We start from the raw sequence: 220,536 nt of genomic DNA, 5'->3' as shown, positions 1-220,536 counted from the left end.
AGGCACACCGGCTAAAGACGGAGCCAACTTTAGCCTAGGCAAAGTGCCTACCAGATAAAGATGTACTCGCAAGCCTACTAGCTCAGCCCATCTCCGTCAAGGCAGGCGGTTGGTTATGCCACAAAGTGGCTGATGTCTAGTGAATCAAGGACTAGAGGAGAGCCCTGTTTTTGCCAGCCCAGCCGAAGCAAAAGCCCGGCAAGGCCAGCCAAATCTGAAGCAACTCTGTAAGTTCCCGGCACCTGCGCCGAGAATCGGCCAGCCTACCTAGTAGAAGGGATCCCAGCTTCCCACTTAGGTCAGCAAGACAGAGTCTTTGCTAGAGGCGAGGGATTCCGTGTTTCGGCGTTTCTTTGGGGAAGCCTCGTATGGTTCTTAGCTCTCCTCCCTCTGTCATGCCCAGCAGCGCCGAACGCGAGATGGCGCGGGATGTGCTCACCCTCTCCCGGCATGTCTTGCAGCAGTTTGGCAGCTTCACCGCCGAGGCCCAGGACTTCAGTGCTCTAATGAACCGCATTGCCCTGGCCGGCAAGATGATTGCCCGCCGCCTCAGCCAGGCAGGACTCATCGAGGGAGCGCTGGGCGTAACCGGCAACGTCAATGTCCAAGGGGAAGAACAGCAGCGGATGGACGAGTACGCCAACCGGGCCTTCATCCGCGCTTTGGAGCAGACAGGGCTGGTCTGTCGGCTGGTCTCAGAAGAGATGAAAACCCCGGCCCGCCTGCCGGAAAACTGCTCCCTCAGCCGCCTGGCGCTGCTTGTCGATCCCCTAGATGGCTCCTCCAATATCGAGGCCAACCTCAGCGTTGGCTCCATTTTCTCTGTCCTTCAGCCCCTGGAGGATTGCCCTGAGGCTGACCACCAAGATCTCCTCCAGCCGGGCCGCCGGCAACTGGCTGCTGGCTATATCCTCTACGGCCCCAGCACCCAACTGGTCTATTCCGTCGGCAAGGGGGTACATAGCTTTACGCTGGATCCCAGCTTGGGCGAGTTCATCCTCTCCCAAAGCGACATCCGCATTCCCGAACGTGGCTCCGTCTACAGCCTCAACGAGGGCTACTTCTGCCAGTGGAGCGAGGGGATCCAAAACTTCATCCGCTACGCCCATCGCCAAGGCAGCTATACCTCCCGCTACAGCGGCGCTCTGGTGGCGGATTTTCACCGCATCCTGTTGCAGGGAGGGGTATACCTCTACCCCGGCACCCGGCAAAAACCCGAGGGCAAGCTGCGGCTGATGTATGAGGCCAACCCGCTGGCGTTTTTGGCCGAGCAGGCAGGAGGCGTGGCTACCACTGGCACCGAGGCCATCCTGGACATCGTGCCCCACTCTCTCCACCAACGGGTGCCCCTCATCATTGGCAGCCGCGAGAACGTGGAAGAGGTGCTGCGCTGTCTGGAAGGTTCTCTGCGGCCCTAGCTCCTCTCTCCCTATCCACCCAAGCTGAGCCGACTCTATGGTGGCCCTGGCGGAAAACCCCTTGCGCGTTGGCCTCAACCAAGAGCGCATTCCGGATCCTTGCATTCTGGTGCAGTTTGGCGCTTCCGGGGATCTGGTGGCCCGCAAGCTGATCCCGGCCTACTACCGGCTCTTTGTCCAGCGACGGCTGCCGCCGGAGTTTACCTTGGTGGGGGTGGCTCGCCGCAACTGGAGCCACGAGGCCTATCGAGACAAGATGCGGGCAGCCCTGAAGGAATTTGCCTCCCAAGATCTGGGGCCAGAAGCCCTCTGGCAAGACTTTGCCAGCCGCCTGTTTTACTGTCGCTTGGATATTGGCGATGCCGAGGGCTACCTGCGCCTCAAGCAATTTCTCAGCCAACTGGACGAAGAGCGGGGCACCCGTGGCAACCGCGTGTTTTACCTGGCGGTGGCGCCGGACTTCTATGCCCAGGCCCTCCAGCAGTTGGGGGCAGCGGGGATGCTGGCGGATCCAACCAGGACGCGGGTGGTGATTGAAAAGCCCTTCGGCCACGACCTCACCTCGGCCCAGGAGCTGAACCGCCTTGTGCAGCGCATCTGTCAGGAAGAGCAGGTTTACCGCATCGACCACTACCTGGGCAAAGAGACGGTGCAAAACCTGCTGGTCTTCCGCTTTGCCAACGCCATCTTTGAGCCTCTCTGGAACCGCAACTACATCGACCATGTGCAGATTACGGTGGCGGAAACGGTAGGGGTGGAGGATCGGGCCGGCTACTACGACGCTGCCGGCGCTCTGCGGGACATGGTGCAGAACCACCTAATGCAGATCTATTGCCTGACGGCCATGGAGCCGCCCGTCTCGTTGCGCGGCGATGGGGTGCGCAATGAAAAGACCAAAGTGCTGCAGGCCACCCGTCTGGCCGACACTCGCAACGTGGCAGCCGCAGCGGTGCGGGCCCAGTATGGCCCCGGCTGGATTAGCGGCAGGCCAGTGCCCGGCTATCGCCAAGAGCCCAATGTCAACCCCAACTCGCAGACCCCCACCTATGCCGCCCTGAAGCTGGAATGCGACACCTGGCGGTGGAAAGGGGTGCCCTTTTACCTGCGCACGGGCAAGCGCCTAGCCAAGAAGGTTTCCGAGGTGGCCATCTACTTTAAGCAGGTGCCCCTATCCCTTTTTCCTTCGGCCACGCGGGAGGTGAGCCCCAACATCCTGGTGCTGCGCCTCCAGCCCAACGAGGGCATCTCCTTGCGTTTTGAGGCCAAGATGCCCGGGCCGGAGATCCGCACCCGCTCGGTGGAAATGGATTTTCGCTACGGGACAGCCTTTGGGTCGAGCGCGCCAGATGCCTACGAGCGCCTGCTGTTGGACTGCCTGCTGGGGGATCCCACCCTGTTTACCCGCGCCGACGAGGTGGAAGCTGCCTGGCGGGTGGTAACGCCCGTTTTGTCGGCCTGGGAGACGCCACCTGGCTATGATACCGCGCCGCCGCTGTACACCTATGAGGCCGGCACCTGGGGGCCCAAGGCTGCCGAAGACCTGCTGGCCCAGTCTGGGCGGCGGTGGCGACGTCTCTAGTTTCCTGCAGCAAAACCTGGCTCAGGTGGCGACTGGGGCTGATAAAGCGCCAAGGGGGCGAGAGCAGACATTTCAAACAGCGATTGCGGCTAACATGGGCATGGCCTGGTTTTGCGTGGGTATCATGCCGTCGCTGTCGTTCCGGTTTTGCCTAGCCTTGCCGGTGGGCCTTGCCCTTGTCTTGGGGATAGAGGGAGGGGATCCCGCGCGGGCTCAGGTCTTGCTCCATGTGCCCCTGCCCAATGGGGACTTGATGCAGGCCCAGGGGCTGCAACTGGCCACCAACGCGCTGCGGCTAGCCCAGTTTGGCCAGACCGAAGAGGCGTTGCGCCGCCTGCAACTGGCCGTGGCCATGGTGCCCACCTCTTCCGAGCTGCTCTACGCTTTGGGCAACGTCTATCTGGAGCTGGGGAACTCTGCCCAGGCCGTGCAGGTGCTACAAAGGGCCCGCGCTCTGGCTCCCCAGGATGGGGATGTTCTCTACTCCCTGGGAGTGGCTTACTTGCGGCAGGGCAGCTACTTTGCCGCCGCCGAGGCCCTGGAACGGGCTGTTGCCTTGCAGCCGGATAACCCCAACGCCCGCTTTCAACTGGGCAATGCCTACCTCATGCTTGACCAATGGGATCCCGCCCGGCGGGAATATGAGAAAACCTTGGAGTTGGATCCCGCCTACTGGCCTGCTATGAACAACCTTGGCCTCGTGGACTACGAGCAAGGGGATCTGGAGGCGGCCATCGAGCGCTGGGAGCGCACCATCGAGATGAACGAGGCGGTGGCCGAGCCCTACCTGGCCCTGGCTACAGCCCTGTACGTTCGCGGCCAAACCCAGCGGGCGGAAGAACTGGGGGCCAAAGCCGTGCGCTTGGATCCCAGCTATGCCCGGCTAGAGGTGCTGCGGGAGAACCTGTGGCGGAATAACCTGCTGCGAGATGTGCAAGTTCTCCTGCGAACACGGGCAGTGGTAGAGGCCCTACAGCAGGCTGCTGTGGACCGGTTCAACCGCCAGATGGGTCTTGCAGGAGAGTAGCCCGGGATCCCTCGGCCACTGGCTTTTGCCGCTTCTCAAGCTTGGCTCGGATCCGCTCGGCAATACCGACACTGTTGAGGCCAAGGTCTGCAAGAGACTCTTCACGGGTAGCATGTTCTACCCAAATGTCTGGCACCCCCAGGCGCAAAAGAGGCACCCGGATATCGGCATCCAGGAGGGCTTCCCCCACTGCCGAGCCAAACCCGCCCATGAGGCAGCCTTCTTCCACCGTCACCACCAGGCGGCTTTGTTCGGCTAGGGGCAGGATTAGCTCTGTATCCAGGGGCTTGGCAAAGCGGGCATTGACTACCGTCGTGGAGATGCCGTGCTCTTTGAGGATCTCCGCTGCCTGCAAGCTGGGATAGACCATCGACCCATAGGCCAGGACTAACACATCGCCGCCGCTGCGCAGCACCTCCGCCTTGCCAATGGGAATGGGCTCCCAGCCATCTTCCGCCAAGGGCACCCCAACGCCAGAGTCGCGCGGGTAGCGCATGGCAATGGGTCCTTGGGTGTACTGGATCCCGGTTACCACCATGCGCTGCAGTTCCGCTTCGTCTTTGGGGGCCATCAGCACCATCTCGGGGATGCAGCGCAGATAGGCGATGTCGTACATGCCCTGGTGGGTGGCGCCGTCAGGTCCAACCACGCCTGCCCGATCCAAGCAGAAAAAGACTGGCAGCTTTTGGAGGCAGACATCGTGGATAATCTGGTCGTAGGCCCGCTGCAGGAAGGTGGAGTAAATGGCCACCACTGGGCGCATCCCTTCACAGGCCATGCCAGCAGCCAAGGTGACCGCGTGCTGCTCCGCGATCCCCACATCCACAAACTGATCCGGCAGTTTCTCCTTGAGCTTGTCTAGGCCAGTGCCAGTGTCCATAGCTGCCGTGATGCCAATGATGCGGGGATCCCGCTCCGCCAGTTTGCAAAGGGTATGGCCGAAGACCTTGCTGTAGCTGGGGGGAGTGGGTTTAGTGGGAGGATAGGGTTTGCCGGTGGCCAGGTCGAAGCGGGATTGGGCGTGATAGCTTACCTGCTCAGCCTCGGCCGGTGGGTAGCCTTTGCCCTTGACGGTGGCCACATGCACCAGCACGGGCCCAGAGAGGCCATGGGCCAACTCAAAAGCATCCAACAACTCTGCCAGGTTGTGCCCGTCCACCGGCCCCACGTAGGTAAAGCCCAGCTCCTCGAAGATGATGCCGGCCTTGTTGTTCTGCACAGCAGTAACCAGCTTCACCGTCTCCTTCATGCGCTCAATTTCGGGGCTGAGACTGGAGCCAACTAGAGGCAGGTTCTTTAGTTGCTCCTCCAGGCTGTCGGCCAAAAATTGCACTGGCGGGCTGAGGCGCAGGCGGTTTAAATAGCGCGGGATCGCCCCCACATTGGGGGAAATCGACATGCCGTTGTCGTTGAGGACCACCATCAGGTTGGTCTTGGGCAAATGGCCGGCGTGGTTGATGGCCTCATAGGCCATGCCCCCGGTCAGGGCGCCGTCCCCGATGATGGCCACCACCTTGAAGTTTTCCCCCCGCCGGTCGCGGGCAATGGCCATACCCAAGGCTGCCGAGATGCTGGTGGAGGCGTGGCCGGCCCCAAAGTGGTCGAAGCGGCTTTCGCTGCGCTTCAGGTAGCCGGAGATCCCCCCCTTTTGGCGAATGGTGTGGAAGTTGTGATACCTGCCGGTGAGCATTTTGTGGGCATAGGCTTGGTGCCCCACATCCCAAATAACCTTGTCGCGATCCAGGTCAAGGGTTTTGTAGAGCGCCAAGGTCAGCTCCACCACCCCCAACCCTGGCCCTAGGTGACAGCCGACGGGAGAGTTGGCAGCCGTTTGCAAGTGTTTTTCGCGGATCTGGCGAGCTAAGCTGCGCAACTGGCTGAGGCTTAGGTTGCGGAGCTGGTTGGGATGAGTGATTTCACTCAGGTGCATAGGGGATCTGTCCTTCCGGTGTGATCTCACTCTAGATCATGGCTTTCCAAGAGGGCTTGGCTGGAGTCTTTTCAAAACTTCGCTGGATGTCTCCCGCTGCAGGGTTAGCATCGGACAAAGGCCCCGCTTTTCGAGGTTGCCTGCCCATGAGGATTGCCGACAACATCACCCAACTCATCGGTCGCACGCCGTTGGTGCGGCTCAACCGGATCCCGCGGGCGGAGGGATGCCTGGCGGAGATTGTGGTTAAACTGGAGAGCTTCAACCCGGCGGCCTCGGTAAAAGACCGCATTGCCGTCAGCATGATCGAGGCAGCTGAGCAAGCCGGTTTAATTTCCCCCGGCAAGACCATTTTGGTGGAACCCACCTCCGGCAACACGGGCATTGGCTTAGCTATGGCGGCAGCGGCCAAGGGCTACCGGCTCATCATTGTCATGCCTGAGAGCATGAGCCTGGAGCGGCGGCTGCTGTTGAAGGCTTACGGGGCAGAGGTGCATCTAGCCAGCAGCGCCGGTGGCATGGGAGAGGCCATTTGGAAGGCGGAAGAGATCGTGCGCCGCACCCCCAATGCCTACATGCTGGGCCAATTCACCAACCCTGCCAACCCCCAAATCCACGCCCGCACTACCGGCCCCGAGATCTGGGAGGACACCGATGGCCAGGTGGACATCCTGGTAGCGGGGGTGGGCACTGGCGGCACCATTACCGGGGCGGGCGAGTTTCTCAAGAGTAAGAAACCTTCCATTCGGCTAGTGGCCGTCGAGCCCAAGGCAAGCGCGGTTCTAAGCGGGGGACGGCCCGGCTTTCACCGCATCGAGGGCATCGGGGCAGGGTTTGTGCCGGAGGTGTTGCGGCGGGATCTCCTGGATGAGGTGATTGCCGTAGACGACGAAGAAAGCATGGTCTACAGCCGCCGCCTGGCCAGAGAAGAAGGGATCCTCTCCGGCATTTCCACTGGGGCAGCCCTGGCTGCCGCTATCCAGGTGGGGCGGCGACCGGAAAACGCCGGCAAGCTAATTGTGATGATCCAGCCCAGCTTTGGCGAGCGCTACCTCAGTACGCCTCTCTTCCGCGACCTGGAGCGAGAGTCGGACTCGCGGCTGCCGCAGTCTTTGGTTAGGTAGTCAAAACTCGCCAGCTAGGGCCGCTACGCAGCGCTCACACAGCTCTGGATGTTCGGCAAATTCCCCCACCCGAGGAGAGTAGTTCCAGCAGCGCACGCACTTTTTGCCCTCTGCCCGCTGAACGACAACCTGCAGCTCCGCCGCCTCAGTCTCTGCCTTGATGAGCTCCACCTGGGAAGTGATAAACAGGTAGCGCAGCTCGGCGGCCCGCTCTTCCAGAAGAGCGTACAGGTGGGGATCCGCCACCTTGAGGATGAGCTTGGCTTCGGTGGAAGCGCCGATGAGCTTGTCGGTGCGCGCTTGTTCCAGCGCCTTGTTCACCTCCTGCCGCACTGCCCGCAGCTTTTCCCAAGTGGCAGCTAGCTGGGGATCCCGCCACTGCTCCGGCAGTCGCATCCAGCCCCCTTCAAACACCGAACGGGTGGGCTTGGGGTAGGGCAGGTAGCTCCAGATCTCTTCTGCGAGGTGGGAAAGCACTGGGGCGATGGCCTTGGCCAAGTTCTCCAGCACCAGGGACAGCACCGTCTGACATTGCCGCCGCCGCAGGCTGCGGGCGTGACTGATGTAGAGGCGATCCTTGCCAATATCCAAGTAGAAGTTGGAGAGATCCACCACGCAGAAGTTCTGAACCGCTTGGAAAAAGCGGTAGAACTGATAGCTGTCAAAAGCTTCGGTGATCTCCTCTCCCACCTCCTTTAGGCGGTGCAGGAGGTAGCGATCCAACTCGGTCAACGCTTCAAAGGGAACGGCATCCTGGGCCGGGTTAAAGTCATAGAGGTTGCCTAGCAGAAAGCGGGCTGTGTTGCGGATCTTGCGGTACACATCTGCCATCTGCCCCAGGATGGTCTTGCCCAGGGGCACGTCGCCGGAGTAGTCCACGCTGGAAACCCACAGTCGCAGCACATCGGCCCCGTAGGCGGGATCCGTCTGAGGGTCGCTGCCGCCGTTGATGAGCACCAGGGGATCGATGACGTTGCCCAAGGACTTGCTCATCTTCTGGCCCTTTTCGTCCAGCACAAAGCCGTGGGTGAGCACCGCCTTGTAGGGGGCACAGCCATTGACCGCCACTGAGGTCAGCAAGCTGGACTGGAACCAACCTCGGTGCTGATCCGAACCCTCCAGGTAGAGATCCACGGGGTAGCCCAACCCGCGCGCCTGGGCCACCGCCGCCCAGGAAGAGCCGGAGTCAAACCAAACATCCATGGTGTCCGTGCCCTTGCGGTAGGTGCGGCCATTGCGGCGGTACTGCTCCGGCAGCAATTCTTCTACTGGGCGCTTCCACCAAGCGTCAGATCCCTCTTGGGCAAAGATGGCCTTGATGTGGTCAATGGTTTCGGCAGTCAGCAGAGCCTCGCCAGTCTCCTCGTCATAGAAAACAGGGATGGGCACCCCCCAGGCCCGCTGGCGGGAGATGCACCAGTCGGAGCGCTCCTTGACCATGGCGGTGATGCGGTTTTCCCCTTCCGGCGGGATCCACTTCACGGTTTTGATGGCCTGCAGGGCCAGCTCCCGGAAGCCGGCTACGGACGCAAACCACTGCTCGGTGGCCCGGAAGATGGTGGGTTCTTTGGTGCGCCAGTCGTAGGGATATTTGTGGCTGTAGGGCTCCTCCTTGAGCAGGGCACCGGCAGCCTGCAAAGCCTTAATCACGGCCAGGTTGCCGCTAGTCTCCGGTTCTTTGGAGAGGACATCTAGCCCGGCAAACTGGGGGCCGGCTTCTGCTGTAAACCTCCCCTGCTCGTCCACGGGGCTGAGGATGGGCAGGCCGTACTTTTGGCCAGTTTTGAAGTCTTCTTCCCCATGCCCTGGCGCCGTGTGGACAATGCCGGTGCCGGACTCGGTGGTCACATAGTCTCCCAAAACACAGAGGCTAGGGCGGTCAAAGAGGGGGTGGCGTCCCTGGCAGTATTCCAGAGCGGATCCCGGCAGGGTGGCCTTGACCTCCAAGGGAGTCTCCAGGACTTTTTCCAGCCGCTGCCGCAAAGCGGCGGCAATGAGCAGCAGGCCGAAGCGGGGAGACTCCACCACCGCGTAGGTAAGCTTGGGGTTAAAGCAGAGAGCCAGGTTGGCCGGGATCGTCCAAGGGGTAGTCGTCCAGATGGCCGCCCGCAGGCCTGGCAGGAAGGGCTCTAAAACCGGCCGCGCCGCCGGGCTGAGGCTTTGCAAGGGAAAAGCCACGTAGATGCTGGGGGAGATGTGGTTGTCGGGATATTCCAGCTCCGCTTCTGCCAGGGCCGTCTGGGAGCTGGGGCTCCAGTGGACGGGCTTGAGGCCGCGGTAGATGTAGCCCTTGAGAACCATCTGGCCAAACACCTCGATCTGGGCCGCCTCGTACTCCGGCGATAGGGTCAGGTAGGGCCGATCCCAATCTCCCCATACCCCCAGCCGCTGAAAACTGGCCCGCTGCACGTCGACGTAGTGCAGGGCGTACTCTCTGGCCTTTTGCCGCAGTTGCAGGGGGGTGAGGCTCTGCCGCTCCTGGGGGGAGAGGCTTTGCAGCACTTTCAGCTCGATGGGCAGGCCGTGGCAGTCCCAGCCAGGTACATAGCGCACCTTGCGCCCTCGCAGGAGGTGGTACTTGTTGACGATGTCCTTGAGGATCTTGTTGAGGGTAGTGCCCATGTGGATGTCGCCATTGGCATAGGGTGGCCCATCGTGCAGGACAAAGGGATCCCCCGGATTGGTTTCCGATAGACGCTGGTAGATCTGTTCTTCCTGCCAAAAAGCCTGGATGGCGGGCTCTCTCTTAGCGGCCTCCGCCCGCATGGGAAACTGAGTCTGCGGCAGGTTGAGGGTACTCTTGTAGTCCACGGCAACTTGAGCAGGCTAAAGGGTGTTTTTCTATCCTACGCCGTTGCCTGGTTCTCAGTCGTGTTCTAGGCTTCCTCTCCCTGGCCTGAGGGAAAGGGATCCAGACGGCCACCTCGGCTTTCTGCCAGGAGTCTGGCTTGCTTGGGGTTCCTTTCTCTTAGGGTTGAACGGTAAGGCGCCGGCTCTCGACAACCAGGCCACTTTGGTTAACCAGCATCACCGAGATCCACTCAGCACCCGCTTCTGGGGGGGCATCCGCCTGCAGGAAGATCCCGCCCGCCTGTAGAGGTTCGAGGGCAAACGAAGTGACATCCAGGTAGCTTGCCCCGGCAACGGGCCGCTCCGCCACAGCGCCCAACAGCAAAGATTGGGTGAGGGGCTCGGCCACAATGGCCTGCAGCGAGTAGGTGGATCCCGGCTTGACCACCTCCGGCAGCTTGAAAGTAACGGTGGGGGGTGCTGAGCCGGAGGTGAGCGTGCTCGACTCCCGCAGCACTTCTTGCTCTACCAGCAGCAGTTGTCCTGGATTGGCGGCATCCGGGCGGTAGCGGTTGCGCACCAGGACGGAAGCCTTTACCTGAAACTCCCCCCGCCCCGAAGCCTGGGATCCCTGCACTTGGCTAGCAATCTCAGCTACAATCTCAGGGCCTATCTGCCGCCAGGAGACAATTTGGGCGGAGTAGGTCAGCTCAGGATGCGCGTCCCACAGCTTGCGAATGGCCTCTTCCACCCCCTGCCGATCCAACCCGTCGCGGTGGCGGAAGTCGGGGCTGTAGCCGGCCATCACCTTCGGCAAGTCCCGTCGGTTAGCCGCGGCTATTTGCTCGTTCAGCCACTCGACCAGAGCCGCTGGCGCAGGGGCAGAAACCTGCCTTTGCAGCCCGCTTTCTAGGCGCAGCGGGGGAGTCTGGGCCAGCACTTTGCCTGCAAGCGGGATCCCCCAGCTCAAACTCAAGGCAAGGGGCCAGAGCAGTTGGGAAAAGGCGGATCGAGAGCTCAAACTGTGGGCCTCCGGCGGGCAGGTCTGCGCTTAGTTTAGCCTGTCCGGGTAGGGATCCGGCCCAACTTGGCCGAGCGGCTATCCACACCCCTGAAGCCCGGTTTATTCTGGAGATTGGGTTGCATCGGCGAGGTTCCATGGCGTCCCCTCACTCCCCTGCTTTCTTGGCTTTGGTCAACGAGGCCAAAAGCCGCATCCAAGAGCTGACCGTCGAGCAAGTCAGGCAGAAACAACGGCAAGGGGATCCCTTCTACCTAGTCGACGTGCGGGAAGAATCGGAGTGGCAGGCAGGTCGCATTGCTGGCGCCATTCACTTGAGCAAAGGCATTATTGAGCGGGACATCGAGAAGGTGATCCCAGACAAAGAGGCGGAGATTGTCCTCTATTGTGCTGGTGGGTTTCGTTCAGCCTTAGCAGCCGATAACTTGCAGAAGATGGGCTACCGCCGCGTGTTTTCGATGGACGGCGGCATCCGCGCCTGGCGAGAGGCTGGCTTTCCCGAAGAGCGCTAGAAATTCTCGCTCAGCTTTCCCAAGGAGAAAGGGAGCGTTTGTAACAATTCTGCAACTATATTGGTAGCTAGGGCCAATAGCTTTTTTCCGTTGCCTTTGCCATGCCTCAAACCTTGCCCCGCCTGGAGATTGCCGCCCGTTTGCAGCAGCTGCGCCAGCTTTTACAGGAACAGAATTTGGATGGGTTTTGGGTGCCCTCCGCCGATGAGCACCTCAACGAGTACCTGCTGGAGTATCGCAAGCGGCGGCAGTGGATCACGGGTTTTACTGGCTCGGTGGGCGATGCTTTGATTAGCCGGGACAGGGCTTGGCTGTGGGTGGATCCCCGCTACCACGAGCAGGCCGAGCGGGAGGTGGATCCCAACCTGTTTACGGTGATCAAAGGCGGTCTGCCGGATCAGCCCAGCCTGATGGAGATTGTAGAGGAGTTAGGATCTGGCTTTCGCCTGGGGGTGGATCCCTTTACGGTGTCCGTAGCCACCTACCGCCAGTTACAAGCCCACGCCCAAGCCGGGGGAGTGCTGCTGGTGCCGGTTTGCGAAAACCCGCTAGATAAGCTGGCCAAGGAATCTAGCCAAGCCCTTTTGGAGCAACCCATCTATCCTGTCCCTGCCCAGCTCTGCGGGGCCACCCCCAGCGACAAGCTGGCTCAGGTGCGCCAGGAGATGCGCCGCAAGCGGGTAGGCCTGTTGCCCTTAACCAAGTTGGACCAGGTAGCCTGGCTATTGAACCTGCGTGGCTCTGACATCCCCTACAACCCGGTGTTCCGCGCCTACGCGCTGGTTGCCCTGGAGAGGGTTGCCCTCTTCACAGATCTGGAGCGCCTTACTCCCTCGGCTCGGCAAGTGCTGGCCGAAGCGGAGGTAGAGCTCTGGCCCTACGAGGCTTACCCGGAACAACTGCCCCAGTGGGCCGAGCGCTACGGGCCGGTGGGATTGGATCCCAAGCAGACCACTCAGGGCACGCAAGAGCTGCTGCACGGGATCCCCTGTCGCGAGCTGGATCACCCCGTGGATGTCCTCAAGGCGGTCAAAAACCCCACCGAGCTGGAGCAGATGCGGCTAGCCAACCGCAAAGCCAGCCGGGCCAAGATCCGCACGCTCGCCTGGATCGACCGGCAGATCCAAGCAGGGATCCCCATCAGCGAAGCCGATGTGGCAGCCACCCTGGAGGCCCACTACCGCGAGGAAGGGGATTGGGTGGGCTTGAGCTTTAACACCATCGCTGGGGCCGGGGCCAATAGCTCTATCGTTCACTACGGCACCCCGGATCCTCAGAAGCTGCTGCAGCCAGGCGAGTTGTTTTTGTTGGACTCGGGATCCCACTACCTGGGGGGCACTACCGACGCTACCCGCACCCTCTGGATTGGCTCGCAACCCGCGGATCCCTTGTGCAAGCGGCGCTACACCGAGGTGCTCAAAGCCCACATTCACTGCGCCCGCCAGATCTTCCCCCCCGATACCTACGGCCTCTCTTTGGATGGCATTGCCCGCTCCAGCCTCTGGCAGGCAGGGCTAGACTACGGCCACGGCACTGGCCACGGCGTCGGCGCCTTTTTGAACGTCCACGAGGGGCCCAATGGGATCCACCGCCGCGCCAGCACCCCCTTCAAGGTAGGCATGATCACCAGCATCGAGCCAGGTTACTACCAGCCAGGCTGGGGCGGGATTCGCCTGGAGAACCTCTACGAGGTGGTTGCCCTCCCCGAGCCAGAGGGCTGGATGGGCTTTCGCTCTCTGACGTGGATCCCTTTTGACAGGCGTTTGATCGATTGGGATCTCCTAGACGCGGCACAGCGGGCTTGGCTTGATGAGTATCACCGCCAGGTTTACGCCCTGCACCAGGCCAGTCTCTCAGAAGAGGATGCCTCTTGGCTAGAGTGGGCCTGCGGTCTTGCCAGCTAGCCGTTATGCCACGGGTCTTGCCGCTAGCGCAAGCTCTCGCAAACCACAGCTTGCAAGGAGCAAGTTTCCTGGATGCAGCCCCAGCTAACTAGAGCAGGCGGGCTGCTTTTACGAGTTTGGGGTACTGGATTAGGAGCAGAGACTGTTGGTCTGGCAGGGGCTGAATGATCCCCTGCTGCTGCAAGCGGTTCAGCACTGCCGCCACTGTTTCCTGGTTAACCTGGCTGAGGTCGGCCAAATCCTGGAGGGGCGGGTAGATGATGCGCACTCCCTGCTCAGTCTTCTCGCCAAAGGCTTCCGCCAGTTGCACCAGCGCATGCACCACCCGCACAGGAGGGCTCTGTTGCTCCAGGTCGGCCTGCAAATTCGCTAGGCGCAGACGGCGGGAGAGGCTGCGAGCCAGTTGGTAGCACAGGCGCGGCTCCTGCAGCATCAGCGTCTTGAAAGTTGCCGCTGGGATCCCGGCAGCCCGCACCGAGGTTAAGGCCAGCACATCCCGCGAGCGGGGCGCTTCGTCCAACACCGCCATTTCCCCTACCCAGGCGCCGGGCCCGAGTAGAGCTAGGGTTTGGGCGCTGTCCCAGGTTCCTTCGGCGGTGTGGATCCGCAGAGCTCGCCGCACCTTGACCCAGCCAGATAGGATCAAATAAACAACGCTGCCCCAGGCATCCTGCATCAAGAGCGCCTGCCCTGCTGGGATGTCCCGCAGCTTTACCTGGGATCCCAGCCACTGCAAAGACGTGGCCGAAAGTTCCGCCAGCGTCGGCACTGCCTTGAGCTCAGAAAGAACAGCAGCGGCGTCGGAAGTCATGCCAGATCGGGCGTCTACTCTACCGCAAGCTCACTGTAGCCCAGTTGCCAGCCCAAGAGCTATCCTGCAAGGGTACTCTCGCCAAAGATAGGAAGGGAACCCGGTTGTCCTGAATTCGTCTCTCAAGTAGAGGTTCCGGTTGGGAGGGGATCTCTTTCTGGGGATGCTTATGGATGCTGCCCTCAGCAACATCAGCGGCCAGTGCTGGTCAGCCTCACTGAGGAAGGAGCCTGTGCTGCCAGAAAAGCTTGCCGATCGGGAGCTGGTACTGCTGTGTCAGCAGGGATCCCGGCCCCACCGCGAGGCCTTTGCCGAGCTCATACGCCGCTATCAGGCCTACGTAGATAAGGTTCTCTACCATCTTGCGCCCAACTGGCCGGATCGCCAGGACTTGGCCCAGGAAGTTTGGATCCGGGCCTACCGCAACCTCAAACATCTGCAGGAGCCGGCAAAGTTTCGCAGTTGGCTGGGGCGGATTGCCACCAACCTGGTTTACGACGAGCTGCGCAAGCGCAGGCGCCAGCAGCAACCCCTCTCTTTGGATGCCTCGATTTCCACGCAAGAGAGTGAGATGGAATGGGAGCTGCCCAGCAGTAGCCCAAGCCCCCACGACCACCTCGCCACCTGCGAGTTTTACGAGCGATTGCACCAAGCCGTCCACGACCTGCCTGAGGCCTTTCGCCAAGCCATCCTGCTGCGAGAAATTCAGGGGATGGCCTATGAGGAAATTGCGGAGATTACGGGGGTATCTCTGGGTACTGTTAAATCCCGCATTGCCCGGGCCCGCGCCCGCTTGCAGTCCATCCTGAAGCCCTACCTCAATGGCGAATGACTATGTTTTGCCCCAACCTCAACCCCGACCGCGAGGATGCCGCCTCCCCTCCCCCCGCGGAGCTGCCGCCGGTGGAGGAACGCTTTGAGCAGCTAAGCGCCTACCTGGATGGAGAACTGTCCCCCCAGGAGGCGCGACAAGTGGAGGACTGGCTAGCCAGCGATCCCCAGGCGCAGCAACTGTACAGCCAACTGTCGGCCTTACAGGCCGGTTTGGCTAACCTCAAGGTGCCAACCCTGGATCCCGTTCAGACGGAGCTGCTGATTAGCCGTGTGTTCGAGAAGCTGGATCGAGGGCCAGAGGTTGCTCTGGGCTGGCGGCGGTGCAGCGGCTTTCCTTGGCGACAAGTGGCAGCAGCCGTGGTAGCCCTGGCGGGAGCGGGCTGGGCGGGCTGGCGCTGGCTGCACCCTCAGCCGTTGGTGTCTCTGGAGGATCCGCCAGTGCGGGTGGCAATTGTGCCCGCCTCTGCTTGGGTTGCCCAACGCTATCTATTTGAGCCAGGACAGAAGCAAGACGCCTACTCAATTTTATTCGAGTCGCTGCCCAACTCCCCAACCGACTTGAGCTGGGAGTGAGCTAATTGGCTTGAGCTAGCTTGAAGTGAGGAACACAGGGTGAGAACAGCGGTTTGCCAAGCTTGGGGGCTAGCAGTTTGTCTTTGGCTGGGCAGTCTGGGATCCTGGCCAGCCCAGGCAAACCCCAGCGCCTTGAAGTCCGCTTCCCAGCCCACTCCGCCGCCGGCCAGCTCTCAGGCTCCTGCTCGAAAAAACCAGCCGCCCTCTGGTGAGATAGAGCTTTCCCCTTTCCCCAACTTCCCCCTTCTCAAAGAGGTAGAAGCGCCTCCACCACCCTCGACTAAGCTGGGCATCGATTGGGCTCAGCTGCCCCTCCTTCCCGATCCCGAGCTGGCGGCAGAAATGGATAGGGAGTTTAGCCGCCGCCTAGCCCGCTTGAACCAGCAGATTGCCAGCCAACAAGACCGCCTCTACCGCCTTTTGCAAACCTGGGACGCCAACGTAGAGGACATTCGCCAGACCCAGGCCCAACTCAGCCAGTTGCGCCTCGAACGGGATCGCTTGGCTCTGGAGCACCTGTTGCTGCTGCGGCAGTTGCAAGAGAACTTCGCCCTGCCTCTACCGCGCCGCTCTGCCGCCAGCTCTCCCTAAAGTGGGGCCAGGCTATGATCAACGCAGGGCAACCAGTAACGAAGCTGATCCATGGCCCAAGTGCCGAGCAACCCCGAGATCGAGCAATTGGCCGCTGCCATTGGCAAGGAAGTTTACATCGATGTAGCCCGGTGGCACCTCTACCTGCGGGATGCCCACCTGCATACCGTTCTGGCGGAGCGGCTGGCCCCTCAGGTGATGGCAGGCAAGGTGGATGAGAATGCCGTCACGGAGATCCTGCAAGGGATCCCAGTGAAGGTGGGGGGCGGGCGCAAAGAGCTGCCTCTGGTGGATCTGCTGCCCATGCAAAGCCTGCTGAACCTGCTGGATGTGCTGGAGGAGTTCAGTCGCAAATGGGCTCAGTAGAGGGAGAGAAAGCATTGCACCAGCAACACCACTCCAAGCGGCCTAAGCAATCGCTGTCCCCGGCTATCACCTGGCTCTTGCTGCTGGGACTGCTGTCAGCTTGTCAGGGAACGGAGTGGGGAGAACGACTGGAACGGGCGGTGCGACCGGTGGATCTGTCTGTTCCTCCCTCTGCAGAGCAGCCGGCGACGCCAAGGCCTCTCTCAGAATTCCCCTCACCCTCCACCTCTCCCCCTGTTGCCTTGACACCTCTGCCAAGCCAAGTCAGCAGCCGCTTCACGGATCTGGAGCCCGGATCCCTAGTGGCCCAGTCGGTCTATTACCTGGATCGGCTGGGGATCTTTGCCGATATTGCCGGCAGCGAGTTTCAGCCACAGCGCAGCGTGCGTCGAGGAGAGTTTGCTCGCTGGCTGGTGCTAGCCAACAACGCCGTTCACGCTGACGAGCCCAGCCGCCAAATCCGCATAGGATCCCCCTCGGAGCGCCCTCTTTTTTTGGATGTACCGGAGGAGGATCCCAACTTCCGCTACATCCAGGCCCTGGGAGCTGCCGGCATCGCTACTGGGGACGCCAATCGCGAGTTTCGCCCCAACAGCCTGCTGTCGCGAGCCGAGTTAATTCGCATGAAGGTGCCTTTGGATTTGCCGCCCGGCCAGATCAAGGGCTCCCGGGCAGAGCTGGAGGAGCGCTGGGGCTTTACCGATGCGGCGCAGATCCCCGACGAGGCTGTTGCTCCCCTAGTGGCAGATCGCAGCCTAGAGAATGCCTCCACGGTGTTGCGCACCTTCGGCCCCATCCGCACCTTTAACCCCCTCCAGCCAGTTAGCCGTGGGGAAGTGGCAATTGCCCTGTCTGCCTTTGGAGAGCGGACGGCTCAAGAGGCCGTAGCCCAGCTCTCGGCTCTCCCAAGTCCAACTCCTGCCGTCGAATCCTCTCCCCTGCCAGCCGAGCCGGAACCGACCTCTTCCCCCACTTCCGAACCCTCCCCTGCTGAACCTCCGGCAGTTACCCCAGGGGTAGGGAAAATCGTTACGCCCCGCGAGTCTCAACCCTGAAGTAGCGGGATCCCAGCAAGAGGTCGAGCCGCCCAATAGAATGGGAGAAGCCAGCTTTGGAAAAAGGGATTCCGGCGGTGTCTGCAACTGTTCCCGAAATTCGCTCTGAAGACCTGCTGCGCTACACCGTCATTGGGTCGCGGCGGCCCAGTGTGTACTTTTGGGCGGTGGCGCTGACGGCAGGGGGTCTGGGCTTTACCCTGGCTGGTCTTTCCAGCTATTTCCACCGCAATTTGCTTCCCTTTTCCGACCCCGCCAGCCTGGTGTTCATTCCCCAGGGCATTGCCATGCTCTTCTACGGCGTGCTCGGCTTCCTGGCAGGGTTGTACCAATGGCTGAGCCTGTATTGGAACTTGGGGGGCGGCTACAACGAGTTCAACCGCCGTACCCAAAAGATAACGCTGGTGCGGCAGGGCTTTCCGGGCAAAAACCGCGAAGTTCGTCTGGAGTATGACTTTGCCGAGGTGCAAAGCCTGCGGGTGGAGCTGCGAGAAGGCCTCAACCCCCGCCGAGCTATCTACTTGCGAGTGAAAGGACGCGGTGACATCCCCCTCACCGGCGTTGGGCAGCCGCCTTCTTTGGCCGAGATTGAAAACCAAGCCGCCGAAATTGCCCGCTTTCTTAATGTCAGCCTAGAGGGTATTTGAGGTTCGACTCAGTTGCAGACGGTGGCGGGGCAAGGCTGAAACGCTTAATTCCCCCTCCTACAGGGAGAGGGGTGGGGGCATTTTTAGGAATTGCGGCCCGAGTAGCTAGGGCAAAGCTGCAGGGCTGGCTGCCTCGGGAGCAAAAGCCTGGGCTGTCGGGAACCCCAAAAACGGGCTACGCTCCACTGCCTGAACAGAGAGGGTAAACAGGGGATTGGAAAGGATGCCAGCAAAGATGGTGGCCACTAGGGTCAACACCATGCCTACTCGCAGAGCCGGCATGCCCTCTGCCTGCCAGTCGGTCTCGGCGTAGTTTTGCACCGAAAGCGACGTCTCCTGCGGCTCTTTCACCACCATGGTTTTCACCACTCGCACGTAGTAGTAGATGGAGATGACGCTAGTAACCAGGCCCACCAGCACCAGGGTGTATTCTCCTGCCTGCCAGCCAGCCCAGAAGAGATAGAGCTTGCCGAAAAAGCCGGCCAGTGGCGGCAGCCCGCCCAGGGAGAGAAGACAAATGCTAAGGCAAAGGGTGAGGAAAGGATCCTTCTGGTAAAGGCCACTGTACTCGTTGATTTCGTCAGTGCCGGTCTTAAGGCTAAACAGGGTGACGCACAGAAAGGCGCCCAGGTTCATGGCTAGATAAACCATCAGGTAAAAAATCAAGCTGGCGTAGCCCGCTTCCGTGCCTGCCACCAAACCAATCAAAACAAAGCCCGCCTGCCCAATAGAGGAATAGGCCAGCAGGCGCTTGAGGCGGGTTTGGGCAATGGCCACCACATTGCCCAGCACCATGGTCAAGATAGCCAGCACTGAGAGCACCGCCCGCCACTCTTCCGTCATGGCTGGGAAGACGGTAGCCAGAAAGCGAATGGCCAGGGCAAAGCCTGCCGCTTTGGATCCCACCGACAAAAAGGCCACCACCGGCGTCGGGGATCCCTCGTAGACGTCGGGAGTCCACTGGTGGAAGGGCACCGCCGCCAGCTTAAAGCCAATGCCCCCAAGGCAGAACACCAAGGCCAGGATCCCTGCTAGGCCAGCATTGGCCAGGTGGGGCGCGATGGACGACAGTTGGGTTTGCCCCCCCGACAGGCCATAGAGCAGCGACATGCCGTAGAGGAAGATGGCCGTGCTGCTAGCGCCGGTCAGCAGGTACTTCAGGGCAGCCTCAGAGGAGCGCGGATCTCGCTTCGTGTAGCCAGCCATGAGGTAGCTGGCAATGCTCAGCGTTTCCAGCGAGACAAACACCATGATTAAATCCATCGCTCCCGCAAGGAGCATTCCCCCCAAGGTGGCCGTGAGGAGCAGCACATAGAACTCGCCCGTGGGCGTGCCCGCCTGGCTGAGGTAGCGCTCCGCCATCATCACCGTCAGGGCTGCTGTCACCACCACCAGGCCACGGAAGAGAATGCTCACGGGATCCGCCGCAAAGCTGCCCAAGAAGCTCTCCAACTGGGGCTGCTGCCACTGCAGCACCAGGGGCACCAGGGCTCCCATCAACCCCAAGAGGGAAAGAGTTGGCAAACTTCTGCGCGCTGCCGACCCGCCTACCAGATCCACTGCCAGGACGAGCAACAGCGTGAGGGTGACCACCACCTCCGGCCAAATCGCGCCGGCATGCAGGTTTCCGGTTGGGGCGAAAACATCCATAGGAGAAAACTGTGAAGAGAGATTAACGGGATCCAAAGCCAGCATACCGCGATTTCCGGCCTCCCCATCTTGCTTCTGGCATCTCTTCTCTCAATCGTCTCCATCGACACTCCCTGGGTCTAAGAAAGCTTGGCGCTGGAGGTAAGCACCAATTGCAGGCGGGCGTGGATAAGACTCAAGTCCGCCAAGCCCAGGTCGAGCTCGCCGTCGACGACGATCCCGGTGTTGATCAGCCGATCCAAGAGTTCCAAGAGGGATCCCTCGCCGTCGGGCTGGCCGGGGTAGTAGTCTCCCTGGCGGGGCAGAAGCGTGCCCAGATCCCCTAAATCCAGATTGAGATCTGCCGGGTCAATCTCCAGCAGGGCGCAGAGTTGCCGAATTTGCTGCCGCAGGGCTTGCAGGCTGCTGCCGGCCCGCTCGATCTGCTCCGGCGAAAGGCGATTGGCCTCCATCTGCCGCACCACCTGAGCTTCCATCAACTGGCGCAGCAGCTCCACCAAGGTCAGCACCAGGGAGGCAAGGCCAGCTTCCAGGCGTTTCCGGTTAGGGCTAGCTTGGACCCGGCTCAGCTCTTGCGGTTCCGCTGGGCTGATGGCAAGACCAGAGGAAGGGGGAGGCGGGATCAACCACTGCTCAAAAGGCTGGGAGAGCTGTTCCAAGCTAAGGAGATGCAGGCGGGGATCCCGGGCGGCCTCTTCTCGCTCCTCCGGCAGGTTGTAGCCCCAGCCAGCCAAAAACAGGAGCACCGGCTCTAGCTCCGGTACGCTCTGCACCTGGCGCAGCGTCTGCAAGCGATCCTCGACAAACCAGAGTTCCTCGGGCGCTACCTGAGCTGCAGTTAGCAGCCGCTGGAGGGTGGCGGCCTTGGGAGCGCGCACCTCCTTGCCCAGGATGCGGTGGCGCGGCAGTTGGATCCCTTCGCGGAGCAAAAGCTGCTGAATAAAGCGCCCCTCTTTGGTACTGAGAATGGCTAGGCGCGGCTCGCCGGCAGCCTGTACTTGGCGCATCCAGGCTGTCACCCCCGGATAGAAGCGGTGCAGCTCCAGCCACCCCTGCCGATCCTCTGCAAGCCAGTGATCTCGCACCTCATCCAGCGCTTGGGCCAAAGCCCGCTCGGAAACCCCCGCCTGCTGCAACAACCGCTGCCGCCAGCCAGGCCAGTCTTGGCGCAAAGCGTCTTCCGGGATCCCTTGCTGCAGCCCCCAGAGCAACAGGGGCATCTCCCAACCCGTCTCGATTAGCGGGCGCAACTGGTTAAAGACTGGCTGCAACGGCTGCAATTGCGCAGGAGCCAGGCCCCACACCTGGGCACAGACACGACAGGAGGAGGCAAAGTACTCTGCCCGCCCATCGCAGAGCACGCCATCAAAATCCAGAACCAGAATGCGGGGGGACATTCGCCGGGGGCTAGCGAACTCCATACGGGATCCCCCTCAAGGCAAGTTGCAAAAACCCAGCTAAGGATCAATCAAACTGTTCCACGAGATTAGCTCAAGCTAATGGGATTCCGAGATGAGAATGGGCTTGCTCTCCACCGGGTTTAGCGGGCAATCCTGCGGGCCAGTTGGCCAAAGATGGTGGAGTTGGGAGGTAGGGAATAGTCACTGACTGCCGTTGGTGTTAGGGCCGGCATTGGCCATCGCCAAGATCGCCCGGGGGTAGGGACGTTGCAACGGCTCATCGGGAAAGCGGTAGCCTCCTACCCCGCTTTGTGCCTGTGGGATCCCCGCCTTGGGCCATGAAGCCCCGAATCCCGCGCTGGAAGATGAAGCCATCGTAGAAGTGAGCGTTGGCCCAAAAAGACGAAGCTGACAGTAAGGGAAGCTTCTTGCAGGAAAAGCTCCAGAACCATCGTGCCGGCAGTGGCTCCCCTCATAGGCCGTGTAGGATTTGGCCGAGCCAAGCACCACTGGCGCGGGCTGTTGCAGGTTTTTTGCCAAACTATTGGGAAGCTTAGTCTTGACCGGACTTGGATGGGGGCTTAGCGCGTCGCACCAGCCAGTAACTTACCGACAGAGCCAGAGTTGCTGCCCCCAGGCCAATCAGATCCAACCCCCCCAGCTTCTCGAAATCAAAAATGATGATCTTGCGCGCCACCGCAATCAAAGAGGTAACAATGACCAGCTCCACTTGCACAACCTGCTTTCGCAGGTAAGCAGTAATGTTCTCCAAAATCTCCAGGGCAATCAAGATATTCAAAAAGAGGCCGAAGATCTCAATCAAAGTGGTGGAGAAAAACCCGGTTGGCTCCCGTAACAGATCGGCTATCAGGAAGCGGGCCAAGTCCACCACGGCCACCACGATTAGCCCAATCATCAAAACTGACAGTAGCTTCGAGATCAGGCTTTCGATGCGGGTGATGGCCCGCAAAAAGGGATCCTCCTCTTCGGTTTCGTGGGGATTGTGCAACAGCCACTTGAGAAACCGCATGCTGCCCTTTTGTCCCCTCCTCGACCCCACCATTATCCGTCCTGGCCGCCTAGGAGGAGGAGCGGGATCCCCTGGGGCGATGGTTGCGGCAACGCTCGGAACAGTATTTCACCTCTGGCCAACAATCAGCCCATTTCTTGCGCCAAGTAAAGGGCCTGCCGCAGGTGAGGCAGATTTTGCTAGGCAGATCCGACTTTTTCCGGTGGCGGGGCATAGCGTGCTGGAGACAACAACCCTTGGATCAACTTGTACTTTGCAACTGCAGCGGTTGAAGCTGGGAACGGCGACGCAGAGCAGCCTCGATCAGCCCCAAAAAGAGGGGGTGCGGGCGGTTGGGGCGGGAGCGAAACTCGGGATGGAATTGGGTGGCGATGAAAAAGGGGTGGCTGGGCAGCTCGATGATCTCCACCAGGCGGTTGTCGGGCGAAACACCGCTAATCACGTAGCCAGACTCGAGGAACAGGCTGCGGTAGGCGTTGTTGAACTCGTAGCGATGGCGGTGGCGCTCATAGACAATTGACTCACCATAGAGCTTGGCTGCCAGGGTGTCGGGCAGAATGCGGCAGGGGTAGAGGCCCAGGCGCAGGGTTCCCCCCAGGTGCTCCACATCTTTCTGCTCCGGCAGCAAGCTGATGACGGGATGAGGAGTGTCGGGATCGAACTCATAGCTGTTGGCCCGCTCCAGGCCGGCAATATGGCATCCCCAGTCGATCACCGCACACTGCATGCCCAAACACAGCCCCAGAAAGGGAATGCCCCGCTCCCGCACGTGGCGGATGGTGACCACCTTGCCCTCGATGCCGCGGTTGCCAAACCCCCCTGGCACCACTACGCCATCTACCCCCGCTAGCAGAGTTTCTGGTCCCCGCTCCTCGACTTCCTCAGAAGAGATCCAGCGCAGGGTAACGCCAGCATTGAGGGCCAGGCCGGCATGGCGCAGGGCTTCTGCTACCGAGAGGTAGGCATCTGTCAAGCGCACGTATTTGCCGACAATGGCGATCTCCACCTGCTCTTGCGGGTGGTGCAGCCGCTGTACCAGGAGCTCCCACTCGCGCAGATCCGGCTGCTGGGGATCTAGGTTGAGAATCTCCAAAACTCGCTGGGCCAGGCCCTCCTGCTCCAGGATCAGGGGCACGTCGTAGATGCTGGGGGCATCCTGGGCCTGGATGACACATTCCACCGGCACGTCACAGAACTCGGAGATCTTCTCCTTGATGGCGCGCGGCAGAGGCTGTTCACAGCGGCACACCAGCACGTCCGGCTGAATGCCAATCGAGCGCAGCTCCTTGACCGAGTGCTGGGTAGGCTTAGTTTTCATCTCCCCCGAGGCCTTGATTAGAGGCACCAGGGTGACATGCACATAGGCCACGTTGGCGCGGCCCACGTCCTTGCGGAACTGGCGGATGGCTTCCAAGAAGGGCAAAGACTCGATATCCCCCACCGTGCCCCCCACTTCTACCAGCACCACGTCGGGGTTGGTCTCGCGGGCCACCCGCCGGATCCGCTCCTTGATCTCTTGGGTTACGTGGGGGATTACCTGCACCGTGCTGCCCTGGTAGTCGCCCCGCCGCTCTTTGGAGATCACCGCTTGGTAGATGGCGCCAGTGGTGACGTTGTTGAGCTTGGACATGTTGGTGTCGGTGAAGCGCTCATAGTGGCCCAAGTCCAAGTCCGTCTCGGCACCATCGTCGGTGACAAACACCTCCCCGTGCTGGTAGGGGCTCATCGTGCCAGGATCCACGTTGATGTAGGGATCCAGCTTCAAAATCGACACGGTGTAGTTGCGGGACTTGAGCAGACGGCCCAGGCTAGCCGCTACAATGCCCTTGCCAATGCTGGAGACGACCCCGCCGGTGATGAAGACAAACTTGGCCATAGCCCCGACCCTTGCCCTTTCTTGATTATGCCAGGGGCTTCCTCAGCGCCGGGAGCGAATGGGGCCATTGTAGAGGATGGTGGTCTGAAAGGTGCGCCGATCCACCCGCACCTGGGTTTCAATGCTGGGTTGGACAAAGCCGGGCTCGCCGCCGCGGAAGGTGAAGACCCAGGCGTCTTCAAACTCTTCAAACGGCGCGTCGATGGCCGCCCCGTGCATGGAAGCCTCGGCGCGGTAGCGCTGCAAGCCCCCGTTGGCAATCTCGGCCGCTTGGCGGGCCAGGTTCTTAGCTCGGTTGAGATCGCGGAAGTATCGACTAATTTCCTCAAAGCTCCCCCTGGGCAGCGGTCGTCGCGGGGCAGGTGTGGGCGGCACAGGCCGGGGATCCGGCACGATGGGCAAGGTGGGAATATCTTGGCTAGGGGGCAGTGGCTCGACCGGGCTGGGAGTTCGGAAAGTTTCTGGGAAAAGCGGGGTGATCCCCTGCGCCTGAACGGGCAGCAAGGATCCCCAGAACAAAATGCCGCCCAGGGAGCCGGACAGGCAGAGAGGGAAAATGGACTTCATGGAGCCATTCCTCAAAAGTTTTGGGGTGTGGTGTGAATTTTTCAATCCTCACTCTACTAGGCCGCTAGTCGGGAAAGCAGAGGCAAAAGCCCGCCCTCTTTTTCCACCAGCAGCTAGGCGCGTGGGTTGTCTGCGCAAGAGGCTTTGTCCTCCCCCGGCGCCTGTTAGCATCCTGAAACGGGATCCTGTTTGCAGACGTTGCCATGGAGTTTGTTACGCTTGCCGAGACGGGGCTAAAACTTAGCCGCGTGGGGCTGGGCACCTGGAGCATGACCGGGGATTGGTGGGGGCCAGCGGATCCCCAGGAGGCCTATGCCACCCTCCGCAAGGCTATTGACCTGGGCATTACGCTCTTTGACACGGCTCCGGCCTATGGCCGCGGCCTTTCGGAGGAGCTATTGGGACGGGCTATCCGGGATGCCGGCTGTCGGGATCGCGTAGTCATTGCCACCAAGGCCGGCCTGCAGTGGACTAACGGCAAGGTGGTGCGCAACTGCAGCCTCAGTTGGCTGGCTCAGGATCTGGAAAACTCCCTCCGCCGCCTGCAGACGGATGTGATCGACATCTACCAGGTGCATTGGCCGGATCCCTTGGAGCCGCTGGAGGAGACAGCTGCCTTTTTCGGCCGCCTACTCCAGGAAGGAAAGATCCGCGCCATTGGGGTGAGCAACTTTTCTCCAGAGCAGATGGAGCGCTTCCGCCAGGTGGCTGTATTCTCCCTGATCACGATAGTTGGGACTTTCGTATCTGAGATGACACTTTTGCCGGGGTTGAGTGCCTAAACTGACTCCATAACCCTAGTAATTCTAGTGATGCCGGTACTTTCAGAACTTGCCCGCAGCCAGGGTATTGATTATTTCCTGATCTCATTTACGGATTTGTTTGGCACGCAGCGCTCCAAGTTGGTGCCTGCTTCAGCAATTGACCGCATGGCCGATGGGCAGGCAGGTTTTGCGGGATTTGCTACGTGGTTGGATTTGACCCCTGCGGATGCGGATGTGTTTGCCCAGCCGGATCGCCAGCGCCTATTCCAATTACCTTGGCAACCAGAGGTGGGGTGGATGCCTGCGGATTTGATTCAGGCCAACGGGGAGCCTTTGGAACAAACGCCACGCTGGGTGCTGAAAAAGGTGTTGGCGCAGGCAGAACGCCTGGGTTTCCGGGTCAAGACGGGGGTGGAATGTGAGTTTATGCTCCTATCCCCTACGGAGTGGGCCATTTCCGATGGGCAGGATTGCCAAGCCAAGCCGTGCTACGACCAGCAAAGCCTGATGCGTCGTTTTGCGGTGATTCGGGATATCTGCGATGGGATGCAAAAGCTGGGTTGGCATCCCTACCAGAGCGACCACGAGGATGCTAACGGGCAGTTTGAAATGAATTGGTTATTTGACGATGCGCTGGTTACCGCCGACCGTCATGCCTTTTTTAAATACATGGTGAAAAGCATTGCGGAACGGCACGGCTATCGGGCGACGTTCATGCCCAAGCCATTTCCCCATCTGACGGGCAATGGTTGCCATACCCATCTGTCGGTTTGGGATGTGACCGGGACAACCAATTTGTTTGCCGATGCCAAAGGGGAACTGGGTCTCTCGTCGCTGGCGTATTACTTTATCGGCGGGGTGCTGTACCATGCTCCGGCGTTGTGTGCCCTGACCAACCCGACGGTGAATTCCTATCGCCGTCTCCATGCGCCGCCTACGGCTTCGGGGGCCACCTGGGCACCTACCACGATTAGCTACAGCGGCAACAACCGCACCCACCTGATTCGCATCCCTGATCCGGGTCGGTTTGAGTTGCGTTTGGCTGATGGTGCGGCTAACCCCTATCTCCTGGCGGCGGGTCTGATTGCAGCGGGGCTGGATGGGATTTGTCACCAGCGTCACCCTGGTACTCGTTGCGACAACAATACCTACACCGACCCGATTCCCGGATTGCCGACTCTGCCTACGTCCCTAATAGAAGCGCTGGAACATTTGGATCGCAGTGCCATGTTTCGGGCGGCTTTGGGGGATGCTTTCGTTGATGCTTACGTGAAGTTGAAAAAACAGCAATGGCAGGAGTACAGCCGCCAGATTACTCCCTGGGAACGAGAAACAACCCTGGACTGCTAAAGGGTTGCCTAGGATACGATGGCAACGGCAATGTTTGTCTAAAATTACCGGGGAATATGTTGACTCCAAGGGGCTTTTATGGCGGGTATGTCAGCCAATCGTACTGTGGAAGCGTGGCCATGTGATCCCCACCGTCTGATTCCAGCAGAAGTGCTCAAGCAACTCCATGTGCGCTCCGACCGGGCGGGATGGGTGCAATTACTGATGCACCTAGCAGTTATGGGGGTCAGTGGGAGTCTGTGGTGGACCCAGATGGGATGGCGCTGGTGGGTTGCCCTACCTGCGTTGGTGGTTTACGGAACCAGTTTGGCGACCATGTTTGCGGCGTTGCACGAATGCGTCCATCGCACGGCTTTTGCCAGCCCCAAAATCAACGACGGTGTTGCTTGGTTTGCAGGGTTGCTGTCGTTTTATAACAGTACCTTTTACCGCTACTACCACACGTGGCATCATCGCTACACGCAAATTCCCGGCAAGGACCCGGAGCTAGAGGATGGCAAGCCCCAGAATTGGCGGCAGTATCTGCTGGAACTCAGTGGTATTCCCTGGTGGATCGGCAAGCTCAAGACGTACTTTTACCTGGCGACAGGACAACTGCAGCGATACCCTTACGTTCCCGAAGCGGCACGGGCAGAGGTGATCCGCTCGGTGCGGTGGCAGTTGGCTGTTTATGCCCTGGGGATAGCTATCTGGGTAGGGACGGGCTGGCCTGGGTTCCTGGTACTGTGGTTATGGCCTTTGGCGGTAGGGCAACCGATTTTGCGCTTTATTCTGCTGGCGGAACACACGGGCTGTAGCCAGGATGAGAATCCTTTGACCAACACCCGCACGACGCTTACGCTTTGGCCGGTGCGGTTACTCATGTGGAATATGCCCTACCATGCGGAGCACCATCTGTACCCTTCGCTGCCTTTCCATGCACTGGCTCAGGCCCATGCCTACCTGCGGCCCCATCTGGCACACGTGGAGGCGGGATACCTGAGGGTGCATTATCAGATCATCCAATCCTTGACCGGATGAGGACCCAGTTCTGGCAGTTGGAGCATTTTGAGCTACAGTGTGGCGTCTGTTTACCCCGGGTGACGCTGGCCTATGCCACCTACGGTCAGCTTTCTCCCCGGCGGGATAACTTGGTGCTGTACCCCACGTCCTACGGAGCGCACCATTCGGATATTGATTGGCTCATTGCCCCCGATGGCATTCTCGACCCGGAACGCTGGTTTATTGTCATTCCCAATATGCTGGGCAATGGCTGTTCGACTTCGCCCAGTAATGACCCCAACTGTGGGCTGCGGGAAGATGGCTTTTGGTTTAGCCACTGGGACAATGTGCGACTGCAAGAGAGTCTCGTGCGGCAGCATTTCGGGGTTGAGCGGATTGCCCTCATCTACGGCTGGTCTATGGGGGCGCAGCAGGCCTATCACTGGGGGGCGCTGTTTCCAGAGCGGGTAGAACGGATTGCGGCTCTGTGCGGTACGGCTAAAACTACGGTTCACAACCGGCTGTTCTTGGAAAGTTTACGGGCGGCGCTGACAGCGGATCCGGCTTGGAATGGGCGGCGGTTTGTGGGGGTACCTGACCGGGGGTTTCGGGCTTTTGCCTGCATCTACGCCAGTTGGGCGCTATCCCAGCCGTTTTTTAACCAGAGGCTCTATGAGGGGTTGGGGTATGCCTCGCTGGAAGACTACCTGGTTCGTGGTTGGGAGGCCAATTATCGCCGCCGTGATCCCCATGATTTGCTGGCGATGCTCGAAACCTGGATTCGCTGTGATGTCAGTGATAACCCCATTTACCAGGGCGACTACCAGGCGGCTCTCAGAAGCATTCGTGCCCATACGTTGGTCATGGCCGGGCAAACCGATCTCTATTTCACCCCCGCAGACTGTCGGGCCGAGGCGGAATACATCCCCAATGTGATGTACAAAGAGATTCCTTCCCTGTGGGGGCATCGAGCCGGTAATCCCTACCAAAATCCGGTAGATGCGGCATTTATTCGGGATGCCATCCAGGAACTCATCCACTGTTCCTGAGTAAGGGCAGTGCAACAAATGCTACAACAGGAGTAAGATACTCTTGTCAGCGGTACCGGAGCGGGGCACCCTGATACTGACAACCGCAAGGGGAGGCGAAACCATGAAGCGGGTTTTGGCGATTATTCCAGGCGGCGGTGCTGGAGCACGGCTGTATCCCTTGACCAAATTACGGGCAAAACCTGCTGTACCCCTAGCTGGGAAATACCGTTTGATTGATATTCCTGTCAGCAATTGCATTAATTCAGAGGTGCATAAAATCTACGTTTTGACCCAGTTCAATTCCGCTTCGGGAACGTAAGGGTATCGCTGCAGTTGTCCTGTCGCTAGGTAAAAGTACGTCTTGAGCTTGCCGATCCACCAGGGAATACCACTGAGTTCCAGCAGATACTGCCGCCAATTCTGGGGCTTGCCATCCTCTAGCTCCGGGTCCTTGCCGGGACCCCTACACACGGCCCAGCCGCCCTATAACCTGTTTGAGCGCCAGATCGAAGCAGATGTCCTGCCCTACTGCCAGGCCAACGGCATTGCCACGCTAATCTACAGTCCCCTCTGCCGGGGGCTGTTGGGGGGAAGGCTGACTCCGCAAACCAAGTTTCCGCCTGGAGATCTGCGCAGCGGCATCGATCCCAAGTTTGGAGAGCCTCGCTACTCCCAGTACCTGCAAGCGGCAGAAGAGCTGAGCCGACTGGCGCGGGAGCGCTACGGCAAAACCTTGCCCCAGTTGGCGGTGCGCTGGCTCTTGGATCAGCCGGGGGTGAGTGCAATCCTATGGGGAGCGCGCAAGCGCCAGCAGCTGGATGACCTAGCCGGAGTTTGGGGCTGGTCGCTGGAGGCGGAGGCAATGCAGACCATCGACGAGATCCTGCAAAGGCACGTCCCCGAACCCCTTCCCCCCAGCTTTATGGCTCCTCCTACCCGCCCAGGGATCCCAGCTTCCTAGAATTGTCCGGAGAATCTGAAATAGGACCTCGCATGACGCTGCAAGGGGTAATCCTAACCTGGAGCGGCGTGGTGGCTGACGACGAGGAGCTGCACCTCTACGCCATCAACCAAGTGTTGCTGGAGGAGAACCTGCGCCCCTGGGATCTGGGATCCCCGGCGCAAAAAGAGCTCTATCGGCTACACCATCTGGGCCAACCGGATCGGGAGAGTCTGCTCGCCCTCTGGCAAGCCCAGGGACGGGTGCTCAGCCCCAGGCAGCAAGAAGGACTTTTGCAGCGTAAGGCCCTTTACTACCGGCAGGCGTTGCAGGAGCAAAAGGGATCTCTTCTGGTTCCCGGCTTGGCGGAGGCCTTGGAGAAGCTGGAGCAGCTACGGCTCAAGGTGGGCCTCTTGAGTGGTCACGCCGCTGTCGAGGTGGAGGCTTTTTTGGAGCGCTTCCCCTGTCCAGCCCTGGCGCGGCTGACTCATGACTTCCGCTACCGCGTAACCGGCGAGGCAGGGGATCCTCAGTTGCACCGTCTGCTCCTAGAGCGGATGGGGCTCTCCCCTCAGGAGTGCCTGAGTTTTGAAGCCACCTACGCCGGCATTCAAGCGGCTCGCTCGCAAGGGATCCCGGTGTTGGCTTTGGCCACTTTCTTTCCTCTGCACATGCTGCAGCGGCGGGCCGATTGGGCAGTGGATGGCTACCCCCACGTGGAATGGGAGCGCCTCCAAACTTGGCTTGCCACTGGCCAAGACCGTCCTGCTGACCTTCCTACCAAGCCCTTGGCAAAAGGGTAAGAATCCCCCTAGGGCAGGATCAGCATGCCGTCCCCAAAAGAGTAGAACCGATAGCCCTGCTCGATGGCCTCCTGGTAGAGATCCAACAAGCGCTGTCGCCCGATCAAGGCTGCCACCAGCATCATCAGGCTGGAGCGGGGCAGATGAAAGTTGGTGATCAGCCCCTGCACCACCCGCCAGGAATAGCCGGGGTAGATGAAGAGGTCGCTCTTTCCCTGCCAGGGTTGCAGGGCGCCGGAGAGAGCTGCCGTTTCTAGGGCCCGCACCACCGTTGTTCCCACCGCAATCACCCGCCTCCCCTGGGCTTGGGTTTTGCGAATAGTGGCCACCGTTTCTGCCGGCACCTTGAGCCACTCGCTGTGCAAGCGGTGGTCGGTTACTCGCTCTGCCTCTACCGGGCGGAAGGTACCCAGCCCAATGTTCAAGGTGATGTAGGCAGTTTGGACCCCCTTCTGGGCCAACCGCTCCAAAAGCTGAGGGGTAAAATGCAGGCCTGCGGTGGGGGCAGCCACCGAGCCCGGGTGTCTGGCCCAGACGGTTTGATAGTCTTCAGGTCGGACTCCTGCACTTGTCGGGTCAAGGGCACGGGCAGCTTCCAGATAGGGAGGAAGCGGGATCCGCCCCACCCGCTCCAGGATCTGCTCAAAGGCATCCGCCCCTTCCCATGCAAACTGCACCACCCGCCCGCCGGTCTCTGCGTCCACCGCCAGCACTGCGGCCGTCAGCTCAGCCAGCAAGCCCTGGTGATCCCAAAACCGGATTTGATCCCCCACCTTGACCCGTTTGCCCGGCCTGACCAGGACCCGCCAGATCTGCTGCTGAGGGGAGGTGTTGCCTGGGATCCCGGGCTGCTCTGGCTCGAGCAGCAAAACCTCTACCCGCGCCCCAAAAGCGTCCTTTCCCGGCAAGATCTTGGCTCCCCACAGCCGGGCCGGGATGACCTTGGTGTCGTTGAGAACCAGCAGATCCCCGCTCTGCAGGTAGTCGGGGAGGTCGCAGAAGCGGCGGTGCTCGTGCCTATCGGGGTACACCACCAGCATTCGCGCCTGATCCCGGGGCTCCACCGGCCTCTGCGCGATCCGCTCAGGCGGTAGGGAGTAGTCATAGGCAGCAGTTAGGAGATCCGGGTTGGGCTCTTCAGCGCTCCCTGGGCTGGGTTCAACCTGGGCAGCTAGGGGTGGAAGAGGATCCGTCATGAACAAAAGGAGGTTGCACAGACTTCAACCTCCAGTCCAGCCTAGCTCTTTAAAATGGCGGTGGCTTCTTGTGGAGCTCTGTCATGTCTAGCGATTCCACGCCTACTTCTGCTAGGGAGTGCTCACCCCAGCAGGCGGAACTATGGCTACGAGGGCTGCTTGGCATTGCCTGGGCTGATGGAGAATACAGCCCCGAAGAGCAACGACTCATCGAAGATCTCATCCGCTCCGACTGGCCCGAAGAAGAGGGGAAAGATCTCGCTCCCCTCTCCCCCGAAGAGCTGGCGGCCCAGTTGCAGCCGGAGTTGCGGGAAGATTTCCTGCGCACGGCGGTGATGACAGCCGTTGCCGATGGGGTATATTCCGAGCCGGAAGATCGCTTGTTGCACCAATTGGCCACTGCCTTTGGGCTGGAGCTTCCCCAGCTCCATCTGCTCAAGGCTACGCTGGTCGACAAGAGGGCCACCTCGCCATCGCCGGCAGAAGCCCAGCCTGAAAGCAGCTATACCGACCTTTTGGCTCCCTTGCGCAAGTGGCTGGACGGCATCCAAGTCCGCGACGTGAGGGTAGCCCGCTTCTTATGCCGTATGATCCCTGCCCACTGCCCCTTTGAGCGGGATGTGGTGTTGTTTGGCCGCAAGGTGCTGCACATTCCCCCCATGTGCAAGCTTAACCCCCTCTACGACCAGGTGGTGGCCTTGCGCTGCCGCGCCCTCTCCTTCCTGGCAGAAGCTGGGGAAGACATTAGCCAATACACTTGATACCTTGCGCTCAAGCAGGTGGAAGCCAACGCTACCTTCTTCCCAAAAGAGGGGTGCGTCTATTGGCCGCCGGCCCCTTAGGAGTAGGTTATGTCCGTCTCTCCCAAAGGGATTGCCTCTCTCCTAGCGGCTGCTTCTGCTCCCTGCAAGAAGGACTGCAGCGAAGCCTGAGCTTCCGCCTCCAACTCTGCTGGGCTGGGAGTTATCCTCTCGGCGGGCAGCCAACCCAACAAGGGCAAGGGCAAGAGGGTGGAGAGGTTGGTGATCACCAAAAGCAGCCCCAGGTGGCTGAAATTGCTTTCGGTTACCCCTAGAGCGTGCATGAGCAGGGATCCCAGCTCCTGCGAGAGAAACCCCGCTAAATTAAAGGCCGACATGAGCAGGGCAAAAAAGGTGGCCTCGATCCCTGGCGGGCAAAGGCGGGCGGCCAGAACCAGCACCGGCATAAAGGCAATTTGCCCCGCTACTGTCAGCACCAGGCTATCCCCGAGGCTAAACCAGTGGTCGTCGAGGCCCCAAGCGCGGTTGAGGTGATAGACCAAGATCAGGCTGGTCAGGCCTAGAGCTGCGGAAATGACCGTCATCCAGCCAAAGAGGGGGCGCAGCGGGATGTGCCGCAGATACACCTGAAAGATTCCCACCCCTACCAAGCTGGCAACGCTAGTCACTAGCCGCACCTGGCCCAAAAACTCCGGACCAAAGCCGAGATCGTTGGTAACAAAGTAAAACAGCGCTACGTCGGCACTGGGAGTTGCCTGCCAGACAAACACAAACAGCAGCGGCAGGAAAACGCTGGGCTGCCGCAGGGCTTGCCACACCCGAACTACCTGTTGCTGCAGGGGATCCCAGCCCAAGGCGCTAGCCACGGGCTGATCCTCAATGACCCAAGCAGCCAGGGCAATCAGCATGGGCAGCAGGGCTGTTAGCCCAAACACCACCTGGGGAGGATAGTGAGCCAAGAGCGCCCCCCCGGCATAGGCCGTGAGCAGGGATCCCAGAGCTGTGGCCCCCCACGTTAGAGACTGCAGCGTGCCCGTTCCCGCCCAGTCACTGCCCTGCACCCGCTCCACCACCAGCGAATCGACAATGACATCCCCCACGGCTACCGCCAGGGATGCCAAAACCATCCAAAGCAGGGCCAGCTCAGCCGTCGGCGCCCCCAGAGCCATCCCCAGCCAGGCCCCACATCCCAACAGCCCTGCCAGCAGGAGGTAAGGGCGGCGCCGGTAGCCTGCTAGCGGCAGCGTATCCGATAGGAGTCCATAAAGAGGCTTGACAGTCCAGGGGATTACAGCCAGGCCCATCAACGCCGCTGCCTGTGTTGGGCCGAGGCCCAGGTTATCCTTCAAGTAAAAGCTGGTGGCTAGCCGTGCCAGCCCCACTGCCCCCTGCACAAAATACACCAGCAGGATCCCAAACAGTTCCGGCGTCCAGCGGATTTCCTGGAGGGGGTCGAGCGCCGACTGACGTAAACGCTGCAGGAAGAGGAGGATCATGACGTCTGTGTCTTCTTGCTGGCTGGGTCCTGCCCTGCAGGACACCTTTTGTTCCAGAACTTGCTGCAACAGTAGGAAAAGTTGGCTAAGAACTTCTTTACACTGTAACCTGCCTATTGGCCTACAACAGCAGCTCTCCCGCTGCCTGTCTTCCAAGGCGCTGGCAGCCCTTTTGGAGAAGCTGCCGTGGGTGAACCTGAACGACAATGCGAGGGATTTGAATCGCCCATGAGCTGGCAACGCCCTGATGGCCGCACACCTACCCAATTGCGCCCGGTTTCCTTCCAGCGCCACTTCACCCGCTACGCCCACGGCTCGGTGTTGGTTAAGCTTGGCGATACCCATGTTCTCTGCACCGCCACCGTGGCCGAAGAAGTCCCCCCTTTTTTACAAAACACCGGCCAAGGCTGGCTGACCGCAGAGTACCGCATGCTGCCCACCGCCACCCAACAGCGCCAGCCGCGGGAGACGCTCAAGGTCTCCGGCCGCACCGCTGAGATCCAGCGGCTAATTGGGCGCAGTCTGCGCGCAGCTTTGGATCTCCGGAAGCTGGGATCCCGCACCATCACCATCGATGCCGATGTGTTGCAAGCCGATGGCAGCACCCGCACCGCCGCAATTACCGGTGGATACGTGGCCCTGCACGATGCCATCACCTGGCTCTACAAGCAGGGACTGCTGGATCCGGCGCAGGGATCCCCTTTGCAACAGCAAGTGGCAGCCCTTTCGGTGGGAATTGTGCAAGGCGAGGTGCTGCTGGATCTCTGCTACGAGGAGGACAGCCAAGCCGAAGTGGACCTGAACGTGGTCATGAACGAGCAGGGAGCCTTAATTGAAATCCAGGGTACCGCCGAATCCGGATGCTTTGACCGCTCGCAACTGTTGCAAATGCTAGACCTGGCCCAGGCCGGCATCCAGAAATTGCTCCAGGCCCAGCGGGAGGCTCTAGACTTGTAGCCAAGGCAAGCCTAGCCCGGGCCCCGAAAGGGGGAACTGCTGTCCCGGCAGGGGGAGGGTGTGGCCAGGTTAATGGTTTGATGAAGGGGAGATAATGGGATAAAGCAGCCGCAAACTAAGGCTCTCTCTTCAACTGAGGTGAGTAGCTGATGTAGTCGCTGCTTAGGTAGCCTGGAGAGGCTAGGCCGGAGGGTTTCCCATGTCCCATTTTCTCTTTGCAGCGGCGGAACTGGCGCCTCTGCTCCGGCAGCAAGGTCGGCGGTTTACCACTGGCTATCTCCACCTTCACCTTAGGGGCGAGGATCCCGCCGAGGGCACAGAGCCTTGGGTCCTGACCTACTACCACGGCCGGCTGCTTTTTTCCGCCGATCAGCCCCTCAATGCCCCGATCCTACTGCGACGGCTATCGCGCTTTATCCCCCGCCTCAACCTGGACTGGCCCCAGCGGGTTATCCGTGTGCTGCAGCAGCGGCTGCTCCCAGACAACTCCCTGCCGGAGTTACTGGAGATGATGACCGAGCTGGGCTTGATAAAGCCAGGCGAGCTGGAAGATGCCCTCTGGATGAACCTGCTTACCGATTTTGACCGCTACCTGTTCGAGTGTGCTCCGCACCGCTCACGCGAACGGGGGGGCACTTGCTACTTCGAGGTGCAGGAACGGGTTGCCCAGGAGGCCCCTATTGGTGGGTTTGAGCTGGAGCCCCTGCTGCAAGAAGCAGCTCGCCGCCACGAATGTGCTCCGCACCGCTAACGCGAACGCGTGATTACAACGGGCAACCCCGCCGAGGTGCTCCCCCTCCTGTTCCAGCACCGGCCTCACCTGCTATTGATGGACAATGTGCTCCGCACCGCTAACGCGATCGCCATGCCCGGGAATGTGCTCCGCACCGCTAACGCGAACGACGGCATAGAGCTCTGCCGCATCGTGCGCAGCCTGGAAGCGTTCAAGTCTCTCCCTATCCTGATGGTTACCTCGCGGGACAGCTTGCTGGATCGCATCCGCGGCAAGTGGTCGGGCGCAACCGGCTACCTGACCAAGCCTTTTAGCGAAAGCCAGCTCACTGCCGAGGTGGAGCGGCTCCTAGCCCAGGCCCAAGATCCCAACTCCCGCTCTCTCCGAGGAGCCCAAACCAACTCGCCCAGCTTATGGCTGGGATCCCTTTCCCCCTTTGGGGATCAGGCCAAGGCTTAGCAAGCAGGCCAAGGAAGCCGAAGCATGTTTACGGGTCTAGTGCGCAGTTTGGGTACAGCTCAGTTGATCTCGTCTTCGCAGGTACGGGTTACCTGCCCAGAGCTGCAGCCGCAGTTAGCCTGTGGGGATAGCGTGGCGGTGGATGGCCTCTGCCTGACAGTGGTAGAGATCCTGCCCGATGGCTTTTTGGCAGATGTCTCGCCGGAAACCCTGCGCCGCTCGACCTGGGGCTGCGGATCCCCAGGGCCACGCCCAGTCAACCTGGAACCGGCGCTGCGGCTGGGGGACAAGTTAGGGGGGCATTTCGTCAGCGGCCATATCGACGGGGTGGGGCACCTCTGCGAACAAGCAGCCACCGGCAACGCCTGGGAGCTGAGCTTCGAGGTGCCGGCGGCCATCGGCCGCTACATCGTGCCCAAGGGCAGTGTGGCGGTGAACGGCGTCAGCCTGACCATTGCCGAGATCCGCCAAGGGGGATGTTGGTTTAAGGTGGCGGTGATCCCGCATACCTACCGCCAGACCAACCTTTCCCTGCTGCAAGTAGGGGATCCGGTAAACGTGGAGGCAGATCTCCTGGGCAAATATGTGGAAAAATTCTTGGGCCTGGCCCCGCCGGAGAGCAGCCTCTCCCTGGAGTTTCTAGCCGAGCACGGCTACGTTTAATCCCAGCCGTTCGCGTAGCGGGACGGAGTCCTTGCCCCCATGATCCCTCCCCAAGAAGCCGAACGCCTGCGCGGCGTCACTGTCTATTTGATTGGCATGATGGGCAGCGGCAAGTCCACCCTGGGAGCTGAGCTGGCAGCCCAGTTGCGCCGTCCCTTCTTTGATACCGATGCTCTGGTGGAGCAGGTAGCCGGCTGTTCGATTGCCCAGATCTTTGCCGAGCAGGGAGAAGCCCACTTCCGGGAGCTGGAGACCCAGGTGTTGGCGCAACTGAGCGGCTACACTCGCCTGGTTATTGCCACCGGCGGCGGCATTGTGCTGCGGCCCAAAAATTGGAGCTACCTGCACCACGGCCTCACCGTCTGGCTGGATGTGGCCCCTGAGCTCATTTGGCAGCGGCTGAGCCGGGATCCTGGCCAACGTCCCCTCCTGCAAACTCCCGATCCCCAGACTGCTCTGCAGAGGCTCATGCGGGAACGAGAACCCTTCTACGCCCAGGCCGATGTGCGGGTGCCCATCCACTCAGAAACCAGCCTGTCCCAGCTGGTTCAACAGGTCTGGCAGGCCATTTGCGCCCGCCTGCGAGAGCAGCCGCCCTGCAACCCGTAGCAAAACCCCCAAAAATAGGAGGGGAGGGTCTGGTATTGCAGCAGGGAGGGCAGTGTGGTACAGGCCAGGATTTTGTTTGCAGCGGCGGAAGCAGCGCCCTTGGCAAAGGTAGGGGGGATGGGGGATGTGGTGGGATCCCTGCCTGTTGTTTTGCGCCAGCTGGGGCAGGACGTGCGCATCATCATGCCCCTATACGGATTTTTGTGGGACCAATTTGGCCCAGAGCCGGGGCAATACCCCCGCTCCAAAGACCCCATTTGGTCGAAGCAGGTCATGGGCCAGGTGGCCGATATCTACGAAAGCGTTTTACCCGGCACCGATGTCCCCCTTTACCTGGTCAGCCACTACTGCTTTGCCCCCCACCGCATCTACTACGGCGAGGACGAGTTTTGGCGCTTTACGTTTTTTGCCAATGCCGTGGCCGAATTTGCCTGGACCTACTACCCCTGGAGGCCCAACATCATCCACTGCCACGATTGGCACACCGGCATGATCCCGGCCTGGATGCACCAGGCTCCCGATATCGGCACCGTCTTTACCATTCACAACCTGGCCTATCAGGGACCGTGGCGCTGGCAACTGGAACGCATGACCTGGCTGCCCTGGTATTTTTCCGCCCACAACACTATGGCCGCCGGGATCCTCTACGCCGACCAGGTAACCACCGTTTCGCCCACCTACGCCCTGGAGATCCGCACCAGTCTCTATGGAGAAGGCCTCCAGGATCTGCTGGCTTGGAAAGGAGAACGCCTGTGGGGGATCTTAAACGGGATCGACACCGAGAAGTTCGATCCCCGCACGGATCCCCATCTAGCCGCCAACTTCAGCATCGACGACCTCAGCGGTCGAGCGGTGAACAAGGCCGTGCTGCAGACCCGCCTGGGTTTGACCGTCAACCCCGACGTCTTTCTCATGGGCATGGTGACCCGTTTGGTGGAACAAAAGGGGATTGACTTGGTCATTCAAACCGTGGAGCGCTTTCTGGCCTACAGTGACTCGCAATTTGTCTTGCTGGGCAGCGGCGAAGCCCACTACGAAGAGCGGCTCCGGGAAATGGCCCAGCGGCACCCAGGCCGAATGTCCTATCAGCAGGGCTATCAGCCGCAACTGGCCCAGTTAATCTATGGGGGGGCAGATGTTTTCTTAATGCCCAGCCGCTTTGAGCCCTGCGGCATTAGCCAGATGATTGCCATGCGCTACGGCTGTGTGCCCATTGTCCGCCGTACAGGGGGACTGGTGGATACGGTCAGCCACCATATTCCCAGCAAAGGGATCGGCACCGGCTACTGCTTTGACCGCTACGAGGCTCTGGACTTCTACACTTGTCTAGCGCGGGCTTGGGAGGCGTTTCAGCACAAGGAGACTTGGCAAGCGCTGCAAAAGCGAGGCATGGCCAGCGATTTCAGTTGGCACCGCTCGGCTTTGCAGTACCTGCGCCTGTACGAGCGGATTATGAACTTGCCCCTGCTGCCAGAAAAAGTTCCCTCCCAGGCTCAACCGGCTTCCCCGCCGTCTGAACAGTTGCCTCCTCAGCAACCGCTAGGGGAGGGGATCCCTGAGCTGCAGCAAAGCCCCGCGGAGTGAGGTAGAGTGGAACGGGTTAGCAAGGTTTTGAGGGTTACTTGCCAATGCTCCGACGACCCCCTACTGGTGGTCGAACTGCTGCTCGTGGCCTTGCCTTCCTGCCCCGTTCTTGGGTACAGCTGGCCTTTGGCTTGTTGCTTGGCCTAGTGCTGGGTGTCGGTTCAGGTCTTTGGGCTACGGCTCAAGAAGTGCCCGCCCGCCAGCAGCTTATTCCCAATCCCCAGCAGTTTCGGGCCCTAGAACAACCCAGCAGCGCTCTCAGCGCGTTGCGAGCTGAACAGTTGGCTGCTGAGGCCAACGCTGCCATTCAGGCCCAAAACTACGACCGAGCCATCGAGCTCCTGCAGCAGGTGTTTAACGCCTACAACCAGCGCTCCAACTACCACCAGGATCTCTCCCGCGCTTTTGCCGGGATCCAAAACCGCATCTCCGAAGAGCAGCGGGAGCTGGCCCGCGTTGCCGCCCAGGCTCGGGATCAGGCCGCCTACGACCTGGCCGTGGTCTATCGGGCTGCCGGGCGCCCTGAGGAGGCCGTGGGCTGGTTGATCCAGGTCATCAAAAGCCAAACCCCAACCCGGGAGCTAGGCACCCAGGCCTACCAGCAGCTGCTGGAAATTGGCTTTGTTAGCACTCCTTTTCCCTAGGGCTTTTCTTCCAGATTGCGGTAGAAAGCCAGCGCCGTTTGCCCATAAGCCCGCTGGTCGACGCGCAGGAGAGATCCCACCTGCTCTGGCAGCTTTTGGCCGCTGCGATGCTCGACAATCAAGGTTCCACCTGGCTTGAGCAAGGGCGGGATCAGCGGCAGAAGCGGGGCGTACAGACCGGCGTCATGGGGGGGATCAAAATAGACGTAATCGAAAGGATCCAAACCCAGGCCGCGGCTGAGCAGCTTGCGGGCATCCCCCTGAATCACCTGGAAAGATTGTCCCGGCTGAGCTACCTTTGCCCAGTTGGCCTGGATGAGGCGACAGGCCGGCGCAGCGATCTCAATGCCGGCCACGAAGGCTGCCCCATGGCACAAGGCTTCTGCCCCTACCGTGCCGGCTCCACAGCAGAGATCCAGCCAGCGACAGTCCTTCACCTGCCCCTGCAAAATGTTGAACAGGGCTTGCCTCACCCGCCCAGGGGTGGGCCGAGTTCCCCGGCCAGCAGGGGTTTGCAGCGTCCGTTTGCCACTGATGCGCAGGCCCATCGGTTTAGGGAGAGGGAGTCGGTGTAGGCAACTGGACGGTCAGCCCACTGCGCTGGGCGGCGCGATCCCGCTCCATCTGGATCTGCTCCACCAAGGCTTTCGGCAACTGGCTAGAGGCCTGCAAAGCCTGGTCGAAAAGGGGAACCGCCTCCCGGTCTTGACCCTTGGCAACCAGGATTTGCGCCTTGAGGTAGTAAAGTTCGGGGTTGTTGCAGGAAACAGCAATTGCCCGATCCACCGCCGCCAGCGCTTCGTCATAGCGCTGCATATCCCGGTAGGCCAGCGCTTGGCCACGGTAGGACAAATACTCAGGCGCTGCTAGGCGAAATTGGTTCAAAGCCTTCTCCCGATAGGTTAGCAGCAAGTCGATATAGCCGTTGAGAAGATTGAGCTCCGGGTCGCTGCTGTCTACTGCCTGGGCGGCGCGAATGGACGCAAACAATTGGTTGAGAGTGGGCAACGCCTTAGGCAAGCCGAGCACTACCCCTTCCCGCACCACAATGTTGGCCGCTTCCAACCCATAGCCCACGCCCTCGTACAGGTTGCCGCGCAAGGGATCCGTCTTCTTCAGCTCGGCGGCCACCTGGCGGGTTTGGGTGGCTAACTGGGCAAAAGCATCCAGATCCCCCTCCTGGTAGGCCAGCGCCGCCAGCAGGGCGTAGACCATCGGCTCTTTGGGAGAAGCTTGTCTAGCCTTCTCTAGCTTCTCCCGGCTCTGCGTGTAGCGGCCTGCGCAGAAGAACTCCTCAAAGGCACTAGCCACCTCTGGCTTGATGGGGCGGGCATTGGCCCCACTGCGGAAGGGATCCTGCGCCCAAACCGGCCCAGCCGCTGCCCATACCCAACACAGGATCCCTACCAGCTTGCTGACTCTGCTAAACCTGCGGCTTTTCATCCCCACGCCCGGATCAATGCCAGTTTGACCTGCTTTTTACCGCAGCAGTTGGGCAATGGAGGCAATGGCTGCCTCCTGGACCAGCTCATCCGTCTCATGGGCCAGGAGCTCGTGCAAAGGCTGAAGGGCGCGCGGATCCCCAATCTGACCAAGGGCGCGAGCTGCCGCCTCCCGCACTGCTGGCTCCCTGTCCGCAAGCTTGGTCAGCAAAGCCGGCACCGCCTCAACCGCCCGCATCTGCCCTAGACGGTAGATTGTTTGCACTTGGGCCTCCAGAGGAGTTGCCGCCAAGCTAGGCTCGTATCCAAAACCCTGATCTACCGGGGCAATAGCCGAGAGAGCCTGCAGAGCCTCCAGGGCACGATACCGCTCCACCTCGTTCAGGTGCGGCAGTTGAGCCAACAGGTTGTCAAAAGCCTGCTGCACCGGATCGGCAGCTGACGCCTGCTCAACGATGCGGGCAAGGTTTTGGTTGGCCTGCAGCTGTTGCCAAGACTGGAACAGGGTTAGGCCGGCAACCACCAAGGCAGCATCGGCCAAAATCGCCAGCAGCGCCAGGCCGCCCCAGATTTTGCTGCGACGGCTGAGCTTGCGGATCTGCTTATCTACGTAGACAAAAGCCTGGTGCTGCCGCTCCCAAAAATCGGGGGCTACCTGCAGGGTTTGGGCGCTGAGATCAGGGGACAGAAGGTTTTCCTCACGGGCCACCTCCAAGCTTTGCAGCCTCTGGTTCAACCGAGAAAAGTGCCTTGTCCAGAGCCACGTAAACATTGGATCCCACCCTCTCTCCGATCCTGCCACTAGAAGCACGCCCGCCTGACACGGCAAGCTAGAGACCCTGCTCGCCTCCCGTGTCAGGAAAAGTTTGCCGCCTTCCCTCTGCCGACGGGAGAACCTAAGCGCCAGGATAACAAAAGCTTCTGCCCCTCACCAGCCAGTCTTTGCAAGTTGCAACCCTGGCGGTTCAGGATGCTAGCGAATGGTCTGGGGTTGGGGCTGCGTACGACTTTGCAACCGGGAGGAGCCGCCAGAGTGTACTGCCTGCCCGCCCCTATGGGATCCAAACCCCCGCATTAATCGTCTTGGGGGAGGTTTCGACGCCAGGCCGTTTGGCTCCATTGCAGTTGTCGCAAGATCCCGCGCAGCAAGGCCACCTCGGACACGGTCAAGCCGGCGCGGTGAAAGAGGGCGCGCAGCTTGAGCATCTTGCGGCGGGCCGTGTGGGGATACAGGTAGCCAATTTGCAATAGCAGCGCCTCCAGCTGGCCGAAAAAGCCCTCCAGCAATTCGAAGGGAGCTGGCTTGGAGAGGCCAGGGCTAGGCGGAAGCGGCGGATCTGGGCAAAGGAGGGTGCGCAGCTCGTAGCAGCAGATGCCCACCGCCTGAGCCAGGTTGAGGGAAGGGTAGGCCGGATCGGTGGGGATCTGGATTTGGCGATGGCAGAGGGCCAGCTCTTCGTTGCTCAAGCCCTGATCTTCAGGGCCAAACACCAAAGCCACAGGACCGGCGGCCAGTAGCTCGGGAAAGGCTTGGCGGGGAGATTGAACTTGCCACTCGGGGGGGTAGGGCTCGCGGCGGCCTGCAGTCCCGAAGACCTGGACACATCCCTGGAGGGCCTCCGCCAGAGTTGGCACTTGCCGGGCTTGGCGGAGCAAGTCGGCGCCATGCACAGCCATGGTAACTGCTTCGGGATCAAGGGGATCGCAGCGGGGATCCACCAAGACCCACTGTCGCAGACCCATGTTTTTCATCACGCGGGCAATGGCGCCCAGGTTGCGCGGCCCCACTGGTCGCACCAGGACAATCCGCACCTGGGCCAATTGCTCCTGAACCCTGGGGGAGGGTGTCTGCATCGCCTGGGGTTACGGATAGAGTAGAGGAACTAGATCCTGCCACAACTAGCCCTATGGGATCTGCTTACCGCTGCTGGCTAGGCCTGCTGTGTTTTGTGCTGCTGGGGCTTTGCTGGGGATCGGCGGGGCTGGCTGCGCCGGAAAGACTGTCCTCCACCTTAGAGCCGGCCCAGGGGGTTTCTCTAGCGGAGGCGCGACAGCGGTTGGAAGCCATTGCCGAGGCGATGCGCTCAATTCGCCTTTGCAACCGTCCCAATTGCCGCTACCGCGATATTTCCGTCGAGGTACATCCCATAGCAGGAGCCGAGCCCCCGGAGTACGAGGGCAGGATCGACGCCACTATCGACCGTCCCTCTGGCAGCTTCGACAGGGCCCGCTACCGGCTGCGATTCCAGGGAGGGCGTTGGCAGTTGCTGGGAGGCGAAGAGGTGTCCGATGTCTCCTCCTTCTTCTTCGAGGGAGATAGCTACGAGGTGTTCAGCGCCTACGGCACTCGCAGTCGCAAGGCCAGATTGGCAGACGCCAGCAGCAGGCTGCGCGTGGGCTACCGGGAGCTGTACTACCGGGTTTTCGACCAGGGCCAAGAGCGTCTTGCGGCAGGAGCACCATGAGAAGTCAACAGCGCACCTTGGCCAGCTCTATTTCCCTAGAAGGCGTCGGCCTACACACCGGCCTGCCGGTCCGCTGCAGTCTCCACCCCGCCCCCGCTGGCAGCGGTCGGGTCTTCGTGCGGGTGGACCAGCCAGGCTCCCCTCCTATCCCTGCCCAGGTGGGATCCCTGGCTCCTGCTGCCCTCTGCACCCGCCTGCAGCAGGGCTCTGCTCAGGTGCAGACGGTGGAACACCTCCTAGCTGCCCTTTACGTTCTGGGCATCGACAACTGCCGCATTGAGGTAGAAGGACCAGAGCTGCCGATCCTCGATGGCTCGGCCCTGCCCTTTGTGGAGGCCATTGTCCAGGCCGGGATCTTGGCCCAGGAGCAGCCAGCCCTGGTGGGCGTGGTTCAAGAGCCGGTTACCGTCTGGGCAGGGGAGGCTTTTGTCAGTGCCCTGCCCCACCCCGAGGCCCGCTTTACCTATGGCATCGAGTTTGCCGACTCTCCCATTGGCCAACAGTGGCTAAGCTGGAGGGAAGATAGGCCGGATTTTGTCTGCTCCATCGCAGCGGCGCGTACTTTTTCCCGCCAGCAAGATGCGGAGCTAGCCCGCCAACAGGGGCTAATCCAAGGGGGCAGCCTGGAAAACGCCATTGTCTGTACTGCAACCGCGTGGCTGGGACCCCTGCGCTACCCCGATGAGCCGGTGCGCCATAAGCTGATAGATTTACTAGGAGATCTCAGCCTACTGGGCTGCCACCTCCAGGGGCACATTGTAGCCTACAAGGCAGGGCATGCCCTACACCACCGTCTGGCCAAACAGTTGCTAAGGAGCGGATCCCTCCAGATTCAGGCGGAGGCAACACCAGAAAGGGATCCTGGCTGCCACGGCAAGCTGGCCTCTCTCCTGCAGTCTTGACAGGATGCACTGCCCGCTATCGTGGGACTAGGCCATCTCCCCTTTAGGCTTTGAGGTTTGTCTTCCAGCTCTTTGGGTTTGCCATGTCCTCCGATGTCTGTCCTCCTCCCCCTCTCTCGGCTGAAGCAGCGGCTCAGTTGGCAGCTGCTCCCCCCGTTTTCACTACAGACCAAATCCTGGAGATTCTGCCCCACCGCTATCCCTTTTTGCTGGTGGACCGCGTGGTGGAGTATCTCCCAGGGCAACGGGCAGTGGGCCTCAAAAACGTCACCTTCAATGAGCCTTTTTTCCAGGGACATTTTCCCAACCGCCCCATTATGCCCGGTGTCCTCATTGTTGAGGCCATGGCTCAGGTGGGAGGGATCGTCCTGACCAAGCTGCCGGATGCAGCCGGGCGCCTAGCTCTTTTTGCCGGCATCGATGGGGTACGCTTTCGCCGCCCCGTCCTGCCTGGAGATCAACTGCTGCTGTCAGCTGACCTGCTCACCATCCGGCAAAAGCGCATCGGCAAGATGTTCTGCCGGGCTCAGGTGGGGGGGCAATTGGTTACTGAAGGCGAGCTGATGTTTTCCTTGGTGGACTGAGTAATCTGTAGGAAAGCCTCACCGCGCCCCTCCAAACCATGCTGCCTGTACGTCCCCGGGAAACGGTTTCCATGTTAACCCGCGATGGGATCCAACTGGACGCGGATATCTATCGCCCCGAGGGGGAAGGGAGCTATCCGGTTTTGCTCATGCGGCAGCCCTATGGCCGGGCCATTGCTTCGACGGTAGTGTACGCCCATCCGCGCTGGTACGCAGCCCATGGCTATATTGTGGTCATCCAGGATGTGCGTGGGCGAGGCACTTCCAAAGGCTCCTTCTACCCCTTCCGCCACGAAGTTGAAGATGGGTTCGACGCCGTCAGCTGGGCGGCTGCTTTGCCAGGGAGCAACGGCGCGGTGGGTATGTACGGCTTTTCCTACCAGGGCATGACCCAGCTGTATGCCGCCTCTGCCCGTCCCAGCGCTTTGAAAACCATCTGCCCGGCAATGCTGCCCTACGACCTTTACGCGGATGCCGCCTACCCTGGGGGAGCCTTTGCCTTCTACAACAACCTCAGTTGGGCCCTGCAACTGGAAGCCGAGGGAGCACGCCGGCGGGGAGATGCCAGTGCCTATCAGGCCCTCTTCAAGGCGTCGCGCAACTTGCCCCTCCACGACCCTATCCTCCTCAAGCCGGGCGTGCTGCAGCAATATGCGCCCCAGTCCTATTACTTCGACTGGCTGGATCACAGCGAGCCGGACGACTACTGGCGCCAGCTCTCCCCTCGGCTGGAGGCGGTGGACCTGCCAATGCTGCACATTGCCGGCTGGTTTGACAGCTACCTGAGTGGCAGCCTACGCCTCTACAAGGAGATGAGTGCCCGCAGCCAGAACCCCCAATACCTGGTTGTCGGGCCGTGGGCCCACCTCCCTTGGGGGCGCAGGGTGGGAGCGCTGGATTTTGGCCCTGAGGCCGTCAGCCCCATCGATCGGCTGCAGGTGCGCTGGTTTGACCAGTTCCTCAAAGGCAAGGACACAGGGATCCTCCAAGAGCCGCCGGTGCGCCTGTTCGAGATGGGCTCCAACCGCTGGCGCAGCCTTGAGGCCTGGCCCAACCCTGAGCCAAAAGCTCTTTACCTGCACAGCACTGGTCTAGCTGCCCTTTCCGAACTCGAGGGATTCCTCCGCCCGGAGCCCCCGCCGAGGCAGCAGTCGGATACTTTTGTTCACGATCCCTGGCGACCGGTACCCGCCCTGGGGGGTCACCTGGTTTACCCTGCCGGACCCCAAGAGCGCTCTGCTGTTGACTGCCGCACCGATGTTCTTACCTACACCACTCCCCCCCTAGAAACCGACCTCCTCCTGGCGGGGGACATCACGGCAGAGCTCTACGTCGAGGCGGACAGCCCCAGCTTTGATCTCTGCGCCGTGCTCTCGGTAGTGAGGCCGGATGGCCAGGTGTATAACTTTTCCCAGGGCTACCGCCGTCTGCGGGATCCCCAGCCCAATGTCCCCATTGGGATCCCCTGTCAGCCCACCTGTATCCGCATTCCCCGTGGCCACGCTCTACGCCTTAGCCTAAGCGCAGCCTGTTTCCCTGCCTACCCTGTTAACCCAGGTACAGGCCAGCGGGAGGAGCGGCAAATGGAAGGCCGCGTTCTCACCCTGACTCTTCACAGCGGCGGCAACACGCCTTCGCGGTTAATCTTGCCCATTCTTGAGGAATAGTGCGGCTTTGCAATCTCTGCTTAACAAACGAAAATCAAACGCTAGGATGAGACCAGGTGGGCAAAAGAGCGCCATGTTGCAGGACCCAAAGCTAATCCGGCACTATCAAGCTCTAACCGATGCGCTGGTGGACAGTTGGCATCGCGGCTATCAGCGCATTGACGAGCTACGGCTGCTGGTGGACGGCTACCTGCTGGCCTTGCGAACTGGCAAGCAATTAGAGCCCTTTGAGATCTACCGCCTCGAAGATGAGGTCAACCGCTTCCTCTACGATCCCTCCAACTTCAAGGAGCCAGAACCGGAGCGGGAGACGGAGAGAACGCGGGGTTACTAACTTATCGACCAGTGGGCTGAAACCAGTCCTATGGCAGTCTGGGATACCCTGGCCACTTCCCGGCGCCCAGCTCTATTGGGATCTGGCCTCGGCCTAGGAATAGCCCTGACCCTCTGGTACGGGGCGTTTGGCTACCACGTACTGCAAATTGGGATCTGGCTGCTGAGCATTTTGCTGGTGGGGCTGTATGTGGCCCAGTTTCCCCCGGCTCAGCCCCCTTGGGATCCGACGCGGCTGCGCTGGCGCCAGGAGCTGCTGCACCTGGGGCTGTTGGCGTTGGTTTTTGCTCCCCTCTACCTCTACGACCTGGCCAACATCCCTTTTCAAATCAACACCGACGAGATTGTCATCACCTCCATGGCTCGTCGGGCTTCCGGGGTGCGCTACCCCGATCTCTTTGGGTTGATGCCAGAGTACTTCTATTTCCCCCGCTTTATGTTTAGCCTCTTTGGCGGCCTGACGCGGCTGATGGGAGGAGTCACCCTGGTCAATGTGCGCACGGTGCATGCCGCCTTTGGGGTGATTACTATTCTGGTGGCCTACGGGTTTTTTCGGTCGTTCTGGAACTCCCGGCTGGCCTTGGCAGGAGCGGCCCTTCTGGGATCCAACCACGCCTTGTTAGGCATTAGCCGCATGGCCATGCGGGAAAACCTGATTGTGCTGGTGGAGTGTGCAGCTCTGGCCCTGATCTTGAAGGGCGTGCGGGAAAAAAATCCCCTGCTTTTGTATTTGGGGGGAGGGGCAGCGGCTTTCTCCCTCTACGGCTATTTGCCAGGGCGCGTGGTGATCCTGTTGGGACTCCTGTTTGGCGTTCTGTACTTGCTCTTGAGGCGGGAGGATCTGCAGGCCAACCCCGTTTGGACCCTAGCCAAGCTGACAGTGCCGGCAGCGCTGGGATTTTTTCTGGTGGCCGCGCCCATTCTGGTAGCCACCGCCACTGCCCCCCCAGAAAGCGCCGAGTATGCCCGCCAGCAATTTCTCTTTTTCCCCGAGGGGCGGGCGCTGCAGCAAATGTGGGTGAACGCGGCTACGCCGGCAGAGGGGGTGTGGCGCAACATCCGCAATGGCCTGAGCATGTTCAACGACCCCAGCCAGCACGACCGGGGCTATATCTATCCCAACTACGGCCATGCCTTTGTGGATCCCTTGACAGGGATCTTGATTTGGCTAGGGCTGGGATCTGGGCTCTACCGCGTCCTCAGGGGGCGCAGCCAGCCGCACGACTGGCTCTGTATTGGCAGTTTCCTGTTTCTTTACCTGCTCTTTAGCCTGGCTATCACCAAAGCCCCCAACTATACCCGCCTGCTCGTGATCCTGCCCTTTGTAGCCTACCTAACCCTGGAAGGGATCCAGACGCTGGCCGCTCCCCTGGAACGTTGGGGATCCACCGTAACAGCAGTAGCGATGGCGGGCACCATCCTCCTCATTGGAGGCTGGAACTTGGCCATTTGGGGCGACTTTGTCCACAAGGGCTGGACGCAGGGCAACGACGTGGGAGCCACCGGGCGCTACGTGGCCGCTCGACAGAGGGATCCCAACCACCGCTTCTATTTGGCTGCTAGCGCCGCCTACCCCTATTTCAGTTGGGGAGAGCCTGCCTACTGGCAAAGTTGGATTCAATTTTTTGCCAGGCAAGAACAAGAGGTGAAGGTTTTTCCCCCCGAGACGTTGCTTAGCCAAGACCTAGAGCCGCCGTTTACCCTGTTTATGAACGAGGGGGTATGGGAGCAGCAAGGGGCAGCGCTGCGGCGACGCTTTCCCAAGGGTCAGCTGCATCGGATCCCAGCAGAGCGAGGGCTGTGGGCCTTTGAGGTGGCGGATCCTTAAGACTATGGCTGCTCTTGCTTGTCTTCTAAAGCCGTCACCTGCAGTTTCTTGGGGCTGGGCCTAGGAAGGGATCCCTGCGGAGGAGCCTGGCTTGGCAATCCAGTAGCCGCACTGGTGCTCCCCGTTAACTTGCCAGCTGAGGCGCTTCACCCGACAATCGGGCAGAGCGGCGGCAAACATCTCCAGCTCATGGCCGCAGACGCTGGGAAAACGCTGGGCAATCTGGGCAATGGCGCAATGGTGCTCCACCAGGACGTACTGCTCGACATACTGCTCAGAGCCTTCTGCTGGCCTGGGGGCAGCCAGGTGGTTGGGATAGGGGTGGTACTCGGCCATGTAGCCTTCTGCCTGGCGCAACTGTACCAGGCGCTCTAGCCGCTCGGCCAGGGATCCGGATCCCATCTGGGCTTGGTACTCCTGGGCTTTGCGTTGCCACTGCTGCTGGAGCAGGGATCCCATCTGTTCGGCTCCCAAGGTTTCGGCCAGCGTGTTGAGCAGGCCCAGGGCAAACTCGTCGTAGCGGGCAGGGAACTGCGCTTCCCCCTGGGGGCTAAGCTGATAGAAGTGCTGGGGACGGCCAAGGCCGCTGGGTTGAGCGACATGGCGGATCAGTCCCTCCGCCTCCAGATCCTTGAGGTGGCGGCGAATGGCCTGGGGAGAAATGCCCAAGTGCTCTGCTAGGGTTTGGGCAGTAGCCTGTCCTGCCTTGCGCAGGTAGATCAAAATAGCCTGCTTACTGGAAGTAGGCTGGGTAGCCTGGCCGGCGATCCTACGTGCTCGGTTCACCGTTGTCCTCCTGCCTATTTTGACAACGGGATCATTGCTAAAGTAACTTGAGGATTAGTTAAGCAACAACTATGTTGTTTTAGTTGGCCGTCTGTTCTTGCGCGCTTCTAATCCCTACTTGAGAGCCACCCATGTCTAAGAGCGTCCGCGCCCTGGTTAACCAGCCCTACAAGTACGGCTTTGTTACCGACATCCCTTCAGAATCCATCGGCAAGGGCCTAAACGAAGACATCATTCGCCAAATCTGGGCCAAGAAGGGGGAGCCGGACTTCATGCTGGAGTTCCGGCTGCGGGCCTACCGCCAGTGGCTGAAGATGAGCGAGCCCACTTGGCCAAACGTGACCTACCCCCCCATTGACTACCAAAACATCGTCTATTACTCGGCCCCCAAGGTGCGGGAGAAGAAAAAGAGCCTGGACGAAGTGGATCCGGTGCTGCTGGAGACTTTTGAAAAATTGGGGATCCCGCTGTCTGAACAGAAGCGACTGGCCAATGTAGCGGTGGACGCCATTTTCGACAGCGTCTCGGTGGCCACCACCTTCCGGGAAAAGCTGGCCAAGGAAGGGATCATCTTCTGCTCCATGTCGGAGGCGCTGCGGGAGTATCCCGAGCTGGTGCGTAAGTACTTGGGCACGGTGGTGCCTATCGCCGACAACTACTACGCGGCGCTGAACTCGGCGGTATTTAGCGACGGCTCCTTTGTCTACGTGCCCAAGGGGGTGCGCTGCCCCATGGAGCTCTCGACCTATTTCCGTATCAACAACAGCGAGTCGGGCCAGTTCGAGCGCACCTTGATCATTGCCGACGAGGGATCCTACGTCAGCTACCTGGAGGGCTGCACGGCCCCCATGTTCGACACCAACCAACTGCACGCAGCGGTGGTGGAGCTGATTGCCCTGGACAATGCCGAAATCAAGTACTCGACGGTGCAGAACTGGTATGCCGGTGACGAAAACGGCAGGGGCGGCATCTACAACTTTGTTACCAAGCGCGGCCTCTGCCAGGGGGCCAACTCTAAGATCTCCTGGACGCAGGTGGAGACTGGCTCCGCCATCACCTGGAAGTATCCAAGCTGTGTGTTGGTGGGGGAAAACTCGGTGGGCGAGTTTTACTCAGTTGCCCTGACCAACCACTACCAGCAGGCCGATACCGGCACCAAGATGATCCACATAGGCCGCAACACCCGCAGCCGAATTATCTCCAAAGGGATCTCGGCGGGGCATTCCAAAAACAGCTACCGCGGCTTGGTGAAAATTGGGCCGAAGGCAGAGGGCGCCCGCAACTTTTCCCAGTGTGATTCCCTGCTGATTGGGGATCAGTGCAGCGCCAACACCTTCCCCTACATCGAAGTGCAAAACAACACCGCCAAAGTGGAGCACGAAGCCTCAACCTCTAAGATTGGAGAAGAGCAGTTGTTTTACTTCCAGTCGCGCGGCATCTCTGCAGAGGATGCTGTGTCTATGATCATCAGCGGCTTCTGCCGGGAGGTGTTTAACCAACTGCCCATGGAGTTTGCCGTCGAGGCCGATCGCTTGCTGAGCTTGAAGCTAGAGGGATCCGTTGGCTAGATCCCCAGCAAGCTGAATTGGCCATTGCCGGCTTACTTTAGCTAGCTGCGCGATCCCAGGGTGAACGCTCGTCTGGAGGTCATTCAAGAGCAACCGCTGAGATGATCCGGGAAAACGGCCCTGTCATTTTATCTGTCCGCGATCTCACCGCTGAGATCGACGGCACCCCTATCCTCAAGGGGGTAAACCTGGAAGTTCGGGCTGGCGAGATCCACGCCATCATGGGGCCAAATGGCTCTGGGAAAAGCACCTTCTCCAAGATCCTGGCCGGCCACCCGGACTACCGGGTAACCGGGGGTGAGATCCTCTATTTGGGCAAGGATCTCTTGGCCATGGAACCGGAGGAGCGGGCCTGGGCTGGGATCTTTTTGGCCTTTCAATACCCCATCGAGATTCCAGGGGTAAGCAACTTGGATTTTCTGCGAGCTGCCTACAACGCCCGGCAGAAATACCGGGATCAGCCGGAAATGGATCCCCTTGAGTTTGACGACTTCGTGCGCCAAAAGCTGGAGCTGGTCAAAATGGATCCGGCTTTTTTGGAGCGCCCCGTCAACGAGGGGTTTTCTGGCGGCGAGAAAAAGCGCAACGAGATCCTGCAGATGGCCGTGCTGGAGCCGACCCTGGCCATTTTGGACGAGACGGACTCTGGCCTCGACATCGACGCGCTGCGCATCGTTGCCCAGGGCATCAACCAGCTAGCTGGCCCCGAGAAGGCCATACTCCTCATTACCCACTACCAGCGCCTGCTGGAGTATGTGACCCCTGACTGTGTGCATGTGATGGAAGGGGGGCGCATTGTCCTTAGCGGGGACAAGAGCTTGGCGCTGGAGCTGGAAAAGCGGGGCTACGACTGGCTTAGGGAGGAGGTGGGATGAGCGCTGCGGTGCCCAAGTCGTCGGTTAGAGAAAGCGACGCTGCCAGTTTTGGCCGCTCCTTTCTAGAGCACATTCTTAGCCAAATCCCGGAGGTGGAGGACTCCCACGCCACTCTGCGACAGCAGGCCCGCGCCCAACTGGCGGAACTGGGGATCCCCACTCCGCGCGAAGAGGACTGGAAATACAGCGACCTCTCGCCGCTAGTGGCCCACGCCTTTCGCTTGGCCGGCCCTGGGGAGGGGGATGTGAACCGGGCCACTCTGGAGCCCTGGCTGTGGTCGGAAAGCCGCCACAGCTATGCCGTCTTTGTCAACGGCTACTTCGCTCCCCACCTTTCTGACTTGAGCGGCCTGCCGTCGGCGCTGCGCCTTGCTCCCCTCAGCCAGGCTGCCTCTGGAGGGTTGCAAACCATCGCCAAGGTCGATGTCTTCAGCGCCCTCAACACCGCCCACCTAGGCGGCGGGATCCAGATTGAGCTCTTGCCCCACGAGAAGGTTTTGCCGCCCTTGCACCTACTTTGGATAACCGTGGCCCCTGAAGGAGAGGCGGTTTTGGCCCAGCCCCGCTGCCTGCTGACTTTGCCAGCCTACAGCTCCCTCACCCTAATTGAAGACCACCTTTCCTGGGGCTCGGGGATCCCCTTCAGCAACGCGGTTACCGAGATTGCCCTGGAAGAAGGATCCCGCCTGCACCACGTCCTCCTCCAGCGGCAGGGATCCCAGGCCTTTCACATCAACCAAACCGCCGTGCGCCAGGGCCGCTACAGCCACTACCGGCTGCAGGCCCTCCAGTGGGGATCCCAGTTTTCCCGCCACAACCTGGAGCTGGCCCAGGTGGAGCCCCAGGCCCACACCCACCTGCAGGGGCTGACCCTGTTGAAGGGATCCCAGCACAGCGACACCCACTCCCGCCTGCGGCATCAGGCCCCCCAGGGCAGCAGCCGCCAACTGCACAAGTGCATTGTCGACGAGACAGCCCGTGCCGTCTTCAGCGGGCGCATTCTGGTCAGCCGAGAAGCCCAACTGACCGACGCGGCCCAAACCAACCGCAACCTCCTCCTAAGCCCCAAGGCGCGAGTGGATACCCGGCCCCACCTAGAGATCTTCGCCGACAACGTCAAATGCACCCACGGAGCCACCGTGGGCCAACTGGAGGCAGAAGAGATCTTCTACCTGCAAAGCCGCGGCATTCCCTTGGCCCAAGCCCGCCAACTGCTCACCTATGCCTTTGCCGCCGAGATCCTAGAGGGGATCCCTGTGGCTCAACTTCCCTCCCTAGTAGCCCAGCAGTTGGCGCCCGGCTAATTTCCAGCAAACGGTGAGCACTTGCCGCTAGCTGAGGCCTTCTTCTAGCCGTCTTGCCAAGCCATTTGGGCAAAACAAATCCCCTCTCTCTGCTGCTTTATCCAGAGCCAGAACACCCATTGAACGCCCAATTGAGAAGAGCCTTTCTCCCCTAGAGTAAACACGACCTGGAGCGGAGCTGCAAGCTTTTGGTTGCAGAAGTACTTCAGGAGGTTATGATCCTAGAGAGGGCTTTAGGGTATTAGAAAATGTCGGATATACCACCACAACCTCTAACCGGGAAGGCTCTCTTGCAGAAGATAGAGGCTTTGGGGCACCTTTCGCGCCGGGAAACGGCAAAGCGCTGTGGCTATGTAACCGTGACCAAGAACAACAAGCTCCGCGTCAACTTAAACGCTTTTTACGATGCGGTGCTAGCGGCAAAAGGTCTCAGCCTTGGCCCAAGTAGCCGTGAAAAGCGCGGTCGCGAGCCCTCCTTTCGCGTCAGCGTTCACAAAAATGGGCAGATCATCATCGGGTCTGCCTACACCAAGCAGATGAATCTCAAGCCTGGCGATGAGTTTGAGATCCACCTAGGCTACAAGCACATTCACCTCAAGCAGGTGTTAAACGGCCAGGTCATGGAAGACTCAGCCTCAGGAGAAGCTGCCCCCAAAAAGACGCGGGGTCGCCGGAAAAAAGCAGCAGGAGGTTGAAAGCCTTCTGAGGAGAGGGACTCCAGTTGAGCAACTGTTGCAGCGGGGCTTTTTTGCCTCTTCGCCCTCTTTAAGAGGGGATCCAAAGCCTAGGTTCACCAAGCGTGCCAACCCTAGATTTGAGGATCCCTATGCCGCAGACGGTTCAACCTCCCCTCCAGTTTCTGCCGCCACGATTGACGCCTTGGGTGGTTCGTTTTGTCCAAACTGGCTTGCCTTTTTGGTTGCGCTGGACCAAAGGGATCCCGCGCGTCGAGGTGGAGGGAGGGGAGCGCTTGGCTCAGCTTTATCAGCAATTTGAAGCAGGCAAGATTCGCTTGTTGGTAGCCTTTCGCCACCCCACCCTCGATGACCCTCCCTGTCTGCTGTACCTGTTTGCTCACCTTTTGCCTCAGGTGGCCCGGCAACAGGGGATCCGGCTGCGGCAGCGGCCCCACGTCCTGTTTGTCTACGACCGCGGCCTGCCACTGTGGCTGGGGGCCATTGCCAGTTGGGGCTTGCCCCGGCTGGGCGGGATCCCCATTCTGCGGGGCCGTCTGGATCGGGCAGGGCTGAAGAGTTCCCGCGAGCAGCTAGTCTCGGGCCCCTATCCGTTGGCCGTGGCACCCGAGGGGACCATCAACGGCATGAGTGGGCTGCTCAACCCCCTGGAGCCGGGGGTAGCCCAGTTGAGCTTTTGGGCAGTGGAAGATCTGCTCAAGGCGGGGCGGCCAGAGGAAGTGCTGATCCTACCCGTGGGCCTCTGCTATCAGTACTTGAGGGATCCCCGGGCAGCCCTCGACAGGTTGCTCCGCCGCATGGAGGCCAACTGCCACCTGCCAACCGGGCGCTCAGCCCATGTCGGCAAAGAATCTCTCATGGCCCGCTTGCTCCGCTTGGCTGAACACCTCATTCAGACCCTGGAGAACTTTTACGAGCGCTTCTATGCCCCCACTTTGCCTGCGGCAACTTGGGCCAAGCGGGGAGAAGGAGGGGATCTGCGGACACGTCTGCAAAGCTTATTGGATCTGGCTTTGCGCGTGGCTGAGCAGCGCTTTGGCTTGCAACCTCAGGGAGACCTCATCGAGCGGCGACATCGCCTTGAGCAGGCAGGCTGGTCTTGGATCTACCGGGAAGATATTCCCGATGTTGCTGCCCTCTCTGCAGTAGAAAAAAGCCTAGCCAATCGCCTTGCCGCTGAAGCCACTTTCCACCTTTGGCACATGCGCTTGGTGGAGACCCTAATGGTATTTGCCGTCCGCCCTCTGCCTGAGCAGCCCAGCCCGGAGGAACTGGCCGAAACCGCCCTGCGGCTGTGGAACCTCCTGGCTTGGATCAAAGGCCAGAATCCCTTGGTTGCTCCTCCTCAGTTGGGGCCGCGGCTAGCCCATTTCCGCATCGGGGATCCCCTCTCCGTCTCAGAGCGTTGGCCCACCTACCAGGCCAACCGTCGGCAAGCTATCCAAGCTCTGACCCAGGATCTGCAGGCAGCAATGGAGCGGCTACTGCCCTCTCCTGTGGCCATCCCTGCGGGCTAACCCAAGCGAGCGTCCAAGAAGTTTTTTTAAGGCATTCTGGACAAACAAGACAAATCTTTGCATTAGGAGAAGGGAAGCTTCTGGCTCTTGCGGTAGAAAGATAGCAAAAAGGATCAGAGGGGTTGGCCTTCGTCGATGTCTGAAGAGCTGCTCCGCGCCATTCGCAAACGCGACCTCGAGGCCGCTACACTGGCTGTCCAGCAGCTGCGTTCCCAATGGCGTCTCAGTGAGGCAGCAATTACCTCGATGGTGATGGTGGCCGTGGAGCGGTTAGCTTGGGATGAAGGCGATCGGGCCGCCGCCAGGTGGCTGTTGCGCTGCTGCTCCCGACGACGGCGCTAGAAGCCTAAACCCTCGCTGCCGGCAGTAACCAGGCCTCTCTCCGCGTCCAAAGTAACAATAGCTCCGTCGCGGATGAGGCGCGTGGCATCTTTAACCCCCACCACCACCGGCACTCCCAGTCGCAGAGCAATTACGGCTGCGTGGGAGGAGACGCCGTCCTCTTCAGTAATGACTCCAGCCGCCTGCTTGATCGCCTCTACATAGCTAGCATCAGTGGCGCGGGCAACCAGGATATCGCCAGGGGTAATCTTGCTGGCCTCAAGGCCAGATCGGAGGATACGGGCAGGGCCGCTGACGGTGCCTTTGCCAAACCCTCTGCCTCTAGCCACCACCGCCTTCACCACTTCTACCTTGATAAGGTCAGTGGAGCCGGAAATGCCCGGCAGGGTGCCGGCAGTGAGCACCACCAAATCCCCGTCCTTGAGCAGGCCTTCTTCCTGGGCTACGTTAATGGCGGCTTGAAGGGTCTGGCGGCTGGTAGGCAAATCCAGAACCAACAGCGGGCGTACCCCCCACACCAACTGCAGCTGCCGCGCCACCTCCACATGGGGTGTTACGGCCAGGATGGGAGTGCGCGGGCGAAACCGCGAGACATTGCGGGCTGTGGCTCCGGTTTTGGTTAGGGTCATCACGGCTACCGCGTCCAGCTCCTCGGCAATTTCCCCCACGGCGCGGCTAATGGAATCGGCTATCAGGGCTTTGGGACGCAGCGAATTATCCTCGGCACAGCTACCCCTAGTCTGGCTCAACTCTTGCCGGGCAAGAGCGCGCAGGTGGTGGCGGCGATCCGCGTAGAGGGGATTAAAGTAGTCCTGTTCGATGCGCAGGGCAATGCGGGCCATGGTGGCCACCGCCTCGACAGGATACTTGCCCACCGCCGTCTCATTGGAGAGCATAACGGCATCGGTGCCGTCCAAAATGGCATTGGCTACATCCGAGATCTCAGCGCGGGTGGGGCGAGGGCTATGGGCCATGCTGTCCAGCATCTGGGTAGCGGTGATGACCGGGATCCCCAGGCAGTTGGCCATGGCGATGATCCGCTTCTGCAAGATCGGCACCTCTTCTGCCGGCAGCTCCACGCCCAGATCTCCCCGCGCCACCATCACCCCGTCGCTAAGAGCCAGGATCTGGGGCAGTTGCTGGATAGCCTCGTGTTTTTCAATCTTGACGATGATGGGAACTCGCTTGCCAGCGGCAGCCATCAGTTCCCGCAGCTCCAGGACATCCGAGGGATCCCGCACAAAGCTGAGGGCCACCCAGTCGACCCCTTGGTTGAGGCCGAAGTAGAGGTCTTCTTTGTCTTTTTCGGTAACGGCGCGGATGCTGAGGCGCACGCCGGGGAAGTTCACTCCCTTGTTGTCGGAGAGGGTGCCGCCGACAATGGTGCGGCAGAAGAGCTCGCCCGCTGCCGGATCCACCGCCTCCACGCGCATCTCCACTCGACCGTCATCCAGAAGGATGGTTGCTCCCTCCGGCACCTCTTGGGCCAGCTTGTCGTAGGTAACCCAACTGCGCTCCTGCGTTCCCAAAATGGGTTTGCTGGTGAGGACAAACGGATCCCCGCTCTTGAGGGTAATCGAGCCTTCGGCGAACTTGCCCAGGCGGATCTTGGGCCCCTGCAGGTCTTGCAAAATGGCAACCTGGATCCCCAGATCCATCGCCGTTTGGCGGATGAGGCGGATGTTGCGGCGGTGGAGATCGTGATCTCCATGGGAAAAGTTCAGGCGAAGGGTAGTTGCCCCTTGCAGGATCATTTCCCTGAGAATGGCTGGATCAGAGCTGGCGGGGCCAAGGGTAGCCACAATCTTGGTGCGTCGAAAAGACTCGCTTAAGTGCATGGCAATCTTTCCCAGGGAGAGCAGATCAAGATTGTTCCCCCACGCAGGGATCTCCTTGATACGATAGCCCGTAGTGTCTTTTTTGAGACCTTGCTTTCTAAGATTCCCAGTCCAGGAAAATGGGGTGAGCGCAGCTTCAAGTTTGGGTTGGGAGTGAAGCCATGCCGATAGCTTCTGAATACGCCTTTCCCTTTGAGCACCACCAAAAGTTTTCCCTGGATAACCCCACTATCTCTAGCCCTGGCGTCTCCAAACGAGAATACGTGGCTAGCAGGCTACTGCAAGGTATCCTGAGCAACTCCCAGACCCCCGTTGGCAACTTGTCTCCTGAGCAGCGCCAGGCCCTAGTCTATACGGCGGTGATGCTGGCAGACGAGCTGTTAGCCGCCCTTGGTGCCCAGTAGGCTTAGGCCCACCCTCGCCACAGCCCACTGAAGGCAAGGGTAAGCAACCCAGAACAGCGCTTGTTGCACCCGCCAGCCCCTTAGCCACCTCTAGAACTCGTAGCCAAATAGGCGCGGATCCGCCGGCTGCAAGTTGAGATCGGCCAGGCCATATTCCGCCCAGCGGCGATCCACCAGGCGGGCCACTTCCGGATCCGGAGCCAGCGGTTGCCGCCAGGGGGTGTCCGTTTCCGGCGGGATCTTGGTAGTGGCGTCGATCCCCATTTTGCCCCCAAGGCCCCGCTTTTCGGTGGCAAAGTCCAAGGCGTCGAAGGGATTGTCCGGCAAGATGAACACATCCCGCTGCGGATCCACCCGCGAACACAGACACCAGAGCACCTGCCGCGGATCCCGCACGTTGATGTCCTTGTCCACCACAATCACAAACTTGGTGTAGCTAAATTGAGGCAAGGCGCTCCAAAAAGCTAGAGCCGCCCGCCGCGCTTGGCCGGGGTAGGCCTTGTCAATGGACAAAATGGCCACCTTGTAGCCCAGGCCCTCCATCGGCAAAAAGAAGTCCACGATCTCCGGCACCTGCTGCCTAAGGATGGGGGTGTAGATGCGGTTTAGGGCCAGGGCTATCATGTCGTTTTCCTTGGGGGGCTTGCCGCTAAAGGTAGTGAGGTAAATGGGATCGCGGCGGTGGGTGAGGCAGTGGAAGCGAATTAAAGGAGCCTGCTCGTTGCGAGGGCCGTAGTAGCCAATGTGATCCCCGGCGGGACCGTCGGGGGCCACCTCCCCTGGGGTTATGGTGCCTTCTAGAACAATCTCGGCGTGGGCCGGCACTTCCAGATCCACCGTTTTGCAGCGGGCTAGGGGCAATCCCTCTCCGGCGTAGAGGCCGGCAAACAGCCACTCGGAGAGATCCACCGGCAAGGGCGTGGCCGCCGCCAGGATTACGGCAGGATCTACCCCGATGGCCACTGCCACTTCCAGCTTCTGGCCCAGGGCCGCCGCCTTGCGCAGATGCCGGGTTGCTCCCCGCACCGACAGCCACTGCACCGTCATGGTATTGCGGCTTTGCAGTTGCAGGCGGTACACCCCCACATTGGGAATGCCATTTTCCGGATCTTTGGTAACCATCAGGCCCAAGGTCAGCACCCGCCCAGCGTCGCCGGGATAGACCCGCAACAGGGGCAGTTGCGTGAGATCCACCGCCTCATCGCGCACCACCACTTGCTGGCAAGGAGGAAGTAGCTCCCGGCTGGGTCGAGCTTTGAAGACGCGGAACAGCGCCTGTCCCAGCTCCACCGCCTGGGCAAAGTCTTTTGGCGGGCGCGGCTGGTAGAGCAAGGCCAGCTTCTTTCCCAGCTCCTCCAACTCTTGCGGCCGCTCCATCCCCAGCGCCCAGCAGATGCGCTCCACTGTGCCCAGGGCGTTGATGAGCAGGGGCATGGAGGATCCCTTGACCCGCTCAAACAGCAGCGCCGGGCCACCGCAGGCCAAGAGGCGATCGGCAATTTCGGCAATTTCCAGCTCGGGATCCACCTCGGCGGTCACGCGGCGGAGCTGGCCACGGGATTCTAGGAGGGCAATGAAGCGGCGCAGATCTCTGGGCATGAAGGGAGCACTTGCAGAAGCTGAGGGTCAACCTGCAGGGCAGGCCGGATGTCTTCCTCCAACGGCAGTACTGCTGTGCTCTCGATCTTGGCCTCTCTTGTAGGCAGGAGTCCACTCTCCTGGCTTTACGGCCAACTGCCTAGCGGCAAGGCAAAGCAATTTGCCAGGACCCCCGGCATGGCAGTAGAGTAGCCTCAAGTCTTGCCTGTGAGGTCAGCATGTTGTCCATCCCGCCAGGGCTGCGCTCCCGTTGCTTCTGGGCAGGGATCCCCCTAGCCTGCTCTTTGGTTTTGGGGATCTGCTGGAGGGCTGCGGCTCCCTCTTCCACCCAGGATCTTTTCCCTCCCATCCCTACTCCGCCACCACCCCTGCCTTCTCCTAGCGGCACGCCTGGCCTTCCGCCCTGGTGGCCCCGTGAGCAGTCGCCCCAGGAGCAAGGTTCTCCCTACACTGTGGTCTTGTCAGGCTTTTTGCAGGGGTTGGCTGCCCAAGGAGGGGCCCTCTCCCAGCAAGGGATCCTCCTCTGGACAGCCAAAGGCAAGCTGCTGGCCGAGCACCTCTTGGATCAACCCTTGCCGGTAGGAGCCTTGGATCAGTTGGCCCTCAGCCTGATGGCGCTAGAGACCTGGGGCTACGAGCATCGCTTTACACCACCGGCTACCGCTCCGGCCAGCGCCTGAAGGGAGACTTGGTTGCGGTGGGGGGGGCGGGGATCCCTATTTCCGGGAGACCAATGTCGTCGAGCTGGCGCGCCACCTGCACGGCCTTGGCATTCGCCAGATTGACGGCGAGGTAAAAGGTGGTGCCCCCCTTCCGCTTGCTGGGCCAGCCCGACGCTCTAGCTAGCGCCCGCCGGCTTACCGAACTCCTTCGGGATCCCCAACGGCCCTACCCTGTAGCCCTCGGCGGCTCTGGATCAACGCTAGAGGAACTGCCTGCTGAGCTCCATTGCCGGGTTAGCTATACCTCGCCGCCCTTGGGATCCCTGCTGCAGATTCTCAACAGCAACATCGACCGGGCCATGGCAGCAGCCCTGCTGGCGGAACTGGGAGGCCCAAAAGCCCTGGTGGAGTACCTGCGGCGGCGCTTGGTAACTGAGCCGGCTGCCCAGTTAGATCCCGCCCTCCTCCCCAGCGAAGCAGAGATTCGTCTAGAGGGGCAGGAACTGCATCTCTCCCCCCGTGCCCTGGCCCATCTGTGGCAGCATCTGCTGGCGGCCACAGACGAGAATCCAGCGCGGATCCTACCTGTAGCCGGCCTTGGCCACAGCCCCCTGCAGCTGCGCACCTTACCTCCCGGCACGGTCGCCCAGGTGGGATCTGCCCCCAATCGCCTGATGATGTTGAGACAGTTGCCAGATGGCACCTACTTCGTCTTGCTCAACCATGGGCCTGACCTGGGCAGCTTGCGCCAACACTAGGATCAGCTCCTGCACCAGCTGTTGCCTGTTGGGAAGTCTCTTGGCGGCTGAGGGCTTAGACGAGGGCTAGACGCAGTCGCCAGGGCAAAATGACCTGTAGCAGGGCTGCCAAGCATCTTGCAGCTAGCTGCTAGGGTGGGGGCGGATCAAGCCATAGCCACCGTGCTTGCGGACATAGAGGACGTTGATCTCGCCGTTTTCGATGTTGCGGAACACGTAGAAGTCGTGATCCACCAGCTCCAACTGGTGCATCGCCTCCTCAACCGTCATGGGCGGCATGGCGAAATACTTGGTGCGCACTACCTCAGGGGGCAGCTCCGCTTGCCGATTCATATTCACAGGATTTGTGGGCGGCTGCTGGGCCACCGCCACTGAAGTTTTGGGAGAATGGCGGATGCGGTGAACGCCATTGCGCTCTTTGTACTTGCGCAGCTTGCGGGCTATTTTGTCGGCCACTCGGTCGATGCTGGCGTAAAGGTTTTCAGTACTTTCTTCCGCTCGAATGACAGTGCCGTTGGCGTAAACGGTAACTTCGGCAGATTGGTTGGCACTGATGCGGGGGTTGCGGGCTACCGACAGATTGACATCCACTTCGCTGGTGATCTGAGCAAAATGGCTAACAGCTCGCTCAATTTTTTCCTGAACGTAGCTGCGGATGGCATCGGTAATTTCGATGTTTTTTCCTTGGATCACAAGCTTCGCCATGGAAACTCTCCCGAGTGTGTCAGTCTACGCCTCAAGTGAGTGCCTAACCTTTGCAAGAAGCTTCCACACCCTCCCCGCCCGCCAACTGGCCAAAGGGGGCAATGAAAGTTGACTAAAGTGCGGCTTTTGCAAGGGCACTAACCTTTGGAGTTAAGTCTAGGTTAACACCTCACTCTTGGCTTTGAACTGGAGATTAAGGATAAATTTAGATTGCCTTAATTTTTGATTGATCCAACTTCCCTGCTGAATTCGGGAGACTAAACGACCGGAATTTTCCCTCTCCTGCCGAATTGCAGTCCACAACTTCCTTCTGGCTTTCCTAGCCAGCTAAGCGACTCCCTTATTTTTGCTTGGAACTGCCGTGCTACTTTATCCTATTATACAAGAAGCGACGTTGGCTGCCTTGTCTAAACTAGCTAAGCTAATAACCAAAGGAAGTGAAGAGATGTTGACTGAAGTTAAGCTTTCTATCAAGATCGGGATTCCACACCAATATTGGCGTCAGTAGGCCCAAAAAGTGGCCTTCGGCTTCTGGAGATTGCTCTCAAAGCAAGTTGGGGTAGAAAAGGGGGGGAGGTGGCAGGGATCCCGCTGAAAGTAGCTGAGCTGTTGGACAGAGCGGAAGCGGCCCTGGGGGAGCGGTTTCGGGCAGTAGACCAAGTTCTCAGGCAGAACCTAGCCCGGGTATTGCAAGCCTTCCGCGACCAGCAGGTGGGCTCCCATCACTTTGCCGGCGTATCGGGCTACGGCCACGACGACCAGGGGCGGGAGGTTTTGGACCGAGTGTTTGCCCAGATCATGGGCTGCGAGGCGGCACTGGTGCGGCTGCAGATGGTCTCCGGCACCCACGCCATTGCCTGTGCTTTGTTTGGGGTGCTGCGCCCAGGGGATGAGCTGTTGGCCATCACTGGCCCCCCCTACGACACTCTGGAGGAGGTCATTGGGATAAGGGGGTCCGGCCGGGGATCCTTGCGGGAGTTCGGTGTTACCTATCGCCAGTTGGATCTGCGAGAAGGAGATGTCGATTGGCAGGCCTTGAAAACCGCCCTCAAGCCGCAAACACGCTTGGTTTACATCCAGCGCTCCTGTGGCTATGCCTGGCGACCCAGCTTCTCCATTGCCCAGATTGCCGAGATGATCCAGATGGTCAAGGCGCAAAACCCCGAAGTGGTGGTCTTGGTGGACAATTGCTACGGCGAGTTTGTGGAAACCCAAGAGCCCACCCACGTAGGCGCAGATTTGATTGCTGGATCTCTAATCAAAAACCCAGGTGGCACCCTGGCTCCAGCAGGAGGCTATGTGGCAGGGCGAGCCGAACTGGTGGAGAAAGCTGCCTGCCGGCTGACGGCACCAGGGATCGGCTCGGAAGGAGGAGCAACTTTCGATCTCAACCGCCTGCTGTTCCAAGGGCTGTTCTTAGCTCCGCAAATGGTGGCCGAGGCCGTCAAGATTGCTCACCTGGCCGCCCAGGTGTTCCATGACTTAGGCTATCCCGTCTCTCCGCTGCCCCAAGCACCCCGCACTGACATCATTCAGGCCATTCAACTGGGATCCCCACAGAAGCTGCAGGCCTTTTGCCGCGCCATCCAAAGCAGCTCCCCGGTAGATTCCTATCTCACCCCAATTCCAGAGGTGATGCCCGGCTACGCCGATCCAGTGGTGATGGCGGCGGGCACGTTTGTGGCCGGCAGCAGCGCGGAGCTCTCCGCCGATGGACCGCTGCGGGAGCCCTACATTGTCTATTTACAAGGAGGAACCCATCTCAGCCACGGGCGGCTGGCCCTAGAGGCTGTCTTGCAAGCTTGGGAGGAGCTGTGATGGCCGTCCTTGTCCCCCTGCTGGGGGGTAGAATTGAAATCCAGAGCCTCGATGGGGAAGTTGCCTCCTATTGCTCCACTGTTCCGCCGTTGGGGAGCCTGGCTAGCCTTTAGTTGGGTGGCCCTGACAGGTGGCTGCTAGCTATTAGACCTAGGGAGAGCCCCGCTGGCATCTGTCCTAGGAAGAGACAGCCAGACCCTAAGGGGAGTCCTCACAGCGGAGGACAAGGTTAGTCGCGCCTATGGCAGCTACTGGGATGGGATCCCTGTTGTGGCCAAGGCTGGGCAAATCCTGATTGCCGCCTTGGAGAGTGAAGAGTTTGACCCCTATCTGGAGCTGGTGGACGAGCAGGGACGGGTGATCGGCTTTGATGATGACTCGGGCCTAGATGTCAACGCCCTCTTGGCAGTGCGGCTGCCGCAGGAAGGCACCTACACCCTGCGGGCCACTAGCTTTGAGCCGGCTGCCAGCGGCTCCTACCGGCTGACTTATACCCTCACCCAGGGCAATTGGCAGCAAACCCTATCGGGCCGTCTCCAGGAAGGATCCCTTCAGCACCCGGAAGATGGCAGTTGGATGGAGGAATACCCTATCACTGCTCGCCCTGGCCAAATCCTGGTCGCCTCCTTGACCAGCTCTGACTTCGATGCCTTCTTGCAACTGTTAGATCCGGAGGGGAAGGTGATGGCTTGGGATGACGACCAGGGTGGCGGCACCGATGCCCTGGTGATTGCCTTTTTGCCTCGCAGCGGCACGTACACCCTCCGAGCCAACACCTACAAGCCAAGACAGGAGGGGGCCTATGTATTGCAGTACTCCTTGCACTAGCCTCCCAGCCTGCTAAGCTTCTCCTGCTCCCTTTCTTCTTGCTAGTGTTTCGCAGCTGAAGGGAAAGGCAGATCCCAGGCTAGACTTAGTTTAGAATATCTTCAGGATTTAGCTTTAGCAATCCGGAGACGCCGATCCCAGCTTTCTTGATCCGGGCTGAGGATGGCAAAAGCCTGTTCCAAAGTTAATCGTCTGTAACGGAGGAGGTTCCTATGGCCATTTCCATGGGTCTTCCCAGCCCGCTGCCGCAGCAAGAAACTTCTCCGGAGCAAGGCAACGGCCTCAATTTGGCTCCTCGGCCTGCCAGTGCTGATCTACCGGCTGCTCAGGAGGGGGGAGAGAGGATCGGCCCGCCAGTGTTTCCCAGCCCTGTGAAGTTCAGCGAGATTGAGATCGACCAGCGACCAGTAGGGGCCTCCACCCTAAAGGTGGTGGATTACTTTGCGGATGGACGTCCAGTTGCGGCTGCCACGCTAAAAGTGGTCGATACCTGGGGCGAAGGGCGCCCAATAGTTGCCTCTGGCCTCAAATTCGTCCATGACCCCGCCCTCAACCGCCCGGTGATGGCAGGTGGTCTGAAGGTTGCCAAAACTTTTCTTGGCAACCGACCCATTGAAGCTAGCCCTCACAAAGGATCCACGGGCGAGCCTGTGTGAGGCCAGACTGCGGCGGCAAGGATGGAGATCCTGGCAACCTTAGTGGCCTTGCTGGCCGCCTTGGGGGCAGGGGCAGGCTATTGGGCAGAGCAGGCAGCGCGCCAAATGCTCCTAACCCAGCTGGATAAAGCAGAGGTTTTGGAGGTACGCATCCAGAGCCAGCCTAACTACCGCCTACTCAATGGCCAGGCGGAGCGCCTTCTGGTTGCCGGGCGGGGGCTGTACCGGGCACCCTTTCCGCGCCTGGAGCTTCTGGAGCTGGAAACCGACCCAGTCGCTATCGACCCTGCTTTTTTCCAAGGAGCTCCTTTGCGGCTGAGACAGCCCCTGCAAGCAGCATTTCAGGTCGTGGTTCGTCAGGAGGACCTCAATGCTGCTCTCAACTCGCCTGAGGTGCTCAGGCAGTTTCAGCGGATCCAGGCAGATCTGCCCTTGGGGGGGGGCGGGAACAAACCCCGCTATTTTGAACTGCGCCAGCCGCGCGCCAAGTTTTTGGAGCCTGACCGCCTCCAACTTGCCGCTCTCTTGGTGGAGAAAGACGGCAGCAGGGAGCAGGCAGTTGAGGTAGTGTTCAACGCCGGGATCCAAGTGGAAGAGGGACGCAGGTTGCGGCTTCAGGAGCCAGAGTTTGCCATCGGCTCGGTGCGGGTTCCTGACGAGATCACCCAGGCGTTCTTGGGAGGACTCAGCAAGGTGTTTGACCTGCAAGAGCTGGAAGAGCTGGGGATCCAGGTGCGGGTACTGAAGCTGAAGATAGCCGCTGACCAAATGCAGGTCATTGGGTTTGTGCGGGTTGAGAGCTTGGAGGCGCTGACGGGATCCTAGCGGGGATCCCTGGCCAGAGGGGTTTGCTCTTGTAGGGGCAAAAAGCCCAAGGGTCCTCGGTGGAGGCATCTGAGCACTGAGGCTAGACAATCCAGGCTTGGTGAGAACACCCCCAGAAGGGAAAACATTGACCAATGCCTATCCCCCAGGCTTGGGGCGTGTCTACCCGCCGAGATGGGCTGATGGCCTCGGTTCCTGCCAGGCTTGCGGGGCTCTTGCTGCTACGGCCTTGTCAGACTGCAGCAGCGGAAGGCGGCTCCTCGTTTTCTGATGGGGAAGCCTGGGAGCAGCCTAGAACCTAAACCTGCCTTGGCAAATTCGGTTTCTTTTCGGGTATACTTTCGCTATACTCGTCTCATCCGTCAGATTTCGAGTTCCTTGCTCTGGAAATGACCTGGCGCGCTACCTTTTTTGGCTACTTTACCTTTCCCTGGCGGCAACCAGGGCGGAAGGGTGGCGCGTAAACTCAGAAGCTAAGTTTACTCGAGTCCGTCCTGAAGCCCTGGGCCTAGAGCCAGGGCTTTTTTGATGGCTCGGTGGTTGAATCCCTCACTTGCATTGCAGCAATAAGGACGACGGTGCTATGCCCCCCCAAACCGACAACTGCAACATTCAAGAAGTAACTCCCTTGATTACCCCTGCTGCTGTCAAAGCCAAGCTGCCCCTCACGGAAAGGGCCGCCCAGGTGGTGCTCTCCACACGGCAGGCCATCCGCGACATCATCCACGGACGGGATCTCCATCGCTTGGTGGTAATTGTTGGACCCTGCTCCATCCACGATCCGGAAGCGGCGCTAGAGTACGCCCACCGCCTCAAGCGGGTGGCCGACCGAACCCGCGAGCACCTGGTGATTGTGATGCGCACCTATTTTGAGAAGCCCCGCACCACGGTGGGCTGGAAGGGCCTCATTAACGATCCCCACCTGGATGGCTCCTGCGATATCGCCACCGGCTTGCAACTGGCCCGTTCCATCCTGCTGCAGATCAACGAGCTGGGCTTGCCCTGCGCCACAGAGATGCTGGATCCAGTGACTCCTCAGTACACAGCTGATCTGGTGAGCTGGGCGGCCATCGGCGCTAGAACCATTGAAAGCCAGACCCACCGGGAAATGGCCAGCGGCCTCTCCATGCCCGTGGGCTTCAAGAACGGCACTGACGGGCGGCTGGAGATTGCCCTCAACGCTATCGTGTCCGCTAGCCACCCCCACAGTTTTCTGGGCATTGGCCAAGACGGCATGACGGCTTTGGTAAAAACCACCGGCAACCCCGACCGGCATATCGTGTTGCGGGGGGGCGGCGGCAAGACCAACTACGGGCCGGAAGATGTGGCGCGGGCGGCTTTGCTAATGAAGGATCAAGGGATCCCGCGCTCAGTGATGGTGGATTGCTCTCACGACAACTCCCACAAAGACTACCGCCGGCAGGGATCCGTCTGTCGAGCAGTGCTGCGGCAATACCAGGAAGGGCAGCGGGCTTTGATGGGACTCATGCTCGAGAGCAACCTCAAGCCGGGCAAGCAAACTTGGCAGAAGGGGGTACCGCTCCAGTACGGCGTCTCCATCACTGACGGCTGCATCGGCTGGGAGGAGACGGAGGAGCTCCTGGAGGAAATGGCGGCAACTGTGGCAGGAAAGACCTTGGCCCTAAGCCACTAAATGCCCCAGCCTTGTCCAGGGCTGTCTAAGCAGGGAGAGGGGCAACGCTAAGATCCAATTGTCCCTCTTCCCAAGCCCCTGGCGGAGAAGGGGCAGAGAAACTGTTCTTGACAAAACTTTTTTGCGCTTTTCTCGAACCTGTGGTTACCCTCCAACTGGCTTCCCCTACCTCTGCGGCCTGGATCGACCAGGCCATTCGTCACTTCGACCTCGTCTTGTTAGACCACGCCAACTGCGAGAAAAAAGCGGCGGGTAACGCCCTCAGTCTCCTCTTCCGCTACCCAGCCAACGGGCAGCTGGTGGAAGCTCTGTCGCCGCTGGCGCGGGAGGAGCTGCAGCATTTTGAGCGAGTCCATCGCCATCTGCAGCGGCTGGGGATCCTGCTTAGGCCTTTGCCAGCGGCTCCCTACGCCAGCCGCCTCAACCAGCACCTGCGCCGCCATGAGCCAGAGCATCTTCTGGATGCACTGCTAGTGGCCGCCATTATCGAAGCTCGCAGCCAAGAACGCCTGGGCCTGCTGGGAATTCACCTCCCCGATCCCGAGTTGCGGCAGTTTTACCTCTGGCTGGCAGCGGCTGAAGAACGGCACTGGCAGTTGTATCTGGATCTGGCACTGGCGCAGTTCCCTGCCGACCAGGTGCAGGAGCGTCTGGACACCCTGCTGCAAGTAGAAGCCGAGATCCTCTCTACCCTCCACCCCGAGCCTCGTGTCCACAGCTAGATCCAGTTCCAAGCAACACGGCAGCAGCTGGCCAGTTACAGCGGTGCTGCTGGTGCCGCAGCTTGGAAGCTAGCACCCTAGAGGACAGCCACATTGACCTGGAGTGGCTTATCTGGCCCACGGTGCCCGGCGGCATTGGCTGCGTCAGTTTACAGAGCCGATCACTGCTGGGGTATTTGCGGGTGAGTCACCCTTGGTTTGAGGTGAGCAAGCCGACGCGCCAGTTGATCCAAGATCCCGCCCTCTGGGTGGCAGCCAGTTTAGCCTGGGTGAGGGGAATCGGCAACAGTTGGAAGTTGGTACTCCAGAGGCTGCCTAAACTAGAATGAATGCAACCTCCACCCTCAGGATCCTGCCAGCAGTAAGATAAGACGAGGATCTCAACTAGCCAGCACCCCTTTCTGCAGGGAGGGGGATGGAAAGCCAGGTCGGCTCCTGCCTGGGTCATGCTGTTTAAATACACCCACCCCTTGCTGTTGTCCCTCCAGGGAGCCGCTGTGCAAATGAGACCCACATAATTCACAACGATTTTCAGGGCATTTTAGGATCCCCAATATTTGTACTACAGCCCTACAGATTGCCACCATCTATCACAGCAACAGGGTTTAATCCCAAGCGCCTGCATGCAGCTCCAGAACATTGACAGTACTGGGCAGGCGTTCTGAGAGAGATCTCCCATGAACCGAGGGTTTCTGGCTCTTTTCTAGTGCCCTCGGCAAGTCTATTGGTCTACAGTCGCTTTGAGCAAGATCTAGAGCCTTCGCTGCTGCGCCTCGACTCAGTCTTTTTCCCAAAAAAGGTGAGAAGATATGGCTTTTTTTAGCGATGCTTACTCGGTTCAAAAAGAGCATCGAACCAGAGGATAAATCTTGCTTGTAGAGACAACTAAATCTGATTGTTCATGCGCAGTAGAAACAAGACATACAAGCCCAATATGAACAAAACACACCAGTTTCCTAGGCTTCTGTAGGTTTGGACAATTTGGCTTTCGCTCCAACCCAACTCATAAACCAGGCGGTTCATATCCCCAGCAGCATCTCCTTGGCCGCCTAGTAGGGATCCCCAAGGAATTGGGGCTAACCCTTGCTGAATAAGATGCCACTGCCAAAAGCTTTTCCAGAGGCTGCTGGCCGCGATCCCCAGCACGACAAATCGCCAAAAATCCCATCTCCAGCGATCTGGCAAGGGAAAATAAAAGCTGGCCATCAGAAAGGTGCTGAGATAAAATTCTCCTCCAACGCCGCTAAAGACAAACAACATCTCCCGGGTGCGATTGGGCATCAGCCAGGTCATGTAAAACTGCAATAGAGCAAGAAAGATGGCCAGCACCTGCAGCCACCCAATCCGCTCCTTGCGGGCTGACCAGAAGAGTAGAATCAGTAAAAAGAGGATTCCAAAATACACAAAGGGATCCCTCTGCGAGCTAACGCTTGTCCAGCCAATGGGCAGAGGCAAAGCCCGATACCCGCTCCACCAGGCGACGGTGGCATGGCCAAATTCGTGGATCCAAATGTGAAGAGGCAAATGCAACAACTGCAACAAGCGGATGTTGTTTACCATCAGGGCCACTGCAAACGCAGCCGGGTAAGCCCAAGCGTTGACTGCCCAGTTATCGAAGGAAAACCGATCCCAACGCTGCTGGGAGCCTATTCTTAGTCTGCGCCGCCAGAGCAATTGGGAGCCAAGGAAAGCGCAAATTTCCACTTGTTCCAGCCGTGGGATCCGCAGCTGCTTCAGCATTAGAAAAAGCCGGGCGGTTACAACTTGGGGGGAGGGTTGTCCGGGAAGGGATCCCAGCAAGTAGATGTGCAGGGTGTTATCCGCAAAGCGAACTTGGGCAGGCCACTTTTGCCGCAGCAGCTCCAAGCGGACAACCTGCACAATCGCTTGACTATTACCGGCGCGGGCCAGAGAGAGGGGATCAGGTGGGCCTGTCATTCATTACTTGGCGAAATCTCAGGGGAAGGATCCCCACTATCCTCAGCTAGCTCCGCCGGCAGCAGCAAGAGGGCGCTCCCTTCAGGTCGCCTTGGGGGGAGGTTGGTATAGTTGAGGGCAGCAGGTAGGCAGAGTGGGTGGAGGATATGCCTGACTTGGACAAGCAGGGGATAAATCCCAGGCCGTCTAGGCAGAGCTCCCTTTGGGGAGCAATGCTGCTGTGGGGCCTAGCCGGAGCGGGTCTATTTTCCCCCTTGCCCGTTCAAGCCCAACTGACTACCGTTACCGGTCTGTCTCGCATTGACCGCTGGCACTACGACCCGCAGCGGGGATGGCTGGAGGTCAACACCCAAGGAGAGGTGCGGCCTTTTCTGTTTGTGCTGCAAAACCCTCCTAGGGTGGTTTTGGATTTTCCCAACACCCTTTTTGGACGCGAGCCCCAAAGCCAGGCCTTTCCAGGGCGAGTTACCTCGCTGGAGATCAAACAGCTCACCCCGACCATCACTCGCTTTGTCCTCCACCTCCAGCCAGACCAGCCCCTTAGCCTTGACCAACTGCAACTCCTTACCGCCGGCCCTTCCCGCTGGGCTGTTCAGTTCCTCCAACCTGAGCAACCCTCGCCCGCTGCCTCGCTATTTCCTCCTTCCCCTGCTTCCCAAGAGCCCACCGCCTCGTCCCTGCCCCCATCCTCAGGGCCGCCCTCCCGCCCTGAAGCCAGCCCACTCCCTCCTCCTGCAAGCTCCCGTTCCAGCCATCAGATCTTGGCCATCTCTCCCCAGGCGGAGGGCTTTTTCATTCGCACCCAGGGCAACCCTTCCACCACGGTGCGGCGCCTCTTCGATCCAAATCGGGTGGTTGTGGATTTTCTCAACACCACCCTTAGTCCTGCCCTCACCCAGCGGGTCTATCCTGTCAACCGCTTGGGGGTTTTGCGGCTGCGTGTTGGGCAGTTCGAGCCTACGACCGCCCGCGTGGTGTTGGATGTGGATCCTTCCAGTGGGGATTGGGAGGCCCGCTACGACCCACAGCAGGGAGGAATCTGGATCCAGCCTGCTGGGGGTGCTGCCCAGGCCAGCCTTTTGCCTGATATCAGCCTAACTGATTCCCAAGGGCCGCTGGCCACCTTGCGCTCTGTGGAACTGCGGGGAAATCAGCTCATCATCAGCGCCGATGGGTTTATGTTCTACCGGGCTGGCTGGGATCCCGAAAGCGGCAGCTACCGCATCAACGTGGCACCGGCGCGCCTGCCCGAGTCCTTGCCGGATCCCGGCTTGCCGGTCGGGGGACCGGTGCAGCGGATCCGCCTTGTGCAGGAAGATGCCCGCACGGTCAGCATTCTGGTGCAGCCCGCCGAGGACTTCAATGTCTTTGAGCCCAATCCCGGCCAAGGATCCCGCCGCATCACTTTGGAGTTGCGTCCTCTAGGCGCTCCTTTTCCCACATCCCAGCCGCAGCCGCCTGCCCAGGCTTCCCGTCCTCGCCAAAGCCGGCCGGTTATTGCCCTTGATCCAGGCCACGGGGGACGGGATCCCGGTGCTGTTGGGGTAGATGGGATCTTGGAGAAGGACATTGTGCTCCTTGTTGCCCACCAGGTCCGACACCTGCTGCAGGAGCGGGGCTATGAGGTGGTGATGACCCGCACCGACGACCGTGAGGTGTTGCTGCGGCCGCGGGTGGATATAGCCGTGCAGGCCAACGCCACGCTGTTGGTGAGCATCCACGCCAACGCTCTGGATCGCTCCAGCGTCCACGGCATCGAGACCTACTACCTACGGCCGGATAGCGCCGAGCTAGCAGCAATCTTGCACCGCAGCCTGGTGCGAGCTACTGGCGCTGCGGATCGGGGGGTGCGACGGGCCCGCTTTTTCATGGTGCGGGAAACGCCCGTGGGCATGCCCTCGGTGCTGCTGGAGCTGGGGTATGTTACCAGCCCCACGGAAGGGCGAAAGTTGGCCACCCCCGAATACCAGGCCATTTTGGCGCGGGCCATTGCCGAGGGCATCGAGACCTTCTTGCGCAACCGCTAGAGCGTGCCACCCGTCTCAAGGCAGGGTAGGATACAGCAGCTTAGGCCAAGGTAGTGAGGGAGGAAGGAGCATGCGTTGGGGGTGGACAAGAGAGCCAGATCCCAGTTGGCCAATTGGGGTGTTTGACAGTGGCCTGGGGGGGCTCACCGTCTGGCGGGCCCTGCGGCGGCAATTGCCCCAAGAGCGCCTTGTCTATTTTGCCGATACGGCGCGGCTGCCCTATGGGGATCGCTCGCCTGAGGAGATCTTGACCTTCGTGCGCCAGATCCTGCGCTGGATGCAGGCGCAGCCGGTGAAAGTCGTGGTGATGGCCTGCAACACCAGCTCGGCGCTGGCCCTAGAGCAAGTGCAGCAGGAGTTTGCCCTACCCATCCTTGGCCTCATCCTGCCCGGCGCCCAGGCGGCCTTGGCCCAAGGATCCCGCATTGGGGTCATTGCCACGGCGGCTACGGTTAAAAGCCGCGCCTACTCCAAGGCCATCCGTGAGTACAGCGCCCTGGATCCCAAGCGCTTTCCCCAGCCTGTCCACTGCTGGGAGCAGGCCTGCCCGGCGTTTGTTCCCCTCATCGAAGCCGGTCAGTTGAACAGCCTCGAGCTGCAGCAGGCCGCCAAACGCTACTTACAGCCGCTTCTACGGCAGGGGATCGACACCCTTGTCTACGGCTGCACCCACTATCCTCTCCTTGATCCCCTGCTGAAGTCTCTGCTGCCCCCTTCGGTCAAGCGGGTGGATCCCAGCGTGGCCCTGGTGCGCTCGCTAGCCCGTGAACTCAGCCTCTGGGGTCTCCGCCGGCCCCCAACAGCCCCCCATGACGAACCGCACCGCTTCTATGTCAGCGGGGATCCAGAGCGCTTTGCCCAGTTGGCCACCCCTTGGCTGGGCTTTCGACCTCAGGTGGAACAGGTAGAGTTGCCAGCCCTAGACGTCAACAACTTCCGCCGAACCTAGACAAGAACAGCCATCTGCTCGAGAACGCCGGCGGAATAGGCCTATCTCCCTTCGCGCCAGCGGTGAACCTCAGCCCAAACACGGGTAGGCAAGCCCCAAATGTAGATAAAGCCTTCGGCAGCGCGATGGTCGAATTGATCCCCTTCCCCGTAGGTGGCCAGCTCTGGGTTGTAGAGGGAGTAAGGGGAACGGCGGCCCACGCAGACCGCTTGGCCCTTGTGCAGACGCATCCGCACGACGCCGGTGACGCTTTTCTGGGTGGTGCGGACAAAGGCGTCAAGAGCCTCCCGCAGCGGCGAATACCAAAGGCCGTTGTAGATCAACTGGCTGTAGGTGGTCTCGATGCCGTACTTGTAGTGGAGGACCTCGCGGGGAAGGGTGAGGCTTTCCAGCTCGCGGTGGGCTTGAATGAGCACAGTTAGAGCGGGGCACTCGTAGATCTCGCGCGACTTAATCCCCACCAGCCGATCCTCAATCATGTCGATGCGGCCCACGCCGTGGCTGCCGGCCAAGGCATTGAGCCGCTCAAAGAGGACTCGGGGGCCAAGGCGCTGCCCATCCAGCTCCACTGGGATCCCCTCTTCAAAGGCAATCTCCACATAGGCGGGTTCGTCGGGGGTTTGAGAAAGAGGCCGGGTGAGGGCATACACTTCCTCCGGCGGCTCTTGGTCGGCGTCCTCCAGGATCCCGGCTTCGACGCTGCGGCCTAGAATGTTGAGGTCGATGCTGTAGGGGCTGGACTTCTGCACCGGCATGGGGATCCCGTAGCGCTCCCCATAGGCAATGGTCTCCTCGCGGGTCATGCCCCACTCGCGCGCTGGGGCCAGCACCTTTAGCCTAGGGTTTAGGGCGGCAATGGCCAGGTCGAAGCGCACTTGGTCGTTGCCTTTGCCGGTGCAGCCGTGGGCCACCGCGTCGGCACCCACTTCCTCTGCCACCTCCACCAGGAGCTTGGCAATCAGGGGTCGGGCTAGGGCAGTGGAGAGAGGGTAGCGCTGTTCGTAGAGGGCGTTGGCCTGGAGGGCGGGGAAGGCATAGTCGGTAATTAGGGTCTGGACAGCCTCCCGCACCACCGATTGCTCTGCCCCTGCCCTGAGGGCCTTGGCCTGGATGGCCTCCAGCTCTGCTCCTTGCCCCAGATCCACCGCCAGGGTAACCACCGATTCCACCCCCCACTCGTGTTTGAGGTAGGGGATACAGACGGAGGTGTCAACGCCACCGGAGTAGGCCAAAACCACCTTCTTTGCCCGTCCCATGGTGCTGTGGGTCCCTGTTGGAGACAAGTTGCTAGCCCATTATGTCCTGTAGCTTGCCCAGTCTGACCCCTGGGGGCAGCTTGTCGAGTATTCTCCTCATAGGCTTGGGATCGCTGTCTAAGCAGGTGTTGGCGCAGCGTGGGGGGTGGGGCTCAAGTGAGCAAGGCCAGCAGAGGGATCCGAGCAGCGCAGCGGAGACTTAGCCAGAAACGAGCTCTGGGACTGGGGATCCTGTCGCTGCTGAGCTTTGTGGCCGGGGCAGGGTTTGCCGCCCTCTCCCAGCCGGAAGGGGGATCCCCGCCAGAGCTGCCCCGTTTTACCGCCCATGGCTGGCCGCTACTGGATCCCCTGCCGCAGCCGGAGGAGATCTGGGAGTGCGAGCTGGTGGTGGTGGGCGGATCTCTGGGGGGCGTGGCAGCGGCAGGCCAAGCCATGCGGGGGGGCGTGCAAACCTGCCTCATCGAGCTCACTCCCTGGCTAGGGGGGCAGATCACTTCCCAAGGGGTATCGGCCCTCGATGAGTCCCTCCTCATGCGGCAGCGGGGCAATTTTTCCCGCCACTGGCTGGAGTTTAAGGCCCTCATTGAGAGCCAGCCGGTGCATCTCCCGTCCTGGACAGGGATCCCACCCGGCACCCGCGTGGCCGAGATCAACAGTTGCTGGATAGGGAGCTTGTGTTTTCCGCCCCAGGCAGGTCTGCAGGCGGTGGATACCTGGCTGCGGCAGGCAGCTCAGCATGCTCCCCAGAGTCGCTGGGCCACCCAGACGGCTTTTAAGGGGGCCACCTTCAGCGCCGACGGCTCCCGGATTGAGAGCATTTATGCTGTGCAGCGACAACCACGGGATCCCAACTTCGTGCCGCCAGGACGGCTGTGGCGCGAATTGGTGAGCTGGTATAGCTGGCAGGAGACGGAAGTGTTTGCCAAACGGGTGCTACGGCTACAGGCACCGCCGGGCCGTCCCTTCTTCGTCATCGACGCCACCGATACCGGCGAGCTGGTGGGCTGGGCTGGCATCCCCTACCGACTGGGCTCGGAAGGGCGAGATCTAACCGGAGAGCCCAATGCCGCCCCGGCCAGCAACCCGGAGTGTACCCAGGCCTTTACCTTTCCCTTTGTGCTGGCCATCCGCGACGATGGCGGCCGCTCCCGCGCCGAGCTGGCCCAGCTGCAGCCGGGCTACTCCCGCGCCGAACACCGCCGCCAGTTTGACCTGGAGGGCTTTCCCACCTTCAGCGGTCGGAGCTTTTTCAACTATCGCCGCCTCGTCAGCAAGGGCCGCACGGATCCCTTCTACGGCACCCCGCTCCCCGGAGATCTGACCCTGGTGAACTGGAACCGCGGCAACGACTGGGGGCTGATGAACCCGCCCCTGATCCTGACCGAAGAGCGGCTGGTGGCCTCGGGGCAGCGCCACAACTGGCTGGGGGGGCTGGACGTCTCCGCCCTCAAAGATGGAGAAAACCACGCCCTGCTGTTTGCCGAGTGGCTGATGGAAACCCAATCCCGGCCCGGCTATCCCCTCTCCCTGGTGTTTGCCGAAGACTCCTTGCTGGGCACCCGCTCTGGCCTCAGCCTCTACCCCTACATCCGAGAGGGGCGGCGCATCCTGGGGAGAGCTGCCTACGGCCAGGCGGAGTTCATGATGCTGGAGCAGGACATCCGGGTTGGCGCCAGCGGAGGGCGGGATTTCAGACCCACCGTTGTCGGGATCACCCACTACGCCATCGACATGCACGGCTGTCGCTACCGCAACTGGGAGCCCTCCCGGTCGGCCAGCTCCGCGCCGGTCAGCGAGTTTTCCGTTCGCCCCATTCTCATTCCCTTGGAAGCTTTGATCCCGCAGAAGGTGGATAACCTGCTTATCGGCGGCAAGGGAATCGCCGTCAGCCACATTGTTAACGCCGCTACCCGCACCCACTACGGGGAGTGGACCATCGGCTCGGCAGCTGGGCTCATCGTGGCCTGGTTGCGCAGCCAGGATCCCAGCTTGACCCCGGCCCAAATCGTGCCGCAGGGCAAGATGGCCGATTTGCAGCGCTACCTGATCTCTCGCGGACAGCGACTGCACTGGTAGGCCGCTGCTGCCGTCTTACCCCTCTGCGCTGGAAGGCACCCTTCCGCCATAGCGCCGCTGCCGCCACCACACCAGCAGGGGGCTGGCGATAAAGATGCTGGAATAGACCCCCAAGCTAAAGCCGATGAGCAAAGCAATCGCAAACCCCTTCAACGTAGCCCCGCCAAAAATGGCAATGGTCACCAGGGGCAGCATCGTCGTCAGGGTGGTGTTTAGGGAGCGGGCAAAAGTTTGGTTTAAAGACAGGTTCACCACCTCGGCAAAGCTGACCCGGCGGCTGACTAGACGCAGGTTCTCCCGGATGCGGTCGTAGATGACCACCGTGTCGTTGACGGAAAAGCCGATGATGGTTAGCAGCGCCACCACAAACAGGCTGTCCGCCTCCATGCCCACCGTCAGGCCCAAAAGGGCAAACAGCCCTGTGGTCAACACCACATCGTGCAGCAAGGCCACAATGGCAAACACTGCGTAATCCCACTGAAAGCGCAGGGCCAGATACACCACAATGAGCCCCAAGGAGATGAGCACTGCCACGAGGCCGGAGCGCAAGAGCAAACGCCCCACCGTCGGGCCCACCGTCTCCACCAGCCTGCGCTCAAAGGATCCCACCTGCTGCCGCAGCGTGTCTTCCACGGCCAGGCGCTCTTGCTCCGTCAAAGGGGGCATGCGGATCAGGGCTTCCTGGCCCGTCTGGGTGTCCAGTTGGATGATGCTGGTTCCCAAACCATGTTCCTGCAGCGCCCGCCGCAGCTCGTCGGTGGTGACAGGCCGCTCAAAACGCAGATCCAGCAAGGTGCCGCCGGCAAAATCCAGCCCCAGCCGCAGGGGGGTTCCTAGAGAGGCCAGAGAAAAAGCCATGCTGGCCAGCCCCACCAGCAAGACCGCCAAGGAAAGGGTAAACCAGAGCTTGCTGCGCCCGACGATGTCGAAGCGGTAGTCGAGCAACCGCGAGGATCCGCCTGCTGGCTCTTGCGCGGTCATGGTTGGGCCGCCTCCATGCGAACGCCGTAGAGTTCAGGTTTGCGCAGGGCAGGGATCCCCATTGCCGCCAACAGCAGGGTGCGGGTGCAGGTAATGGCCGTAAAGAAGCTTACCGAAACGCCAATAGCCAGGGTTACGGCGAAACCTTTCACCAGCCCCATCCCCAACCAAAAGAGCACGCCACAGACCAAAAGGGTGGTGAGGTTGCTGTCGAGAATGCTGCTAAAGGCGCGGCTAAACCCTTCCGAGATGGACTTGTAGATGGACTTGCCCGCCCGCAGCTCCTCTTTGATGCGCTCAAAGATTAGCACATTGGCGTCCACCGCCATGCCAATGCTGAGAATGAAGCCAGCGGCTCCTGGCAGGGTCATGGTCACCCCCAGCAGTTGGAACAAAGCAAACGTACAGAGGGCATAGATGAGGAGAGCGATGTCGGCAATGAGTCCCGGCAGGCGGTAGTAGGCCACCATGAACACAAACACCAGCACCAGGCCGCCGATACCGGCATAGAGGCTGCGGCGCACACTTTCTTCTCCTAGGGTGGCCCCGACGGTGCGGTTTTCAATCACCTGAATTGGAACCGGCAGCGCCCCCGCTTTGAGCTTTATCGCTAGGTCGGTGGCAGTTTCCACCGTGAAATTGCCTGTGATCACCGCCGTTCCGCCGGTAATGCCAGTGCGGGCAAACTCCGGCCCCACGATCGGGGCGCTGATGAGCACCTCGTCCAGAAAAATCCCCAAGGGGCGACCCGTGCCAGCCAGCTCTCGGGTGACCTGGGCAAACTTCTCAGCCCCCTCCGGCTTAAACTCTAGCAGCACTTCCCAGCTCTGGGAGCCGCGGCGAGGGGCCTGGGGATAGGCGTTGCGCAGCAGATCCCCGGTGAGGCCGATCCCTTCAAACAAGGCTTCGGGGTTCTCTCCGGCTGTTACCTCCCCCTGTTCGTTGCGGGGCAGGGCGCTAACCGGAACTAGGCCCTTGCGAAATTCCAACTGGGCTGTGTCGCCCAAAAGAGCAACCGCCCGATCCGGATCCGCCACTCCCGGCAGTTGCACGAATAGACGATCCCGGCCACTGATTTGAATCAAAGGCTCAGTCACCCCCAGGCCGTTGATCCGCTGCTGGATAACAGCCTCCACTCCCTGCATCACTTTGGGAGTAATCTCAGGCACCTCCTGCGTCGGCAGAGCTTGCAGGGTAAGCTGCGTCCCGCCTTTGAGGTCAAGGCCGAGGCGAACTTCTCGGCTAAAGCCCAAGTAGGTGAGAGCCACTACCACTGCTAGGATAAAGACTAGGCCTCGCAGGAGGGCAAGCCGATTGAGCCACGAAGCTAGGGATCTAGCCATACTGCCTAGTTAAGCGAGGAACACAGCCGCACTGGTTGGCAGCCCTAGAGTTTTGTAACGCTTTGAACTTCTCGATTTTACCCCAGACGGACTTAGTTGACGCTAGAAGCTGTTGCCAGGGGCAGGCAGTGTCCCAGATCTGCAAGGGAGGAGAAGTGAAGGTGAATTGGCGACGAACTTGCCCAGTGGCGGCGTTGCTTTCTATGCTCACCTTCTGCGGATCCCCTGCCTGGGCGGGAGAGTACTTCACGGAAGAGGTGACTCGCCCCAGCGTAGAAGTTATCCATGGCTGGCGAGAGGTGGTGTCCGGCACTCGGGTTACTATCACCAACACCAGTCCGGGCTCCTTTCGGGTGCCCCTGGAAATTGAGCTGGCGGATCGGGCTAGCTGTGATCGGGCTGACCTGGTGCTGACCAACAAGAGCACCTTGCCGCTGGGATCTTTTCGAGATTGCATCCTTAACCTCTTTCCCTATCTGGACAAGTTCATCAACCAGGAGGTTGCCAGCATCCGGGTTACCCTAAAAGGGCCAAACCCCCTCCTGGAGATCCCTCTGAGCGAAGCGGATCGGCTGATCCTGGCCCAGGTGGCCAACCAATCGCGGGAAGCCTTTGTCTTCTTTCAGCAGGAGCTGGCCCGCGTTTTGGAGCTCTTGAAGCAGCAAGGCGCCACCCCCCAACCCTCTGCCCCTGCAAGCCCAACGCCTGCGGCATCCGGACCCAACCCGGGCGAGTTGGTGATTGTGGGATCAATCCGCGAAGAGCGGGTAGGGGCTGGCAGTCGCCTGAGTGTGGAGGCCATCAACCGCAGCAACCGCACCGTCCTCAACGCCCGCGCCCGTTTTACCTTCTACCGTGGCGGAGAAGTCGTCGATACGCGCGTGGCCGCCTTTGAGCCCAGCAATGTACCTCCTGGCCAGAAAGCTTCTGCCAGCGTGCTGAAAACGGACGCCAACTGGGATCGGGTTACTGTTACCTTCCAGTGGCAGTAAAGCTCCCTCAGGGAGCCAGGGCGTTGCCCCGCAGCAAGCTGCCCAGAGTTTTAACGGTAATCTTGAACTGCACCCAGGGGCTCATCGGCACCACTGTCTTATAGAGGTAGCTGGCAAAGGTTAGCCGCTGGACATCCCGGTCGGCGCACATCTCGACAAAAGCTTCGCGGGTGGCGTTGGAGCGGTAGAACACCCGCTGCAGAATGTCCAAGACTTTGTAGGTCAGGCCGTACTGGCGATCCCAGCGCTGGAGATAGAGCTTGAGATCCTCTTCTGTGGGGATACGCTTCCCGCCGTTGGAAGTTTCAACAATAGCCTCGGCGCACATGCGGCCCGACTTGGCAGCAAAGTAAATCCCTTCGCCGCTTGCCTTGGTTACGTATCCTGCTGCGTCTCCTACCAACGCGGCCCGGCCCACTACGCGGCGCGGACGGGGATGCTCTGGAATGGGATGGGCCTCCACCTTGATCACCTGGCCCCCACGGATCCGGTCAGCAGCGCGGGCGCGGATCCCGGCTTGCAACTTTTGGATCTGGGCTTGGTTGGCCCTCATCGTGCCGGTACCCACCGCCACATGGTCGCACTTGGGAAACACCCAGGCATAAAAGTCGGGCGAGACATCGTCTCCCACGTACATCTCTGCCCGCTCAGCATAGTAGGCCATTTTGTCCTCGGGGAGGCGAATGCGCTCCTGAAAAGCCAGGGCATAGTTGTAGTCCCCGGCACCAATGGCCTCTGCCACCTTCGAGTGGAACCCATCCGCCCCAATCACCACATCCACCGCCAGCGAGCGAGGTACCCCCTGCTGCGCGTTGCCGGAAAAGTCGATGTAGTGCAAGACGTAGGGATCCTGGCCATTTTTGGGGACTTCCAGGTGCATCACCTTGCCGTGAATGAGCTCTGCCCCCTTTTGACGGGCGCGGTTGCGCAAGAAAGCGTCAAGGACTTCGCGGCGGCACATGCCAATGTACTCGCCTTCATTTTCGAGGGCAATGTCCACCTCGTAGTTGGAGGGCGAGATCATCTTCATCTTGCGCACCTTGCGGTCGATGATCTCCTCCGGCAGGTCGAACTCCGAAACCATACAGAGGGGAATAGCGCCTCCGCAGGGCTTGGCGTTGTCCAGCTTCCGCTCAAACAAAAAGGTCTCGATCCCGGCTTGAGCCAGAACCTCGGCTGCAGAAGCCCCTGCTGGCCCGCCCCCCACCACGGCAACTCTCAGGCTCAAGGCGCCCTCCTTTTTCTTTTTTCCAATTCCTAGGACTTCCCAAAAGGGAAGCTAGCCTGCAGCATACAGGAGTGCAGCAACAGGTACGGGTGCTGCGGTCTCTTGTCTACCCCCATTAAACCCGGGTGGGGCAAGGAATGCAAGGAACCCAAGAAGAGCTCTGGTGAGGAGGCCCCTTGGCGCAAGGCGAACTCTGCGGCTTGGGCGGATTACCGTGGGGCTAGGGATCTCCTCTAGTCCTTGATTCACCGGACAATTGGCCACTTTGTGGCACAACTAACCTTCTGCCTTGGCGTAGATGGGCTGAGCTAGTAGGCTAGCAGGTAATCTTCTTGAGTAGGCGTTTTGCCTAGGCTAAAGTTGGCTCCGTCTTTAGCCGGTGTGCCTTAGGTGGGCAAGGAGCACCTACCTGCAGCTCGCGGGGAAGTTACGCCTGTGGAGATCCCTCTGGCGGGGTGGTAGGGGTGGACTCTGCCACTAGCCACGGGTCGCTGAAGCAGGAAGAAAGCCTCAACCCCGAGCGAAAGTCTGCTTTTGCCCGGGGTTGTATAAGTCTTTCAGAGCGGCTCCAGGTGGATGGTGACCCGCACCGGCCCGTAGCGCTCCTGCAGCAGGTGTTCCACTGCTTCGGTGAGGCGATGGGCCGACTCAACGTCCAGTGGCTCCACCACCATGTGCATTTCGATGAAGATCATCCGCCCTGGGATGCCGCGGGAGGTGATGTCGTGGCAGTCGAGGATGCCAGGCAAGCTGAGAACCAGCTCCCGCAATGTTTTAGGCGGAATGGCCGCCCGGTCGGTTAAAACGGGAATGTTTTCCTGCAGCACTTCCCAGGCGCTCCAGAACACCAGCAGCCCCACCGGCACAGCCAGCACCTGATCCAGCCAGGGGATCCTCCAGTAGTGGATCCCGGCTAGACCCAGCAATACCGTCAGGGTTACCCAGACATCGCTGAGGGTATGGCGGGCATCGGCCAAGAGCAGTGAGCTAGCCAGAGCCTTGCCCCAGGAGCGCTCATAGAAGGCTACGAAGAGGTTGATCCCCAGCACCCCCAGCATTAGCGTCAAGGTCAACCCGTCGGTCTGGAGCTGGGGAGGCAGGGGCTTGAAAAACCGTCCCACCGCTGCGCTGAGGATCTCGAAGCTAGCCATGGCCAAAAGGGCAGCGATCCCCAGGGCACCGATTGCCTCAAACTTGCTGCAGCCATAGGGATGTTCCTCATCCGGCTCTGGCGAGGAAAAGTGGACCGCCACCAGGGCAAGGAGGTTGCTGGCGCTGTCGGTAACACTGTGCAGGGCATCGGCCACCAAGCTTAGGGATCCCGTCGCCAGCCCCAGGGTTAACTTGATGGCAAACACCAGGCTATTTAGCCCCAACGTAACGTACAGCACCCTCTGCACCTGGCGCTGACGGCGGCTGGCTATGGCGGCAGAGCTGGGCCAGCTCACTGCTGGGGAGCCTCAGGCGGAAGTCCGTTAGCCTCATTTTGCCACTAACCTCCTCCTAGGAGCCGACTTTATAAGGGGATAGGTAATCCCAGGGGATGGGGTACTTTAGAACCGAGGATCGACAGGAAGGAGCGGCAGGCGATGGACGTGGCGGTCGTGGGGGCCGGCTATGTGGGGTTGGTAACCGGCGCCTGTCTAGCCCAAATAGGCCACCGCGTTATCTGCGTGGACAACAACCCTGCCAAAATTGAAGGGTTGCAGCGGGGCCGCCTGCCCATCTACGAGCCCGGCCTGGAAGACCTGGTGCGGGCTGGAACTGAGGCCGGTCGGCTGCACTTTACCACCGATCTTGCCCTGGGGGTGCAGGCCAGCGAGGTCATCTTCATTGCCGTAGGGACGCCAGCTCTGCCCAGCGGCGAGCCAGACCTGCGCTACGTAGAGGCTGTAGCGCGGGAGATCGGCCAGCACCTAGACGACCGCTACCGGGTTATTGTTAACAAGTCTACTGTCCCCATCGGCTCCGGCGACTGGGTGCGCATGCTTATTCTGGACGGGGCGGCAGAGGCCGCCAAGCAGCGGCTAGGCAGCCAGGCAGAAAAACAGAAGATGGCCATAGCGGGCGGGGATCCCACCCCCTCCTCCCTGGCCACCCTGGACAGGTCTCCCTGGGTGCCGCCCTTCGACGTGGTGAGCAACCCTGAGTTTCTGCGGGAGGGCAGCGCCATCCACGATACCTTCTACCCAGACCGCATCGTGATTGGCTCCAACAGCCCCCGGGCCATCGAGATCCTGCGGCAACTTTACGAGCCCATCCTCAGCCGCCAGCAAGGCTTGGGCGGGGATCCCGTGCCCTTGCTGGTCACCGACCTGGCCTCCGCCGAGATGATCAAATATGCCGCCAACGCCTTCCTAGCCACTAAGATCAGCTTCATCAACGAGATTGCCAATATCTGCGAGCGCACCGGCGCCGACATCCTCCAGGTGGCCGAAGGGATTGGCCTCGATAAGCGCATTGGCCGCGCCTTCCTCAACGCCGGCATAGGCTGGGGGGGGAGCTGCTTCCCCAAGGATTTGGCCGCTTTGATCCAGACGGCGGCTGACTACGGCTATGAGGCCAAGCTGTTGCGGGCTACTGTCGAGGTCAACCGCGAGCAGCGGCAGCGCTTGGTGGAAAAGCTGCAGCAGGCTCTTAAGGTGCTTAAGGGCAAGACCATTGGCCTTTTGGGCCTCACCTTCAAGCCCCACACTGACGACCTGCGGGATGCGCCGTCTTTAACCTTAATTGAGCAGCTCCACCGCCTGGGGGCCAAGGTAAAAGCCTATGATCCCATTGTCTCGGCTTCGGGAATGCGGGAGGGCCTAGCCCATGTGGTGGTGGAAACAGACGTGTTCCGCCTGGCCCAGGATTGCGACGCCCTGGTGCTGGTGACAGAGTGGCCGGAGTTCTTGTCGCTGGATTACCGGCGCCTTGCCGAGCTGATGCGGCGGCCTCTTATCGTCGACGGCCGCAATTGCCTTGACCGGCAGGCCCTTCAACAGGCGGGCATCACCTTAATTGGAGTGGGCTGGTGAAGGTTCTGGTAACGGGTGGTTTGGGGTTTATCGGCTCCCATCTGGTTAGCCGCCTTCTGCAGGAAGGCCATGTGGTTATCTGCCTCGACAACGGCTACACGGGGCGGGAGGAGAACGTGCGGGCCCACCGCAACAACCCCGCCTTTACCTTGCTGTGGCACGACGTGGCCGAGCCGCTGCCGCCGGAGCTGGAAAAAGCTGGCATTGAGCAAATCTACCACCTGGCCTGCCCTGCCTCTCCCCCTCACTACCAAGCGGATCCCATCCGCACCATCCGCACCAGCGTCTGGGGCACCTACCACCTCCTGGAGCTGGCCCAGAAGACGGGGGCCCGCTTCCTCCTAGCCTCCACTTCGGAAGTGTACGGGGATCCCCAGGTGCATCCCCAGCCGGAGGACTACTGGGGCCATGTCAACCCCATCGGCCCGCGGGCCTGCTACGACGAGTCCAAGCGCCTGGCCGAAACCCTAACCTTTGACTGGCAGCGGCAATACCAGACGGAGATCCGCGTGGCCCGCATCTTCAACACCTATGGGCCCGCCATGCGGGAAGACGATGGTCGCGTGGTCAGCAACTTCATCGTCCAGGCGCTGCGCGGGGATCCCCTCACCGTCTATGGAGATGGCTCCCAGACCCGTAGCTTCTGCTACATCTCCGACCTCATCGAGGGCCTGGTGCGCCTGATGAACAGCCCTTATCCCGGCCCCTTTAACCTGGGCAACCCGCAGGAGGTCACCATTCTAGAGTTGGCTCGGCAGGTTTTGGCCCTCACCGGCAGCTCTTCTCCCATCGTCCACCGACCTCTCCCAACCGACGATCCCAAGCAGCGCCGGCCCGACATCAACAAGGCCCGCGCCTTGCTGGGGTGGGAGCCCCAGATCCCTTTGCCAGTGGGCCTGGAGCTGACCATCCCCTACTTCCGCCGCCGGCTGGGGCTGGAGTAAAGGAAGACCTCTGGGAGATTTTCCCCAGAGCTGGCCAACTTTGCGGAAGAAAGCAGCCAGGCTGGCATGATACCCGTCATAATACGGAAAAGACATGTTAACTCAAGTAGGGGATCCCTACGCCTATGGATACTTCTCTGGAAGAACCAACCACCCCCATGCCCCTGGAAACCTGCAGGCTGGAGGTGGAGAGGAAAGCAGTGGGCGCCTTTTTGACGGTGCTTCAGGGATCCAATGGGGGCAGGACTTTCCGCCTGGGGGAGACTGCAGTAGTGGGGCGCAGCCCCCAGGCCGACGTTCAGCTTTCCGACCACACCATCTCTCGGCTGCACTGCCGGCTGAGGAAGGAAGGGGAAAACTATGTCCTCATCGATCTCGGCAGCCTCAACGGCACCTATGTCAATGGGGAACGGGTAAATTGCCGGGTTTTGGCGGATAGGGATCGCATCCAGCTGGGGAATAGCCTCCTGCAGTTTGCCTATTATGACCGGCTGGAGGAGGCTTTCTTTTTCCAGGTCGCTGCCGCCGCTCTCTACGACCCGCTCACGGGGCTGCACAACCGTCGGTTTTTCCTAGAGCACCTGCAGAGGGAGATGGCCTTTGCCCGCCGCCATAGCTTTCCCCTCCACTTGCTTTACCTGGACTTGGACAACTTCAAGCTCATCAACGACCGCTGGGGGCATTTGGCCGGGGATCAAGCCCTGATCCAAGTAGCCCAACAACTGCAGGATCAGGTTCGCCGCGAGGATCTGCTGGCCCGGCTAGGGGGCGACGAATTTGTCCTCATGGTGCGCGGGGTTCCGGAAGCTCAAATCCTGCAGTTGGCCAAGCGCCTGCGGCAGGCCATCCAATCCCTCCCTCTGCAGGTGGGAGCAGAAGTTATCCACCTCACCTGTAGCATTGGCGTCGCCTCTTTGCTCAGCCTTTCAGCAGAAACTTCCGTCCAAAGCTTTCTAGAGGCAGCCGACCAAGCCCTCTACCAAGCCAAAGTGCAGGGGGGCAACCGGGAAGTGTTGCTGTAGGGCTTAGGATCCCTCCACCAAGCTGGCGTAGGCCTCCGCGCTCATCGTGTCGTCAAGATCTTCCGGGTTGGTCATGCGCACCTTGATCAGCCAGCCATCTCCATAGGGATCGTCGGCAATGCTCTCTGGGCTGTCCACCACCGCTTTGTTTACCGCCACCACTTCCCCCGAGACAGGGGCATACAGATCCTCTACGGCCTTGACGGACTCCACCGAGCCAAAGCTCTCCCCCTTTTCAATTTCTGTCCCTTCCTCGGGCAGGCCGACGAAGACGATGTCCCCCAGCTGATCGACGGCATAGGCCGTGATCCCAATCACCGCAATGTCATCCTCAACCCGGATGTACTCGTGGGTGTCCACGTAGCGCAGATCGGGTGGGTACTCCAGGGCCATGCCACTTTCCCCGCTTAAATCCAGTGGACTATTCTAGGGCAATCCCTGAGGGCGGTAAAGCTCTCTCAGGCGGGAGGACTAGAGAAACTCTAGGAGCAGCCGATTCACAGTTTGGGGCGCCTCCTGCTGCGCCCAATGGCCGCACTCGGGGATGTACTCCTTGCGCAGGCCGTTGGGGAAGAAGGGATCCATTCCCTCGGTCAGCTCGCGGCTAAGGGCAAAGTCTTCTTCTCCCCAGATGAGCAGGGTGGGGGCGAAGATCGGCCGCAGGGGCTGCAAAAACAGGTTCTGCAGAGTGGGCAGGCTAAACAGGTGGCGGTAGTAGTTGAGGGCAGAGGTGAGCACCTTGGGCTTGGCAAGGGCCTCTTGGTAAACCTTTAGGTCGTGGCGGGTGAAGGCGCTTTTGCGCACCGAGGTCTCTTGAAAAATGCGCCGCACCCACTCCTCGAGGTTCCACTGCAACACCCACTCTGGCAGCCAGGGCAACTGGAAGAAAAGCAGGTACCAACTGCGGCGCATCTGGTCCAAATTGGTCAGGAACTCCCGGCGAAAGCAAGCGGGGTGAGGAGAGTTGAGCACGGCCAGCTTGCGGATCTCCTGGGGAAAAAGTTGCGCCCAGTGCCAAGCAATAGCCCCTCCCCAGTCGTGGGCCACCACCACCGCGCTTTTGGCCCCAAAATGGGCCAGCAGGCCGCGGACATCCTCGGTGAGGGTGTCCAGGTCGTAGCCGTAATCCGGTTTGTCAGAGTCGTTGTAGCCGCGCAGGTCAGGTGCCACGACGCGAAACCGCTGCGCCAACACCGGGATCTGGTGCCGCCAGGAATACCAAAACTCTGGGAAACCATGCAACAAGATTGCCAGCTCCCCTTCCCCCTGGGTGACATAGTGCAGTTGAATGCCATTGGTCAGGGCATAGCCGTGCCGCCAGCTCCCCATCCGGGCAGCCACCTCAGCAGGAAGGCGTTGGATCCCTGCTTCTGCCATGGTCTCTGCTCTTAGGCCAAACCTCTAGTTGGTATCCAACCATACTAACGTTCTTTCTCTGGCGGGGGCTTTTTCAGAGGCTAGAGCAAGCGGCATTCTGGGAAAGAAGCTGCGGCTGGAAAGTTTGGATGAAAGCTTCTACACCATCCCCCCAGAGGATTGCCCTTCTAGGGGCGGGGGCCTGGGGAAGTACCCTGGCTCTGTTAGCCCAGGCTCGGGGCCACTGGGTGCAGGTTTGGGATCGGCGCAAGGGCTGGGATCTCAAAGAGGTAGTCCGGGGATCGGACATCATTATTTCGGCAGTCTCCATGGCCGGCGTGCGCCCCGTGGTCGAGGCCGTGCGCCAGGTGGGGATCCCCCCCCAAGCCATTCTGGTCTCGGCCACCAAGGGGTTGGATCCCCTGCAGCTCTTGACACCAGCCCAGATCTGGGCAGCCACTTTCCCTACTCATCCGTTGGTGGTGCTCTCCGGGCCAAACCTGGCCGCTGAGATCCGCCAGGGTTTGCCAGCAGCTGCAGTGGTGGCTAGCCGCAATCCCGAGGCGGCAGTGCAAGTGCAGCATGCCCTTGCCTCCGAGCGCTTTCGCCTCTACACCAGCAGCGATCCCCTAGGGGTGGAGCTAGGGGGCATTCTCAAGAACGTTATTGCCATTGCTGTGGGGGTGTGTGACGCGCTGCAACTGGGCACCAATGCTCGGGCTGCCCTGGTTACCCGCGGCTTGGCCGAGATGATCCGGGTGGGATCCCGCCTAGGGGCGCGGCCTGAGACCTTCAACGGCCTCTCAGGGCTAGGGGATCTCCTAGCCACCTGCCACAGTCCTTTAAGCCGCAACTACCGTGTAGGCTACGGCTTGGGCCAGGGCAAACCTCTGAGCCAGGTGTTGGCCGAGATCGAGGGAACCGCCGAGGGGGTTTACACTGCTCCCGTGGTAGTTCAGATTGCCGCCCAGCACGGCATCCAGGTGCCCATCACCCAGGAGGTGCATCGGCTGCTGCAAGGGCAGACCACCCCCGCTGCCGCCCTTTCCCGCCTGATGGAGCGACAACTCACCTCGGAATGAGCTCCTCTCCCTGAGGGGAAAGAGAGCTTGAGCTACCTGGAATAACCGCAAGTCTTCTCAGAATGAGCCATTTGGCGGAGTTCTTCTCTCCGAAGTTTCCCTATACTGCCTCTGTAGCCCTCCTAACTGCTCTCGCATCAACCTGGATTTCAGAGGTTCGGGGAAGCCAGAGCTTGGCTTGAGCGGTGTGTGTCTCCTGCTTTTTCACAACCTCCCATGGCTAAACGCATCTTGGTGATCGAGGATGATCCCTCTATCCGCACCTACCTGCAGAAAGTGTTGCGGCAAGCTGGGTACGATACGTTGGCAGCTAGAGACGGGGAAGAAGGGCTGCAGATGGTGCGCGCCCTCCTGCCAGACTTGGTGCTATGTGATGTAGTCATGCCCAAGCTCAACGGCTATGCCGTGCTGGATGCTGTGCGATGGGATCAAGCCACAGCCCGCATCCCCTTTGTCTTTCTCTCCTCCAAGACTTCTCGAGAAGCTGTGGAACAAGGGCTACAACTTGGTTCCAGCGCCTACCTCACCAAGCCCATTGATCAAAACCACCTCCTGAAGGCAATTGCCGCCCACCTCACCTAAACTGTTGCTAGCAGCCTCGTCCCCACTGCTTCCCCCTAGCAACAGAAGGGAGCACAGCTAATTCCTCTCCCCAGCCTCCCTGGCAGGGAAAAACCTCTCTACAACGGGGGATCAAGAGCGTTTCTAGCCACCCTCAAAAAATTCTGGAGTAGCCGCGCTGCGAGATCGGGACGGGATCCCCAGTGGAGATGCAGGTAGGAAGCATGCAAGCGCTCATTGGCCCAGCCTTCCTGCTGAGGCGGGGATCCCCAAGCGTAAACTGGGCTTGGGCAGGGGGGGCTGCTGCGGGAGCGGTGAAACTCGTGTCCCCGCAGGCAATCCCCAGCCGGTGCCAGGAGGGTGGGGCGCAGGACTTTAGCCTCGCGGTAGCCCAGGTACAGCCGCTCGCCCATGTCCACGCTGATGGGCAATAGGCCAGCCATGGGGTAGGTCTTCCCGTCCCAATCGGTGAGGGACTTTCCCAGCACCATCAAGCCGCCGCATTCGGCATAGAGGGGGGGGTGGATGGGTGGCGGAGTTTGCTGGGCTATTTTTTCAGAGAGGGCTGCGGCAAACAGTTCTGGAAACCCGCCCCCCAAGAGCAGGCCATCGCAGGGATCCGGCGGCCACAGCCCTACCTCCAGGGGGGAGTACTCCAATAGCTCTGCCCCCCAAGCCCGCAGGAGATCTAAGTTGTCGGCGTAGTAGAAGTTAAAGGCGGCATCGCGGGCCACTGCCACCCGCACGGGCGTTGCAAGGGGGCAGATCCCTGGCCAGAGCTCCCCCACTGCCGGCGGCAGGGAGCGGATTAGGGGCAGAAGCTGATCCCAATCTATGTGTTGCTCCGCCAGCTCAGCCCAGGCCTCCTGCCAGCGGGAGAAGCCAGCCAGTTCTGAGACGGGTACCAGCCCTAGGTAGCGGCTGGGCAGGCGCAAGTCCTCGCGGCGGGGGAATTGCCCCAAAACCGGGATCCCCACGGCTGCTGCTGCTTTCTGTAACATCTGGCCATGGCGCTCTGAGGCCACCCGGTTGAAGATGACGCCGGCAATAGCCAGGCGGGGATCGAAGTGGCTTAGGCCGTAGAGCAGGGCGGCCGCCGTCGTTCCCATGCCGCTGCTGTCGATGACCAGCACCACCGGGATCCCCAGCCGGCGAGCCACATGGGCGCTGCTAGCCCAGGAAGGCTCTGTCCCGCCGGGCAGGGATCCGGGCCCTCGCCCATCGAAGAGGCCCATCGCGCCTTCTACAATCGCCCCATCTTTGTCCTGGCAGTGGTAGCGAAAGCAGCGCTGCACAAAGTCCTCGTCGGTTAAAAAGGGATCCAAATTGCGCGAGGGGATCCCGGCCACTGCCGTGTGGAACAGGGGATCGATGTAATCGGGCCCCACCTTAAAGGGCTGGATGCGCAGGCCCCGCCGCCGGAGCGCAGCCAACAGGGCTAACGTGACGGTGGTCTTGCCACTGCCGCTTGCCGCTGCTGCCAGCAGGATCGCCATTTGTCCAAGGGCTAGAACTCGATACCCATTTGGGCTTTGATCCCTTGGTCGCGAAAGGGATGCTTGACCAAGGCCATTTCCGTTACCAGGTCAGCTCGCTCAATTAGCCCTGCCGGCGCACCTCGCCCAGTGAGGATCACATGCACCCGTTCAGGTTTTTCGGCTAGGCCAGCCAGCACTTGCTCCAGCGAGAGATATCCCAGCTTAAGGGCAACGTTGATCTCATCCAAAACCACCAGGTGGTACTCGCCGCTGCCAAATAGCTCCCGCCCCTTTTCCCAGGCTGCCTGGGCGCAGGCAATGTCCCGCTCGCGATCCTGGGTCTCCCAGGTAAAGCCTTCCCCCATGGCATAAAAGGCAACTTTTCCCAGCCCCAGTTCGGGATGGGCAGCCAACTTGCGCAACAGTTTGGCTTCGCCTGGATCCCAGGCCCCTTTGATGAACTGCACCACCCCCACCGATAAGCCCTGGCCGAGGGCGCGCAAGACAGTACCAAAAGCCGCCGTGCTTTTGCCCTTGCCCTGACCTGTATAGACGATAACTAAGCCTTTGTTGTCACGCATGCCTGCCAGGCGTTGCCGCTGGATTTGCTGGCGGCGCTGCATTCTTTGGCGGTGCTGCCAGTTGCGCTCGGCTTCCAGTTCCGGGTTGGGGGCGGTTGGAAAAGGGTGGGTCATGGTTGCAGCGGCAAGGACTTGTAGGAGCACTCTAGCAGGCCAAACCCCCGATCTGGCTTCCGCTTTTCCAGATTTTCCAAGAGCTGCCGCTGTTGGATTAGGATTTGGACAGAGCTGGGGGGATCCCTCCGGGCGGCGCTTTTTTATTAGGGGTGCTCTTCCCCAGGGCCGCAAAAATGGCGAGCGGCTGAAGCAGATCCTCACTGGCTGAGGGGGGTATATTAGTAAGGCTGGGCATGCCTTGCTGCAGATGAACCCAGAGGCGGGTTCTACCAGCTTGCGTGGGTTTCGTCTTGAGGAGAGGTTCCTTGTCTAAGTCATTCCTGTTTTCTTCCGAGTCGGTGACGGAAGGGCATCCTGACAAAATCTGCGATCAGATCTCCGATGCTGTTGTGGATGCCCTTTTGACAGCAGACCCCTCCAGCCGGGTGGCAGCAGAGGTAGTGGTGAGCACGGGCATGGTGATCCTCACGGGGGAGATCACCTCGAAGGCGCATGTCAACTTCACGCGCTTGGTGCGGGACAAGCTGACCGAAATTGGCTATACCGATGCCGAGAATGGCTTCTCTGCAGACAGCTGCGCGGTGCTAGTAGCCTTCGATGAGCAATCTCCCGATATTGCCCAAGGGGTGAGCAGGTCACTGGAAAGTCGCACCGTCTGGGAAGATGAATTCGACCTGCTGGGAGCTGGCGATCAGGGCTTGATGTTTGGTTTTGCCTGCAACGAGACCCCCGAGCTGATGCCCCTGCCCATCAGCTTGGCTCACCGCCTCAGCCGCCAGTTGGCTACGGTGCGCAAGAACGGTACCCTGCCTTATCTTCGCCCTGACGGCAAGACCCAGGTAACGGTAGCCTATGAGGGGGGGCGTCCAGTGGGCATCCACACCCTGCTCATCTCCACCCAGCACACGCCAACCATCGGCGACATTACGGAAGAGACGGCAGTGCAAGAGCGCATCCACGCCGATCTCTGGGAGGCGGTGGTAAAGCCTGTGTTTGCCGAGCTGCCCATCAAACCTGACAGCAATACCCGCTTCCTCACCAACCCCACCGGCAAATTCGTCATTGGCGGCCCCCAGGGGGATGCCGGCCTGACGGGGCGCAAGATTATCGTCGATACCTATGGGGGCTATGCCCGCCATGGGGGTGGCGCTTTCTCCGGCAAGGATCCCACCAAAGTGGATCGCAGCGCGGCCTACGCCGCCCGCTATGTTGCCAAAAACATCGTGGCTGCCGGCCTGGCCCAGAAATGCGAGGTACAGGTTAGCTACGCTATTGGAGTGGCTCGGCCCATCAACCTGTTGGTGGAAACCTTTGGCACAGGGCGCATCCCTGACGAGGAGCTTCTGCGGCTGGTGCAGCGCCACTTCGACCTGCGGCCAGCAGCTATTCTGGCCCACTTTCAACTGCAGGAGCTACCCCGGCAGCGAGGGGGACGCTTCTACCAAAATGTAGCCGTCTACGGCCACTTCGGGCAAACCCATCTGGACCTGCCTTGGGAGCGCACCGACAAAGCCGACCTGCTGCGCGAGGAAGCTCTCTCCAGCTCAAGTGTCGCCCTGCCCTGAGCGAGAGGGGGAAACCTGAGGTTCTTCCAGGGAAGCAGAAGCAGGGGAGTCGACAGGCTGGAGCTCCAAGGTAACCGAGAGCTCTGACTCGCAGGCAAGGGAGGCGGGCTGCAGCTCCCGGAGCAGGTGGCGGAGCTTGGGGGGAAGGTCCTGCAGCTCTGCTAACAACAGCTCAAGGGAAATGGCAGCTTCCTCCGCAAAGCGGGATCCCTTGCCAGAGGAGGCTGAAAGAGGTGAAGGAGGTCGGACAAGGAAGCTGGCGGCAGTTGGACTCAAGGAGCGGATCAGCTCTTCTTGTTCTCGCCACAGGGATCGGCTCATTTCCGGGGGAAAGGTGAGGTGGGGAGCACCGCGGCGCTGCCAGAGGCGGAGGATCTGCTCTACGGACGTGGCCTTGTAGCGGCCTTGGTAGAGGGCCTCCAGCAAAGCGGCTGGGATCCAAGGGCTTGGGAACTGCCTGCTCCAGCGATCTACCCACCTCTGGCTTGTCTGACCCTGCAGCTCGAATCCGTAGCGCTCCAAAAAGGTGGCGGAATCCATCGGCCGCTCCTAGCGCCAGGAAACTCACCCCAAAGCTAACCCAAAAGCAGTGAGGAAGTGCTCGAACTACCCCCGTCTGTCCCCTGCTACCCAGCCGCAGGTCAGCCACCTGACCCAGTCCCGCCCCTAAGAGCAAGCCGTACCTTTTGCCGCCTTCAACACCAGCAAGTCTAGGGTGCCGGTGTTCTCTTCGCCGCGGTAGTTAAAAGTGGAGCGCACCAGCCACAGGCCCTGCCGTGCTCGGCAGCAGAGGTTGAGCAGGGTGCGAGCTAGGACTTGCTGGCGTGCCTCTCGATCCCGAGCCGCATCGAAAACTCCCCCATCCCATTCCGGTGTCAGCACACGGCTGTTGTAGAGCCCGCGCCAGAGAGAGGGGGACCAGCTGGGGTTGGTGATGTCAAACCAAAACTGGTAGTCGGCCTCCAAGCCGCGATGGATGTAGGCCGCTGGCGTGGCTACCACCAGGTAGCGGGAGTAGTCGGGCTCAAAGCGGCTGTTGCTAGGGGTTTGTCCCGAGCGAATCATGGCCAAAAAGGCAGGATCCCCTGCTGTAGGAAAGGCGCGGCGAAATCGCTGGGCTGCATCCGTTAGCAACTGCAGCAGCTCTTGATCCTGAGGGGAAGCAGTGACCAGGTGCTCGGCAAAGAAGCGCTGGAAGAAAGCTGCCAAGGAAGGCCCAGGCCGGTAGCTGCGCAGCCAATCCAACAGCTTCTGGTAGCGCTCCAAGTTGGCAAAGCCCACCCGCTCTGGCTGCCGCACGGCGGTTTTGGGCCGTAGGGAACGTCCCACCAGATCCAGGGTATCTTCAGCCAACAGCGTTGCTCGAATGGGATCCAGATCCAACACGCTGCTGAGCAGCAGCCGCCAGGCTGGCAAGGTGGGAAATGCTCCCCAGTGGGGATGGGCCACTTCTGCTGCCGTCAGGAGAGCCCGCACCAGGGGGTAGCGGATGAGAGCGGGGAAGGGAGCAATGGGCAAGACCTCCGGCAACTGCTCCTGGAGGCTTAGACTTATTCCGGCATCCATGCGAGGCAGGAGGACGGCGATGCGAGAGGGAGGGATCCCTGCTGCCAAAAGTTGTCGGATTTGGGCAACCATAGCCTCTAGGGCCGCAAAGGGGGTTTCTCCCTCCAGCACTTCCACCCTCGGCAGCCTCCCTGCCGGTGGTTCTGGCAGCCGAGAGGAAAGCTGGGGAGCCACAGCCCGCGCTATCTGCAGCCCCAAGCGAACCAGGCCGGCTGCGCTACAGGAGCTGGCTTCTGGGAACCGAACCTGCGTGTTTTCCAGGAGAAAGCAGGCTACTGCCTCCGGGATTGCCGTCAAAGAGATCCCGCCGCCGAGGGTGTAGCTGAAGAATTGGCTCTGCAGGTGGGCTTGCCCCTGGCGGTAAAACTCCAGCGCCACCCCGCAACTGTCTTCCGCCTGGTCCACGATGAGGTGATCCCACTCCTGCCAAAACTCCGCCAAGGGCAGGATGTGCTCCTGAAACAGACGAATTTGCAGGCCAAAATCCAGCGCTCCCAACTGCAGCCCCGCCTGCCATAGTCGCTCTACACAGCAGCCCAGCGCTCCCAGGGCCTCTGCCCGGGCCGGATCCCTGTTCTCCGGCCAAGCTGCTGCTAGCCGGGATCCCACCGCCTCTGCCGTCAAGCCAGAAGCTCCGGCAATATAGGCAGCGCTGCTAACTTGATCCCAAATCTGGAACTCGTCCAGCCCAATATTCGCAAAGACCTCCCCATGCCGCGGGCACAACGCACAGACTCGCCCACAGAGAAACTGAGTGAGATCCTTAGCCAGAAGCACAGGCTCAAACGAACGCGGCAACTGGAGAACGCGAGCGCATACCTGCGGCCAATACTCAGCCAAAGCGCGCCCCACCCGCTGCAAAAACGTCTCAACCCGCCACGGGCCCACCAAACCCGAGCTGAGCGCCTGCAGGCGCCGCAGCACCTCCGCCCTCTGCCGCCGGCTGCGCACCAAAAACAAGATCCGCGCCGGATTGGCCCCGGCCTGCAGCAAATGCCAGTAGCGATCCACACAAGCCTGGGTCAGCCCACTGCGCGCCCACCCCATCACGCTCTGAAACTCTCTGTCTCCCAGCGTGGCTTTCCCAGGTGCTGAACCCATTTTTTAGCAAAACCTAGACAAGCAGCCTGTCACCTCATTATGATGTAGTACTGTTGTCAATTGAATCCGCCCGCAGCAACAACGGTTCTCGGCAACTTAGCGTGCTGCTAGCGCAGATACTGCCTCTTTGCAGGCAAGTCTGAGCAGCCCCTAGAAGCAGTTTGGCGTCAAGGTCATCAGGCAAAAAGGGCAGCGCTATTGGCGCTGCGGGAGCGTTGGGGTACAGGCGCTCCCTCTCTACGGCTTTTTTGCCTGGGCAGGCAGTCTTCGCTATCCTAGGTTTTCTGCCGCCGCGCCTACTGCCTGGATTTGGCTTAGGGAACCGGTTGCAAGCTGTGAAAGCAACAAAGCAAGCCGCGCAGGCTTGAGAGGAGGTTTCTGTGGCGCTTGGCATCCTTGGAAGAAAAGTTGGCATGACCCAGATCTTCTCTCCGGAAGGGTTGGCCATTCCCGTGACCGTCGTGCAGGCCGGGCCTTGCACCGTAACCCAAATTAAAACCCAAGCCACGGACGGCTACAACGCGGTGCAGTTGGGCTACTGGCCCACCACAGAGAAGCACCTGACGCGAGCCCAGCGCGGCCACTTGCGCAAAGCGGGAGTGACGGAGCTGCTGCGTTACCTGCGCGAGTTTCGGGTCGACCAGCCAGAAGCCTACCAATTGGGGCAGAAGATCACTGTTGAGATCTTCTCTCCTGGTCAGTTACTGGACGTGGCTGGCACCTCTATCGGGCGGGGGTTTGCCGGCTACCAGAAGCGGCACCACTTTGGCCGGGGCCCCATGTCCCACGGCTCCAAGAACCACCGCCGGCCGGGTTCCATTGGCGCTGGCACGAGGCCTGGCCGCGTGTTTCCAGGACTGCGTATGGCTGGCCGGATGGGCGGTCGCCGCGTCACGATCCGCAAGCTGGAGTTGGTGAAGGTGGATCCGGAGCGGAATCTCTTGGTAATCAAAGGCTCAGTCCCCGGCGTGGAGGGAGGGCTACTGGAGATCACCCCTGCCAAACAGGTGGGCAAGAGACTCTAGCGGAGGGAGCCATGGCAAGTTGTGTGGTGAAGAATTGGCAAGGGGAAACCGTGGGCAGCGCGGAGCTGAGCTTCAAGGTGGCTCGCCCCGAGACGGCTAGTCACGTTCTCTACCTAGCTTTGCGCCGTCAGATGACCAACGCCCGCCAGGGCAATGCCCACACCAAAACGCGGGCTGAAGTGCGCGGCGGAGGGCGCAAGCCGTGGCGGCAAAAAGGCACCGGGCGGGCTCGCGCTGGCTCCATCCGCTCTCCTCTTTGGCGCAAGGGTGGGGTAGTCTTTGGCCCCCGCAAGCGGGAGTACAACCTGGCCATGAATCGCAAAGAGCGCCAGCTAGCGCTGCGCACTGCTCTGCAAGGCCGGGTGGAAGACCTAATCGTGGTGGAGGATTTCCAGGATCAGCTTAACCCGCCCAAGACCCGCGTTATGGCCCAAGCTCTGCTGCGCTGGGGAGTGAGGGAGGATCAATCGGCTCTGCTGATTGTTGCCGAGCGCTCGGAAATGGTGGAGCGAGCTGTGCGCAACATTGCCCGCGTCAAGCTCATTGGGCTAGATCAGCTCAACGTCTTCGATCTGCTCAAGGTCGATTGGGTGCTAATCACCACCTCTGCCCTAGAGAAACTCAAAGCCCGCTGGGGATCCGGCGCGGCAGCCGCCGCTCCAGCCCAGGCCAATCCCCTTGAGGGCCAGGCTCAGGCCGCAGAGCAAGAAGCTCAGCCAGTTGAACAAGAAGAGCCGTAGAAGAAGCCGAAAGCCGCAGGGGAAAAGGAGGAGGACGATGACGGAGAGCAAGCGAATTCTGGCTGATGTCCTGCTGCGCCCCGTTATTACCGAGAAGACGACGGCTTTGATGGAGCAGCGCAAATACGTCTTTGAAGTGATGCCCAACGCCACCAAGCCGCTCATCCGGGCCGCTGTTGAGGAAATGTTTGGAGTACGGGTTACTTCCGTCAACACCCTGAAGCTGCCCCGTAAGCAGCGGCGGGTAGGTCGTTTTGTGGGTTACCGCAGCCGTCCCAAGCGAGCGGTGGTAACTTTGGCCGAAGGCGATTCCATCGTCCTCTTCCCTGAAACCTAGCACTCCTGGTTGAGCCATGGGCATTCGCACGTTCCGACCCTACACCCCCAGCGCCCGCCACATGACAGTCTCCAACTTTGAGGAGCTGTCGCGGGATGAAAACGGCAAGCGACCTCGACCGGAGAAGTCGCTGCTGCAATTTATCCACCGCAAAAAAGGCCGCAACAACCGCGGCGTTATCACCTGCCGTCACCGGGGCGGCGGCCACAAGCGGCTCTACCGCATCATCGACTTCCGCCGCGACAAACGCGGGATCCCGGCCACCGTCAAGACCATCGAGTACGATCCCAACCGCAGCGCCCGCATCTGCTTGGTGGAGTACGCCGATGGCGAGAAGCGCTACATCCTTGCCCCTCGCCACATCCAGGTGGGAGCCACGATCATGGCTGGGCCTGAAGCTCCCTTCGAGGTGGGCAACGCCATGCCCCTGGAGCGGATCCCCCTGGGGACGGTGGTCCACAACGTCGAGCTCTATCCCGGCCGCGGCGGACAACTTGTTCGCGCTGCCGGAACTGGCGCCCAGGTGGTAGCCAAGGAAGGCAAGTATGTCTCCCTAAAGCTGCCCTCGGGCGAGGTTCGCATGATTCGAGGGGAATGCTATGCCACCATCGGTCAAGTAGGCAATGTGGACCACAACAACATCAGCCTCGGCAAGGCGGGGCGCAGCCGTTGGCTGGGTCGCCGTCCCCACGTGCGGGGCTCAGCAATGAACCCTGTGGATCACCCCCACGGCGGTGGGGAAGGAAAAGCCCCCATTGGCCGCAGTACTCCCGTTACCCCCTGGGGCAAGCCTACCCTGGGGCACAAAACCCGCAAGCGCAACAAGCCCAGCAACAAGTTTATCGTGCGCAGTCGCCGTCGGGGTGGGCAGCGGGACAAGGGCGGGATGGCGGTGCAGTAGCAGCCAGGCCAGCCACCTGCTGCCTACCGAATTGCTTGAGCTTGAACCAAGGTGTTAGAGGGGGAAACTCCTATGGGACGTTCTCTTAAAAAAGGTCCGTTTGTAGATGCCAAGCTGCTTCGCAAAATCGAGAAGCTCAACGAGCGCAATGAGAAGCAAATGATCAAAACTTGGTCGCGGGCCAGCACTATCCTCCCTGTGATGATTGGTCACACCATTGCCGTTTACAACGGCAAGCAGCATGTGCCCATCTACATCACTGACCAGATGGTGGGTCACAAGCTGGGGGAGTTTGTCCCCACCCGCACCTTCCGCGGCCACGCCGGCAGCGACAAGAAAGCTGCCCGCTCTTGAATTCAGCAAGGAAGAGGAGAACGCCATGGCCGATCCTTCCCCTGAAGTTAAAGCGGTAGCCCGTTACGTTCGCATGTCTCCCTACAAGGTGCGGCGCGTCCTCAACCAAATCCGGGGGCGCACCTATGCTGATGCCTTAATTCTGCTGGAGTTCATGCCTTACGCTGCCTGCGAGCCGGTGCGCAAGGTGCTGCGCTCAGCGGTAGCCAATGCTGAACACAACAACGGCCTGGATCCCCGCAATCTTGTCATCAGCAAAGCCTACGCTGACCAGGGGCCGACGCTGAAGCGGTATCGCCCCCGCGCCCAGGGCCGGGCCTACCCAATCCGCAAGCGCACCTGCCACATCACCATTGCTGTCCGGCCTCTAGAAGCTAAGGCGGAGACGGCTCCCTAAATTTCCCGACCTCTACCCTTTAACCGCGTACCATGGGCCAGAAGATCCACCCTTTCGGCTTGCGCCTCGGCATTATCAAGGAACACCGCAGCCGCTGGTTTGCCGACCCAGCTCACTACCCAGCCCTGCTGCAGGAGGACGATTTCATCCGCACCTATATAACCAAGAAGTTGAGCAACGCTGGTCTAGCTGACATTCAGATTGAGCGCAAAGCCGATCAGATCGACCTGGAAATCCGAGCTGCACGACCGGGTGTCGTGGTCGGCCGTGGCGGGTCCGGCCTTGAAGAGCTGCGCCAGGGCTTGCAAAAAGAGCTAAGCCTGCGCGGCAGCCCCAATAGAACCATCCGCATCAATGTAGTCGAGGTTACCCGTCCTGATGCGGAGGCAACGTTGTTGGCGGAAAACATTGCCCAGCAGTTGGAGCGGCGGATTGCCTTTCGTCGCATTGTCCGCCAGGTTATCCAACGAGCCCAGCGGGCTGGCGTGCAAGGGATCAAGGTTCAAGTTGCCGGGCGGCTGAACGGTGCTGAGATTGCTCGCAGCGAGTGGACGCGGGAAGGCCGGATCCCTCTGCAGACTCTGCGGGCAGACATTGACTATGCCGAGCGCGTTGCTCAGACCACCTATGGCGTCATTGGGGTCAAGGTCTGGGTCTTCAAAGGAGAAATCCTTCCTGGCCAAGAAAGTCTCGAACCCAAAGTTTCCTTGCAGCCGGCCAAGCGTCGGCAGCAACGGCGGCGGCCTACCTTTGAAGACCGCTCAGCCAAGGTCTGAGGGCCAAGAGCGGAACCCCTACTGCAGTTACTCAAGGAGCGGCCATGTTAAGCCCCAAACGAACCAAATACCGCAAGCAGCAGCGTGGGCGCATGAAGGGCAAGGCAACCCGTGGCAACCGCATCAGCTTTGGGGAATATGGCCTTGTGGCCCTAGAGCCCGCTTGGATTACCGCACGACAGATCGAGGCCAGCCGTCGGGTTATGAGCCGCTACGTTCGGCGGGGAGGCCAGATCTGGATCCGCATCTTTCCCGACAAGCCCGTTACCCGGAAGCCTGCCGAAACCCGCATGGGATCCGGCAAAGGCAACCCCGAGTACTGGGTTTGCGTCGTCAAGCCAGGCCGCGTCCTCTTTGAAATGGGGGGAGTTCCTGAAGCAACAGCCCGGGAGGCGATGCGCCTGGCCGCTCACAAGCTTCCCATCAAAGTTAAGTTTGTAACCAAAGCTGACTTTGAGAAACCAGAACCTGCTCAGGAAGCAACTGCAGAATCTCCGGAAGTAGCAGCTAGCGCTAGCTAGAGGAGGAAAGTTACCATGCCCATGCCCAAAATTGCCGATGCACGCGCCCTATCAGACGAAGAATTGGCCCAAGAGATCTACGCCGTCAAAAAAGAGCTGTTCGAGTTGCGTCTGCAGCAAGCCACACGGCAGCTTACTCAACCCCACCTCATTCGCCTGCGCAAGCACAAGCTAGCTCAACTGCTGACCGTGGAGGCAGAGCGCAAACGTGGCAAGTCCTTGCCCTCAACTCAGGTCAAGAAGGAGGAGTAATGCCTGCTCGCGAAAAGATTGGCGTTGTTGTCAGCAACAAGATGCAAAAGACGGTGGTTGTTGCCGTAGAAAACCGGGTTGCCCACCCAAAGTACGGCAAAATCGTCGTCAAAACCAAAAAGTTTAAAGCCCACGACGAGGAAAACCGCTGCCAAGAAGGGGATCTGGTGCGCATCGTCGAAACCCGTCCCCTCAGCCGTACCAAACGCTGGCGGGTGGTTGAGATCCTACGGGAGATGAAGAAGCTATGATTCAACAGCAAACCATGCTCACGGTAGCCGACAACACCGGCGCCCGCAAACTCATGTGCATCCGCGTCCTGGGCAGCAGCGGCCGTCGCTATGCCAGCCTGGGCGATGTGATTGTTGGTGTTGTCAAAGAGGCTCTGCCCAACATGCCAGTTAAAAAATCCGATGTGGTCAGGGCCGTTGTCATCCGCACGGTGGACACGGTACGCCGCCCTGATGGTACCTGCATCCGCTTTGACGACAACGCTGCCGTGATCATCAACGACGATGGCAACCCCCGGGGAACCCGCGTCTTTGGCCCTGTAGCCCGCGAGCTACGGGAGAAAAACTTTACCAAGATCATCTCGCTTGCGCCGGAGGTCCTGTAATGGTTCGCCCTCTTAAGCCCAGCCAAATCCGACGACTTCTCCACCAACCTGGCGTTCGCAAGCACCGCAACAGTCTGCGCTATAAGATGCGCATCAAAAAAGGGGACTTTGTCCAGGTAATTTCGGGTGACGACAAAGGCAAAGTCGGCGAGGTGTTGCGGGTCTTTCCTGAACGCAACATGGTTTTGGTGGAAGGAGTTAACATCGTTACCTACCACCGCAAGCCCCAACGGGAAGGCGAAAAGGGCCGGATTGAGACCAAAGAAGCCCCCATCCACGCCTGCAAGGTGATGCTTTATTCCAAAAAGCACGAGGTTGCCAGCCGGGTCGGCTACCAAATTACCGCCGATGGCCGCAAAGTCCGCGTTCTCAAGAAAACCGGCGAGATCCTTGACTAGAGATTTCGAGAGCTCTGACCCAGTCCAGAGCAGGAAGGAGAACTTACCATGCCCCAACGTCTGCAAGTCCTCTACCACACGGTCATCGTTCCCAAGCTGCAAAAGGAGTTGGGCTACACCAACATCCACCAAGTGCCTCGCTTGGAGAAGATTGTCATCAATCGCGGCTTGGGAGAGGCCTCCCAAAATGCCAAGGCCCTGGAATCTTCCATTGCAGAAATTAGCGCCATTACTGGCCAACGTCCCGTAATTACCCGCGCCAAGAAGGCCATTGCCAGTTTTAAGATCCGCAAGGGCATGCCCGTTGGCCTGATGGTAACCCTGCGGCGGGAGCGGATGTATGCGTTTTTGGATCGCCTCATCAACCTGGCTTTGCCCCGCATTCGCGACTTCCGCGGCGTCAACCCCAAATCCTTTGATGGGCGCGGCAACTACACCCTTGGAATTCGCGAGCAACTGATCTTTCCCGAAGTCAACTACGACGCCGTTGACCAGATTCGAGGCATGGACATCTGCATTGTCACCACCGCTAGGACCGACGAAGAGGGCCGTGCCCTGCTTAGGGAGTTTGGCATGCCCTTTGCCTCTTAGGCTTACCCCTACCCACAATTCCCTCAACTATCTTCCCAGGAGCACTAACCCACCCATGGCCCACACCAACGACACGATTGCCGACATGCTCACCCGCATTCGCAATGCCACTATGGCTCGGCACGAATCGGTGGCGGTCCCGGCCACGCGCATGACCCGCAGCATTGCCCGCGTTCTCCACGAGGAAGGTTTTGTCAGCAGCTGGAAGGAGGAGGGAGAAGGGATCCAAGCGCGGATTGTGCTGCAGTTGAAGTACAAAGGCAAAGGCAAAGACCGCCGACCCATCATCAATGGCCTCAAGCGGGTAAGCCGGCCTGGCCTGCGGGTTTACTGCGGCCATAAAGAACTGCCCCGGGTGCTGGGAGGAATTGGAATTGCCATCATCTCCACCTCCAGCGGCATCATGACCGACCGGGAGGCTCGCAAGCGGGGCATCGGCGGCGAAGTGCTCTGCTACGTCTATTAAGGTTTCTCTGGTCAGGAGTGCCTCCATGTCTCGTATTGGCAGACGCCCCATTCCCCTTCCCCCCAAGGTTGAGGTTCACATCGAGGGTCAACAGATCTCGGTGAAAGGCCCGAAGGGGCAGCTACTGCGCACCTTGCCTCCCTTGATTGCCGTGCGTCAAGAAGACCAAAGACTCCTAGTCAGTCGGGTCAACGAGTCTCGCCCGGCCCGCCAACTGCACGGCCTCTGCCGCACCTTGATTGCCAACATGGTCGATGGAGTATCCAAGGGATTTGAGCGCAGGCTGGAATTGGTGGGCGTGGGATACCGAGCTTCCACGCAGGGCAACAAGTTGATCCTAAACGTCGGCTACAGCCACCCCGTGGAGATCCCTTTCCCGCCCGGGATTCAAATTTCGGTAGAAGGCAACAACGTCATCGTGGTCTCGGGCATCGACAAAGAACTGGTGGGCAATACAGCAGCCCGCATTCGAGCTGTGCGTCCGCCCGAGCCCTACAAGGGCAAAGGGATCCGCTACCTCGGGGAACAAATCCGTCTCAAAGCAGGTAAGTCCGGCAAAGGGAAGAAATAGCCATGAAAATAAAAGCCAACCGCAAACTCACAACCCAACGCCGCCATCGCCGCATTCGCCGCAAGATTTCCGGTACTCCCGAGCGGCCCCGTTTGGCTGTGTTTCGATCCCACCGCCACATCTATGCTCAGGTGATCGACGATGTAGCCCAACGTACTCTGGTTTCTGCCTCCACCCTGGACAGAGAGCTGCGGGGAGCGTTCCAAGGGGTTGGCACAGCCACCCGAGAGGCTGCTGCGATTGTAGGACGTGCAGTTGCTCAGCGAGCTCTACAGGCAGGCATTTCTCGAGTCGTTTTCGACCGCGGCGGCAAGCTCTACCACGGACGGGTTCGGGCCCTGGCAGAAGCTGCCCGAGAAGCAGGCCTACAGTTCTAGTTTCTGAGAAAACGGCATATGGCTGAGCAGAAAGAATCTCGCAGAAGCAAGAAGAGCCGCGAAGAACAAACCGGCGAGTGGCAGGAGCGGGTTATCCAGATCCGACGCGTCTCCAAAGTGGTCAAGGGCGGCAAAAAGCTGAGCTTCCGCGCGGTGGTTGTAGTGGGCAACGAGCGTGGACAGGTGGGGATTGGCGTGGGCAAAGCCAACGATGTGCTCGGAGCAGTGCGCAAGGGAGTAGTGGACGGCAAAAAGCACTTGATTGAGGTGCCCCTGACCAAGGGCTTGTCGGTACCCCACCCCATGCGGGGCTCTGGCGGCGCGGCTACCGTGTTGGTGATGCCGGCAGCTCCTGGCACAGGGGTCATTGCTGGGGGGGCGGTGCGCGCCGTTCTAGAACTGGCAGGGGTGCGCAATGCCTTGGCCAAGCAGCTAGGCTCCAGAAACCCTCTCAACAACGCCCGTGCCACCATTGACGCCCTGCGGCGGATGCGCACCTTTGAGCAGGTAGCTGAAGATAGAGGGATCGACGTGCGCCGCCTGTTTAGTCAGTAGGAGGTTAGTATGCGACTGGAAGATATTCGCCCCCAACCAGGCTCGAAGCGGCGGCGACGGCGGCTGGGCCGTGGTATTGCTGCTGGTCAGGGAGGTTCCTGCGGCAGGGGAATGCGAGGCCAAAAAGCCCGCAGCGGAGGAGGCCCTCGACCAGGCTTTGAGGGAGGTCAGACACCCCTCTACCGGCGGTTGCCCAAGCTCAAGCATTTCCCCCGCTACGTACGTCGCCCGCAGTACACCCTGGTTAACCTGCGCGCTCTGGCAACCCTGCCTGCTGGCAGCGAGGTGACTCTAGAAAGCCTAATGGAGTTGGGGATCGTGACCACCAACGACGGCCCGCTGAAGATCTTAGGGGACGGGGAAGTGCGCGTGCCCCTGACCATCCGGGCTGCTGCCATTACTGCCTCGGCCAAAGCCAAAGTGGAGGCCGCCGGAGGCCGAGTGGAGATTGTGGGATCCCGGCCCGCTCGCTCCTAGGTTGGCGGCAATTTTGGTTTTGCCGACTTCCCCACCGGCAGCGTAGAGTGGTAAGTAGCTCACCTGGCTCTTTGCTAAATCTATGGCTGACACACGAGGCTCTACTCCCTCCGCTCAAGAGACTTTCATGCAGATGGCGATGGCCTCGGGCCTGCGCAGCCGTCTGCTCCTGACCCTGGGCTTGTTGTTGTTGGTGCGGCTGGGCATCTATATTCCCATCCCCAGCATTGACCGAGTTCGCTTTGCTGCTGAGGCGGCCAACAGCCCAGTGTTTGGCTTTCTGGATATCTTCTCGGGGGGCGGCATTTCTGCCTTGGGGGTCTTTGCCCTCGGCATCCTGCCCTTCATCAACGCCTCGATTATCATGCAACTGCTGGTTTCAGCCATCCCAGCCTTGGAGAACCTGCAGAAAAACGAGGGGGAGCAGGGCCGGCGGCAGATTTCCCAGTACACCCGTTACGTCACCCTTCTCTGGGCCATCATCCAAGGCATTGGCATCTCCTTCTGGGTGCGGGAGTTTGCCAATACCAGCAACGAGCTGGCCTTTATGGCCTCTACCACCCTGGCGCTGGCAGCAGGCTCCATGTTTGTCATGTGGCTGGGGGAAATGATCACGGAGAAGGGGGTGGGCAGTGGGCCGTCGCTGTTGATCTTCGTTAACATTGTTGCCACGTTGCCGCGCGCCCTGGGTCAAACCATTAGCCTGGTTCGCGCCGACAGCAGCACGATTGGGGGTATCCTGGTGTTGACGGCTGTTTTTCTAGCCACCATTGTCGGCATTGTCTTTGTCCAGGAGGGCAGCCGCAAAATTCCCATCATCTACGCCAAGCGCCAGGTGGGCAACAAGCTGTTCCGCGAGCAGAAGAGCTACTTGCCCCTGCGGCTTAACCAGGGGGGGGTGATGCCAATCATCTTTGCCTACTCGGTGCTGTCTCTACCTTGGGCTTTGGCCCAGTATACGCAGAGCCCAGCCTTAATTCAGGTGGCCAACCTCCTCTCCCCTACCTCCTGGTTTTACATCCCCTTCTACTTCCTGCTCATTCTCTTCTTTAGCTACTTCTACGCTTCCTTGATTATCAATCCAGTAGAACTGGCCCAGAACTTGAAGAAACTGGGTGCCAGCATTCCAGGCGTGCGTCCTGGCAAGGCCACGGCTGAGTACATCGAAGGGATCCTCAACCGGCTGACACTGCTGGGGGCCTTGTTTTTGTGTGCAGTGGCCATCATCCCCACGACAGTAGAGCGGGCAACCGGCATTACCACTTTCCAAGGCTTGGGAGCCACCTCGCTGCTCATTTTGGTGGGGGTAGCCATTGAAACCTCCAAGCAAATCCAGACTTACGTTATTTCGCAGCGTTACGAAGGGATGGTCAAGCAGTAGTGCTGAGGTTAATCTTTTTAGGACCGCCAGGAGCAGGCAAGGGTACGCAGGCAGAGCGGCTGTCAGCCATCTACCACACACTCAAAATTTCTACAGGCGATCTGCTGCGGGCAGAGGTCAAAGCCCAGACCCCGCTGGGGCGGCAAGCCAAGGTGTACATGGATGCAGGGGAGCTAGTGCCCGACGAGGTGTTGATTGGGATGGTCAGAGGCCAGTTGCAGCAGTCGCCGGAGCAAGGCTGGATTCTAGACGGCTTTCCCCGCACCTTGGCGCAGGCAGAGGCTCTGGAAGAGCTGCTGCAGGAGCTGAGGCAAGACTACGACCACGTCTTCAACCTAGAAGTGCCCGACGAGGTGGTAGTGGCGCGGCTGTTGGCTCGCGGCAAGGAGCAGGGGCGCAGCGACGATGCTGATGAGGCCGTCATCCTCAAACGCTTGCAGGTGTATCGGCAGCAAACCGCTCCCCTAATCGATTTTTACGAGGCTAAGGGCCGTTTGCGGCGGATTAACGGCAACCAGCCGATGGAAGTGGTCCAGCAGCACCTACAGGCCCTTTTGGAGAGCTGCAGGAGGACGGCATGACCAAGGCCAGCAAGCCGGGGCTGGGGTCTTCGCGGCGAGGCCTGCAGCTTGGTGAAATCAAATCTCGCCGGGAAGTGGAGAAGATGCGGCGGGCTGGGCGAGTGGTGGCCCAGGTGCTGCAGGAAATTGCCGAGCGCCTGGAGCCGGGCTGGACAACCGCAGACATCGATGCCTACGCTGAGCGGCGGGTAGCGGAGTTAAATGCCCTGCCCAGCTTCAAGGGCTACTACGGCTTTCCCGCCTGCGTCTGTGTCAGCATCAACCATGAAGTGGTGCATGGGATCCCCAGCCCCCGCAAAGTGGTGCAGCCAGGAGACATCGTCAAGGTGGACTTTGGCGCCATGGTGGAAGGCTGGCATGCGGATTCTTGCATCACCATTGGCCTAGAGCCCCTCAGCGATGCCGCCCGCGACCTCATCGACACAGCGGCCCAAGCCCTACAGGTAGGCATCGAGCACGTTCGCCATGGGGTCTGGCTGCAAGATGTCTCAGGTGCCATTGAAGACTATGTGCGGAGGCGGGGCTACTCCGTGGTGAGGCAGTACGTTGGCCATGGCGTGGGTCGCAACTTGCACGAAGAGCCGCAGTTTCCTCACTACCGCACCCCTGAGCTGCCCAATCCCAAGCTTCGCGCCGGCATGACGCTGGCCATTGAGCCAATGGTCACTGCGGGGGGAGAGGCCACGCGAGTGTTGCCGGATCGCTGGACGGTGGTAACAGTGGATGGCTCCTGGTCAGCCCAGTTTGAGCACACCATTCTGGTTACCGAGGCCGGCGCTGAGATTTTGACAGATCGCACCCCCTTTCAGTCCTAGAGAGTTCCCCCATGAAGGACTGCAACAGCTAGGATAGAAGAGGTGGAGTATTGTTTCGGCTCTTAACCCCCTCTTAACAGGAGAGGGGAGGGCCATAGAGTTGCGTTGTCTGAGAAGGAGGGCTACTTGGCTAAGGAAGACGCTATTGAAGTGGAAGGGGTAGTTACGGAATCCCTACCCAATGCCATGTTCCGGGTGGACCTGGACAATGGCTTTAACGTTCTCGCCCACATCTCGGGCAAGATCCGCCGCAACTACATCAAGATCCTGCCCGGCGACCGGGTAAAGGTGGAGCTCAGCCCCTATGACCTCAACAAGGGGCGGATTACCTACCGCCTTAAGAAAAATGAGTAGGTGTTTTCCAGATCCTGCTGGGGCGGGTGAGAAGGAAGCGCGAGGGGGCAGTCATCTCCACAAACCCCTCGCTTTGCTTATGTGCATCCAGGGCAGTTTGCCTGGGGGTTGCTGAAGCCCAGCCCACTGCTAGGTAAGGTGGGTACCCACTCGGCCGCTCAAGCTGGTTCTCCAGCATTCTCTTCCCAGGGATCGCTATCCCTGGAGGGGGGGGGAGCTGGCTCAGGAGAAGGAGGGGAAGTTTCTTCTTGGGGATACTCCTGTTCCCACGCCGGTTGTTCAGAGACAGGAGAGGACGCGGGCCGAGGGGGTGGGGGTTCAGGCTCTGCTTCGGCGTAGACGTCCTCTTCCTCCGTCTCTTCCGCTGCGTATTCCTCGGCGTAGGCTTCCTCGTAGCGTTCCTCCGCCTCAGCCTCAGCGGTAGACCTAGGCAGGGCAGGGGCAGGGGCGCCTGCAGCTAGCCAGGGGGGCTTGCCTAGCCCCAGGGTCTCCAAGATTCCTTTGGCCAGTTGGGTCAAGCGGGTCTCAGCGCCATCAGCCACAATGAGGCGATCGCCGCCTACGGAGACGATCTCATCAGCAGGAAGCAGATAAGTGCTGAGGATAAAGCCAGGCAAAAAGGTGAGGCCAAGGCTGGAGAGGATTAAGCCACTGATTAGACCAGAGACAGAGTTAAACTCAAAGTCCTTAACCTTACCGAGGCGGATCCCTTCTTCCGTTACCACTTCGCTGCCGACTACCCGGCTGAGACCCTCCAAATTCAAGTCTTCGAAGACTTCATCGCTGGGGACGAGGATAGCGTCTTGCCCTAGGGCTGTGACCTGCTGCAGCTCTAGTAAACGGGGCGATCCAGCAAAGGCTCTTTCCAGCACCCCCAGCACCAGGACCTGCCTAGCTTCCAGATCTGCCCAAACTTCGCTAACCACTCCGAGCCGGGCCCCATTGGCTTGGCTAATCACCTGCGTTCCCAGAACCTGTGACCGCCGACGAACCTCTGGTCGTGCTAGCGCAACAGATCCTTTCTCCGTTGTCATGGTGGTTTCCCCGTCGTAAGTCGAAGTGTTGGCGTGAGTGGGCTGGTCAGCCGGCCCCAGGCATCAAAATCCAATAGTACCACTGCCCGTCTCTTCTCTAGCGGGCTGCCGGGATCGGATCCCGGCCAATTTGCTTGCTCCAGGCTAAAAACCGCTCTGTCATGCCCTGGAGGGAATAGTGCTGTTCTGCGTGGTGTCGGCAGTGGCTGCGGTCGATGCAATCCAAGTGTTCTACGGCCCTTGCTAAGGCCGCCACATCGTCCGGCTCTACCACCCAGCCAGTTTCTCCATCGCTGACAATTTCCGCCGGCCCGCCGCGACGGTAGGTGATCACGGGCACACCGCACGCCAAAGCTTCCACTGCCACTAGGCCAAAGGCTTCCACCCACTTGGGGGTCATGATCAAGGCCGAGCATTGGCCCAAGAGCCGCTGCAGCTGGGAGGTGGGCAAAAACCCCCGGTAGTCCAATTGAGCCCGTGGGTACTGTTCCCGAATCTGCTGCCAGTAGGCCGGGTCTTGCAGGTGGCCCAGGATCAGCACTGGCCTTCCCGTCTTCTCCGCCAGGGCGGCGCAGTCTTCCAGGCCCTTTTCCGGGGCAATGCGGCCAATCCAACACAGGGATCCGTTCCCCTTGGGCACAAACTCGTAGCGGCTGAGGTCGACGCCACAGGGCAAATAGACAAAGGGATCCCGGCCTGCCGACATCTGGGCGCGGGCAAAGGCAAAAGTCTGGGCTTGGGCTCGCGAGTGCACCGCCAGCCGACCTGGGTAGCGATGGGCAATGTGCTCCAGGACCTGATCCACAGCATCGCTAAGGGATCCCATGCTGAGGATATGGGCCACCGGTGTGCGGAAAAAATCGGTCAGGTAGAACGAGAGCCAGTCGTAGCTCCAGTTCACGATAAGCTCAAACTGCTCCTGCAGTTGGGCAGCTCGCTGCCACAGGTTGGCCACCAGAGAAGGGGTGGAAAAACAGACCGGCTGGTCGCGGCGCTGGCTCTGGGCATAGGGCGGGGGGAGGCCTGGGACGGTCTCGATAACTCCCTCCGGCAAGTCAGCACTGTGGGATCCCTCAGGCGCTAGCACGCGCACTTGGGCCCCTCTCTCAAGTAGGCTACGCGCCAAGTTGACAAGGTTGAGCTCCACCCCGCCGCCCGCCCCCGACCCAAGAGGCCCAACGGGGGTGGAGACAAACAAGAAGCGGCAAAGACGACCCATGCAGCCTTCCGGCCCAACCCCTTGCTGAGCTGGGCTAATCCCTGAGGGGGGGATCAGGTTCTAGACACGAAGATTTCCTCTTTCTCGACCTTAACCTTGTAGGCAGTTAGGTCGGCATCGGCTGGGCCGCGAATACGGCTGCCATCAGCAGCAAAAGCTGAGCCATGGCAGGAGCAGACGAAGTTCTTGCCCCGCCAGTCCACCTCGCAGCCAGCGTGGGGACAGGTTGCGTCCAGAGCCAGTACCGAGTCCGCTTTTTTGGGATCCTTGACCAGCCACAGCGTGGCAGTGTTGTTGCCGAAGGCGTTTTTCACCTTGAGGGGACCTTTCACCAGATCAGCAAGGGTTGCAACCTTTACAAATTTTGGCTCGGCAGCCCTGGGACTAGCAGGGGCGCCCTGCGCAAGGGCCCGGTCGAAACGGCGCCGCGTCAAAGCAGGCAGCAGGCCCACTAGCGCGCCCAAGCCAAGCGCTATCCAGCGCAGAAAACCACGACGGTTGCTGTACATGGCCACTAGATCCTCAAGACAAAGCGAAGCGTCAGCCAGGAACCTTCCCAAGGGGGTGCCAGCACATTGGCCACCTTCCAATTATGGCCTCAGCCAGCGCAAACCGCACTTTTGCAGGCTCTGCAAATCGCCGTGTGCGCGGCCCGCGGTTGTGTCCTGCCTTCGGAGAGGGCATGAGGTCGTTAACCAAAGCGCGAAATTGACATTCTCCCTGCCCTAAAGGACAGGGATTCTTTCTCAGACAGCAGGATGAATCCTGCCGGCTGAGCTACAAAGCGCTCCGCGCCGCCGTAGGCGAAAGAGCATGAGGTTTGAACCTCGGCCCTATGGGGGATGCCATAACCCCAACTACTGGGCCGGAGCCCAGATACGTTTGACTGCACGCTGCACTCTTCTTATGAATGGATGGAGCGACTGTTGCAGTCTAGCAAAAGCCGCCCTAAAGGGCGGGGCTTGTACCCAGTTTTCTTGGTCAACCTCTAGTGGCCTTTGGGATGCCCCCGAAGGTGTTGGCGGCGTTCCTCATATTCTGCGCGGGTGAGCAGGCCCTGCTTCCACTGGATCTCCAACTGCTGCTCGGGATCCCGGACTTCCCGACTTTTCGCACTGGTCCATTCCAGCTCGAGGAGATCCCGGTTGAAGCGGAAATCGAAGTCCTCATTGGTCATGGTGAGCAACCACAGGCCCTCCAGCAAGCAGAGAGCTCGCAGCCCATAGCTGAGGATCTGCAGGGGAAGAGAGGGAGCCCACACCATCAGCCCCACCAGCAAGTACACCCACCCCCAGCGCTTGTGGCCCATGTAGAAGCGCTGCAATCCCGGGATCACCACCCCCAGCACTGCCAACCAACCGGCTGCCTCGCGAACCAGCCGCTGGCGTGGCGGTGGGGGCGCCTCTCGGCCCTCGGCCATGCTCTGCCCTACCTACACCTGCCACCAGGCTAGCGCAGTTTCCAAGTCCTTGGCAGAGGGAGAGAGAACCCAAGCTCCAAGCGCCTTCCGCCTATACTTGATGGGGGCAGATGGAAAGCAAAAAATGGCGGAGCGGGAGCTAGCGGTGGCGATCCTGGCAGCGGGCAAGGGCACCCGCATGCGGTCGCAATTGCCCAAGGTGCTGCACAAGCTGGGATCCTTGTCTTTGATCGAGCGGCTGCTGCGCACAGTGCTGGCTCTGGAGCCCCAGCGCTGTCTGGTGATCGTGGGCTACCAACAGGAGCAGGTGCGACAGACTCTGCGAGAGTATCCCGTCGAGTTTGTAGAGCAGGCCCAGCAGTTGGGCACCGGACATGCGGTGCAGCAGCTTTTGCCTGTTCTAGGCGACTTTCAGGGGGATCTGCTGGTGGTCAACGGGGATGTGCCTCTGTTGCGGGTGGAAACCCTGCAGGCCCTGCTAGAACGCCACCGCCAAGTCCAGCCGGATGTGACGTTGCTCTCGGCTCAGGTGGCGGATCCCTATGGCTATGGGCGGGTGTTTTGCGACGCCCAGCAGCGAATCCTGGAGCTGGTGGAAGAGCGCGACTGCACCCCGGCCCAGCGGCAAAATCGCCGCGTCAACAGTGGCGTCTACTGTTTCCATTGGCCGGCCCTGGCACGGGTGCTGCCGAGTTTAGGGCGGAACAACGCCCAGCAGGAGTACTATCTCACCGACGCAGTTAAACTGCTGGAGAAAGCCATCGCCCTGGACGCTGAGGATCCGCGGGAAATCGTCGGCATCAACGACCGCCGCCAGTTGGCCCAGGCCCACCAGATTCTTCAAGAGCGCCTCAAAGAGGCCTGGATGGAGGCGGGGGTAACTTTCGTGGATCCCGACAGCGTCAGCCTGGAAGAGACGGTGGAATTGGCCCCCGATGTAGTGATCGAGCCCCAAACCCATCTGCGAGGGCCGTGCCGCATTGGGCCGCGCACCCGTCTGGGGCCGGGCAGTTGGATTGAGTCCAGCACCATCGGCTCCGATTGCCACATCCTCTACTCGGTGGTCAGCCACAGCCAGATCGGCAACCACGTCTGGGTAGGGCCCTACGCCCACATCCGCCCCAACAGCTGCATTGGCGACGGCTGCCGCATCGGCAACTTTGTGGAAGTCAAAAACACCCAGATTGGATCCCACACCAATGCTGCCCACCTGGCGTATCTAGGCGACGCCAAGTTGGGATCCCAGGTCAACATCGGCGCCGGCACGGTTATTGCCAACTACGACGGCCAGCAGAAGCACTTCACGGAAATCGGCGATCGCAGCAAGACAGGGGCCAACTCGGTACTGGTGGCTCCCCTCAAGGTAGGATCCGATGTCACCATCGCCGCCGGTTCCACCATCCCTGCCCGCTACCCTGTGCCCGACGACTGCCTGGTGATCGCCCGCGCTTACCCGGTGGTCAAGCCGGGCTGGCGACCAGGGATCTCCGCTGCTAGCCGCCCCCAGCCTCTACCCCCAGGATCCCTGCGCATCTACCCCTTGCGCCTCTTGCCCGGACAAGACCTGAAGCAGGAGCTGGAGCGCTTTGCCCGCCAACAACCCCTGCAGGCAGGCTTTGTTCTCAGCGCCGTTGGCAGCCTCCGCCAAGCCACCCTGCGCCTGGCCGACCAAACCGAGGATTGCCTGCTGGCCGAGCCCCTGGAGATCCTGTCCCTGAGCGGATCCCTCTGCCCGGACGGCGTCCATCTTCACCTTGCCGTTGCCAATGCCCAGGGCCGAACTTGGGGAGGGCACCTGCGCCCTGGCTGCCTCATCTACACCACCGCCGAAATTGTCCTCGCCGACAGCCTGGAGTACCGCTTCTCCCGCCAACTGGATCCAGCCACCGGCTACTTGGAGCTGCATATCGAAAAGGTGGCCAAGCAGCCGCTCCAGGCAGCGGAAGACACCTAAGCAGCGAGTATATTGGCTAACATAGCCTTAGGTCAGGACCACCCCGACTAGCCCTAAGGGTTGCTGGCACAAGCTGAGAAGGGGGGTATTCCCTATGCCCCGAGTGAGTACTGCCGAGGAGCTACTGGCAAGCTACGCTGCTGGCGAGCGCAACTTTCAAGAATCCAACCTGGTGGGCGTAGACTTGGTGCGCGCCATGCTGCAGGGGGCAAACCTGAGAGGGGCCAACCTCTCCTTTGGCAAGCTGAGTGGAATTAACTTGCAGGAAGCCGATTTGCGGGGAGCCGATCTCAGCTCCGCCAACCTCATAGGGGCAAACCTGCGCGGCGCCAACCTCTGGGAAGCCAACTTGATCGGCGCTGACCTTAGCTTTGCCGACCTGCGGGAGGCCAATCTCCATGGAGCCTACCTCTGGGAGGCCAAGCTAACCCGCGCCCAGCTGCAGGGATCTGACCTGAGCGCAGCCAAGTTGGGGGGAGCGGTGCTGATTGGCGCTGACCTGAGCGGAGCCATCCTACCCGATGGCACAGTACAGCCCTGGTCTGCTCCCTCGGCAAACAAGGCAGAATAGAACCGGCGCAAGCGGCTTTCCTATGTTTTTGCTATTTAACCTGCTCTTGACTCTGCTGCTGGCTTTGGGAGTGGCAGTCCTGGCTGGCCAAAACCCGACCTTGCGGACAGTGCAGTTTCTGCTGTGGCGCTCGGTGGAGCTGCCCTTGGGATTGCTCATCGCCGCCGCCATTGGCCTAGGCCTGCTGACCGTGGGGCTGGGCTCTTTTCTCTGGCCTGAACGCAGTTTTTCCCTTGTCGCCCGCCAGTTGCAGGAACGGCTGCAGCAACTGGAAACGCAGGAGCAGCCGCCTGCCTAGGGCGTCCCGCTGCTGGAATGGCCCGCACCTCCAAGAGAGGACGTAAGCTGAGAGAGTGTTCTCAGCAGTGCCTAGCCGAGGTGACAGCCATGCCTCATTCAGATCCGCGCGCCCTGCGCAAAGCCCTGCGCAGCTCCAGCACCTACTTTGCTAAAGGATTCGAAGAGTACAAGGATCAGGCCCAACGAGAGCTGCAGACTACTTACAAAAGCCGCCTAGTGGAGCAGATTCGCGCCCAGTCTTACCGCTATCAGCGGGGGGATATCACCATCCATCTAGCCAAAGCGTTTGGCTTTTGCTGGGGAGTGGAGCGGGCGCTAGAGTATGCCTACGAAGCTCGGCACCGCTTTCCCGATCGCCAAATCTGGATCACCAACGAGATCATCCACAACCCCCTGGTCAACCGGCACTTGCAGGAGATGGGGATCCGCTTCGTGGAGAAAGGCCCAGACGGCAAGAAAGACTTTTCCCAAATCCGGCCGGAAGATGTGGTCATTTGGCCCGCCTTTGGGGCAAGTGTCTCGGAAATGGAGTTTTTCCGCTCCCAGGGCAACGAGATTGTCGATACCACCTGTCCTTGGGTGTCTCGCGTTTGGAACCAGGTGGACAAGCACCGGGCTGCCCAGTTTACCTCCATCATCCACGGCAAGTACGACCACGAAGAGACCGTGGCCACCAGCTCCTTTGCCGAAAAATATCTGGTGGTGCTGAACCTAGAAGAAGCCGAATGGGTTGCCCGCTACATCTTAGAAGGCGGGGACCCAGAAGAATTTCGGCGGCGCTTTGGCAAGGCTACCTCCCCCAACTTTGATCCGGATCGGGATCTGGAGCGGATTGGCATCGCCAACCAGACGACGATGCTCGAGGAGGAAACCCGTGCCATAGCCAAGCTGTTTGAGATCACGATGCTGCGCAAGTATGGCCCCCAGGAGCTGGACAAGCACTTCATGAGCTTCAACACCATCTGCAACGCCACCCAAGAGCGGCAGGACGCCATGTTTGAGCTGCTGGAGCGGCCTTTGGATGTCGTGGTGGTTATTGGCGGGTTCAATTCCTCCAATACGACCCACCTGCAGGAAATTGCCCTCTCGAAAGGGCTGCCCTCTTATCACATTGACGGCCCCGACTGCATCCAACCGCCCAACCGCATCCGCCACAAGCCCCTCCACCAAGACCCAATCGTTACAGAAGGGTGGCTGCCCGACGGGCCAGTGCAGATTGGTATTACCTCCGGTGCCTCTACCCCCGACCGCGTTGTGGAGGAGGTGATCCTGCGCATCTTTGCCCTGCGCGAACAGCCGCAGACCCCTCCGCAGGGATCCCTTCCCCTTGGCTTCTAGAAGGCGTGCTCACCACTCTTTTTCAGGTCTACCTCCCCCTGCTAGGCTGGACGCTGCTGGGGTTTGCCCTTCAGAAAGGGCTCCCCTGGCGCCATTGGCTAAATCCCCAAGCGCTGGGCCGCTTCATGTTTTGGGTGGGGGTTCCCCTGGGCACCCTTGGGTTTATGCAGACGGCGGACCTCTCTGGCCAGCTCTGGGCGGCCCCTTTGGTCTGCTGGCTGGCCACAGGGCTAGGGTATGCCCTGGCCAGTGCCTGGCTGCAGTGGCAGCACCACACCTGGCAGGGGAAGAAAGAGTGGGATCCCTGGCTTTGGAGCAGAGCCCGGCAAGGCAGCTTTTACCTAACAGCCACCCTGGGAAATACGGGTTATTTGGGCTACCCCATCTGCTTGGCAGTGGGCGGGAGCGCCTACTTTGGCTGGGCTTTGTTTTACGACCTGTTGGGCACCCTCTTTACTGCCTACGGTCTGGGAGTCTGGGTTGCCAGCCGCTACAGCGCTTCCTTCACCCCTCCCTGGCAAGCCACGCTCCGCGTCCTAAGCAGTCCCACTCTCTGGTCTTTCTTTGTCGGCCTGGCAATGGCTCGCCACCCTCTGCCAGAATGGCTGACCCAAGGGCTGACTACCTTTGCCTGGAGCACGATTCCCCTGAGCTTAATCCTTTTGGGCATACGGCTAGCCCAGGTGCCGCACTGGGGATCCCTTCGCCCCGCCGCCGTGGCCCTCTTCATCAAACTTGTTGCCGTTCCCCTTTTGGTGGGCTTGGGGTTAGCCTTGACTCCCTATCCTCCTTTGGCCAAGCTGGTGCTGGTCTTGCAGACGGGTATGCCCCCTGCCGTTGCCACCCTGGTGCTTGCGGAAGAATACGACTTGGATCGCGAGCTAACGGCAACAACTCTAGCCGTAGGCTACGTGGCAGCCTTGCTGACTTTGCCGTTCTGGTTGCTGCTGTGGGGATCCTAGTAGGCCAAGTGCGACAAAGCCTGCTCCAGGTAACGATGCACTAGGCGATCCAACTCAGCCTCCTCCTTGGGCAACTCCTGCCCCTCCAGCCATCCCTGGAAGCCTGAGCTTTCCACGATGGCCTGCCGCAACGACTTCCAAACTGCTTGCAGGTGCGGTGCTGGATTGGGGCTGAGAGCAGGACTGGTCATGATCCCCGCCAAACAAGGTTAGCGCTAATCCTAGGATAGCCCAGATTCGGCTTGGCTTTGGTTAAACAATTGGCTGGGCTGCTGGATGCGCAGAGTTGGCCCCAAGGCATTGAGAAGGGCAACGCCGTAGCTGCGGGCAATGATGCGGCTATCCAGAATCGCCACCCAGCGTTGGGGCAAGCCAGTGGCCTCAGCTACTTCGGATCCCTGCCGCAAGGGAGCGACGGCTCGCTGCAGTTGACTGGCTGCCACCGGCAAAAGGTATTGGCGAAACCAGTCCTGCCGACTGCGCTGCAGATACTGCACTCGCGCGGCCACCCTGGGATCTTCCATCGAGGGAAACGGCAAGGTGGCAATGGCCAGCAGCTCCGGGCAAGGTAGGCTAGCCTTGTGCTGCAGCCAGTAGGACCAGTCGCAGACCAAGATGCCCTTTTCTCCTCGAAAGGGGCTATTCACCCGTACCCGCGAGCCAAACTCAGCGGCCAAAGCAGCTCCGACCTGCACCTGGAGGGGTTGATCCGAAACCAGCACCACCACAAAGCCCTGCGCCTTTGCAATCAGGCTCTTTAGCTCCTGCAGCAAGTGTTCCCGGAACAGAGGACTGTTGGGCAAGGGCAGCCACGGCAAATAGAGAGCCAAACTGGGCAGGGGCTCCCCCCCGGAGCGGATCCACTCTTCGCCTGAGCTAAAGCGTAGGGGCGTCAAATCCGGTAAGCCTAAGCGCCAGCGATAGCTTTCTGCCTGCCGATCCAAATCCAGCGCCTCGCCGATAATTACCACGGGTTGGGTAGCCCAGATGGGCGCTAGCCATTCGTGCAAAGCCACCGGGCTGTGGTAAAGCGTGAGGCGGCCGGTCTCGCGATTGGTTTCCGCCCACCAGACCCAGCGGGAAGCGGGATCCCCTTCGGCCCCAAGCCGCCGGCGGAGCTGATCCCAAGGATCCGGCAGCCAGCCGCGGTAGCTGGCCACCAGGGACAGCGCTACCTCCAGGTGAACCTGTTCGTCTGCCTGAACTAAGCAGCGGGAAAGGGGCCGTCGCAAAAGCTGTAGAGCCAACTGAACCTGGGCCTGGGAGATTCGCTCAGCCTCAGCAGGAAAGATCTGCCGAAGTTGCTGCCAGTGGTTGGCTTCGATGGTTAGGGTTAGCGCTTGGTAGGCCCACTCCTCCAGGTCTTCGGCGCCATCCAAGATCAGCGGGATCCCGGTTGGCATCTCTGCTCCCCTCAAGCGCGCCTGCAGCCAATCCAGGGGATCGACCAACAGCAGCCCTTGAAAGTCGGCATCTGGCCAGCGATCCTTTTGCAAAACCGGTTTGTGCAACTGCAAAGTCTGCTGCAGCCAGGGGATCTCCTCCCCCAGAATTTGCGCCTGCACAGACGCTGGGGCACACAGCAAGGTACCATGGGGCCACATCAAAGCCGGCAGCAGATAGCTGAGGCGGTGCTGACCCCCGCTCGGCACCTGGATCAAGGTGCTGCGCCCCAGCCGCAATCCCCGGGCCACCATGCGGGCCATCGTCAACTGATGGGGCCACCCGGCATCGGGAAGCTGCCGCAAGAGCTGGCGCAACTGTTGGTGGACTTCAACCTCGATCACAGGGATCCGCCACAGACGCTCAGGTGAACTAGCCTATTCTAAGGTGGGGAAGAAAACCAAACGACACCTCTGGGGTGAGCGATGTCGGGTGTTTCTGAGGTTCCCACGCCCTCGTCCCTGCTTGGAGCCGCCCAGGCGGGATCCCTGCTTTTGGATCGCTCTGGGTGGGGCCGCTTGCGGATACAGGGATCCTCCGCCCTGGATTACTTGCACAGCCAGAGCACTCAGGATCTCAAGGCTCTTAAACCTAGCCAGGGGGCAGATACCGTGTTTGTTACCCCCACAGCAGGGATCATAGACCTGGCGACGGTCTACGTGGAAGAGGAGGCCTGCTGGATTTGGACTTCGCCGCAGCGACGTCGCCTCTTACTGCAGAGCTTGGGACGCCTGTTGCCCTTCGTGCGCGGGGCCCAAATAGCTGATGCAACCGACCAGACTTTTGCCTTTGGGTTAATTGGCCCGCAGAGCCAGCGCCTCCTCGAGAAGGTGGTGACCTCAGAAGGGATCCCGACAAAGCTATACGAGCACCGCCAGGTGGAGATTCAAGGGATCCCTGTCCATTTGGCTTGTGGCAGCGGCCTTGCCCAGCCGGGATTTACCCTCTGGGGGGCCAGCGAACACAAAGCCGCCCTTGCTAGCTGCCTGCAGCAAGCTGGAGCGGAGCTGGCCTCAGCCGAACTTTGGGAAGCCCTGCGCCTGGAGGCCGGTCGCCCTGCTGCTGACCACGAGCTGACCCCCGACTACAACCCTCTGGAAGCCGGCCTATGGCACGCCGTTTCCCTCTCCAAGGGGTGCTACATTGGCCAGGAAGTCTTGGCCAAGCAGGTAACCTATAGGCGCATTCGCCAAACCCTCTGGGGGATCCGCCTCCAGGGCGAGGCCCAGCCTGGTGCCGAGATTGTGCGCCAAGGGGAAAAGATCGGTGTGCTAACCAGCGCTGGCTCCACCTCCCAAGGCTACTGGGGCTTGGGCTATGTGCGCACCAAATTCGCGCCCGCCGAAGGATGGGAGGTGGAGGTTGGTTCAACAACCGGCCTCCTCACCCGCCCGCCCTTTTTAAGCTTTCCTCCCGTTGTTTGAGCTAGAGATCGAAATGGCGGCGAAAGCGGGGATCCCACCTGTCCTTTTTGCGCTGATTACAGAGTTTACACAGCGTTTGCAAGTTGCTGATGTCGTTGCTGCCGCCTTGAGCAAGGGGAATGATGTGATCAACTTGGAGCTGCACCTCTGGAGGCGACTTGCCGCAACTGCGACAACGGAAGCCATCCCTTTGGAAGACGTACTCCCGCACAGCTGGCGGGATGAGGATGCGCTGGTTCCTTTTCGTTTCCCTCATAGCGGGTCAAATCTAAGTAGCTCGCAAGTCGTCTAGTGGAGAGGTGGCGGCGTCAATGGGAAGGCGATCATGATCTAAGGTTTCGGAAGCCGAAGTTTGATCTCCAGGAACAAACTCTAGGCAAATTTTGATCGAAACTTGTCCAGAAATCCATGCTCGACCAGGTCGTATTATTCGAGAGTTAGTTCCACTTATTAAGCTCATTATATCGGTACTAATCTTCTTAGAATCAAGGTGCTTATTTATTGAATCTCTGTTGATGACAAGAAAGGATACAATTGCTTCATGTAGAGCACTCGGGAGGTAAACTTGCTCACCGACTTGAACCACAGTTTGCGTATCGGTAGATTTGAGAAGCATTGGCTCAGCCATGGTAGAAACTCCACTCCACCTAGTCCATTTTAGGAACCTACATCTCCCCGAATGTCATCCAAAGGGGATCCACCAGTTCCCAATTCTGGCTGTTCCGACTCAAACTCAACCACCAGCCTTAGCCTAACTCTGCCAGGGGTCCACGGTGAGCCGGAGCGCAAAAGTATGGCACGAGTTCCTTCATCGTTAATTATTTCGCTCAAGTTAACCTGTGGAACTGAGATTTCTCTGTCGCTAAGTTTGTTATATAAGCTGGGTATGAAGCTACTGCGAACAACGTCCGAGCATATTCAAGCAAACTCCTGCGAGTAGATCAGTCGTCCTCCTATGTCGATGACAGTATTTTGGGAAGTATCTAGCTCAACAAAGCGCTCCTGAGGCTGATCATTACTTAACACTTGCCTAACCTCTCCTGCGTCTTGCTAGTCTGGGCTACCCCTCACTTTCCCGCAGGTTATCCAGAGGGGATCCACCCTGGCTCTCTGAGCCTCCATCATCCGGCTCAAAGTCTACCTCCACAGCTAGCCGCAGCCTTACTCTACCGGCTTGCCAACCTTTACTGCCTGGCAGCAAGAGATGACAATTAATCCCTTCACCAAACCAGTCAGCTTCTTCCAGCTTAGCTCTTCTTTCTTGGGCAGGTCTTCTTGGGCCGCTCTCACCAAGCTAGCAACTCTAAAAGTTTCTCGCCTGGAGACAATCCCTTTTGGGTACTGACCTAGAGGCATCACCCTAAATCCCACACTTCTAGCTGGGGATCCAAAAACAGGCCTCTCTATCTCAGGTCATCAAGTTAGATCGTCAAGGATACCATCTAACTCTGCAAAGCTCTCCGCTGAAGATGCAGTGCTTGCAGGAGCAGACACTTGATCTGTGTTTCTCTCGCTTGAGCTTTCCGAAATCTCAGTCGACTCTACAGTGGCAGAGGAATCAGGGAGAAGAATCAAGGGCAGCATCTCACGATTGAGGCCCAAAGCTTGCATGCAGAGGTTAATCCCAGAGGCAGCTCGGTTGTATTTGTCTATGTTTGCCTCCAATTCTTGCAGACGCTGCTGGTTAAGGGCAATTTTTTCTTCGGCCTCTTTTCTCAAAGTTGCCTCCATAAACTGCTTCGCCTCAGGGTACTTTTGCAAAATCTCATCAGCTATCTGCCTAGCAACCGGCAACAGCTGAGTCTTGAGAGTGTTGTTGGTTTCCTGACGGAAGTTAGAGCGTATTGTCTGGCCAACTTTTGGCTCAAAGTCAAGCTTGAGTAACTGCCGGATCCCAGGCTCAGCGTCTCGAATAGCAGAAATGTCGTAGGATTGGGCAGTTTGCTTCAAAACTTCGCGAAACTGGTAAATCGAGAAAGTACCCTCATCATAGAAGCGAGGACTCTCTCTCAAGTACCGGTCACACTCTTTTCGAGCACCGCTGACCAGGGAGGTGCAAACTTTGTCCTTAACCTCTAGGAGCTTCTTCTCTATTTCCCCATCAGACCCGAGCAGACGGAGTAGCTGCTTGTAGTAATCTGAGCTACGCACTCGATCGATAAGCCGGCGGAAAGAGTTCTCCACAACTGTAATGGCGGATTCAACTAGTATATCCTCTAGGTGGTTCGAGAGATAGTAGAAGGCCTCAACCAAGACAGCTAGAAATGGGGCTGTGGAGTTACGCTGATGAATACGAACAGCTTGGCTATAGGTGCCATCCACGGAGAAGGTGTCTAGAAGTTCATCCAGCCTACGCACCATCTTGGCTTGCAACTTGCGAAAATCAGATTCAAAGTCTTTATCCATGCCGTTAATAATTTCGTTAACCATAGTTTCAATGTGGTCATAAAAGTCTTTTCCTATCTTGTTTAGCTGCTGGTTGATAAGCGTTAGCTCATACTCAATCATGCCACTGACTTCCCTAGGCTGACTGTCTAATTCCCTGTAGAGATCAAGATAAGACTTTCTAAGCTCAACACAAAGGGGCCGCAAGTCATTAGCAAGGTCTAGAAACAACTGCGGACGCTTTTCTTCTGTTAGATAACGAGTAATCCCACTACGAAACTCTTCTATGCCGCTATCCTCGATCATGTAATCAACCAAAGGCATGCCCCACTCGCTGAGGATTCGGACATAGTTATCTATAGGCGTTTCGTAGCCATGCACTAGAGGGCGAAAGGGAGTGCCAATCAGTCTTCCCGAGCTACAGTACTTGACAAACTCCATGACAAACTGAGGAGTCTGTTCCTTACTGCCCAGTTCCCTTATACTTTCTGAGAAGATCGTGTCTAAGCCAAATCTGTTCCCTCGGCCAGTTCCCTTGATCTGTGAGCAGTAGAAGCCAAGCAAGGCGCTTGTCTTGAATATACGAGCTCCACGGAATTGCTGATCAATGGTTGTTTCTAGTCGCTGCCTTAGCTGCGGGTTGTACCAGGTTTCATCAATGCGGTTAAACACATAAAAAACTCGGTCTCGAATGCTGCTATTACTCTGGATGAGCTCAATAAGTTCTGTTTCCTCCTTAGTTAGCTCGCCAGTTGAGGCGCATTTGAGGACACAGACAACTGCGGAAGTATCTGGGTGAGCAATTTTTTGATATGTACGTTCAGCGTCTGCTCTAACTGGTGCATCAATACCAGGAGTATCGACGATAACATTTCCGTCCTTTAGTAGAGGATGATGACAGTAGTACTCGATCTTCCGCAAAACCGCACTGTTGGCACCTCGACGGGCAAAACTTGCAGCTTCTTTTAGGTTGCCTAAGTTAAGCTGCTCCATAGAGAATACTCCGTTTTCAGTTGGGTAGATCCTGACACGGTTTTGCTGAAAACCTTCAATCAACAAGCGCAGCGCATCTGCCTGCTTTGCCCGCTCTGACTTGCTCTTGCCGCCTTCTCGTTGAACAATGGCCTCAGCTTGCTCCTTGAGGCGACTGAGTGTAGCCTCCTCTAAGCCGTTGCCACTAGGGAGCGCTAAGCCTAGGCGACCGCAAAAAGCAGCCATTTGTTCCTGCACCTGCTGCTCGCTGAGGAAGGTCAGCACTACTCTTTCGGCATCAGGTTCTGCATAGGAGATGTAGCACTCGGTTCCTGTGGCGTGTCCTTCAGCGCTGTAGAGAAGCTCCCTTTCCAGTAAGGCATTGATTAACATCGATTTGCCAGCACTGAAGGCACCAGCAAACACAATCTCAAAGGTTGGAGAAATTGCTTTGCTCAGTGAAGCCTGAACCCGCTTTGTGTCTTGCTTACTTGAAAGCGTGGGATCCTGCTGCCAGAGGTTGAGAATGGCTTCAACTTGTTCTCTTAAGTTCTCACACTGGGGTGGGAGCTGCATGGTCATAGCGGGAACCTCCGAAAAGCTGGGAAGATTATAACCCGCTAGGCCTTGAGGTGAAGGCTTTCACGCTACTTTTTTCCGGTGAGACACTCACCCCACGCTCGACGGCTGACGGAGGCGTTCTTGCAGTGCGGGACCTAGCCTGCTACGGCAAAAAGCTCACTCCACTCCCGCCTGGGAACACCGGGCTTAGCGATGATCTCAAAGATGCGGTCCTTCGCCGCTGGCTGAAATAAGCTTTCAACAGCCACTTGGGCTACTTTGGTGCGAGGAATGCTGCCCTCAAATAGAGTGTCTGGTGGAGAGAGGACAATGCCATCCTCGTTGTCTTGGTTCTTCAGGCCCCCTGGCCGAATGATGGTGTAGGTGAGGCCGCTTTTTTGCAAGTACTCTTCGGCTTGCTTTTTCCACACCAAAATTAGCCAAAACAAATTGAGGGGGTGGAACAGCCGAGAAACACACAGGGAGGAAATTAAAACAAAGTGCTGGATCCCTTTGGCTTTGGCTACATCCACTAAGTTTTTGGTGCCCACATAGTCCACTCGGTAGGGCTGCAAGGGATCCCAACTGGGCCTGGCTCCCGTAGCACAGAGCACCACCGTGCATCCCTCCATACCAGCCTCCAGCGTGGTCGGATCCAGCACGTCTCCCACCACCACTTCCGCTTTGGGGGGCAGAACCTGAGCGGCCAACTCGCGGCTGCGCACCAACGCCCGTACCGGGATGCCGCGATCCACTAGCTCTTTGACAATACGCCGCCCCGTTTCTCCCGTAGCCCCTGCAACAAAAGCTTTCATCCTTTCCCTGCCAAGCTGCTCTGATTGCCCGTAGCTGCCCAACTTCTGGGCTAGCCTTGCTAACTATCTTCTCAAAATTTGCCTAGACCGGGATGACAGAAGCAGTTAAGCCTCAGGCCTGGCATGAAAAAGTGCTGAAAACTTTGAAGGCAACTTGTTTTGCAGTTTCACCGCAGGGGCTTGGCTACATCCCCAACCCTAAAGCCCGAGCCGCTGAGGATGCGGCCAACGCTGGAGCTTGTGTCCACCTCTGTCAGTTGAATCTGCCCGGCTGGCTCGGTCAATTTACGCAAGACTGCTCCTGTGGCCGGATCCTTAACCTCGCGGACAACCCGCTCCACAGAAAGGATCAATCCCACGCGGTAGCCGTCGCGGCTGCCCTTGTTCAAAATCACCTGGTTGCCGTAGACATCGGCCACTAGGGCATCAACCGTTGGCAAAGAGCGGGGCTGGGCCGCTAAGCGTTCGGCAAAGCCGGCCAGCTGCTGGGCAATTTGCTCCACCGCCTGTTGGCTTGCTAAAACCAGCAGCTTCTCTTCATTGCTGGTAGCAGATCCGCCGCCAAAGCCGGCCACTGCAACCGTGCTATCCGACTGGCTAGCGTTGCCTTTGCCCTCAACCACGGCTAAGATCTCGGCAGTGCTGGTGCTCACCAGGCGGGCGTTGAGCTGCACGTTGGCATCGACGTCCACCGACTCAACCCCCACTGCTAGCGGAAAGTTGCCAAAAGGGGTTAGAACCGGTGCCCCCCCTCCAGAACGACGCACTGCTACATCAAACTGGGTTACACTGCCGAGGATCACGGCATCGACTCCTAGGATGCGGCCCACCTGAGCAGCAGTGTTGGCGTCCAGTAGCCCAGATCGACCCAGGTTCTGCTCGGCCAAGACTGCATCTAGCCGCGAGCGCTCGATGACGGAAAAAGTGCCATCTCTCACCAGCCGATCCACCAGCAGATCGCTCACCCCACGGGCAGCCTCACCCAGGCTATAGAGAGAGCTGTAGGAATTGCTGAGGCTGCTGAAATCAAAATCCAAAACCGCAACGCGAGGGCGAGCGGTGGGCTGCGACGCTTGCCCAACCTGGCTGGGAGCAGAGAAATTGCAGCGAATATCTTGAGGAAATTGCTGGCAGAGAGAGGGGTTAGCAGATTGGGCGGCCGCTGGGATCCCTGTCCAACCTAAGCTGACCAGAGGGATCCCAAACAGCAAGATGGAAAAGAGGCTGTGCATGGTTGATCGATCTCCTAGAGGAGAGTGGCCGCAGTTGATTCTCAGCTTGCACCCAAAGGCGTCTCCGGGCAGTGGCCGACGTCGCCTGGCCGCCTGTTTTCAGAATACCGATTCAAGGCTGTTGGCAAAAGGGATTGAGAAGGTTTGCGTAGAAGAGTTGACAGATCTCAACAGCTAAGATTGGGCGGAGGTGCTCGCCCTTGGGGAGTTGGCGGAAAAAGCTTGACCCGCTTCATTGAGCCGGGTTCAGATTGGGATCGAGGGTGCAAACCCAGTGGTAGCCTAGTAAAGCTGTGTTTTTGTACAAGCTATGCCTGTTCCTAAGAAGAAAACCTCCAAGGCCCGCAGTCGCAGGCGGTATGCTGTTTGGCTAGCCAAAGCCAAGATCCACGCCCAGCGAGCGATGACCATTGGGCGCGCCATTCTCAGCGGTCGCAACACCAGTTTCTACTACCCCAAAGCCAAGTCTGAAGAGGAGGAGGGAGAAGAATAGAGGCTGGCAGGGGGGATCCCCATAGCTCAAAGAGTGGTTTACATTAAGGTCAAGCTCTCCTAGGAGCCATTCTGTTGCCCCTAGTCTTGCCCAGCAACTTGCATGCGCTCGTTGAGCTCTCTGACCTACTACCAGCGGCTGGGCCTGTCCCCAGGAGCCTCTCCTGAAGCAATTCGGCGGGCCTACCGGCAGTTGAGCAAGCGCTACCACCCTGACACCTCTCCTCTGGCGCCGGAGGTGGCGCTTCGCTGCTTCCAAGAGTTGCAGGAAGCCTACCTTGTTCTCAGCAACCCTGCCAAGCGGGCTATCTACGACGCAAGCCTCCAGGCAATGAGGGCCAAGGCGGGATCGCTCGAGCAAAGAGGCTCGCGGGAGGCAGAGGCCCTTGAGCTGCCCATGGAAACCCGACCGCTTTCTGCTGGTGAGCTCTGTGCCCTGCTGCTGATGGCTGCTACTTTTGTGCTCTGCCTAGTATTGGCAGGCGTTTTGGCTTGGCTGCGGGAGGGGAGAGTGGGCTAACTGAGCTGCCCAGCCGCGGGAGGCCAGGGAATGCTGGGCATCTAAAGTGCTTGAATAGAGTAGCGGGGGTAGCTTTTGCCATCTCGCCATGCCTTTGCCGCCTGAAACCACACCTCTGTACAATCACTCGCTCCCCTCGATCGAACAGTGGCTGGAGGAACAGGGTTGTACCCGCGATCCCGAGGATGTGGAGCAGTGGTTTTGCGAACGACCTGGCTGGAAAGCTTGCCTGCGCTTGGAAGAAACTAGCATTTGGGTGCGCTACACCTACCCCAACGGCAACACCAAGACTTTGTCTTTCCCCTACTCCCTCAGCCGCAAGGATGTAGAACGGGCCATTTTCGAGGAGTAAGTGGCCATGCGCATTCTGCAACTGCCTGCCCTGCGCGACAATTACATCTACCTCCTCTACGATCCCGAAACGGCAACGGCGGCGGTGGTGGATCCGGCAGTGGCCGAGCCGGTGCTGGATAAACTGGCTGAGCTGGGGGCGGAGTTGGTAGCTATCTTCAACACCCACCATCACCACGACCATGTGGGGGGGAACCGACAGCTCTTGGAGCGCTATCCTCGTGCGGCTGTCTACGGCAGCCAGGCGGATCGGGGACGGATCCCTGGCCAGACGGTGGAGCTCAGGGCAGGAGAGACAGTGGAGTTTGCGGGCCGGCAGGCGACGGTGCTGTTTGTGCCCGGTCATACCCGGGGACATGTCGCCTACTACTTCCCTGAGAGCGGGGATCTCTTCTGTGGCGATACCCTGTTTGCGGGGGGATGCGGGCGACTCTTTGAGGGCACTCCAGAGCAGATGGTGGGATCCCTGGATCAGCTGCGGCAGCTGCCGGAAGCCACGCGGGTGTGGTGTGCCCACGAATACACCTTGAACAATCTCAGATTTGCCCTGACGGTGGACGGGGACAACCCTGACCTGCAGGCGCGCTATCAGCAGGTGGCGGCCCTGCGCCAAGCGGGATCCCCAACTGTGCCCAGCACCATCGGCGAAGAGCGCCGCACCAACCCCTTCCTGCGCTGGGATCAGCCGGCTTTGCAAGCGGCCACCGGAGTTCAGGATCCGGTGCAGGTTTTTGCTCGGCTGCGAGGCATGAAGGACCAGTTCTAGGGCGTGCCGGAAAACGGGGCCGAGTTGGGCTCGGGTCTTGTTCTAACTGGCCAGTGCCATCCACCTTTCTGTAAGAGGAATGCCCCTCAATAAGAGGGGAGACGTCACGCCCTAGGCTGGGAGTGTCTATGACCTTCCCCATTTCGCCTTTGATCCGCTTCTCGGTGCAAGCCCTGTACTGGGCACTAGTCTTGCCCCTACCTCTTCTGCTGGCCCGCCAAGGCACGCCTCTAGCGCAGGGAGCTCTGCTGGCAGCCCTGCTGCTGGGCTGGGGGCTACTCCTGGGATCCCTGAGCCAACAGATCCAGGTGGACGCGGTGGGCATGCGGGCCACCTACCCCGCCTGGGTGCCGCCCTTTGTGCGGCAGGAGTGGCAGATCCGCTGGGCAGAGGTCGAGCACCTTGAACCCCGCTCCACTAGCCAAGGAGGTCTGGTGTACTACCTGGTCAGCCGCAGTGGGGATCGCGTCCTTTTGCCCATGCGGGTGAGCCGCTTCCGGGAACTGGTAGCGCTGGTGCAGCGCCATACGGGACTGGAAATCGACGGGCTGCGCCCCTATGTCCAGCCTTGGATGTACGCCCTGTTGGGCGGCTTTGCCCTGCTGCTACTGCTTTGGGATGGGATCATCGCCTTCTGGATTTGGACGGCACCTAGCTAGCTCCAGCGGGGCAAGTAGCAGGAAAAATCCTGTTTTTTAACAAACCGAAAGGGGCCCGAAAGGGATCCCCAGACCACTTGATCCGTTTCGGGGTCACGGCCCTGATCCAGGCTGTGGAAGTAGTCGGCTCCAATCTCGAACTCGCTGTACAGGTAGGTGGTTCTGCCTTTGCGCTCGACAATACAGCCTTTGCCGGGCACGCTGCGGCCCCGGTAGCAGGATCCCGTCCATTCCACCTGAATCACACAGCCGGGCAAGAGTTCCAGCTCTGCCGCCGTCAGGTTGGCCAGTTTTCCCGGATCTCGGCCAGCACATTTGTAGAGCTCAGGGGATCCCAAGGCGTAGTTTTGGATGCGGATCCCCTCCGGCGTCTCGAAAAGGTGGATGACCCGCTGGCGGTAGGGCTGGTCGGGGTAGATGTCATACAGTTGCTCCACGTAAAACCCTATCCCCTGAAACACCGACCACGGCAGAGGGCACTGGTAGACGTGAATGTTGGCAAACCAGACCGGCTCAGCCATGGCCTGCTGCTGATTGTTGAAGTGGCCGGCCATCCACGTAGCTAGTTGTGCCAGTTGCGGCGAAACCGACATAGCGCAAGCCAAAGTCCTAGTCGTGCAAGGGCAAACTCATTATCCAAGACCCTGGCCCTGGCTGCCAAAGCAAGCCTTTGGGGCTTCAAGCTAGAGTGGAAGAACCCAACTTTTGGGATCTGTTGCCCACTGGCCTATGTCCGCCCCACCGCTTCCCTTGCTTGGGCAATCCCTAGCTGCCTTGAAAGACTGGGCAGTTGCCCAGGGGCAGCCGGCCTACCGCGGGCAACAGCTGCACACTTGGCTCTACCAAAAAGGGATCCGCTCCCTACAGGAGGTGACGGTTTTCCCCAAGGCCTGGCGCGAGGCGCTGGGGGATTACCCAGTGGGGCGCTCCCAGGTGGTGCAGCGGACGGAGACCCGCGACGGCACAGTTAAGTTGCTGCTGCAGCTAGCGGATGGGGAGTTGATCGAGACGGTGGGGATCCCGACCGCCAAACGGCTGACCGTCTGCGTCTCCTCCCAGGTGGGCTGCCCCATGGCCTGCGACTTCTGCGCCACCGGCAAGATGGGCTACCGGCGCAACCTCAAGCTGCACGAAATCCTGGATCAGGTGTTAACGGTGCAGGAAGACTTTGGCCGCCGCGTCAGCCACGTGGTTTTCATGGGCATGGGGGAGCCCCTGCTCAACCGCGACACCGTGGTGCAGGCCATCCGCAGCCTCAATCAGGATATTGGCATTGGCCAGCGGCACATCACCCTCTCGACGGTGGGCGTGCCTCGGCAGATCCCCTGGCTGGCCCAGCAAAAGCTGCAGATTACCTTGGCCGTCAGCCTGCATGCCCCCAACCAGGAGCTGCGGCAGCAGTTGATCCCTTCCGCAGCCCACTATCCCCTGGAGGCTTTGATCCAGGACTGCCGCGACTACATGCTGAGCACGGGGCGGCGGGTTAGCTTTGAGTATACGCTTATAGCCGGGGTCAACGACCTGCCCATCCATGCCCGTCAATTGGCCCACCTGCTGCGCCAGGCCAGCCAGTCGGGGGCACGCCTACACGTCAACCTGATCCCGTACAACCCCATCGCCGAGGCCAACTATCAGCGCCCTCACCCAGCGCGGGTGGCGGAGTTCGTCCGCCTGCTGGAGGAACACCACGTCCAGGCCAGCGTGCGCCAGACCCGTGGCCTAGATGGCAACGCTGCTTGCGGTCAGCTGCGGGGATCCTTCTTGCGCGCTTCCAGCTTGCCTGCCCCTGAGCCGGCCTTTGGCCGTTCCTAGGCGGCGCCCGCAGGTTCAAGGCTTTTTGCAGTTGCTGCCGGCGGGGCAGAAGGTAGCCAGACGCGGAAATGGGTCCATCCCTCTGCGCTGCTGACGGAGATTTGCCCCCCCATGTGCTCTACCAGTTGCTTGACCAAAGCCAACCCCAGCTCGGTGCCGCCGTGCTCCCAGCGATCCGCCTTCGGGATCCGATAGAACTTTTCAAAGATGCGGGGCAGCTCCGCCTCTGGGATCTCGCTGCTGTTGCTACAGACAAAGAGGACCCCTTCTCCTTCTGGAGTTACCTGCAGGCGGATGGATCCCTCAGGGGCGGTTACTTGACGGCGCTGTGCAGCAGCTTCGCAAGACGCAGCCCAGAGCCTTGGGATCTGCCTTAAGGGGGGGATCCCCTCTTCTAGGCGCAGTTGCAAGTTCTGCTTTTTGCCCTGGGCTAGAGGCTGGGCTGCCGCCACCAGATCCCGCAAATAGTGCGGCAGGAAGATCTCTTCCGGCTGGAGCAGATACTTCTCGGCTGAGAGCCGCTGCATGTCCAGCAGGTCGTTATGAGATCAATTTGTCGGTTGCATTCTTTGAGAGCGATGGCAAAATAGTGCTGCTGTTTCTTAGGGTCATCGCGGGCTATTGGCAACATTTGCAGGGCCATGGGCACATTGGCCATGGGGGTGCGTAGCTCGTGGGAGACGGTACTCAAGAAATCATCCTTGAGCAGGTTGAGCCGCTCCAATTCCTTCACCTGGGCCTGGGTCGTCTCGTACAGACGGGCCTGGCGCAGGGCCAGGGCGCACAGGTTGACCACCTGATAGGCCAGTTGTCTCTCGGCTTCGGAAAACTCCTGCTGCCGCTCCAACAGCAAGAGCCCCAGCCGCTCTTGGTGGTTTCGAAGGGAGCAAGCCAAGAGGTGTACCCAGCGCCCGCCTCTTTGACAACACCAGTGAACTTCCCAGGGCAAGGCGTGGGAGTGCAGCAGGTGCCCAAGCTCAGGGTCGTTAAGGGAGGCGGGATCCGCCTTCTCTGGAAAAGAGCAAGCCCGGATCCACAAGAGGATCCATCGGCGCTGGTCAAGAAAATATGACAGCCAGTCAGGTTGAGAGCCTCGGCTAGGCTCTTGACCACCTCTTCCAAGATCTCTCCCTCTTTGAGGCTGGCCACCATCTGGCCGCTGAGGGAGCGCAGCACTGCCTCAAAGCGCAAAGCCTGCTCCAACTGGGCGGTGCACAGCGCCACCTGGGCTTCTCGCTCGCGGTTAAGGGCTTCTAGCTGCTGTTGGGCCCGCTTTTGCTCGATGATCTCCCGCCTCACCAACAGGATCTCCACCAGTTGGCCTTGGCTGTCGAAAATGCACCGATCTACCCAGCTTACCCAGCGGGATTGTCCGTCTTCGCCGGGGTACTCCCGCTCGCTGCGGTGGAAGGGGTGCTCAGGCGTGAGGACGGCCAGCGCCTGCAGTACCGCCTCCCGTTCTTCTGGCGGCAGAGAATCCCTCCAGCGCCTGCCTATCGTTTCTTCTGCTGAGCGGCCAAAGAAGCGCAGGTAGGCCGGGTTGGCATAGGTTATGGAAGTATCGGGCCGAAAGCGGCAGATCAGCTCCGTCTGCTGCTCCACCACAGCGCAGTACTGCTGCTGCTGTTGCCAGAGGCGATCCAACAAAGCCTGTTGGTTAGCGACCGCCTGCTGCCAAGCTTTGGCCAGGGTCTGCACCTCTTGGATGGGGCCGGGATCCATAGAGGCCAAGGCTGGGATCCCACTGTGCACAAATTGCTCGGCTATTTGGGTAAGGCGGCGCAGCGGGCGAGAGAGGGCTTTGTCCAGGAGGATCCCAACTCCCAGAAAGCCCAGTAGCAGCCCCCCTCCCCACAGAGCCGCCTGCTGCGTGCTGCTATAGACGGGGGCCAACAGGGTGCTCTCCGGGATCCCGTGTAGGGAAATAGAAATTTAGCCCCCCTTCCTCCTGAATGGCCTTTACCTGCACCCAGTGGGGGATCCCGTCCACCTCAAGACGCAGCAGCCCTTGTGAGGCCGCCATCTCCCAGGATCCCACCTGCTCTTGCACAGCCAGCAGCAGCGGTTGAGGAGATAGCTTCTCCGTGCTGGCCACCACCTGGCCCTCCCCATCCAGCAACAAGATCGCCCCTGGATACTCCAAGCCGGCCTGCAGATCCTCGTAGAAAAGCCTGCAGGTGATGAACCGGGAGGGAAGCCACCAGGCTGCCGCAAACTTGGCCCTTCGCGTTCGCCAAGGGCAGCGCCGTCAGGATTAGCCGCTCCGGTTTTTGGTGGGAAGACTCGACAAAAAAGTTGCTCACCAGCCAGGTACGGCGGGCCTCTGCCTGTTGCAGGATTTCGGGAAACCAAGACAACTGCTGCAAATCTAAAGAGCTTAGTTGCCGCGTCAAGCCAGTGGGATCCCCGCTTTCTGGACCCCGTTGGCGGCCTTGGACGGACCCCGGCTTCAGGCCCGGCGTGTGGTAGGTCCAGATGGAGCCATCGGCGTGGCGGCGGGCGGTTACAAACCCCCCATGAACTGAGACAAAGCCGATGTCGCTCAGCTTGGGAAACTGCTGCAACTGGCGGGCAAAATAGGCTTCCAGCACTTCTAGCCGCGGGGCGGCCAGATTGGGCAAAAGTCCTCAGCGCAGCACCTCCTTATTGAGGGCATTTACCTGAAGGGGGGCCTGCAGATATCTGTGTAGGTGATCCTCGGCTCGGTCGTTAACCTCACTCTTCAAGTGCCTAGCCAACTGCAGCGCCATCCGCTGCCCAGCCCGCCAGGAGAAGTAGGATACTCCGCCTGCCCCTCCTACCACTGCCAGCACTAAGGGTGCTAGCAGCGCTACCCGCAAAGGGATGGAGCGGAGCGGCAAGGGAGAAGATTGCATCAGTGCTCTACCTGATGGGAGAACCTCCCCAACGAGTCCTCCGGCGCTAGTAAGCACCCGACAGAACAGGACTCTATAGAAAGGCCAGAAGAACTATAGCACTTCACAGGTGTAGCTTACTTCTGTACTAGCTGCTACCAAGGCTGGATTTTGAGCGGCTAAGCCGACCGGGTAAGCGTTAGCTGCTCTGCTTCGACCTCGTGGCTGAGCAACTTTTCAATCAACTGATCCAGAATCTCTAGCTCACCCTCCGTGTAACGTCCCCGCAAAAGTAGTTTGTTGATGAGGCTCTCCTGTTCCCGGCTGAGGAAGCCACTCTGAAACACTTGTTCAACCACCTCTCGAATGCTGGACGCCGGATCGGCAGGGGCATTCACGGCTGCCTCCGCTTGAGTCCTACTTTGAGGAGCGAGGTGGCGCTGCTCAACCTGCTCCAGCGGGGCTTGAGTCCTATCTGCAGCAGGGGCTGTGTCCTGCCATTTTGGAGAGACCTCCCGCAGTTCCCCCAGGGAAAGGTTTTCGCTCAGGATCCTTGCCAAGCGGTAAGTCCGGTAATCCACGGTTAAGTCGAGAGTAGCTTGCATGCTGCTTTCTACGTATCTCTAATGACTGCGGTCCTATCTTATCCCCTATTCCGGGATATCACGTAAGCAATTTCTACGTTTTTCGTACGCGATCTGGCGGAGACAAAGGTAAAAAAAAGTGAAAATCAAAACAACCCCCCTTGCGGGAGGGGAGGTTGCTTGAGGGCCTATTGGCCTGCTCTAGGGCGAAGATGGGGGTCTAGGGGAAGTTCGGGATCCGCCCCAGGACTTTCAAGAGGCTTGCTTGAAGTAGTCGGGCTCGTTGCCAGGCTTCCACTTGATGTTGCAGCCAAGGCTGGGCTTTTGGTTGGGATCGATGGGCTTGCCCGCCAGCAGGTTATCCAGCGCTGCCCGCAAGTCTTTGCCAGTCACTGGCACATCCGGCAGGCTGGGGCGGCTGTCGTCCAGTTGGCCGCGGTACACCAGCTTGCGATCGGCATCGAACAGGAAAAAGTCGGGAGTGCAAGCGGCTGAAAAGGCTTTGGCCACCTCTTGGCTTTCGTCGTAGCAGAAGGGGAAGGTAAAGCCCAAGGTCTCGGCCATCTTCTTCAAGTTCTCCGGGCTGTCCTCGGGGTATTTCTCCACGTCGTTGGCGCTGATGGCTACAATGCCGACGCCGCGGTCCTTGTAATCTCTGCCAATGCGAGCCAGCTCCTCTTGCACGTGCTTCACGTAGGGGCAGTGCTGGCAGATAAACATCACCAGCAAAGCGGGCTTGTCGGCAAAGGTAGAAAGGGAAATGGTTTGTCCAGTTACCACATCCGGCAGGCTGAAGTCAGGGGCGGGGGTGCCCAAAGGCAGCATCGTTGAGGGGGTACGAGCCATAACAAACCTCCAGCGTAAAGTTTCCTTAATCATCATGGCTCATCCCGCTCCCCAGGAGCTGTAAGCACGGGATCCTGCCGACAGATCCCAAACAGGCAGGGAACGGCCTTTACAATTGGATAGAGTTCGCAACATTTTGTCCGGAGCTGAGCTTTGAGCACCGCCGTCTTGCCCGCTGCCCCCCTGGTGGACACCCACGTCCACTTAAACTATCCCGACTTTGCAGAAGATCTGCCCCAGGTGGCCGAGCGCTGGCGCCAGGCCGGGATCCGGCAACTAGTACATTCCTGCGTCACGCCAGCGGAGTTTCCCCAGTTGCAGGCCATTGCCGACCAGTATCCCGAGGTGTTCTTGTCGGTGGGGCTGCATCCGCTTGAGGCGCGCCAGTGGCAGCCGGCTCTGGCCGAAAAGATTGCCCAGTTGGCCGCGGGCGACAGGCGGGTGGTGGCTATCGGGGAGACGGGCTTGGATTTTTACAAGTCCGACCCGTCAGATATCGAGCGGCAAAAAGAATCCTTCCGCGCCCACATTGCCATTGCCCGGGAGCAGGATCTAGCCCTGATTGTCCATTGCCGCGAGGCGGCAGCGGCCACCTATGAGATTCTCCAAGAGGCCATGGCCACAGGGGAATCGCTGCGGGTGGTGATGCACTGCTGGAGCGGATCCCCGGAGGAGACGCGGCTCTTTGTGGAGCTGGGCTGCTTTATTAGCTTTAGCGGCATCGTGACCTTTAAGAACGCGGAGACGGTGCGCCGCTCGGCCTTGGAGGTGCCCCTGTCCCAGCTTCTGGTGGAAACCGACTGCCCTTTCCTAGCCCCTACTCCCTTCCGCGGCAAACGCAACGAGCCGGCCCACGTGCAGCGGGTGGCCCAAACCTTGGCGGAGTTGTTGCAGATCCCCTTGGAGGATCTGGCCCAACAAACCAGCCAAAATGCTGCTCGCCTCTTCCGCCTTCCCCAGCAAGGCGACGGCGGAGGAGATCCTCCTGCTCTGAGGGCCGCCGGCAACCAGCCCAATCGCGAGGCGTGTGCAAACCGCTAGCGGCGTTTGGAGCGGCGAGCCTGACGTTCTGCCTCGTTGCGCCGCCGCCGATCCCGCCAGTCGATCAAGGTGATGTAACCAACGCCCAAAGTTATGGCTGCTAGGAGCAAAAAGATGCCCCCATAGGCAAGGCGGAGGATCCAGGGCAAGGCGGTTTCCATGGGGCTAGAGGCACTGAAGGACGGCGGGGAGGCTCAGGGCTACATGCCGTTGCGGCCCCAAACCACAAAGGCAATCGAAAAGGCAAAGAAAGCAGCAACGGCAACCCAGCCAAAGGTGATGATGTCCATAGGTCTAGCCGAGCAAAGAGGGCTTATCGGGGTGATCCCATTTTAGGGGATGGGATCCCCACCGCCTCCACAATCAAGCCCAATTGGGGAGGAGGTGCTAGAGCTCTTGCGCTCTCAGGGTTTGCACGCCTTGCCGCGACCAGGTCACTGCTCCAACGCGCTCGGCTAAGTAGAGAGGCCGCTGCCTCTGCCGAAACCAAGTAACCACTGCCTCGCCGGCGGAGCCAGAGCTGATGCCCGCCTGCACCTGAAAGCGCTCCAGCAAGTCCAGGATTAGGGATCCCCCATCCCACCACAGCCAGTCAATTTGGGCCGGCAGCAGGGGAGATCCGGTTAGCTCGGCCTGGACCTGGGTGCTGGCGGATCCCAAAAGCAGCCAGCGGGATCCTTCGGCCTCCAGGGTCAACACCAGGGGGTTGGTATGGACAGCCTGCAGCTTCAGCCGCTCGGAAAAAGGGATGCGGTCGGCGGGCCGCAAGACTTGATAGGGGATCCCGGCAGCTTGCACGGCACTGAGGGAGCGCAGGTAGCTTTCGGAAGCGGCGTTGATCCCGCCCCCGTCCCAGAAGTGCCCAATGGAGAAAGCCGAAAGCAGGATCTCCCAAGCGCCATTGGCAGAGCCCCTAGAGGTCATGGCTACCGCTCCCTCCAGACGGCGCAGGCCCTGCTGCCGCAGAAAAGGCAGCACCGTGCGCTCGGCCAGGCGGGGATCGCCGCTGTTGAGCAAGAGGTGGCGTCCTTCTGCCTGAATGACCAGAATGGGGATGGAGCCACTGGCCAAAGCGGTGATCTGAACTGGCGGCCCCGGCCACAACCTCGGCCCCAGCAGGATGGCGGCCATGATCAGGGTAGTGCCCTGCCAGCGGAAAGCCCGTCGCCACTGCGGCCAAAAGGTGAGGGCCACCAGCGCCCCGTAGAGGAGCAGACACTGGAGCAGCGAGACCCTGCCGGTGTAGTAGGAACTTAAGGGCCAGCTCGCCATCCAGCTCACCCAGTTGATCAAGGGTGTGATCAAAAACGTCAAGGGCTGGGCCAGCAGGGATCCCAGCCCCGGCCAGAGCAAAGCCACAAAGGCCACCCCAAACCCGGCCACCAGCAGGGGCAGCAGCAGGATCAGCAGCAGCGGGTTGGCCAGCAGGGAATAGGTGGGGATGCGGCCAAAGATGGCCACTTGCAGCGGCAAGGTCCAGATCTGGGCGGCCAGAGGAACAGCCAAGGCGGTAGCCACTGCTGGGGGCAAGAAGTCCAAACGGGAAACAATGGGAGCTGTCCCCACCAGCAGGCCCAAGGTGGCGGCAAAGCTGAGCTGAAACCCCAGGTCTGTAATCCACTGTGGCTGATAGAGCAACAGCAAAACCGCTGCCACCAGCAGCGTTCCCAGGGGGTTGAGCCTAACTTTCCCCTCCAGCCGCGGCTCCGTCAGTACCAGCATGGCCGCCACTCCCATCACTGCCGCCCGCAGCACCGAAGGGGTAAACCCTGTCAAGGTAAGGTAAACCCCCAAAACCGCCAGGAGGATCCCCTGCTGCAGGCGCACTGCCAGCCGCCGCGTTAGGACAAACACCACCCCCAGCAGCAACGACACGTGAAACCCAGAAGCGGCCAGAACATGGGCCATGCCGATTTCTCGGAAGGCATCTTGCAAATCGAAGTCCAACTGGCCAGCCCGGGATCCCAGCACCAGCGAGGCCAAGAGGTTCCCCTGCCGCTCTCCCAGACCGGCGATGAACGCCTCCCGCACCCGCCGCCGCAACACCCAACCTCCCCAGACTTTTCCTCCCGGCTGCGGGATCACCTCGCGGGCGCTGAAACCGGCAAAAGCTCCCTGGCGCTGCAGGTAGGCTTGAAAGTCAAAGCTGCCCGGGTTCAAAGCCGGACTGGGAAGGTAGAGGGATCCCACCAGGCGCACCCGCTGGTTGGGATGGAGATCCCTGCCCTGGAGGGCTGCCGGGCTAGCAGTGACGTAGAGCTTGCCGCTCACCTGGCGGGCGGTGGAGTCGGCCTCCAGCACCTGCTCCGCCTCGAGCCAGAATTGCCGCCGCTCGCCGCGGGTAGGACGGGGCTCCGAAAGGACAGTGCCCACCAGACTCACCTGCGCCTGCGGGGCTAGAAGGCTAATATCCGTCGGGCCGGGGAGAGGCTGCCGCCAGCCCAGGTAGGCCCAAGCCAGGCAGCCCACCAACCCCGCCGCCAACCAGGTGCGCCCCAGGCGCGGCCGTTGCCGGTAGACCAGGGATCCCACTAGCCCCAGCCCTAGAGGGATCCCCCACCCCCAGCCGCTCACTGCCGGCCAGGCCCGCAGCAACAGGCCTAGGATCCAGCCCAGCCCCAGCAGGTAGGTTCTCTCCATCTGCTCTCAGCGCGCTTGCCCCCACTGTACTCTCCTACCCAAGCGGGATCCATAGCCCTGTCTTAACCTGCCCTGCTGGCTACCCCCCAGCTCAAGCTCGTTTGGCGACCTCTCTCGGTTCCTTGCCGGTCAACTTCCTGAATTGGGAAATAAAGATGGATGGCCCACCGGCTCTGCGCCGCGATATCCTAAGGATCGAACCACCAGCAAGGGGTGAGACTGCTCATGGACAGCACTTTGCTACAAGCAGCTCGCCAGATCTACCAGCTTCATCTTCAGCACCGCCCAGAGGTGGTGGAGCAGCCACCGCGGGGCGTGGTCATCCATCGCCGTACCCTGCGGGGCGACTTGATTTTCTCGGAGTTTCCCATTCTCTTGCCTCAGGAGACCTTTATTCCCTTGCAGCAGTTGGAGCCGCTGCGCTGAAGCCCTGCTCCCCTGCCCATCTGGAGGGTCTACGCTATACGATGGCAGAGTTAGTCTTTGTTGCCTGGGAACGGCGGTGAGGGCAGACTTCCTGGCCAGCGCCTGGGAACTGCGCCTGTTGGGCTGGGTGCTGGTGCTGATCCTAGGGGCCTGCGTGGGCAGCTTTATCAACGTGGTGGTCTACCGCCTACCGCGAGGTCTTTCTCTACTCTATCCCGGCTCCCACTGTCCCCACTGCAAGACGCCCCTAGGGCCGACGGAGAACCTCCCCATCCTGGGCTGGTTCTTGCTGCGTGGTCGCTGCCGTCACTGCGGGAATCCCATCGCCTGGCGCTACCCTGCCGTCGAGGCCTTGACCATGGGTCTGTTTGGCCTCAGCGTTGGGGTTCTGGGATTTTCTCCCCGCGGGATCCTCACCTGCTTGTTGTTGGGCTGGCTGCTGGCGCTGGCCTTGGTTGACCTGGATACGTTTTTGCTGCCAGAAGCGCTCACCCGCTCTGGCTTGCTGGCAGGACTGCTGGCCCGCTTGGTGCTGCCTTGGCTAGAGGGATCCAGATCCCTGGCCGCTACAGGCTCGTCTTTGGTGGCTGGGATTGCAGGCGCGGTGCTGGGCATTTGGCTAGTGGAAGGCATTGGTTTGGTGGGCCGCCAAGTTTTGCGGCGGGAGGCCATGGGCGGAGGAGATGGCAAGTTGCTGGCCCTCATTGGCATGTGGCTGGGCTGGCAGGGGGTGGTCGTGACCCTCCTTTTGGGTTCCGCGTTGGGCTTGCTGGTTAGCTTATTGGCCATGGCCAGAGGACGAGCTCGCCTGGGCAAACCTGTTCCCTTTGGACCCTACCTGGCTCTAGGCGGGGCTGTGGCTGCCTTGGCAGGATCCCCGTTGGTCGAAGCCTACTTGCGCTGGGTCAACCTGCTGGAGTAGACGCTATTCCTGCAGGCGGCAACTCTCTGGGGTAGCGACGGCTGGATCCACGCAAGGACTGGCGATGGCAAAACCCACAGACCAACCAACGCTCCAGCTCGGCAGCAGGAGTGGGGCAGCCGCAGGCAGGGCAGGGAAACAGGTTTTGCTGGGTTTGTTGCCGTTTCACTAGCCGAGCCCAGCGCTCAAAGGCAGCTTTGGCCTCTTCAGAAGAGGGAGATAAGCTGGAGCAGCGAGGGGTGGTAGGCCGCTTGGGAGTTGAGGATACAGGGGGAGGGGGGTAGAACCTGTCCACCAGTTCCGCATCCGAGGCAAAAGAGTTAGCTAAGCTGGATGCCGCATGCCAAGCGGCAGGGCTAAAGCGGATATCCACGAGGGGAGGGTGGAGGCGGCTGTTGAGTTTCTTGAGAATCCGTTGGCGCTGGAAGGTGAGGTTCTGAGCCCAAGCAGGGGTAGAAGTGGCCACCTGCAGCACCTGGCGGCGCAGGTTGACCGGGTAGGTTTGCGCGGCTACCGCTTCTCCCACCACTTCCGGCCAGATCTGCCGCAGGGTCTGCATTTGGTTGAGCTCGGCCCAAAGGGGGTGGCCGCTGAAACTGGCCAACACACGCTCCAGGCTTTGCAGCATGGTGTCTCTCCCTAACCCTAATCCTTGTCTTCCGAGAACTGGGCTGCTTCGCTGAGGGCCGACTGGATAGAAGCAGCGTCAGGCAGAGAACGGGATCCGCCGTTGGGGCTGAGGGAAACCAGTCCTTCCAAGCTGCGGATGTGGATGTCTTGCTGGGGGAAGGGGATGCGGATCCCGCGCCGCCGAAATTCGGCCTCGATGGCGAAGTTGAGCTCGCTGATCAAGACAAATTGGTCCTGAGGACGGTTGATCCACACCAACAGCTCAAAGTTAAGGGAAGAAGGCCCAAAAGATCTAAGCCACACCTGCGGGGGCGGGTTGGTTAGAACCCGCGGATTTCCCCTAGCAACGGCAAGTAGGGCTTCGGTAACCACCTTTGTGTCGGAGCCGTAGGCTACGCCCACGGGAATGTGGATGCGGCAGCGGGGATCCCGGTAGCTCCAGTTCACCACCTTTGACTCGGTGAAGCGAGAGTTGGGCACAATGACAAAGATGCGATCCAAGGTGCGCAGGACAGTAGCCCGCGGGCCAATGTGCTCTACTGTGCCAAGCAAGTTGTCCACTTCGACTAGATCCCCAATCTGGATGGGACGCTCTAGGAGGATGGCGAGGTAGCTAATGTAGTTGTTGGAAAGGTTTTGCAGGCCAAAGCCAATTCCTAAGCCCACCGCCCCTGCAATCACAGCCAAGGAGCTGAGGTTGAGGCCGCTAAAGGGCAGCACTAGCAGGATCCCAAATAGGGTGAGGACGTATTTAAAGATGGCCGCCGTCGACTCCTGGGTGCCCAAGTCCAGCCCAAGGCGACCCAAAAACCGCTGCTTCAAGCCAACGCTGATATAGTGGGCAACCGTAAAGACCAAAGTGGCCAGGACAAAGAAGACCAATAGGCTAGCGATGGAAACATTGGAATTGGGCAGCGGCTGGATGAGAACGCCCAGTGCTGTGTTCACCACCTGCCCCAAGCGCGCGTAAAAAGCCCGCTGAAAGGGCCGCAGGGCGGGTATGAAGCTAATGCCGCGGTCCAGCGAGATGCCGGCAATAAGCATTGCTCCTAGGCTGCGCAGCAGGGATCCTCCCATGTCGATCCAGCTTCCCCAACCTGGGTCAGCCCGGAGCTCTAGCCACCTCTGCAGGCGGACGAGGCTACGGTCGAACAGCCGCCAGAGAAAGAACCCCACAGCCACGCTGGCCAGCCCAGCCAAGGTAGTGAGTACTAGCACGCGCGGATCCCGCGTCCGCTGCAGATCCAGCCAATCCTGCCGGTACTCGGCGATGGCTTGTTCCAGCCGCCGTGCCCAACTGTTGGCCACTAGACGCACATCGTTGAGGCTTACCTGAGCCAGCGGCACCCTGCGCTCGGCAGCCGCATCGGCATAGGTGACGGTAAACAAGTACCGTTGGGTGGCCTCAAAGCGGCCTCTTTCTCCCAGCCGGAGAACGTACTGCCCATTGGCATCCTGAGCCACCCGCACCTCTGGCTCCGGCAACTGGCCCTCTTCCAAAAAGCGCTCGATGATTGCCCGCACATTATCAGCCCGCACGTCGCTGGGGTATTCTGCCGTTTGCAGGCGAAACACCGGGACTCCCCCCACTAGCACTGCTGTGCCCTCTTGGCCAGTCAACGGGATCCCCAGCGGGGTTGGGGAAGGAGCTCCCTCGGGGGCAACTCCAGGATCCCGCAGCTCAAGAGCCTGCGCCAAGCGGCCCTCAAAGGGGGCAGAGAGGGCAGGGGAAAGCCAGAGACCGATCCCCACTGTCAGCCCCAGCGCGAGTACAGCCCCCTTCAGCAAGAGGGAATCTCGAATGGCTCGGCGGAGGCGAACATCCATGGTTTCAGGAATCCCGAGGAGGCTTGGCGGTATGCCCATGGTGGCACAAGCAGGTCCTGCGGCTGGGGAGGCAGGCTGGGAGTTTAGGCACTCCGAGGGTGGCCCAAAAGCCGTTGGCGCAGCTTTTTAATTTGGTCGCGCAGCCGGGCAGCCTCTTCAAATTCCAAGTTTTTAGCTGCCGCTTTCATCTTTGCATCTAGCTCGCTAATGAGCTCTGGAATTTTGGAGAGAGGGATCTCATCCAGCGCTGGCAAGGCTTTTTCCAGATCCTTGCCCTTGAGTTTGCGGGAGATGGCTAAAAAAGACAAAATGGCGTTGCTGTTTTTCTTAACGATGGGCTTAGGGGTGATGTTGTGCTGGCGATTGTATTCCAACTGAATTTGGCGGCGGCGCTGGGTTTCGGCAATCGCTCTTGCCATGCTGCTAGTTAGCGTGTCAGCATACATCACCACCATGCCGCGGACATGGCGCGCTGCCCGCCCAATCATCTGGATTAGGGATCGCTCCGCCCGCAAAAATCCCTCTTTATCTGCATCCAAAATGGCTACCAAGGAGACTTCTGGCAGATCCAACCCCTCCCGCAACAAATTGACCCCCACCAGGACATCAAAAGCTCCTTCCCGAAAATCTTGGAGGATCTCAATGCGCTCGATGGGGGTAATCTCAGAGTGCAAATAGCGAACCCGGATCCCGCGTTCCTGCAAGTACTCGGTGAGATCTTCAGCCATGCGTTTGGTAAGGGTGGTTACGATGACCCGTTCCGGGAAGCCCTGCTGCGAGCGCTCTAGGCGCAGGTAGATTTCTGAGAGCAAATCCTCCACTTGACCGGCTGTGGGGCGGACATGCACTTCTGGATCCACCACACCAGTGGGCCGAATAACTTGTTCTACAACCCGGCCTGTGCCCGGTATGTAGAACTTCAGGGGTTTGCCATTTTCCACCACGGTTTCAAACTGAGCTTCGCTTTGTTCTAATTCCCAGTTGCCGGGCGTGGCGGAAACAAAGATGCATTGGTGGACTTTGGCCCAAAATTCCTCGGCTTTAAGGGGGCGATTGTCAAGGGCGCTGGGCAGGCGAAAGCCGTGATCCACCAACACCTGTTTGCGGGCGCGATCCCCATTGTACATGCCCCGGATTTGCGGCACTGTAACGTGGGATTCGTCCACCACCAAGAGCCAATCGTTGGCCTTGAAGTAGTCCACCAAGCAAGCAGGCGGCTCCCCTTCCTTGCGCCCCGTCAAATGCCGGGAGTAGTTTTCAATGCCGTTGCAGTAGCCCACCTCCCTCAGCATTTCCAAATCGGAGCGGGTGCGCTGCTCCAGCCGCTGAGCTTCTAAAAGCTTGCCCTGGCGGCGAAAGAGATCTAGCTGCTCTTCCAGCTCTTCCTCAATGCTGCGGATGGCCTGTTCTAGTCGCTCTTCGGGTGTTACAAAGTGGCGAGCTGGATAAACCCTGAGGGCGCTGACGCTGGTGAGGATCGCGCCTGTCACCGGGTCAAGGAGGCGAATGGCCTCGATCTCATCGCCAAAAAACTCAATGCGAATTACTCTATCCTCATAGGCAGGCACAATTTCCAGCACATCCCCTTTGACGCGAAACCGCCCCCGCGCCAGTTCCAGATCATTGCGCTCGTACTGGATGCCGACCAGATCCCGCAAGACCTGCCGTTGGTCAATTCGTTGGCCCACTTTGAAGGGGATAGAAGCCTTTAGGTATTCCTCCGGCATGCCCAAGCCGTAGAGGCAGCTTACGGAAGCCACAACAATGACATCCCGCCGTTCAAAGAGGGAGCGGGTAGCCGAGTGCCGCAGCATGTCAATTTCTTCGTTAATGGAAGAAGACTTGGCGATGTAGGTGTCGGTGCTGGGCAAATAGGCTTCCGGTTGGTAGTAGTCGTAGTAGCTGATGAAATACTCGACAGCATTGTAGGGAAAAAGCTCGCGCAGCTCGTTGCACAGTTGTGCGGCCAAGGTTTTGTTGGGGGCCATCACCAGGGTTGGCTTGCCAATCTGCTGGATAGTATGGGCAATGGTAAAGGTTTTGCCAGTTCCGGTTGCCCCTAGCAGAGTTTGAAAGCGATGGCCCTCCAAAATAGACTGCACCAAGCCAGCAATTGCCTGAGGCTGATCCCCGGTGGGCTGGTAGGGGGAAACCAGTTGAAACTCAGACATAGGCCTAACCCTTTACAAGCTGTAGATTTGTCCATCTACCAGCAGATGAGTGATGCCTTTCTTTTGCAACTGCGAGCGCACAATTCCCAGAATGTAGCCGGGAAAGTGGATGACCCGGTAGGGCGGGTGGGTGTTGCTGCCTCGGCGGCTCATTTCGCAAAAGCGCCGGGCCACCTTGTGGTTGTCAAAAACGGGCAGCGTATTGGCATTCTCGATCCCTTCCAAGGATCCCGGCCCCAAAAATTCCTTGAGGGGGCGGGTGGCCAATTCTTGGTAGCGGTCCACCACTACGTAGCAGGTCTCGGGCAGCTCCAGCTCCTCCAGGGGAAGCACCTGAATTTGATGGACAGGCCCAGCGAGGGGATCTGGCTCTGCTTCGGCGTCCTCCGGCAGATCGTCACTGGTGTCTTCCTCCTCTTCCGCTTCATCGTCGTCTGCTTCTGCAGCCAGATCTTCCTGCAGCTCAGCCACCAGGTGGACTGGCAGCGCTTCAGGGGGCAGTTCTGCTCCTTCGCCCGCTTGATTAGAGGCGTCCTCTGGAGACAAAACCTGTTGTGGCTGGGGTATCTCTTCCTTGTCCCTGTCTTTGCGGCGGGCTGCTAAGCGTCTGAGCTGGATTAGCTGCTGGTACTCGTCAGGAGGGATATTTTCCTTGAGAACGCGGGTGATGGTGGCGAGGCTGACGCGGAATTGCTCCGCCAGTTCAGCAACAGTAGCTACCGAGTCGCGGTAGGCATTGACGATCTGCTGTTGTTCTTGCTTTGACAGTTTGCTGCGAGCCATCGCCATTCACCCTCTCCCAAAAGTTCTTATGGGCAGGCGGCGTTGACCGGCACACCCGCCTGAGGCCGACGGCCAGTGCTTCCCAGTCTAACCCCTTGCCACTCAAGACGCGGCTCCTTTTGAGCGAAAAGCGTGCCCATTCAAAATGCAGGCCAGGGGAGCGAGCAGGCAAGGGGCATCAGGGGTGTAGAGCGGTGATCAAGTCCGCTTTGTTGAGCAGCAAGTCTGGTGGGCGGCAGTCCACAAGCGTTGGAAATTGGAGGAGCTCCTCAACCCTCTAGTCCTCGTTCGCGACAGCGGTGCGGCAGCGCTCCATCAGGTAGCAGAGGCAATCTTGGCGGATGATATGGCTATTGAGGGTGAGCATGGCTGGCACAAGAGGCACACGGGTGCGAATTTCCCCATCCTGGGCATAGAAAAAGCGCTCCGCCACATTTTGGCCTTGCTCATCTTGCACCTCCAGGTAGAAACCGTTGGTGGTCCATCCAATGCAGGTGTGGGGAGGTAACTCCCGAAAGTTAAGCAGATCCAAGTTGGGGGGGAAGCGCAGGTGTGGCTGGGATCCCTGCGGCTTGCTCTCTTCTTCCCCAAAGCTAAAGCTCACCTCTTCCGGGATCCTGACAATGGCGATGCTGTGAAAGAGGTCGATGTCTTGTCTAAGGACGGGGCGCTGCGGGATGGCCGAAAGATGAAGACAGGCTTGCAGAAATGCGTAGGCATGCTGGGTGCCGTAGGGCTGATCCGGCTTGCCGCACTCCAGGGTCACTGCCGGGCAGAAGCGCCCAAAGGCCATGCTCTGCACGCCTTCTGGCCGCCTGAAGTAGAGGACAGTGCGACCAAACAAGGTGGCCAGGTGCAAGGTGGAAGGATCTAGGTAATTGACACAGGCGTAATGGGGGTTGGTGCCCGTGTTGTTGTGGATGTCAACGCTGGCAAAGACGCCGCGTTGCCGCATCTGCCGCAAAACCGCCTCGGCCATGGCATGCTCGGGGGTGGAGCCGGGGCCCCAAATGCGGTTGTAGTCTGGCTGGCCGTCCAGGCGCCGCTGCCCATAGCGAGCAGCCCGTACATTGCCGATGAAGAGGGACAGAGAACGGGGCAGTTCTCGCTCGCGGTAGCAGCGCAGAAGCTGTCGCACTGCCTGCCAACCAGTGGTTTCGTTGCCGTGCAGCAGGACAGACACAAACAAGGGGGGATCCCGCCTTCCCCGCAGATGGATGAGGGTTGGCCCGCCCAAGCGGTCGTAGAGTTGATGGGCCTCTAGCTCCAGGAGTTGATCCGGCAGGTGGTCGAGAACGGTGAGCATGAGGGTTGGGCAAGCACTTCAACGCAAACTCTTGGCTGCTCAGGAGCAGAAATGAACAACTGGCTACCGTGCTGGTGGCTTGGGTCGTCGCCCTGCCCTTTGATCTGAGAAGGCATCTCCCCCCTTCCAAGCTGGGCAAGGGATCCATCTTGCCCAGGGGGATCCCCTGCCATACGGGGAGGGCGCTTTCCTAGTCGAGATCCCAAGTGTGTACCGGCTGACCTTGCCGCTGCCGTTCCCAGTAGGCACAGGTCAATTGTTGCATATCTTTACCATGCTGGGGACGTAGCGCCGCTGCCAGGTGGCCCCATTTTGCAGCTCTTGCTGCAACTGCCGCAGAGCCGAGCCGACCAAAACCTGTGGCCGGCTGTTGGGGCCAGTTCCGGCACCACCAGCGAATTGTTCACGGCCTCCAGGTAGGCTGAGTTAATCGGGGCTGGATCTCCCGGGGGGTGACCAGCCAGGCTTCCAGCTCAAACCCGCCCCGCCCACCAGGGATCCCTGGGCAGAAGGCCGGCAAATGGGATCCAGCCCCGGCACACCGGCGAGCCAGCGGTCGAGCAAATCCGTTTCTTGCTGCAGCCGAGCTTTGAACAAAGTCTTCGTCGCTAAAACTCAGGCAGGCGATCTACTGGCCCATCGGGTCAACTCCGCGGCTTTTGATAAGACCACCGTATCGCTGCTGCCAGGGATCCCGGGGTAGGACAGTTTACCGCTGTTGCCTCCTGGCCAGCCCTAGCCTATGGTTGCTGGCTGGATATCCCAGGGCACTGACTTGGTCAGCTAGCCTGCCGTTATCGAGACATCTTCGATGCGCAGGGCAGGAAAGGCAGCCGTGCCGTTGAAGACAGTTACTTCCCGGGAGATGGCAGAGATATTGCGCAAACAGTCGTAGAGGTTGCCGGCAATGGTGGTCTCCAGGATGGGGCGTTTTTCGCCGCCTTTGACCAAGAAGCCCCCTTTCACCACCCCGGAAAAGTCGCCGGTGATGGGGTTGCTGCTGCCGGAAAGACGGGTGACAATAATGCCCCGCTCCATGGCATACAGCTCAGCCAGGGGGGTTGTCCCCGGCGCCACTCTCAAACAAGCTGGCCCCACTCCTGGCAAGCTGCCCGCTCCGCCTGTGGCATGGCCATTGGAGGGAACGCCGGCAGCCCGGCCCTCGTAGCTGTTGTACATGAAGTTGCAGAGGATCCCTTCGTGGATTAGGGGGGTAACTTGGCGGGGGATCCCCTCGCGGTCAAAGGGCTCGATGAGGTAGCCGGGCAAGCCCAGGCCTTCCGAAACCAGCGTCAACAGAGGGCTGGCGATAAGGGATCCCATCTTCTGCGCCAGGGGGCTTTTGCCTTTGCGCACTGCATCCGCCCCCAGCACAAAGAGGAGGTCTCCCAGAAACTCCTCCACCACATCCGGCGGCAGGACGATGGGGCCACGAAAACTCTCTCCCTTGCTAGCCCCCAGGGCCCCCACGCACTTTTGCACAAAGCGATCAAAAGCTCGCTCTAGGGCCGGCACTAGATCCGCCCGCTTCTGGACGCTGTCGCCGTCGTAGGCAAAGCTGCCTACCTCATCCCCATCGATGGCCATGCCAAATAGGGATCCGCCCGCCTCAACGCTGTGGTAGTTGGCGCGGATGCCGGTGGAAGAAGCAATGGCCACGGTATCCTCTTCCACACTGAAGGAGCCGCTGTCGATGGTGATGCGCGGGTCTTTGGAGCGCACCCACTCCACCAGTTGGGATCCCAGTTGCGTCAGCTCGGCAGCATCCAGCTCCAGCAGGCCTGGGTCAAGGGCAAAGGGCACCTGAGGTAGAGGCTGGGGATCCGGCAGGCCGTTGAGGGGATCCGCCGGCGAAGCCTTGGCCATGGCCACCGCCTCAGCTGCTGTTTCGGCCAGATCCTCTGGGCGGTTGGAGGTGGCAAAGCCCAGCCTGCCGCCACAGAAAACCCGAATGCCAAACAGGGTTTCACAGCTAGTGCGAACCAGGTTGAGGTCATTTTTCTCAAAAGTGACTTCCGTCTCGCGGCCTGAGTTGGCAAACACCTCGGCTTGGTCAGCGCCGGCAGCCAAGGCCTTTTGCACACCCTGTTCGCAGAGATCTAGCAAGTTTTCGGGGGAAATAACAGAGCCGGGCATGGCTGAGAGCGGCAAGAGAACAGTTCTATTATCAACCTAGGGCCAAGATCTCGCTCAGGAGCAGGAGACAAGCCCTCCCTCAGGCGGCGGCCCCTACTCCAGCGGCTGATCCGAAAAAAGCAGGGGAGCGATATTGGCCGCCTGGTTGAGCGGGATCTCGTCGTGGATGGCGTACTGGTAAAACTGGTCTATGCGCCGGCACAGGCCCTCTGGGGTTAAGGCCTGCACGTTGGAGCTGATGATGTAGCTCTGGGCAGGAGAGGTTCGGAACGCCTGAAAGGCTTTGCGACAAAACGCCTGCTTGGCTTCGGGATCGGCCTGGCGCCACTCCGGCCCCGTTAGTTTGCCAGATAGTCCTGGCTCAGTTGCTGCCCAAGCGCTGGACGCGACCCAGGGCAGTCCCGTGCCCAAAACCAGACACGCCAGGAGGAGCAATAGAAGTCTCGCTTTCAGAAGCACCTGCTGCCAAAAGAGCCACAGCGGTTGCCCATGTTGCACCATCGTTGGATAGGCTAGGGGGTAAATTGGAATGCCAGAGCACTTCTAGCCATCCTACCGCTCCTCGCTCGCCCCCAGGCAGCGGTAGGGTAGCAGCCAGTCCTTAACCCATGGCCCGTAGCAGACCCCGCCGAAAGCAGCGCTTTCCCCACCTCCTCGGCTCCAAGTGGACTTCGGTTCAGCCTGTGCTGGGCTGGCGACATTTTCAGGTTACCGCTCGCCAAGAGGGGGAAGGGGGGGTAGTGTTTGCCGAGCTCAAGGCCGTCTGCGATCCCCAGGTGCGCCTCTGGGTCAACGCGGCCACCCTGAAGAACCGGGATCTCTGGCAGCCGGGCTGGACGCCGCTGGAAGGGGGGCTTTCCTGCGGGCGGCAGGATCCCCTTCTGGACAGGGCTGGGGGATAGTTTCTCTCAAGCTGGGGCTCAGGGATCGATTAGGATCATCTCTCTAGTGTGGTGTTTTAATTCAGAAGCTTGAGGAGAAGAAAGCGAGATGGCCAGATGTGACGTTTGCGGAAAAGATCTTAGCTACAGCGATTATCAGTGGGCCAAGCGCTGCGCCAATCCCTACGGGAAGTCTCACCTCATCTGCTTCGACTGCTACAGTGGTTCGTCTTGTCCCATCTGCTATTCCCCTCTGGAGCTGGCAGAATAGAAAGAGGCGCTCTCAAAAGCTGCTTGTCGGTTACTCGACTCCCATCCCCCTAGCTCCTCGGAGGGGGCGATGGTCGACAAGGGTCTCGATGGTTTTCCCAAGGGAGCCGGAAAAGTGCGCATTGGCCAGGGCTACGACATCCACCGCCTCGTCGAGGGGCGCCCCCTGATCCTGGGCGGGATCCGGATCCCTTACGAAAAGGGGCTATTGGGCCATAGCGACGCCGATGTCCTCACCCACGCCATCATGGATGCTCTCCTGGGGGCTGCCGCTCTGCGGGATATTGGCTACTACTTCCCCCCTGAAGAAGAGCGTTGGAAAGGGGCAGATAGCATCCTTTTACTACAGCAAGTGGTGCAGCTGGTGGGCCAAGAGGGCTGGTGCGTTGCCAATGTAGACAGTGTGGTGGTGGCGGAGCAGCCCAAGCTCCAGCCTCACATCCCTGCCATGCAGGCTCGTCTAGCCGAGGCTATGCAAATATCGCCCAAGCAGGTAGGGATCAAGGCCACCACCAACGAAAAACTGGGTCCTGTAGGTCAGGGGGAGGCTATGGCTGCCTTTGCTGTAGCCTTGCTGGTGGAACGCTGAGGGCATTCCTACCTCACCGTTAACTCCACATCCCCTGTGCTTCTCAGGACGTTGATTCCCACCCCTCCTGCCTGGAGATACAGGCCAATGTCCAGGGATCCGCGCCCCACCTGAATGTTTTCGAGGGTAACATGGGGCAGCCACAGGGGCAGGGTGGGCTGAGTCAGGTGCACCCGCTGGGCCAAGCCGTCGATCTCCAGGCCCAGGCAGGCCTGCAGCAGCAGGAACACGCTGGCCGCCGCCCAAGACTGGGGCAGACAGGCCACCGGATAAAGGGTGGGGCCTTCCCGCTGGCGACGCCGAAAGCCACAGAACAGCTCTGGCAGCCGCCGCAGCTCCAGAAACTGGCTGGCATCGAACAAGGCTGTCAACACCTGGGCCGCCTCCGCCTTATAGCCATAGCGGGAGAGCCCTGCCGCAATCAGGGCATTGTCGTGGGGCCAGATGGAGCCGTTGTGGTAGGACATGGGATTGTAGCGCCCTTCCCCTTCCGCCAGGGTGCGGATCCCCCAGCCGCTAAAAAAAGCCGGCTCCAAGAGTTGCCGGGCAATGCGCTCGGCATGCTGCGGGTGAGCGATCCCGGAAAACAGGCAGTGGCCCATGTTGGAGCTGCGCACGCGACAGGGTTGCTTGCGCCCGTCCAAAGCCAGGACGTAGCCGCCCAGCTCTTCACACCAAAACTGCTCCCAAAACTGCTGCTGCAGCTTTTCTGCTTGCTGCCGCAGTTGCGCCGCCTGCTCTTGCCGCCCCAATAGCTCTGCCATCTCCGCTGCCAACAGCTTGGCCTCGTAGGCGTAGCCCTGCACCTCGCACAGGGCTATGGGTGGCTCCGCTAGGGATCCGTCGGCATAGAAGATGGCGTCTTCCGAATCTTTCCAGCCCTGATTGCGCAAGCCCCGTCGCGCCTTGCTGGCATACTCCAAGAAGCCGTCGCCATCCAGATCCCCGTAGGTGTCCATCCAGCTTAGGGCTGCTTCGATGTTGGGCCACAACTGCCGCAACAGCTCGAGGTCGCCGCTGCGGCGCACATAGCGCCCTGCTAGCACCACAAACAGCGGTGTTGAGTCGATGCTGCCGAAATAATTGCCAAAGGGGATCTCGCGCGTCTTGGCCATCTCGCTGTAGCGCTGCTCGTGCAAGATCTTGCCCGGCTCGGCGTCGCGGCTGGGATCTACCTCCTGGGCCTGGTGGGCTGCCAGGTACAGCAGCACTCCCCGCGCCAAATCGGGAAACCACCAAAGGGTGGCTAGGGCAGTGATCAGCGCGTCGCGGCCAAAGACTGTGGCAAACCAAGGTACGCCAGCGTGGGGATAGAGCCCATAGGGAGTGCGGGCCAGCATCATCACCAGGTCGTCCCGCGAGGCGTTGAGCCACTCGTTAAACTGAGCGTTGCCAGTGTCGATGCGGTGGGCCAAAGCTCTTAGCGCCGCCCGCTGCTCCCGTTCTGCCTGCAGTGCCTCCTGGTAGGTCAGGGGCGGGATCTCCTCGCCGCCATAGCTGCAGACTACCCTTACTTCTAGATCCCGCTCCTCCTGAGGTGCCAGCGGCACCCACCACTGCGCTAGCTTTTCCGAAACCACGTCCGGAGGAGGGGAAAATAGGAGCCGCGTCTGCCGCTCCAGTCCGTCTAGGCCGCGGTAGCGCAAAGTTACCCCCTCCGGCGTCACCTGGGCCGGCAACAGTTGCCCCCGCTGCGCCCGCCGGATGCCGCGAATCTCAAACATGTCGGCAAAGTCGGCCTCAAAGCGCAGGGTAAGCGGCACGCGGAGCGTCTCCAAGCCGTAGTTGTGAATGCGAATGCGCTCATAGGCCACGTTGTTCCACAAGAAAGTGGTGCGCAAGACGTGTAGCGTCTCTTGTTCAATGAACTGCCCCTCCGAGGTGGTGAACTCGGGGTTGGTGAGATCCACCGCCAGAATGTCCTTGTCTTCCCGCACCTCTGAGCTGAGCAGCAGAAACTGCTTCCCCTGCAAGTCCAAGACCAGCCGAGATAAAAAGCGGGTGTCATCGCGAAACAGGCCGTGATCCCGGATGCCGAGGGGGCGCATGTTTCCCAGGCGGTCAAAAACAGCAAAGCAGTTGTCCTGCTTGAGGACGTGGGGACGCGCCTCCACCAGCGAAGCGCTGGCGCGGATGTAGTACTGATCCTGAATCTGGATGATGTCTTCGGCCATCTCGGTCTTCGCACCCAACCAAAGCAGCAAAACAGCAGCCTCGCAGCTAGCTCAAGCTTTACCTGGGCAGAGTTGACAGGCCAGGGGTGGCTTTCTTCGAGCGCTCCTGCCGCTCGTTCACCAACTGGTTGTAGAGGGCCTCGTATTCCGACACCATCCTCTCGACGCTAAACCGCTCCTCAAACACCTGCCGCACCCCAGCTCGGTCCAGGGATCCCACCTTTTCCAAGGCCTCCACTGCCTCTTCCACGGAGTCAACAATAAAGCCGGAGCGGCTGTCGGCCATCACCTCGGGCACCGAGCCAAAGCGAGTAGCAATCACCGGCGTGCCACAGGCCATGGCTTCAATCATCACTAGCCCAAAGGGCTCCGGCCAGCGGATGGGAAACAGCACCGCGTAGGCCTTGCCCAAGAACTCGTTTTTCTCTTGGTCAGTGATTTCCCCAATGATCTCCACATTGGGATGGCGGCTAGCCAGAGGCTTAATTTCTAGCTCGTAGTACTGGCGATCCACCGCGTCGATCTTGATAGCAGCCTTCAGCGGCATCCCTGCCCGCGCGGCAATTTCAATGGCCGTGTCCAACCCTTTTTCCGGCGAGACCCGGCCCAGAAAGGCCAGGTAATCCCCCTTTTCTGGGTAGAAACGGTGGAGATCCAGGGGTAAGCCATGGTAGACCGTCCCTACCCAGCGCGCCTGGGGCAGCGGCCGCCGCTGGGCATTGGAGATGGAGACCACCGGAATGTCCTGAAACTCGCTGTAGAGAGGCTGCAGCTCCGGAATGTCCAGTCGCCCGTGTAGAGTGGCCAAAAAAGAAACTTGAGGGTGGCGGCGGGCCAGGGCGTAGGGATAGTAGTCGATGTGGCCATGGATAATGTCAAACTCGTTGGCCATCTGAAAGGCCTTCTCCACCATCAAGATGTGGGGAGCCACCGTATCAATGGCCGTGGGATCCAAGCGCAAAGCCCGCTCCCGGAAAGGGATCAAGCGAGCCTGGGTCTGAGAGTCGCCGCTAGCAAATAGAGTCACCTCGTGCCCGCGCCGCACTAGCTCTTCAGTTAACCACGAGACCACCCGCTCGGTGCCGCCGTAGAGCTTGGGGGGTACACTTTCGTGCAACGGGGCAATTTGGGCAATGCGCATCGTTATCCTCCAAACCAAATTGGTAGCCGTTTGGGATTGTTGGTTGCGCCGAGCTGAAAGTCACTTCCCAGGTGCTGACCCCGGCAGCCCAGCCCTGTTACAGCTGGTTGCAGGATTTTCTTACAACCCCTTGGCTAAAGCCGGATGATAAAAAAGAGGGAGCCAGCTAGATCCAGCCTATGGGCTAGCCGGCTGGCTTTGTTGTGTTGGCTGGTGAGAAAATAGTCCATCCCCCAAGCCTAGCCGATTTCCAGCACGAATACAATCGCCTCATGGGCCGGCTATTTCTGCCGCGGCAAACAGAGGCAGAGTACCAAGCCCAAATTTTGGGTCGGCCTGCCTAAGGGATCCCACCATGCCCTACATGGTTATCTACGACGGCCTCTGCAACCTCTGTGCCACCGGCGTTCAGCTCTTGGAGCAACTGGATCGCGGACAGCAGTTTTGCTATGCCCCCATGCAAGATACCTCTACCCTGGCTCAATGGGGGATCCCACCGGAGCAGGTGGAGCTGGGGATGATTCTCATCGATCTGGAGCACCCAGAGCGCCGCTGGCAGGGATCCGCTGCCATTGAACAAATTGCCGCCCTTTTGCCGAGCGGGGAGGTGTGGCTGGCTCTGTACCGCAACTTTCCTGGCTTGAAGGTTCTGGGGGATCGAGGCTACGAACAGATCCGGGATCACCGCTACGAGTGGTTTGGCCGCCGTAACACCCCATACCTATGCGCCCTTCTGGCGGCAGGGCATAGGGATCCGCAGCAGAAGGTTAATGCCTGTGCACTCCAAGTCCTCCATGACCACCGTCGCTGTGCTTTTTTGAGCGCCCTTTGGGTATACTTGAGACTAGACTCAAGGTTTGCCTTTGAGTTTCCCTGGGGTGAGCTGGGCAGCTCTTGCTAAGGACGTTGACCCTAGCAAGTTTTTGAAGGAGATCTGCCATGGCTTCCCGCAACTCAAAATCCCGCTTTCGTCACCCGATAGCTCCCTTGATTTTGGCTTCCTCCCTCGCAGGAGGAGTGGCGGCTTGTTCCCTTACTTCGGATCCTCCGGCTGTTACTCAGCTTCCCCCGACAATTTCAGCTCAGGCGCCAGAAGCAGCAGTGCAGGGCTCTGAGAGCATTGCTTTCTACTACGACGGGGTAAAGACCTCAGTCACCATCAAGGATGCAGCAATCCTTTTTGCCGCCTGCACTCTCAACACTAGCGACACAACCAAGATCGTAGGTTTTGTCAACAACACGCTTAAAGCAGGGCCGATTAAGGAGATTGATGTCACTGGGCTAGGTGACCCGCTGAAGCCCGCTATCTCTGACTTCACGGGCGACGGCACGGTTGACTGCAAAGATGCGGCGGTGCTGTTTGCCGTAGCCACGTTGGGCACGGAGGCGCCTGCGGCCAAGGTTAACGGCTTTTTGTCCGGCACCCTGAAGCTTCCCGAGGTGAATGTTACTCAAACTCAGTTGGATACCCTCTTCAAGACTCCAGCAACACCGACCCCGACGCCAACTCCCACACTTACTGTAACACCCACCCCGACTCCGACCCCGACGCCAACTCCCACACTCACTGTAACACCCACCCCGACTCCGATGCCAGACATGACATGGCAGTTAGAAGCCAAGTTGCAAGAAGCCAACAAGGCCTTCCGCGATGCAGTTGCTTCTGAAATGCAAGTGGCTGCGCGTCAAGCGGGCGTGAAGATCTACACAGACAACTTCGTCGCCATTCCGCTTGATGATGGCAGCTCCGTCGTGGTGAATGCGGGCATCGCCGGGGTGGAGAACCTGACGCTGGAGCAATTGGCGCGGGGTGCTGATGTGCTCTTTGTCTTCCTGCGGCTGCCGCAAGGCTCCGGTCTGCCTTCGGGCTTCTACACTGTGCGGTTTTTCCAAACGCCGGGGACAACGCAATGGAAGGTGCAGTTCAAGAACCTGGATGGACGGGTCGCGCTTGAGACCGATGCGCAAGTAGGGCCGGGAGACCCCGCACAGATAGAGATACCCAAACCCAAGCTAACAGGGGGCGTTTTTATAGACCCAAGAAACCCAATAACCGGCAGTAGAATTGAGATTGATATCCACTGGGAAAAGGGCAATGCTAAGGCATCAGTGCGGCTGGGCACAGGTGGACCTGACCCAACCCCCTTGCCGGCAGAGGGTCAGGTAATCGCGCAGGCAACCGCGAACTTTTACGAGGCAGCCCGCATGATAATCAACACCATCAAGAACAATTCGTACAGGCAGGTCATCATTGGCTCAAGGAATGACAACTTGGTAGTCCACACGGTCTTCCAGGGCGTGGAAGAGCTGACGCTGGACGAGTTGGCCAAGGGGCAGGATGTGTTCTTTGGCTACTTCCGGATACCGCAATCCTCTGGGATTCCTTCTGGCTTCTACACGGTGCGCATCGCACGATCTGCCACGGGCGAGTGGCTTGCACGCTTTGTAGATGCAAAGGGAAATACGGTGAAAGAGGTGCCAGCGACAGTGGGCCGTGGGGAGCGACTAGCACAAAAACCAATCTGGTTGACACTAGACATAGGCACGGGTAACATATGCATTGATGTCCGCGTTGGTCCCATTGTCATTATACTTTGTGAGGAGGGGTTTCCGCTTTTTTGAACGGCACCATCGCTTTCTCCGCTGACGGAACTTTCTTCAAGGTCAGTGGCAACGGAACCTTCTCGGCGTCTTACCTCTCGTGCGGATGAGGACATTCAAGGGGGCATCGGGTGATCAGTCAACCGCTCGGTGCCCCTTCCTTATGTCTCAGGCAATCGCAGAGAAGTGTCATAACTTCGGACTTTGCGGATGTCGCCGACGCCCTGCAAATTCAGATTCCGTGCTTCTCCAAAAGCACCCACAAAATGCTGACAAATAGTGGATGGCAAATTGAGGGCTTGTAAGGCAAACTCAAGTTGGTGAAGGAATCTCTGCATGCGTGGCGGAACAGCTACTGATCCGATGAGTCAAGGACTCCAGAGGGCGGCAGCCCGCCCCTCCTCCTGGCGTCTTCGGAACCGGGCGTCGTTTGATAACGAACTGCCGCCGGTCGCGGAGCGGCAGGTTGGAAAGACAAGTTAAACAAAAAAGGAGGTATAACCATGCCAAACGGAACAAGCACTGCAGTGACCGAAGCAACCCGCCTCAAGGATGTCTTCAATGCCCTCCTTGCGGCAACACTTACTGACGTCTAACAAAAATAGGAGGTATTACCATCCTAGCCGACTCTCTGAAGCCCAAACGCAAGCTCTTAATCTGGGATATTGTCTCTGGCTGGTCTGATAACGGTCAGAACAAGGGGCAATTGATGCCTGCCTTGAACCGCATCGGCACCATCAGAGAAGATGAAGCAGTGATTTGTGTCTTGAAAGACTTTAACCCTACCCTGAGAAATCCAGAACGCTCGGATAATTATCCCGTCATTCGCTACCTGAAAACTTTAGCTGGGCAGAGCCGCAGCAGCCGCAAATCCATTATTCTCATGGAGCCAGAAGCAGTTGTACCCTCAGACTTGAGAGAAGAAATGGTGGTCTGTGACTTTCCCTTGCCCAGCACTTCTGAAATTGAACGAATTATCACCAGCGTTATCCCTCCTAATCTACTGCAGGTGAGCGGTCTTGCTCTTGAGCAACTGATCCGAGCCTGCCAAGGGCTGACGCGGCAGCGCATTGAACGCATCCTGGCCCGCGCCTTAGCCGCCAAGGGCAAGGTCAACGAGGGAGATGTCGATCTGGTTCTGGAGGAAAAAAGCAATACATTCGCCAGACGGAAATCCTGGAATTTTACAGCCCTTCGGAAACCTTGCAAAATGTCGGCGGCCTGGAAAACCTCAAGGCCTGGATTAGAGAACGCCGCAACAGTTTTAGCGCTCAGGCCCGCGACTATGGCTTGCCCAGTCCCAAAGGGATTTTGCTGGCCGGGATCCAAGGCACTGGCAAATCCCTCTGCGCCAAAACCATAGCCCGCGAGTGGCGCATGCCTCTGCTTAGGCTGGATGTGGGGCGGCTGTTCGGTGGGATCGTTGGCGAAAGCGAAAGCCGCGTGCGGCAGATGATCCAAATTGCCGAGGCGATGGCCCCCTGTGTCTTGTGGATTGACGAATTGGATAAAGCCTTTGGCGGCATCAACAGTGAGTTTTCCGGGGATTCAGGCACCAGCAAACGGGTCTTTGGCAGCCTCATTACCTGGATGCAGGAAAAGACCAAACCCGTTTTCATTGTGGCCACTGCCAACAACGTCCGCATCTTGCCGGCTGAGTTGCTGCGCAAAGGTCGGTTTGACGAGATTTTCTTTGTCAATTTGCCAAACCAACGAGAGCGGGAGGAGATCTTTCAAGTCCACATCCAGCGACTGCGGTCCAACCGCGTGCGCGATTTCTCCTACACCGAGCTGGCCGTTGCAACGGAAGACTTTAGCGGGGCAGAAATTGAACAGGCTATCTATGACGCCATGCACGTGGCCTTTAACCAAGATCCACCCCGCGAGTTTACCCAAGAGGATATCCTCAAGCCATTCGCCAAACCGTCCCTCTAGCCGCCATTGCCCGCGACCAAATTCAAGACTTGAAGGCATGGGCTGCTGAGTCGGGAGCTCGAACCGCCTCCCAGGATCAACGGTTGGTTCAAGAGCTGCAAACCCTGGCTCAAAAGAGAGGACTAGGCCCCATTGAAGTCGATAGCCCCTCTTCCGCCCTGAAAGACCTATAGCAACTTGGCAGTGACCTGCTCATCCCGGCGTAGTCGAGGGGGAAGGGGCTGGGTTCAGGCTAGACTGGTAGGTACAAACGGGCAAGACGAGGATCCATGGCAGCAAAAGCGGGGGCAAGACCATCTCCGGCGGGGGGAGAGGAGCAGGAGTGGCCTGCCGGCTTTTGGAACAGCCAGGAGGAGCCCAAGGAGGCCTGTGGAGTATTTGGCATTTTGGCCCCTGGGGAGGAGGTGGCCAGACTAGCCTACTTTGGGCTGTTTGCCCTGCAGCACCGCGGCCAAGAATCGGCGGGGATCGCCACTTTTGAAGGAGCTTTTTGCCGAGTACACAAGGCGATGGGCCTAGTTTCCCAAGTTTTCGACGAGGTAAACCTGGCCCAGCTCAGCGGCGACTTGGCAGTGGGCCACACCCGCTACTCCACCACTGGCTCTAGCCGCGCGGCCAACGCTCAGCCGGTAATCGTGGAAAGCCGCCTGGGGCCGCTGGCTTTGGCCCACAACGGCAACTTGGTCAATGCCGAAGAGCTGCGCAGAGAACTGGAAGCTGCCGACCGCCACCTCACCGGCAGCACCGACTCGGAGTGCATTGCCCACGCCATTGCCCAGGCAGTCAATCAGGGCCAAGGGTGGGTAGAAGCCACCTGTCAGGCTCTGCGCCGCTGCCGTGGGGCTTTTAGCCTGGTCATCGGCACCCCCGAAGGGCTGATTGGAGCGCGGGATCCCTACGGCGTGCGCCCGCTGGTGTTAGGACTTTTGAGCAGCAACCCCACCAGGCAGGAGCTGCTGCAGCCGCAGATGCTGGGTAGCCCCAATTGCCCCGAAGCCCCACGGCTGCACTATGTCTTGGCCTCCGAGACCTGTGCTTTGGATATCATCGGAGCCGATTACCTGCGCCAGGTGGAGCCGGGGGAGCTGGTGTGGATTGACCGGCAGGGGCTGCAATCGGTGCGCTGGGCGGAGGCCAACCCTAAACTGTGCATCTTCGAGATGATCTACTTTGCCCGCCCCGATAGTTGCATGCATGGGGAAAGCCTCTACTCCTACCGGGTGCGGCTGGGAGAACAACTGGCCAGGGAAGCTCCAGCAGAGGCCGACTGGGTAATCGCGGTGCCCGATTCCGGCACCCCGGCAGCCATTGGCTATGCCCGCCAGACAGGGATCCCCTACACCGAGGGGCTGATTAAAAACCGCTATGTGGGCCGCACCTTCATTCAGCCCACCCAGTCGATGCGGGAGCGGGGCATTCGCATGAAGCTCAACCCCCTGGAAGATGTGCTGCGGGGGAAGCGAATTGTTATTGTGGACGACTCGATTGTGCGCGGCACCACCAGCCAGAAAATCGTCAAGGCCCTGCGCCAGGCGGGGGCCACCGAAGTTCACATGCGCATCTCCAGTCCGCCGGTTACCCATCCCTGCTTCTACGGCATCGACACGGACAGCCAAGACCAGTTGATTGCCGCCAAGTATTCGGTGGCAGAAATTGCTGAGAAAATCGGGGTGGACTCTTTGGCCTACTTGAGCTGGGAGGGTATGCTGGCGGCTACAGGCCAGGACCCCAATTCTTTTTGCTCTGCCTGCTTTACCGGCCACTACCCCATTCCTGTCCCAGAGGGGCTAAAGCGCTCCAAGCTCGCTCTGGAGACAGCAGCCAGCCGCAAAGATCGCTAGCCAATGCTGGAGAGCCTGCGGAGGGAACATGACCTTGCGCCTGCGCCAACTGGGGGATCCCATCCTGACTCAAGTAGCTGAGCCGGTCACTGAGTTTGGGAGGCCGGCTTTGCAAAACCTCATTGAAGAAATGCTTGCCACTTTGAAAGAAGCCCAGGGGGTGGGCTTGGCGGCTCCGCAGGTGGGATCCCCCCTCCAGGTCATCATTGTGGCCTCCCGTCCCAACCCTCGCTATCCCGACGCTCCCCAAATGGAGCCGCTGGTGATGCTCAACCCCCGCCCCTTGGCCTTGAGCGACGAGCAGGTGCTAGGGTGGGAGGGCTGCTTGAGCGTGCCCAACTGCCGTGGCTTAGTGGCCCGTGCCCGCGAGGTGGAGGTGGAGTACTACACCCCAGAAGGTGTCCGGCAGAGAGTGACTTGGCAGGACTTCCCAGCACGAATTTTCCAGCACGAGTACGATCACCTCTTGGGCCGGTTGTTCCTGGATCGGCAGCCGCAGCAACTGCTGACGGAAGCTGAGTACCAGGCCCAGATCCACAGCTTGGCCGGTGGCAAAGAAGAGCAACAATTGCCACCCTGACAAAAGCCTGCAAAGGCAGAGCAGTCAGCGTCCTAGTCAGCCCACTACCTTCTGCACTGCCTGCAGCCGCCCCAAGGCCCAGCCTCGCCGGTGCAACAGGGCAAAAGAGGTCAGTAAATCTGGCCCCTGCAGCTCGCCGGTCAAGGCCGCCCGCAAACTTTTCATGAGCAAGCCCTTTTTCATCCCCTGGCTTTGGGCCACCTGGTTCACCAGTGGCTGCAGGCTCTCAGCAGTAACTGGCTGAGGCAGCTCGGCAGCAGCCAACGCAGATGCCATGGCTGCCATTGCCTCTGCCACTCCCGGCAAGCGCAACTGTTCCAGCGCAGGCAAGCTGTAGCTAAGGGGCTCTACGAATAAAAAGCGACTTAGGGGAGGGGCCTCCGCCAGGCGGTCGATGCCGTCAGCCACTAGGCGAGCCACATCCTCTAGCCAACTGGAATCGGGCACCGATCCCAGGTCAAACCCCGCCGCCTGCCAAAAGGGAGTCAGTCGCTCCACCAACTCCGCTGGCGAAAGCCGCTTGATGTACTGGCTATTGATCCAGTTCAGCTTGTCCCAGTCAAAACGGGCAGCAGCCCGGTTGACTCGGTCAAAGTCAAACAGGGTAGCTGCTTTTTCCAACGAGAAAATTTCTTCCCCATCTGGGGGAGACCAACTCAGCAAAGCCAAGTAATTTTTGAGGGCCTCGGGCAGAAAGCCCATTTGCTGAAACTCGGTTACCGAAGTGGCTCCATCCCGCTTGGAGAGCTTCTTCCCTTCTTGGTTTAGGATCAGGGGGGAATGGGCAAATTGCGGCGGTTCATGCCCCAGCGCTCGGTAGAGCAAGATCTGCTTGGGCGTGTTGCCAATGTGGTCTTCGCCACGGATGACGTGGGTGATGCCCATGTCAATATCGTCTACCACCACTGCCAAGTTGTAGAGAGGGTAGCCATCCGCCCGCGCGATGACCATGTCCCCACCTAAGTCCTGGGTGTTCCAGGTAATGGGGCCGCGGATGAGATCCACCCACGAGACCTCCATCGGCTCCTCAATCTTAAACCGGATCACCGGCTGCCGCCCCTCAGCTTCATAGGCCCGTCGCTGCTCCTCGGTGAGAAAACGGTGGCGGTTGTCGTAGCGGGGGGCTTTGCCAGCGGCCTTTTGGGCAGCCCGCATGGCTTCCAGCTCCTCCTCAGTGACATAGCAGCGGTAGGCCAGCCCCCGATCCAGAAGCTGCTGCACCACTTCCCGGTAGCGCGCCATGCGGTTGGACTGGTAAATGGGCCCTTCGTCCCAGTCCAGCCCCAGCCAGGCCAGCCCCGCGAGGATATTACGGGTGTAGCGGGGGGAAGAGCGCTCGCGGTCAGTGTCTTCGATGCGCAGGATGAACTGGCCACCATGGCGGCGGGCATAGAGCCAGTTGAACACTGCTGTCCGGGCTGTGCCAATGTGCAAGTTGCCAGTTGGGCTGGGGGCAAGGCGAACGCGAACACTCACAGGCAACGCTTCCTAAAGAGGGCATCCCGATCCTAGTCAGCATTGGGATCCCTTGTCATGTTGGAATCCACAGGCGGTTGCCAATTGAAGCAGTTTGGGTAGAATCCGCCTTAGCTGCCAGTCAAGCGGTAAGCTCCCCGGGGGTAAAGGTTGATGGGCAGCGCCCAGATTTTCCCGTGTTGAGGAACAAGCTGTAGCGTAAAGGGAATTACGGAACATGCGTCTAGCCTTGGCGATGGTTCTAGGGTGTTTAGCCGCCGGGATCCCGGCAAGGGGTGTCTTTGGCCAAATTGCCTATCCTTCTTACCCGGTGGGGAATACCTTGGATGAGATTCTGTTGGATAAGGGCAGGGAGGTGGATCCAGTGGCTTTCCCTGAAGAGGTGGTGCGCTCCCAGGCCAAGCGAGTCACTGCCTTCTTCACCGCTTTGCTAAACCAGCGCACCAACATCCCGCCCTTGCGCTCTTTGGATTTGCCTAGCCCCTATCAAGCCTCAGTTCGTACTCAGGCCGGCTATTACCGCGTCACCCAGACAGAGCCTGTTTTGGACGCTGAGATCCTCCGCTAGGCAAGCCGAGAGTGGAAAATCCAGAGAAGCTAAGATCGGCTTGTAGCGTTTCAGGCTGCCTATGCCTGCCCAACCCAAGGTGAAAGCCCCTTCTAAGGGTGTGGATCCCCGCCAATTCACTGCAGCTGATGTGGCAGCTATTGCAGAGCGACTGGAGCGCAACGAGTACCCTAACCTCTTCGACTGCCTGGAAGACTGGCGCCTACTGCAGGCCGTTGCTTTTTACTCTCCCAAGCTGGTGGCTCCCTATGCCCACTTGTTGGAGTGGGGAGAAATGGATGAAGATTAGAGCTGCCTCTGAGTTTCTCCTTCAGCCTGCTTGACCAGGTGGGCCTAGTCGGGGCGGGTCCAATTTGGCCAGCTTGGAATGGCTTTCTCGAAGGTCTTGGATCTTGCGGCTATTGGCGGCACTCTGCTCGGGCGTCCAGGCCAGCAGTTTTTCTACCCGAATCCAAGCAGCCTTGGCTCCGGTTGTTCACTGCCTTTCGGAGCTACAAGCCCATCCCTGCCAGCGTGTCGATCAGCTGCTCCAGGATCAGGGTGAGGTTGGGGTGAGAGGTTTCAAACAAGGCCAGTGCTTCTTCCAGGCGATCCTTTAGCCCCCGGTCTTGTTGGCTTCCCATCTCGGCCAGCAGCGCTTCCACTTCCCGACAGATGGCGGCAATTTGCTGCCGTTGCTTTTCCTCCAAGCCAGAGGCCTTTTGCAGCTCAACATCAAGATCATGCAGCAGCTTGCGCAGTCTTGATTCGGCCATTCTCAAGTCCCACCACCTTGCCCTAATCAAATCATACGGCTTGCCCGAGAATCTCAGAGGTGGAAGCGCCCTTAGCTAAGATAGGCAGCAACCTGGCTTCTGCTGCTCTGGGCCGATAGGGGATGGGGCAAGAACGCACCGTCTGGGTGAGGTGAGGGAACCGATGGTTGGGGCTTTTGTCCGACCGGCTAGAGGAGCGGTGGGAGTAAGCTGGGGGTGAACTCCTGGGGGGTGAAAGAAATGAAGGGGGGCAACAGCTGGAAAAGGAAGTGGGCGCCTTGGCTAGCTCTTGGGCTAGCGCTAGCCGTGTTAGCGTGGGGTGTGGTCGGCAGCAATGGAGGAGCGATGGCCAGTCCCGACAAAGGATCCCGAACGTTGACTGTAACCGGTCAGGGATCGGTTGCCGTGGAAACCTCAATTGCGGTGATCCGGCTAGGGGTAGTGATCCAAGGGGATACGGCCCAATCTGTCCAGCAGCAGCTGGCTGAGCGTTCGGAGCGGCTGGTCAACCGCCTCAAAGAGCTGCAGGTAAGCGCCCTGCAAACCACCGGCATTTCCCTCTATCCCCAATACGACTACCAAAAGAGCCCGCCTCGCCTGACAGGGATCCAGGGGCAAAACCGCTTCCAATTTGAGGTGCCCATAGCCCGAGCAGGACAAGTGCTGGATGAAGCCGTGGCTGCTGGAGCCACCCAGGTGGAGTCGGTCAGCTTCCAAGCCAATGAGGCCGCCCTGTTGCAAGCACGCAGCCGCGCCCTAACCCAAGCTGTGGAAGATGCTCGACGCCAAGCCAGCGACGTGCTGGGGGCCTTGAACCTGAGCATCCGTTCCGTAGAAAGCATCCAGATTCACAGCGACAGCTATGTCCAACCCCCGGTTCCTCTGGCAGGCATGGGTGGAGCGGAGTATGCCCGCCTCCAGGCAGCCACCACGCCAGTAGAAGGGGGACAACAGACAGTGCGCGCCCAAGTGACTCTTGAGATCCGCTACTAGCTGCTCTCCCGCGCTTGTCAAGACGTTGAAGTCGAGAGGGATAGGAGTGGAAAGACGCATTTCGGGAAGCACGCAGCTGCTGGGCCTAGTTGGGGATCCGGTAGCCCACAGCCTCTCCCCAGCGATGCACAACGCCGCTTTGGCGGCCATGGGAGAAGACTACTGCTATGTGCCCTTTCCCGTGAAGGCAGAGCGCTTGGCGGTGGCGGTGGCAGGGCTTGCAGCCATCGGGGTGCGAGGGTTTAACGTAACGATTCCTCACAAGCAGGCCATTCTGCCTTTGCTTAGCCAGGTGGAAACGCGGGCGGCAGCGGTGGGAGCGGTGAACACCGTCTACGCCTTGCCCGAGGGAGGCTGGGGTGGCACCAACACCGACATCGACGGCTTTGTTCAACCTTTGCTGGGTTTAGAGAAAGGGATCCCTGTCCTAATCCTGGGATCTGGCGGGGCGGCGCGGGCGGCCATCCAGGGCTGTTTGGAGTTGGGGCTGGGGCCAGTGCGGGTGGCTGGGCGATCCCCTGAGAAGTTACAGGCCCTGCAGCAAACCTGGCCGCACCTGGAGACGCTAAGCTGGGCCGAGCTGGATCGCCGCTTGCCCGAAACTCGCCTTGTAGTCAACACTACCCCCGTGGGCATGCAGAAGCCGGGCTCTGCTACTGAACTTTCCCCTCTTAGCTCGGAACAACTGGCCCTATTGCCTGCCGGCGCCGTTGTTTATGACCTCATCTATGTACCGGATCCCACGCCGCTGCTGCGCATGGCAGCTGAGCTGGGCCACACCCCCATCAGTGGTCTGGAGATGCTGGTTCACCAGGGGGCCAAAGCTCTCTCCCTCTGGCTGGGGGGCAAGCCTGTGCCGGTGGAGGTAATGCGGCAGGCAGCTCGACAGCAGTTGGCCAAGTACCGAATTGAGTCTTGACCCCAGAAGATGCGGAAGTCGGGGGATATCGAGTTCTGGCGGTGTTGTCCTTTGGCTTGGCTAGGCGGGAACAATTGCCTTTGGTTTGCCGATCTCTAGGGAGAGACGGGGCTAAGGCTTCTGTATGAGTTAAGGGTGTTGGGGTTGCCAAGGCAGCAGTGGAAAAAACCCGGAATCCCCTGGCTGGCAGGTGTGCTTGGCGCCCTGATACTGCTGGGGCCCAGGAGTGCTGCCCAAGCCGAATTCCAGTGGCCAGGCCATTTCTCTTTCCCAGGGGGATCTCCCCTGGCTTTTCGGCTTGACGCCTACTGCCGCCAGCCACCGGAGGAAGTGGCGCGCAAGGCTCAACTGCGCCAGCGGGCTGCCCAGTCGGATGCGGCTTGGGCCGAATACACCCAAGTTTTAGCCGAACATCGCGCTGCCTTGCTCGCCTGCCGCAGCCGCCGTTGGCCGCAAGTCCAGGCCATTTGGGTGCGCCTGCATCCTTGTGATGCCAATCCGGGCGTGCTGGATCAGGTGTTCGACCAAGTGGTGAACCTAGGCTACAACCGCGTCTTTATCGAGACCCTGCACGACGGCCGCTCCATCTTGCCGGATGGGGCAGGAGGGATCTGGCCCAGCCTGCAGCCCAATGCCGATTTGCTGGACTTGGCTCTCAAGGCGGCGCGACGGCGGGGGCTTTCGGCTTATGCGTGGGTGTCTTCCCTCAATTTCGGCTACAGCTACGGTCAGCGCCCGGATCGCCAGTCCGTCTTGGCCCGCAACGGTCGTGGCCTTTCTACCCTCTTGGATCCGGCAGCAGCCCTCCCCGAAGATTTGGGTAGCCCCGATGAAGTGTTTGTGGATCCCTTTCATCCCATAGCGCGACGGGATTTTGCCGAGCTCATCCGCCGGATCTTGCAGCGGCAGCCGGACGGAATCCTCTTCGACTACATTCGCTATCCCCGCGGCTCTGAGGCCTCGAGCATAGCCACTAACGTCCGGGATCTGTGGATCCACGGGGAGGGGGCCCGACAGGCCTACCTGGACTTGGCAGAAAACCCGGCGGGGCGAGCCTTGCTGGAGCGTTACCTAAGTCAGGGCTACATTACCGTAGCGGATGTTCTCCACCTGGATGCCACCTATTCTGAAGAGCCGAAGTGGCGTCGGCCAGGGGATCCCAGGCCCAGCGCGACTGAGGAATGGGTATTTTCTCCAGAGCTATCGACCTGGGTTACCCGGAGCACAGCAAGCAAGAATTGGCAGGGAGAGCAGCATTCCACCCCTGCCCATTCAGGGAAGAGCAACTTGGCTCCCACTCCTTCTCCCACGCCCACCCCTCCTGCCGCCGTTCGCCAAGCACGCTGGCAGCAGCAGCTCTGGGAGCTCAGCGTTGAGTTCGCTCGCCAGGGGGTGCTCGATTACCTTCGACAAGCTGCCCAGCTCGTCTGGAAAAGGGGAATTCCAAGCGGGGCTGTCTTTTTCCCCGATGGCAACCTGAAGGTAGGGGAGGGGTTTGATGCTCGCCTCCAGCCTTGGGATCGCTTTGATCCAAACATGGAATGGCACCCCATGGCCTATGCCAAGTGCGAGGACAGCTCTTGTGTGGTCAAGCAAGTGGAGCGAGTTTTGGCTGTAGCTTCTCCCCAAACCTTTGTTTGTCCTGCTATTGCTGGGCTGTGGGGACAAGCGCAGCGAAACCGCCCCAGTCTAGAAACTCAGATGGCAGCCCTGGCCCGCCGCTTCCCGCAGTTGTCCTGTGTGAGTCACTTCTCCCTCTCCTGGATCGAGCCGGAGCTAGAGCGCAGCCGCCGTACCTGCCAGCTTTAACGCCCGTACCAATCTAGGAGGCTGCTGTCTAAATCCTCGACTCAACCACTTGCTGCAACTGCTCCAGAAGCTCAGCCTCGGCAGCGGCGTCGTAGAGCCGTGAGCAAAGTAGCAGGCAGGCAGCTGCGGAAGATAGGCGCGGAGCTACAAAGTTGAGATTAGGACCAGAGCGTAGCGCTCGGCGTAGTCCATTAAAGCCTGAGCCGCAGACACAACGCTGTCCTGCACAGGGTGTGCCGGCGATTAGGTCCGCGGTGGGCTTTGAAAACAAGGTAGAGACTTCTGGCCGGCTTAGCTCCAGGGATCCCAATTTTCGTGAAACTTACCTTCCAGGATGGCCTGGCGCATTTTCTGCATGTAGCGCACTAGCTCAGTGATGTTGTGGATAGAAAGCAGAGTGTAGCCCAGAAGCTCCCCTGCGCGGATGAGGTGACACAGGTAGGCGCGGCTAAAGTGGCGGCAGGTGTAGCAGGGACAGTCGGGATCAATGGGATCTAGGCTGCGGCGGTGTTCGGCATTCTTGATGTTCCAGCGTTTGCCCCGGCTGATTACCGTACCATGGCGAGCATAACGGGTGGGGATCACGCAGTCAAACAAATCCACTCCAGCAGCCACTGCGGCCCGTATCTCAGCATAGGTGCCCACCCCCATAAGGTAGCGAGGGCGATCTGCCGGCAGTAGAGGAGCTACCTGCCGCACCACGGCGTGCATCAGCTCCACTGGCTCTCCTACACTCACCCCGCCAATGGCATACCCCGGCAGATCCAACCGACAGACCTCTTCCACCGCCTGGTGGCGCAGCTCTGGGTAAACCCCTCCCTGGACAATGCCAAACAAGGCTTGATCTGAACGGCGATGGGCTTCTACACAGCGCTTCAGCCACTGATTGGTTCGCCGCACCGCTGCAGCTACCGCTTCTGGACTAGCAGCGTAGGGGGGACACTCATCAAAAGCCATGATGATGTCCGCGCCCAAGGCATTTTGGATTTGAATGGCAAGCTCAGGGGTAAAGCGAACCAGACGCCCGTCGTAGGGGGAGCGGAAGGTCACCCCTTCCTCGTCAATTTTGCGAATGGCGCTGAGGCTGAAGACCTGGAAACCCCCCGAGTCGGTGAGGATGGGGCCCGGCCAGCCCATAAAGTGGTGTAGCCCCCCTGCTTCTTGGATGATGCTCTCGCCAGGCTGCAGGTGGAGGTGGTAGGTGTTGCAGAGAAGGATGGGGGCACCGGTTTCCTTAAGCTGGGCAGGGGTGAGGGTCTTCACGTTGGCCAGAGTTCCCACCGGCATGAAGCAAGGGGTGGGAATTTCGCCGTGGGGGGTGATGAAATATCCCGCCCGCGCCTGCGTGTTGGGGCAGGTGCCCTCGCAAACAAACGTAAAAGCCGCCAAAGTTAGCGCTCTGGATCCATTGCGTGCGCAGCCGAGCTTAGCATAAGAGTAGGATCCCTTTGCAGAACCTGCCTCTTCCCTTGACAGGGATCCCTTTTCTTGGGCAGACTTATAGATCGCTGCGGAACTGGCGGAATGGTAGACGCGCTAGATTCAGGTTCTAGTGGCAGCAATGCCATCGGGGTTCAAGTCCCCGGTTCCGCATCTAAGTACAGCTAAGATCTCTGGCTTCACCTCTACTTCCTCTTAGCGCGGATCACCTCTGTGTTTCCGGCAACAGCCAGCTCTATATTAGCTTCGGGAAAGGCAGGGCTGTTGGTACCCTTGTATCCCAGGCACATCCCGGTTTTCCAATCCCCCCAGTGCTACCCCCAAGGCACCATCAATGCTCAAGGCCTTTACCAGGCTATCTTGGAGCTTTTGCATAGCTAAAGCTATTCTCCTTTTGCCGAGCTTGTGGTATCATGCTAGGCCCTTTGTTAAAAAGTTTCAACCTGAAGTTCCCATACGAACGATAGGAAATAGCCTGGTCAAACGATAGGAAATAGCCTAGTCATCTTAACTAACACTATAGATTGGAGTTTATTCTATCAATCTTCCCTGGCTTTGACACCAGTACGAATGTCGAGACTGAGATCCGACCAGCTTTTTTCTCTTCTGCCTACAGCGGATCTGGATAGGTCAGGCCTGGGCCTGTAATTTTGCCTCGTCTGACGGAGCTGCTGAGCAGGGCGAGAATGCAGACAGCTCATCCAGCAGGAAGCGGGCTTGGAGAGCGGATCCCTGTAGCTTCCGGTAGAGAGGCTTGGAGGTTATGCTGGGGTTACTCTATTGACCTCCAAGCCCGGTGGTTGGGATCCCTTCCTGGCCTATGCCGAAAGCTCCCCTTCCTCCCAACGAAAAAGAGCGGCTGGCTGCCCTGCGGCAGTACCAGATTCTCGATACGGCACCTGAAACTGCCTTTGACGAGATCGTCCGCCTTGCCGCCCACATCTGCGGCACACCTATCTCTCTGGTGACTCTCATAGACGAGCATCGCCAGTGGTTTAAAGCCAAATTCGGCGTCGATGTGCAGGAGACTCCCCGGGATGTGGCCTTCTGTGCCCACGCCATCTTGTCTCCCCAAGAGCCGCTGGTGGTGCCCGATGCCACTCAGGATCCGCGCTTTGCCGACAACCCGCTTGTTACGCAAGAGCCCCACATCCGCTTCTATGCTGGCATCCCTCTGGTAACTCCAGAAGGGCAAGCCTTAGGCACGCTTTGCGTTATCGATTATCAGCCTCGGCAGCTCAGCCCGGAGCAATTGGAGCAGCTTAAGGCCCTGGCCCATCAGGTGGTGGCCCAATTGGAGCTGCGTCGCACCTTGAGGGAGCTGGCCAAGACCCCCCTGCTGCCGGCCCAAAGGTCAAAGGAGGACAAGTCTGCCCGTAAGAGCAGATTTCTTTTCAGGGTTGGCGCTGGTTTTGGCCTGGCTGCCCTGATCTTGGCAGGGATCGCCTACTCCGCCCACCGCGCTGCTTCCCGTCTGCCCCAGATCAACAGGGAGGTAACCCAGCTTCTAGAAGAGCACGAGGTTCTAGAGAAGCTGCTAGGAGAAGTGCAGGCCGCAGAAGTCCACAAGCGCAGCTATCTCCTTACAGGCAATGCGAGCTTCTTACGGAGCTATCAGACAAGCACCGATTCGCTGTTTGCTCTTCTGGATCAGCTACAGGAATTTGCGGCCTTGGATCCCGTGCATCAAGAGCACCTGAGCCGGCTAGAGCTGCTGCTGGCGCCGTGGCTGAAACTCAACCATGATTTGATTGAGCTGAGGAAGCAAGGGGAGCTATCTGCGGTTCAAGAAGCGCTGCAAAGTCAGGAAGAGGAAAAATTGAGGCAGCGGATTGTCGACGTGGTAGCGTCGCTAGGAGAGGAAGATCACCGCCGGCTGCAGCAGAGTAGCGATCAGTTTCAACTAGCCTGGAGCCGCACCAATGCCATCCTGCTAGCGGGTCTAACGTTTATCTACTGCATCTTGGCTGCTGTTTACTCCCTCATTCGCCGAGAAAGTGCTAAGCGGGAAAAGGCAGAGCGATCCCTTAGGCAAGAGCGGGACTTTACCAACGCAGTTATCGATACAGCAGGGGCGTTGGTAGTGGTCCTGGATCCGGAAGGGCGCATCCTGCGCTTTAACCGGGCCGCCGAGCAACTCTCTGGCTACTCGCTGGCGGAAGTCAGGGGCCGGCTACTGTGGGAGGTGGGTTTGATCCCAGCGGAGGATGTGCCTGGTGTAAAGCAGGCTTTTGAACAGCTCAAGGGCAATCATTCCCTCTTTTTGAACCGCCATGAAAACTTCTGGCGCACCAAGCAAGGGGCACTGCGGCTGATTGACTGGACCAATACCGCCTTAATCGGTGCCAACGGTGAGGCAGAGTTTCTCATGAGCACTGGCATCGACATCACCGACCGCAAGCTGGCAGAGCTGGCCCTCAAAGAAAGCGAAGAGCGTTACCGGGATCTCTTTGAAAATGCTAGCGATCTAATCCAGTCCGTCGACCGCGAAGGGCGCTTTTTGTATGTCAACCGCGCCTGGAAAGAAACCCTGGGCTACGACGAAACTCAAATCCAGCAAATGAGGGTTTTCGACATCATCCACCCCGACTATCGGCAACACTGCCAGATGCTTCTTCAAAGGCTCATGGCAGGAGAGCTATTGGAAAACGTCGAGGCGGCCTTTGTAACTGCTAACGGGGAAACGGTCTGGGTGGAGGGCAATGTCAACTGCCGCTTTGAAGATGGAGTGGTGGTGGCTACGCGGGGCATCTTCCGCAACATCACCGAGCGCAAAAAAGCTGCCGAAGAGCTGGAGCGCCAGAGCCGGCGGGCTCAACTCCTGGCCGATCTTAGCTTAAAGATCCGCCAATCTTTGGATATTGCCGAGATCCTGGAAACGGCGGTAACAGAAATCCAAGCCCTGCTCAAAGCCGACCGAGTCTTGGTCTACCGCTTCCAGCCGGATGGTTCTGGGATCATCTCCAACGAGAAAACTCAGCCGGGGATCCCCTCCTTGATGGGAGAGGTGATCGAGGATCGGTGTTTTCAGGAGAAATACGTCGAGCTCTGCAGCCAGGGCCGGGTTTGCGCCGTCAGCAACGTGGAGACCGAAGGGCTGGAGCCCTGTTACCTGGAGCTGCTGCGAAAAATGCAGGTCAAGGCCAAGCTGATGGTGCCCCTATTGATGGAGCAGCGGCTGTGGGGGCTGTTGCTGGCTCACCAGTGCTCGGCACCCCGCCAGTGGCAGCCGTTTGAGATTGAGCTGCTATCGCAACTGGCCAACCAAATCGGCATTGCCCTCACCCAAGCAGCCCTTTTGGAGCGGGAGAGAAAGCGCAGCCTCGAGCTAGAACAAGCCCGCAAAGCGGCAGAGCAAGCTGCCCAGGCCAAGAGCAGCTTCTTGGCCACCATGAGCCACGAGATCCGCACTCCCATGAACGCGGTGTTGGGGATGACGGGGCTGTTGCTGGAGACGCCCCTTACCCCAGAGCAGCGGGATTTTGTGGAGACTATCCGCGTCAGTGGCGACGCGCTGCTGACTCTCATCAACGACATCCTGGACTTCTCCAAATTGGAGGCCGGGGAAATGGAGCTGGAGATCCTGGATTTTGATCTCCGCTCGTGTCTAGAAGAGGTGGCGGATCTGTTTGCTGCCACTGCCCACGCCAAGGGCCTGGAGCTGGCAGTGCTCATGCCGCCGGAAGTGCCGCGCTATCTGCGGGGGGATGCGTCGCGCCTGCGGCAAATCCTCAACAATTTGGTAAGCAATGCCATTAAGTTTACCCATCAAGGGGAGGTGGTCATCCAGGCCGAGCTGATGCAGGAAACAACCACCCACGTTCAGCTCCGGCTTTCGGTAAGGGATACAGGGATCGGGATCCCCAAGGAGGCCCAAGCCAAGCTGTTTCAGCCCTTTACCCAAGTGGATGCCTCCACCACCCGCAAGTACGGGGGCACAGGACTTGGCCTGGCCATTTGCAAGCAACTGACAGAGCTGATGGGGGGCAAGATCTTCCTAGAGAGCGAGGAGGGCCGCGGCAGCACCTTCAGCCTCGAGCTGACTCTGGAGCGACAGCCTTATGTGCATCAGCTTTCCCAGCCTGCTGTTCGCATCCCGGTGGATTTGCGGGGCAAGCGGCTGTTGGTGGTGGACGACAACGCCACCAATCGCAAGATCCTGCGGTCCCAAGCTACGGCTTGGGGGATGAGGGTGGAAGAAGCGGAGAACGCCTATCGGGCTATGGACAAGCTGCGCCAAGCCGTTCGGGAAGGCAGACCCTTCCCCCTAGCCGTCTTGGACATGCAGATGCCGGAGGTGGATGGGGAGACCCTGGGCCGCTGGATCAAAGCCGATCCGGAACTGTCCCAGACGCAACTGGTGATGATGACCTCCGTGGGACTGGGGGAGCACTCCCGCCGCGCCGCCGAGATGGGCTTTGCCGCCTACTTGGTTAAGCCGGTGAAGCAAAGCCGCCTGCAGGAAGCGCTGGTCATGGCGCTGGGGAAATCTTCTGGTTTATCCACTTCGCTCTTGGGAATGAGTCCCGTCCTCCCTCAGACGACCCCCAGGGAGGATCGTCCCCGTCAATCGCTGCGCATTTTGCTGGCAGAGGATAACCCCGTCAACCAAAAGGTGGCTTTGCGCCAGCTCGAGAGTTTGGGCTACTTGGCGGATGTGGTGGCCAACGGCCAAGAAGTGTTGGATCTGCTGGAGCAAGTCAAGTACGACCTCGTTTTCATGGATTGCCAAATGCCAGTAATGGATGGCTACGAGGCCACGCGCCGTCTGCGCCAGCGGGAGCGGGGATCTGGCCACCACACCGTGGTGATTGCCCTAACGGCCAACGCTATGCACGAGGATCGGGAGCGCTGCCTGCAAGCAGGGATGGACGACTATCTCAGTAAGCCGGTGCTAAAGGAGGATTTGGAGAGAGTGATCAACTACTGGAGCCGCAAGATCGCCTCCTCCGCACTAGGAGCAGCCAATGGGCCTACCTCCGAGGTGGCTTCGCCCGCTCCGCCTTCTCCTAAGGATGCCAGCGGCAACTCTGATCCCACGCTGCCCTATCCCATCGACTCGGCTTACTTGGAGCGGGCTACGGGCGGCGACAGCCAGTTTCAGCGGGAGCTGCTGCAGGTGTTCGTCCAGGATTGCCAGAACCTGTTGCCGCGGCTGCGCCAAGCCGTTGCAGCGGGTAATGCTGAAGACTTGAGGAAAATTGCCCACCGCCTCAAGGGAGCCAGCGCTAACGTGGGGGCCCATGCCTTTTCTCAAGCAGCCCGCGAGCTCGAGCACCTGGGGGTGCAACTGGCCCAGCAGGGATCCCTGGACAGTGCTGCACCAGAATGGGCCAGGGCTTCCCAGGGCCTAGAGGAGCTGGAGCGCATCCTAGCCGACATTTGCCAGTACTTGCAGAATTTGTAGGGGGTAGAGCCTTAGCAAAGCAAAAGCTCGGCTGCCAGCCGAGCAGAAAGGGTCTGTGCCAGGGCTTGGGATTACATCAGGCCGATTTGAGAGAGGATCCCTTGGCCCGTGAGCAGCTCGGTCAAAACGCCAATTACAAAGCCCAGCATCGCCAGCCGGCCATTCCATTTTTCGGCAAAGGGCGTAAAGCCAAACTTAGCTTCTTGGTTTTCCATGGCTGCAACTCCATCAGTAGGTGATATTCCCAATGTGGCTCAGATATTAAAAAGTGTCAAGTTTTGTGTCGAGAGCTAACAAGCCGCAGGCAGCGGATCCCTAGCTGCTTTTAACAGCAGTCCAGACAGCGTCAACCAGACGTAGCTGCTCCTGCGGCAGCACTTTGAGGTACTTTAGCCTGGCAAAGGTCGCCTCATCGGGGTATATGGCTGGGTTTTGGCGATCCCGGGGGTTGATCCTGGGTAGGGCAGCAGCGTTGGGGGTGGCAAAGCGGTTGTAGTTGCTCAGTTGGGCGCCAATTTCCGGCTCCAGAATGAAGTTGATGAAGCGGTTGGCCAGCTCCGGGTTAGGAGCTTTGGCAGGGATAGCCATCACGTCAAGCCAAATGTGGGCGCCCTCGCGGGGGACAAAGTAGCCAATGTTGGGATTTTCTTCGGCAGCTTGCAGGACATCACCGCTGTAGACAACCGCCACATTGGCTGTCCCGGAGACCAGTTGATTTTTGCCGCCCACCCCGCCAATGAGACCGGCGCTGCGGCGTTTGGCTTGAATCAACAGCTCCTGAATCTGCTGCAGCTCTGCGGGAACGGTAGTACTGGGGTCAAAGCCCAGGTAGAAGGCGGCAGCCGCAAGCATAGAGCGCATCTCGTCGATCATCACAAAGGGGCCGTACTGCTGCTTAGGATCAAAGATCAGCCCCCAGGAACGCTCAAAGTTTTCCGGCAGGCGGTCTTTGCGGTAGCCAATGCCGGTGGTGCCCCACTGGTAGGGAACGGTGTAGGTGTTTTCTGGGTCAAAGGGCAAGCCGACAAACTTCTCGTCCAGGTTGCGGAGATTGGGAACGAGGTTTTTGTTGAGAGGCTGCAGCAGGCCCAGCTCCACCATGTTGGGCACAACGTAGTCGGTGGGCACGACAATGTCATACTGGCTGACGCCGCCCCCCCGCAGCTTGGCAATCATGTCCTCGTTGGACTCGTACACACTCACCACTACGCGGCTGTTAGTGGCTTTCTCAAAGGCCGTGAGAATGGCTGGGTCAATGTATTCCGACCAGATGTAGAGTTGGAGGGTTGGTTTTCGGGCAGCAGTTCCTAAGCGCCAAAAGAAAAGTAGGGCCAGTAGACAGCAGAGCAAAGCAACGGCCGTGGCAATTCTCTTTTTCATGGGCATTTTCAAACCTAGTGGAGCTGGACGTCGCCCTTACACCTAGCCATGGATCTGGAGCGATCCTGTCCAGCCAATCGCGGTTCAAACCCCTGCTCTAGCCTACCACCTGGACTTCCCCGTTGCTGTTCTCCCCAACCAAGAAGAGCAACTGATATAGCCGCTGCTGCTCGGCAGGGTTGCAGTAACGCTGTTGCTGCGCGGGCCAATCTTGGAGAGCCAGCTTCTGTTGTTCCTGCAGCCAGTTCTGCAAGCTTGAGTCGGCAGGTAGCTGGGCCTGGAGAACTTGCAAGTCGTTAAAGCGGCCCAACTGTTCCTGCAGACGCTTGAGGGCCTTCACCCAGCTTTGGAGGGTCTCTCCGTAGAAGGGGGCAAAAAACTCTAGCTGGTAGCGCAGGCGTTTGGTGGCTTTGCGCAGGTCATGCAGTTGTTCAGCCTGAGCTTCGGTTTCGGGGAAGGCCGGGATCCGCCAACCCGGCTGCAGGAACCACGCCGCCACTAGCGGCGCCAAAAGATGGGGCAAGCTCTCCTGCACAGGAAGCTGGGCCGCAGGCTGGTAGCGAGGAGAAACCAGCCACTCTTCGCAAGCAGCCTGGAACTTCAGGAAGTCCTCCTCTGCCAGAATGCGGCGGGAGTGTTTCTCGGCTTGAGCTTGGCGCCGCTGCAGCTTTTCCTTCAGCTCCTCTAGCTCCGCCTGCTGGTCTGCCGGGATCCCTTGCCAACAGGGTTCGTGGAGGATTTCTAGCAACACGTCCAGATCCCGCTGCTGGCCCAGCGTCTTGATCAACTTTCGCAAACGTTTGGGCCTGAGCGGCTTGGGCAGGCGCAGGGATCCCTGAAACACTTCCGCCCAGGTGCCGATGCGGCGCAAGCTCACCCGGATCTGATGAAGGGATTCTGCCGCCTCCGGGTGGTGCTTGAGCACTCTCCCCACATGCTTCTGCAGCCGCTGCCATTGCTGGCTCAGCAGTTGGTGGGCCAAAGCAGCTAGCGGGGGCAAGCTTGAAGACGAGAGCAAGAGTGACTCCGAGGACTCCGTCTTGCCGAGGCTCTCAGTTTTCGATTCAGCAGCAATGATGTCCACCGCAAGTCTCCCCTACCCACGACAACAACTCCAAAGAGCGGCAAGCCCCCCTGCCCTAGCCTACCCAGGCTAGCTTGAGCCGCCCCCTACTCCCCCCTTTTTAACCAAATCTTAACCTTTATCCCTGGGACAGCGTCTAGGGCCTTGGGACTGCTGTCAGCAGGCGAGGCTGGACCACCGACCAGATGCGGGCAGCCACCTCCAAGGGGGATCCCTCGGCGTCAATGCGGACAATCCGCTGCGGCTCGGCGGCAGCCAGCGTCTGGAAGCCCTGGTGGACGCGGCGGTGAAACTCCAGGCGCTCCTGTTCGAGCCTGTCGGCAAGCCCGGTTCGCGTCAGCGGGCCGGAGGCCTTTCTCGCTAGCCCCACCTCTGGCGGGAGATCCAGCCATAGGGTAAGATGCGGCTGCAGACCGCCAGTGGCCAAGTGGTTAAGCTGGCGAACCTGCTGCAAATCCAGCCCCCGTCCGTAGCCCTGGTAGGCCAGGGTGGAATCGGTGAAGCGGTCGCAAACCACCACCTGGCCGGCTGCCAAAGCGGGAAGAATACACTTTTGCACATGCTCAGCCCGGTCTGCCGCGTACAGAAACAACTCAGCCAGCGGCGTCAGGGGATCCCCATGCAACAAGATCTCCCGCAGCGCCCGGCCCAGCGCCGTCCCTCCCGGCTCGCGGGTACACAGACAGGGATAGCCCGCCTGGCGAAGCTGCAGCGCAAGCAGGGCCTGCTGGGTAGTTTTACCTACCCCCTCCCCACCTTCTAGAGTGATGAACACTTCCCCATCCCTGGCCGAAGGACTAGCGCAGCTCAAGCTGTGGCTGCAAGTCAAAGGAGTGGCCTGGCACCATCACGTACACATCGGGGATGTTGGTGGGCTGCAGGTTTTGCAGGGCCAGCCCTTCGAGGTTGGAACGCAGGGCGTTGTTGATAGTGGTTTCCAATTGGGACAAAACCTGCGCCTCGTCGCCTTGGGCAGCCAAGCCGGGAAGCTGGCTGTAGAGGGCGCGGGCCAAGCTGCTGGCCAAGGGAAGCTGGATGAGGGTGAGGTTGGATCCCCCCAGTTGGGGGCCTAGGGTGTTGGCCCGTCCGCGGATGCCCAAAGCCTGCAGGGCATTGGCCGTTTGGCTGACAGGAATGGTGCAGGTATCCACTTTGTAGATGGGCACCGAGGCCACGGTGAGGGCAGAGACACTGGTGAGTTGGACCACGGTAAAGGAGGCGGTGCCGTTGTAGGCAAAGCAAAAATCCCGAAAAGCCTCCGGCACATTGGCAGCGCGAATGGGGCGCTCATCGTCAAAGCCGCCCGACTCGGCAAAGATGTTGCGGATGGCAAACCCTCCGAAAAAAGCCAGCAGGGCCACCACCAGCAAAGCCGTCAGATCCGAGGAGGAGATCCCCCCTGAAGATCTGCCGCTGCGGCCTCCCCCTCCATATCCTCCTCTTCCCCCATAGCTGGAGGTGGAGCCATAGTCACCCCCGTAGGAGCTGGCATAGGCGGAAGAGCGGGCGGATCCCTCAAAGCCCCGGTTGCTAGAGACAAGGCGCCGGGGAACCAAGGCTTGTCCAGCAGAGCTGGGCCGAGAGGACGCCGTCCCCCTAATGCGATCAGCAGCCCGCGAAGATCCAGCAGCAGCTTCTCGGCCTGGGGTGGCCCTCTCTTTAGCCTCCTCCGCTGGCAGCGCGCGCCCGGCAAGAGGAGCGGCGGACGCCTTCCCGTCGTTCTGGGCCTCTTCATCCTCCAGCCAGTCTTCCGCACTTTCCTCAGAGGGGCCAGGACCTTCCTCCGGCAGGGGAGGTGGGGAACGCCGGCCTTGGGACTCCGAGCTGCTGGGAGCAGAGGCATTCCCTTGGCCGCTAGCAGCCGTTGCGTCTGGAAAACGGTTTGGATCGCGCTCCTCAGAGAAGGTCATTTTTCAGCCTCCCAACGCAAGACTGGCACTCCCATCTTCCTAGACCGAGTTGGACTTGCAGCCCTTTCTCCAAGCTAGCCTAGACGGCGCTCCAGGATAAGCAACTGCTCCTTGAGAGCCCTCAAGGCCTGGCCGCGGTGGCTGACGGCTTCTTTTTGCGTTGGGCTCATCTCAGCAAAAGTCAGCCCCACCTCTGGCACCCAGAAGAGCGGGTCGTAGCCAAACCCCCCCTCTCCCCGGGGCTGGGTCAAGATTTCCCCGTGGCAGAGACCCTCTACCAATGCCTGCACCTGGCCCTGGGGATCCACTACAGCGATGGCGCAGTGGAAGGTAGCTTGGCGGTTGGAGATCCCTTCCATCTCCCGCAGCAGTCGCTGAATGCGGGCGGCATCGTCAGGGGCATAGCGGGCCGAATGAACCCCAGGGGCACCCCCCAGGGCTGCCACCGCCAGGCCAGAGTCATCGGCAATGGCCCACTCCCCCAGAGCCGTTGCTACGGCCTTGGCTTTGAGAAGGGCATTTTCGACAAACGTGCTGCCGCTTTCCTCCACTTCTATCGCTGCCGGCAGGGGACGCAACTCCCACCGGGGAGCATGGGCCTGGAAAAAGGCGTGGAACTCCCGCCATTTACCGGGGTTGCTGCTGGCCAGAACTAGGGAACGGGGCATGGGGAGTGAAACTCATCTGGCTCCGCTATCTTAGCCGAGCGCTTGGCTGCAATCTGCAGGGCTACCCTCTCTGGCCGTTAAGCCCGCGCTCTCTGCTTCTCAGTGGATCTCCAAAAGCATGTTGTGCAAGGCTGTGTTGATGACGAGGGTAGATCCCCACCGTTCTACCTTTCCCCCATCCCAGTGCATGTGGCCGCAGATGTAGTAGCGCGGCTGGAGCAGATCCAAAAGGGGACGCAGAGTAGGCATGCGGCGGTGGTACCACTTGCCCCCTTCGTCCAACAAGCCCCGCGGCGGCGCGTGGCTAAGCAGCAGGTCAATGCGATGCGGCAGTTGGCTGTAAAGGGCAAGTAGCTCTTGCAGGTGACTGCGGGTAAGCGTCCAGCTCCAGCCGCAGGGAGGCGTCCAGGGCACTGCCAGCACCTGCAGCCCTAGCCACTCAAAGCAACAGGACTGGGTAATGGCCCGTCCCCAATTGCCGGCAAAGGCATCCAACACCGCGGCGGCTGGGTCATGGTTGCCAGGCAAAAAGAGCCAGGGCTTGCCTAGCCCGTCCACTGCCGCCAGGAAAGACTGCAGCTGGGCTACCTCGGCTGGGGCTGCCGGGTGAAAGCCTTGGGTGGCGTTGCGGGAGGGCTTGCCGGCCTTGGAGCAGAAGTCGCCGCAGTTGATGTAGCCATCCACCTGCGGCAGATAGGCCAGGGCCTGCCGGATCAGCCGGTCGTTGCCGTGGTAGTCAGAGCCAAGCAGCAGTTTAAGCCCCATAGCGCAGCAGCGGCGTTGGGGATCCCTGAAGCAGAGCAGCCACCTGATCCCAGGAGCTGCGGTACCAGGCCCGTTGGGCCTCCAGCTCTTCTTCCAGGGATCCCGTTGGACCAAACTCAGGGCAAGCATGCCCCAACGAACGCAGGCCCGCCACCAGGAGCGCTGGCGACAGCCACCACTGCTGGCCTAGGCGCAACAGATCCACCTGCGGATAGGTTTGCAGGTAGTGGCGCAGTTGCCGTTGTAGGGTGGCCGCGGAGGGTAGGGGCACGGTCTGCTGATGCACGGCAATGAGCGGCGCTTCGCCAGAAAGGCAGTGGAGCAGCCACTTGAGGTGCTCCAAAGAGGGGGGCCAGCTCCACAGCCACAATTGGTCGTAGCGGCGGCCCGCCTGGGGGCGGTCGTAGTCAAGAGTCAGCGGAGAGCGCCGCTCAGGTGCCAGAACCAAGGTGGGACGGCGAAAGCCGTAGAAGAGGATGGTTCCCTGCGCCTGGGGCAGGAGGTCAGAAAAGCGATCCACAACCTGCCACCGCAGCGGTCGGATGAGAGGCGGAGCAGGGCGGTAGAGAAGAAGGGGGGAGAGATCCCTTCTCTGTTGGGAGGGGGAGGATTTTCCGGGACTAGCCGCTTGGGCAGGCCGGATCCCGAGAATTTCCAGCTCTAGTTGGGTCTCGTCTTCCCACCGCTTGGCTTTGAGGGTGTAGGCAACATCAATCCGCTCGGGCAGGGGATAGGCTGCGGCCCCTCGCCAGACAGTGGCCCAGAGGGGACGGCGGCGGGCCCTGGCTCCCAGGGGAGAGCGGCAGGACTCAGGGGGATCCTGCAGCAGCAGCTTCAAGTGGCTGGGGGCATTCTCGGCTGAGGAAACACCGCCCACAGCCCCAGGTCGGGGGCCAAATCGCTGCTGTTGCAACACCTGCAGGTTGCGGCTACAGAAGACCGGCTCCGGGTTGCCGATACCGCAGGGCTGGAGGCGCTGCAGCTCTCGATGGAGATCAAGGGTGAGGTCAGCTAGCGCCACCTCCAGGTCAACCTGCACCAGGGGCCGGATTTGTTCTGGCTGCAGGCGCTGTTGGGCTAATTGTCGCAGCCGCTTTTCCAAAAGGGGCCAGTTCTCTGCTTTTAGGCTAAAGCCGCCGGCGGCTGGGTGGCCGCCATGCTTGGTAAACAGATCTTTGCAGAACTCCAGGGCCTGGAACACGTCAAACTCCGGGATCCCCTGCCGCGCCGAGCCAGTAATTTCCCCCTGGCGCGACTGGCTGCCGATAAATACTGGACAGCCAAAGCGCTCCGCCAGCCGCGCGGCCACCAGGCCAATGACCCCTTTGTGCCAGCGCTGCTGGGGGGTTCCCAAAAGGATTAACACCCGCTCCTGCGGCGGATCCCAGTCTCGTTGGGCAATCTGCTCCAAAGCCTCGGCCTCGATGCGGCTGCACATCTCCTGCCGCACCTGGTTGAGGCGTTCACAGCGGCGGGCAAGTTTCTCCGCCTGCTGGGGATCGTCGGTGGTCAGCAGTTGAATCCCCATTGCCGGTCGGCCAATTCGCCCAATGGCGTTGATGCGCGGCCCCAAGCCAAACCCTACCCACTCTGGCCGCAGCTCCTCTGTGGATCCCGTCCTTCCCATCACCGCTAAGAGGGCGCGGATCCCGGCCACTTGGGAAGTGGGCAAAAGGGCTAGCCCCTGCTGCACCCAGAGGCGGTTTACCCCTGTCAGAGGGGCCAAATCGGCAATGGTGCCCACTGTACACAGCTCCAGCGCCACTCGCCCGAGCCGTTCATCGCCGCGGCGCTCCGCCAAGGCCTGGGCCAGTAGGTAGGCCACCCCCACCCCGGCCATTCCCCGGTAGGGAGACGACTCTGGGAGCTGCTTGGGGTTGAGGATGGCGTCGGCAGGGGGCAATTGGGAGGGCAGATCGTGGTGATCTGTCACGATCACCGCCAGCCCCAGCTCTTTGGCTAGACGAATGGGCTCGTGGGCAGCAATGCCGTTGTCTACGGTGAGGATAAGGCGCACCCCTTCGCGGTGCAGCTCCTGGACTATGCGGCTGTTGAGACCATAGCCCTCCGTAAGGCGGCTGGGAATGCGGTAAACCACCGGCGTGCCCCGCAGCGCCCGCAGCAGCAGGGCTGTGCTGGTCATGCCGTCGGCATCGTAGTCGCCGCAGATGGCGATGGGCTCCTGCCGGCGCAGGGCTTTCTCCAACAGCTCCACCGCCAGGGGCAGGTCGGCGAAGTCCCGGCTGGGCGGCGGCAGGCAGGAGGGATCCGGCTGCAGGTAGTGGCGAACCTCGGCAGGGCTGCGGAGGCCGCGGTTGAGCAGGATCTGAGCCAGCAGAGGCGAAATCCCCACCGCCTCCGCCAACTGGCGCGCCCTTGGCTGGTCCTCAGGCTGGAATAGCCAGCGCTGCTCGAGGATTGCCGCCATCGCCGGAGTTAGATAGCCAAATGGCAGTGCTACAGTGAGCCTAGAGATCCTTTTTGAGCTTACTCCAAAACGCTACTCCGCTGGCTGGCTGCCGATGTACTCTCTCCTACTTACCTACAGCCTTAACCCCCTGAGGGGACTGAAGCTGCTGGTTCGATCCTCTGAGCAGGCGTCCCTGGGGAATTTGGCGCGTCAGCTCTGGAGATCCCGGCAAGGGGGGCCGCGTCTTCAGATTGCGCTAGGCCGCCTGGTGCCCGAGCAAACCCAGCCCCTTTCCCCCTGGGAGGTGCTGCTGCGCTCGCAGTTTTTCATCGCCCTCGAAGCTGCTTGGCCAGATCCCTCTCTGCCAGCTCTTCCTTCTAGCCAGGGATCCGCCATTCAGCTTGCCCGCTACACGGAAGGCTCCCAACCCTACAAGACTGAGATCATTCGCTTTTCCCTGGGAGGATCCCCTGCCCCTGCTGTCCCGCGTCGCTACAGCTACCGTCGCCGTCGCTTCTAGGGAGTGCAGGCAGCAAGCGTTGCCAAATCCTCCTCACTATACTGGAGGTAGACCTCATTGCGCTTCTCCTGTGAACGCTGGGCTGCGCCACTGCCGCCAAAGGAGAGACCGACAGTGGGCTAGGTGGCGGGGAGAGACTAGTCTCTTGCCTAGCAGGGCTTGGCCAAGGCTGACAATGGCGGCTTGGTGGGGCAGCTCCCTGGTGGCTAGTCTCCTTGCCCTGCCGCCTGCCTTTGCCCTAATCCGTTACCAAGTCCATGTCCTGGCTGAGCGACCAGAAGCCTTAGCTCAGGTGCGCAGGCAGGTGCCGGATGCCTATTTTGTGCAGGGGGATGGCCAGGTCTTCATTCTGGCGGGAACGTTTGTCAACCGCAGCCACGCCCAACGCCGCCAGGCCGAGTTGGAACAGCTAGGGCTGCCCGTGCGGGTGGTGAGCCGCCAAGACAGGGATCCACCCCTGCCGCCGGCCTTTCTTGCCCCGCCAACGGCTCCCCCTTTCGACCCGCAGCGGCCTTTTGCCACCCAAGTGCCCAACCCCAGCAGAGATCCACGGCTGGAGGAGCGGGTACGCCGCTTCTTTCCCCAGGCTATAGAGGTGCGCTACCGCGGCCAGCCTGCCCTACAGACGGGGACTTTCTCTCGCCTATCACTGGCGCAGGAACAGGCCCGTTGGCTGACTGCTCAGGGCTTGCCGGCAGTGGTCGTGTCGCTGGCAGAAGAGAATGCCGCTTCACCACCTGAGGAGCCTGCCCAAGGGGAACGCTATTGGGTGTTGGTGGCCGATCCCAGCGGCGAGAAATTGGCTGCTTTGGAGCACCTGCTGCCGGGATCCCTGCCCCTAATCTACGACAGCCGGCGGGTTGTGCGCACCGGCGGCTTTGCCGATCTGGCAACGGCCAGCGAGCAAGTGCGTTACCTAGCTAGCCACGGCTACGAGGCAGGGATCTTTCCCGCTGACCTGCGCCGCTCCCAACCTATCCTGGTTCGGGATTCTCCTCCATCCCTGCCTGCGGCTAGCTCGGCCGGGTTTTGGGTGGTGGTTCAGGCTGGCGAAGAGGCGCTGCCCAAGGTGCGGCAGTTTGCGCCCGATGCCTTTGTGCGCGGCTCAGTGATTCAGGTGGGCACCTACCGGCAGCGGGCCAATGCCGAACGGGCGCGGCGCAGCCTGGCCGAGGCGGGGTTTGATGCCCGCATTTTGCCGGTGAAGTAAATGCTCCCCCCTCAGGCCTGCCGTGCCGTGAGAGGGAGACAGGGGTGGAGTCCTAGCGAGCCTGCTTGGCCTGTTGCAGCGTTTTCTCAAACACTTCCAAAGGCTGAGCCCCCGAGAAGGCAATGCCGTTCAAGATGAAATGGGGAGTACCGCTGAGGCCCAGTTGAGAGGCCAGATCCATGTCTCGCTGCACAGCCCGCTCTGCCGCCCGGCTGCGCCGATCCCGATTGAACTTCTCCACGTTCAAGCCCAGCTTTTGGGCTGTAGCTACGTAAAACTCCTCCCCTAGCTGGGACTGATTGGCAAACAGCTCGTCGTGGAACTCCCAAAACTTGCCCTGGCGGTGAGCAGCCCAAGCGGCGCGCGCTGCCGCCATCGCCTCAGGGTGAATGCTGGTCAAGGGCAGGTGCTTGTACACCAAGGTTACCTCGTCCCCATGTCTAGCCATGAACTCCTTCAGAGTCTGATGGGCACGGGCACAGAAGGGACACTGAAAGTCGGAAAACTCCACCAAAACTAGCCGCAAGGACTCGGAGCCGGTTCTGGGGGAATCGCCAATGACAGCGCGGGGGTTCTGCCGCAACTGCTGGCCAAACTCTTCTGCTAGCTTCTGCTGTTGCCGCTGCTGCTCTTCATACTGCCGCTGCTGGTACTCCTGCACGGCCTCCAGGATCACCTGCGGATTCTTGCGGATGATCTCCAGCACCTGCTTTTCTAGCTCTGCCGGAGCTGCAAAGACAACAGGTGCCGTGCCGCTCATTCCCAGCCAAACTAGGAGCATGCCGAGCAGGCCGAGCTTGGCCAGCCCTTGTCCCCACCTGCCAAAAGCCCTCGCCAGACTTCCCATCCCAACTCCCCCTCAAGTACAAGCTTTTATTAGGCTAAGCCCAGGCAGCAGCCCTGTCTACCACCCCTTTGGGGGGTCAGGAGTGGGTGGCTTGCAAAAGCTGCTCCTTGATCCGCTGCAACTGGCTGGCCCAGCGGGGATCCGGCTCAACAGCCTCTTTTGCCTCAGCGTCCGCCTTGACACGCTGGCGCTGCTTCTTGCCTGAAGTCAACTTCTCCCCTGCCGTTTTGGAACCTTTGGCCGGTTCCCGGGCGGAGTCCTTGGCGGGGGAAGGGGAGACTGCTGCTTTGGCTTCGGCACCTTCCCGTTTCTCGCGCGGCTGGGCAAGTTCAATGCGCAAGTTGACGTCGCCAAAGCTGTGGCCGTTGAATTTCTCGATATACTGCTGCGCCTGTTCCTCAGTGCTTACCGTAACAAAACCAAAGCCGCGGCACTTGCCGGTCTTCCGATCCCGAATGACCTTGGTGGAAATGACCTCACCTGCAGATCTGAAGAGCTTCTCCAGGGCCTCGCGATCTACCTCTGCCGGCAGATTTCCAACGTACAGACGAACGGGCATAAAACCGTGAAGCTCCTTAGCGAGAGGACAGAAGTCCAGCCTGCACAGGGCCAATCCAGAAGCACCGCATAAGGCCACCTTTTAAAAATTTACCTCAACTTTTAGCCAAAAAAGTTAAGACAACCCAGCTGGTCAAGGGGATCCCTTCTAGGCTAAGCCGGTAACGTTTAAGCAATCCCGATGCAGGAAGGGACGGGCCTGAGGGCCGGTATAGTCAGCTACAAGATGGCCTCGCCCCCGCAGTTGGTAGCGGTAGGTTACTAGGCCTTCCAAGCCTACCGGGCCCCGGGGTGGCAGCTTTTGGGTGCTAATGCCCACTTCTGCCCCAAAGCCGTAGCGAAAGCCATCGGCAAAGCGGGTGGAGGCGTTGTGAAAGACCCCTGCTGCGTCCACTTCGTCGAGAAAGCGCTGGGCAGCGACGGCATCTTCGGTCACGATGGCCTCGGTGTGCCGGGATCCGTACTGTTGGATGTGGGCAATGGCCTCGTCGAGGGAATCCACCATCTTGATGGCTAGAATCAGGTCGGCGTACTCAGTGCTCCAGTCAGCTTCAGTGGCCGGGATCAGATCGGGCACCAGCTCGCGGCAGCGGGGATCCCCGCGCAACTCTACCCCTTTCTCGCGCAGCGCTTGCACGGCCAGAGGCAAGAACCGGGGAGCAATCTCTGCATGGACTAGCAGGGTCTCGATAGCGTTGCAGGCGGCAGGGTACTGGGTTTTGCTATCTAGGGTTAGCCTCACCGCCATGTCCACATCAGCAGCCCGATCCACGTACAGGTGGCACAGCCCATCCGCATGGCCCAGAACCGGGATGCGGGTATTCTCCATAATGTAGCGGACAAAGCTGCTGGAGCCGCGGGGAATGATTAGGTCCACCAGACCTTCCAGTTGCAGCAGCTCTTTAATCTCCTCGCGACGGGTGAGCAACTGCAAAGATTCCCTAGGAAAGTCGGGAACTTGCCGCAGCCCCGCCTGCAGCGCGGCCATCAACGCTTGGCAGGAGCAGAGCGCCTCCGATCCGCCTTTAAGCAGGACGCTGTTGCCCGTCTTTACCGCTAGGGCGGCAATTTGCACCAGGGCGTCGGGCCGCGACTCAAAGATGACGCCTAGCACTCCCAGGGGATAGGTGCGCCGCTCCAGCACCAGCCCCTCGTCCAGCTCGCGGATGAGGAGGGATCGCCCTACCGGGTCGGGCAGCCGCCTCACCTGCTGGACTCCAGCTACCATCTCGGCCAACTTGTGGGCATCCAACTTTAGGCGGGCATAGGCTGCAGCCGACAACTCCCCCCTTTTAACCTGCTCCGCTGCCCGCTCCAGATCTTCCCGATTGGCCGCTAGGATGGCCTCTTGCTGTTCCAGTAAAGCTGTGGCCATGGCCTCGAGAGCCGCATCCCGAATCTCAGTGGGCAAGGTGGCTGTGCGCTGGGCGGCAGCTCGAGCCGTCTGCACCTGAACTAGCAGGGAGGAGTTGGCAGTTCTTGCAGGAGCTCCAGGAGACATGGGCAGAGAGGCAACAAAACCCAACCCAAAAGGCTACAAAAAGTTCCAATCTGATGGGATCCTGGGAGCAGCCTTGCCAGAATCCCTATGCTAGCTTGGGCAAAACTGGGCAGTCCTCTCAGCAGCCTATCAGAATTTGGACGCTGCTAGCTGCCCCTAGAGGAGCCTAGTCTGGCAAAACCCAGCCCATCTTCAACCAGTACCGTGTTTTCCAGGAGAGCCGATGAGAAAACGTGGGTTTGTGGTGAGTGCAACGGCTGCCGTGGTTACAGCCGTGTCGTTGGTTGGCGTGCAGCTATCCATGCCAGGTTGGGCGGGGTTTCGCCGGGATCCCAAAGAAGTGGTGGACGAAGTTTGGCAGATTGTCAATCGGGAGTACGTCGATCCTTCCTTTAACTCCGTCGACTGGGAAGCGGTGCGCCGCGAGCTGCTCAGTAGAGAATATGCCACCCGCGAGGAGGCCTACAAGGCCATTCGCGAGGCCCTCAAGAAGCTCAACGATCCCTACACCCGCTTCTTGGATCCGGAGCAGTTTGCCAGCATGCAGATCGAGACCTCGGGGGAGCTGACCGGCGTGGGGATCACGCTGGGTGTGGATCAGGAGACCAATGAGCTGGTTGTGATCTCGCCAATTGAGGGATCCCCTGCCGATCGCGCTGGGATCAAGTCCAAGGACGTTATCGTGCGTATTGACGACAGATCCACCGAGGGCATGGACACCAATACTGCCGTCAGCCTCATTCGCGGTGAGCCAGGCACCCGGGTACGGCTAACCATTCGCCGCGAGGGAGAAGGGCTGAAGGTGTTTGACTTGGTGCGGGAGAGAATTGAGCTAGCTACAGTACGCCACGAGGCTCGCAAAGAAAACGGCCTGCTCATCGGCTATATCCGCATCACCCAGTTTTCCGGCAACGCCGCCGAAAGGGTGCGCCAGGCCATTCGCGACCTGGAAAAACAAGGGGTGGCTGCCTACGTGCTGGATCTACGGGCCAATCCTGGGGGGCTGCTCCACGCCAGTGCCGAAATTGCGCGCATGTGGATCAATCGAGGGAGCATTGTCTCGACGGTGAATCGGCAAGGGGAGCAGGATCGCCTTGTGGCCAACAACAGCGCCCTCACCGATAAGCCTTTGGCGGTCTTGGTGGATGGGGGTTCTGCCAGCGCCAGCGAGATCCTCTCCGGCGCCTTGCAAGATAACCGGCGCGCTGTGATCGTTGGCACGCAAACCTTTGGCAAGGGCCTGGTGCAGTCGGTGCATCCCCTCTCCGACGGGTCGGGGTTGGCAGTCACCATTGCCCGCTACCGCACTCCCAAGGGCACCGAGATTGACCACAAGGGTATCACCCCCGACATTGTGGTGGAGCTGTCGGAGGCAGATCTGAAGCGCCTCAGCAAGAACCGCGAACTGGTAGCCACTGCCGCTGATCCGCAGTATGCGGCTGCCATTCGCGCCCTCCAGGCCCAAATTGCGGCCCGCCGGCAACAGGCTTCCAGCGTCGTTCGTTCCTCTTCTCGGTAGGCGGTGCTAACCCTAGGTGGAAAAGGCTTTATCGTCGGCAGGCAGGGTAGGCGAGGATGGCAGGATCCATGAATTTGAACTTGGCCGGACGGGATCTGCTCAAACTCAGCGACTTGAGCCCGGCGGAGCTGGCGGCCTTGCTGGCCCAAGCGGCGGAGCTGAAGCGGGATCCCTACCGGGCAGACCTGCGGGGTCGAGTGCTGGGACTGCTATTTCAGAAGGCTTCCACCCGTACCCGGGTTAGCTTTACCGTTGCCATGGCCCAGTGCGGGGGCAGCACCCTGGACTTGGTGCCAGCGGCAATGCAAATAAGCCGCGGCGAGCCCCTGTCGGATACAGCCCGCGTCCTCTCCCGCTACTTGGACGCCATTGCCATCCGCACCTACGACCAGCGGGAGCTGGAGCTCTTTGCCGAGTATGCCGAGATCCCCGTGATCAACGCCCTCACGGATCAGTTTCACCCCTGCCAAGTTTTGGCCGATCTGCTCACCATTCAAGAGAACTTCGGGCAACTGGCAGGCCTGACCTTGGCCTATTGTGGCGACGGCAACAATGTTGCCCATTCCCTCCTGCTGGGCTGTGCTCTAAGCGGGATCCACATCCGCGTTGCCACACCCCCTGGCTACGAGCCGGATGCGGCAGTGGTGGCAGAAGCGCAGGCCTTGGCCCAGGGATCGCAGGTGCTGGTTTTGCGGGATCCCTACGAAGCCGTTGCGGGAGCCCAGGTGGTCTATACCGACGTCTGGGCCAGCATGGGCCAAGAGGATCAAGCGGCAGCCCGCAAAGCCCACTTCCTGCCCTACCAGGTCAATGCCGAGCTCATGAAACACGCAGATCCGGAGGCGATTGTGCTCCACTGCCTGCCCGCCCACCGGGAGGAGGAGATTACTGCCGAGGTTTTGGAGGGATCCCAGTCCCGCGTTTGGGATCAGGCGGAAAATCGCCTTCACGTGCAAAAGGCGCTGCTAATCCAACTGCTGGGAGCAGGGTGAGGATCCTCACCCCCGGCTCGAAGAGAGGGTCAGCGGTTGTTGGGGCGGCGGGCAGCGATCGCCAGGCTGACGTTGGGCAGCCGCTGCAGAGCATCCATGACCTCCACCACCTTGCCGTGGGAGAGGGCCAAGTCAGCGTTGATGACCACTAAGCGCCGCCCTTCAGCCGGCTTCTCGGCCAGAATGCGTTCCACCGTGGGGATCAGGGCACCAAGATTGGCAATTTTCTGCCGGTTGACAGCAATTTGGCCTTCGGCCGTGATGCTCACGGTAACGTCTGGCTGACGGCGGGCTTGGGCTGTGGAGGCCTCTGGCAAATTGACATCGAGCGCCTCTGAGCGGGTAAGCACCAGGCTGGCGATGACGAAAAACACCAAGATCGAGAAGATGACATCGATTAAGGGCACGATGTTGATCTCGGCGGGTCTGAAGTTCTCTTCTGGAATGCGCATAGGCTAGGAGGGCTCAAGCTGGAATGCGCATAGGCTAGGAGGGCTCAAGCGGGGAGTAGGGAGGAAGAGTGGAGCTGGGGCCGGGCTTGGCGTAGGAATACTGGGGAAGCTGCTGGGCTGGCATCTCTAGCCGCTGCCGATGCAGCAACTCCAGCTCGCCGCCGTACTCCTGGATCTTGGAGAGTTGCCGCAGGTACAGAGAGCGAAAGACATTGGAGATCAGCAAGGTGGGAATAGCCACAATCAACCCGAAAGCCGTCGAGTAGAGGGCTTCGGCGATGCCTTGTCCCACCCCCTGCGTATTGGTGCCGCCAATATCCCCCAGTTGGATGGAGCTGAGGATTTGGATGATGCCGGTAACCGTGCCCAAGAGGCCCAGGAAGGGAGCAACGGTAATCACCGTGTCAAAGAGAGTGTTGAAGCGCTTTAATAGCGGCACTTCGGCTGCCAGGGCTGTCTCAAGGGCCAGTTTAAAATCCTCAGGGCTGGCTTCGTTGAGCTCCAGGGCAGCCAAAAAGATGCGCGCAATGGGCAGGTCGGCATTTTGCTCCAGCAGGTACTGGGCAGCCCTGGGGTTGCGGCGGTACTGGCTGAGGGCTTGCCGCACCACCTCCTCCTGCCGATGGGTAACCTTCCACCAGAACAAGGCCCGCTCGAGGCAACAAGCCACCGAGAGAACCGAGAAGGTCAACAGGGGGATGGAGTAGTACCAACCCTGGATCAGAAGCTGCAGGACTCTAGCCATAGGATCCGGATGACCCCCTCCCAGCGGCACCTCACGCTCATCCTGTCATAGCACTTTCCCGCTAGAGCTGGGATCCCCTTTTGCTCACTTGGGGTTGCTTTCTTTCCCAGGGCAAGCTGCTGATTTTCCAGCAAGGGCGCTATCCTAAGGCGTGGAATCCAGAGGCTGCCGGCGTATTCACTGACAACCTATGCCTACTCAGCCCTTCCCCCCTTTGGCCCTCCTCAGTGTCTCTGATAAAACTGGCCTTGTCCCCCTGGCTAAGGCACTGGTCCAGGAGCACGGCTTTCAACTGGTCAGCAGCGGCGGTACGGCCAAGGTGCTCTCTGAAGCTGGGATCCCGGTTACCCCCATCTCGGCCCACACCGGTGCGCCGGAGATTCTGGGGGGACGGGTGAAAACGCTGCACCCCCGCATCTACGGCGGCATCTTGGCTCGCCTGGAGCGCCGCGAAGACCGGGCAGACTTGGAGGCGCTGGGGATCCCGCCCATCCAACTGGTGGTGGTCAACTTCTACCCCTTCGAGCCGACGGTGGCCCAACCCGGAGTGACTCTGGAGGAGGCTTTGGAGCAGATTGACATCGGCGGGCCGACGTTAGTGCGGGCAGCGGCCAAAAATTATCCCTATGTTACGGTGCTCACGGATCCCAGCCAGTACCCTCAGTATTTGCAACTGCTCTCTAGCTCCTCCAGCGAGGCGGAACGGCTGGCCTTTCGCTTCCAGTGTGCCCGCCGCGCCTTTGAGCGGGTCTTAGCTTACGACCGCGCCATCGTCAACTATCTGGCCCGCTCAGAGCTGTCCCAACCCTCTCAACCTCCAGCTTCTGCAGGCGCTGCTGAACAGGTTTTTCACCTGCAAGGGATCCCGTGGCAACGCCTGCGCTACGGGGAAAACCCCCACCAGGCTGCCACCTGGTATGTGGTGGATGCGGCTGCCCCTGGCTGGCATCGAGCCAAGCAGCTACAGGGGAAAGAGCTGAGCTACAACAACCTGCTGGATCTGGAAGCGGCCCGCGCCCTGGCGGCAGAACTGAGCATAGGACTTGCCAACGGCTCTAAGCCAGCGGTAGCGGTGGTTGTCAAGCACAACAACCCCTGTGGGGTAGCCGTTCGCCCAACCCTAGCTGCCGCCCTGGAGGCTGCTTTGGCTGCCGATCCCGTTTCCGCCTTCGGGGGCATCGTTGCCCTCAACCAAACCTTGGATGCGGAGACCGCCCGGCGGCTGGCGGAGCCTTTTTTGGAGTGCGTGGTCGTCCCGGGCTGCACGCCTGAAGCGGCAGAGCAACTGGCGGCCAAAAAGAACTTGCGGCTTTTGGTTCTGCCGGACTTTGAGGTGGGGCCAGCCCAAACCATTCGCACCTTGGCCGGCGGCTTTCTGGTGCAAGAGGCCGACCGACTGCAGGGATCCGTTCGCCAACCCTCCTGGCAGGTGGTGACCGAGCGCCAGCCTACCCCCGAGGAGTGGGCGGATCTAGAGTTTGCCTGGATAGTCTGCAAACACGTGAAATCCAACGCCATCGTCGTTGCTCGCCAGGGGCAAACCCTTGGCATCGGGGCAGGGCAGATGAACCGGGTGGGGGCCGTCGAGCTTGCCCTTCGCCAGGCCGGTCCACGGGCCGCGGGAGCGGTTTTGGCCAGCGACGGCTTTTTCCCCTTTGCCGACAGCGTCGAGGCGGCAGCCCGTGCCGGGATCCGCGCCATCATTCAACCGGGAGGCAGCATCCGCGATGCCGACTCCATTGCCGCCGCCAATGCTGCGGGTATCGCCATGGTCTGCACCGGCATCCGTCACTTTTGGCACTGAGGTCAAGAGCTCAGGGCAGACCCCAGGCTCTGGCCCGCTCTGCCAGCCAGCCCTCGGCACGCAGGTTTTCTAGCTCGCGGCGCACCCGCAGCCGCAACTCAGCATGCTCCAGCCCCTTGGGCATGGCAATGCCCAGCCCCACCGCCCCCAAGGGGGATCCCAAAAACTGAAACTGGGGGTGCTCCGCTAGCCACCCGGCCAGCACCGATCGGTCTGCTGCCCAGGCCTGCACCGATCCTTTCAAGAGCAACTCCGCCCCTTCCTGATAGGAATCCACCAGCACCAACTCGACCCCTGGAAGGTAGCGATTGAGGTGAGGAATAGCGGCAGATCCGCGCAGGACGGCAACGCGAGCGCCGCGTAGCTCCGACCAGCTTGTCCAGTTCTGGGAGCGGGCCACCACCAAGCTGGGGCCATCCTGATAGTAGGCAGAGGTAAACTCCACCTGGCGGGCCCGATCCGGCGTGATGCCAATCTGGGCAATGGCCAGGTCCACCTCCCCCGCGGCCACTGCCTGCAGCCGCTCCACGTTGGCCACCGGCACCAGCTCCACCGCCTCTCTTGACCCCAGGAGCCGGGATCCCAGCTCGCAGGCCAGCTCGATCTCAAACCCCTGCAGCTTGCCCATGGGATCGCGAAAGCCCAACGGCCTCAGGTTGTCTTTGACCGCAATTCGCACCTGACCCGAACGCACAATCTCTGGCCAGGGGCGGGCAGCCGCAGGGATCCCCCTCCCCAAGCAAGCCAAGGCCAGGCCGGCTGCCATGCAAGACCTCTGGATTGCTGCGGCCAACGGAGACCGAGACCCCATCTCTTTAGGAGGCGCGGGCCTGGCGAGCTGCTTCCACCACTTGGGTAAAGGCTTCTGGATCCAGGAAGGCCAAGCGGGCCAGCATTTTGCGGTTCAGTTGGATATTGCCTTTTTTGAGGCCGTCGATGAACTCGCTGTAGCGCAGGCCCTGGGCGCGGGTGGCCGCGTTGATGCGGGCAATCCACAGGCGGCGAAAATCCCGCTTCTTGCGCCGGCGATCCCGGTAGGCGCTGCGCAGGGCTTTCATCACCTGCTGGTTAGCCGTGCGGAACAGCTTGGAGCCAGCTCCGCGGAAGCCTTTGGCCAGCTTGAGGATCTTCTTGCGACGCTTGCGAGCAACGTTGCCGCGTTTAACTCTCATAGCAGTAACCCAATACCGGCAAGTACACCTTGCAATTGACAAGCCCAAAGACTTTTGGCTGGGCCGCAACCGGTGAGGACCTAGTGGGCGTTGGGCAGCATCAGGCGCACGTTGGCCAGATCCTGTTTGCTCACCAGGGCCACGCCAGCCAACTTGCGTTTGCGGTTGCTGGTTTTGTGCTCGAGCAAGTGGTTGTGCCCCGCCCGGCGGCGCATAAACTTGCCGTTGCCGGTGAGGCGAAAGCGTTTTGCGGCAGCCTTGCGAGTTTTGATTTTGGGCATGGGAGTGAGCTGGAGCAAAGTCACAGCCTTCCAGCATAGGGTAGAAAGGCCTGGGGGAGCAAGTTTTCTCCGCGGCTAAGTGGCGAGGGCGCTCAAAAACCGTTCTCTTGCGGCTCCAACAGCAGCACTTGCCAGCGCAGCAACTGCTGTAGCTGCGACCAGCTTAGGGGAGAGGCTAGGCTCTCTTGAATGGCTTGGACGGTGCGGATCCCGTCTACCTGCTGCAGGAAGGCAAAGGCCTCCTCGCTTAGGGAAATGGCCTCGTAGGCGTAGTTGAAAATGCTCCGCCCCGGCCACAGGCCCAGGCAGGGGCTGAGGTGGGCCACAGCTGAGGCCACAGCTTCTGGACTGGTCCATTCCCAGCGGGGGAGGGGGGGCCTGCCAAGAAACAGCTCGTAGTGGGCCACCACCGGGTCCAGCAGCTCAATCAAGCGGTAGCGCTCCAGCTCCGGCAGTTGAGCCGCCTGGGCCAGTAGGGCCTCGTCCTGGCCCAACACCCGTTCCAGCCGCCAGAACTCGGGGTTGGAAAAGCGCAGAAACTGCAGCCCTGAAGCCCGAATGAGCTCAAACAGGGTCTCAATGTTGTAGTCCACCTCCTGCGGGTGCAGGTACATGTCAGCAAAGCACTCGTCGTCCACGTTCTCGAGGGCCCAGCGGGCCTGTTCCTGCTGCTGGATGCGGTTGCTTGCTGGCAGGATCTCGAAAAGGCGGCGACCTACCTGGAGGCCCTTTTGCAATTGCTCGGGGGAGGCGAGAGGTTGGTGTTCGGAGCCGGTGACCAAGAGGCGAATGGCCTTCTGCATCAGGCGAATCTCATGGCGGCCCAGCTCGCCGTAGACAAACAAATGCAGGATCCCGCCAGGAGCTAGTTTGCTCGCCAAAGCCTGCAGCCCCGCCACCGGGTCCGGCAAGTGGTGGAGCATGCCCACGCAGTTGATGAAGTCGAACTGCCCTGGCAGCCGGTCGATGTCGTAAACGTTGAGCTGGCAAAACTGCACTGGCGGCGCCTGGGAAGCCCGACAGCGAGCCTCGGCAATTTCAAGGGCGCGGCTACTTAGGTCAAAAGCCCAGATTTCGGCGTTGGGGTTCTGGTGGGCGATATACTCCGTCCCTACTCCGGAGCCGCAGCCGGCATCCAAGATGCGCACCTTGCGCCGGCCCGGATGGGATCCCGTGCAAAAGGCATAGGCCTGGGGCCAACTCCAGCGCCAGTTCCACCCCGGCGGGGGAACAGTGCCGATGGGCTGCGGTGGGAAAGGGTAGAGCTCGTAGAGCTGCCGCACTTGCTGGAGGATCTCTTCTGCACTGCGGGAGGAGGGCTGCATAGGCGCTGTCGGGTTAAGCTGGACCTCAAGACTCCAGAGACGATATCCCCCTGCAGTTTAAATGGTTGTCCGCTCCTCTCACCTTTTGCAAACCGGCCTGACTTTCGATTGGATCAAGCTGACGGCTGAGCTGAAAAAGGTTTTGGATCCCAAGCGGGTGATTAGCAAGCCGGAGGAGCTGCTGGTCTACGAATGCGACGGGCTGACCAGCTACCGGCAAAGGCCGGCTCTGGTGGTATTGCCGCGCACAACAGAAGAGGTGGCCCAGGTGGTAAAGCTGTGCAGCCGCTACGGGGTGCCCTTTGTGGCGCGGGGATCCGGCACTGGGCTATCGGGGGGAGCGCTGCCTGTGGAAAACAGCGTCGTCATCGCTACCACCCTGATGAAGCAAATCCTGGAAATCGACTTGGAGAACCGCTGCATGGTGGTGCAGCCGGGGGTGATTAACGCCTGGATTACCCAGGCAGTGGCTACCCAAGGCTATTTCTATGCCCCGGATCCCTCTAGCCAGTCAGTTTGCTCCATCGGCGGCAATGTGGCGGAAAACTCCGGCGGCGTCCACTGCCTCAAATACGGTGTAACAGCCAATCACATTCTCGGCCTGACGGTGGTGCTGCCGGATGGGGAGGTGGTGCGCTGGGGGGGCAAGATCCCGGAGATGCCCGGCTACGACTGGGTGGGCCTGTTTGTCGGCTCCGAGGGCACCCTGGGGATTGCTACCGAGATTACCCTGCGCTTGCTCAAGGCGCCAGCCCAGGTGCAGGTTTTGCTGGCGGATTTTAACAGTGTCGAGGCAGCAGGAGCTGCCGTTTCCGACATCATCGCCGCCGGGATCATCCCTGCCGGCCTGGAGATCATGGACAACTTCAGCATCAACGCCGTTGAGGATGTGGTGCAGTCGGGCTGCTACCCACGGGATGCGGCGGCCATCTTGCTGGTGGAGGTGGACGGCCTGGAGCTGGAGGTGGAGGAAGCCAGCCAGCAGGTAAAGGCCCTGTGCCTAAAAAACGGGGCGCGCCAGGTGCAAGTTGCCTCCAGCCCAGAAGAGCGGGCGCGTCTGTGGAAGGGGCGCAAGGCAGCCTTTGCCGCCATGGGCAAGCTCAGCCCCAACTACTACGTCCAAGATGGGGTGATCCCCCGCAGCCAGCTCGCCTATGTCCTGAAGGAAATCGAGCGCCTCAGCCGCGAGTACGGCTACCCGGTGGCCAACGTGTTTCATGCCGGCGACGGCAATCTGCACCCCTTAATCCTCTACGACGAGTCCGTGCCGGGATCCCTAGAGCAGGTGGAAAAATTGGGGGGCGAGATCCTCAAGCTCTGCGTGCGTCTGGGGGGCAGCATTTCTGGCGAGCACGGCATCGGTGCCGACAAGCGCTGCTACATGTCGGAGATGTTTACGCCCACGGACTTGGAGAGCATGCAGTGGGTGCGGCAGGTGTTCGACCCGCAGCGCCTCGCTAACCCTGACAAGATCTTTCCCACTCCCCGCACCTGCGGCGAGGCAGCCCACGCCCACCGGCAACCGGAATGGCAAGGGATCCCCGTTTTCTAGCTAACCTGTCGCTGCTGCTGTAGCTCAGCAAAGGCCTGGGCAAAGTCTTCCTGGCGGATGGCCAGAGCCTTGGGATCCACTGCCGCGGCAGTGGCGCGGTGGCGGCGAATGGCAGCAATGGCAGCACGGTTACTTAGCAGGGCCAGATCGGCCCCACTCCAGCCTTCCGTGCGCTCGGCCCACACCTCCAGATCCACATCTGGCCCTAGGGGCCGCCTGCGGTTGTGCACGGCCAGGATTTCCCGCCGTGCGGCGCGGTCCGGCAGTTCCACGCTTAGGTGCAGCTCCAGCCGGCCAGCGCGGGTGAGGGCGGGATCCAAACTGGCTTTGCGGTTGGTAGCAGCCACCACCAAGACTCCCTGGCTGGGGCGGATCCCATCCAGTTCGGCCAGCAGTTGCCCCAGGACGCGGTCGCTGACGCCGCTATCTCCGGAGTAACTGCCCCGCGCTGGCGCCAGGGTGTCGATCTCGTCGATGAAAATCACGCAAGGAGCGCACTGGCGGGCACGGGCAAAGAGTTCCCGCACCGCCTGCTCGGAGGATCCCACCCACTTGCTCAAGAGCTCTGGGCCGGAGACAGCAATGAAGTTGGCCTTGGCCTGGGAGGCGATGGCCTTGGCCAAGAGGGTTTTACCCGTGCCGGGCGGCCCGCTGAGGAGGATCCCTTTGGGCGCATGGGCCTGGGCCTGCTCGTAGAGCTCTGGGTGCAGCAGGGATCCCTCAATGGCCTCCTGCAGCACCTGCTTGGCCTGCTCCAGGCCGCCAATTTGATCCCAGCTCACCTGGGGCGACTCGACTTCCACTGAGCGCAACACCGCCGGCTTCACCTGTTGCAGAGCTTCCTGAAAGTCCGCTGCCGTTACTTTCAGGGATTCTGGGATAGGGGATTCCAGATCCGGCACCTGGCGCCGTAAGGCCGCATAGGCCGCCGCCTGGCACAGGCCGCGCAGATCTGCCCCCACAAAGCCCAGCGTTTGCTCTGCCAGGCTATCTAAATCCACATCCTCTGCTAGGGGCATGTTGCGAGTGTGAATGGCGAGAATTTCCCGCCGCCCCTCCCGATCCGGCACCTTGAAGACAATCTCGCGGTCAAAGCGCCCCGGTCGCCGCAGGGCCGGATCCAGGGCTTCGGGCCGGTTGGTAGCCGCTAGCACAACAATGCCTTTTTGGGCCACAAACCCGTCCATCAGCCCCAGCAGCTGGGCCACCAGGCGTTTCTCCACCTCCCCCTCGACGGTGCTGCGGTTGGGCACAAGGGCGTCAATTTCGTCGATAAACACCAGGCAAGGGGCAGACTTAGCCGCTCTCTCAAACAGCTGCCGCAGGCGTGCCTCCGCCTCGCCGTAGTACTTGCCCATTAGCTCCGGGCCAACCACGGCAATGTAGTTCACCCCCAGACTCTCGGCCAGGGCGCGGGCCGTCAGGGTCTTGCCAGTGCCAGGGGGGCCAACCAACAACACCCCCCGGGGCGGCTCTAGCCCCAACTTGGCCAGTAGCTCGGGCCGCTTGAGGGGGATCTCCACCAGCTCCCGCAAGGCTTGGAGTTGCTCCTTGAGTCCTCCCACGTCCTTGAGGCGCAGCCCCGACCTCGACTCTGGGCGCTCAGCGGAGATTGGCCCACTAGCCTCGGGGGCTTCCTGGAAGCAGGTTGCAGCCATCCCCTGGAGCTTGCTGCTCCAGCCGGGATCCCCTGTCTGGAAGTGGCGGGGGATAGAACCAGAGCGAGGGATGGAGGTCGATAGAGGCCGGGTCTGGATGCGGATCTCGGTTCGCAGTTCTCCACTTTGTTTTTTCTCCTCCAGCTTTTGGGCCAGCTCGATCAACTGCTCTATGCCCTGGATAAAGTTGCTGAGATCCACCATAGCCAGGCTTTCCCCACCAGTTGACCTGCCAATGGACTCCTCCCCAGCTTTCCAGCCAACTCCCAAGAGGGGGAAGCTGGCGCCTAAGCCGCCGCTGGGCTGGGAGAGGGGCTGGGCGGGAGTTTGCGCACCTCAGAGCAGAAGGAAGCCATGCTAAAGCCGCCGAAGCGCTTGACAAGGCTAGTCCGCAGGCGCAGGTTGGGGCTGGCAAACCAAATGCGCTCCTCCGACTCAGTCATCTCGTACTCGGTGTAGAGGGTGAGGGCGCCATCGGCTCCCATCACGTAGGTACCGGCCACCGGCACTTTCTCGGCATAGCCTTGATCCCGCAACAGTTGCCCGCGCATGGGGTTGTCAGGATCAGGAATTGGAACCAGCACCACCTCGCCTTTGTACTCTTCGTTGTCCCAGTCCTGCTCCCCATTCCACTGGACTCGCGCCGCCCCCACGGCTCGCCGTGGATCTACCTTGAACAGCTCGCAAACCCGAATGACTTCTGGATCGGTTGCTGCCAGGGTAACAATTTGCAGCTGCGACCTTCCCCCTTCAGAGCGGCGAAAGGCCAGGTGATGGCTGGTGCGCTGACACATCCACTCGCCAGCGCTGAGGGCAAAAAACTCCATTACGGTCATCATGGCCGACGCGGATCCTCATCGATAGCAACCGGGATTTGCCGATTCTAGCTTGGGCTGTAGCCAGAGATTTGCTCTTGCCGAGTTTGCTGTTGCCGCCAGAACTGCTCTGCAAAGGCCACGGTCGGATGGAGGGGAGCTCGCGGCTTACTGCGCAGGATCATCCCTGCCTCTTCAGGGGTGCGGTCGCCCTTGCGCTGGTTGCAGCGCTCGCAGGCAGTCACCACATTGTCCCAGGTGTGGGAACCACCGCGGGAAAGAGGGATAACGTGGTCTAGGGTCAGGTTATGGGTGCTGCCGCAGTACTGGCAGGTGTAGTGATCCCGCCGCAGAACCTCGCGCCGAGTAACAGGAGGCACCCGCCAGGGCCGCTCTTTGCCCTTGATGGTGAGGCGAATGTGCTCAGGCACCTCGATGACCCGGCTGGGGGAGCGCACCTGCCACACCCGCACATCCATCATCCTCAGCGGCTCTGCTTTGCCTGTTAGCAGCAGTACAATCGCTCGCTTAATATTGACCCGGCTGATGGGCAAATAGTTTTGGGAGAAGACGACAATCGACTGTTCTAGAACGTTGGTGGCAGCAGTCATAGCCTGGCTTTTCCATCTGCCGCCATTGTCTTGGGAAATTGGGCCAATGGCAAGTTGGTTCTCTAGAGACCTGGACAGATGGGCTACTATCCGGGTGATGGTTGGAGCCCGTGCCTCCCATGACCCACCCGCTGTATGTTGCCCTGGTTTGGCACCAACACCAGCCCCTCTACAAAAGTCCGCTGGCAGGCAAATATCGCTTGCCCTGGGTGCGCCTGCACGGGATCAAAGACTACTTGGACTTGGTTTTGCTGCTGGAGCGCTATCCCCGCCTGCACCAAACGGTTAACCTGGTGCCTTCTCTGATTGTGCAAATTGAAGACTACGTGGCCGGCTCGGCCTTCGATCCCTACTTGGAACTGACCCTCTCCCCCGTTGAAAAGCTTACCCTGGAGCAGCGGCGCTTTATTGTCGAGCGCTTCTTCGACAGCCACTACCCCACCATGATTGAGCCCTACCCCCGCTATCGCCAACTCTACGAACAGCGGGAATCCCAAGGGATCAACTGGTGCCTACAGTACTGGACACCGCAAGACTTCAGCGACCTCCTGGCCTGGCACAATCTGTCCTGGTTTGATCCCCTCTTCCACGAAGATCCCGAGATCGAGGGCTGGATCAAGATGGGATCTGGCTTTACCCTTTCGGATCGGCAGCGGATCTACGCCAAGCAGCAGCAGATCCTAGCCGCCATCCTGCCCCAGCACGCCAAGTTGCAAAGTAGCGGCCAACTGGAGCTGACCACCAGCCCCTACACCCACCCCATCTTGCCTCTACTGGTGAGCGAGCGCTCGGCGCGGGTGGCTCGGCCTGGCCTGCCCCTGCCCCGCTACCCCTTCCACTGGGAGCAGGATGTCCACAGCCAGCTGGAGCGGGCCAAGCAGATCTACCGGGAGCGCTTTGGCCGCGAGCCGCGGGGGTTGTGGCCTTCCGAACAGGCGGTCAGCCCCGCTATCGTGCCTATCGTGCGCAAGCAGGGCTTTGAGTGGATCATCTCTGACGAGGGAGTGCTGGGCTGGAGCCTGGGCCAGCCCTTTCACCGCGACGGGCAGGGCCATGTCCTCGAGCCGGAAAAGCTCTACCGCCCCTACCGTCTGGAGAGCGAGGCAGGGGATCTGGCCATTGTCTTTCGGGATCACCGCCTTTCCGATCTCATTGGCTTTAGCTACAGCGCCATGCCTGCCGACGCTGCCGCCAAGGATCTTATTGGACACTTGGAGAACATCCGCAACCGCCTGCCTCCCGAACAGCCTTGGCTGGTCACCATTGCTCTGGATGGGGAAAATTGCTGGGAGTACTACCCCCAAGATGGCCGGCCCTTCTTGGAAAACCTCTACGCCCGCCTCAGCCAGCACCCCGCGCTGCGCCTAGTGACAGTCTCGGAGTTTTTGGAGCAGTTTCCCCCCACCGAGTTTCTGCCGGCAGAACAACTGCACAGCGGCTCCTGGATTGAGGCCGACTTTACCACCTGGATTGGGGATCCCGTCAAAAACCGCGCCTGGGAGCTCTTAGCCCAGGCCCGTCAGGTGATTCAAGATCACCCCCGCGCCAACCCCCAAGCCTGGGAAGCTCTGTGGGCCGCCGAGGGATCCGATTGGTTCTGGTGGTTTGGGGCAGGGCATTCTTCCGCCCACGACGCCGTTTTCGACCAGCTGTTTCGGGAACACCTGCAGGCAATCTACGTCGCCCTGGGGGAGGCGGTGCCGGCGGTGCTGCAGTTTCCCCTCGAGGATCACGACGGCCTAGGGGATCGGCTGCCGCAGGGGTTTATCCATCCCGCCATCAACGGTCGTCCCAGCGAACGGGAGTGGAGCCAGGCCGGGCGGGTGGAGATTAGCGCCGCCAGGGGTACCATGCACCGCAACAGCGCCGTCCGCCGCCTCTGGTATGGCTTCGACCACTTCCACCTCTATCTGCGGCTGGATTTTAACTCGGTGGTGCAGCGGCCCAAGCAATTGCTGGTGCTCTGGTTTTATCCCAACTGCATTACCCTTAACAGCCCCATCCCCCTGCAGGGACTGCCCGCCGAAGCCCCTCTCAACTACCTCTACCGCCACTTGTTGAGGCTGTCGCTGCCGCCCCCCAGTCAACGCCCGGCGGAGGTAGAGGCTCAACTTCTCCAAGCAGGGGAGTACCACACCTGGCACTCCCTCAGCCATCAGGTCAAGGCCGTGGTAGATACCTCCCTGGAGGTGGCCATTCCCTGGAGCAATTTGGGCGCCCAGCCAGGGCAGGAGCTGCAGTTTGCCATTGTGGCTGCTGACGGCGAGACCTTTCTGGAAGGGATCCCGCCCAAGGCCACCATTGCCCTGCGCAGACCCTAGCAAGAAGTATCCCGCCTATGCAGCGCGAGCTTTACCCTCCCATCGAGCCCTACGACCAGGGCTTTCTGCCCGTCTCTTCCCTGCACACCCTCTACTACGAGCAGTGCGGCAACCCAGAGGGCAAGCCAGTGGTGTTTTTACACGGGGGGCCAGGGGGTGGGATCGAGCCCCTCTACCGGCAGTACTTTGATCCCCGCCGCTGGCGGGTGGTGCTGTTTGATCAACGCGGCTGCGGCCGGAGCCGCCCCTACGCCGAGCTGCGGGAGAACACCACCTGGGATTTGGTAGCCGATATTGAGAAGCTGCGCCAGCACTTGGGCATTGAGCGCTGGTTTGTCTTCGGAGGGAGCTGGGGCAGCGCCCTCGCCTTGGCCTATGGCCAGACCCACCCCAACTCCTGCCTGGGCTTTATCCTGCGCGGTATTTTCCTGCTGCGCTCCTTCGAGATCCGCTGGTTTTACCAGGAGGGGGCCAGCTACCTTTTCCCCGATGCCTGGCAACACTACCTCGAGCCCATTCCCCCCGAGGAACGGGGTGACCTGCTGGCAGCCTACTACCGCCGCCTTAACGACCCCAATCCGCAGGTGCGCCTGAAGGCAGCCCGTGCCTGGGCCATCTGGGAGGCCAGCACCAGCAAGCTTATCCCCAGCCCTGAACTCATCGAGCGCTTTGGCCAGGAGAGCTTTGCTGAGGCCCTCGCCCGCCTCGAGTGCCATTACTTCATCCACCGCGGTTTTTTGGAGACAGAGGATCAACTCCTCAAGGGGGTAGAGCGCCTGCGCCACCTGCCAGCCGTCATCGTCCAGGGGCGCTACGACGTCGTCTGCCCTCCCCTTTCCGCCTGGGAGCTACATCAGGCCTGGCCAGAGGCAGAGTTTCACCTGATCCCCGATGCTGGCCACTCCATTACTGAGCCCGGGATCCGCACCGCCCTCCTGGCGGCCACCGATCGCTTTGCCCAGCTCTAAGAACGGCTGCAAAGAGGGCCTGCCGTTGCCTAGCAGCAAGCCTCAGCCTGACTCAAACTGAAGGGCTTCAGGATCTACGTAGTAGCAGCGGGCATTGTCCGCACAAATGAGCGCCCAGCCGTTGCAGTTAGCATCGACTAGGATGTACTCCGATTGCGGGATAAAATGACCTTGATGGTTGCGGGTCTCCTCCTTGATCCAGACCGTCTGATAGTTCATCCCAGCGTCCCTCCAACTCCTCCTCAAAAAGACTTAAGAACAGGACTTAACCTTGCTGCAAGCAGTGGCAAAGCTAGGCAAAAACTAGAGGCAACAAACTCAACCCCTTCTCGAGGTTCAGTAACCGAGCGCTCGAGGGTAGGTTAGCTAGGCAATACCTTTAACTGGGTAAGAGAAGTCTAGCACTGCCTCTATGAGAAGAGCGTTAAGAGTTACAGACTAAGGCAAAAAGCTCTGGATTTTCGTAAACTCTTGTTGCAAAATTGGCTCGAGCCCGCTTAGGCTTCTTCAAATGACCCGTGGTGAATCCTGCAACCCATTGAGGCGGCGATTCCCTCCCTCCGTCAAGTTGGATTTGACACCAGCAATCTGCTACCAGCGTGCCCCTGTTTTTTTTCAGTTCCAGCGCCGCCAAGGTCAAGTCTACCCCGGGTTTTAGCTCAGCGCGGAGCTACGGGCACAGAGCTGCTCTTGCCCGCTCGCTCATCTGCTGAAGTGCACCGAGGTCGGGGAGAGGGATCCCTTCCCCTTCAGCAAGCCATAGCCAGTACTCGATGTTGCCGGCAGGGCCAGTGATAGGCGACCACGTATAGCCCTGCACCCGCCAACCGCGACTCACTGCCGCCTGCATCACCGTCTGGAGCACGCGAGCGTGGATAGCTGGATCCCGCACTACCCCCCTTTTGCCCACCTGGCCTCGGCCCGCCTCAAACTGCGGCTTGACTAGCAGCAAGGCTTCCCGCGGCGAGCGCAACAGCCTCCACAGAGGATCCAACACCTTAGTCAGGGAAATAAAGGAGAGATCCACCACTGCCAGATCCGGCCAGTTGGGAGTGGGCACCTCGGTTCCGTAGAGATCGGCTGGCTGAAGATAGCGCAAGTTGGTTCGTTCCTTAAGGATTACCCGCGGGTCAGTTCGCAAAGACCAGGCCAATTGGCCATAGCCCACATCCACCCCATAGACCCGCTGCGCCCCTCGTTGCAGGAGGCAATCGGTGAAGCCCCCAGTGGAGATGCCAGCATCCAAACAGATGCGACCCTGGACTTGAATGGGAAAAGCTTGCAGTGCCCCCTGAAGCTTTTCTCCTCCTCGCGAGACAAAAGCAGACTTGGCCTGGATGTGGACTACAGGATCTCCGCTTACCCACGTCCCGGCTTTTTCCGCCCGTGCTCCGTTGAGGAAGACTTCTCCCGCCAAGATAGCCCGCTGCGCCTGCTGGCGCGAAGAAAAATACCCTCGCTCCACCAGCCAGGTATCCAGGCGGACTCGCTCGGCCATGCCCTAGCCACTGGCCTTCCACTCCATCAAGATAGACGACCGGGATCCCTTCTGTCAGCCGCGACTTAGCCAAAGCGCCCGCTCACATACTCTTCCGTCTCGCGGTTGGCGGGAGAGTTGAAGATCTTCTCGGTGCGGTCAAACTCTACCATTCGTCCGTAGCGGATCCCTCTCTCGTCAAGTTCAGTGTTGAAGAAGGCAGTGAAGTCGGACACGCGAGCTGCCTGCTGCATGTTGTGGGTGACGATGATGATCGTGTAGCGACGGCCCAATTCCTTAAGCAGCTCCTCAATGCGCAGCGTAGAAATAGGATCCAGCGAGGAGCAAGGCTCGTCCATTAGAATTACCTCCGGCTGAATGGCCAGGGTGCGGGCAATGCAGAGGCGCTGCTGTTGTCCACCGGAGAGGGAAAGGGCGCTCATCCTCAACTTATCTTTCACCTCATCCCAGAGAACGGCCTGGCGCAGTGCCCGCTCCACGAGCTCGTCCAGATCCCCCTGGTAGCCATTAATCCGGGGCCCAAAGGCAATGTTGTCGTAGATGGATTTGGGGAAGGGGTTGGGCTTCTGAAACACTAGGCCAACCCGCCGCCGCACCTCAGAGGGATCCACATCCGGGTCGTAGATGTTTTTCCCGTGGAAGATAACGGAGCCTTCTACCCTTGCCCCTGGGATTAAGTCATTCATGCGGTTGAAGCAGCGCAAAATAGTGCTCTTGCCGCAACCTGAGGGGCCAATGAAGGCTGTGATGTGATTTTTCGGGATCTTCAGGGAAACCTGCTTAACCGCCAGGTGGGAGCCGTAGTAGACGCTCAGATCCCGCGTCTCTAGTTCAACCTCCAACCGGGTGGATTGCTTAGGAGAGCCCGACTGGTCAGAGAGTGGAGAGCGCATAGGAGTGTTGAAAAAGATAACGTCGCTGCAAGGCTTAGATAGTGATGGCTTCTTGGCGACGACTCACAAGGAGCCGGAAACTGACGGTGGTAATCAGGGCCAAAATCACCAGAGCCAAAGCCCCTCCCCAGGCAAGCTTCTGCTGGTTTTCAAAGGGGACAAGGGCAAAGTTGTAGATCAACACAGCCAGCGAGGCCACTGGCTTCAACAAACCGCTGGGCCAGAGAAAGCTAAACAAAGCCGTGAAGATCAGGGGCGCCGTCTCACCTGCAGCGCGGGCAATGGCCAACGTCACCCCCGTCAGGATCACCGGCAGAGCCGCTGGCAACACCACGCGAAACACCGTCTGCACTCGCGAAGCCCCCAACGCATAGGCAGCAGCCCGCGTATCGGCCGGCACCAGGCGCAGCGCCTCTTCACAGGACAAAATGATGATAGGCAGGGTCAGCACCGATAGAGCCATCCCGCCGGCAAGGGCCGAGAAGGTTTTGGTGGAAAGCACCAGCACCCCATAGGCAAACACCCCGGCAATGATGGAGGGAACCCCCGTCAACACCTTGATAATGAAGCGCAGAAAGGAGGCCGCGGGGCTGTTTTTGCCAAACTCCGAGAGATAGATGGCTGCGAATAGACCAATGGGGAATGTGATGGAGATAGCAATCGACACCACAATAATCGTCCCCAGCACCGCATTGCCAAATCCGCCCACCTGATCGCCCGGAGGAGGGGGAAGCTGGGTCAGCGTCTGCCAGCTTAGGCGCTCGATGCCCCTGGTGAAAACGTAGTAGAGGATGAGAGCCAGCACAAAAATGGCGAAGATGCTGGAGGTAGCTGTCAGCGCTGTCATTCCTACATCCAAGAAGATGCGCTGCCAGGGCTTCGCTCTGCGCTTAAACAAATTGCCTTGCTCTACCGCCTGCACTTGCGCCGTCATGTTCCCCTACTCCCACGAAGCTGTTAGCGCAAACTTGACACGGCGTATCATCAGCTCCGCCGCAATGTTAACCACCAGAGTGATGGCTAACAGAATCAAGGCCACATACATGAGTGCTGCAACCTGCTCGGGGCCCGCTTCCGCAAACTCGTTGGCCAATAGGGCTGGGATGTTGCTGGCAGGAGCCAGAAGCGAGATGCTAATGCCGCGGGCATTCCCAATCAGCATCGCTACTGCCATCGTCTCCCCTAGGGCGCGTCCCAAACCCAAAACCACCGCTCCCAGGAGGCCGCCAATTGCTGCCGGCAGCACGACACCAAAGATGGCTTCCCAGCGAGTGGCTCCCATCGCATAGGCAGCCGCCCGCAACTCTGGCGGAACGGACACCAGCACTTCCCTGGCGATGGCAGTAATGATGGGGATGATCATGATCCCCAAGACAACCCCCGCTGTCAGCATCCCAGGCCCTACTGGTGGTGTGCTGAAAATGGGCAGCCAGTTGAAGTGCTGGAACAAAAACATCTGTACAGGGCGGAAGAAGGGGATGAAGATAAACAACCCCCAAATGCCGTAGACCACACTGGGAATGGCTGCCAGCAGCTCCACCACGATGATCAAGGCTGTGCGCAAAGGCTTGGGCAAAAAGTCCTCGCTCAAAAAGATGGAGATGCCAAAGCTTAAGGGAACGCCCACGATCAGAGCAATCAGAGAAGTCACCAGGGTGCCGTAGATCTGGGGCCAAGCACCGTAGTTGTTCACAACAGGATCCCAGGTGGTGCCCCAGAAAAAGCCCAGCCCGAACTCCCGAATGGCAGGTAGCGCCTGAATCCCAATCTCCAGAGCAATCCACAACAGTAGGAAAGCCGAGAAAAAGACGGCGATCCGCGTTGCCCAAATAAATAGCCAGTCGCGCCAGCGCTGGAAGACGGGCCGGGGCCGAAATAGAGAACTGCTCTCTGCGGAAAAGGTAGTGGTCATCTGCTGGGTAGGGGGTACAAACTTCTACGGAGTGATGCTTTCCAGGGCAGCCAGAGCTTTCTTCCGCGTTTCCTCTGGCAAGGGCACATAGCCCAACGGCTCCGCAAAGGATTGCCCTTCGGTGAGGCCGTAGCGAAGAAACTCTTTGACAGCCTTGGAGGTTTCAGCTTTGGGGTAGGCTTTGTAAGCCAAGATCCACGTGTAGCCCACAATGGGGTAGGAGTCTTCCCCTGCGGGATCTGGGTCAACCCCCAGCAGCCGCTCGTCGAGCTTGATTCTCGCCAGCGCTGCCTGCTCCGTCTCAACTTTGGGGGTGACGAACTTGCCTGCCCGGTTTTCCAGGCGAGCGATATTTAGGTTGTTGAGCTTAGCAAAGCCGTACTCCACATAGCCGATTGAGCCAGGAATCTGCTTGATTTGTTCAGAAACGCCTTCGTTACCGCGAGCTCCCACGCCAGTTGGCCAGTTCACGGAAGAGCCACGGCCCACTTTTTGCCGCCATTCGGGGCTAATGGCGTTGAGGTGGGTGGTAAAGATGTCGGTGGTGCCACTGCCATCAGAGCGGTGCACAACAGTAATCGGCAGATCTGGGAAAGTCACGCCTGGGTTAAGGCCAGCCAGCAGCGGATCGTTCCATTTCTTGATCTTGCCCAGGAAGATATTGACCAGCGCCAGGCGAGAGAGGCGAATTTCAGGACCTACGCCGGGGACGTTATAGGCTGCCACCACTGCCCCGCCCACCATAGGCACGGCCACCATGCCCTTGGGAGGGTTGGCTTCACCCTCAATCTTGCTAATCTCCTCAGGACGCGGCACGCTATCGGTGGCGCCGAAGTCGACAGTGCGGGCCACAAATTGCTGACGGCCAGCGCCGCTCCCCACCGATTGGTAGTTGACTTGGATGTTGGGGTTTTTCTTGCCAAATTCTTGGGCCCACGTTTGGTAGAGAGGGGCCGGGAAGGTAGCTCCAGCGCCGTTGATGGTTATCGTCTTCTGCTGGGCAAACACTCGCTGCCAGCCGGCCTGACTTGCCGCAAAACCAGCAGCAACTGCCGACAAGGACTTGAGGAAAGAACGACGACCCAAGGAATGCGACATCAACATACAGAGATCTCTCCACTGAAGAGCGTGTCCTAGCCCAGGTCCAAAAGCTGCAACTGCGAAACCTAACTCCAAGAGTTCAGTCCACTGGGCCGAAGAAAGCACAGGATCTCGTTGAGACCCCAGCCCCTGCAACTCAGTCGTTAAATGTAACGTAAGGTCAACCCTTTTTTGGTTAACAAGAGGTTAAACTCAGGTTATTTCTAGGCCCAGCAGCCGAGGTCGCGACTGTCGGGCTTAATCAGGGTAGAGACCCCAGGGGGAGGCTGGGGCTGGGCTGACATTGGTCGGTGGAATGCCTAGAATAGAAGGCTGTCAAGAGAGTGGGTGCCTTCCTCCTATGGCAAAAGATGTGCAGGTGATGCTGCGCCAGGCGGTTCCTGGGCTCGGCAAGCCGGGAGAGGTGGTGAGTGTCAGGCCGGGCTATGCCCGCAACTACCTTTTCCCGCGGCAGATGGCGGTGCGGCTTACGCCTGGACTTCTCAAGGAGCAGCAGATGCGGCGGGAGCAGGAAGCAGCCCGCAAGCTGGCTGAGAAGCAACAGGCGGAAAACTACAAAAAGGCTTTGGAGACGATTGGCCGTTTTGTCATCCGCAAGAAGGTGGGCGAAAAAGACCTGCTCTTTGGACAGGTAACTGCCAGCGATATTGCCGAGGTGGTGCTGGCTACCAGTGGCCTCGATATTGACCGCCGTAACGTCTTGCTCAATGAGGAGATTAGGAAAACTGGGGTTTACCTGGTGCAGGTGAAGTTACACCCCGAGGTTACCGCTACGCTGCGCATTCAGGTCACGCCTGAGTAGAAAAGAGGTTCTGGTTCAGACGGCTATGCCCACTTGGCCCGCTGCGCTAGGGTGTGCAGCCTAGCAGTCGGAGAGCGGGGGAGAGCTTGGTTCTTCTACCCTGGCTGGTGGTGATTAGCGATTACGACCTGACCGGTGGGGATCGGCTTCCGCCTCAGAACATAGAAGCGGAGGAGGAGATCTTGGGCGGCATCCTCCTTGACCCTGAGGCGATGGCGCGGGTGGCGGAGCTCTTGCGGCCTGAGATGTTCTACCTCTCCGCCCACCAGGAGATCTACCGGGCTGCTCTGCAGTTGTACAGCCAGGGCCAGCCCACTGACCTGACCACTGTTTCTGCCTGGTTGGCAGATCACCAGCTCTTGGAGCGAGTGGGAGGAACGGCGGCAATTCGCCGCCTAGTGGAGCAGACGGTTAGCAGTGTCAACATTGACCAGTATGCCCGTCTGGTGGTGGACAAATACATGCGCCGCCGGCTGATTCAAGTCAGCAACACCTTGGCGCGTCTGGCCTACGACACTAGCCAGCCTCTCCCTCAGCTCCTGGATCGAGCCGAGCAAGAGGTGTTCAGCCTCACCCAGGAACGGGTGCAGCGCAGCCTTGTTCCAGCCTCGGAAGTTTTGGTAAACATCTTCTCAGAGTTGGAGGAGAGGTTCCAGAGCGGGGCTCAGATCCCTGGGATCCCGACCAAATTCATTGACCTCGACAACCTGACCCAGGGCTTGCAGCGGTCGGATTTGGTCATCCTAGCCGGCCGTCCTTCGATGGGAAAGACCAGCCTGGCTCTTAACATTGCCCAAAATGTGGCTGCCTACGTCAAGCAACCGGTGGCCATCTTCAGCCTGGAGATGTCGCGGGAGCAACTGGTGCAGCGGCTCTTGGCCAGCGAGGCGCGCATTGATAGTAGCCGTCTGCGATCCGGGCGCATCAGCGAGAATGAGTGGCAACGCCTGGGGCAGGCGATTGGCTTTTTGTCGCAACTGCCTTTGTTTATCGACGACACGCCCAACTGCACAGTTACAGAAATCCGCTCCAAGGCGCGGCGTCTGCAGGTGGAGCAAGGAGGGACGTTGGGGTTGGTGTTGATCGACTACTTGCAGCTCATCCAGGGATCTGAGTCCGACAACCGGGTGCAGGAATTGTCGCGCATTACCCGCGGCCTCAAGGCGCTAGCCAAAGAGCTGATGGTGCCGGTGCTGGTGCTATCTCAGCTCAGCCGGGCAGTGGAGTCCCGCTCAGACAAGCGTCCGAAACTGGCAGATTTGCGGGAGTCGGGTTGTCTAGCCGGCGATACCCGCGTGAGGGACGTGGATCGCGGCAAGATCTGGCGGCTGGAGCAACTGGCAGCCCTGCCGCCTTCAGCAGAACTGCCGCGCCTGCTTAGCCTCAATGGGCGCGGGCGGCTGGTGCCCCAACAGCCAGTGAGGGTATTTTGCAGTGGGCGGCAGCCCACATGTCTTCTAAAAACCCGCCTCAACTTTTCCATTCGTGCCACTGGCAACCACCCCTTCCTAACTCGGGACGGCTGGAAAACCCTCGACGAGCTGCAACTGGAGGAGGAGGTGGCGGTGGTGGTGCAGGAGGGGTTGATCTGGGATCCCGTCGTCTTCATTAGCGAGCCGGGGGAGCCGCAACCGGTTTACGACATCGAGATGCCCCGCCACCACAACTTTGTGGCCAACGGCCTGCTGGTGCACAACAGCATCGAGCAGGATGCCGACGTGGTGATGATGATCTACCGGCCCGAGTACTACGATCCCAACACCAGCGATCGCGGAATTGCGGAGGTAATTGTTGCCAAACACCGCAACGGCCCCACGGGCACGGTGCGCCTTTTGTTTGAAAGCCAGTACACCCAGTTTCGCAACTTGGCGGATCCCTATCGGTGAGCGAAAGCCGCAGCAGAAGTAGATCGGGACTCCTTTCAAGGACAGGTCCGGGGTGCGAGGTGTTAGCCTGAGATTGCCCCCCTAGGGCAGGTCGCTGTTGCTGGCTACCTCCCTCTGCCTAAAGCCATATGTTCAAAAGCCTGTTGATCGCCACCGATTGCCGCGATGGACTGCAGCGTTTTGGCAAATGCCTAGAAGAGCTTTACCTGAATGGGATTGAGCGCGTTGCCTTTGTGCATAGCGTCGCTCGGCAGGACGACGACATTGGCCTTCCCGAAGACCTCACCCCCAAAGTGCAGGCGCAACAGGCTCGCTTACAAGAGGTGTTGAGCGCCGTTCCTGCAGGGCTGGAAGTCAAAGTCTTGGTGCAGGCGGGCAAGGCGGTGGATCTGATTTTAAGAGGGATCCAAACCTGCAGCTCCGACTTGCTAATCACAGGCATGGGGATCCACAATCTGCTCACCGAAAAACTGTTTGGAAGCACCACCTTGGAGCTGCTGCCGAAGCTGACCATCCCGGTAATGGTGATGCGTCCGCAACTCATCGCCGCCTTTACTCTGGAAGAATTGCGCCTGCGCAGCCGCCACCTATTTCGCTCCCTCCTAGTGCCTTTTGACTTTGAGGAGCCCCGCCGGCAGCTCCTCAGCCGTCTTGGCCAACTGCTGCCAGGAACTTCCCAGTGTCAGGCCATTACGCTGCTCTATGTGGTGGATCCCAGCGCCCGCCGCAACCAGGGATCGCCGGCAGAAGAGCTCAAGCGCAGGGCCGAGGCCGACTTGGCCCGGCTAGTCGAACCGCTGGTCGAGCAGGTAAAACCGGTGCAGTTGCGGGCTTTGGTGCGGGTGGGATCCCCGCTTCAGGAAATCCTAGCCACCGCTGCTGAGGAGGACATGACCGCCATTGCCACCGCCTCCCCACGGGTGGGGACCTTTTGGGAGTGGTCAATCCGTAGCCTCACCGGCGAGATTCTACGGCAAAGTTGGCATCCGGTGTTGTTTTTCCCGCGCGGTTCCTTGGCGTAGTAGAGCTGCCCAACCCCCCTTCTATGCCGCTTGACCAAACCTTGAAGGAACTGTTCCAGGCGGTGGCTCAGGGGAAGCTCTCTCCCGAGCAGGCCCTGCAAGCCTGTCGCTTCCTGCCTTTTGAGGCGGTAGGAGACTTCGCCCGGGTGGATCACCATCGCCTTCTGCGCACCGGCTTTCCCGAAGCCGTGTGGGGGCCGGGCAAAACTCCCGAGCAGATTGCCCAGATTCTGGAGCGGCTGCACCGCCAGGGATCCCTAGCTTTGGCCACCCGCGTCGATCCCTCGGTCTATGCCCAAGTTCGCTGCCGCTTGCCCCAGGCCCAGTATTCTCCTGTAGCGCGCTTGTGCTGGATCCCTCCCCAAAAGGTGCATAGCTATCCCGGCCAGATTAGCGTGATCTCCGCTGGCACTGCCGACGTGCCGGTGGCTGAAGAGGCCGCTCTCACCGCCGAGCTCTCCGGGTTTCAGGTCAACCGCCTCTGGGATGTGGGAGTGGCCGGGATCCACCGCCTGCTGCACCACCGCGCCGCTCTGGAAGCCGATGTGCTCATTGTAGTGGCAGGCATGGAGGGAGCCTTGGCCAGCGTGGTGGCGGGCCTGGCAGACTGTCCGGTAATCGCTGTGCCCACCAGCGTTGGCTACGGGGCCAGCTTCCAGGGCTTGGCTGCCCTACTGACCATGCTCAACTCCTGTGCGGCGGGAGTGGGAGTAGTGAACATCGACAACGGCTTTGGGGCGGCCATTTTGGCAGGCCAGATCCTGCGCTGTGGACAGCGGCTAGCGACGCGATTGCCTTCGCCTGCAACCCCTGGAGATAGGGAAGGTTAAGAAATGTAAAACGATCCTGAGCTGGGCAAGCTATACTCGGGCCATAGCTATGCTGGAGCTTTGAATTTCTCCGCTGGGAGGAAGCTGAGGGGTCGAGCCTTTCTCCAGCTACCCTTCTTGGGGCGCTTCCTCAACGACCACAAAAATCTTCCGAAAGGGAGGTTATGGACGTAGGATAGCAGTCTGGGGTTGGCTGCACGGGACGAACGACTCTTTGACCGGAGCACAGGAAGCTCGCTGCTATGTCAATCAAGGCAATAGACACCGCTGTGGCTCTTGTTCAAGGGATAATTCAGTCCTTTAGTTGGGCGGATCTCTTTTTGGTGGTGGCTCTGGTGTTTTTGGAGGCGGCCCTCTCTGCCGATAACGCTGTCGCCTTGGCTGCTTTGGTCAAGCATTTGCCCACCCCCCAGCAGCAGAACCGGGCTTTGCGCTGGGGCATTGTCAGCGCCTACGGCTTTCGTATTGCCATCGTGTTTGCAGCGGTGTGGTTGGTCGAGTACCCGCCCGCGCGATTCTTGGGGGCCTGCTACCTGCTCTGGCTGGCCTGGCAACATTTTCGCGGGGAAGAGGAAGGCCCAGCGCAGGACATCACTCGCCAGGCCAATTTTTGGCAAACGCTGGTCATGGTGGAGCTCACCGACCTTGTGTTTTCCTTCGACAGCATTGCTGCTTCCGTGGCCGTCTCCCGCAAGGCGTGGGTGATCATCCTTGGCGGCATCCTCGGCATTACCCTGATGCGCTACATGGCCTCTTTGTTCTTGCGCTGGCTGGATGAGTTTTCCCGCCTGGAAGATGCTGCCTTTGCCATCATCGCCCTAGTGGGAAGCCTCATGCTGCTGGAGGTGTTCTTCCCCCAGATCGAGATCCCGGACTGGGGAATGGTGGTGGCTGTGTTCCCTGTGTTTGTCTGGGGCTTCTCCCAGCGCCGCAGTCCTTCTCCCCCAGCCGTGGCCCAGCCAGATTCGGCTCTGCCCCGTTTAACAGAGGAGATCCCTGCCGGCTTAGCCGCTCTTGCTGAAGTGGAGTCTGCCGCCGAGCTACAGTTGGACTAAATCGCCAGCAGGTTGTCCGGGCAGGGGAAGGGCCTTGTAGACTAGCAGTGGAGGCAAGCCACCGGAGGAACGTACCCTGATTCCGCAGTTTTGCCGGAAGTGGTGGACAAAGTGCTGCCAGCAAGCCATTGCCACAAGCAAGGACAACCAGCAGAAGCCCCCAGCAGGGGTAGAGGGTGGACACTCTCCAGCCAAGGTAGACGAGCCGATCCCTCTGGTAGAGCTGCGGCAGGTCTCTAAGCGCTTTGGGGCTACGGTGGTGCTGGATCGGATTGACCTCAAAGTGTACCGGGGCGATGCCCTAGGACTGGTGGGGCCTTCCGGTACTGGCAAGTCGACCCTGTTGCGCATCATCGCGGGCCTAACGGAGCCCGACGCTGGCGAAGTGCTCTGGTGCGGTATTCCTTTGCCAGAGATTCAGGCCGGCCACCGCACTCCTCCTTTGCGGCTGGGCATGGTATTTCAGCAAGCGGCTCTATTCGACTCCCTAACGGTGGAGGAAAACGTCGGTTTTTTGCTCTACGAGCACTCGCGGCTGCCGCGAGCCCGCATTCGGGAACTGGTGGCGGCCAAGCTGGAGGCGGTGGGGCTGGCGGGTAAGGAGAACAGCCTGCCGGAAGAGCTCTCTGGGGGGATGCGCAAACGGGCTAGCTTTGCCCGCGCCATCATAGAGGATCCCTCTCTGCCCCAAGACGAGCCGCAACTGCTGCTTTACGACGAGCCCACAGCGGGCCTGGATCCCATTGCTTCCACCGTAATCGAAGACCTCATCCGGGATCTGCAACAGGTGAAAAAAGCTTGCGAGAGCTACATCGTCGTAACCCACCAGCACAGCACCATCTACCGTGCCACCGACCGCGTTGTGCTCTTGGCCCAGGGGCGGGTGCAGTGGGAGGGATCCGTGCAAGAGATTGCGACGAGCGACAACCCCTTTGTGCGGCAATTCTTCAGCGGTAGTGTAGAAGGGCCAATTCAAGTGGCAGGGCAGGTGTGATGCGTTCGCGAGCCATCCGAGAAGGGGCAGTGGGCCTGTTGATCTTGGCGGGGGTTCTGATCTTTGCCGGGCTGTTTCTGTGGATCTACAACCTGCGCTTTGGCAGCCGCGGCTTTCGGTTTACCGTTACCTATCCCGGCGTGGCCGGCCTGGCGGAGGGCTCTAGCGTGCGGCTGCGGGGGGTAGCTGTGGGCCGGGTGGAGCGCATCGTGCCTCAGGCAGCTCAGGTGGAGGTCCAGGTGGCCATCGACCAGCCCTTGATCATCCCTCGCGATGCTCTGTTTATTACCCAGCAAACAGGGTTGGTGGGGGAGACGGTGGTGGACATCTTGCCTAGGGGGAGTGTCGAGGGGGCAGTGGGATCCCCCCTAGCTGCCGATTGCGACCGCAGCCAAATCATCTGCGATGGCGATGTGGTGGAAGGCACACCGGGGGTGGATTTTGGCCAGTTGCTGATTCGCCTGGAGCGGTTGCTTGCACGGGTTGACGATGATGAGGTTTTTAGCACCCTTAACGCCACCCTAGAAGGGATCACCCGCGCTGCCGACAGCGTGGCCAACCTCTCGGAAACCCTGGAAGAGCGGGTGGCAGCCCTGCGCACGGAAGATCTGGACTTGTTGCAATTCACCGAGGCGGCCAGAGCAGTGAGCCAAACTGCCGCAAGTCTCCAGGAGGCTGCCGACCAGTTCACGGCCCTGCTTCTAGAAAATCGCGCCTCGATCCAGGCCGCCCTAGAGAATATCCAGCAGGTGAGCGCCGATCTGGAGGCGATGTCGAGCGCGGTTCGCCCGCTGCTTACCGATCCGCAACTGCAAGAGGAGGTGCGCCAGATCCTAGTAGGGGCACGAGTAACGGCGGAGAACGCGGCCAAGGCCACTGAGGATCTGCGGCAGCTTGCGGCTGCCCTAAGCGACCCGGGCACCCTAGCAACCTTGCGCCAAACCCTGGACTCCGCCCGCATCTCCTTTCAGAACGTGCAAAAGATCACGGCTGACATCGACGAGCTTACCGGGGATCCCCAGTTTCGCCGCGCCCTGCGAGAGCTGGTGTTGGGGCTGAGCAACTTGGTTTCCAGCGCCCCTTCCAACAACGGGATTCGGCCCGCTGCCGTCCAAGTCGCGCCCGTTTCTTTTACCCTCGCCCCTATGGGGCAGCAGCCGGTTCCCCAAGAGAAAGCCAAGATCCCTGCCGAGATCCGCTCCCCTAGCAGCGGCAAAAGCCATTGAAGGGATCCCGAAGCTGGGGTAGGCTTTGCGGGTATAGGACGCCGCGCCGTTGACCAGGGTTGAGGTGTGAGGAATGTGTGGCATTGTCGGCTATGTGGGCTTTCAGTGGGCTGCCCCCATTCTGGTGGAGGGCCTACGCACCTTGGAGTATCGCGGCTATGACTCCGCAGGCATTGCCACCGTGGATCCAGAAGAAGGCTTGAGGATCGTGCGGGCCACCGGCAAGCTGCACAACCTGGTGGTGAAACTCACTACAAACATGCCCACAGCCAAGGTGGGGATTGGGCATACCCGCTGGGCCACTCACGGCGGCATTAGCGAAGAAAATGCCCACCCCCACTGCGACGTCCAGGGGCGCGTCGTGGTTATTCAAAACGGCATTGTGGAGAACTACCTGGAGCTAAAGGAAGAACTGCTGCGGCGAGGGGTTACCTTTCGCTCCCAAACCGATACCGAAGTCATTGCCCAACTGCTCGGTCTCTACGTCGAGGAGCTGGGATCCTTTGAGGTGGCCTTTGGCAAAGTGATGGGACGGCTGCGGGGGGGAAATGCCGTGGTGGCTTTGGATCGGGAGGCGCCGGATCGGCTGATGGCCGCCCGCCTGGGCAATGCCGGGGCTGTGGTGATTGGGGAGGGGGAAGGGGAAAATTTTGTGGCCTCAGATCTGCCCGCCATCATCCGCCACACCCGCAGGGTGGTGTTCCTGGAAGATGGAGAGATGGCCATCCTCACCGACTCCAGCGTGCGCTATCAGCGCATTACCGGCGAGGAGCTGCGCAAAACTCCCCTTACCGTGGCCTGGGATCCGGTCTCGGCGGCCAAGGGCGGCTACAAGCACTTCATGCAAAAAGAGATCCACGAGCAGCCGCGCACCATCACCGAGACGCTGCGGGGGCGGGTGGATCTGGAAGCAGGCCGGGTGAACTTGGAGGGGCTGGCCCTGACAGAAGTGCAACTGGCTCAGGTGGAGCAGATCCACGCTGTGGCCTGCGGCACTGCCTGGCACGCCTGCTTGGTGCTCAAGTACTTCATTGAGAACCTGGCCCGCACCCCGGTGCAGGTGGACTACGCTTCCGAGTTTCGCTACCGCCAGCCGGTGCTGCGCCCCCACAGCCTGCTTTTGGCTCTTACTCAATCCGGGGAGACGGTGGATACGCTGGCAGCCATGAGCGAGGCCCGCAGCCAAGGGATCCCCACCCTAGCCATCGTCAACGCCATCGGATCCCAGGCCACCCGCCTGGCGGATGCGGGGGTTATCTACATCCACGCCGGGCCGGAGATCGCCGTGGCTTCCACCAAGGTCTTTACCGGCATGTTGGTGGCAGGGTACCTGCTGGCCCTGCAACTTGCCCAGGCCAAAGGGATCCTCAGCCCAGCCCAGATCCAACCCCACCTGCAAGCTTTGATCGAGCTGCCAGCCAAGATCAGCCTCTTGTTAAAAGACGCCGCCCTCTACGACCACCTGGCGGAACAGTACCACCATGTCACCGACATGCTCTACCTGGGCCGCTGGGTCAATGCCCCCATTGCTCTAGAGGGGGCGCTAAAGATGAAAGAAGTGAGCTACATCCATGCCGAGGGCTACCCAGCAGGGGAGATGAAGCACGGCCCCATTGCTCTCATCGACGAGCGCATGCCAGTGGTGTGCATTGCCACCCGCGATCCTGTCTACGAAAAAATGCTCTCCAACATCGAGCAGGTGCGGGCGCGGGGCGGGCGGGTCATTGCTCTAATTAACCCGGAAGATACCCAGGTGCGGGAGAAAGCCGACCACGTCATCGAGGTGCCCAGCACCACTCCTCTGCTGTCAGCGGTTTTGAACGTCATCCCCTTGCAGTTGTTTGCCTATGCCATGGCCCTCCGCCGGGGAGCCGACGTGGATCAGCCGCGTAACTTGGCCAAGTCGGTTACGGTTGAATGAGCAGCGTTTGGTGAACCTTTCACCTAATCTAGGTTTTGCACAATTCGGGAAAGCTCACTTCTCTCGTCCACACTGATTCGGGTCGGGGATCCGCTGATAATCCGCTCGTAGCCGCGGAAGGAATCGCGAATTTCAATGCCCGAGTTGGAGATGACGTACTCGCGGATGCCCTTGTCGTGCCAAGATCCCCGCATCTTAAAGACGTTGAGGGCCCGCGCCATCTCGCCCCGAATCTCCACGTACTGCAGCAGAATAATTGTGTCGGTAATGGTGGAGATGTGGGACTCGGTGATGGAGTGGGATCCCATGAATTGGTCAGTAGTGTTGGTGAAAAAACCAGTGATCTCCTCCTGCTTGGCTAGGCTAGTTACACCAATAACAAACTGCCGAAAAGCATCTTGGCTTACGCCCCGCGCCAGCGCCGAGAGGGAGTCAATGGCCATGCGGGAAGGTTTGAAGGCCATCATCTCCGCTTTGATCCGCTGCAGATGGTCTTCCAGACCAGCAGACTCGGGGTAGGCGCAGATGATCTTGAGGAGGCCCTGCCGTTCAAACCCCTCTAGGTCGATGCCCCAGGAAGAGGCATTGCGGGCAAGCTGCGCCCGCGACTCTTCATAGGCAAAGAGAAGGCAGCGCTCCCCATTCAGGCAGCCCCGCTCGAGGAACTTGCTCACTAGCGAAGTCTTGCCAGTTCCCGTGGCGCCGGTGGCCAGGATAATTGAGTCCTTGAAGAAGCCGCCGCCACACATTTCGTCCAGCTTCTCAATTCCAGAAGAGATGCGCACATTGGAGGAGCGCTGAGTAAGTTGCATCGCCCCCAAGGGGAAGATGCTGATCCCCTCGTTGGTGATGGTAAAGGGATATTCGCCCTTCATGTGGGTGGTGCCGCGCAGCTTCAAGATCTCGATGGTGCGCCGCCGTTTCTCTCCTTCCAGGATGTTGCGCAGGATTACCACGTTGTCGGAGACAAATTCCTCCACCCCGTAGCGAGCAATCGGGCCGTACTCGTCCGTGCGCTCCGTGGTCATGACGGTGGTGACGTTGGCCTGCTTGAGGCGGGCCGTCAAGCGGAAGAGCTCCCGCCGCACCACGCCGGCAGGGTCGTACTGCTGAAAGATGGCGGTCACCGAGTCGATGGCAACCCGCTTGGCCTTGTATTTGCGAATAGCGTACTGGATGCGTTCGATGAGGCCAGACAAATCGAAGTTGCCGCTGACCTCGTAGCCCTCCGGGTCTGGAGAAGCATCCAAGATAAAGAGCTGACCTTTGTCGATGAGGGCCTGCAGATCCCAGCCAAAGCTGGAGGCGTTGCGGATAATGTCGGCAGGGGTTTCCTCAAAGGTAACGAAGATTCCCGGCTCTTGGTACTTGACGATGCCGTTGTAGATAAATTGCAAGGCAAACAGGGTCTTGCCCGTACCCGAGGTGCCGCTGACCAGGGTGGCGCGCCCCAGGGGCAGGCCGCCGTGGCTGATGTCTTCAAAACCTTCGATGCCCGTTTGCTTCTTGGGGATCCCGCGCAGCTCTGGGCTGCCGTTGCGGCGGCTAAGGATCTCCTCGGCAGCATTCTCCTGCAGGTTTTCCGGCCCAGAAGGTTCCAATGGCTGGCTCATCCTGCTCTCTCCTCTTAATCCTCTTCGTCCGCTTCTTTGCAGAGTAGATCTAGGCCGATGAGCACCTTCTCGCGGTTGGACAAGTCGCCAATGATCTTCCGTACCGGCGGCGGCAAAACTTTGGTCAGGGTTGGTGTCGCCAAGATCTTATCCTCCTCTGCCAGTTGCGGGCTCTTCAAGACATCGATTACCTTCAGGCTGTAGACGCCGCCGAACTCCTTTTCCAGGATCTCTTGCAAGGTGTTGAGGGCGCGCAGAGAACTGGGCGTATTGCCCGCCACATAGAGCTTGAGGACATAGGCTTTGCGACTGGACATGGCTAGGGATCTCTTGGAGCAGGTTGGGGAAGGGAGCGGCGGTACATTTCACTGAGGTGAGCCATCACGTCGATGAGGGTGAGGCGGTAATCCAGCAGGATCTCTTCGCTGCGACCCTCCAGCTTCAGTTGCTTGGCAAAATCCTCCATCAGGTTCATGTGCAGCTCCAAGAGTTGGGCAGCACTGATGTCGGCAAAAAAGGCAAGCGCCACCAGCTCGTCAATGCGGGCATTGACCGTCTCAGGAGATTGGAAATAGTCCAAGACAATGGCCTGGTAAAGATTGCGCAGTCGCCGCATGAGGGCCTGTTGCTCCTCGGGGGGCAGGTGGCGATAAAACAGGGCTGGATCCCGATGGTAGTACACCCCGGCATAGCCCAGCCGCTCCCGCAGCTTTTCTGCCAGCCGCTGCTGTTGCCGGTAACTGTCCTCGGGGTGGGGGAGGGCTGGGGGCAAGCTGCAGATGGGAGAAACCTGGAGAAAGAAGGCAATGGCCCGACTA

The 220,536-nt window shown here is 60.0% G+C and carries 224 protein-coding genes, 1 tRNA gene and 4 pseudogenes; 129 read left to right on the top strand and 100 right to left on the bottom strand.

All coding sequences use genetic code 11. The features are described from left to right. Window positions 1-419 precede the first annotated feature (419 nt). The 3 genes from fbp to NW808_RS05460 all read left to right on the top strand — a co-directional run bounded on the left by fbp (window position 420) and on the right by NW808_RS05460 (window position 4,024). A complete protein-coding gene (fbp, locus tag NW808_RS05470; RefSeq protein ID WP_414420549.1) occupies window positions 420-1,418 on the top strand; it encodes a class 1 fructose-bisphosphatase in 999 nt (332 codons plus the stop codon). A gap of 37 nt (window positions 1,419-1,455) precedes the next feature. Beyond that, entirely contained in the window at window positions 1,456-2,997 is a 1,542-nt protein-coding gene (zwf, locus tag NW808_RS05465) for a glucose-6-phosphate dehydrogenase (protein WP_414420538.1), read from the top strand. Between the two features lie 100 nt (window positions 2,998-3,097). Then, the gene (locus NW808_RS05460; protein WP_414420537.1) at window positions 3,098-4,024 is read left to right on the top strand and encodes a tetratricopeptide repeat protein; all 927 of its coding nucleotides are present in this window, start codon (window positions 3,098-3,100) and stop codon (window positions 4,022-4,024) included. Here the strand turns inward: NW808_RS05460 and dxs are convergent. Further along, window positions 3,993-5,954, bottom strand: a complete 1,962-nt coding sequence (gene dxs, locus NW808_RS05455; RefSeq protein ID WP_414410607.1) for a 1-deoxy-D-xylulose-5-phosphate synthase — start codon at window positions 5,952-5,954, stop codon at window positions 3,993-3,995. The two genes, NW808_RS05460 and dxs, sit on opposite strands and share 32 nt — an antisense overlap. A 146-nt stretch (window positions 5,955-6,100) precedes the next feature. On the opposite strand from dxs, the gene cysK reads away from it, so the two are divergent. Further along, window positions 6,101-7,078 (top strand): cysteine synthase A, encoded by a 978-nt coding sequence (gene cysK, locus NW808_RS05450; RefSeq protein ID WP_414404885.1) that lies wholly within the window; start codon window positions 6,101-6,103, stop codon window positions 7,076-7,078. On the opposite strand, the gene ileS is transcribed toward cysK, so the two are convergent. Next, complete coding sequence (ileS, locus tag NW808_RS05445) at window positions 7,079-9,844, bottom strand: isoleucine--tRNA ligase (protein ID WP_414420548.1); 2,766 nt, start codon at window positions 9,842-9,844, stop codon at window positions 7,079-7,081. Window positions 9,845-10,046: 202 nt separating this feature from the next. Beyond that, a complete protein-coding gene (locus NW808_RS05440; protein ID WP_414410605.1) occupies window positions 10,047-10,844 on the bottom strand; it encodes a hypothetical protein in 798 nt (265 codons plus the stop codon). Window positions 10,845-11,026: 182 nt separating this feature from the next. On the opposite strand from NW808_RS05440, the gene NW808_RS05435 reads away from it, so the two are divergent. Both NW808_RS05435 and NW808_RS05430 read left to right on the top strand, forming a co-directional pair. Next, complete coding sequence (locus NW808_RS05435; protein ID WP_414394083.1) at window positions 11,027-11,401, top strand: rhodanese-like domain-containing protein; 375 nt, start codon at window positions 11,027-11,029, stop codon at window positions 11,399-11,401. A gap of 101 nt (window positions 11,402-11,502) precedes the next feature. After that, on the top strand, window positions 11,503-13,305 hold the full coding sequence (locus NW808_RS05430; RefSeq protein ID WP_414420536.1) for an aminopeptidase P family protein: 1,803 nt from the start codon (window positions 11,503-11,505) through the stop codon (window positions 13,303-13,305). Between the two features lie 88 nt (window positions 13,306-13,393). Here the strand turns inward: NW808_RS05430 and NW808_RS05425 are convergent, their stop codons facing one another. Further along, window positions 13,394-14,116: a Crp/Fnr family transcriptional regulator gene (locus NW808_RS05425; protein ID WP_414404881.1), complete on the bottom strand. Its 723-nt coding sequence runs from the start codon at window positions 14,114-14,116 to the stop codon at window positions 13,394-13,396. Between the two features lie 169 nt (window positions 14,117-14,285). On the opposite strand from NW808_RS05425, the gene NW808_RS05420 reads away from it, so the two are divergent. From NW808_RS05420 to NW808_RS05395, 6 genes are all read left to right on the top strand, one after another. After that, window positions 14,286-14,948: a sigma-70 family RNA polymerase sigma factor gene (locus NW808_RS05420; protein ID WP_414394390.1), complete on the top strand. Its 663-nt coding sequence runs from the start codon at window positions 14,286-14,288 to the stop codon at window positions 14,946-14,948. Window positions 14,949-14,950: 2 nt separating this feature from the next. After that, window positions 14,951-15,523, top strand: a complete 573-nt coding sequence (locus tag NW808_RS05415; RefSeq protein ID WP_414420535.1) for an anti-sigma factor family protein — start codon at window positions 14,951-14,953, stop codon at window positions 15,521-15,523. A gap of 132 nt (window positions 15,524-15,655) precedes the next feature. Next, window positions 15,656-16,114: a hypothetical protein gene (locus tag NW808_RS05410; protein WP_414404879.1), complete on the top strand. Its 459-nt coding sequence runs from the start codon at window positions 15,656-15,658 to the stop codon at window positions 16,112-16,114. Between the two features lie 51 nt (window positions 16,115-16,165). Beyond that, complete coding sequence (locus tag NW808_RS05405; protein WP_414410600.1) at window positions 16,166-16,480, top strand: DUF3181 family protein; 315 nt, start codon at window positions 16,166-16,168, stop codon at window positions 16,478-16,480. Beyond that, complete coding sequence (locus NW808_RS05400) at window positions 16,468-17,535, top strand: S-layer homology domain-containing protein (protein ID WP_414420534.1); 1,068 nt, start codon at window positions 16,468-16,470, stop codon at window positions 17,533-17,535. The genes NW808_RS05405 and NW808_RS05400 overlap by 13 nt, the downstream gene beginning before the upstream one ends. Window positions 17,536-17,612: 77 nt before the next feature. Beyond that, on the top strand, window positions 17,613-18,182 hold the full coding sequence (locus tag NW808_RS05395; RefSeq protein ID WP_414420533.1) for a photosystem I assembly protein Ycf4: 570 nt from the start codon (window positions 17,613-17,615) through the stop codon (window positions 18,180-18,182). Window positions 18,183-18,287: 105 nt separating this feature from the next. Here NW808_RS05395 and NW808_RS05390 read toward each other — a convergent pair whose 3' ends face one another. The 7 genes from NW808_RS05390 to NW808_RS05360 form a co-directional block, all read right to left on the bottom strand. Beyond that, window positions 18,288-19,832 (bottom strand): NAD(P)H-quinone oxidoreductase subunit N, encoded by a 1,545-nt coding sequence (locus tag NW808_RS05390; protein ID WP_414420532.1) that lies wholly within the window; start codon window positions 19,830-19,832, stop codon window positions 18,288-18,290. A gap of 119 nt (window positions 19,833-19,951) precedes the next feature. Further along, window positions 19,952-21,253, bottom strand: coding sequence for a gas vesicle protein GvpJ (gvpJ, locus tag NW808_RS05385; RefSeq protein ID WP_414420531.1), 1,302 nt, complete (start codon window positions 21,251-21,253; stop codon window positions 19,952-19,954). 256 nt (window positions 21,254-21,509) lie between these two features. Then, window positions 21,510-21,584 carry a hypothetical protein gene (locus NW808_RS05380; protein WP_414420547.1) on the bottom strand — a complete coding sequence of 25 codons (75 nt, stop codon included), beginning with the start codon at window positions 21,582-21,584 and terminating at the stop codon, window positions 21,510-21,512. A gap of 201 nt (window positions 21,585-21,785) precedes the next feature. Continuing rightward, the gene (locus NW808_RS05375; RefSeq protein ID WP_414420530.1) at window positions 21,786-22,262 is read right to left on the bottom strand and encodes a phosphate-starvation-inducible PsiE family protein; all 477 of its coding nucleotides are present in this window, start codon (window positions 22,260-22,262) and stop codon (window positions 21,786-21,788) included. Between the two features lie 49 nt (window positions 22,263-22,311). Beyond that, a complete protein-coding gene (locus NW808_RS05370) occupies window positions 22,312-22,476 on the bottom strand; it encodes a DUF2256 domain-containing protein (RefSeq protein ID WP_414420529.1) in 165 nt (54 codons plus the stop codon). A gap of 27 nt (window positions 22,477-22,503) precedes the next feature. Beyond that, the gene (locus NW808_RS05365; protein ID WP_414420528.1) at window positions 22,504-24,138 is read right to left on the bottom strand and encodes a CTP synthase; all 1,635 of its coding nucleotides are present in this window, start codon (window positions 24,136-24,138) and stop codon (window positions 22,504-22,506) included. Between the two features lie 42 nt (window positions 24,139-24,180). Then, the gene (locus NW808_RS05360) at window positions 24,181-24,705 is read right to left on the bottom strand and encodes a hypothetical protein (RefSeq protein ID WP_414420527.1); all 525 of its coding nucleotides are present in this window, start codon (window positions 24,703-24,705) and stop codon (window positions 24,181-24,183) included. A gap of 203 nt (window positions 24,706-24,908) precedes the next feature. On the opposite strand from NW808_RS05360, the gene NW808_RS05355 reads away from it, so the two are divergent. The 7 genes and pseudogenes from NW808_RS05355 to NW808_RS05325 all read left to right on the top strand — a co-directional run bounded on the left by NW808_RS05355 (window position 24,909) and on the right by NW808_RS05325 (window position 30,574). After that, window positions 24,909-25,487 (top strand): aldo/keto reductase, encoded by a 579-nt coding sequence (locus NW808_RS05355; protein ID WP_414420526.1) that lies wholly within the window; start codon window positions 24,909-24,911, stop codon window positions 25,485-25,487. A gap of 30 nt (window positions 25,488-25,517) precedes the next feature. Continuing rightward, window positions 25,518-26,819 (top strand): type III glutamate--ammonia ligase, encoded by a 1,302-nt coding sequence (gene glnT, locus NW808_RS05350; RefSeq protein WP_414420525.1) that lies wholly within the window; start codon window positions 25,518-25,520, stop codon window positions 26,817-26,819. A gap of 87 nt (window positions 26,820-26,906) precedes the next feature. After that, complete coding sequence (locus NW808_RS05345) at window positions 26,907-27,839, top strand: fatty acid desaturase family protein (RefSeq protein ID WP_414420524.1); 933 nt, start codon at window positions 26,907-26,909, stop codon at window positions 27,837-27,839. After that, the gene (locus tag NW808_RS05340; protein ID WP_414420523.1) at window positions 27,836-28,849 is read left to right on the top strand and encodes an alpha/beta fold hydrolase; all 1,014 of its coding nucleotides are present in this window, start codon (window positions 27,836-27,838) and stop codon (window positions 28,847-28,849) included. The genes NW808_RS05345 and NW808_RS05340 overlap by 4 nt, the downstream gene beginning before the upstream one ends. A gap of 103 nt (window positions 28,850-28,952) precedes the next feature. Continuing rightward, window positions 28,953-29,141, top strand: a pseudogene (locus NW808_RS05335) (sugar phosphate nucleotidyltransferase); the annotation flags it as partial. A 141-nt stretch (window positions 29,142-29,282) separates the two neighbouring features. Continuing rightward, window positions 29,283-29,792 carry an aldo/keto reductase gene (locus NW808_RS05330; protein WP_414420522.1) on the top strand — a complete coding sequence of 170 codons (510 nt, stop codon included), beginning with the start codon at window positions 29,283-29,285 and terminating at the stop codon, window positions 29,790-29,792. Between the two features lie 32 nt (window positions 29,793-29,824). Then, entirely contained in the window at window positions 29,825-30,574 is a 750-nt protein-coding gene (locus NW808_RS05325) for an HAD family hydrolase (RefSeq protein ID WP_414420521.1), read from the top strand. Window positions 30,575-30,582: 8 nt separating this feature from the next. On the opposite strand, the gene queA is transcribed toward NW808_RS05325, so the two are convergent. Beyond that, the gene (gene queA, locus NW808_RS05320; RefSeq protein WP_414420520.1) at window positions 30,583-31,770 is read right to left on the bottom strand and encodes a tRNA preQ1(34) S-adenosylmethionine ribosyltransferase-isomerase QueA; all 1,188 of its coding nucleotides are present in this window, start codon (window positions 31,768-31,770) and stop codon (window positions 30,583-30,585) included. Window positions 31,771-31,853: 83 nt separating this feature from the next. On the opposite strand from queA, the gene NW808_RS05315 reads away from it, so the two are divergent. Beyond that, on the top strand, window positions 31,854-32,531 hold the full coding sequence (locus tag NW808_RS05315) for a Mo-dependent nitrogenase C-terminal domain-containing protein (protein ID WP_414410265.1): 678 nt from the start codon (window positions 31,854-31,856) through the stop codon (window positions 32,529-32,531). Window positions 32,532-32,608: 77 nt separating this feature from the next. Here NW808_RS05315 and NW808_RS05310 read toward each other — a convergent pair whose 3' ends face one another. Next, entirely contained in the window at window positions 32,609-34,027 is a 1,419-nt protein-coding gene (locus NW808_RS05310; protein WP_414420519.1) for a folate/biopterin family MFS transporter, read from the bottom strand. A 228-nt stretch (window positions 34,028-34,255) separates the two neighbouring features. Between NW808_RS05310 and rph the strand changes: the two genes are divergently transcribed. The 7 genes from rph to NW808_RS05275 all read left to right on the top strand — a co-directional run bounded on the left by rph (window position 34,256) and on the right by NW808_RS05275 (window position 39,676). Continuing rightward, on the top strand, window positions 34,256-34,984 hold the full coding sequence (rph, locus tag NW808_RS05305) for a ribonuclease PH (RefSeq protein ID WP_414410267.1): 729 nt from the start codon (window positions 34,256-34,258) through the stop codon (window positions 34,982-34,984). A gap of 199 nt (window positions 34,985-35,183) precedes the next feature. Next, window positions 35,184-35,735 (top strand): hypothetical protein, encoded by a 552-nt coding sequence (locus tag NW808_RS05300; protein ID WP_414420518.1) that lies wholly within the window; start codon window positions 35,184-35,186, stop codon window positions 35,733-35,735. Window positions 35,736-35,744: 9 nt separating this feature from the next. Then, window positions 35,745-36,176 carry a response regulator gene (locus NW808_RS05295; protein WP_414410269.1) on the top strand — a complete coding sequence of 144 codons (432 nt, stop codon included), beginning with the start codon at window positions 35,745-35,747 and terminating at the stop codon, window positions 36,174-36,176. A gap of 24 nt (window positions 36,177-36,200) precedes the next feature. Continuing rightward, window positions 36,201-36,839 (top strand): riboflavin synthase, encoded by a 639-nt coding sequence (locus tag NW808_RS05290; protein WP_414420517.1) that lies wholly within the window; start codon window positions 36,201-36,203, stop codon window positions 36,837-36,839. Window positions 36,840-36,878: 39 nt separating this feature from the next. Further along, on the top strand, window positions 36,879-37,448 hold the full coding sequence (locus NW808_RS05285) for a shikimate kinase (RefSeq protein WP_414420516.1): 570 nt from the start codon (window positions 36,879-36,881) through the stop codon (window positions 37,446-37,448). Window positions 37,449-37,502: 54 nt separating this feature from the next. After that, complete coding sequence (gene glgA, locus NW808_RS05280) at window positions 37,503-39,032, top strand: glycogen synthase GlgA (protein ID WP_414420515.1); 1,530 nt, start codon at window positions 37,503-37,505, stop codon at window positions 39,030-39,032. A 44-nt stretch (window positions 39,033-39,076) separates the two neighbouring features. Then, window positions 39,077-39,676 (top strand): hypothetical protein, encoded by a 600-nt coding sequence (locus NW808_RS05275; protein ID WP_414410273.1) that lies wholly within the window; start codon window positions 39,077-39,079, stop codon window positions 39,674-39,676. On the opposite strand, the gene rsmD is transcribed toward NW808_RS05275, so the two are convergent. The 4 genes from rsmD to NW808_RS05255 form a co-directional block, all read right to left on the bottom strand. Beyond that, on the bottom strand, window positions 39,673-40,224 hold the full coding sequence (rsmD, locus tag NW808_RS05270; protein ID WP_414410274.1) for a 16S rRNA (guanine(966)-N(2))-methyltransferase RsmD: 552 nt from the start codon (window positions 40,222-40,224) through the stop codon (window positions 39,673-39,675). The two genes, NW808_RS05275 and rsmD, sit on opposite strands and share 4 nt — an antisense overlap. A 4-nt stretch (window positions 40,225-40,228) precedes the next feature. After that, on the bottom strand, window positions 40,229-41,119 hold the full coding sequence (locus NW808_RS05265) for a Sll0314/Alr1548 family TPR repeat-containing protein (RefSeq protein WP_414410275.1): 891 nt from the start codon (window positions 41,117-41,119) through the stop codon (window positions 40,229-40,231). Window positions 41,120-41,155: 36 nt separating this feature from the next. After that, complete coding sequence (locus tag NW808_RS05260) at window positions 41,156-41,890, bottom strand: HEAT repeat domain-containing protein (RefSeq protein WP_414420514.1); 735 nt, start codon at window positions 41,888-41,890, stop codon at window positions 41,156-41,158. 302 nt (window positions 41,891-42,192) lie between these two features. Then, window positions 42,193-42,972: an RNA methyltransferase gene (locus NW808_RS05255; protein ID WP_414394135.1), complete on the bottom strand. Its 780-nt coding sequence runs from the start codon at window positions 42,970-42,972 to the stop codon at window positions 42,193-42,195. A 53-nt stretch (window positions 42,973-43,025) separates the two neighbouring features. Here NW808_RS05255 and NW808_RS05250 point away from each other — a divergent pair, with 53 nt between their 5' ends. From NW808_RS05250 to NW808_RS05225, 6 genes are all read left to right on the top strand, one after another. Further along, window positions 43,026-43,583, top strand: coding sequence for a hypothetical protein (locus NW808_RS05250; RefSeq protein ID WP_414420513.1), 558 nt, complete (start codon window positions 43,026-43,028; stop codon window positions 43,581-43,583). After that, complete coding sequence (gene lpxC / locus NW808_RS05245; RefSeq protein WP_414420512.1) at window positions 43,580-44,485, top strand: UDP-3-O-acyl-N-acetylglucosamine deacetylase; 906 nt, start codon at window positions 43,580-43,582, stop codon at window positions 44,483-44,485. The genes NW808_RS05250 and lpxC overlap by 4 nt, the downstream gene beginning before the upstream one ends. Window positions 44,486-44,568: 83 nt before the next feature. Beyond that, window positions 44,569-45,069: a 3-hydroxyacyl-ACP dehydratase FabZ gene (gene fabZ, locus NW808_RS05240; protein ID WP_414394140.1), complete on the top strand. Its 501-nt coding sequence runs from the start codon at window positions 44,569-44,571 to the stop codon at window positions 45,067-45,069. Between the two features lie 38 nt (window positions 45,070-45,107). Continuing rightward, on the top strand, window positions 45,108-46,736 hold the full coding sequence (locus NW808_RS05235) for a CocE/NonD family hydrolase (protein ID WP_414420511.1): 1,629 nt from the start codon (window positions 45,108-45,110) through the stop codon (window positions 46,734-46,736). Window positions 46,737-46,809: 73 nt separating this feature from the next. After that, a complete protein-coding gene (locus tag NW808_RS05230) occupies window positions 46,810-47,070 on the top strand; it encodes a DUF6761 family protein (protein WP_414420510.1) in 261 nt (86 codons plus the stop codon). 30 nt (window positions 47,071-47,100) lie between these two features. Further along, the gene (locus NW808_RS05225; RefSeq protein WP_414420509.1) at window positions 47,101-48,897 is read left to right on the top strand and encodes a glycosyltransferase family 39 protein; all 1,797 of its coding nucleotides are present in this window, start codon (window positions 47,101-47,103) and stop codon (window positions 48,895-48,897) included. Between the two features lie 60 nt (window positions 48,898-48,957). On the opposite strand, the gene sufR is transcribed toward NW808_RS05225, so the two are convergent. Further along, window positions 48,958-49,683: an iron-sulfur cluster biosynthesis transcriptional regulator SufR gene (sufR, locus tag NW808_RS05220; RefSeq protein WP_414420508.1), complete on the bottom strand. Its 726-nt coding sequence runs from the start codon at window positions 49,681-49,683 to the stop codon at window positions 48,958-48,960. Between the two features lie 131 nt (window positions 49,684-49,814). On the opposite strand from sufR, the gene sufB reads away from it, so the two are divergent. From sufB to NW808_RS05190, 6 genes are all read left to right on the top strand, one after another. Beyond that, a complete protein-coding gene (sufB, locus tag NW808_RS05215; protein WP_414420507.1) occupies window positions 49,815-51,251 on the top strand; it encodes a Fe-S cluster assembly protein SufB in 1,437 nt (478 codons plus the stop codon). Between the two features lie 101 nt (window positions 51,252-51,352). Beyond that, window positions 51,353-52,126, top strand: a complete 774-nt coding sequence (gene sufC, locus NW808_RS05210; protein ID WP_414410282.1) for a Fe-S cluster assembly ATPase SufC — start codon at window positions 51,353-51,355, stop codon at window positions 52,124-52,126. Then, window positions 52,123-53,430, top strand: a complete 1,308-nt coding sequence (gene sufD / locus NW808_RS05205) for a Fe-S cluster assembly protein SufD (RefSeq protein ID WP_414420506.1) — start codon at window positions 52,123-52,125, stop codon at window positions 53,428-53,430. The genes sufC and sufD overlap by 4 nt, the downstream gene beginning before the upstream one ends. Before the next feature lie 248 nt (window positions 53,431-53,678). Continuing rightward, window positions 53,679-54,125, top strand: a complete 447-nt coding sequence (locus NW808_RS05200; RefSeq protein ID WP_414410284.1) for an AbrB family transcriptional regulator — start codon at window positions 53,679-53,681, stop codon at window positions 54,123-54,125. Window positions 54,126-54,256: 131 nt separating this feature from the next. Continuing rightward, entirely contained in the window at window positions 54,257-55,642 is a 1,386-nt protein-coding gene (locus NW808_RS05195) for a 1-acyl-sn-glycerol-3-phosphate acyltransferase (RefSeq protein ID WP_414404850.1), read from the top strand. Window positions 55,643-55,777: 135 nt separating this feature from the next. Then, window positions 55,778-55,984, top strand: a complete 207-nt coding sequence (locus NW808_RS05190) for a hypothetical protein (protein WP_414410286.1) — start codon at window positions 55,778-55,780, stop codon at window positions 55,982-55,984. On the opposite strand, the gene pyk is transcribed toward NW808_RS05190, so the two are convergent. After that, complete coding sequence (gene pyk / locus NW808_RS05185; RefSeq protein WP_414420505.1) at window positions 55,981-57,822, bottom strand: pyruvate kinase; 1,842 nt, start codon at window positions 57,820-57,822, stop codon at window positions 55,981-55,983. The genes NW808_RS05190 and pyk overlap by 4 nt on opposite strands. 161 nt (window positions 57,823-57,983) lie before the next feature. Here pyk and NW808_RS05180 point away from each other — a divergent pair, with 161 nt between their 5' ends. Continuing rightward, the gene (locus NW808_RS05180; RefSeq protein ID WP_414394164.1) at window positions 57,984-58,226 is read left to right on the top strand and encodes a hypothetical protein; all 243 of its coding nucleotides are present in this window, start codon (window positions 57,984-57,986) and stop codon (window positions 58,224-58,226) included. 90 nt (window positions 58,227-58,316) lie between these two features. On the opposite strand, the gene NW808_RS05175 is transcribed toward NW808_RS05180, so the two are convergent. Then, window positions 58,317-59,825 carry a UbiD family decarboxylase gene (locus tag NW808_RS05175; RefSeq protein WP_414420504.1) on the bottom strand — a complete coding sequence of 503 codons (1,509 nt, stop codon included), beginning with the start codon at window positions 59,823-59,825 and terminating at the stop codon, window positions 58,317-58,319. Window positions 59,826-60,043: 218 nt separating this feature from the next. Between NW808_RS05175 and NW808_RS05170 the strand changes: the two genes are divergently transcribed. Then, a complete protein-coding gene (locus NW808_RS05170; RefSeq protein WP_414420503.1) occupies window positions 60,044-60,505 on the top strand; it encodes a hypothetical protein in 462 nt (153 codons plus the stop codon). Between the two features lie 119 nt (window positions 60,506-60,624). Next, a complete protein-coding gene (locus tag NW808_RS05165) occupies window positions 60,625-61,245 on the top strand; it encodes a hypothetical protein (protein WP_414420502.1) in 621 nt (206 codons plus the stop codon). Between the two features lie 123 nt (window positions 61,246-61,368). On the opposite strand, the gene hpf is transcribed toward NW808_RS05165, so the two are convergent. Next, window positions 61,369-61,950, bottom strand: coding sequence for a ribosome hibernation-promoting factor, HPF/YfiA family (gene hpf / locus NW808_RS05160; protein WP_414420501.1), 582 nt, complete (start codon window positions 61,948-61,950; stop codon window positions 61,369-61,371). 576 nt (window positions 61,951-62,526) lie between these two features. Between hpf and NW808_RS05155 the strand changes: the two genes are divergently transcribed. The 7 genes from NW808_RS05155 to NW808_RS05125 all read left to right on the top strand — a co-directional run bounded on the left by NW808_RS05155 (window position 62,527) and on the right by NW808_RS05125 (window position 68,782). Next, complete coding sequence (locus NW808_RS05155; protein ID WP_414420500.1) at window positions 62,527-63,768, top strand: aminotransferase class I/II-fold pyridoxal phosphate-dependent enzyme; 1,242 nt, start codon at window positions 62,527-62,529, stop codon at window positions 63,766-63,768. Between the two features lie 270 nt (window positions 63,769-64,038). Continuing rightward, window positions 64,039-64,596, top strand: coding sequence for a hypothetical protein (locus tag NW808_RS05150; protein ID WP_414420499.1), 558 nt, complete (start codon window positions 64,039-64,041; stop codon window positions 64,594-64,596). Between the two features lie 212 nt (window positions 64,597-64,808). Continuing rightward, a complete protein-coding gene (locus NW808_RS05145) occupies window positions 64,809-65,252 on the top strand; it encodes a hypothetical protein (RefSeq protein WP_414420498.1) in 444 nt (147 codons plus the stop codon). Between the two features lie 21 nt (window positions 65,253-65,273). After that, a complete protein-coding gene (locus NW808_RS05140; protein ID WP_414420497.1) occupies window positions 65,274-66,077 on the top strand; it encodes a DUF2993 domain-containing protein in 804 nt (267 codons plus the stop codon). Between the two features lie 583 nt (window positions 66,078-66,660). Then, window positions 66,661-67,731 (top strand): 3-deoxy-7-phosphoheptulonate synthase, encoded by a 1,071-nt coding sequence (locus tag NW808_RS05135; RefSeq protein WP_414404844.1) that lies wholly within the window; start codon window positions 66,661-66,663, stop codon window positions 67,729-67,731. A gap of 140 nt (window positions 67,732-67,871) precedes the next feature. Further along, on the top strand, window positions 67,872-68,453 hold the full coding sequence (locus tag NW808_RS05130) for a tRNA-(ms[2]io[6]A)-hydroxylase (protein WP_414420496.1): 582 nt from the start codon (window positions 67,872-67,874) through the stop codon (window positions 68,451-68,453). 62 nt (window positions 68,454-68,515) lie between these two features. After that, window positions 68,516-68,782, top strand: coding sequence for a hypothetical protein (locus NW808_RS05125; protein WP_414420495.1), 267 nt, complete (start codon window positions 68,516-68,518; stop codon window positions 68,780-68,782). Window positions 68,783-69,338: 556 nt separating this feature from the next. Here NW808_RS05125 and NW808_RS05120 read toward each other — a convergent pair. Next, a complete protein-coding gene (locus tag NW808_RS05120) occupies window positions 69,339-70,391 on the bottom strand; it encodes a hypothetical protein (RefSeq protein WP_414420494.1) in 1,053 nt (350 codons plus the stop codon). Window positions 70,392-70,603: 212 nt separating this feature from the next. On the opposite strand from NW808_RS05120, the gene NW808_RS05115 reads away from it, so the two are divergent. Both NW808_RS05115 and murI read left to right on the top strand, forming a co-directional pair. After that, window positions 70,604-72,418, top strand: a complete 1,815-nt coding sequence (locus NW808_RS05115) for an N-acetylmuramoyl-L-alanine amidase (RefSeq protein WP_414420493.1) — start codon at window positions 70,604-70,606, stop codon at window positions 72,416-72,418. Between the two features lie 70 nt (window positions 72,419-72,488). Continuing rightward, window positions 72,489-73,367, top strand: coding sequence for a glutamate racemase (gene murI, locus NW808_RS05110; RefSeq protein WP_414420492.1), 879 nt, complete (start codon window positions 72,489-72,491; stop codon window positions 73,365-73,367). Between the two features lie 41 nt (window positions 73,368-73,408). On the opposite strand, the gene NW808_RS05105 is transcribed toward murI, so the two are convergent. After that, window positions 73,409-74,623 (bottom strand): argininosuccinate synthase, encoded by a 1,215-nt coding sequence (locus tag NW808_RS05105; RefSeq protein ID WP_414420491.1) that lies wholly within the window; start codon window positions 74,621-74,623, stop codon window positions 73,409-73,411. A 156-nt stretch (window positions 74,624-74,779) separates the two neighbouring features. Between NW808_RS05105 and NW808_RS05100 the strand changes: the two genes are divergently transcribed. Further along, complete coding sequence (locus NW808_RS05100; RefSeq protein ID WP_414420490.1) at window positions 74,780-76,699, top strand: FAD-dependent oxidoreductase; 1,920 nt, start codon at window positions 74,780-74,782, stop codon at window positions 76,697-76,699. Window positions 76,700-76,714: 15 nt separating this feature from the next. Here NW808_RS05100 and secF read toward each other — a convergent pair whose 3' ends face one another. Then, window positions 76,715-77,680, bottom strand: coding sequence for a protein translocase subunit SecF (secF, locus tag NW808_RS05095; protein ID WP_414420489.1), 966 nt, complete (start codon window positions 77,678-77,680; stop codon window positions 76,715-76,717). Then, window positions 77,677-79,023 (bottom strand): protein translocase subunit SecD, encoded by a 1,347-nt coding sequence (gene secD / locus NW808_RS05090; RefSeq protein WP_414420488.1) that lies wholly within the window; start codon window positions 79,021-79,023, stop codon window positions 77,677-77,679. Before secD ends, secF begins: the two co-directional genes overlap by 4 nt. 161 nt (window positions 79,024-79,184) lie before the next feature. Here secD and NW808_RS05085 point away from each other — a divergent pair, with 161 nt between their 5' ends. Next, on the top strand, window positions 79,185-80,015 hold the full coding sequence (locus tag NW808_RS05085; protein ID WP_414420487.1) for a hypothetical protein: 831 nt from the start codon (window positions 79,185-79,187) through the stop codon (window positions 80,013-80,015). 7 nt (window positions 80,016-80,022) lie between these two features. Here NW808_RS05085 and chlP read toward each other — a convergent pair whose 3' ends face one another. After that, the gene (chlP, locus tag NW808_RS05080) at window positions 80,023-81,243 is read right to left on the bottom strand and encodes a geranylgeranyl reductase (RefSeq protein WP_414420486.1); all 1,221 of its coding nucleotides are present in this window, start codon (window positions 81,241-81,243) and stop codon (window positions 80,023-80,025) included. Window positions 81,244-81,800: 557 nt separating this feature from the next. Continuing rightward, window positions 81,801-82,691 carry a cation diffusion facilitator family transporter gene (locus tag NW808_RS05075; RefSeq protein WP_414420485.1) on the bottom strand — a complete coding sequence of 297 codons (891 nt, stop codon included), beginning with the start codon at window positions 82,689-82,691 and terminating at the stop codon, window positions 81,801-81,803. A gap of 141 nt (window positions 82,692-82,832) precedes the next feature. On the opposite strand from NW808_RS05075, the gene NW808_RS05070 reads away from it, so the two are divergent. The 3 genes from NW808_RS05070 (at window position 82,833) to NW808_RS05060 (ending at window position 86,229) form a co-directional block, all read left to right on the top strand. Then, the gene (locus NW808_RS05070) at window positions 82,833-84,263 is read left to right on the top strand and encodes a UDP-glucose dehydrogenase family protein (RefSeq protein ID WP_414394196.1); all 1,431 of its coding nucleotides are present in this window, start codon (window positions 82,833-82,835) and stop codon (window positions 84,261-84,263) included. Continuing rightward, a complete protein-coding gene (locus NW808_RS05065) occupies window positions 84,260-85,207 on the top strand; it encodes a UDP-glucuronic acid decarboxylase family protein (protein ID WP_414420484.1) in 948 nt (315 codons plus the stop codon). Before NW808_RS05070 ends, NW808_RS05065 begins: the two co-directional genes overlap by 4 nt. 125 nt (window positions 85,208-85,332) lie before the next feature. Then, a complete protein-coding gene (locus NW808_RS05060; RefSeq protein WP_414420483.1) occupies window positions 85,333-86,229 on the top strand; it encodes a diguanylate cyclase in 897 nt (298 codons plus the stop codon). Between the two features lie 3 nt (window positions 86,230-86,232). Here the strand turns inward: NW808_RS05060 and gcvH are convergent, their stop codons facing one another. Continuing rightward, on the bottom strand, window positions 86,233-86,622 hold the full coding sequence (gene gcvH, locus NW808_RS05055) for a glycine cleavage system protein GcvH (RefSeq protein WP_414394202.1): 390 nt from the start codon (window positions 86,620-86,622) through the stop codon (window positions 86,233-86,235). Window positions 86,623-86,700: 78 nt separating this feature from the next. After that, window positions 86,701-87,606 carry an alpha/beta fold hydrolase gene (locus NW808_RS05050; protein WP_414420482.1) on the bottom strand — a complete coding sequence of 302 codons (906 nt, stop codon included), beginning with the start codon at window positions 87,604-87,606 and terminating at the stop codon, window positions 86,701-86,703. Between the two features lie 128 nt (window positions 87,607-87,734). Between NW808_RS05050 and NW808_RS05045 the strand changes: the two genes are divergently transcribed. Both NW808_RS05045 and NW808_RS05040 read left to right on the top strand, forming a co-directional pair. Beyond that, complete coding sequence (locus tag NW808_RS05045; RefSeq protein WP_414420481.1) at window positions 87,735-88,667, top strand: NAD(P)H-dependent glycerol-3-phosphate dehydrogenase; 933 nt, start codon at window positions 87,735-87,737, stop codon at window positions 88,665-88,667. 216 nt (window positions 88,668-88,883) lie between these two features. Continuing rightward, window positions 88,884-89,249 (top strand): response regulator, encoded by a 366-nt coding sequence (locus NW808_RS05040; protein ID WP_414420480.1) that lies wholly within the window; start codon window positions 88,884-88,886, stop codon window positions 89,247-89,249. 98 nt (window positions 89,250-89,347) lie between these two features. Here the strand turns inward: NW808_RS05040 and NW808_RS05035 are convergent, their stop codons facing one another. Further along, complete coding sequence (locus NW808_RS05035; RefSeq protein WP_414420479.1) at window positions 89,348-90,724, bottom strand: cobyrinate a,c-diamide synthase; 1,377 nt, start codon at window positions 90,722-90,724, stop codon at window positions 89,348-89,350. Between the two features lie 11 nt (window positions 90,725-90,735). After that, window positions 90,736-91,401 (bottom strand): cob(I)yrinic acid a,c-diamide adenosyltransferase, encoded by a 666-nt coding sequence (cobO, locus tag NW808_RS05030; protein ID WP_414394212.1) that lies wholly within the window; start codon window positions 91,399-91,401, stop codon window positions 90,736-90,738. Between the two features lie 308 nt (window positions 91,402-91,709). On the opposite strand from cobO, the gene metK reads away from it, so the two are divergent. Further along, window positions 91,710-92,969: a methionine adenosyltransferase gene (metK, locus tag NW808_RS05025; RefSeq protein WP_414420478.1), complete on the top strand. Its 1,260-nt coding sequence runs from the start codon at window positions 91,710-91,712 to the stop codon at window positions 92,967-92,969. Here the strand turns inward: metK and NW808_RS05020 are convergent. Both NW808_RS05020 and NW808_RS05015 read right to left on the bottom strand, forming a co-directional pair. Beyond that, on the bottom strand, window positions 92,949-93,509 hold the full coding sequence (locus NW808_RS05020; RefSeq protein ID WP_414420477.1) for a hypothetical protein: 561 nt from the start codon (window positions 93,507-93,509) through the stop codon (window positions 92,949-92,951). The genes metK and NW808_RS05020 overlap by 21 nt on opposite strands. Window positions 93,510-93,635: 126 nt before the next feature. Then, a complete protein-coding gene (locus NW808_RS05015) occupies window positions 93,636-95,636 on the bottom strand; it encodes a hypothetical protein (RefSeq protein ID WP_414420476.1) in 2,001 nt (666 codons plus the stop codon). Between the two features lie 380 nt (window positions 95,637-96,016). Between NW808_RS05015 and rplC the strand changes: the two genes are divergently transcribed. The 22 genes and pseudogenes from rplC (at window position 96,017) to infA (ending at window position 108,121) form a co-directional block, all read left to right on the top strand. After that, entirely contained in the window at window positions 96,017-96,661 is a 645-nt protein-coding gene (rplC, locus tag NW808_RS05010) for a 50S ribosomal protein L3 (protein ID WP_414394218.1), read from the top strand. Window positions 96,662-96,672: 11 nt separating this feature from the next. After that, window positions 96,673-97,302 (top strand): annotated as a pseudogene (gene rplD / locus NW808_RS05005) (50S ribosomal protein L4); the annotation flags it as partial. Between the two features lie 136 nt (window positions 97,303-97,438). Further along, window positions 97,439-97,738 (top strand): 50S ribosomal protein L23, encoded by a 300-nt coding sequence (locus NW808_RS05000; protein WP_414359244.1) that lies wholly within the window; start codon window positions 97,439-97,441, stop codon window positions 97,736-97,738. A gap of 16 nt (window positions 97,739-97,754) precedes the next feature. Then, complete coding sequence (gene rplB, locus NW808_RS04995) at window positions 97,755-98,639, top strand: 50S ribosomal protein L2 (protein ID WP_414420475.1); 885 nt, start codon at window positions 97,755-97,757, stop codon at window positions 98,637-98,639. A gap of 72 nt (window positions 98,640-98,711) precedes the next feature. After that, the gene (gene rpsS / locus NW808_RS04990) at window positions 98,712-98,993 is read left to right on the top strand and encodes a 30S ribosomal protein S19 (RefSeq protein WP_414394222.1); all 282 of its coding nucleotides are present in this window, start codon (window positions 98,712-98,714) and stop codon (window positions 98,991-98,993) included. A gap of 25 nt (window positions 98,994-99,018) precedes the next feature. Then, on the top strand, window positions 99,019-99,390 hold the full coding sequence (gene rplV, locus NW808_RS04985; protein ID WP_414394223.1) for a 50S ribosomal protein L22: 372 nt from the start codon (window positions 99,019-99,021) through the stop codon (window positions 99,388-99,390). A 32-nt stretch (window positions 99,391-99,422) separates the two neighbouring features. Further along, complete coding sequence (rpsC, locus tag NW808_RS04980; protein WP_414411287.1) at window positions 99,423-100,166, top strand: 30S ribosomal protein S3; 744 nt, start codon at window positions 99,423-99,425, stop codon at window positions 100,164-100,166. Between the two features lie 44 nt (window positions 100,167-100,210). After that, window positions 100,211-100,687 (top strand): 50S ribosomal protein L16, encoded by a 477-nt coding sequence (gene rplP, locus NW808_RS04975; RefSeq protein ID WP_414404826.1) that lies wholly within the window; start codon window positions 100,211-100,213, stop codon window positions 100,685-100,687. 15 nt (window positions 100,688-100,702) lie between these two features. Then, window positions 100,703-100,939 (top strand): 50S ribosomal protein L29, encoded by a 237-nt coding sequence (gene rpmC, locus NW808_RS04970; RefSeq protein WP_414394229.1) that lies wholly within the window; start codon window positions 100,703-100,705, stop codon window positions 100,937-100,939. Next, window positions 100,939-101,190 carry a 30S ribosomal protein S17 gene (rpsQ, locus tag NW808_RS04965; protein WP_414394231.1) on the top strand — a complete coding sequence of 84 codons (252 nt, stop codon included), beginning with the start codon at window positions 100,939-100,941 and terminating at the stop codon, window positions 101,188-101,190. Before rpmC ends, rpsQ begins: the two co-directional genes overlap by 1 nt. After that, the gene (gene rplN / locus NW808_RS04960; RefSeq protein ID WP_414394233.1) at window positions 101,187-101,555 is read left to right on the top strand and encodes a 50S ribosomal protein L14; all 369 of its coding nucleotides are present in this window, start codon (window positions 101,187-101,189) and stop codon (window positions 101,553-101,555) included. Before rpsQ ends, rplN begins: the two co-directional genes overlap by 4 nt. After that, a complete protein-coding gene (gene rplX / locus NW808_RS04955; protein WP_414420474.1) occupies window positions 101,555-101,953 on the top strand; it encodes a 50S ribosomal protein L24 in 399 nt (132 codons plus the stop codon). The genes rplN and rplX overlap by 1 nt, the downstream gene beginning before the upstream one ends. A gap of 48 nt (window positions 101,954-102,001) precedes the next feature. Then, window positions 102,002-102,544 (top strand): 50S ribosomal protein L5, encoded by a 543-nt coding sequence (gene rplE / locus NW808_RS04950; protein ID WP_414410320.1) that lies wholly within the window; start codon window positions 102,002-102,004, stop codon window positions 102,542-102,544. Window positions 102,545-102,599: 55 nt separating this feature from the next. Beyond that, window positions 102,600-103,010, top strand: a complete 411-nt coding sequence (rpsH, locus tag NW808_RS04945) for a 30S ribosomal protein S8 (RefSeq protein WP_414394238.1) — start codon at window positions 102,600-102,602, stop codon at window positions 103,008-103,010. A gap of 25 nt (window positions 103,011-103,035) precedes the next feature. Next, window positions 103,036-103,581: a 50S ribosomal protein L6 gene (rplF, locus tag NW808_RS04940; protein ID WP_414404822.1), complete on the top strand. Its 546-nt coding sequence runs from the start codon at window positions 103,036-103,038 to the stop codon at window positions 103,579-103,581. 8 nt (window positions 103,582-103,589) lie between these two features. Further along, window positions 103,590-103,958 carry a 50S ribosomal protein L18 gene (gene rplR / locus NW808_RS04935; RefSeq protein WP_414394401.1) on the top strand — a complete coding sequence of 123 codons (369 nt, stop codon included), beginning with the start codon at window positions 103,590-103,592 and terminating at the stop codon, window positions 103,956-103,958. An 18-nt stretch (window positions 103,959-103,976) separates the two neighbouring features. Next, on the top strand, window positions 103,977-104,513 hold the full coding sequence (rpsE, locus tag NW808_RS04930; protein WP_414420473.1) for a 30S ribosomal protein S5: 537 nt from the start codon (window positions 103,977-103,979) through the stop codon (window positions 104,511-104,513). Between the two features lie 9 nt (window positions 104,514-104,522). After that, window positions 104,523-104,990 carry a 50S ribosomal protein L15 gene (rplO, locus tag NW808_RS04925; RefSeq protein WP_414394244.1) on the top strand — a complete coding sequence of 156 codons (468 nt, stop codon included), beginning with the start codon at window positions 104,523-104,525 and terminating at the stop codon, window positions 104,988-104,990. Between the two features lie 82 nt (window positions 104,991-105,072). Continuing rightward, a complete protein-coding gene (gene secY, locus NW808_RS04920) occupies window positions 105,073-106,371 on the top strand; it encodes a preprotein translocase subunit SecY (protein WP_414394246.1) in 1,299 nt (432 codons plus the stop codon). Next, window positions 106,371-106,952 carry an adenylate kinase gene (locus NW808_RS04915; protein WP_414394248.1) on the top strand — a complete coding sequence of 194 codons (582 nt, stop codon included), beginning with the start codon at window positions 106,371-106,373 and terminating at the stop codon, window positions 106,950-106,952. Before secY ends, NW808_RS04915 begins: the two co-directional genes overlap by 1 nt. Then, window positions 106,949-107,767 carry a type I methionyl aminopeptidase gene (map, locus tag NW808_RS04910; RefSeq protein ID WP_414410324.1) on the top strand — a complete coding sequence of 273 codons (819 nt, stop codon included), beginning with the start codon at window positions 106,949-106,951 and terminating at the stop codon, window positions 107,765-107,767. The genes NW808_RS04915 and map overlap by 4 nt, the downstream gene beginning before the upstream one ends. 126 nt (window positions 107,768-107,893) lie before the next feature. Then, complete coding sequence (gene infA / locus NW808_RS04905) at window positions 107,894-108,121, top strand: translation initiation factor IF-1 (RefSeq protein WP_414394403.1); 228 nt, start codon at window positions 107,894-107,896, stop codon at window positions 108,119-108,121. A 158-nt stretch (window positions 108,122-108,279) separates the two neighbouring features. On the opposite strand, the gene NW808_RS04900 is transcribed toward infA, so the two are convergent. From NW808_RS04900 to NW808_RS04885, 4 genes are all read right to left on the bottom strand, one after another. Further along, window positions 108,280-109,155, bottom strand: coding sequence for a PRC-barrel domain-containing protein (locus NW808_RS04900; protein ID WP_414410325.1), 876 nt, complete (start codon window positions 109,153-109,155; stop codon window positions 108,280-108,282). A 97-nt stretch (window positions 109,156-109,252) separates the two neighbouring features. Continuing rightward, window positions 109,253-110,374 (bottom strand): glycosyltransferase family 4 protein, encoded by a 1,122-nt coding sequence (locus tag NW808_RS04895; protein WP_414420472.1) that lies wholly within the window; start codon window positions 110,372-110,374, stop codon window positions 109,253-109,255. Window positions 110,375-110,427: 53 nt separating this feature from the next. After that, the gene (locus tag NW808_RS04890) at window positions 110,428-110,883 is read right to left on the bottom strand and encodes a ubiquinol-cytochrome c reductase iron-sulfur subunit (RefSeq protein WP_414404817.1); all 456 of its coding nucleotides are present in this window, start codon (window positions 110,881-110,883) and stop codon (window positions 110,428-110,430) included. 479 nt (window positions 110,884-111,362) lie between these two features. After that, on the bottom strand, window positions 111,363-111,794 hold the full coding sequence (locus tag NW808_RS04885) for an SHOCT domain-containing protein (RefSeq protein WP_414420471.1): 432 nt from the start codon (window positions 111,792-111,794) through the stop codon (window positions 111,363-111,365). Window positions 111,795-111,918: 124 nt separating this feature from the next. On the opposite strand from NW808_RS04885, the pseudogene glmU reads away from it, so the two are divergent. From glmU to NW808_RS04855, 6 genes and pseudogenes are all read left to right on the top strand, one after another. After that, window positions 111,919-113,268, top strand: a pseudogene (gene glmU, locus NW808_RS04880) (bifunctional UDP-N-acetylglucosamine diphosphorylase/glucosamine-1-phosphate N-acetyltransferase GlmU); the annotation flags it as partial. After that, window positions 113,251-113,748: a PPC domain-containing DNA-binding protein gene (locus NW808_RS04875; protein ID WP_414404953.1), complete on the top strand. Its 498-nt coding sequence runs from the start codon at window positions 113,251-113,253 to the stop codon at window positions 113,746-113,748. The pseudogene glmU and the gene NW808_RS04875, both read left to right, overlap by 18 nt. 94 nt (window positions 113,749-113,842) lie before the next feature. Beyond that, window positions 113,843-114,319, top strand: coding sequence for a pentapeptide repeat-containing protein (locus NW808_RS04870; RefSeq protein ID WP_414394253.1), 477 nt, complete (start codon window positions 113,843-113,845; stop codon window positions 114,317-114,319). Window positions 114,320-114,341: 22 nt separating this feature from the next. After that, complete coding sequence (locus NW808_RS04865) at window positions 114,342-114,617, top strand: lipopolysaccharide assembly protein LapA domain-containing protein (protein WP_414394255.1); 276 nt, start codon at window positions 114,342-114,344, stop codon at window positions 114,615-114,617. An 89-nt stretch (window positions 114,618-114,706) separates the two neighbouring features. Continuing rightward, window positions 114,707-115,957 carry a 4-hydroxy-3-methylbut-2-enyl diphosphate reductase gene (locus NW808_RS04860; RefSeq protein WP_414420470.1) on the top strand — a complete coding sequence of 417 codons (1,251 nt, stop codon included), beginning with the start codon at window positions 114,707-114,709 and terminating at the stop codon, window positions 115,955-115,957. A gap of 5 nt (window positions 115,958-115,962) precedes the next feature. Next, window positions 115,963-116,919, top strand: a complete 957-nt coding sequence (locus NW808_RS04855; protein ID WP_414420469.1) for an AEC family transporter — start codon at window positions 115,963-115,965, stop codon at window positions 116,917-116,919. On the opposite strand, the gene NW808_RS04850 is transcribed toward NW808_RS04855, so the two are convergent. Together NW808_RS04850 and NW808_RS04845 are read right to left on the bottom strand one after the other, a co-directional pair. Beyond that, on the bottom strand, window positions 116,916-117,110 hold the full coding sequence (locus tag NW808_RS04850; RefSeq protein ID WP_414394261.1) for a hypothetical protein: 195 nt from the start codon (window positions 117,108-117,110) through the stop codon (window positions 116,916-116,918). The genes NW808_RS04855 and NW808_RS04850 overlap by 4 nt on opposite strands. 30 nt (window positions 117,111-117,140) lie before the next feature. Continuing rightward, complete coding sequence (locus tag NW808_RS04845; protein ID WP_414420468.1) at window positions 117,141-118,706, bottom strand: hypothetical protein; 1,566 nt, start codon at window positions 118,704-118,706, stop codon at window positions 117,141-117,143. Window positions 118,707-118,787: 81 nt separating this feature from the next. On the opposite strand from NW808_RS04845, the gene NW808_RS04840 reads away from it, so the two are divergent. Further along, window positions 118,788-119,786, top strand: a complete 999-nt coding sequence (locus NW808_RS04840; RefSeq protein WP_414420467.1) for a YgfZ/GcvT domain-containing protein — start codon at window positions 118,788-118,790, stop codon at window positions 119,784-119,786. A gap of 1 nt (window position 119,787) precedes the next feature. Here NW808_RS04840 and NW808_RS04835 read toward each other — a convergent pair whose 3' ends face one another. From NW808_RS04835 to NW808_RS04805, 7 genes are all read right to left on the bottom strand, one after another. Next, entirely contained in the window at window positions 119,788-120,042 is a 255-nt protein-coding gene (locus tag NW808_RS04835; RefSeq protein WP_414404811.1) for an HNH endonuclease, read from the bottom strand. A 12-nt stretch (window positions 120,043-120,054) separates the two neighbouring features. After that, window positions 120,055-120,402 carry a KGK domain-containing protein gene (locus NW808_RS04830; protein ID WP_414420546.1) on the bottom strand — a complete coding sequence of 116 codons (348 nt, stop codon included), beginning with the start codon at window positions 120,400-120,402 and terminating at the stop codon, window positions 120,055-120,057. Window positions 120,403-120,443: 41 nt separating this feature from the next. Beyond that, window positions 120,444-120,704, bottom strand: coding sequence for a KGK domain-containing protein (locus NW808_RS04825; protein WP_414420545.1), 261 nt, complete (start codon window positions 120,702-120,704; stop codon window positions 120,444-120,446). A 142-nt stretch (window positions 120,705-120,846) separates the two neighbouring features. Next, complete coding sequence (locus NW808_RS04820; RefSeq protein WP_414420466.1) at window positions 120,847-120,987, bottom strand: KGK domain-containing protein; 141 nt, start codon at window positions 120,985-120,987, stop codon at window positions 120,847-120,849. A gap of 215 nt (window positions 120,988-121,202) precedes the next feature. Then, entirely contained in the window at window positions 121,203-123,725 is a 2,523-nt protein-coding gene (locus tag NW808_RS04815) for a dynamin family protein (RefSeq protein WP_414420465.1), read from the bottom strand. Between the two features lie 134 nt (window positions 123,726-123,859). Then, window positions 123,860-124,519: an SDR family oxidoreductase gene (locus tag NW808_RS04810; protein WP_414404808.1), complete on the bottom strand. Its 660-nt coding sequence runs from the start codon at window positions 124,517-124,519 to the stop codon at window positions 123,860-123,862. Window positions 124,520-124,686: 167 nt separating this feature from the next. Continuing rightward, entirely contained in the window at window positions 124,687-125,751 is a 1,065-nt protein-coding gene (locus tag NW808_RS04805) for a CsgG/HfaB family protein (RefSeq protein ID WP_414410333.1), read from the bottom strand. A gap of 310 nt (window positions 125,752-126,061) precedes the next feature. On the opposite strand from NW808_RS04805, the gene NW808_RS04800 reads away from it, so the two are divergent. The 5 genes from NW808_RS04800 (at window position 126,062) to NW808_RS04780 (ending at window position 128,539) form a co-directional block, all read left to right on the top strand. After that, window positions 126,062-126,244 carry a 50S ribosomal protein L32 gene (locus tag NW808_RS04800; protein ID WP_414394282.1) on the top strand — a complete coding sequence of 61 codons (183 nt, stop codon included), beginning with the start codon at window positions 126,062-126,064 and terminating at the stop codon, window positions 126,242-126,244. A gap of 102 nt (window positions 126,245-126,346) precedes the next feature. After that, a complete protein-coding gene (locus tag NW808_RS04795; RefSeq protein ID WP_414394284.1) occupies window positions 126,347-126,763 on the top strand; it encodes a J domain-containing protein in 417 nt (138 codons plus the stop codon). Between the two features lie 88 nt (window positions 126,764-126,851). Continuing rightward, window positions 126,852-127,115: a DUF3143 domain-containing protein gene (locus NW808_RS04790; RefSeq protein ID WP_414410334.1), complete on the top strand. Its 264-nt coding sequence runs from the start codon at window positions 126,852-126,854 to the stop codon at window positions 127,113-127,115. Between the two features lie 6 nt (window positions 127,116-127,121). Continuing rightward, window positions 127,122-127,880 (top strand): hydroxyacylglutathione hydrolase, encoded by a 759-nt coding sequence (gloB, locus tag NW808_RS04785; protein WP_414411272.1) that lies wholly within the window; start codon window positions 127,122-127,124, stop codon window positions 127,878-127,880. Between the two features lie 128 nt (window positions 127,881-128,008). After that, window positions 128,009-128,539, top strand: a complete 531-nt coding sequence (locus tag NW808_RS04780; RefSeq protein ID WP_414394289.1) for a hypothetical protein — start codon at window positions 128,009-128,011, stop codon at window positions 128,537-128,539. Here the strand turns inward: NW808_RS04780 and NW808_RS04775 are convergent. Beyond that, window positions 128,536-129,132 (bottom strand): chromophore lyase CpcT/CpeT, encoded by a 597-nt coding sequence (locus NW808_RS04775; RefSeq protein ID WP_414394291.1) that lies wholly within the window; start codon window positions 129,130-129,132, stop codon window positions 128,536-128,538. The genes NW808_RS04780 and NW808_RS04775 overlap by 4 nt on opposite strands. Window positions 129,133-129,268: 136 nt before the next feature. Here NW808_RS04775 and rlmN point away from each other — a divergent pair, with 136 nt between their 5' ends. Beyond that, window positions 129,269-130,351 (top strand): 23S rRNA (adenine(2503)-C(2))-methyltransferase RlmN, encoded by a 1,083-nt coding sequence (rlmN, locus tag NW808_RS04770; protein WP_414420464.1) that lies wholly within the window; start codon window positions 129,269-129,271, stop codon window positions 130,349-130,351. Here rlmN and NW808_RS04765 read toward each other — a convergent pair. The 8 genes from NW808_RS04765 to NW808_RS04730 form a co-directional block, all read right to left on the bottom strand. Next, window positions 130,348-130,878, bottom strand: coding sequence for a sensor histidine kinase (locus tag NW808_RS04765; protein WP_414420463.1), 531 nt, complete (start codon window positions 130,876-130,878; stop codon window positions 130,348-130,350). The two genes, rlmN and NW808_RS04765, sit on opposite strands and share 4 nt — an antisense overlap. After that, window positions 130,782-130,994, bottom strand: a complete 213-nt coding sequence (locus NW808_RS04760) for a hypothetical protein (RefSeq protein WP_414420544.1) — start codon at window positions 130,992-130,994, stop codon at window positions 130,782-130,784. The genes NW808_RS04765 and NW808_RS04760 overlap by 97 nt, the downstream gene beginning before the upstream one ends. Window positions 130,995-131,080: 86 nt before the next feature. After that, a complete protein-coding gene (locus NW808_RS04755; protein ID WP_414420462.1) occupies window positions 131,081-132,244 on the bottom strand; it encodes a PAS domain-containing protein in 1,164 nt (387 codons plus the stop codon). After that, the gene (locus tag NW808_RS04750; protein WP_414410340.1) at window positions 132,228-132,374 is read right to left on the bottom strand and encodes a hypothetical protein; all 147 of its coding nucleotides are present in this window, start codon (window positions 132,372-132,374) and stop codon (window positions 132,228-132,230) included. The genes NW808_RS04755 and NW808_RS04750 overlap by 17 nt, the downstream gene beginning before the upstream one ends. After that, complete coding sequence (locus NW808_RS04745) at window positions 132,343-132,972, bottom strand: hypothetical protein (RefSeq protein ID WP_414410341.1); 630 nt, start codon at window positions 132,970-132,972, stop codon at window positions 132,343-132,345. The genes NW808_RS04750 and NW808_RS04745 overlap by 32 nt, the downstream gene beginning before the upstream one ends. Window positions 132,973-132,978: 6 nt before the next feature. Beyond that, complete coding sequence (locus NW808_RS04740; RefSeq protein ID WP_414410342.1) at window positions 132,979-133,227, bottom strand: hypothetical protein; 249 nt, start codon at window positions 133,225-133,227, stop codon at window positions 132,979-132,981. Between the two features lie 158 nt (window positions 133,228-133,385). Further along, window positions 133,386-133,811, bottom strand: a complete 426-nt coding sequence (locus NW808_RS04735; RefSeq protein WP_414420461.1) for a hypothetical protein — start codon at window positions 133,809-133,811, stop codon at window positions 133,386-133,388. Between the two features lie 231 nt (window positions 133,812-134,042). Continuing rightward, window positions 134,043-134,636 (bottom strand): thioredoxin family protein, encoded by a 594-nt coding sequence (locus tag NW808_RS04730; RefSeq protein WP_414420460.1) that lies wholly within the window; start codon window positions 134,634-134,636, stop codon window positions 134,043-134,045. A 153-nt stretch (window positions 134,637-134,789) separates the two neighbouring features. Between NW808_RS04730 and NW808_RS04725 the strand changes: the two genes are divergently transcribed. Then, window positions 134,790-135,677 carry a TatD family hydrolase gene (locus NW808_RS04725; RefSeq protein ID WP_414420459.1) on the top strand — a complete coding sequence of 296 codons (888 nt, stop codon included), beginning with the start codon at window positions 134,790-134,792 and terminating at the stop codon, window positions 135,675-135,677. Here the strand turns inward: NW808_RS04725 and NW808_RS04720 are convergent. The 3 genes from NW808_RS04720 to NW808_RS04710 form a co-directional block, all read right to left on the bottom strand. After that, window positions 135,674-135,838 (bottom strand): hypothetical protein, encoded by a 165-nt coding sequence (locus NW808_RS04720; protein ID WP_414394298.1) that lies wholly within the window; start codon window positions 135,836-135,838, stop codon window positions 135,674-135,676. The genes NW808_RS04725 and NW808_RS04720 overlap by 4 nt on opposite strands. A gap of 39 nt (window positions 135,839-135,877) precedes the next feature. Further along, window positions 135,878-135,967 carry a cytochrome b6-f complex subunit PetN gene (locus NW808_RS04715; RefSeq protein ID WP_414404797.1) on the bottom strand — a complete coding sequence of 30 codons (90 nt, stop codon included), beginning with the start codon at window positions 135,965-135,967 and terminating at the stop codon, window positions 135,878-135,880. Between the two features lie 97 nt (window positions 135,968-136,064). Further along, a complete protein-coding gene (locus NW808_RS04710) occupies window positions 136,065-138,317 on the bottom strand; it encodes a ComEC/Rec2 family competence protein (protein ID WP_414420458.1) in 2,253 nt (750 codons plus the stop codon). A 225-nt stretch (window positions 138,318-138,542) separates the two neighbouring features. Here NW808_RS04710 and NW808_RS04705 point away from each other — a divergent pair, with 225 nt between their 5' ends. Together NW808_RS04705 and NW808_RS04700 are read left to right on the top strand one after the other, a co-directional pair. Then, window positions 138,543-138,743, top strand: a complete 201-nt coding sequence (locus NW808_RS04705) for a hypothetical protein (protein ID WP_414394303.1) — start codon at window positions 138,543-138,545, stop codon at window positions 138,741-138,743. 76 nt (window positions 138,744-138,819) lie between these two features. Then, entirely contained in the window at window positions 138,820-139,665 is an 846-nt protein-coding gene (locus NW808_RS04700) for a prepilin peptidase (protein WP_414420457.1), read from the top strand. Here NW808_RS04700 and NW808_RS04695 read toward each other — a convergent pair. From NW808_RS04695 to NW808_RS04660, 8 genes are all read right to left on the bottom strand, one after another. Beyond that, entirely contained in the window at window positions 139,649-140,293 is a 645-nt protein-coding gene (locus tag NW808_RS04695) for a DUF721 domain-containing protein (RefSeq protein WP_414420456.1), read from the bottom strand. The two genes, NW808_RS04700 and NW808_RS04695, sit on opposite strands and share 17 nt — an antisense overlap. A 17-nt stretch (window positions 140,294-140,310) precedes the next feature. Further along, window positions 140,311-142,122, bottom strand: coding sequence for a mechanosensitive ion channel family protein (locus NW808_RS04690; protein WP_414420455.1), 1,812 nt, complete (start codon window positions 142,120-142,122; stop codon window positions 140,311-140,313). An 83-nt stretch (window positions 142,123-142,205) separates the two neighbouring features. Then, on the bottom strand, window positions 142,206-144,293 hold the full coding sequence (gene uvrB / locus NW808_RS04685) for an excinuclease ABC subunit UvrB (protein ID WP_414420454.1): 2,088 nt from the start codon (window positions 144,291-144,293) through the stop codon (window positions 142,206-142,208). Window positions 144,294-144,305: 12 nt separating this feature from the next. Beyond that, on the bottom strand, window positions 144,306-145,076 hold the full coding sequence (locus NW808_RS04680; protein ID WP_414420453.1) for a hypothetical protein: 771 nt from the start codon (window positions 145,074-145,076) through the stop codon (window positions 144,306-144,308). A 277-nt stretch (window positions 145,077-145,353) separates the two neighbouring features. Then, window positions 145,354-146,382: a M14 family metallopeptidase gene (locus tag NW808_RS04675; protein WP_414420452.1), complete on the bottom strand. Its 1,029-nt coding sequence runs from the start codon at window positions 146,380-146,382 to the stop codon at window positions 145,354-145,356. Between the two features lie 426 nt (window positions 146,383-146,808). After that, window positions 146,809-146,979 carry a hypothetical protein gene (locus NW808_RS04670; RefSeq protein ID WP_414420451.1) on the bottom strand — a complete coding sequence of 57 codons (171 nt, stop codon included), beginning with the start codon at window positions 146,977-146,979 and terminating at the stop codon, window positions 146,809-146,811. A gap of 186 nt (window positions 146,980-147,165) precedes the next feature. Continuing rightward, window positions 147,166-148,518: a TldD/PmbA family protein gene (locus NW808_RS04665; RefSeq protein WP_414420450.1), complete on the bottom strand. Its 1,353-nt coding sequence runs from the start codon at window positions 148,516-148,518 to the stop codon at window positions 147,166-147,168. Window positions 148,519-148,611: 93 nt separating this feature from the next. After that, window positions 148,612-149,019: a hypothetical protein gene (locus tag NW808_RS04660; protein WP_414394318.1), complete on the bottom strand. Its 408-nt coding sequence runs from the start codon at window positions 149,017-149,019 to the stop codon at window positions 148,612-148,614. 107 nt (window positions 149,020-149,126) lie between these two features. Between NW808_RS04660 and NW808_RS04655 the strand changes: the two genes are divergently transcribed. Further along, window positions 149,127-149,420 carry a TIGR02450 family Trp-rich protein gene (locus NW808_RS04655; protein ID WP_414410357.1) on the top strand — a complete coding sequence of 98 codons (294 nt, stop codon included), beginning with the start codon at window positions 149,127-149,129 and terminating at the stop codon, window positions 149,418-149,420. Window positions 149,421-149,784: 364 nt separating this feature from the next. Then, entirely contained in the window at window positions 149,785-150,258 is a 474-nt protein-coding gene (gene ispF, locus NW808_RS04650) for a 2-C-methyl-D-erythritol 2,4-cyclodiphosphate synthase (protein WP_414420543.1), read from the top strand. Between the two features lie 8 nt (window positions 150,259-150,266). Here the strand turns inward: ispF and NW808_RS04645 are convergent, their stop codons facing one another. Together NW808_RS04645 and NW808_RS04640 are read right to left on the bottom strand one after the other, a co-directional pair. Next, entirely contained in the window at window positions 150,267-152,432 is a 2,166-nt protein-coding gene (locus tag NW808_RS04645) for a glycogen debranching N-terminal domain-containing protein (protein ID WP_414420449.1), read from the bottom strand. Between the two features lie 58 nt (window positions 152,433-152,490). Then, entirely contained in the window at window positions 152,491-153,573 is a 1,083-nt protein-coding gene (locus NW808_RS04640; RefSeq protein WP_414420448.1) for a glycosyltransferase family 4 protein, read from the bottom strand. Between the two features lie 206 nt (window positions 153,574-153,779). Here NW808_RS04640 and NW808_RS04635 point away from each other — a divergent pair, with 206 nt between their 5' ends. The 7 genes from NW808_RS04635 (at window position 153,780) to def (ending at window position 160,530) form a co-directional block, all read left to right on the top strand. Continuing rightward, a complete protein-coding gene (locus NW808_RS04635; RefSeq protein ID WP_414420447.1) occupies window positions 153,780-153,917 on the top strand; it encodes a hypothetical protein in 138 nt (45 codons plus the stop codon). An 11-nt stretch (window positions 153,918-153,928) separates the two neighbouring features. Next, on the top strand, window positions 153,929-154,474 hold the full coding sequence (locus tag NW808_RS04630) for a thiol-disulfide oxidoreductase DCC family protein (RefSeq protein WP_414420446.1): 546 nt from the start codon (window positions 153,929-153,931) through the stop codon (window positions 154,472-154,474). 38 nt (window positions 154,475-154,512) lie between these two features. Beyond that, the gene (locus tag NW808_RS04625) at window positions 154,513-156,195 is read left to right on the top strand and encodes a hypothetical protein (RefSeq protein ID WP_414420445.1); all 1,683 of its coding nucleotides are present in this window, start codon (window positions 154,513-154,515) and stop codon (window positions 156,193-156,195) included. 688 nt (window positions 156,196-156,883) lie between these two features. Next, on the top strand, window positions 156,884-157,537 hold the full coding sequence (locus NW808_RS04620) for a hypothetical protein (protein ID WP_414420444.1): 654 nt from the start codon (window positions 156,884-156,886) through the stop codon (window positions 157,535-157,537). Beyond that, the gene (locus NW808_RS04615) at window positions 157,465-158,109 is read left to right on the top strand and encodes an AAA family ATPase (RefSeq protein ID WP_414420542.1); all 645 of its coding nucleotides are present in this window, start codon (window positions 157,465-157,467) and stop codon (window positions 158,107-158,109) included. Before NW808_RS04620 ends, NW808_RS04615 begins: the two co-directional genes overlap by 73 nt. A gap of 269 nt (window positions 158,110-158,378) precedes the next feature. Further along, on the top strand, window positions 158,379-159,950 hold the full coding sequence (purF, locus tag NW808_RS04610) for an amidophosphoribosyltransferase (RefSeq protein WP_414420443.1): 1,572 nt from the start codon (window positions 158,379-158,381) through the stop codon (window positions 159,948-159,950). 28 nt (window positions 159,951-159,978) lie between these two features. Next, window positions 159,979-160,530, top strand: coding sequence for a peptide deformylase (gene def / locus NW808_RS04605; protein WP_414420442.1), 552 nt, complete (start codon window positions 159,979-159,981; stop codon window positions 160,528-160,530). A gap of 36 nt (window positions 160,531-160,566) precedes the next feature. Here the strand turns inward: def and gltX are convergent, their stop codons facing one another. Further along, entirely contained in the window at window positions 160,567-162,006 is a 1,440-nt protein-coding gene (gene gltX / locus NW808_RS04600; protein ID WP_414420441.1) for a glutamate--tRNA ligase, read from the bottom strand. A gap of 217 nt (window positions 162,007-162,223) precedes the next feature. On the opposite strand from gltX, the gene NW808_RS04595 reads away from it, so the two are divergent. Together NW808_RS04595 and NW808_RS04590 are read left to right on the top strand one after the other, a co-directional pair. Then, entirely contained in the window at window positions 162,224-162,574 is a 351-nt protein-coding gene (locus tag NW808_RS04595) for a hypothetical protein (protein ID WP_414394334.1), read from the top strand. A 61-nt stretch (window positions 162,575-162,635) separates the two neighbouring features. Continuing rightward, window positions 162,636-162,863 carry a DUF2555 domain-containing protein gene (locus NW808_RS04590; protein ID WP_414420440.1) on the top strand — a complete coding sequence of 76 codons (228 nt, stop codon included), beginning with the start codon at window positions 162,636-162,638 and terminating at the stop codon, window positions 162,861-162,863. A 202-nt stretch (window positions 162,864-163,065) separates the two neighbouring features. On the opposite strand, the gene NW808_RS04585 is transcribed toward NW808_RS04590, so the two are convergent. Next, window positions 163,066-163,329, bottom strand: a complete 264-nt coding sequence (locus NW808_RS04585; protein WP_414411065.1) for a DUF4404 family protein — start codon at window positions 163,327-163,329, stop codon at window positions 163,066-163,068. A gap of 345 nt (window positions 163,330-163,674) precedes the next feature. Here NW808_RS04585 and NW808_RS04580 point away from each other — a divergent pair, with 345 nt between their 5' ends. The 3 genes from NW808_RS04580 to NW808_RS04570 all read left to right on the top strand — a co-directional run bounded on the left by NW808_RS04580 (window position 163,675) and on the right by NW808_RS04570 (window position 167,050). Further along, entirely contained in the window at window positions 163,675-164,322 is a 648-nt protein-coding gene (locus tag NW808_RS04580; protein ID WP_414420439.1) for an SIMPL domain-containing protein, read from the top strand. A 46-nt stretch (window positions 164,323-164,368) separates the two neighbouring features. Continuing rightward, the gene (locus NW808_RS04575) at window positions 164,369-165,241 is read left to right on the top strand and encodes a shikimate dehydrogenase (RefSeq protein WP_414420438.1); all 873 of its coding nucleotides are present in this window, start codon (window positions 164,369-164,371) and stop codon (window positions 165,239-165,241) included. A gap of 192 nt (window positions 165,242-165,433) precedes the next feature. Then, window positions 165,434-167,050, top strand: a complete 1,617-nt coding sequence (locus tag NW808_RS04570) for a hypothetical protein (protein WP_414420437.1) — start codon at window positions 165,434-165,436, stop codon at window positions 167,048-167,050. A gap of 291 nt (window positions 167,051-167,341) precedes the next feature. On the opposite strand, the gene tgt is transcribed toward NW808_RS04570, so the two are convergent. Next, on the bottom strand, window positions 167,342-168,439 hold the full coding sequence (gene tgt, locus NW808_RS04565) for a tRNA guanosine(34) transglycosylase Tgt (protein ID WP_414420436.1): 1,098 nt from the start codon (window positions 168,437-168,439) through the stop codon (window positions 167,342-167,344). A 121-nt stretch (window positions 168,440-168,560) separates the two neighbouring features. On the opposite strand from tgt, the gene NW808_RS04560 reads away from it, so the two are divergent. Together NW808_RS04560 and NW808_RS04555 are read left to right on the top strand one after the other, a co-directional pair. Next, a tRNA-Leu gene (locus tag NW808_RS04560) sits at window positions 168,561-168,643 on the top strand. Between the two features lie 667 nt (window positions 168,644-169,310). Further along, complete coding sequence (locus tag NW808_RS04555) at window positions 169,311-173,897, top strand: response regulator (RefSeq protein WP_414420435.1); 4,587 nt, start codon at window positions 169,311-169,313, stop codon at window positions 173,895-173,897. Window positions 173,898-173,968: 71 nt separating this feature from the next. Here NW808_RS04555 and NW808_RS04550 read toward each other — a convergent pair whose 3' ends face one another. The 8 genes from NW808_RS04550 to recJ form a co-directional block, all read right to left on the bottom strand. Continuing rightward, window positions 173,969-174,112, bottom strand: a complete 144-nt coding sequence (locus NW808_RS04550) for a high light inducible protein (protein WP_414346668.1) — start codon at window positions 174,110-174,112, stop codon at window positions 173,969-173,971. Window positions 174,113-174,212: 100 nt separating this feature from the next. Further along, a complete protein-coding gene (locus tag NW808_RS04545; RefSeq protein ID WP_414420434.1) occupies window positions 174,213-175,283 on the bottom strand; it encodes a spermidine/putrescine ABC transporter substrate-binding protein in 1,071 nt (356 codons plus the stop codon). Window positions 175,284-175,374: 91 nt separating this feature from the next. Next, the gene (locus tag NW808_RS04540) at window positions 175,375-176,361 is read right to left on the bottom strand and encodes a CHAD domain-containing protein (RefSeq protein ID WP_414420433.1); all 987 of its coding nucleotides are present in this window, start codon (window positions 176,359-176,361) and stop codon (window positions 175,375-175,377) included. 136 nt (window positions 176,362-176,497) lie between these two features. Beyond that, on the bottom strand, window positions 176,498-177,136 hold the full coding sequence (gene tmk / locus NW808_RS04535) for a dTMP kinase (protein ID WP_414420432.1): 639 nt from the start codon (window positions 177,134-177,136) through the stop codon (window positions 176,498-176,500). A 22-nt stretch (window positions 177,137-177,158) separates the two neighbouring features. Then, window positions 177,159-178,271, bottom strand: a complete 1,113-nt coding sequence (locus NW808_RS04530) for a hypothetical protein (RefSeq protein WP_414420431.1) — start codon at window positions 178,269-178,271, stop codon at window positions 177,159-177,161. A gap of 74 nt (window positions 178,272-178,345) precedes the next feature. Further along, a complete protein-coding gene (rdgB, locus tag NW808_RS04525; RefSeq protein ID WP_414394358.1) occupies window positions 178,346-178,939 on the bottom strand; it encodes an RdgB/HAM1 family non-canonical purine NTP pyrophosphatase in 594 nt (197 codons plus the stop codon). 99 nt (window positions 178,940-179,038) lie between these two features. Continuing rightward, window positions 179,039-179,704, bottom strand: coding sequence for a metallophosphoesterase family protein (locus tag NW808_RS04520; RefSeq protein ID WP_414411076.1), 666 nt, complete (start codon window positions 179,702-179,704; stop codon window positions 179,039-179,041). Then, window positions 179,694-182,132, bottom strand: a complete 2,439-nt coding sequence (gene recJ, locus NW808_RS04515) for a single-stranded-DNA-specific exonuclease RecJ (protein WP_414420430.1) — start codon at window positions 182,130-182,132, stop codon at window positions 179,694-179,696. The genes NW808_RS04520 and recJ overlap by 11 nt, the downstream gene beginning before the upstream one ends. A gap of 94 nt (window positions 182,133-182,226) precedes the next feature. On the opposite strand from recJ, the gene NW808_RS04510 reads away from it, so the two are divergent. Next, window positions 182,227-182,634 (top strand): hypothetical protein, encoded by a 408-nt coding sequence (locus NW808_RS04510; protein ID WP_414420429.1) that lies wholly within the window; start codon window positions 182,227-182,229, stop codon window positions 182,632-182,634. A 202-nt stretch (window positions 182,635-182,836) separates the two neighbouring features. Continuing rightward, entirely contained in the window at window positions 182,837-183,844 is a 1,008-nt protein-coding gene (locus NW808_RS04505; protein WP_414420428.1) for an SPOR domain-containing protein, read from the top strand. Between the two features lie 52 nt (window positions 183,845-183,896). Here NW808_RS04505 and NW808_RS04500 read toward each other — a convergent pair whose 3' ends face one another. The 3 genes from NW808_RS04500 to NW808_RS04490 form a co-directional block, all read right to left on the bottom strand. Beyond that, window positions 183,897-184,691, bottom strand: coding sequence for a DsbA family protein (locus NW808_RS04500; RefSeq protein WP_414420427.1), 795 nt, complete (start codon window positions 184,689-184,691; stop codon window positions 183,897-183,899). Between the two features lie 76 nt (window positions 184,692-184,767). Further along, window positions 184,768-185,250 carry an RNA recognition motif domain-containing protein gene (locus tag NW808_RS04495; RefSeq protein WP_414420426.1) on the bottom strand — a complete coding sequence of 161 codons (483 nt, stop codon included), beginning with the start codon at window positions 185,248-185,250 and terminating at the stop codon, window positions 184,768-184,770. Window positions 185,251-185,397: 147 nt separating this feature from the next. Then, window positions 185,398-186,750 (bottom strand): glutamate-5-semialdehyde dehydrogenase, encoded by a 1,353-nt coding sequence (locus tag NW808_RS04490; protein WP_414420425.1) that lies wholly within the window; start codon window positions 186,748-186,750, stop codon window positions 185,398-185,400. A 223-nt stretch (window positions 186,751-186,973) separates the two neighbouring features. On the opposite strand from NW808_RS04490, the gene ctpC reads away from it, so the two are divergent. Both ctpC and argF read left to right on the top strand, forming a co-directional pair. Beyond that, a complete protein-coding gene (gene ctpC, locus NW808_RS04485) occupies window positions 186,974-188,269 on the top strand; it encodes a carboxyl-terminal processing protease CtpC (protein WP_414420424.1) in 1,296 nt (431 codons plus the stop codon). Window positions 188,270-188,343: 74 nt separating this feature from the next. Next, on the top strand, window positions 188,344-189,261 hold the full coding sequence (gene argF / locus NW808_RS04480; protein WP_414395162.1) for an ornithine carbamoyltransferase: 918 nt from the start codon (window positions 188,344-188,346) through the stop codon (window positions 189,259-189,261). A gap of 29 nt (window positions 189,262-189,290) precedes the next feature. Here argF and NW808_RS04475 read toward each other — a convergent pair whose 3' ends face one another. Continuing rightward, window positions 189,291-189,713 carry an ExbD/TolR family protein gene (locus tag NW808_RS04475; RefSeq protein WP_414420423.1) on the bottom strand — a complete coding sequence of 141 codons (423 nt, stop codon included), beginning with the start codon at window positions 189,711-189,713 and terminating at the stop codon, window positions 189,291-189,293. A 34-nt stretch (window positions 189,714-189,747) separates the two neighbouring features. Continuing rightward, on the bottom strand, window positions 189,748-190,434 hold the full coding sequence (locus NW808_RS04470) for a MotA/TolQ/ExbB proton channel family protein (protein ID WP_414420541.1): 687 nt from the start codon (window positions 190,432-190,434) through the stop codon (window positions 189,748-189,750). A 214-nt stretch (window positions 190,435-190,648) separates the two neighbouring features. On the opposite strand from NW808_RS04470, the gene purH reads away from it, so the two are divergent. Then, window positions 190,649-192,262, top strand: coding sequence for a bifunctional phosphoribosylaminoimidazolecarboxamide formyltransferase/IMP cyclohydrolase (gene purH, locus NW808_RS04465; protein ID WP_414420422.1), 1,614 nt, complete (start codon window positions 190,649-190,651; stop codon window positions 192,260-192,262). Between the two features lie 10 nt (window positions 192,263-192,272). On the opposite strand, the gene NW808_RS04460 is transcribed toward purH, so the two are convergent. The 4 genes from NW808_RS04460 to NW808_RS04445 form a co-directional block, all read right to left on the bottom strand. Further along, the gene (locus NW808_RS04460) at window positions 192,273-193,028 is read right to left on the bottom strand and encodes a transporter substrate-binding domain-containing protein (protein ID WP_414420421.1); all 756 of its coding nucleotides are present in this window, start codon (window positions 193,026-193,028) and stop codon (window positions 192,273-192,275) included. A gap of 49 nt (window positions 193,029-193,077) precedes the next feature. Next, window positions 193,078-193,434 carry a 50S ribosomal protein L20 gene (rplT, locus tag NW808_RS04455; RefSeq protein ID WP_011431584.1) on the bottom strand — a complete coding sequence of 119 codons (357 nt, stop codon included), beginning with the start codon at window positions 193,432-193,434 and terminating at the stop codon, window positions 193,078-193,080. An 80-nt stretch (window positions 193,435-193,514) separates the two neighbouring features. Next, window positions 193,515-193,715: a 50S ribosomal protein L35 gene (gene rpmI, locus NW808_RS04450; protein WP_414395125.1), complete on the bottom strand. Its 201-nt coding sequence runs from the start codon at window positions 193,713-193,715 to the stop codon at window positions 193,515-193,517. Between the two features lie 92 nt (window positions 193,716-193,807). Then, complete coding sequence (locus tag NW808_RS04445) at window positions 193,808-195,040, bottom strand: class I SAM-dependent methyltransferase (RefSeq protein ID WP_414395124.1); 1,233 nt, start codon at window positions 195,038-195,040, stop codon at window positions 193,808-193,810. Window positions 195,041-195,101: 61 nt separating this feature from the next. Here NW808_RS04445 and glcD point away from each other — a divergent pair, with 61 nt between their 5' ends. Beyond that, a complete protein-coding gene (glcD, locus tag NW808_RS04440; RefSeq protein ID WP_414420420.1) occupies window positions 195,102-196,592 on the top strand; it encodes a glycolate oxidase subunit GlcD in 1,491 nt (496 codons plus the stop codon). On the opposite strand, the gene NW808_RS04435 is transcribed toward glcD, so the two are convergent. The 3 genes from NW808_RS04435 to NW808_RS04425 all read right to left on the bottom strand — a co-directional run bounded on the left by NW808_RS04435 (window position 196,589) and on the right by NW808_RS04425 (window position 199,676). Continuing rightward, window positions 196,589-198,454, bottom strand: a complete 1,866-nt coding sequence (locus NW808_RS04435) for an AAA family ATPase (RefSeq protein WP_414420419.1) — start codon at window positions 198,452-198,454, stop codon at window positions 196,589-196,591. The two genes, glcD and NW808_RS04435, sit on opposite strands and share 4 nt — an antisense overlap. Window positions 198,455-198,537: 83 nt before the next feature. Beyond that, the gene (locus tag NW808_RS04430) at window positions 198,538-199,086 is read right to left on the bottom strand and encodes a phycobiliprotein lyase (RefSeq protein ID WP_414395120.1); all 549 of its coding nucleotides are present in this window, start codon (window positions 199,084-199,086) and stop codon (window positions 198,538-198,540) included. Between the two features lie 47 nt (window positions 199,087-199,133). Then, window positions 199,134-199,676 carry an HNH endonuclease gene (locus tag NW808_RS04425; protein WP_414410920.1) on the bottom strand — a complete coding sequence of 181 codons (543 nt, stop codon included), beginning with the start codon at window positions 199,674-199,676 and terminating at the stop codon, window positions 199,134-199,136. A 119-nt stretch (window positions 199,677-199,795) separates the two neighbouring features. On the opposite strand from NW808_RS04425, the gene NW808_RS04420 reads away from it, so the two are divergent. Both NW808_RS04420 and pip read left to right on the top strand, forming a co-directional pair. Then, window positions 199,796-201,997, top strand: coding sequence for a glycoside hydrolase (locus tag NW808_RS04420; RefSeq protein ID WP_414420418.1), 2,202 nt, complete (start codon window positions 199,796-199,798; stop codon window positions 201,995-201,997). Between the two features lie 17 nt (window positions 201,998-202,014). Next, on the top strand, window positions 202,015-202,965 hold the full coding sequence (pip, locus tag NW808_RS04415; RefSeq protein WP_414410922.1) for a prolyl aminopeptidase: 951 nt from the start codon (window positions 202,015-202,017) through the stop codon (window positions 202,963-202,965). A 42-nt stretch (window positions 202,966-203,007) separates the two neighbouring features. On the opposite strand, the gene NW808_RS04410 is transcribed toward pip, so the two are convergent. The 6 genes from NW808_RS04410 to pstS form a co-directional block, all read right to left on the bottom strand. After that, the gene (locus NW808_RS04410; protein WP_414420417.1) at window positions 203,008-203,184 is read right to left on the bottom strand and encodes a hypothetical protein; all 177 of its coding nucleotides are present in this window, start codon (window positions 203,182-203,184) and stop codon (window positions 203,008-203,010) included. A 451-nt stretch (window positions 203,185-203,635) separates the two neighbouring features. Next, window positions 203,636-204,463 (bottom strand): TlyA family RNA methyltransferase, encoded by an 828-nt coding sequence (locus NW808_RS04405; protein ID WP_414420416.1) that lies wholly within the window; start codon window positions 204,461-204,463, stop codon window positions 203,636-203,638. A gap of 65 nt (window positions 204,464-204,528) precedes the next feature. Continuing rightward, window positions 204,529-205,356, bottom strand: a complete 828-nt coding sequence (gene pstB / locus NW808_RS04400) for a phosphate ABC transporter ATP-binding protein PstB (protein WP_414420415.1) — start codon at window positions 205,354-205,356, stop codon at window positions 204,529-204,531. Between the two features lie 34 nt (window positions 205,357-205,390). Then, the gene (pstA, locus tag NW808_RS04395; RefSeq protein WP_414410925.1) at window positions 205,391-206,290 is read right to left on the bottom strand and encodes a phosphate ABC transporter permease PstA; all 900 of its coding nucleotides are present in this window, start codon (window positions 206,288-206,290) and stop codon (window positions 205,391-205,393) included. 6 nt (window positions 206,291-206,296) lie between these two features. Further along, complete coding sequence (gene pstC / locus NW808_RS04390; protein WP_414420414.1) at window positions 206,297-207,268, bottom strand: phosphate ABC transporter permease subunit PstC; 972 nt, start codon at window positions 207,266-207,268, stop codon at window positions 206,297-206,299. Between the two features lie 24 nt (window positions 207,269-207,292). Further along, on the bottom strand, window positions 207,293-208,372 hold the full coding sequence (pstS, locus tag NW808_RS04385; RefSeq protein WP_414420413.1) for a phosphate ABC transporter substrate-binding protein PstS: 1,080 nt from the start codon (window positions 208,370-208,372) through the stop codon (window positions 207,293-207,295). 337 nt (window positions 208,373-208,709) lie between these two features. Here pstS and rplI point away from each other — a divergent pair, with 337 nt between their 5' ends. From rplI to glmS, 8 genes are all read left to right on the top strand, one after another. Further along, window positions 208,710-209,171 (top strand): 50S ribosomal protein L9, encoded by a 462-nt coding sequence (gene rplI / locus NW808_RS04380; RefSeq protein ID WP_414346619.1) that lies wholly within the window; start codon window positions 208,710-208,712, stop codon window positions 209,169-209,171. A 110-nt stretch (window positions 209,172-209,281) separates the two neighbouring features. Then, the gene (dnaB, locus tag NW808_RS04375) at window positions 209,282-211,057 is read left to right on the top strand and encodes a replicative DNA helicase (RefSeq protein WP_414420540.1); all 1,776 of its coding nucleotides are present in this window, start codon (window positions 209,282-209,284) and stop codon (window positions 211,055-211,057) included. A gap of 128 nt (window positions 211,058-211,185) precedes the next feature. Further along, window positions 211,186-212,079, top strand: coding sequence for a universal stress protein (locus NW808_RS04370; protein WP_414395103.1), 894 nt, complete (start codon window positions 211,186-211,188; stop codon window positions 212,077-212,079). Window positions 212,080-212,102: 23 nt separating this feature from the next. Next, entirely contained in the window at window positions 212,103-212,909 is an 807-nt protein-coding gene (gene larB / locus NW808_RS04365; protein WP_414395101.1) for a nickel pincer cofactor biosynthesis protein LarB, read from the top strand. Between the two features lie 242 nt (window positions 212,910-213,151). Beyond that, the gene (locus NW808_RS04360; protein WP_414420412.1) at window positions 213,152-213,964 is read left to right on the top strand and encodes a TerC family protein; all 813 of its coding nucleotides are present in this window, start codon (window positions 213,152-213,154) and stop codon (window positions 213,962-213,964) included. 256 nt (window positions 213,965-214,220) lie between these two features. Continuing rightward, entirely contained in the window at window positions 214,221-214,958 is a 738-nt protein-coding gene (locus NW808_RS04355; protein WP_414420411.1) for an ABC transporter ATP-binding protein, read from the top strand. Next, window positions 214,958-216,184 (top strand): MlaD family protein, encoded by a 1,227-nt coding sequence (locus NW808_RS04350; protein ID WP_414420539.1) that lies wholly within the window; start codon window positions 214,958-214,960, stop codon window positions 216,182-216,184. Before NW808_RS04355 ends, NW808_RS04350 begins: the two co-directional genes overlap by 1 nt. A gap of 73 nt (window positions 216,185-216,257) precedes the next feature. Next, window positions 216,258-218,105 (top strand): glutamine--fructose-6-phosphate transaminase (isomerizing), encoded by a 1,848-nt coding sequence (gene glmS / locus NW808_RS04345; RefSeq protein ID WP_414420410.1) that lies wholly within the window; start codon window positions 216,258-216,260, stop codon window positions 218,103-218,105. A gap of 23 nt (window positions 218,106-218,128) precedes the next feature. On the opposite strand, the gene kaiC is transcribed toward glmS, so the two are convergent. The 3 genes and pseudogenes from kaiC to NW808_RS04330 all read right to left on the bottom strand — a co-directional run. Then, window positions 218,129-219,718: a circadian clock protein KaiC gene (gene kaiC / locus NW808_RS04340; protein WP_414395094.1), complete on the bottom strand. Its 1,590-nt coding sequence runs from the start codon at window positions 219,716-219,718 to the stop codon at window positions 218,129-218,131. 14 nt (window positions 219,719-219,732) lie between these two features. Next, window positions 219,733-220,035 carry a circadian clock protein KaiB gene (gene kaiB, locus NW808_RS04335; protein WP_414395092.1) on the bottom strand — a complete coding sequence of 101 codons (303 nt, stop codon included), beginning with the start codon at window positions 220,033-220,035 and terminating at the stop codon, window positions 219,733-219,735. A gap of 2 nt (window positions 220,036-220,037) precedes the next feature. Beyond that, window positions 220,038-220,536, bottom strand: a pseudogene (locus NW808_RS04330) (circadian clock protein KaiA); the annotation flags it as partial.

Origin of the sequence: Synechococcus sp. W70.1 (assembly GCF_047461515.1) — a bacterium.
In the GTDB taxonomy this organism is placed as follows: domain Bacteria; phylum Cyanobacteriota; class Cyanobacteriia; order Thermostichales; family Thermostichaceae; genus Thermostichus.
This window is presented reverse-complemented; position numbering and strand designations above follow the sequence as displayed.

What these genes read in the sequence shown, in the direction of transcription:
- NW808_RS04835 (WP_414404811.1), bottom strand. Translation starts at nt 120,042, where the DNA reads ATGAGGGAAACGAAAAGGAACCAGCGCATCCTCATCCCGCCAGCTGTG.
- NW808_RS04740 (WP_414410342.1), bottom strand. Translation starts at nt 133,227, where the DNA reads ATGCAATCTTCTCCCTTGCCGCTCCGCTCCATCCCTTTGCGGGTAGCG.
- NW808_RS04895 (WP_414420472.1), bottom strand. Translation starts at nt 110,374, where the DNA reads ATGGGTCGTCTTTGCCGCTTCTTGTTTGTCTCCACCCCCGTTGGGCCT.
- NW808_RS04885 (WP_414420471.1), bottom strand. Translation starts at nt 111,794, where the DNA reads ATGGCCGAGGGCCGAGAGGCGCCCCCACCGCCACGCCAGCGGCTGGTT.
- NW808_RS05360 (WP_414420527.1), bottom strand. Translation starts at nt 24,705, where the DNA reads ATGAAGTCCATTTTCCCTCTCTGCCTGTCCGGCTCCCTGGGCGGCATT.
- NW808_RS04520 (WP_414411076.1), bottom strand. Translation starts at nt 179,704, where the DNA reads ATGGGGCTTAAACTGCTGCTTGGCTCTGACTACCACGGCAACGACCGG.
- murI (WP_414420492.1), top strand. Translation starts at nt 72,489, where the DNA reads ATGCGTTGGGGGTGGACAAGAGAGCCAGATCCCAGTTGGCCAATTGGG.
- larB (WP_414395101.1), top strand. Translation starts at nt 212,103, where the DNA reads ATGCCGCTTGACCAAACCTTGAAGGAACTGTTCCAGGCGGTGGCTCAG.
- NW808_RS04810 (WP_414404808.1), bottom strand. Translation starts at nt 124,519, where the DNA reads ATGAAAGCTTTTGTTGCAGGGGCTACGGGAGAAACGGGGCGGCGTATT.
- NW808_RS04775 (WP_414394291.1), bottom strand. Translation starts at nt 129,132, where the DNA reads ATGTCGGTTTCGCCGCAACTGGCACAACTAGCTACGTGGATGGCCGGC.
- NW808_RS04805 (WP_414410333.1), bottom strand. Translation starts at nt 125,751, where the DNA reads ATGCACAGCCTCTTTTCCATCTTGCTGTTTGGGATCCCTCTGGTCAGC.
- NW808_RS05290 (WP_414420517.1), top strand. Translation starts at nt 36,201, where the DNA reads ATGTTTACGGGTCTAGTGCGCAGTTTGGGTACAGCTCAGTTGATCTCG.
- NW808_RS04350 (WP_414420539.1), top strand. Translation starts at nt 214,958, where the DNA reads ATGCGTTCGCGAGCCATCCGAGAAGGGGCAGTGGGCCTGTTGATCTTG.
- rpsE (WP_414420473.1), top strand. Translation starts at nt 103,977, where the DNA reads ATGGCTGAGCAGAAAGAATCTCGCAGAAGCAAGAAGAGCCGCGAAGAA.
- pstS (WP_414420413.1), bottom strand. Translation starts at nt 208,372, where the DNA reads ATGTTGATGTCGCATTCCTTGGGTCGTCGTTCTTTCCTCAAGTCCTTG.
- NW808_RS04765 (WP_414420463.1), bottom strand. Translation starts at nt 130,878, where the DNA reads ATGCAGCGGCTCTCAGCCGAGAAGTATCTGCTCCAGCCGGAAGAGATC.
- NW808_RS05225 (WP_414420509.1), top strand. Translation starts at nt 47,101, where the DNA reads ATGGCAGTCTGGGATACCCTGGCCACTTCCCGGCGCCCAGCTCTATTG.
- NW808_RS04580 (WP_414420439.1), top strand. Translation starts at nt 163,675, where the DNA reads ATGGCCAGTCCCGACAAAGGATCCCGAACGTTGACTGTAACCGGTCAG.
- NW808_RS05045 (WP_414420481.1), top strand. Translation starts at nt 87,735, where the DNA reads ATGAAAGCTTCTACACCATCCCCCCAGAGGATTGCCCTTCTAGGGGCG.
- cysK (WP_414404885.1), top strand. Translation starts at nt 6,101, where the DNA reads ATGAGGATTGCCGACAACATCACCCAACTCATCGGTCGCACGCCGTTG.
- NW808_RS05265 (WP_414410275.1), bottom strand. Translation starts at nt 41,119, where the DNA reads ATGAAAAGCCGCAGGTTTAGCAGAGTCAGCAAGCTGGTAGGGATCCTG.
- NW808_RS05200 (WP_414410284.1), top strand. Translation starts at nt 53,679, where the DNA reads ATGTCGGATATACCACCACAACCTCTAACCGGGAAGGCTCTCTTGCAG.
- NW808_RS04555 (WP_414420435.1), top strand. Translation starts at nt 169,311, where the DNA reads ATGCCGAAAGCTCCCCTTCCTCCCAACGAAAAAGAGCGGCTGGCTGCC.
- glnT (WP_414420525.1), top strand. Translation starts at nt 25,518, where the DNA reads ATGCCGGTACTTTCAGAACTTGCCCGCAGCCAGGGTATTGATTATTTC.
- NW808_RS05340 (WP_414420523.1), top strand. Translation starts at nt 27,836, where the DNA reads ATGAGGACCCAGTTCTGGCAGTTGGAGCATTTTGAGCTACAGTGTGGC.
- rplV (WP_414394223.1), top strand. Translation starts at nt 99,019, where the DNA reads ATGGCCGATCCTTCCCCTGAAGTTAAAGCGGTAGCCCGTTACGTTCGC.
- NW808_RS04840 (WP_414420467.1), top strand. Translation starts at nt 118,788, where the DNA reads ATGTCGGGTGTTTCTGAGGTTCCCACGCCCTCGTCCCTGCTTGGAGCC.
- NW808_RS05050 (WP_414420482.1), bottom strand. Translation starts at nt 87,606, where the DNA reads ATGGCAGAAGCAGGGATCCAACGCCTTCCTGCTGAGGTGGCTGCCCGG.
- purH (WP_414420422.1), top strand. Translation starts at nt 190,649, where the DNA reads ATGCCTACTCAGCCCTTCCCCCCTTTGGCCCTCCTCAGTGTCTCTGAT.
- recJ (WP_414420430.1), bottom strand. Translation starts at nt 182,132, where the DNA reads ATGGCGGCAATCCTCGAGCAGCGCTGGCTATTCCAGCCTGAGGACCAG.
- pyk (WP_414420505.1), bottom strand. Translation starts at nt 57,822, where the DNA reads ATGCACTTAAGCGAGTCTTTTCGACGCACCAAGATTGTGGCTACCCTT.
- sufB (WP_414420507.1), top strand. Translation starts at nt 49,815, where the DNA reads ATGTCTAAGAGCGTCCGCGCCCTGGTTAACCAGCCCTACAAGTACGGC.
- NW808_RS05035 (WP_414420479.1), bottom strand. Translation starts at nt 90,724, where the DNA reads ATGGCGATCCTGCTGGCAGCAGCGGCAAGCGGCAGTGGCAAGACCACC.
- NW808_RS04830 (WP_414420546.1), bottom strand. Translation starts at nt 120,402, where the DNA reads ATGCTTCTCAAATCTACCGATACGCAAACTGTGGTTCAAGTCGGTGAG.
- gloB (WP_414411272.1), top strand. Translation starts at nt 127,122, where the DNA reads ATGCGCATTCTGCAACTGCCTGCCCTGCGCGACAATTACATCTACCTC.
- NW808_RS04815 (WP_414420465.1), bottom strand. Translation starts at nt 123,725, where the DNA reads ATGACCATGCAGCTCCCACCCCAGTGTGAGAACTTAAGAGAACAAGTT.
- NW808_RS04550 (WP_414346668.1), bottom strand. Translation starts at nt 174,112, where the DNA reads ATGGAAAACCAAGAAGCTAAGTTTGGCTTTACGCCCTTTGCCGAAAAA.
- NW808_RS04665 (WP_414420450.1), bottom strand. Translation starts at nt 148,518, where the DNA reads ATGCCCGGCTCTGTTATTTCCCCCGAAAACTTGCTAGATCTCTGCGAA.
- NW808_RS05170 (WP_414420503.1), top strand. Translation starts at nt 60,044, where the DNA reads ATGTTGTCCATCCCGCCAGGGCTGCGCTCCCGTTGCTTCTGGGCAGGG.
- NW808_RS04720 (WP_414394298.1), bottom strand. Translation starts at nt 135,838, where the DNA reads ATGGAAACCGCCTTGCCCTGGATCCTCCGCCTTGCCTATGGGGGCATC.
- NW808_RS04800 (WP_414394282.1), top strand. Translation starts at nt 126,062, where the DNA reads ATGCCTGTTCCTAAGAAGAAAACCTCCAAGGCCCGCAGTCGCAGGCGG.
- NW808_RS05190 (WP_414410286.1), top strand. Translation starts at nt 55,778, where the DNA reads ATGTCTGAAGAGCTGCTCCGCGCCATTCGCAAACGCGACCTCGAGGCC.
- pip (WP_414410922.1), top strand. Translation starts at nt 202,015, where the DNA reads ATGCAGCGCGAGCTTTACCCTCCCATCGAGCCCTACGACCAGGGCTTT.
- NW808_RS05135 (WP_414404844.1), top strand. Translation starts at nt 66,661, where the DNA reads ATGCCCCCCCAAACCGACAACTGCAACATTCAAGAAGTAACTCCCTTG.
- NW808_RS05370 (WP_414420529.1), bottom strand. Translation starts at nt 22,476, where the DNA reads ATGCCCCGCCACCGGAAAAAGTCGGATCTGCCTAGCAAAATCTGCCTC.
- rpsQ (WP_414394231.1), top strand. Translation starts at nt 100,939, where the DNA reads ATGCCTGCTCGCGAAAAGATTGGCGTTGTTGTCAGCAACAAGATGCAA.
- NW808_RS05250 (WP_414420513.1), top strand. Translation starts at nt 43,026, where the DNA reads ATGGGATCTGCTTACCGCTGCTGGCTAGGCCTGCTGTGTTTTGTGCTG.
- glcD (WP_414420420.1), top strand. Translation starts at nt 195,102, where the DNA reads ATGGTTGTCCGCTCCTCTCACCTTTTGCAAACCGGCCTGACTTTCGAT.
- NW808_RS04425 (WP_414410920.1), bottom strand. Translation starts at nt 199,676, where the DNA reads ATGACTGCTGCCACCAACGTTCTAGAACAGTCGATTGTCGTCTTCTCC.
- NW808_RS05000 (WP_414359244.1), top strand. Translation starts at nt 97,439, where the DNA reads ATGACGGAGAGCAAGCGAATTCTGGCTGATGTCCTGCTGCGCCCCGTT.
- fabZ (WP_414394140.1), top strand. Translation starts at nt 44,569, where the DNA reads ATGTCCTCCGATGTCTGTCCTCCTCCCCCTCTCTCGGCTGAAGCAGCG.
- glmS (WP_414420410.1), top strand. Translation starts at nt 216,258, where the DNA reads ATGTGTGGCATTGTCGGCTATGTGGGCTTTCAGTGGGCTGCCCCCATT.
- gvpJ (WP_414420531.1), bottom strand. Translation starts at nt 21,253, where the DNA reads ATGGAGTTCGCTAGCCCCCGGCGAATGTCCCCCCGCATTCTGGTTCTG.
- NW808_RS04370 (WP_414395103.1), top strand. Translation starts at nt 211,186, where the DNA reads ATGTTCAAAAGCCTGTTGATCGCCACCGATTGCCGCGATGGACTGCAG.
- NW808_RS05300 (WP_414420518.1), top strand. Translation starts at nt 35,184, where the DNA reads ATGTCCCATTTTCTCTTTGCAGCGGCGGAACTGGCGCCTCTGCTCCGG.
- rplF (WP_414404822.1), top strand. Translation starts at nt 103,036, where the DNA reads ATGTCTCGTATTGGCAGACGCCCCATTCCCCTTCCCCCCAAGGTTGAG.
- NW808_RS04780 (WP_414394289.1), top strand. Translation starts at nt 128,009, where the DNA reads ATGACCTTCCCCATTTCGCCTTTGATCCGCTTCTCGGTGCAAGCCCTG.
- NW808_RS04645 (WP_414420449.1), bottom strand. Translation starts at nt 152,432, where the DNA reads ATGGCCGAAGACATCATCCAGATTCAGGATCAGTACTACATCCGCGCC.
- NW808_RS04360 (WP_414420412.1), top strand. Translation starts at nt 213,152, where the DNA reads ATGTCAATCAAGGCAATAGACACCGCTGTGGCTCTTGTTCAAGGGATA.
- NW808_RS05415 (WP_414420535.1), top strand. Translation starts at nt 14,951, where the DNA reads ATGTTTTGCCCCAACCTCAACCCCGACCGCGAGGATGCCGCCTCCCCT.
- kaiC (WP_414395094.1), bottom strand. Translation starts at nt 219,718, where the DNA reads ATGAGCCAGCCATTGGAACCTTCTGGGCCGGAAAACCTGCAGGAGAAT.
- NW808_RS05285 (WP_414420516.1), top strand. Translation starts at nt 36,879, where the DNA reads ATGATCCCTCCCCAAGAAGCCGAACGCCTGCGCGGCGTCACTGTCTAT.
- secD (WP_414420488.1), bottom strand. Translation starts at nt 79,023, where the DNA reads ATGGCTAGATCCCTAGCTTCGTGGCTCAATCGGCTTGCCCTCCTGCGA.
- NW808_RS04710 (WP_414420458.1), bottom strand. Translation starts at nt 138,317, where the DNA reads ATGGAGAGAACCTACCTGCTGGGGCTGGGCTGGATCCTAGGCCTGTTG.
- NW808_RS05180 (WP_414394164.1), top strand. Translation starts at nt 57,984, where the DNA reads ATGCCGATAGCTTCTGAATACGCCTTTCCCTTTGAGCACCACCAAAAG.
- NW808_RS05195 (WP_414404850.1), top strand. Translation starts at nt 54,257, where the DNA reads ATGCCGCAGACGGTTCAACCTCCCCTCCAGTTTCTGCCGCCACGATTG.
- NW808_RS04460 (WP_414420421.1), bottom strand. Translation starts at nt 193,028, where the DNA reads ATGGCAGCCGGCCTGGCCTTGGCTTGCTTGGGGAGGGGGATCCCTGCG.
- NW808_RS05120 (WP_414420494.1), bottom strand. Translation starts at nt 70,391, where the DNA reads ATGACAGGCCCACCTGATCCCCTCTCTCTGGCCCGCGCCGGTAATAGT.
- NW808_RS04865 (WP_414394255.1), top strand. Translation starts at nt 114,342, where the DNA reads ATGTTTTTGCTATTTAACCTGCTCTTGACTCTGCTGCTGGCTTTGGGA.
- sufD (WP_414420506.1), top strand. Translation starts at nt 52,123, where the DNA reads ATGAGCGCTGCGGTGCCCAAGTCGTCGGTTAGAGAAAGCGACGCTGCC.
- sufC (WP_414410282.1), top strand. Translation starts at nt 51,353, where the DNA reads ATGATCCGGGAAAACGGCCCTGTCATTTTATCTGTCCGCGATCTCACC.
- NW808_RS05365 (WP_414420528.1), bottom strand. Translation starts at nt 24,138, where the DNA reads ATGGCCAAGTTTGTCTTCATCACCGGCGGGGTCGTCTCCAGCATTGGC.
- rpmI (WP_414395125.1), bottom strand. Translation starts at nt 193,715, where the DNA reads ATGCCCAAAATCAAAACTCGCAAGGCTGCCGCAAAACGCTTTCGCCTC.
- NW808_RS05405 (WP_414410600.1), top strand. Translation starts at nt 16,166, where the DNA reads ATGGCCCAAGTGCCGAGCAACCCCGAGATCGAGCAATTGGCCGCTGCC.
- NW808_RS04890 (WP_414404817.1), bottom strand. Translation starts at nt 110,883, where the DNA reads ATGTACAGCAACCGTCGTGGTTTTCTGCGCTGGATAGCGCTTGGCTTG.
- NW808_RS04625 (WP_414420445.1), top strand. Translation starts at nt 154,513, where the DNA reads ATGGCTTCCCGCAACTCAAAATCCCGCTTTCGTCACCCGATAGCTCCC.
- NW808_RS04655 (WP_414410357.1), top strand. Translation starts at nt 149,127, where the DNA reads ATGGCCCGTAGCAGACCCCGCCGAAAGCAGCGCTTTCCCCACCTCCTC.
- pstC (WP_414420414.1), bottom strand. Translation starts at nt 207,268, where the DNA reads ATGACCACTACCTTTTCCGCAGAGAGCAGTTCTCTATTTCGGCCCCGG.
- rsmD (WP_414410274.1), bottom strand. Translation starts at nt 40,224, where the DNA reads ATGGGCCTGCGCATCAGTGGCAAACGGACGCTGCAAACCCCTGCTGGC.
- NW808_RS05325 (WP_414420521.1), top strand. Translation starts at nt 29,825, where the DNA reads ATGACGCTGCAAGGGGTAATCCTAACCTGGAGCGGCGTGGTGGCTGAC.
- NW808_RS05420 (WP_414394390.1), top strand. Translation starts at nt 14,286, where the DNA reads ATGGATGCTGCCCTCAGCAACATCAGCGGCCAGTGCTGGTCAGCCTCA.
- NW808_RS04675 (WP_414420452.1), bottom strand. Translation starts at nt 146,382, where the DNA reads ATGCTCACCGTTCTCGACCACCTGCCGGATCAACTCCTGGAGCTAGAG.
- NW808_RS04795 (WP_414394284.1), top strand. Translation starts at nt 126,347, where the DNA reads ATGCGCTCGTTGAGCTCTCTGACCTACTACCAGCGGCTGGGCCTGTCC.
- rdgB (WP_414394358.1), bottom strand. Translation starts at nt 178,939, where the DNA reads ATGCCCCGTTCCCTAGTTCTGGCCAGCAGCAACCCCGGTAAATGGCGG.
- NW808_RS05145 (WP_414420498.1), top strand. Translation starts at nt 64,809, where the DNA reads ATGGCCATTTCCATGGGTCTTCCCAGCCCGCTGCCGCAGCAAGAAACT.
- secY (WP_414394246.1), top strand. Translation starts at nt 105,073, where the DNA reads ATGGCTGACACACGAGGCTCTACTCCCTCCGCTCAAGAGACTTTCATG.
- rplP (WP_414404826.1), top strand. Translation starts at nt 100,211, where the DNA reads ATGTTAAGCCCCAAACGAACCAAATACCGCAAGCAGCAGCGTGGGCGC.
- NW808_RS04530 (WP_414420431.1), bottom strand. Translation starts at nt 178,271, where the DNA reads ATGACCTTCTCTGAGGAGCGCGATCCAAACCGTTTTCCAGACGCAACG.
- NW808_RS05390 (WP_414420532.1), bottom strand. Translation starts at nt 19,832, where the DNA reads ATGGATGTTTTCGCCCCAACCGGAAACCTGCATGCCGGCGCGATTTGG.
- NW808_RS04510 (WP_414420429.1), top strand. Translation starts at nt 182,227, where the DNA reads ATGTACTCTCTCCTACTTACCTACAGCCTTAACCCCCTGAGGGGACTG.
- NW808_RS04750 (WP_414410340.1), bottom strand. Translation starts at nt 132,374, where the DNA reads ATGGCGGCCTCACAAGGGCTGCTGCGTCTTGAGGTGGACGGGATCCCC.
- NW808_RS05255 (WP_414394135.1), bottom strand. Translation starts at nt 42,972, where the DNA reads ATGCAGACACCCTCCCCCAGGGTTCAGGAGCAATTGGCCCAGGTGCGG.
- NW808_RS05235 (WP_414420511.1), top strand. Translation starts at nt 45,108, where the DNA reads ATGCTGCCTGTACGTCCCCGGGAAACGGTTTCCATGTTAACCCGCGAT.
- NW808_RS04545 (WP_414420434.1), bottom strand. Translation starts at nt 175,283, where the DNA reads ATGCCCATGAAAAAGAGAATTGCCACGGCCGTTGCTTTGCTCTGCTGT.
- NW808_RS04420 (WP_414420418.1), top strand. Translation starts at nt 199,796, where the DNA reads ATGACCCACCCGCTGTATGTTGCCCTGGTTTGGCACCAACACCAGCCC.
- NW808_RS05140 (WP_414420497.1), top strand. Translation starts at nt 65,274, where the DNA reads ATGGAGATCCTGGCAACCTTAGTGGCCTTGCTGGCCGCCTTGGGGGCA.
- NW808_RS05375 (WP_414420530.1), bottom strand. Translation starts at nt 22,262, where the DNA reads ATGCGGTTTCTCAAGTGGCTGTTGCACAATCCCCACGAAACCGAAGAG.
- NW808_RS05310 (WP_414420519.1), bottom strand. Translation starts at nt 34,027, where the DNA reads ATGATCCTCCTCTTCCTGCAGCGTTTACGTCAGTCGGCGCTCGACCCC.
- NW808_RS04715 (WP_414404797.1), bottom strand. Translation starts at nt 135,967, where the DNA reads ATGGACATCATCACCTTTGGCTGGGTTGCCGTTGCTGCTTTCTTTGCC.
- NW808_RS05275 (WP_414410273.1), top strand. Translation starts at nt 39,077, where the DNA reads ATGCTCCGACGACCCCCTACTGGTGGTCGAACTGCTGCTCGTGGCCTT.
- kaiB (WP_414395092.1), bottom strand. Translation starts at nt 220,035, where the DNA reads ATGTCCAGTCGCAAAGCCTATGTCCTCAAGCTCTATGTGGCGGGCAAT.
- uvrB (WP_414420454.1), bottom strand. Translation starts at nt 144,293, where the DNA reads ATGTCTGAGTTTCAACTGGTTTCCCCCTACCAGCCCACCGGGGATCAG.
- gcvH (WP_414394202.1), bottom strand. Translation starts at nt 86,622, where the DNA reads ATGGCCCTGGAGTACCCACCCGATCTGCGCTACGTGGACACCCACGAG.
- NW808_RS04690 (WP_414420455.1), bottom strand. Translation starts at nt 142,122, where the DNA reads ATGGATGTTCGCCTCCGCCGAGCCATTCGAGATTCCCTCTTGCTGAAG.
- NW808_RS04405 (WP_414420416.1), bottom strand. Translation starts at nt 204,463, where the DNA reads ATGGCCGAGCGAGTCCGCCTGGATACCTGGCTGGTGGAGCGAGGGTAT.
- NW808_RS05070 (WP_414394196.1), top strand. Translation starts at nt 82,833, where the DNA reads ATGGACGTGGCGGTCGTGGGGGCCGGCTATGTGGGGTTGGTAACCGGC.
- NW808_RS04475 (WP_414420423.1), bottom strand. Translation starts at nt 189,713, where the DNA reads ATGCGCATTCCAGAAGAGAACTTCAGACCCGCCGAGATCAACATCGTG.
- NW808_RS04585 (WP_414411065.1), bottom strand. Translation starts at nt 163,329, where the DNA reads ATGGCCGAATCAAGACTGCGCAAGCTGCTGCATGATCTTGATGTTGAG.
- rplX (WP_414420474.1), top strand. Translation starts at nt 101,555, where the DNA reads ATGGTTCGCCCTCTTAAGCCCAGCCAAATCCGACGACTTCTCCACCAA.
- NW808_RS05460 (WP_414420537.1), top strand. Translation starts at nt 3,098, where the DNA reads ATGGCCTGGTTTTGCGTGGGTATCATGCCGTCGCTGTCGTTCCGGTTT.
- NW808_RS04680 (WP_414420453.1), bottom strand. Translation starts at nt 145,076, where the DNA reads ATGGCTCGCAGCAAACTGTCAAAGCAAGAACAACAGCAGATCGTCAAT.
- NW808_RS05315 (WP_414410265.1), top strand. Translation starts at nt 31,854, where the DNA reads ATGTCTAGCGATTCCACGCCTACTTCTGCTAGGGAGTGCTCACCCCAG.
- dxs (WP_414410607.1), bottom strand. Translation starts at nt 5,954, where the DNA reads ATGCACCTGAGTGAAATCACTCATCCCAACCAGCTCCGCAACCTAAGC.
- NW808_RS04760 (WP_414420544.1), bottom strand. Translation starts at nt 130,994, where the DNA reads ATGGCCCTGCAAATGTTGCCAATAGCCCGCGATGACCCTAAGAAACAG.
- pstA (WP_414410925.1), bottom strand. Translation starts at nt 206,290, where the DNA reads ATGACGGCGCAAGTGCAGGCGGTAGAGCAAGGCAATTTGTTTAAGCGC.
- NW808_RS05345 (WP_414420524.1), top strand. Translation starts at nt 26,907, where the DNA reads ATGTCAGCCAATCGTACTGTGGAAGCGTGGCCATGTGATCCCCACCGT.
- NW808_RS04660 (WP_414394318.1), bottom strand. Translation starts at nt 149,019, where the DNA reads ATGGTGCAACATGGGCAACCGCTGTGGCTCTTTTGGCAGCAGGTGCTT.
- rplT (WP_011431584.1), bottom strand. Translation starts at nt 193,434, where the DNA reads ATGAGAGTTAAACGCGGCAACGTTGCTCGCAAGCGTCGCAAGAAGATC.
- NW808_RS04790 (WP_414410334.1), top strand. Translation starts at nt 126,852, where the DNA reads ATGCCTTTGCCGCCTGAAACCACACCTCTGTACAATCACTCGCTCCCC.
- fbp (WP_414420549.1), top strand. Translation starts at nt 420, where the DNA reads ATGGCGCGGGATGTGCTCACCCTCTCCCGGCATGTCTTGCAGCAGTTT.
- NW808_RS04735 (WP_414420461.1), bottom strand. Translation starts at nt 133,811, where the DNA reads ATGCAAGCTACTCTCGACTTAACCGTGGATTACCGGACTTACCGCTTG.
- NW808_RS05015 (WP_414420476.1), bottom strand. Translation starts at nt 95,636, where the DNA reads ATGGGTTCAGCACCTGGGAAAGCCACGCTGGGAGACAGAGAGTTTCAG.
- ctpC (WP_414420424.1), top strand. Translation starts at nt 186,974, where the DNA reads ATGAGAAAACGTGGGTTTGTGGTGAGTGCAACGGCTGCCGTGGTTACA.
- NW808_RS04435 (WP_414420419.1), bottom strand. Translation starts at nt 198,454, where the DNA reads ATGGTGGATCTCAGCAACTTTATCCAGGGCATAGAGCAGTTGATCGAG.
- NW808_RS04410 (WP_414420417.1), bottom strand. Translation starts at nt 203,184, where the DNA reads ATGAACTATCAGACGGTCTGGATCAAGGAGGAGACCCGCAACCATCAA.
- NW808_RS05115 (WP_414420493.1), top strand. Translation starts at nt 70,604, where the DNA reads ATGCTGCTGTGGGGCCTAGCCGGAGCGGGTCTATTTTCCCCCTTGCCC.
- NW808_RS04630 (WP_414420446.1), top strand. Translation starts at nt 153,929, where the DNA reads ATGCCCTACATGGTTATCTACGACGGCCTCTGCAACCTCTGTGCCACC.
- rplI (WP_414346619.1), top strand. Translation starts at nt 208,710, where the DNA reads ATGGCAAAAGATGTGCAGGTGATGCTGCGCCAGGCGGTTCCTGGGCTC.
- rplO (WP_414394244.1), top strand. Translation starts at nt 104,523, where the DNA reads ATGCGACTGGAAGATATTCGCCCCCAACCAGGCTCGAAGCGGCGGCGA.
- NW808_RS05435 (WP_414394083.1), top strand. Translation starts at nt 11,027, where the DNA reads ATGGCGTCCCCTCACTCCCCTGCTTTCTTGGCTTTGGTCAACGAGGCC.
- NW808_RS04730 (WP_414420460.1), bottom strand. Translation starts at nt 134,636, where the DNA reads ATGGCTCGTACCCCCTCAACGATGCTGCCTTTGGGCACCCCCGCCCCT.
- NW808_RS04495 (WP_414420426.1), bottom strand. Translation starts at nt 185,250, where the DNA reads ATGCCCGTTCGTCTGTACGTTGGAAATCTGCCGGCAGAGGTAGATCGC.
- ileS (WP_414420548.1), bottom strand. Translation starts at nt 9,844, where the DNA reads ATGCGGGCGGAGGCCGCTAAGAGAGAGCCCGCCATCCAGGCTTTTTGG.
- rpmC (WP_414394229.1), top strand. Translation starts at nt 100,703, where the DNA reads ATGCCCATGCCCAAAATTGCCGATGCACGCGCCCTATCAGACGAAGAA.
- rpsC (WP_414411287.1), top strand. Translation starts at nt 99,423, where the DNA reads ATGGGCCAGAAGATCCACCCTTTCGGCTTGCGCCTCGGCATTATCAAG.
- NW808_RS05040 (WP_414420480.1), top strand. Translation starts at nt 88,884, where the DNA reads ATGGCTAAACGCATCTTGGTGATCGAGGATGATCCCTCTATCCGCACC.
- rpsS (WP_414394222.1), top strand. Translation starts at nt 98,712, where the DNA reads ATGGGACGTTCTCTTAAAAAAGGTCCGTTTGTAGATGCCAAGCTGCTT.
- NW808_RS04705 (WP_414394303.1), top strand. Translation starts at nt 138,543, where the DNA reads ATGGACAGCACTTTGCTACAAGCAGCTCGCCAGATCTACCAGCTTCAT.
- def (WP_414420442.1), top strand. Translation starts at nt 159,979, where the DNA reads ATGACCTTGCGCCTGCGCCAACTGGGGGATCCCATCCTGACTCAAGTA.
- rpsH (WP_414394238.1), top strand. Translation starts at nt 102,600, where the DNA reads ATGGCCCACACCAACGACACGATTGCCGACATGCTCACCCGCATTCGC.
- rplB (WP_414420475.1), top strand. Translation starts at nt 97,755, where the DNA reads ATGGGCATTCGCACGTTCCGACCCTACACCCCCAGCGCCCGCCACATG.
- NW808_RS05230 (WP_414420510.1), top strand. Translation starts at nt 46,810, where the DNA reads ATGTTGCAGGACCCAAAGCTAATCCGGCACTATCAAGCTCTAACCGAT.
- secF (WP_414420489.1), bottom strand. Translation starts at nt 77,680, where the DNA reads ATGACCGCGCAAGAGCCAGCAGGCGGATCCTCGCGGTTGCTCGACTAC.
- rplN (WP_414394233.1), top strand. Translation starts at nt 101,187, where the DNA reads ATGATTCAACAGCAAACCATGCTCACGGTAGCCGACAACACCGGCGCC.
- NW808_RS05430 (WP_414420536.1), top strand. Translation starts at nt 11,503, where the DNA reads ATGCCTCAAACCTTGCCCCGCCTGGAGATTGCCGCCCGTTTGCAGCAG.
- map (WP_414410324.1), top strand. Translation starts at nt 106,949, where the DNA reads ATGACCAAGGCCAGCAAGCCGGGGCTGGGGTCTTCGCGGCGAGGCCTG.
- NW808_RS04850 (WP_414394261.1), bottom strand. Translation starts at nt 117,110, where the DNA reads ATGACCAGTCCTGCTCTCAGCCCCAATCCAGCACCGCACCTGCAAGCA.
- NW808_RS05425 (WP_414404881.1), bottom strand. Translation starts at nt 14,116, where the DNA reads ATGACTTCCGACGCCGCTGCTGTTCTTTCTGAGCTCAAGGCAGTGCCG.
- NW808_RS05175 (WP_414420504.1), bottom strand. Translation starts at nt 59,825, where the DNA reads ATGCCCAGAGATCTGCGCCGCTTCATTGCCCTCCTAGAATCCCGTGGC.
- NW808_RS04490 (WP_414420425.1), bottom strand. Translation starts at nt 186,750, where the DNA reads ATGTCTCCTGGAGCTCCTGCAAGAACTGCCAACTCCTCCCTGCTAGTT.
- rlmN (WP_414420464.1), top strand. Translation starts at nt 129,269, where the DNA reads ATGTCCGCCCCACCGCTTCCCTTGCTTGGGCAATCCCTAGCTGCCTTG.
- hpf (WP_414420501.1), bottom strand. Translation starts at nt 61,950, where the DNA reads ATGGCGAAGCTTGTGATCCAAGGAAAAAACATCGAAATTACCGATGCC.
- NW808_RS04695 (WP_414420456.1), bottom strand. Translation starts at nt 140,293, where the DNA reads ATGCTGCAAAGCCTGGAGCGTGTGTTGGCCAGTTTCAGCGGCCACCCC.
- NW808_RS05060 (WP_414420483.1), top strand. Translation starts at nt 85,333, where the DNA reads ATGGATACTTCTCTGGAAGAACCAACCACCCCCATGCCCCTGGAAACC.
- NW808_RS05355 (WP_414420526.1), top strand. Translation starts at nt 24,909, where the DNA reads ATGGAGTTTGTTACGCTTGCCGAGACGGGGCTAAAACTTAGCCGCGTG.
- NW808_RS04900 (WP_414410325.1), bottom strand. Translation starts at nt 109,155, where the DNA reads ATGACAACGGAGAAAGGATCTGTTGCGCTAGCACGACCAGAGGTTCGT.
- NW808_RS04640 (WP_414420448.1), bottom strand. Translation starts at nt 153,573, where the DNA reads ATGCGCATTGCCCAAATTGCCCCGTTGCACGAAAGTGTACCCCCCAAG.
- NW808_RS04595 (WP_414394334.1), top strand. Translation starts at nt 162,224, where the DNA reads ATGCGTCTAGCCTTGGCGATGGTTCTAGGGTGTTTAGCCGCCGGGATC.
- zwf (WP_414420538.1), top strand. Translation starts at nt 1,456, where the DNA reads ATGGTGGCCCTGGCGGAAAACCCCTTGCGCGTTGGCCTCAACCAAGAG.
- NW808_RS05260 (WP_414420514.1), bottom strand. Translation starts at nt 41,890, where the DNA reads ATGTTTACGTGGCTCTGGACAAGGCACTTTTCTCGGTTGAACCAGAGG.
- NW808_RS04860 (WP_414420470.1), top strand. Translation starts at nt 114,707, where the DNA reads ATGCCTCATTCAGATCCGCGCGCCCTGCGCAAAGCCCTGCGCAGCTCC.
- queA (WP_414420520.1), bottom strand. Translation starts at nt 31,770, where the DNA reads ATGACGGATCCTCTTCCACCCCTAGCTGCCCAGGTTGAACCCAGCCCA.
- rph (WP_414410267.1), top strand. Translation starts at nt 34,256, where the DNA reads ATGAGCTGGCAACGCCCTGATGGCCGCACACCTACCCAATTGCGCCCG.
- NW808_RS04590 (WP_414420440.1), top strand. Translation starts at nt 162,636, where the DNA reads ATGCCTGCCCAACCCAAGGTGAAAGCCCCTTCTAAGGGTGTGGATCCC.
- NW808_RS05020 (WP_414420477.1), bottom strand. Translation starts at nt 93,509, where the DNA reads ATGGATTCCGCCACCTTTTTGGAGCGCTACGGATTCGAGCTGCAGGGT.
- pstB (WP_414420415.1), bottom strand. Translation starts at nt 205,356, where the DNA reads ATGCGCTCTCCACTCTCTGACCAGTCGGGCTCTCCTAAGCAATCCACC.
- NW808_RS05400 (WP_414420534.1), top strand. Translation starts at nt 16,468, where the DNA reads ATGGGCTCAGTAGAGGGAGAGAAAGCATTGCACCAGCAACACCACTCC.
- NW808_RS04620 (WP_414420444.1), top strand. Translation starts at nt 156,884, where the DNA reads ATGCCTGCCTTGAACCGCATCGGCACCATCAGAGAAGATGAAGCAGTG.
- purF (WP_414420443.1), top strand. Translation starts at nt 158,379, where the DNA reads ATGGCAGCAAAAGCGGGGGCAAGACCATCTCCGGCGGGGGGAGAGGAG.
- NW808_RS04500 (WP_414420427.1), bottom strand. Translation starts at nt 184,691, where the DNA reads ATGGGAAGTCTGGCGAGGGCTTTTGGCAGGTGGGGACAAGGGCTGGCC.
- cobO (WP_414394212.1), bottom strand. Translation starts at nt 91,401, where the DNA reads ATGACCCACCCTTTTCCAACCGCCCCCAACCCGGAACTGGAAGCCGAG.
- NW808_RS04430 (WP_414395120.1), bottom strand. Translation starts at nt 199,086, where the DNA reads ATGACCGTAATGGAGTTTTTTGCCCTCAGCGCTGGCGAGTGGATGTGT.
- NW808_RS04445 (WP_414395124.1), bottom strand. Translation starts at nt 195,040, where the DNA reads ATGCAGCCCTCCTCCCGCAGTGCAGAAGAGATCCTCCAGCAAGTGCGG.
- rplE (WP_414410320.1), top strand. Translation starts at nt 102,002, where the DNA reads ATGCCCCAACGTCTGCAAGTCCTCTACCACACGGTCATCGTTCCCAAG.
- NW808_RS04870 (WP_414394253.1), top strand. Translation starts at nt 113,843, where the DNA reads ATGCCCCGAGTGAGTACTGCCGAGGAGCTACTGGCAAGCTACGCTGCT.
- lpxC (WP_414420512.1), top strand. Translation starts at nt 43,580, where the DNA reads ATGAGAAGTCAACAGCGCACCTTGGCCAGCTCTATTTCCCTAGAAGGC.
- NW808_RS05105 (WP_414420491.1), bottom strand. Translation starts at nt 74,623, where the DNA reads ATGGGACGGGCAAAGAAGGTGGTTTTGGCCTACTCCGGTGGCGTTGAC.